At 56.3% G+C, this 230,686-nt stretch carries 200 protein-coding genes, 8 tRNA genes, 5 rRNA genes, 2 pseudogenes and 1 riboswitch (2 of these 216 cut by a window edge); of the genes and pseudogenes, 128 read left to right on the forward strand and 87 right to left on the reverse strand.

Annotated features, from left to right (window positions below):
- Positions 1–779, forward strand: partial view of an aldehyde dehydrogenase AldB gene (gene aldB / locus ACR42C_RS00725; RefSeq protein WP_166709708.1) — the 3' portion only. The gene continues 760 nt to the left of window position 1, outside the view; 779 of the gene's 1,539 nt are visible here — the last part of the coding sequence; the start codon falls outside the window, past its left edge; the stop codon is at positions 777–779.
- On the opposite strand, the gene ACR42C_RS00730 is transcribed toward aldB, so the two are convergent.
- A complete protein-coding gene (locus ACR42C_RS00730) occupies positions 776–1,741 on the reverse strand; it encodes a LysR family transcriptional regulator (protein WP_116343034.1) in 966 nt (321 codons plus the stop codon). The genes aldB and ACR42C_RS00730 overlap by 4 nt on opposite strands.
- A gap of 117 nt (positions 1,742–1,858) precedes the next feature.
- On the opposite strand from ACR42C_RS00730, the gene ACR42C_RS00735 reads away from it, so the two are divergent.
- The 3 genes from ACR42C_RS00735 (at position 1,859) to ACR42C_RS00745 (ending at position 3,413) form a co-directional block, all read left to right on the forward strand.
- Positions 1,859–2,599, forward strand: coding sequence for a MipA/OmpV family protein (locus ACR42C_RS00735; protein ID WP_479984637.1), 741 nt, complete (start codon positions 1,859–1,861; stop codon positions 2,597–2,599).
- Positions 2,600–2,808: 209 nt separating this feature from the next.
- Positions 2,809–2,994: a type II toxin-antitoxin system HicA family toxin gene (locus ACR42C_RS00740; protein WP_151412682.1), complete on the forward strand. Its 186-nt coding sequence runs from the start codon at positions 2,809–2,811 to the stop codon at positions 2,992–2,994.
- Positions 2,995–3,008: 14 nt separating this feature from the next.
- Positions 3,009–3,413 carry a type II toxin-antitoxin system HicB family antitoxin gene (locus ACR42C_RS00745; RefSeq protein ID WP_116343040.1) on the forward strand — a complete coding sequence of 135 codons (405 nt, stop codon included), beginning with the start codon at positions 3,009–3,011 and terminating at the stop codon, positions 3,411–3,413.
- A gap of 29 nt (positions 3,414–3,442) precedes the next feature.
- Here ACR42C_RS00745 and ACR42C_RS00750 read toward each other — a convergent pair whose 3' ends face one another.
- On the reverse strand, positions 3,443–5,392 hold the full coding sequence (locus ACR42C_RS00750) for a glycoside hydrolase family 127 protein (protein WP_479984638.1): 1,950 nt from the start codon (positions 5,390–5,392) through the stop codon (positions 3,443–3,445).
- 10 nt (positions 5,393–5,402) lie between these two features.
- Positions 5,403–6,803, reverse strand: a complete 1,401-nt coding sequence (locus tag ACR42C_RS00755; protein WP_479984639.1) for an MFS transporter — start codon at positions 6,801–6,803, stop codon at positions 5,403–5,405.
- Between the two features lie 221 nt (positions 6,804–7,024).
- On the opposite strand from ACR42C_RS00755, the gene ACR42C_RS00760 reads away from it, so the two are divergent.
- Positions 7,025–7,843 carry a helix-turn-helix domain-containing protein gene (locus tag ACR42C_RS00760; protein ID WP_320720685.1) on the forward strand — a complete coding sequence of 273 codons (819 nt, stop codon included), beginning with the start codon at positions 7,025–7,027 and terminating at the stop codon, positions 7,841–7,843.
- A 27-nt stretch (positions 7,844–7,870) separates the two neighbouring features.
- On the opposite strand, the gene avtA is transcribed toward ACR42C_RS00760, so the two are convergent.
- Together avtA and ACR42C_RS00770 are read right to left on the reverse strand one after the other, a co-directional pair.
- Positions 7,871–9,127: a valine--pyruvate transaminase gene (gene avtA, locus ACR42C_RS00765; RefSeq protein ID WP_479984640.1), complete on the reverse strand. Its 1,257-nt coding sequence runs from the start codon at positions 9,125–9,127 to the stop codon at positions 7,871–7,873.
- 245 nt (positions 9,128–9,372) lie between these two features.
- The gene (locus tag ACR42C_RS00770) at positions 9,373–11,403 is read right to left on the reverse strand and encodes an alpha-amylase (RefSeq protein WP_479984641.1); all 2,031 of its coding nucleotides are present in this window, start codon (positions 11,401–11,403) and stop codon (positions 9,373–9,375) included.
- A gap of 314 nt (positions 11,404–11,717) precedes the next feature.
- Between ACR42C_RS00770 and ACR42C_RS00775 the strand changes: the two genes are divergently transcribed.
- Positions 11,718–12,542 carry a protein bax gene (locus ACR42C_RS00775; protein ID WP_045630274.1) on the forward strand — a complete coding sequence of 275 codons (825 nt, stop codon included), beginning with the start codon at positions 11,718–11,720 and terminating at the stop codon, positions 12,540–12,542.
- 39 nt (positions 12,543–12,581) lie between these two features.
- Here the strand turns inward: ACR42C_RS00775 and xylR are convergent, their stop codons facing one another.
- From xylR to xylF, 4 genes are all read right to left on the reverse strand, one after another.
- Positions 12,582–13,760 (reverse strand): D-xylose utilization transcriptional activator XylR, encoded by a 1,179-nt coding sequence (gene xylR, locus ACR42C_RS00780; protein WP_021242460.1) that lies wholly within the window; start codon positions 13,758–13,760, stop codon positions 12,582–12,584.
- Positions 13,761–13,793: 33 nt separating this feature from the next.
- Positions 13,794–14,975, reverse strand: coding sequence for a xylose ABC transporter permease XylH (xylH, locus tag ACR42C_RS00785; RefSeq protein ID WP_041911621.1), 1,182 nt, complete (start codon positions 14,973–14,975; stop codon positions 13,794–13,796).
- Positions 14,953–16,494, reverse strand: a complete 1,542-nt coding sequence (locus ACR42C_RS00790; protein WP_320720957.1) for a xylose ABC transporter ATP-binding protein — start codon at positions 16,492–16,494, stop codon at positions 14,953–14,955. The genes xylH and ACR42C_RS00790 overlap by 23 nt, the downstream gene beginning before the upstream one ends.
- A 72-nt stretch (positions 16,495–16,566) precedes the next feature.
- Positions 16,567–17,559: a D-xylose ABC transporter substrate-binding protein gene (xylF, locus tag ACR42C_RS00795; RefSeq protein ID WP_008502746.1), complete on the reverse strand. Its 993-nt coding sequence runs from the start codon at positions 17,557–17,559 to the stop codon at positions 16,567–16,569.
- A gap of 371 nt (positions 17,560–17,930) precedes the next feature.
- Between xylF and xylA the strand changes: the two genes are divergently transcribed.
- From xylA to ACR42C_RS00815, 4 genes are all read left to right on the forward strand, one after another.
- A complete protein-coding gene (gene xylA / locus ACR42C_RS00800) occupies positions 17,931–19,253 on the forward strand; it encodes a xylose isomerase (RefSeq protein WP_116343112.1) in 1,323 nt (440 codons plus the stop codon).
- 61 nt (positions 19,254–19,314) lie between these two features.
- Positions 19,315–20,769: a xylulokinase gene (gene xylB / locus ACR42C_RS00805; RefSeq protein WP_316380435.1), complete on the forward strand. Its 1,455-nt coding sequence runs from the start codon at positions 19,315–19,317 to the stop codon at positions 20,767–20,769.
- 103 nt (positions 20,770–20,872) lie between these two features.
- Positions 20,873–21,412, forward strand: coding sequence for an isochorismatase family protein (locus ACR42C_RS00810; protein ID WP_116343054.1), 540 nt, complete (start codon positions 20,873–20,875; stop codon positions 21,410–21,412).
- A complete protein-coding gene (locus ACR42C_RS00815) occupies positions 21,412–22,332 on the forward strand; it encodes a GlxA family transcriptional regulator (RefSeq protein WP_479984642.1) in 921 nt (306 codons plus the stop codon). Before ACR42C_RS00810 ends, ACR42C_RS00815 begins: the two co-directional genes overlap by 1 nt.
- Here ACR42C_RS00815 and ACR42C_RS00820 read toward each other — a convergent pair.
- A complete protein-coding gene (locus ACR42C_RS00820) occupies positions 22,325–23,320 on the reverse strand; it encodes an acyltransferase (RefSeq protein WP_316380438.1) in 996 nt (331 codons plus the stop codon). The genes ACR42C_RS00815 and ACR42C_RS00820 overlap by 8 nt on opposite strands.
- Before the next feature lie 182 nt (positions 23,321–23,502).
- Between ACR42C_RS00820 and ACR42C_RS00825 the strand changes: the two genes are divergently transcribed.
- The 3 genes from ACR42C_RS00825 (at position 23,503) to glyS (ending at position 26,959) form a co-directional block, all read left to right on the forward strand.
- Positions 23,503–23,808, forward strand: a complete 306-nt coding sequence (locus tag ACR42C_RS00825; RefSeq protein WP_116343060.1) for a YsaB family lipoprotein — start codon at positions 23,503–23,505, stop codon at positions 23,806–23,808.
- Positions 23,809–23,968: 160 nt separating this feature from the next.
- Positions 23,969–24,880 (forward strand): glycine--tRNA ligase subunit alpha, encoded by a 912-nt coding sequence (glyQ, locus tag ACR42C_RS00830; RefSeq protein ID WP_003860141.1) that lies wholly within the window; start codon positions 23,969–23,971, stop codon positions 24,878–24,880.
- A 9-nt stretch (positions 24,881–24,889) separates the two neighbouring features.
- The gene (gene glyS / locus ACR42C_RS00835; RefSeq protein ID WP_479984643.1) at positions 24,890–26,959 is read left to right on the forward strand and encodes a glycine--tRNA ligase subunit beta; all 2,070 of its coding nucleotides are present in this window, start codon (positions 24,890–24,892) and stop codon (positions 26,957–26,959) included.
- A 93-nt stretch (positions 26,960–27,052) separates the two neighbouring features.
- On the opposite strand, the pseudogene ACR42C_RS00840 reads toward glyS, so the two are convergent.
- Both ACR42C_RS00840 and ACR42C_RS00845 read right to left on the reverse strand, forming a co-directional pair.
- Positions 27,053–27,502: pseudogene (locus tag ACR42C_RS00840) on the reverse strand (hypothetical protein).
- A pseudogene (locus ACR42C_RS00845) lies at positions 27,469–27,573 on the reverse strand (hypothetical protein); the annotation flags it as partial. The pseudogenes ACR42C_RS00845 and ACR42C_RS00840, both read right to left, overlap by 34 nt.
- Positions 27,574–28,413: 840 nt before the next feature.
- On the opposite strand from ACR42C_RS00845, the gene ACR42C_RS00850 reads away from it, so the two are divergent.
- Complete coding sequence (locus ACR42C_RS00850) at positions 28,414–30,033, forward strand: ABC-F family ATP-binding cassette domain-containing protein (RefSeq protein WP_316380441.1); 1,620 nt, start codon at positions 28,414–28,416, stop codon at positions 30,031–30,033.
- A 38-nt stretch (positions 30,034–30,071) separates the two neighbouring features.
- Here the strand turns inward: ACR42C_RS00850 and ACR42C_RS00855 are convergent, their stop codons facing one another.
- Positions 30,072–30,359, reverse strand: coding sequence for an HTH-type transcriptional regulator (locus ACR42C_RS00855; RefSeq protein ID WP_116343066.1), 288 nt, complete (start codon positions 30,357–30,359; stop codon positions 30,072–30,074).
- A 331-nt stretch (positions 30,360–30,690) separates the two neighbouring features.
- Between ACR42C_RS00855 and ACR42C_RS00860 the strand changes: the two genes are divergently transcribed.
- Both ACR42C_RS00860 and cspE read left to right on the forward strand, forming a co-directional pair.
- Complete coding sequence (locus tag ACR42C_RS00860) at positions 30,691–31,401, forward strand: DUF3053 domain-containing protein (protein WP_045260020.1); 711 nt, start codon at positions 30,691–30,693, stop codon at positions 31,399–31,401.
- A gap of 246 nt (positions 31,402–31,647) precedes the next feature.
- A complete protein-coding gene (cspE, locus tag ACR42C_RS00865; RefSeq protein ID WP_003860775.1) occupies positions 31,648–31,860 on the forward strand; it encodes a transcription antiterminator/RNA stability regulator CspE in 213 nt (70 codons plus the stop codon).
- Positions 31,861–31,918: 58 nt separating this feature from the next.
- Here the strand turns inward: cspE and ghrB are convergent, their stop codons facing one another.
- The 6 genes from ghrB to ACR42C_RS00895 form a co-directional block, all read right to left on the reverse strand.
- On the reverse strand, positions 31,919–32,893 hold the full coding sequence (ghrB, locus tag ACR42C_RS00870) for a glyoxylate/hydroxypyruvate reductase GhrB (protein ID WP_479984644.1): 975 nt from the start codon (positions 32,891–32,893) through the stop codon (positions 31,919–31,921).
- Positions 32,894–32,919: 26 nt separating this feature from the next.
- Positions 32,920–34,200, reverse strand: a complete 1,281-nt coding sequence (locus ACR42C_RS00875; protein ID WP_316380443.1) for an MFS transporter — start codon at positions 34,198–34,200, stop codon at positions 32,920–32,922.
- A gap of 166 nt (positions 34,201–34,366) precedes the next feature.
- On the reverse strand, positions 34,367–35,305 hold the full coding sequence (locus ACR42C_RS00880; RefSeq protein WP_479984645.1) for a sugar kinase: 939 nt from the start codon (positions 35,303–35,305) through the stop codon (positions 34,367–34,369).
- Positions 35,306–35,308: 3 nt separating this feature from the next.
- The gene (locus ACR42C_RS00885) at positions 35,309–36,058 is read right to left on the reverse strand and encodes a sugar phosphate isomerase/epimerase family protein (protein ID WP_320720951.1); all 750 of its coding nucleotides are present in this window, start codon (positions 36,056–36,058) and stop codon (positions 35,309–35,311) included.
- A 103-nt stretch (positions 36,059–36,161) separates the two neighbouring features.
- The gene (locus ACR42C_RS00890) at positions 36,162–37,178 is read right to left on the reverse strand and encodes a LacI family DNA-binding transcriptional regulator (RefSeq protein WP_116343076.1); all 1,017 of its coding nucleotides are present in this window, start codon (positions 37,176–37,178) and stop codon (positions 36,162–36,164) included.
- 129 nt (positions 37,179–37,307) lie between these two features.
- Positions 37,308–37,970, reverse strand: coding sequence for an OmpA family lipoprotein (locus ACR42C_RS00895; protein ID WP_479984646.1), 663 nt, complete (start codon positions 37,968–37,970; stop codon positions 37,308–37,310).
- Between the two features lie 212 nt (positions 37,971–38,182).
- Between ACR42C_RS00895 and ACR42C_RS00900 the strand changes: the two genes are divergently transcribed.
- Positions 38,183–40,462 carry a molybdopterin guanine dinucleotide-containing S/N-oxide reductase gene (locus ACR42C_RS00900; RefSeq protein WP_439209900.1) on the forward strand — a complete coding sequence of 760 codons (2,280 nt, stop codon included), beginning with the start codon at positions 38,183–38,185 and terminating at the stop codon, positions 40,460–40,462.
- On the opposite strand, the gene ACR42C_RS00905 is transcribed toward ACR42C_RS00900, so the two are convergent.
- Both ACR42C_RS00905 and tag read right to left on the reverse strand, forming a co-directional pair.
- Positions 40,425–40,871, reverse strand: a complete 447-nt coding sequence (locus ACR42C_RS00905; RefSeq protein ID WP_116343081.1) for an N-acetyltransferase — start codon at positions 40,869–40,871, stop codon at positions 40,425–40,427. The two genes, ACR42C_RS00900 and ACR42C_RS00905, sit on opposite strands and share 38 nt — an antisense overlap.
- Positions 40,849–41,430, reverse strand: coding sequence for a DNA-3-methyladenine glycosylase I (gene tag, locus ACR42C_RS00910; RefSeq protein WP_116343083.1), 582 nt, complete (start codon positions 41,428–41,430; stop codon positions 40,849–40,851). Before tag ends, ACR42C_RS00905 begins: the two co-directional genes overlap by 23 nt.
- 162 nt (positions 41,431–41,592) lie before the next feature.
- Here tag and ACR42C_RS00915 point away from each other — a divergent pair, with 162 nt between their 5' ends.
- The 9 genes from ACR42C_RS00915 (at position 41,593) to dppF (ending at position 52,157) form a co-directional block, all read left to right on the forward strand.
- Positions 41,593–42,291, forward strand: a complete 699-nt coding sequence (locus ACR42C_RS00915; protein ID WP_116343085.1) for an autotransporter domain-containing protein — start codon at positions 41,593–41,595, stop codon at positions 42,289–42,291.
- A 238-nt stretch (positions 42,292–42,529) separates the two neighbouring features.
- On the forward strand, positions 42,530–43,732 hold the full coding sequence (locus tag ACR42C_RS00920; RefSeq protein ID WP_320720949.1) for an L-lactate MFS transporter: 1,203 nt from the start codon (positions 42,530–42,532) through the stop codon (positions 43,730–43,732).
- Between the two features lie 237 nt (positions 43,733–43,969).
- Positions 43,970–45,664, forward strand: coding sequence for a kdo(2)-lipid A phosphoethanolamine 7''-transferase (eptB, locus tag ACR42C_RS00925; protein WP_116343100.1), 1,695 nt, complete (start codon positions 43,970–43,972; stop codon positions 45,662–45,664).
- Positions 45,665–45,755: 91 nt separating this feature from the next.
- Positions 45,756–45,832: transfer RNA gene (locus tag ACR42C_RS00930), tRNA-Pro, on the forward strand.
- 620 nt (positions 45,833–46,452) lie between these two features.
- Positions 46,453–48,060 (forward strand): dipeptide ABC transporter periplasmic-binding protein DppA, encoded by a 1,608-nt coding sequence (dppA, locus tag ACR42C_RS00935; protein ID WP_080329898.1) that lies wholly within the window; start codon positions 46,453–46,455, stop codon positions 48,058–48,060.
- Positions 48,061–48,221: 161 nt separating this feature from the next.
- On the forward strand, positions 48,222–49,241 hold the full coding sequence (gene dppB / locus ACR42C_RS00940; protein ID WP_028015092.1) for a dipeptide ABC transporter permease DppB: 1,020 nt from the start codon (positions 48,222–48,224) through the stop codon (positions 49,239–49,241).
- A 9-nt stretch (positions 49,242–49,250) separates the two neighbouring features.
- Positions 49,251–50,153, forward strand: coding sequence for a dipeptide ABC transporter permease DppC (gene dppC / locus ACR42C_RS00945; RefSeq protein WP_233003603.1), 903 nt, complete (start codon positions 49,251–49,253; stop codon positions 50,151–50,153).
- A 10-nt stretch (positions 50,154–50,163) separates the two neighbouring features.
- A complete protein-coding gene (gene dppD, locus ACR42C_RS00950; RefSeq protein WP_008502772.1) occupies positions 50,164–51,147 on the forward strand; it encodes a dipeptide ABC transporter ATP-binding protein in 984 nt (327 codons plus the stop codon).
- Positions 51,144–52,157 (forward strand): dipeptide ABC transporter ATP-binding subunit DppF, encoded by a 1,014-nt coding sequence (gene dppF / locus ACR42C_RS00955; RefSeq protein ID WP_116343104.1) that lies wholly within the window; start codon positions 51,144–51,146, stop codon positions 52,155–52,157. Before dppD ends, dppF begins: the two co-directional genes overlap by 4 nt.
- A gap of 44 nt (positions 52,158–52,201) precedes the next feature.
- Here the strand turns inward: dppF and coaA are convergent, their stop codons facing one another.
- On the reverse strand, positions 52,202–53,152 hold the full coding sequence (gene coaA / locus ACR42C_RS00960) for a type I pantothenate kinase (protein WP_316380449.1): 951 nt from the start codon (positions 53,150–53,152) through the stop codon (positions 52,202–52,204).
- A 317-nt stretch (positions 53,153–53,469) separates the two neighbouring features.
- On the opposite strand from coaA, the gene ACR42C_RS00965 reads away from it, so the two are divergent.
- The 13 genes from ACR42C_RS00965 to rpoC all read left to right on the forward strand — a co-directional run bounded on the left by ACR42C_RS00965 (position 53,470) and on the right by rpoC (position 67,535).
- Positions 53,470–53,545, forward strand: a tRNA-Thr gene (locus ACR42C_RS00965).
- Between the two features lie 8 nt (positions 53,546–53,553).
- Positions 53,554–53,638 (forward strand) — tRNA-Tyr (locus tag ACR42C_RS00970).
- A gap of 117 nt (positions 53,639–53,755) precedes the next feature.
- Positions 53,756–53,830 (forward strand) — tRNA-Gly (locus tag ACR42C_RS00975).
- Between the two features lie 6 nt (positions 53,831–53,836).
- Positions 53,837–53,912 (forward strand) — tRNA-Thr (locus tag ACR42C_RS00980).
- 118 nt (positions 53,913–54,030) lie between these two features.
- The gene (gene tuf, locus ACR42C_RS00985) at positions 54,031–55,215 is read left to right on the forward strand and encodes an elongation factor Tu (protein WP_023309456.1); all 1,185 of its coding nucleotides are present in this window, start codon (positions 54,031–54,033) and stop codon (positions 55,213–55,215) included.
- A gap of 229 nt (positions 55,216–55,444) precedes the next feature.
- Positions 55,445–55,828 carry a preprotein translocase subunit SecE gene (secE, locus tag ACR42C_RS00990; protein WP_013094999.1) on the forward strand — a complete coding sequence of 128 codons (384 nt, stop codon included), beginning with the start codon at positions 55,445–55,447 and terminating at the stop codon, positions 55,826–55,828.
- Position 55,829: 1 nt separating this feature from the next.
- Positions 55,830–56,375, forward strand: a complete 546-nt coding sequence (nusG, locus tag ACR42C_RS00995; RefSeq protein WP_003862341.1) for a transcription termination/antitermination protein NusG — start codon at positions 55,830–55,832, stop codon at positions 56,373–56,375.
- Positions 56,376–56,531: 156 nt separating this feature from the next.
- Positions 56,532–56,960 (forward strand): 50S ribosomal protein L11, encoded by a 429-nt coding sequence (gene rplK / locus ACR42C_RS01000; protein WP_008503452.1) that lies wholly within the window; start codon positions 56,532–56,534, stop codon positions 56,958–56,960.
- Between the two features lie 3 nt (positions 56,961–56,963).
- A complete protein-coding gene (rplA, locus tag ACR42C_RS01005; RefSeq protein WP_006810530.1) occupies positions 56,964–57,668 on the forward strand; it encodes a 50S ribosomal protein L1 in 705 nt (234 codons plus the stop codon).
- Between the two features lie 289 nt (positions 57,669–57,957).
- Complete coding sequence (rplJ, locus tag ACR42C_RS01010) at positions 57,958–58,455, forward strand: 50S ribosomal protein L10 (protein WP_003862338.1); 498 nt, start codon at positions 57,958–57,960, stop codon at positions 58,453–58,455.
- A 66-nt stretch (positions 58,456–58,521) separates the two neighbouring features.
- The gene (rplL, locus tag ACR42C_RS01015) at positions 58,522–58,887 is read left to right on the forward strand and encodes a 50S ribosomal protein L7/L12 (RefSeq protein ID WP_002445276.1); all 366 of its coding nucleotides are present in this window, start codon (positions 58,522–58,524) and stop codon (positions 58,885–58,887) included.
- A gap of 319 nt (positions 58,888–59,206) precedes the next feature.
- Positions 59,207–63,235 (forward strand): DNA-directed RNA polymerase subunit beta, encoded by a 4,029-nt coding sequence (gene rpoB, locus ACR42C_RS01020; RefSeq protein ID WP_061096566.1) that lies wholly within the window; start codon positions 59,207–59,209, stop codon positions 63,233–63,235.
- Between the two features lie 76 nt (positions 63,236–63,311).
- Positions 63,312–67,535, forward strand: coding sequence for a DNA-directed RNA polymerase subunit beta' (gene rpoC, locus ACR42C_RS01025; protein ID WP_116344079.1), 4,224 nt, complete (start codon positions 63,312–63,314; stop codon positions 67,533–67,535).
- A gap of 59 nt (positions 67,536–67,594) precedes the next feature.
- On the opposite strand, the gene ACR42C_RS01030 is transcribed toward rpoC, so the two are convergent.
- The 10 genes from ACR42C_RS01030 to ACR42C_RS01075 form a co-directional block, all read right to left on the reverse strand.
- Positions 67,595–67,912 (reverse strand): PTS lactose/cellobiose transporter subunit IIA, encoded by a 318-nt coding sequence (locus ACR42C_RS01030; RefSeq protein WP_479984647.1) that lies wholly within the window; start codon positions 67,910–67,912, stop codon positions 67,595–67,597.
- Positions 67,912–68,220 (reverse strand): PTS sugar transporter subunit IIB, encoded by a 309-nt coding sequence (locus ACR42C_RS01035; RefSeq protein WP_479984648.1) that lies wholly within the window; start codon positions 68,218–68,220, stop codon positions 67,912–67,914. The genes ACR42C_RS01030 and ACR42C_RS01035 overlap by 1 nt, the downstream gene beginning before the upstream one ends.
- 180 nt (positions 68,221–68,400) lie before the next feature.
- Positions 68,401–69,942, reverse strand: a complete 1,542-nt coding sequence (locus ACR42C_RS01040) for a sensor domain-containing diguanylate cyclase (protein WP_479984649.1) — start codon at positions 69,940–69,942, stop codon at positions 68,401–68,403.
- A gap of 337 nt (positions 69,943–70,279) precedes the next feature.
- A complete protein-coding gene (thiH, locus tag ACR42C_RS01045; protein WP_233003723.1) occupies positions 70,280–71,407 on the reverse strand; it encodes a 2-iminoacetate synthase ThiH in 1,128 nt (375 codons plus the stop codon).
- Complete coding sequence (thiG, locus tag ACR42C_RS01050) at positions 71,404–72,174, reverse strand: thiazole synthase (RefSeq protein ID WP_316380453.1); 771 nt, start codon at positions 72,172–72,174, stop codon at positions 71,404–71,406. Before thiG ends, thiH begins: the two co-directional genes overlap by 4 nt.
- A gap of 1 nt (position 72,175) precedes the next feature.
- Positions 72,176–72,376: a sulfur carrier protein ThiS gene (gene thiS / locus ACR42C_RS01055; protein ID WP_163331138.1), complete on the reverse strand. Its 201-nt coding sequence runs from the start codon at positions 72,374–72,376 to the stop codon at positions 72,176–72,178.
- Positions 72,360–73,115 (reverse strand): HesA/MoeB/ThiF family protein, encoded by a 756-nt coding sequence (locus ACR42C_RS01060; RefSeq protein WP_116344073.1) that lies wholly within the window; start codon positions 73,113–73,115, stop codon positions 72,360–72,362. The genes thiS and ACR42C_RS01060 overlap by 17 nt, the downstream gene beginning before the upstream one ends.
- Positions 73,108–73,743 (reverse strand): thiamine phosphate synthase, encoded by a 636-nt coding sequence (gene thiE / locus ACR42C_RS01065; RefSeq protein WP_163331137.1) that lies wholly within the window; start codon positions 73,741–73,743, stop codon positions 73,108–73,110. The genes ACR42C_RS01060 and thiE overlap by 8 nt, the downstream gene beginning before the upstream one ends.
- The gene (gene thiC, locus ACR42C_RS01070) at positions 73,743–75,638 is read right to left on the reverse strand and encodes a phosphomethylpyrimidine synthase ThiC (protein ID WP_316380454.1); all 1,896 of its coding nucleotides are present in this window, start codon (positions 75,636–75,638) and stop codon (positions 73,743–73,745) included. The genes thiE and thiC overlap by 1 nt, the downstream gene beginning before the upstream one ends.
- A 78-nt stretch (positions 75,639–75,716) precedes the next feature.
- Positions 75,717–75,828: riboswitch (TPP riboswitch) on the reverse strand.
- Between the two features lie 54 nt (positions 75,829–75,882).
- A complete protein-coding gene (locus tag ACR42C_RS01075) occupies positions 75,883–76,380 on the reverse strand; it encodes an Rsd/AlgQ family anti-sigma factor (RefSeq protein WP_061096558.1) in 498 nt (165 codons plus the stop codon).
- A gap of 95 nt (positions 76,381–76,475) precedes the next feature.
- Between ACR42C_RS01075 and nudC the strand changes: the two genes are divergently transcribed.
- The 6 genes from nudC to ACR42C_RS01105 all read left to right on the forward strand — a co-directional run bounded on the left by nudC (position 76,476) and on the right by ACR42C_RS01105 (position 80,828).
- On the forward strand, positions 76,476–77,249 hold the full coding sequence (nudC, locus tag ACR42C_RS01080; protein ID WP_479984650.1) for an NAD(+) diphosphatase: 774 nt from the start codon (positions 76,476–76,478) through the stop codon (positions 77,247–77,249).
- 38 nt (positions 77,250–77,287) lie between these two features.
- On the forward strand, positions 77,288–78,352 hold the full coding sequence (gene hemE, locus ACR42C_RS01085; protein WP_116344069.1) for a uroporphyrinogen decarboxylase: 1,065 nt from the start codon (positions 77,288–77,290) through the stop codon (positions 78,350–78,352).
- A gap of 9 nt (positions 78,353–78,361) precedes the next feature.
- Entirely contained in the window at positions 78,362–79,033 is a 672-nt protein-coding gene (gene nfi, locus ACR42C_RS01090) for a deoxyribonuclease V (protein WP_023331768.1), read from the forward strand.
- A gap of 41 nt (positions 79,034–79,074) precedes the next feature.
- A complete protein-coding gene (locus ACR42C_RS01095; RefSeq protein ID WP_116344068.1) occupies positions 79,075–79,665 on the forward strand; it encodes a YjaG family protein in 591 nt (196 codons plus the stop codon).
- A gap of 186 nt (positions 79,666–79,851) precedes the next feature.
- The gene (gene hupA, locus ACR42C_RS01100) at positions 79,852–80,124 is read left to right on the forward strand and encodes a nucleoid-associated protein HU-alpha (protein WP_002445246.1); all 273 of its coding nucleotides are present in this window, start codon (positions 79,852–79,854) and stop codon (positions 80,122–80,124) included.
- Between the two features lie 11 nt (positions 80,125–80,135).
- A complete protein-coding gene (locus tag ACR42C_RS01105) occupies positions 80,136–80,828 on the forward strand; it encodes a DUF1481 domain-containing protein (RefSeq protein ID WP_302221391.1) in 693 nt (230 codons plus the stop codon).
- Between the two features lie 49 nt (positions 80,829–80,877).
- On the opposite strand, the gene purD is transcribed toward ACR42C_RS01105, so the two are convergent.
- Positions 80,878–82,170 carry a phosphoribosylamine--glycine ligase gene (gene purD / locus ACR42C_RS01110; protein WP_316380455.1) on the reverse strand — a complete coding sequence of 431 codons (1,293 nt, stop codon included), beginning with the start codon at positions 82,168–82,170 and terminating at the stop codon, positions 80,878–80,880.
- A 15-nt stretch (positions 82,171–82,185) separates the two neighbouring features.
- Entirely contained in the window at positions 82,186–83,775 is a 1,590-nt protein-coding gene (purH, locus tag ACR42C_RS01115; RefSeq protein ID WP_479984651.1) for a bifunctional phosphoribosylaminoimidazolecarboxamide formyltransferase/IMP cyclohydrolase, read from the reverse strand.
- Between the two features lie 562 nt (positions 83,776–84,337).
- On the opposite strand from purH, the gene ACR42C_RS01120 reads away from it, so the two are divergent.
- From ACR42C_RS01120 to aceK, 8 genes are all read left to right on the forward strand, one after another.
- Positions 84,338–85,877: ribosomal RNA gene (locus ACR42C_RS01120) — 16S ribosomal RNA — on the forward strand.
- A gap of 85 nt (positions 85,878–85,962) precedes the next feature.
- Positions 85,963–86,038, forward strand: a tRNA-Glu gene (locus ACR42C_RS01125).
- A 182-nt stretch (positions 86,039–86,220) separates the two neighbouring features.
- Positions 86,221–89,125, forward strand: a 23S ribosomal RNA gene (locus ACR42C_RS01130).
- Positions 89,126–89,199: 74 nt separating this feature from the next.
- A 5S ribosomal RNA gene (gene rrf, locus ACR42C_RS01135) occupies positions 89,200–89,315 on the forward strand.
- The 16S, 23S and 5S rRNA genes sit together here with 1 tRNA gene alongside, the layout of an rRNA operon.
- 177 nt (positions 89,316–89,492) lie before the next feature.
- On the forward strand, positions 89,493–90,422 hold the full coding sequence (gene metA, locus ACR42C_RS01140) for a homoserine O-acetyltransferase MetA (protein ID WP_151413575.1): 930 nt from the start codon (positions 89,493–89,495) through the stop codon (positions 90,420–90,422).
- 270 nt (positions 90,423–90,692) lie between these two features.
- Positions 90,693–92,294 (forward strand): malate synthase A, encoded by a 1,602-nt coding sequence (gene aceB / locus ACR42C_RS01145; protein WP_163330881.1) that lies wholly within the window; start codon positions 90,693–90,695, stop codon positions 92,292–92,294.
- A gap of 31 nt (positions 92,295–92,325) precedes the next feature.
- The gene (gene aceA, locus ACR42C_RS01150; protein ID WP_479984652.1) at positions 92,326–93,630 is read left to right on the forward strand and encodes an isocitrate lyase; all 1,305 of its coding nucleotides are present in this window, start codon (positions 92,326–92,328) and stop codon (positions 93,628–93,630) included.
- Positions 93,631–93,678: 48 nt separating this feature from the next.
- Complete coding sequence (gene aceK / locus ACR42C_RS01155) at positions 93,679–95,430, forward strand: bifunctional isocitrate dehydrogenase kinase/phosphatase (protein WP_479984653.1); 1,752 nt, start codon at positions 93,679–93,681, stop codon at positions 95,428–95,430.
- A 22-nt stretch (positions 95,431–95,452) separates the two neighbouring features.
- Here aceK and iclR read toward each other — a convergent pair whose 3' ends face one another.
- The gene (gene iclR, locus ACR42C_RS01160) at positions 95,453–96,280 is read right to left on the reverse strand and encodes a glyoxylate bypass operon transcriptional repressor IclR (RefSeq protein WP_125915538.1); all 828 of its coding nucleotides are present in this window, start codon (positions 96,278–96,280) and stop codon (positions 95,453–95,455) included.
- Positions 96,281–96,473: 193 nt separating this feature from the next.
- Here iclR and metH point away from each other — a divergent pair, with 193 nt between their 5' ends.
- Together metH and ACR42C_RS01170 are read left to right on the forward strand one after the other, a co-directional pair.
- Entirely contained in the window at positions 96,474–100,157 is a 3,684-nt protein-coding gene (metH, locus tag ACR42C_RS01165; RefSeq protein WP_192984278.1) for a methionine synthase, read from the forward strand.
- A gap of 113 nt (positions 100,158–100,270) precedes the next feature.
- Complete coding sequence (locus tag ACR42C_RS01170; protein WP_479984654.1) at positions 100,271–101,902, forward strand: Na/Pi cotransporter family protein; 1,632 nt, start codon at positions 100,271–100,273, stop codon at positions 101,900–101,902.
- On the opposite strand, the gene ACR42C_RS01175 is transcribed toward ACR42C_RS01170, so the two are convergent.
- Positions 101,899–102,186 (reverse strand): addiction module antidote protein, encoded by a 288-nt coding sequence (locus ACR42C_RS01175; RefSeq protein ID WP_163330884.1) that lies wholly within the window; start codon positions 102,184–102,186, stop codon positions 101,899–101,901. The genes ACR42C_RS01170 and ACR42C_RS01175 overlap by 4 nt on opposite strands.
- 6 nt (positions 102,187–102,192) lie before the next feature.
- Complete coding sequence (locus ACR42C_RS01180) at positions 102,193–102,495, reverse strand: type II toxin-antitoxin system RelE/ParE family toxin (protein WP_316380637.1); 303 nt, start codon at positions 102,493–102,495, stop codon at positions 102,193–102,195.
- Positions 102,496–102,693: 198 nt separating this feature from the next.
- Between ACR42C_RS01180 and rluF the strand changes: the two genes are divergently transcribed.
- On the forward strand, positions 102,694–103,566 hold the full coding sequence (gene rluF, locus ACR42C_RS01185; RefSeq protein ID WP_047366837.1) for a 23S rRNA pseudouridine(2604) synthase RluF: 873 nt from the start codon (positions 102,694–102,696) through the stop codon (positions 103,564–103,566).
- Here the strand turns inward: rluF and ACR42C_RS01190 are convergent, their stop codons facing one another.
- From ACR42C_RS01190 to lysC, 3 genes are all read right to left on the reverse strand, one after another.
- Positions 103,567–103,839: a YjbD family protein gene (locus ACR42C_RS01190; RefSeq protein ID WP_003860346.1), complete on the reverse strand. Its 273-nt coding sequence runs from the start codon at positions 103,837–103,839 to the stop codon at positions 103,567–103,569.
- Positions 103,840–103,889: 50 nt separating this feature from the next.
- On the reverse strand, positions 103,890–104,834 hold the full coding sequence (gene panS / locus ACR42C_RS01195) for a ketopantoate/pantoate/pantothenate transporter PanS (RefSeq protein ID WP_320720740.1): 945 nt from the start codon (positions 104,832–104,834) through the stop codon (positions 103,890–103,892).
- Between the two features lie 93 nt (positions 104,835–104,927).
- On the reverse strand, positions 104,928–106,277 hold the full coding sequence (gene lysC / locus ACR42C_RS01200) for a lysine-sensitive aspartokinase 3 (protein ID WP_041911575.1): 1,350 nt from the start codon (positions 106,275–106,277) through the stop codon (positions 104,928–104,930).
- Between the two features lie 374 nt (positions 106,278–106,651).
- Here lysC and pgi point away from each other — a divergent pair, with 374 nt between their 5' ends.
- From pgi to psiE, 6 genes are all read left to right on the forward strand, one after another.
- A complete protein-coding gene (gene pgi / locus ACR42C_RS01205) occupies positions 106,652–108,301 on the forward strand; it encodes a glucose-6-phosphate isomerase (protein ID WP_163330886.1) in 1,650 nt (549 codons plus the stop codon).
- Between the two features lie 367 nt (positions 108,302–108,668).
- On the forward strand, positions 108,669–108,911 hold the full coding sequence (gene yjbE / locus ACR42C_RS01210; RefSeq protein ID WP_013095034.1) for an exopolysaccharide production protein YjbE: 243 nt from the start codon (positions 108,669–108,671) through the stop codon (positions 108,909–108,911).
- A 63-nt stretch (positions 108,912–108,974) separates the two neighbouring features.
- Positions 108,975–109,613, forward strand: a complete 639-nt coding sequence (locus ACR42C_RS01215; protein ID WP_116343976.1) for a YjbF family lipoprotein — start codon at positions 108,975–108,977, stop codon at positions 109,611–109,613.
- Entirely contained in the window at positions 109,610–110,350 is a 741-nt protein-coding gene (locus ACR42C_RS01220; protein ID WP_479984655.1) for a capsule biosynthesis GfcC family protein, read from the forward strand. The genes ACR42C_RS01215 and ACR42C_RS01220 overlap by 4 nt, the downstream gene beginning before the upstream one ends.
- Positions 110,347–112,443, forward strand: a complete 2,097-nt coding sequence (locus ACR42C_RS01225; protein ID WP_028015126.1) for a YjbH domain-containing protein — start codon at positions 110,347–110,349, stop codon at positions 112,441–112,443. Before ACR42C_RS01220 ends, ACR42C_RS01225 begins: the two co-directional genes overlap by 4 nt.
- Before the next feature lie 185 nt (positions 112,444–112,628).
- A complete protein-coding gene (gene psiE, locus ACR42C_RS01230) occupies positions 112,629–113,039 on the forward strand; it encodes a phosphate-starvation-inducible protein PsiE (protein ID WP_000202963.1) in 411 nt (136 codons plus the stop codon).
- 96 nt (positions 113,040–113,135) lie between these two features.
- Here the strand turns inward: psiE and malG are convergent, their stop codons facing one another.
- The 3 genes from malG to malE all read right to left on the reverse strand — a co-directional run bounded on the left by malG (position 113,136) and on the right by malE (position 116,901).
- Positions 113,136–114,026 (reverse strand): maltose ABC transporter permease MalG, encoded by an 891-nt coding sequence (malG, locus tag ACR42C_RS01235; RefSeq protein ID WP_006810496.1) that lies wholly within the window; start codon positions 114,024–114,026, stop codon positions 113,136–113,138.
- A 14-nt stretch (positions 114,027–114,040) separates the two neighbouring features.
- Positions 114,041–115,585 (reverse strand): maltose ABC transporter permease MalF, encoded by a 1,545-nt coding sequence (malF, locus tag ACR42C_RS01240; protein ID WP_163330887.1) that lies wholly within the window; start codon positions 115,583–115,585, stop codon positions 114,041–114,043.
- A 125-nt stretch (positions 115,586–115,710) separates the two neighbouring features.
- Positions 115,711–116,901 carry a maltose/maltodextrin ABC transporter substrate-binding protein MalE gene (gene malE / locus ACR42C_RS01245; RefSeq protein WP_061099581.1) on the reverse strand — a complete coding sequence of 397 codons (1,191 nt, stop codon included), beginning with the start codon at positions 116,899–116,901 and terminating at the stop codon, positions 115,711–115,713.
- A gap of 370 nt (positions 116,902–117,271) precedes the next feature.
- Between malE and malK the strand changes: the two genes are divergently transcribed.
- The 8 genes from malK (at position 117,272) to ACR42C_RS01285 (ending at position 125,415) form a co-directional block, all read left to right on the forward strand.
- Complete coding sequence (malK, locus tag ACR42C_RS01250) at positions 117,272–118,381, forward strand: maltose/maltodextrin ABC transporter ATP-binding protein MalK (RefSeq protein ID WP_028015130.1); 1,110 nt, start codon at positions 117,272–117,274, stop codon at positions 118,379–118,381.
- A gap of 71 nt (positions 118,382–118,452) precedes the next feature.
- Positions 118,453–119,796, forward strand: a complete 1,344-nt coding sequence (locus ACR42C_RS01255) for a maltoporin (RefSeq protein WP_316380632.1) — start codon at positions 118,453–118,455, stop codon at positions 119,794–119,796.
- Positions 119,797–119,909: 113 nt separating this feature from the next.
- Entirely contained in the window at positions 119,910–120,863 is a 954-nt protein-coding gene (gene malM, locus ACR42C_RS01260; RefSeq protein WP_166709764.1) for a maltose operon protein MalM, read from the forward strand.
- A gap of 180 nt (positions 120,864–121,043) precedes the next feature.
- Positions 121,044–121,541, forward strand: a complete 498-nt coding sequence (gene ubiC, locus ACR42C_RS01265; RefSeq protein ID WP_014882105.1) for a chorismate lyase — start codon at positions 121,044–121,046, stop codon at positions 121,539–121,541.
- A gap of 13 nt (positions 121,542–121,554) precedes the next feature.
- On the forward strand, positions 121,555–122,424 hold the full coding sequence (gene ubiA, locus ACR42C_RS01270) for a 4-hydroxybenzoate octaprenyltransferase (protein WP_080329933.1): 870 nt from the start codon (positions 121,555–121,557) through the stop codon (positions 122,422–122,424).
- A 200-nt stretch (positions 122,425–122,624) separates the two neighbouring features.
- Positions 122,625–123,596, forward strand: a complete 972-nt coding sequence (locus ACR42C_RS01275; protein WP_192984284.1) for a TRAP transporter substrate-binding protein — start codon at positions 122,625–122,627, stop codon at positions 123,594–123,596.
- Positions 123,597–123,608: 12 nt separating this feature from the next.
- On the forward strand, positions 123,609–124,118 hold the full coding sequence (locus ACR42C_RS01280) for a TRAP transporter small permease (RefSeq protein ID WP_061099578.1): 510 nt from the start codon (positions 123,609–123,611) through the stop codon (positions 124,116–124,118).
- A 10-nt stretch (positions 124,119–124,128) separates the two neighbouring features.
- Complete coding sequence (locus ACR42C_RS01285) at positions 124,129–125,415, forward strand: TRAP transporter large permease (protein ID WP_163330889.1); 1,287 nt, start codon at positions 124,129–124,131, stop codon at positions 125,413–125,415.
- A 58-nt stretch (positions 125,416–125,473) separates the two neighbouring features.
- On the opposite strand, the gene zntA is transcribed toward ACR42C_RS01285, so the two are convergent.
- Both zntA and ACR42C_RS01295 read right to left on the reverse strand, forming a co-directional pair.
- Complete coding sequence (gene zntA / locus ACR42C_RS01290) at positions 125,474–127,645, reverse strand: Zn(II)/Cd(II)/Pb(II) translocating P-type ATPase ZntA (RefSeq protein WP_479984656.1); 2,172 nt, start codon at positions 127,643–127,645, stop codon at positions 125,474–125,476.
- Between the two features lie 76 nt (positions 127,646–127,721).
- Positions 127,722–128,348 carry a lysoplasmalogenase gene (locus ACR42C_RS01295; RefSeq protein ID WP_116343986.1) on the reverse strand — a complete coding sequence of 209 codons (627 nt, stop codon included), beginning with the start codon at positions 128,346–128,348 and terminating at the stop codon, positions 127,722–127,724.
- A 129-nt stretch (positions 128,349–128,477) separates the two neighbouring features.
- Between ACR42C_RS01295 and ACR42C_RS01300 the strand changes: the two genes are divergently transcribed.
- Positions 128,478–128,837, forward strand: a complete 360-nt coding sequence (locus ACR42C_RS01300; protein ID WP_116343987.1) for a DUF2500 domain-containing protein — start codon at positions 128,478–128,480, stop codon at positions 128,835–128,837.
- A 95-nt stretch (positions 128,838–128,932) separates the two neighbouring features.
- Here ACR42C_RS01300 and ACR42C_RS01305 read toward each other — a convergent pair whose 3' ends face one another.
- Complete coding sequence (locus ACR42C_RS01305; RefSeq protein WP_014882110.1) at positions 128,933–129,214, reverse strand: DUF1145 family protein; 282 nt, start codon at positions 129,212–129,214, stop codon at positions 128,933–128,935.
- The gene (rsmD, locus tag ACR42C_RS01310; RefSeq protein ID WP_028015140.1) at positions 129,198–129,800 is read right to left on the reverse strand and encodes a 16S rRNA (guanine(966)-N(2))-methyltransferase; all 603 of its coding nucleotides are present in this window, start codon (positions 129,798–129,800) and stop codon (positions 129,198–129,200) included. Before rsmD ends, ACR42C_RS01305 begins: the two co-directional genes overlap by 17 nt.
- Positions 129,801–129,927: 127 nt before the next feature.
- Between rsmD and ftsY the strand changes: the two genes are divergently transcribed.
- From ftsY to livJ, 6 genes are all read left to right on the forward strand, one after another.
- Positions 129,928–131,388 carry a signal recognition particle-docking protein FtsY gene (gene ftsY, locus ACR42C_RS01315; protein WP_479984657.1) on the forward strand — a complete coding sequence of 487 codons (1,461 nt, stop codon included), beginning with the start codon at positions 129,928–129,930 and terminating at the stop codon, positions 131,386–131,388.
- A 2-nt stretch (positions 131,389–131,390) separates the two neighbouring features.
- Positions 131,391–132,062 (forward strand): cell division ATP-binding protein FtsE, encoded by a 672-nt coding sequence (ftsE, locus tag ACR42C_RS01320; RefSeq protein WP_003861525.1) that lies wholly within the window; start codon positions 131,391–131,393, stop codon positions 132,060–132,062.
- Complete coding sequence (gene ftsX, locus ACR42C_RS01325; protein ID WP_028015142.1) at positions 132,049–133,104, forward strand: permease-like cell division protein FtsX; 1,056 nt, start codon at positions 132,049–132,051, stop codon at positions 133,102–133,104. Before ftsE ends, ftsX begins: the two co-directional genes overlap by 14 nt.
- A 251-nt stretch (positions 133,105–133,355) precedes the next feature.
- Positions 133,356–134,213, forward strand: a complete 858-nt coding sequence (rpoH, locus tag ACR42C_RS01330) for an RNA polymerase sigma factor RpoH (RefSeq protein ID WP_028015143.1) — start codon at positions 133,356–133,358, stop codon at positions 134,211–134,213.
- A gap of 135 nt (positions 134,214–134,348) precedes the next feature.
- Positions 134,349–135,614 carry a 4-aminobutyrate--2-oxoglutarate transaminase gene (locus ACR42C_RS01335; RefSeq protein ID WP_320720748.1) on the forward strand — a complete coding sequence of 422 codons (1,266 nt, stop codon included), beginning with the start codon at positions 134,349–134,351 and terminating at the stop codon, positions 135,612–135,614.
- 197 nt (positions 135,615–135,811) lie between these two features.
- Positions 135,812–136,912 (forward strand): branched chain amino acid ABC transporter substrate-binding protein LivJ, encoded by a 1,101-nt coding sequence (gene livJ, locus ACR42C_RS01340; RefSeq protein ID WP_320720749.1) that lies wholly within the window; start codon positions 135,812–135,814, stop codon positions 136,910–136,912.
- A gap of 104 nt (positions 136,913–137,016) precedes the next feature.
- On the opposite strand, the gene panM is transcribed toward livJ, so the two are convergent.
- Positions 137,017–137,406, reverse strand: coding sequence for an aspartate 1-decarboxylase autocleavage activator PanM (panM, locus tag ACR42C_RS01345; protein ID WP_059355744.1), 390 nt, complete (start codon positions 137,404–137,406; stop codon positions 137,017–137,019).
- A 424-nt stretch (positions 137,407–137,830) separates the two neighbouring features.
- Between panM and livK the strand changes: the two genes are divergently transcribed.
- The 10 genes from livK to ugpQ all read left to right on the forward strand — a co-directional run bounded on the left by livK (position 137,831) and on the right by ugpQ (position 147,995).
- The gene (livK, locus tag ACR42C_RS01350) at positions 137,831–138,940 is read left to right on the forward strand and encodes a high-affinity branched-chain amino acid ABC transporter substrate-binding protein LivK (RefSeq protein ID WP_116343990.1); all 1,110 of its coding nucleotides are present in this window, start codon (positions 137,831–137,833) and stop codon (positions 138,938–138,940) included.
- Between the two features lie 46 nt (positions 138,941–138,986).
- Positions 138,987–139,913: a high-affinity branched-chain amino acid ABC transporter permease LivH gene (gene livH / locus ACR42C_RS01355; protein WP_013099131.1), complete on the forward strand. Its 927-nt coding sequence runs from the start codon at positions 138,987–138,989 to the stop codon at positions 139,911–139,913.
- Positions 139,910–141,187 (forward strand): branched chain amino acid ABC transporter permease LivM, encoded by a 1,278-nt coding sequence (livM, locus tag ACR42C_RS01360; RefSeq protein ID WP_395313541.1) that lies wholly within the window; start codon positions 139,910–139,912, stop codon positions 141,185–141,187. Before livH ends, livM begins: the two co-directional genes overlap by 4 nt.
- A complete protein-coding gene (livG, locus tag ACR42C_RS01365) occupies positions 141,184–141,951 on the forward strand; it encodes a high-affinity branched-chain amino acid ABC transporter ATP-binding protein LivG (RefSeq protein WP_023310024.1) in 768 nt (255 codons plus the stop codon). The genes livM and livG overlap by 4 nt, the downstream gene beginning before the upstream one ends.
- Before the next feature lies 1 nt (position 141,952).
- Positions 141,953–142,666, forward strand: a complete 714-nt coding sequence (gene livF, locus ACR42C_RS01370; protein WP_479984658.1) for a high-affinity branched-chain amino acid ABC transporter ATP-binding protein LivF — start codon at positions 141,953–141,955, stop codon at positions 142,664–142,666.
- A gap of 351 nt (positions 142,667–143,017) precedes the next feature.
- Complete coding sequence (ugpB, locus tag ACR42C_RS01375; RefSeq protein WP_023326491.1) at positions 143,018–144,334, forward strand: sn-glycerol-3-phosphate ABC transporter substrate-binding protein UgpB; 1,317 nt, start codon at positions 143,018–143,020, stop codon at positions 144,332–144,334.
- Between the two features lie 116 nt (positions 144,335–144,450).
- Positions 144,451–145,338, forward strand: a complete 888-nt coding sequence (gene ugpA, locus ACR42C_RS01380) for a sn-glycerol-3-phosphate ABC transporter permease UgpA (protein ID WP_014833586.1) — start codon at positions 144,451–144,453, stop codon at positions 145,336–145,338.
- Positions 145,335–146,180 (forward strand): sn-glycerol-3-phosphate ABC transporter permease UgpE, encoded by an 846-nt coding sequence (gene ugpE, locus ACR42C_RS01385; RefSeq protein ID WP_013099125.1) that lies wholly within the window; start codon positions 145,335–145,337, stop codon positions 146,178–146,180. Before ugpA ends, ugpE begins: the two co-directional genes overlap by 4 nt.
- A 1-nt stretch (position 146,181) precedes the next feature.
- Positions 146,182–147,252 carry a sn-glycerol-3-phosphate import ATP-binding protein UgpC gene (locus ACR42C_RS01390; protein ID WP_479984659.1) on the forward strand — a complete coding sequence of 357 codons (1,071 nt, stop codon included), beginning with the start codon at positions 146,182–146,184 and terminating at the stop codon, positions 147,250–147,252.
- Complete coding sequence (ugpQ, locus tag ACR42C_RS01395) at positions 147,249–147,995, forward strand: glycerophosphodiester phosphodiesterase (RefSeq protein ID WP_316380625.1); 747 nt, start codon at positions 147,249–147,251, stop codon at positions 147,993–147,995. Before ACR42C_RS01390 ends, ugpQ begins: the two co-directional genes overlap by 4 nt.
- On the opposite strand, the gene ACR42C_RS01400 is transcribed toward ugpQ, so the two are convergent.
- Positions 147,979–148,356 (reverse strand): DUF2756 family protein, encoded by a 378-nt coding sequence (locus ACR42C_RS01400; protein WP_479984660.1) that lies wholly within the window; start codon positions 148,354–148,356, stop codon positions 147,979–147,981. The two genes, ugpQ and ACR42C_RS01400, sit on opposite strands and share 17 nt — an antisense overlap.
- Positions 148,357–148,479: 123 nt before the next feature.
- Between ACR42C_RS01400 and ggt the strand changes: the two genes are divergently transcribed.
- Complete coding sequence (gene ggt, locus ACR42C_RS01405) at positions 148,480–150,225, forward strand: gamma-glutamyltransferase (RefSeq protein WP_479984661.1); 1,746 nt, start codon at positions 148,480–148,482, stop codon at positions 150,223–150,225.
- Between the two features lie 88 nt (positions 150,226–150,313).
- Here ggt and yhhY read toward each other — a convergent pair whose 3' ends face one another.
- On the reverse strand, positions 150,314–150,802 hold the full coding sequence (gene yhhY, locus ACR42C_RS01410) for an N-acetyltransferase (protein WP_045143059.1): 489 nt from the start codon (positions 150,800–150,802) through the stop codon (positions 150,314–150,316).
- A gap of 310 nt (positions 150,803–151,112) precedes the next feature.
- On the opposite strand from yhhY, the gene ACR42C_RS01415 reads away from it, so the two are divergent.
- The 5 genes from ACR42C_RS01415 (at position 151,113) to gntU (ending at position 156,054) form a co-directional block, all read left to right on the forward strand.
- Positions 151,113–152,150, forward strand: coding sequence for an oxidoreductase (locus ACR42C_RS01415; protein WP_479984662.1), 1,038 nt, complete (start codon positions 151,113–151,115; stop codon positions 152,148–152,150).
- A gap of 123 nt (positions 152,151–152,273) precedes the next feature.
- Positions 152,274–152,969 carry a pirin family protein gene (locus ACR42C_RS01420; RefSeq protein ID WP_003861565.1) on the forward strand — a complete coding sequence of 232 codons (696 nt, stop codon included), beginning with the start codon at positions 152,274–152,276 and terminating at the stop codon, positions 152,967–152,969.
- A 91-nt stretch (positions 152,970–153,060) separates the two neighbouring features.
- The gene (gntR, locus tag ACR42C_RS01425) at positions 153,061–154,056 is read left to right on the forward strand and encodes a gluconate operon transcriptional repressor GntR (protein WP_213751942.1); all 996 of its coding nucleotides are present in this window, start codon (positions 153,061–153,063) and stop codon (positions 154,054–154,056) included.
- A 126-nt stretch (positions 154,057–154,182) separates the two neighbouring features.
- A complete protein-coding gene (gene gntK, locus ACR42C_RS01430; RefSeq protein ID WP_008503362.1) occupies positions 154,183–154,710 on the forward strand; it encodes a gluconokinase in 528 nt (175 codons plus the stop codon).
- Positions 154,711–154,713: 3 nt separating this feature from the next.
- The gene (gene gntU / locus ACR42C_RS01435; RefSeq protein WP_014833577.1) at positions 154,714–156,054 is read left to right on the forward strand and encodes a gluconate transporter; all 1,341 of its coding nucleotides are present in this window, start codon (positions 154,714–154,716) and stop codon (positions 156,052–156,054) included.
- A 118-nt stretch (positions 156,055–156,172) separates the two neighbouring features.
- On the opposite strand, the gene plsB is transcribed toward gntU, so the two are convergent.
- Entirely contained in the window at positions 156,173–158,593 is a 2,421-nt protein-coding gene (plsB, locus tag ACR42C_RS01440; protein WP_479984663.1) for a glycerol-3-phosphate 1-O-acyltransferase PlsB, read from the reverse strand.
- A 154-nt stretch (positions 158,594–158,747) separates the two neighbouring features.
- Between plsB and ACR42C_RS01445 the strand changes: the two genes are divergently transcribed.
- The 4 genes from ACR42C_RS01445 (at position 158,748) to ACR42C_RS01460 (ending at position 161,564) form a co-directional block, all read left to right on the forward strand.
- Complete coding sequence (locus tag ACR42C_RS01445; RefSeq protein ID WP_014830281.1) at positions 158,748–159,116, forward strand: diacylglycerol kinase; 369 nt, start codon at positions 158,748–158,750, stop codon at positions 159,114–159,116.
- A 108-nt stretch (positions 159,117–159,224) separates the two neighbouring features.
- Positions 159,225–159,833 carry a transcriptional repressor LexA gene (gene lexA / locus ACR42C_RS01450; RefSeq protein WP_028015162.1) on the forward strand — a complete coding sequence of 203 codons (609 nt, stop codon included), beginning with the start codon at positions 159,225–159,227 and terminating at the stop codon, positions 159,831–159,833.
- A gap of 63 nt (positions 159,834–159,896) precedes the next feature.
- Positions 159,897–161,234: an MATE family efflux transporter DinF gene (gene dinF, locus ACR42C_RS01455; protein ID WP_479984664.1), complete on the forward strand. Its 1,338-nt coding sequence runs from the start codon at positions 159,897–159,899 to the stop codon at positions 161,232–161,234.
- 120 nt (positions 161,235–161,354) lie between these two features.
- Positions 161,355–161,564 (forward strand): CsbD family protein, encoded by a 210-nt coding sequence (locus ACR42C_RS01460; RefSeq protein WP_014882139.1) that lies wholly within the window; start codon positions 161,355–161,357, stop codon positions 161,562–161,564.
- A gap of 48 nt (positions 161,565–161,612) precedes the next feature.
- Here the strand turns inward: ACR42C_RS01460 and zur are convergent, their stop codons facing one another.
- A complete protein-coding gene (gene zur, locus ACR42C_RS01465; protein WP_116343836.1) occupies positions 161,613–162,125 on the reverse strand; it encodes a zinc uptake transcriptional repressor Zur in 513 nt (170 codons plus the stop codon).
- A gap of 115 nt (positions 162,126–162,240) precedes the next feature.
- On the opposite strand from zur, the gene ACR42C_RS01470 reads away from it, so the two are divergent.
- From ACR42C_RS01470 to pspG, 4 genes are all read left to right on the forward strand, one after another.
- Positions 162,241–162,729, forward strand: coding sequence for a cupin domain-containing protein (locus tag ACR42C_RS01470; RefSeq protein WP_116343837.1), 489 nt, complete (start codon positions 162,241–162,243; stop codon positions 162,727–162,729).
- Between the two features lie 225 nt (positions 162,730–162,954).
- Positions 162,955–164,214, forward strand: a complete 1,260-nt coding sequence (locus ACR42C_RS01475; protein WP_208327162.1) for a conjugal transfer protein TraF — start codon at positions 162,955–162,957, stop codon at positions 164,212–164,214.
- Positions 164,215–164,296: 82 nt separating this feature from the next.
- Positions 164,297–165,292: a tRNA dihydrouridine(20/20a) synthase DusA gene (dusA, locus tag ACR42C_RS01480; protein ID WP_479984665.1), complete on the forward strand. Its 996-nt coding sequence runs from the start codon at positions 164,297–164,299 to the stop codon at positions 165,290–165,292.
- Positions 165,293–165,428: 136 nt separating this feature from the next.
- The gene (gene pspG, locus ACR42C_RS01485; RefSeq protein ID WP_166709790.1) at positions 165,429–165,671 is read left to right on the forward strand and encodes an envelope stress response protein PspG; all 243 of its coding nucleotides are present in this window, start codon (positions 165,429–165,431) and stop codon (positions 165,669–165,671) included.
- Between the two features lie 184 nt (positions 165,672–165,855).
- On the opposite strand, the gene ACR42C_RS01490 is transcribed toward pspG, so the two are convergent.
- Positions 165,856–166,839: a quinone oxidoreductase gene (locus ACR42C_RS01490; protein WP_116343840.1), complete on the reverse strand. Its 984-nt coding sequence runs from the start codon at positions 166,837–166,839 to the stop codon at positions 165,856–165,858.
- Between the two features lie 66 nt (positions 166,840–166,905).
- Here ACR42C_RS01490 and dnaB point away from each other — a divergent pair, with 66 nt between their 5' ends.
- From dnaB to ACR42C_RS01520, 6 genes are all read left to right on the forward strand, one after another.
- Positions 166,906–168,318, forward strand: coding sequence for a replicative DNA helicase (dnaB, locus tag ACR42C_RS01495; protein WP_166709792.1), 1,413 nt, complete (start codon positions 166,906–166,908; stop codon positions 168,316–168,318).
- A gap of 16 nt (positions 168,319–168,334) precedes the next feature.
- Positions 168,335–169,414 (forward strand): alanine racemase, encoded by a 1,080-nt coding sequence (alr, locus tag ACR42C_RS01500; protein WP_192984305.1) that lies wholly within the window; start codon positions 168,335–168,337, stop codon positions 169,412–169,414.
- A gap of 119 nt (positions 169,415–169,533) precedes the next feature.
- Positions 169,534–170,727, forward strand: a complete 1,194-nt coding sequence (gene tyrB, locus ACR42C_RS01505; protein ID WP_166709796.1) for an aromatic amino acid transaminase — start codon at positions 169,534–169,536, stop codon at positions 170,725–170,727.
- A 212-nt stretch (positions 170,728–170,939) separates the two neighbouring features.
- On the forward strand, positions 170,940–171,653 hold the full coding sequence (gene aphA, locus ACR42C_RS01510) for an acid phosphatase AphA (RefSeq protein WP_116343843.1): 714 nt from the start codon (positions 170,940–170,942) through the stop codon (positions 171,651–171,653).
- A gap of 112 nt (positions 171,654–171,765) precedes the next feature.
- Entirely contained in the window at positions 171,766–172,182 is a 417-nt protein-coding gene (locus ACR42C_RS01515; protein ID WP_116343844.1) for a secondary thiamine-phosphate synthase enzyme YjbQ, read from the forward strand.
- Positions 172,183–172,184: 2 nt separating this feature from the next.
- Positions 172,185–172,538, forward strand: a complete 354-nt coding sequence (locus ACR42C_RS01520; protein ID WP_116343845.1) for an MmcQ/YjbR family DNA-binding protein — start codon at positions 172,185–172,187, stop codon at positions 172,536–172,538.
- Between the two features lie 2 nt (positions 172,539–172,540).
- On the opposite strand, the gene uvrA is transcribed toward ACR42C_RS01520, so the two are convergent.
- Positions 172,541–175,363: an excinuclease ABC subunit UvrA gene (uvrA, locus tag ACR42C_RS01525; RefSeq protein ID WP_479984666.1), complete on the reverse strand. Its 2,823-nt coding sequence runs from the start codon at positions 175,361–175,363 to the stop codon at positions 172,541–172,543.
- 250 nt (positions 175,364–175,613) lie between these two features.
- On the opposite strand from uvrA, the gene ssb1 reads away from it, so the two are divergent.
- Complete coding sequence (gene ssb1 / locus ACR42C_RS01530) at positions 175,614–176,138, forward strand: single-stranded DNA-binding protein SSB1 (protein ID WP_048957472.1); 525 nt, start codon at positions 175,614–175,616, stop codon at positions 176,136–176,138.
- Between the two features lie 59 nt (positions 176,139–176,197).
- On the opposite strand, the gene ACR42C_RS01535 is transcribed toward ssb1, so the two are convergent.
- Entirely contained in the window at positions 176,198–176,479 is a 282-nt protein-coding gene (locus ACR42C_RS01535; RefSeq protein WP_048957473.1) for a YjcB family protein, read from the reverse strand.
- A gap of 63 nt (positions 176,480–176,542) precedes the next feature.
- Here ACR42C_RS01535 and ACR42C_RS01540 point away from each other — a divergent pair, with 63 nt between their 5' ends.
- Together ACR42C_RS01540 and ACR42C_RS01545 are read left to right on the forward strand one after the other, a co-directional pair.
- A complete protein-coding gene (locus tag ACR42C_RS01540) occupies positions 176,543–176,794 on the forward strand; it encodes a hypothetical protein (RefSeq protein WP_131728597.1) in 252 nt (83 codons plus the stop codon).
- A gap of 339 nt (positions 176,795–177,133) precedes the next feature.
- On the forward strand, positions 177,134–178,699 hold the full coding sequence (locus ACR42C_RS01545) for an EAL domain-containing protein (protein WP_163330905.1): 1,566 nt from the start codon (positions 177,134–177,136) through the stop codon (positions 178,697–178,699).
- Positions 178,700–178,704: 5 nt separating this feature from the next.
- Here ACR42C_RS01545 and soxS read toward each other — a convergent pair whose 3' ends face one another.
- A complete protein-coding gene (soxS, locus tag ACR42C_RS01550) occupies positions 178,705–179,031 on the reverse strand; it encodes a superoxide response transcriptional regulator SoxS (RefSeq protein WP_008503387.1) in 327 nt (108 codons plus the stop codon).
- 98 nt (positions 179,032–179,129) lie between these two features.
- On the opposite strand from soxS, the gene soxR reads away from it, so the two are divergent.
- From soxR to ACR42C_RS01570, 4 genes are all read left to right on the forward strand, one after another.
- Positions 179,130–179,588, forward strand: a complete 459-nt coding sequence (gene soxR, locus ACR42C_RS01555; RefSeq protein ID WP_023331806.1) for a redox-sensitive transcriptional activator SoxR — start codon at positions 179,130–179,132, stop codon at positions 179,586–179,588.
- Positions 179,589–179,955: 367 nt separating this feature from the next.
- The gene (locus ACR42C_RS01560; protein ID WP_116343848.1) at positions 179,956–180,627 is read left to right on the forward strand and encodes a glutathione S-transferase family protein; all 672 of its coding nucleotides are present in this window, start codon (positions 179,956–179,958) and stop codon (positions 180,625–180,627) included.
- A gap of 296 nt (positions 180,628–180,923) precedes the next feature.
- The gene (gene ghxP / locus ACR42C_RS01565; protein ID WP_028015179.1) at positions 180,924–182,273 is read left to right on the forward strand and encodes a guanine/hypoxanthine transporter GhxP; all 1,350 of its coding nucleotides are present in this window, start codon (positions 180,924–180,926) and stop codon (positions 182,271–182,273) included.
- Positions 182,274–182,423: 150 nt separating this feature from the next.
- A complete protein-coding gene (locus ACR42C_RS01570) occupies positions 182,424–184,070 on the forward strand; it encodes a Na+/H+ antiporter (RefSeq protein WP_116343849.1) in 1,647 nt (548 codons plus the stop codon).
- A 66-nt stretch (positions 184,071–184,136) separates the two neighbouring features.
- Here the strand turns inward: ACR42C_RS01570 and ACR42C_RS01575 are convergent, their stop codons facing one another.
- Positions 184,137–185,039, reverse strand: a complete 903-nt coding sequence (locus ACR42C_RS01575) for a LysR family transcriptional regulator (RefSeq protein WP_166709802.1) — start codon at positions 185,037–185,039, stop codon at positions 184,137–184,139.
- Between the two features lie 102 nt (positions 185,040–185,141).
- Between ACR42C_RS01575 and ACR42C_RS01580 the strand changes: the two genes are divergently transcribed.
- Positions 185,142–185,552 carry a CidA/LrgA family protein gene (locus tag ACR42C_RS01580; RefSeq protein ID WP_116343851.1) on the forward strand — a complete coding sequence of 137 codons (411 nt, stop codon included), beginning with the start codon at positions 185,142–185,144 and terminating at the stop codon, positions 185,550–185,552.
- Complete coding sequence (locus ACR42C_RS01585) at positions 185,545–186,234, forward strand: LrgB family protein (protein WP_116343852.1); 690 nt, start codon at positions 185,545–185,547, stop codon at positions 186,232–186,234. The genes ACR42C_RS01580 and ACR42C_RS01585 overlap by 8 nt, the downstream gene beginning before the upstream one ends.
- A gap of 32 nt (positions 186,235–186,266) precedes the next feature.
- On the opposite strand, the gene actP is transcribed toward ACR42C_RS01585, so the two are convergent.
- From actP to acs, 3 genes are all read right to left on the reverse strand, one after another.
- Entirely contained in the window at positions 186,267–187,916 is a 1,650-nt protein-coding gene (actP, locus tag ACR42C_RS01590) for a cation/acetate symporter ActP (RefSeq protein WP_116343853.1), read from the reverse strand.
- Positions 187,913–188,227, reverse strand: a complete 315-nt coding sequence (locus ACR42C_RS01595) for a DUF485 domain-containing protein (protein WP_116343854.1) — start codon at positions 188,225–188,227, stop codon at positions 187,913–187,915. The genes actP and ACR42C_RS01595 overlap by 4 nt, the downstream gene beginning before the upstream one ends.
- A 136-nt stretch (positions 188,228–188,363) precedes the next feature.
- Complete coding sequence (gene acs / locus ACR42C_RS01600; RefSeq protein WP_163331058.1) at positions 188,364–190,322, reverse strand: acetate--CoA ligase; 1,959 nt, start codon at positions 190,320–190,322, stop codon at positions 188,364–188,366.
- A gap of 423 nt (positions 190,323–190,745) precedes the next feature.
- Here acs and gltP point away from each other — a divergent pair, with 423 nt between their 5' ends.
- Positions 190,746–192,059 carry a glutamate/aspartate:proton symporter GltP gene (gltP, locus tag ACR42C_RS01605; protein ID WP_116343856.1) on the forward strand — a complete coding sequence of 438 codons (1,314 nt, stop codon included), beginning with the start codon at positions 190,746–190,748 and terminating at the stop codon, positions 192,057–192,059.
- A gap of 47 nt (positions 192,060–192,106) precedes the next feature.
- Here gltP and ACR42C_RS01610 read toward each other — a convergent pair whose 3' ends face one another.
- The 3 genes from ACR42C_RS01610 to fdhF form a co-directional block, all read right to left on the reverse strand.
- Complete coding sequence (locus tag ACR42C_RS01610) at positions 192,107–192,781, reverse strand: tetratricopeptide repeat protein (RefSeq protein WP_479984667.1); 675 nt, start codon at positions 192,779–192,781, stop codon at positions 192,107–192,109.
- Between the two features lie 121 nt (positions 192,782–192,902).
- Positions 192,903–193,055: a Hok/Gef family protein gene (locus ACR42C_RS01615; protein WP_116343858.1), complete on the reverse strand. Its 153-nt coding sequence runs from the start codon at positions 193,053–193,055 to the stop codon at positions 192,903–192,905.
- A 322-nt stretch (positions 193,056–193,377) separates the two neighbouring features.
- Positions 193,378–195,525, reverse strand: coding sequence for a formate dehydrogenase subunit alpha (gene fdhF / locus ACR42C_RS01620; protein ID WP_479984668.1), 2,148 nt, complete (start codon positions 195,523–195,525; stop codon positions 193,378–193,380).
- Positions 195,526–195,783: 258 nt separating this feature from the next.
- Here fdhF and ACR42C_RS01625 point away from each other — a divergent pair, with 258 nt between their 5' ends.
- Positions 195,784–196,515: a response regulator gene (locus tag ACR42C_RS01625; protein WP_479985175.1), complete on the forward strand. Its 732-nt coding sequence runs from the start codon at positions 195,784–195,786 to the stop codon at positions 196,513–196,515.
- Here ACR42C_RS01625 and ACR42C_RS01630 read toward each other — a convergent pair.
- The 6 genes from ACR42C_RS01630 to ACR42C_RS01655 all read right to left on the reverse strand — a co-directional run bounded on the left by ACR42C_RS01630 (position 196,512) and on the right by ACR42C_RS01655 (position 202,671).
- Positions 196,512–197,519 carry a carbohydrate kinase family protein gene (locus ACR42C_RS01630; RefSeq protein WP_316380642.1) on the reverse strand — a complete coding sequence of 336 codons (1,008 nt, stop codon included), beginning with the start codon at positions 197,517–197,519 and terminating at the stop codon, positions 196,512–196,514. The genes ACR42C_RS01625 and ACR42C_RS01630 overlap by 4 nt on opposite strands.
- Positions 197,516–198,376, reverse strand: coding sequence for a ketose 1,6-bisphosphate aldolase (locus tag ACR42C_RS01635; RefSeq protein ID WP_166712662.1), 861 nt, complete (start codon positions 198,374–198,376; stop codon positions 197,516–197,518). The genes ACR42C_RS01630 and ACR42C_RS01635 overlap by 4 nt, the downstream gene beginning before the upstream one ends.
- Before the next feature lie 10 nt (positions 198,377–198,386).
- Positions 198,387–199,073 carry a D-lyxose/D-mannose isomerase gene (locus ACR42C_RS01640; RefSeq protein ID WP_116343862.1) on the reverse strand — a complete coding sequence of 229 codons (687 nt, stop codon included), beginning with the start codon at positions 199,071–199,073 and terminating at the stop codon, positions 198,387–198,389.
- A 113-nt stretch (positions 199,074–199,186) separates the two neighbouring features.
- A complete protein-coding gene (locus ACR42C_RS01645) occupies positions 199,187–200,128 on the reverse strand; it encodes an ABC transporter substrate-binding protein (protein WP_045261060.1) in 942 nt (313 codons plus the stop codon).
- Positions 200,129–200,158: 30 nt separating this feature from the next.
- Positions 200,159–201,154, reverse strand: a complete 996-nt coding sequence (locus ACR42C_RS01650; RefSeq protein ID WP_316380616.1) for an ABC transporter permease subunit — start codon at positions 201,152–201,154, stop codon at positions 200,159–200,161.
- Positions 201,155–201,156: 2 nt separating this feature from the next.
- On the reverse strand, positions 201,157–202,671 hold the full coding sequence (locus ACR42C_RS01655) for a sugar ABC transporter ATP-binding protein (RefSeq protein ID WP_233003589.1): 1,515 nt from the start codon (positions 202,669–202,671) through the stop codon (positions 201,157–201,159).
- A gap of 125 nt (positions 202,672–202,796) precedes the next feature.
- On the opposite strand from ACR42C_RS01655, the gene ACR42C_RS01660 reads away from it, so the two are divergent.
- The 3 genes from ACR42C_RS01660 to yjdP all read left to right on the forward strand — a co-directional run bounded on the left by ACR42C_RS01660 (position 202,797) and on the right by yjdP (position 206,220).
- Positions 202,797–205,073 (forward strand): ATP-binding protein, encoded by a 2,277-nt coding sequence (locus tag ACR42C_RS01660; RefSeq protein WP_479984669.1) that lies wholly within the window; start codon positions 202,797–202,799, stop codon positions 205,071–205,073.
- Between the two features lie 121 nt (positions 205,074–205,194).
- Positions 205,195–205,821, forward strand: coding sequence for a GNAT family N-acetyltransferase (locus ACR42C_RS01665; protein ID WP_163331065.1), 627 nt, complete (start codon positions 205,195–205,197; stop codon positions 205,819–205,821).
- A 75-nt stretch (positions 205,822–205,896) separates the two neighbouring features.
- The gene (yjdP, locus tag ACR42C_RS01670) at positions 205,897–206,220 is read left to right on the forward strand and encodes a DDRRRQL repeat protein YjdP (protein ID WP_116343867.1); all 324 of its coding nucleotides are present in this window, start codon (positions 205,897–205,899) and stop codon (positions 206,218–206,220) included.
- Between the two features lie 52 nt (positions 206,221–206,272).
- Here yjdP and phnP read toward each other — a convergent pair whose 3' ends face one another.
- From phnP to ACR42C_RS01750, 16 genes are all read right to left on the reverse strand, one after another.
- The gene (gene phnP / locus ACR42C_RS01675) at positions 206,273–207,031 is read right to left on the reverse strand and encodes a phosphonate metabolism protein PhnP (protein ID WP_316380613.1); all 759 of its coding nucleotides are present in this window, start codon (positions 207,029–207,031) and stop codon (positions 206,273–206,275) included.
- A gap of 9 nt (positions 207,032–207,040) precedes the next feature.
- A complete protein-coding gene (gene phnO / locus ACR42C_RS01680; RefSeq protein ID WP_163331067.1) occupies positions 207,041–207,475 on the reverse strand; it encodes an aminoalkylphosphonate N-acetyltransferase in 435 nt (144 codons plus the stop codon).
- The gene (phnN, locus tag ACR42C_RS01685; RefSeq protein ID WP_192984339.1) at positions 207,468–208,019 is read right to left on the reverse strand and encodes a ribose 1,5-bisphosphokinase; all 552 of its coding nucleotides are present in this window, start codon (positions 208,017–208,019) and stop codon (positions 207,468–207,470) included. Before phnN ends, phnO begins: the two co-directional genes overlap by 8 nt.
- Positions 208,016–209,152: an alpha-D-ribose 1-methylphosphonate 5-triphosphate diphosphatase gene (gene phnM / locus ACR42C_RS01690; protein ID WP_320721114.1), complete on the reverse strand. Its 1,137-nt coding sequence runs from the start codon at positions 209,150–209,152 to the stop codon at positions 208,016–208,018. Before phnM ends, phnN begins: the two co-directional genes overlap by 4 nt.
- A complete protein-coding gene (phnL, locus tag ACR42C_RS01695; RefSeq protein WP_320721115.1) occupies positions 209,149–209,829 on the reverse strand; it encodes a phosphonate C-P lyase system protein PhnL in 681 nt (226 codons plus the stop codon). The genes phnM and phnL overlap by 4 nt, the downstream gene beginning before the upstream one ends.
- A gap of 9 nt (positions 209,830–209,838) precedes the next feature.
- Positions 209,839–210,594 (reverse strand): phosphonate C-P lyase system protein PhnK, encoded by a 756-nt coding sequence (phnK, locus tag ACR42C_RS01700; RefSeq protein WP_320721116.1) that lies wholly within the window; start codon positions 210,592–210,594, stop codon positions 209,839–209,841.
- Positions 210,591–211,436 (reverse strand): alpha-D-ribose 1-methylphosphonate 5-phosphate C-P-lyase PhnJ, encoded by an 846-nt coding sequence (gene phnJ, locus ACR42C_RS01705; RefSeq protein WP_474483677.1) that lies wholly within the window; start codon positions 211,434–211,436, stop codon positions 210,591–210,593. The genes phnK and phnJ overlap by 4 nt, the downstream gene beginning before the upstream one ends.
- Complete coding sequence (locus tag ACR42C_RS01710; RefSeq protein WP_166709819.1) at positions 211,429–212,493, reverse strand: carbon-phosphorus lyase complex subunit; 1,065 nt, start codon at positions 212,491–212,493, stop codon at positions 211,429–211,431. The genes phnJ and ACR42C_RS01710 overlap by 8 nt, the downstream gene beginning before the upstream one ends.
- Positions 212,493–213,077, reverse strand: coding sequence for a phosphonate C-P lyase system protein PhnH (gene phnH / locus ACR42C_RS01715; RefSeq protein ID WP_116343875.1), 585 nt, complete (start codon positions 213,075–213,077; stop codon positions 212,493–212,495). Before phnH ends, ACR42C_RS01710 begins: the two co-directional genes overlap by 1 nt.
- Entirely contained in the window at positions 213,074–213,526 is a 453-nt protein-coding gene (gene phnG, locus ACR42C_RS01720; protein WP_479984670.1) for a phosphonate C-P lyase system protein PhnG, read from the reverse strand. The genes phnH and phnG overlap by 4 nt, the downstream gene beginning before the upstream one ends.
- Complete coding sequence (gene phnF, locus ACR42C_RS01725; RefSeq protein WP_163331072.1) at positions 213,527–214,252, reverse strand: phosphonate metabolism transcriptional regulator PhnF; 726 nt, start codon at positions 214,250–214,252, stop codon at positions 213,527–213,529.
- Between the two features lie 20 nt (positions 214,253–214,272).
- Positions 214,273–215,052: a phosphonate ABC transporter, permease protein PhnE gene (gene phnE / locus ACR42C_RS01730; RefSeq protein ID WP_116343878.1), complete on the reverse strand. Its 780-nt coding sequence runs from the start codon at positions 215,050–215,052 to the stop codon at positions 214,273–214,275.
- Positions 215,053–215,102: 50 nt separating this feature from the next.
- A complete protein-coding gene (phnD, locus tag ACR42C_RS01735; RefSeq protein ID WP_163331073.1) occupies positions 215,103–216,119 on the reverse strand; it encodes a phosphonate ABC transporter substrate-binding protein in 1,017 nt (338 codons plus the stop codon).
- 23 nt (positions 216,120–216,142) lie between these two features.
- On the reverse strand, positions 216,143–216,931 hold the full coding sequence (phnC, locus tag ACR42C_RS01740) for a phosphonate ABC transporter ATP-binding protein (protein ID WP_302220662.1): 789 nt from the start codon (positions 216,929–216,931) through the stop codon (positions 216,143–216,145).
- A gap of 136 nt (positions 216,932–217,067) precedes the next feature.
- A complete protein-coding gene (yjdN, locus tag ACR42C_RS01745) occupies positions 217,068–217,505 on the reverse strand; it encodes a VOC family metalloprotein YjdN (RefSeq protein ID WP_116343881.1) in 438 nt (145 codons plus the stop codon).
- A gap of 80 nt (positions 217,506–217,585) precedes the next feature.
- Positions 217,586–217,921, reverse strand: coding sequence for a zinc ribbon domain-containing protein YjdM (locus tag ACR42C_RS01750; RefSeq protein WP_028015217.1), 336 nt, complete (start codon positions 217,919–217,921; stop codon positions 217,586–217,588).
- A 593-nt stretch (positions 217,922–218,514) separates the two neighbouring features.
- Here ACR42C_RS01750 and crfC point away from each other — a divergent pair.
- Both crfC and ACR42C_RS01760 read left to right on the forward strand, forming a co-directional pair.
- Positions 218,515–220,869, forward strand: a complete 2,355-nt coding sequence (crfC, locus tag ACR42C_RS01755; protein ID WP_479984671.1) for a clamp-binding protein CrfC — start codon at positions 218,515–218,517, stop codon at positions 220,867–220,869.
- Positions 220,866–221,741 (forward strand): diguanylate cyclase regulator RdcB family protein, encoded by an 876-nt coding sequence (locus ACR42C_RS01760; protein ID WP_479984672.1) that lies wholly within the window; start codon positions 220,866–220,868, stop codon positions 221,739–221,741. The genes crfC and ACR42C_RS01760 overlap by 4 nt, the downstream gene beginning before the upstream one ends.
- A gap of 58 nt (positions 221,742–221,799) precedes the next feature.
- On the opposite strand, the gene kdgT is transcribed toward ACR42C_RS01760, so the two are convergent.
- Positions 221,800–222,792: a 2-keto-3-deoxygluconate transporter gene (kdgT, locus tag ACR42C_RS01765; RefSeq protein WP_080330013.1), complete on the reverse strand. Its 993-nt coding sequence runs from the start codon at positions 222,790–222,792 to the stop codon at positions 221,800–221,802.
- A 652-nt stretch (positions 222,793–223,444) separates the two neighbouring features.
- Here kdgT and proP point away from each other — a divergent pair.
- Entirely contained in the window at positions 223,445–224,947 is a 1,503-nt protein-coding gene (gene proP, locus ACR42C_RS01770; protein WP_041911505.1) for a glycine betaine/L-proline transporter ProP, read from the forward strand.
- Positions 224,948–224,980: 33 nt separating this feature from the next.
- Here the strand turns inward: proP and ACR42C_RS01775 are convergent, their stop codons facing one another.
- Positions 224,981–225,934 carry a nickel/cobalt transporter gene (locus ACR42C_RS01775; protein ID WP_479984673.1) on the reverse strand — a complete coding sequence of 318 codons (954 nt, stop codon included), beginning with the start codon at positions 225,932–225,934 and terminating at the stop codon, positions 224,981–224,983.
- Between the two features lie 496 nt (positions 225,935–226,430).
- Between ACR42C_RS01775 and ACR42C_RS01780 the strand changes: the two genes are divergently transcribed.
- From ACR42C_RS01780 to ACR42C_RS01795, 4 genes are all read left to right on the forward strand, one after another.
- Positions 226,431–227,970 (forward strand): 16S ribosomal RNA (locus tag ACR42C_RS01780).
- Positions 227,971–228,039: 69 nt separating this feature from the next.
- A tRNA-Ile gene (locus ACR42C_RS01785) sits at positions 228,040–228,116 on the forward strand.
- 108 nt (positions 228,117–228,224) lie between these two features.
- Positions 228,225–228,300 (forward strand) — tRNA-Ala (locus ACR42C_RS01790).
- Positions 228,301–228,470: 170 nt separating this feature from the next.
- Positions 228,471–230,686: ribosomal RNA gene (locus tag ACR42C_RS01795) — 23S ribosomal RNA — on the forward strand; it runs 689 nt beyond the window's last position.

Genomic DNA, 230,686 nt, shown 5'->3' on the forward strand with positions numbered 1-230,686 from the left:
TTATGCAGTACGCCACGCAGAACATCATTCCGGTGACCCTGGAATTGGGCGGGAAATCCCCGAACATCTTTTTCGCAGACGTGATGGAGGAAGAGGACGCTTTCTTCGATAAGGCGCTGGAAGGGTTTGCGCTGTTTGCGTTTAACCAGGGCGAAGTCTGCACCTGCCCAAGCCGCGCGCTGGTGCAGGAATCCATCTATGAGCGCTTTATGGAGCGGGCCATTCGCCGCGTCGAGTCAATCCGCAGCGGTAACCCGCTCGATAACGTCACCCAGATGGGGGCGCAGGTCTCGCATGGCCAGCTGGAAACCATCCTTAACTACATTGATATCGGTAAGAAAGAAGGGGCGGATATTCTGACCGGCGGTCGCCGTAAGGTGCTCGGCGGGGATCTGCAGGAAGGGTATTACCTTGAGCCGACGATCCTGTTCGGGCAGAACAACATGCGCGTCTTCCAGGAGGAAATTTTCGGACCGGTTCTGGCCGTGACAACCTTCAAAACGATGGAGGAGGCGCTGGAAATTGCCAACGACACGCCGTATGGCCTGGGGGCGGGCGTCTGGAGCCGCAACGGTAATCTGGCCTATAAAATGGGCAGGGGCATTCAGGCCGGGCGCGTCTGGACCAACTGCTACCACGCCTATCCGGCGCACGCGGCATTTGGCGGTTACAAGCAGTCGGGCATCGGGCGTGAAACCCACAAGATGATGCTGGAGCATTATCAGCAAACGAAATGTCTGCTGGTCAGCTACTCCGATAAACCGCTGGGGCTGTTTTAATCGCCCAGCTCAGGCCGTCCGTGGGCGGCCTGAGCAATTTGCTGGCGCAGGCAGTTCAGAACGCCATCCAGAACGTATTGCACACGCCATGGCTGGTATTCGCGTTTGCGGAAGATGGCCGTCAGATCGAGCCACCACTCTTCCTGGTGCGGGAAGCAGGGAACCAGCGTGCCCTGCGTTAATTCTCTTTTCAGGCTCTCTTTCGGTGCGAACACAATGCCAAGATTATTTCTTGCCAGCTCCAGGGCCGTCTGCGTATTGTCGCAAATATAATTTCCGGTCACCCGATAATCATGCACATCATCGCTGCCATGCATGCGAAAACGCCAGATATTGGCATCATCGACGAGCATGGAGTCAATCAGGATACACGAGTGATTAATTAAATCTTCAGGTCCGGATAAAGGGTGGTTATTTAAATATGCCTGGGTTGCGAATGCCGTGACGGAATATTTTGTTAACACGCTGGCGACCAGGTTTTCATCTTTCGGCTGAGCATAGGTAATTAAAATATCGCAGTCATCCGGAAAGGAAACGCCTTCTGAAAATTCATTGCGGTTCAGATTATAGGTTTTCAGGGAGATGCGAATGTCCCCGATGTCCTTTATCTGGTGGATCACCTGGCGCGCGAGATAGGTCACGATGCCCGTTGGGGCATAAATCGTAACTTTTCCACGCTTTTCATGCTTATAATCGGCAATGAAATTAACAAGTTGAGTGTGTTTGTCCAGTGTGGCGTCGACATACGGGAGTAACGCTTCACCAAACTGTGTCAGAGCGAGCTGACGGGTCGTGCGCTCAAAAACCTTAAGCCCAACCCGCGTTTCAAAATCAGAGAGATATTTACTGACGTTGGCCTGCGCCATGCCCAGCAGGGCGGCGGCATCACCAATGCTGTGGGTGGCTGCGATGACGGAGATTATTTTTAATTCGCGTGGCTTTAGCTGTAATTTACTCATCATGCGCACCCATCTATATGATTTTATATATAATATTATATAAACCGCAGCGTTGCATTGGCAAATTTGTAACCATTATTATGCGCCCCGCTTGTTTGGCATTTTAATGGATTACACGTAATGACTATTAAATACAATTTACTCATCGCTGCCACGTTATTTGCAACATCCTCAGCAATGGCCGGAGATTTTTCACTTGGAGCGGGGGCTGTATTTAATGAGTCTCCTTACAAAGGCTATAACGAAAATACTACCGCAGTACCGTTAATTAGCTACGAAGGCGATCGTTTTTACGTTCGTCAGACCACCGGAGGATGGATCCTGTGGAAAGACGCAAAAAATGAATTCAGCCTGACCGCGTCGTGGATGCCGCTGCATTTCGATCCTGATGACAACGACGACCATCAGATGAAGCAGCTTGATGAGCGTAAAGCGTCAGCTTTCCTCGGCGGCGCGTACTACCGCCATGAAAGCTGGGGGTCGCTGAAAGTGGCGGTCTCGGGTGATGCCACGGATGAAAGCGGAGGTGTGGTGGGTGAGGTCTCTTACTTCCGTCCAATCAGGATGGAGCGCCTTACCCTTACGCCCTCTGTCGGTATTTTCTATAGCGACGAGAGCTATAACGACTACTACTACGGCGTATCCGGCAGCGAGTCTCGCCGCTCAGGTCTGGATCAATACACCGCCGGTGACAGCTGGACGCCCTACGTTGGCCTGGCGGCTAAATATCAGTTAACCCAGAAGCTGTACCTCAACGCCAGCGCGGTCTACACCGTGTTGCCTGACGACGTGAAGAACAGCCCGATGATCGACCGCGACGACAGCTTCGTGCTGATGACCGGCCTGACCTGGCGTTTCTGATGCGGTAAAGCCGGGTGGCGGCGTTGCCTTGCCCGGCCTACGATCGTGCCTGTATTTTTGTCTGCAATACAATGTATTCCTTTTTCATTTCTCGATGCTTCTTCCCGTTCCGTCAAAACACCGCTGCACTGATGTTCCTTGTGCGCTAATGTGATTTAACCCGATAGCGATGGTGTGTATCATGTGTATAATCATGGAAGGATTGGGATGTGAAAAGTGCGGATGTCATTACTGTTCTGATCGGCCACGGCTGGAAATGTGTCAGAACGAAAGGAAGCCATCATCAGTTTCGCCATCCCGTGCAGAAAGGACTGGTTACCGTCCCACATCCTAAAAAGGATATTAAACCGGGCACGCTCGCGCAGATATGGCGGCAGGCGGGAATTAAACACTGATATCAGGAGTAGTTATGTTTTATCCGGCTTACATTCATTCTGACACCGACGGTAGCGCCAGCGGCTTTTTCCCTGACGTTCCAGGCTGTTTTTTTGCAGGTGACTCCCTGGATGACGCATTTCAGGATGCACGTGAGGCGCTCACAGCGCACTTCGAAGCGCTGTTTGAAATGGATGAAGCATTGCCGCTGCCGGGTAACGTGGAAGCGCACCTGGAAAGCCACCCTGACAACTTCACTGGCGGGCAATGGCTGCTGGTGGATATTAATATGAAACAGTTCGACGGCAGGGCCGAGCGTATCAACATCACAATGCCTCGTCGTTTACTGATGAAGATTGATTCCTTTGTCAGCGAGCATCCGCAGTTCAGCAATCGAAGTGCGTTTCTGGCTGAGGCAGCACGTCGCGTGCTGCCATAGCGTTCAACCTCTCCCGTGGGTGAGGCTATTCAGCCTTCATCCACCCATATCCGCATTTCCCCTTCTCCCCGGTTAGCCCAGCTAAACCAGGGAATAAAGGTTAGCATCTGCGGCTGACGCTGTACCGGCGAGCGATCGTACTGCCACAGCGCCTCTGTCTCCTTCGCGTGGCCCCCGATCCCCTCCGCCTGTATCAGCATCTTGTGCGCGAAAATGCCTTTGCCTTCAAACACCCGGAACTCGCTCTCTCGTGGCAAGGAGAGGTTATGCAGGTTGGCGCCGTTATCCGCTTCTTCCAGGCAGTAAACCAGCGGGCCGCGCTGGAGCGCGACTTTACCCGCCTGCTGGCGCACCTGGGGGTTACCGTACACGCGGCGGACCGGCATCGGTAGCGTGAGGGTCAGGGTATCGCCTTCCTGCCAGCGGCGGCTGAGATAGAGGTATCCACGGGATATCTCGCCAGTCATGGCTTCGCCATTCAGCGAAACAGCAGGTTCCGCACACCAGTCCGGTAGCCTGAGTGCCAGCGTATGGGTGACCGGAACCGGCGAGGTGATTTCGATCTTCACCTGCTCCTGCCACGGATAGTTACCGCTAATGCGCAGCTGTAGGGTGCTATCACCCACCGGAATGGCGACGTCGTTCCCCACGTACAGGTTGATCAACAGCGCATCCGGGCGAACGGTATAAATATAGTGCCCCAGCGAGGTCAGCACGCGGGCAATGTTCGGCGGGCAACAGGCGCAGCCGAACCAGCGCTGGCGCACCGGCTTCACGTGGTCATAGATATGGTTAAAGGCCAGCGTTTTCGGATGCACCTCCAGCGGGTTCACGTAAAAGAAATGCTTACCGTCCAGCGCCATCCCGCCCAGCACCGTATTGTACAGCGCGCGCTCCATCACGTCGGCGTAGTGGCCGTCTGCCTCCATCTCCAGCATCCGGCGGGCAAACATCATCAGGCCAATGGAGGCGCAGCTTTCGGCATAGACCGTATCGTTGGGCAGATCGTAATCGCTGCTGAACGCCTCGCCGCTGCTTTGCGAGCCAATCCCGCCGGTAATGTACAGCTGGCGCTGCGCCATGTTGTTCCACAGCCGCAGACAGTCCTGCCGTTTACCCTCGTCATGACTCAGGCGCGCCAGGTGCGCCATGCCCGCCATCAGGTAGACGAAACGCACCGCGTGGCCGATGGCCGTTTGCTGCTCGGCAAGCGGCTGATGCGCCTGGCTGTAGGCTTTGTCCTTGACCATCCATGCCGGACCATAGGTGTTCCAGTAAGACGTTTTGCCGCGCTTCTCGTATTCGGTATCGTAGAAGTGAGGCTGCGCGCCGCGTTCTTCGATAAAGTATTTCACCAGATTGAGATAGCGCGACTCCTGCGTGACATCGTACAGCCGCATCAGCGCCAGCTCGATTTCCGGGTGGCCAGGGTAACCGTGCAGCTGTGTTTCGCCCGGGCCAAACACGCTGTCGATATGGTCCGCCAGCCTGCACACCACGTCCAGCAGGCGACGTTTTCCGGTTCCCTGGAAATACGCCACGCCCGCTTCAATCATATGCCCGGCGCAGTACAGCTCGTGACATTCGGCCAGATTCGTCCAGCGTTCCTCGGGGGCTTTTACCGTAAAGTAGGTATTGAGGTAGCCATCTTCACACTGCGCCGCCGCGACCAGCGAAATCACCTCGTCGGCAGTTTTTTCCAGTTCTGCATCCGGTTTCTGGCACAGCGACCACGCCACGGCTTCGAGCCATTTCGCCACGTCGCTGTCCTGAAACACCATCCCGTAAAACTCCCCCTGTTCCAGACCGGCCGCGATGCGGAAGTTAGTGATGGCGTGGCTGGGTTCGGCCTCCGCCACGCGGTCGTTCAGCGCATCCCACTGGTAGGGGATGACCACGTCCCGGACCAGCCGTTGATACTGCCCGAGAAACGGGTCGTTGATTTTCAGCTGGTGCAGATCGGGTTCCATTATGGACATAGCGTTCTCCTCAGGACGGTACGTGACGCTGGCGCAGATCGGTGGCAATGCGCGACATCACAGGGTTGTTAAGCCTGCACCAGCGGATAGCGACCGCCAGCAGCAGGTGGAAAAGGGCAGGCAGCAGCGTCTCCATGGCGGTGATCCCCTGCAATGAGGCTGGCGTCTGGTTGCCCGCGCCTGGCTGATAGGCCACGGCGATAAACACCAGGCTGATGATCCCGGCGCTGGACGCCCATGCGAGCTTGATGAAAAACAGGTTGAAGGCGAAGTTCATGCCCGAGGAGCGCACGCCGGTTTTCCATTCACCGTAGTCGTCGGCAAAGGCCATGAGCGAGAAGTGCAGCGGCAGAGTGAAGCCCAGGATCACGCCATTGCTTAAAATGACGATCAGCCATAGCGTCTGGTGCGCCGGGTCACCCGGCAGGAACCACATACCCACCGCAAGCGCCGCGAGCACCAGGTTGGTGTGGTAGTAGAGTTTGACGGTATCAATGCGGCGCGACAGCGGGCTGACGATCACCGCGCCCAGAATGGCGGCGAAGGTCACCATCGTGAAAAACAGCGAGGTGTACGCCGTGCTGCCTTGCAGCACGTAGGTGATGAAGTACATATAACCGCCGCCGCGAATATTGAAGACGTTGATCAGCAGGAACGACATCACCAGCATCAGCAGCAGCTGATCGTTTTTACGCAGGCCCGCCAGGTGCTCGCGCAGGGTGAATTTGCCCATCAGCGCCAGCGGGACGCGTTCGCGCACCCAGAAGAAGCAGCACAGGAACATCACCACGGCGATGGCGCACAGCACGCCAACGCCCAGCTGATAACCCCGGGCAGCATTGCCCTGGCCCAGCTCCGCGACCAGCCACGGCAGACCAACGGAGACCAAAAAGCCCGCCACGCCGCACAGCACAAAGCGCCATGACTGGCAGGCGATCACCTCGTTGTGGCGGGTGGTCATGGTGTTAATCAGCGCGCAGTAGGGCACGTTGATGGCGGTATAGCCCACGGACAGCAGCAAATAGGTGCCGAACGCCCAGGCGATTTTCACGCTCATACTGGCGTCCGGGACGGTGAAGGTCAGTACGCCAACGATCCCGATGGGGAGCGCGACCCACAGCTGCCAGGGGCGAAAGCGTCCCCAGCGGCTCTGCGTGCGGTCGGCAATGACGCCCATCACCGGATCGGAAATGGCGTCAAACACGCGAAGGGCAATAAACAGCGTGCCCACCAGCGCAGGGGTGAGGCCAAATACATCAGTATAGAAAAAGGTCAGAAAGTTCATGATCAGGCAGGTAATCACCGTGCCGCCCGCATCGCCCAGGCCGTAGCCAATTTTCTCGCGGACGGAGAGCCGGTCATCGACTTTCTGGTTTACAACGTCTGCGTCTGTAATCGGTGTGGAAGTCATGGGTAACTCCTCGATAAACGATTTTTTATCGTATTTGTAGGTACCCTGTTTATTCTGCATTCAACGGCCAGACCAACAAGGGAAGGGAAAAGTATAAAAAGGTGACGATTCCGACCTGATGATGAAAATGTGATTCCGATCGGAAAGTTGTTCGAATATTGATTAATAATCAACGTCTAAGTCGAAAATTAACGGTAATAAAAGCGGAATGGTGAATATCCATGCTCGAATTATCCATAGCGCTTCCGGTTAAGGTCCAGAACGGCGGGTTGTTTATTTCCCGCGGAGTGGGCCGCCATCCTGCGCGAAAATTAACGTCATGGGAGATTATTTTTGTCGAAAAAGGGATATTAACGATCCAGGAAGAAAATCATATTTTTGATGTTAATGCAGGAGAGAGTTTGCTGCTCTGGCCGGGCCGTCGGCACGTAGGGGTGGAAGATTTTCCGGCGGACCTGCGCTTTTACTGGCTCCATTTTGAGGTGGAGCTGCCAGATTCAACGTTACCCAACGCCGCTCCTCTTGCAATAGAACAACATTGCCGCGTAAGGGATGCGGAATATGTGATTGCGCTATTTCGGCAATTCCTCAGCGAGCAGGAGAAATTACAGCGAAGTATGGCGCTGGAGATGATTTTATTATTGATTTTACAGCAGGTGTCCCGTTCGTCAGGATATGAAGATAACGCGGATCAGGCCGGCGCGGCGATGGCCTGGAAGGCAAAACAGCTTATTCGCACGCAGTTTCATTTACCCATATCCACATCGCAGCTGGCAAAAGCGTTGCACTGTAATGCAGATTATCTCGGGCGTGTATTTCGCCGGACTTTCCATTTAACCCTGACGGAGGCGATACATCGCCAGCGCGTCAGGGCGGCGGAAAAACTGCTGCTCAACGATTCTGCATCGTTAACCGAGGTCGCAACGCGCTGCGGCTTTAATGACGTGGGGTATTTCCGGCAGATATTTTCTAAGCATACCGGGTTAACCCCCGCCGTCTGGAAACGGCGGTACTGTAAGGAGCATATTAACTCCGGCTGACCCGGCGGCATAATCTGGCGTAACGCGTTACTGACCGGCTTCGTGCCAGGCTTTTTCGATTTCTTCGGCGAGAATTTTGACGCCCGCTTCGATTTTTGCCGGATCGGGCACGTAGTTCATGCGCATGCACTGATGCGTGTGCGGCCACGGCTTATCCAGACCCGGGAAGAAGTAATCGCCCGGCACCATCAGCACGCCGCGTTTTTTCAGGCGCTGGTAGAGCAGCTCGGTGGTAATCGGCAAATCCTTAAACCACAGCCAAAGGAAAATCGCCCCTTCAGGTTTATGGATCAGGCAGCGTTCTTCCGGTAAATAGCGGCGAAGCGTCGCGATCGTCTCCTGAACGCGCTGGAAATAGAACGGCTTGATCACCTCATTAGACAGACGCAGCAGGTCGTTGCGCTTAATCATTTCACACATCATCGCCGGGCCAATGCCGCCCGGTGAGAGGCTGATAATGCCGTTCATATTGGTAATAGCGGTGATGATTTTCTCGTTAGCGATGATGATGCCGCAGCGGCTGCCCGGCAGGCCCAGCTTGGAGAGGCTCATGCACAGGACAATGTTCGGGTTCCACAGCGGACGCGCTTCGCTGAAGATAATGCCCGGGAACGGCACGCCGTAGGCATTGTCGATCACCAGCGGAATGCCGTGCTGATTCGCCAGCGCATCCAGCTTCATCAGTTCGTCGTCGGTGATGACGTTGCCCGTTGGGTTAGTCGGGCGCGATACGCAGATCATGCCCGTCTCTTCACCGATATGCAGGTGTTCAAAATCGACGTGATATTTGAACTGGCCTTCCGGCAGCAGCTCGATGTTCGGACGCGCGGAGACGAACAGATCCTCTTCCAGGCCGGAATCAGCGTAGCCGATGTACTCCGGTGCCAGCGGGAACAGTACTTTTTTGGTGGTGCCGTCGGCGCGACGTCCTGCGAACAGGTTAAACAAGTAGAAAAACGCGCTCTGGCTGCCGTTTGTCAGTGCAATATTCTGTGGTTCGATATCCCAGCCCAGCTCTTCACGCAGCATTTTGGCAAGGAGAGTCAGCAGCTCGGTTTTACCCTGCGGACCGTCGTAATTGCATAGCGCATCGGTCGCTTTACCGTTTTCCAGCATCTGTGCGAGCAGCGTCTGGAAATAGGTCGTCATCTCCGGAATTTGCGCCGGGTTTCCGCCGCCGAGCATGATGGCGCCCGGAGTGCGCAGCCCGTCGTTGAGGTCCTCCATCAGGCGAGTAATGCCTGAATGGCGGGTGAATTTGTCGCCGAAAAGTGAAAACGTCATAGCAGGTGTTCTATCGAGCTTATTTTGAAAGTGGGTAACCATAACGCTAGCACCGTGCTGGTGCAAATCGGGGGATGTGGTCGGATTTGTCTTTTTATATGGTAGGTTTGAATTTTTGTAGTGAATAGTTCTGGTGGAATTCCCCTCACCCTAACCCTCTCCCCGGAGGGGAGAGGGGGCTGCACGGAGCCGTCTTTTCCCCCTCGCCCCTTTGGGGAGAGGGACGGGGTGAGGGGTGGGGGAGATTACTGATTACCCGCCCATACCACCAACACCTTATCGCCCTTGTGCTCGCGCACGAAGCCATACCCCTCTTTCAGCGACAGCGTGGTTTGCTTGCCTTCGCCAATTGCAGGATGGCGGGCGCGGAACTGGCCCAGCGTTTGCCAGTGGGCAACGGTTAAGGCCTGCTTGCCCGTGACGTCCTGCCAGTTCATATCTGACCGGGTACCCTGTAGTGGGTCGGAGCCTGTCGGCCCGAACGGACGCTCGGATTCATCCCCGTAATAGATTTGCACGCTGCCCGGTGCCAGCAGGAGCAGCTCCGCAGCGCGCTGGCCCCCTTCGCGGAACAGACGCGTATCATGTGATGAGAGGTAGCTCAGCACGTTGAAGCTTTGCAGCTTCTCCGCCATCTGCTGCCAGGTAAGGTCCATATCGGCCAGGCAATCCACCGCTTTTGCCGCCTGCTCCTGATAATCAAAATTAATCATCGCATCAAAACCGTGGCGGTAATAATCGCTTTGCATCACCCCGTGGCCCCAGGATTCTCCGGTCATCCAGAACGGTGCGTTATCGAGCTTTTTGTCCGGGTTAGCCCCTTTCCAGGCGGCCAGCGCCTGGTTTGCCTGGTCTTTTAACTGTTGCCAGGCCTCAAGCTCGACGTGCTTCGCGGTATCCACCCGGAAACCGTCAATGCCGTAGTCGCGCACCCACTGGCTGAGCCAGTGGGTGAGATAGTCGCGTGGGGTATACCCCGGGATGGCTTTCGCGTGGGTATCGGGCTTGTGTTGATAGAAGTTGGGTAGGCCTGAAGGGGTAGTGGATTCCGTTTTCAGGTCCGGGAGAAATGCCAGCGACATGGTTAAATCGTCGAAGCCGGGGTTGTCGTAATCGCCAATGTCGGTGCGGATCCATTTCTTGCCCCACCATTTTTCCCATGCGGCTTTGTCGCTGAAGTTGATGTAATCGTTGAAGCTATGCCAGCTTTGGCCCGCGCCAGGCTTCCAGTCAGTCCAGCGGTCTCCCAGCGTCTTTTTCAACTCATCGCCCTGCAGATACAACGCGCCAAACTGGTACGCCTGCATGTCCGCAAGCGTCGCGTAGCCCGCGTGGTTCATGACGATATCGAACAGGATGCGAATGCCGCGCCTGTGTGCTTCATCGACAAGATGGCGCAGGTCATCCTCGGTGCCCATGTTGGCATCAAGCTTCGTCCAGTCCTGGGTGTAGTAGCCGTGATAGGCGTAGTGTGGGAAATCCCCTTTGGTGCCACCGCCTACCCAGCCGTGGATCTGCTCAAGCGGGGAGCTTATCCAGAGCGCATTCACCCCCAACTGCTGTAAATAGTCGAGCCTGCTGGCGAGCCCTTTGAGATCGCCACCGTGGAAGGTACCAATCTCCTGCATGCCGTCTTTGTGGCGGCCATAGCTGTTGTCGTTGCTCGGGTCGCCATTCACAAAGCGGTCGGTGAGCACAAAATAGACGGTGGCGTTCTGCCAGCTAAACGGCGCTGGCTTGTCGGTTTCGGCGCCCTCAAGCAGCAGCAGGCCACCACTGCTGGCGGCGGGCTTTAGGGTAATGTTTCCGTTCTGCACCGTCGCGGTCTGTTTGCTGTAAAAATCACGCACCACGGAGCCTTCCGGGAAGGTATGGCTGACGTCCAGCGTCAGCGGTTTACCGTCCCACTTCGGGCACTGGCGGATAACGCTTGCAACCGACTGTTCTGCGGCACTCTGAATTGTCAGCAGCAGGGTGGGCGTGCCGGAGCGGGTATCAATCCGCATCTGGTAGTCACCGTCGCGGAAAAGGCGCCACTGCGGCGGCGTGCCGTCACAGGGCTTAAGCGACAGCATCTCATTGAGTTTTATCGCCTCCGCAGGCTGCCAGCACGTCTTGTCAAAACTCAGCGTCAGAGGACGCGTACCCTTCGCAAGCTTTGTCTGGCTGGTGAAAATGCCGGTGCCTTCGGCGCGAAATGCGTTAAACCCCGGCGATGACCAGTCGGCATGTGCCAGAGCGGGTAACAGCAGAAGAGCTAATGCGGTGCGTTTCATTCCATTTTCCTGTCGCGGCATTTTTGACCAGTGTGCCATCAGGATGCGGTGAAAAACTCATCCCCCATCGCTTTCTCCCGGGAGGACGTGTGAGGATGAGTGATCCCGCGCAAAATGAGGCAGTTATCTGCGATATCGCACACATTTTTTCAGGAATGATGTTTTTGTGAGCAATTTTCAGGTGACATAGTTTCGGAATTGGACTATTTCTATACGTGCTCTTGAAGTCTATTTTTGATATGATTTGAGATTCCGCTCTCAAATTTGTGAAAAAAATAAGGTGTTGGGATGATTACATCCGACCAGGAGACCTAATGATATCGACTCCCATTCGACGATATGGGGCCGCGATACTCATGTTACTCACCACGACATTTTCGGGTGGGGTGCTTGCGAAGACGCACACGGATACAACGAGTAAGAAAGCCCACGTAATAAAGACGACAAGTAGTAAGGTTAGCAGTAAACAAGAGTATTCTCGCAATAGTGCAAAGAGTAGTTCACTTCCTGATTTGCGAAAATACCCTTCCGGAACACCAAGAAAGAAAGCGTTTCTCCGGACGGTAATGCCTTACATAACAAGTCAAAATGCCGCGATTACGGCGGATCGTAACTGGCTGATTTCAAAACAGTACGATAGCCGCTGGTCGCCGTCTGAACGCGCGCGTCTGAAAGACATCACGAAGCGCTACAAGCTGAGCTGGAACGGTAACACGCGTCGCGTACCGTGGAATGCTCTCCTTGAGCGTGTGGACATTATCCCAGGCAGCATGGTTGCGACCATGGCGGCAGCCGAAAGCGGCTGGGGGACGTCTAAGCTGGCGCGTAATAACAATAACCTGTTCGGCATGAAGTGTGCGAAAGGTCGTTGTAATAATGCGCCCGGTAAGGTGAAGGGCTATTCTCAGTTCGAATCAGTAAAAGATTCCGTGAATGCTTACGCGGTGAATCTTAATACGCACCCGGCCTACTCATCGTTCCGTAAATCACGCGCTCAGTTGCGTAAAGCGGATCAGGAAGTGACGGCCAGTGCGATGATTCACAAGCTGAAAGGTTATTCGACGAAGGGAAATAGCTATAACAACTATCTGTTCGCTATGTACCAGGATAACCAGCGCTTAATCGCCGCCCATATGTAATGTCAAAAAACGCCTTCCACCTGGAAGGCGTTTTCTTTTCTATATCAGCACCTCGCTGTGGCGATCCCGATACTCTTTTGGGGTGGTGTCATACTCTTTGCGAAACACCGAATAGAAATACTGCAGCGACGGGTATCCGCACATCTGCGAGATTTCGTTGATCGACAGTGACGTGGAGATGAGCAGGCTGCGGGCCTTCTCCAGCTTCTCCGCATGGATGACGGCATGAATAGTCTCGCCCACCTCTTCTTTGAAGCGCTTCTCCAGATTCGAGCGGGAAATGCCCACCGAATCCAGCACCTGATCGACCTTAATCCCTTTGCAGGCGTGGTTGCGAATATAGTGCATGGCCTGAATGACAGCCGGGTCGCTTAGGGAGCGATAATCGGTTGAGCGACGTTCCACAACGCGGACAGGCGGCACCAGCAGGCGCTGAAGCGGCAGAGATTCTTTATCGAGCAGGCGATGCAGCAACTTCGCCGCCTGATAGCCCATCTGACGCGTGCCCTGCGCAACGGAGGAGAGCGCCACGCGGGACAGATAGCGGGTCAGTTCTTCGTTATCAATGCCAATCACGCACAGTTTTTCGGGCACTGGAATGTGTAAGTGTTCGCAGACCTGCAGCACGTGGCGCGCACGCGCGTCCGTCACGGCTATGATACCGGTTTGTGGTGGCAGCGTTTGCAGCCAGTCCGCCAGGCGGTTTTGCGCGTGCTGCCAGTTCTCTGGTGCGGTTTCCAGCCCCTGATAGACCACGCCGCGGTACTTCTCCTGCGCGACAAGCTGGCAAAACGCATGTTCGCGCTCAACGGCCCAGCGCTTGCCGCTGGTGGCGGGTAAACCATAAAACGCGAAGCGATGGACGCCCTTCTCTTTTAAATGGAGAAAGGCGGCCTCGACCAGGGCATGGTTATCGGTGGCGATATAGTGGACCGGGGGATAGTGTTCGGGTGAATGGTAGGAGCCGCCGACGCCCACTATCGGGACGTCGACGTCGGTCAGCAACTGCTCGATGACGGGGTCGTCATAGTCGGCGATGACGCCGTCCCCCAGCCAGTCTTTAATGTTCTCCAGACGGGTGCGGAAGTCTTCCTCAATAAAGATATCCCACTCGGATTGCGACGCCTGCAAATATTCACCGACACCTTCCACCACCTGACGGTCGTAGGCTTTGTTGGCATTGAATAACAACGTAATGCGGTGACGCTTTTCAAACATGGCTCACTTCCCAATTAAGTCACTATACGGTTATCAGGCCCGTCGCTTGGTGGCAGAATCCATCCAGACTGCCAGTAAAAGAATGGCCCCCTTGACGATATACTGCCAAAACGTCGGGACGTCCATCATACTCATCCCGTTATCCAACGACGCCATGATAAATGCCCCCATGACCGCGCCCGCCACGCTCCCGATACCGCCTGCGAGGCTGGTGCCACCGATGACGCAGGCGGCGATAGCATCCAGCTCGGCGATGTTGCCGGCGGAGGGAGAGCCGGCCCCCAGACGCGAGCTGAGGATCAACCCGGCAATAGCGACCATGAGGCCGTTAATGGCGAAAACCGCCAGCTTGGTACGTTCGACGTTAATACCCGAGAGGCGGGCAGCTTCAAGGTTGCCGCCGATGGCATAAATACGGCGGCCAAACGCGGTGCGCGTCGCCATAAACATGCCGCCCAACAGCAAAAGCGCCAGCAGCAGCACCGGCGTCGGAACGCCGCGATAGTCGTTAAGAAGCCAGATGGCACCCAGCACAATGACCGCCGTCAACGCCTGACGTCCCACCACCGACGTTGACGCTGGCGATGCAAGCCCCAGCGCCTGACGGCGCATGCGTCCACGCCACTGCCACGCGACAAACGCCAGCAGCCCCACCACGCCGATCGTAAAGCCGATGCTATCGGAGAGGTAACTCTGACCAATCTGCGACATGGCTGCGCTGGTCGGGGAGACGGTGGTACCGTTGGTAATACCGATCAAGATCCCGCGAAAGGCCAGCATCCCCGCCAGGGTGACAATGAACGACGGCACCTTACGGTAAGCAACCCACCAGCCGTTCCAGGCGCCTAAAACCAGCCCCAGCACCAGCGTCACCGCCACTGTCAACGGCAGCGGCCAGCCAAGCCAGACGTCAAAAATCGCCGCCACGCCGCCGAGAAGACCCATCATCGACCCGACAGACAGGTCGATTTCCGCAGAGATGATCACAAACACCATGCCCACGGCCAGGATGCCTGTGATGGCGGTCTGGCGGAGCAGGTTGGAGACGTTTCGCGCGCTCAAGTACGAGCCATCCGTCATCCAGGTAAAGAACAGCATGATGACGATAATCGCCGCGATCATCACGAAAACCTGCAGGTTCAGCGCTTTTAGCCCAGCGAACGCGCCGGGCGTCGGAACAGCGACTTTGATATCAGACGGATTGCTTTTCGACATGACGTTCGCTCCTTAAAGCGGCTTCCATCACCTGCTCCTGCGTCAGGTTCTGGTTAATCAGGTTGGCTTTCAGTTTTCCCTCGTGCATGACCAACACGCGGTCGCTCAGGCCGAGCACTTCGGGTAACTCAGACGAAATGACGATGACGGCAATCCCTTGCTGTACAAGCTGATTAATCAGTTTGTAGATTTCGTATTTGGCACCGATATCGATCCCGCGCGTCGGTTCATCAAGGATTAATATGCGTGGATTGAGGAGCAGGCAGCGCGCCAGAATCGCCTTCTGCTGGTTACCCCCGCTCAGGCGGCCGATTGCCAGTTCCGGCGAAGAGGTTTTGACCTTCAGCCGGGCAAGCGACTGGAGGATGCACTGCTGCTCGGCAGCATCGTCCAGGCTGCTCAGCGCGCCGGAGAACCGATCGAGTGCCGCAAGCGTAATGTTTTTACCCACCGCCATGACCGGTACTATGCCGTCTTTTTTGCGGTCTTCCGGCACCATGGCAATGCCGCGGGCAATCGCCTGCTGGCAGCTGTCGATTTTCACCGGCTGGCCGTCGATATAAATTGTGCCCTCCCAGCGTCCTGGCCACACGCCAAACAGGCACTGCACGGCTTCGGTGCGCCCGGCACCGACGAGGCCCGCAATCCCAAGAATTTCGCCGCTGTGAAGGGAAAACGAAACATTATTTACCCGCTTGATGTGGCGGTTGACGGGGTGCCAAGCGGTGAGGTTCTCCACGCGCAGCACTTCATCGCCCTTTGTGTGGGGTTCATTCGGGTAGAGTGCCGTCAGCTCGCGGCCCACCATCATGGTGATGATGTCATCTTCGCTCATGCCTGCGGCTTCACGCGTGCCGATGTGTTGCCCGTCGCGGATCACGCAGATGGTGTCCGAAATGGCTTTGACCTCGTTCAGCTTGTGCGAAATGTAGATACAGGCGATGCCGTGGTTTTGCAGATCGCGGATGATATTGAGCAGAACCGCGGTTTCCTGCTCGGTGAGCGAGGCCGTTGGCTCATCGAGGATCAGCAGCCTGACCTGTTTATTCAGCGCCTTCGCAATTTCGACCAGCTGCTGTTGCCCCAGACCCAGATCGCCCACGCGGGTATCCGGCGAAATGTGGAGGCTCACCTGCGCCAGCAGCTTTTCACAGCGGAGCGTCATGGTGTCGTAATCCAGCACGCCGTGGCGGGAAATCTCGGCTCCGAGGAAGATGTTCTCCAGCACGGTGAGATGCTTCACCAGCGCCAGCTCCTGGTGAATGATGGCGATGCCTTTACGTTCGGTGTCGCGAATGTGTGTCGCCTGGATGACTTCACCGGCAAAGACGATTTCGCCTTCGTAACTGCCGTGCGGGTAGATCCCGCACAGCACTTTCATCAACGTTGATTTGCCCGAACCGTTCTCGCCACACAGCGAAACCACTTCGCCGGGGTTCAACCGGAGACTGACGTTGTCGACGGCTTTCACCGCGCCGAAGCGCTTGGTGATGCTTTTCATTTCAAGTAAATAAGGCATAACTGCTCCACATAACCCGAGGGAAGAACAGTACAACGTGATGCGCCCCTGCAGGGCAGGGGCAGCGCAGGATTACAGTTCGCTCTTCTTGTGGAAACCGTCTTTAATCACGGTGGCGTCAATGTTCTCTTTATTGACTTCAATTGGCGTGAGCAGGCGAGCCGGAACGTCTTTCAGGCCGTTATTCAGCGTCGCGTCTGCTTTAGGTTGCTTACCGTTGCCCAGCTCAACGGCGATTTCTGCCGCCGTATTGGCAAGCTCGGTAATCGGTTTATAGACCGTCATGGTCTGGGTACCTGCGATAATGCGTTTTACGCCAGCCAGATCGGCATCCTGGCCAGAAATCGCAACTTTACCGGCCAGCCCCTGGGCGCTCAGGGCCTGAATAGCCCCACCTGCGGTGGCATCGTTGGAGGCCACAACAGCGTCAATTTTGTTGTTATTGGCCGTCAGCGCGTTTTCCATAATCTTCAGGGCATTTTCTGGCAACCATCCGTCAGCCCACTGATCGCCAACCACCTTAATTTTGCCGTTGTCGATGTACGGCTTAAGGACTTTCATTTGCCCTTCGCGGAACAGTTTGGCGTTGTTATCCACCGGCGAACCGCCCATCAGGAAATAATTGCCCTGAGGCACTTTGTCGATCAGGCTTTGCGCCTGTAATTCGCCAACTTTTTCATTGTCGAAGGAAATATAATAATCAATATCCGCATTATTAATCATGCGGTCATAAGCGAGAACTTTTATCCCTTCCTGCTTCGCTTCTTTCACCACGTTACTTAATACCTGGCCGTTATAAGGGATAATGACCAGAACATCGACTCCCCGGTTGATCATATTCTCGATCTGCGACATTTGCGTTTCTTCATTGCCGTTAGCCGACTGTACAAACACATTCGCACCGAGTGATTCCGCTTTTTTCACAAAAATATCGCGATCTTTTTGCCAGCGCTCCAGACGCAGGTCGTCAATCGCCATGCCAATTTTGACCTCCTTGGCATGCCCTGCAAAGCTTGCAAGGAGGAGCGTAGTGCAGAGCGTTAGGGTCAGGTTCTTTATCTTCATAATTATTAGGCCTTTTTGTAGGGGTATGTGTTGCTGAGATAAAAGAAACATTCACTGCTGGGTCGCAGCAAATTTTTAACGCGGAAAGGCGGGCTGGCAATTACAGATTTTTATCTTCTCATTACGATATTTGGTTTATTTCTGAATTTATGACCGCGATCGGATTTTAAAATTCGTAACGCCTTAATTACATTTGATTCTGGAATGCGCGCCGAAAAATAGTTTGTCTGCGCATTATTTTGCGAGCCAGCGCACAGTTGTGCATTCTCTCAATAGCAGTGTGAAATAACGTAATTGAGCAACCCCAAATGTCTATTCACTATTACTCCTGTATCAACGACTCGCCGCATACCCTGATTATGGAGCTCAATATGCAAGCTTATTTCGACCAACTCGATCGCGTTCGTTACGAAGGCCCAAAAACGACCAATCCTTTAGCATTTCGTCACTACAACCCGGATGAGCTGGTGCTGGGTAAGCGCATGGAAGATCATCTGCGCTTTGCCGCCTGTTACTGGCATACCTTCTGCTGGAACGGCGCCGATATGTTCGGCGTCGGTTCCTTTGACCGTCCGTGGCAGCAGCCGGGTGAGGCCATCGAGCTGGCGAAACGCAAAGCCGATGTGGCGTTTGAGTTCTTCCACAAGCTGAATGTGCCGTACTACTGCTTCCATGATGTTGACGTGTCGCCGGAAGGGGCGTCGCTGAAAGAGTACCTGAACAATTTTGCGCAGATGGTGGATGTGCTGGCGGCAAAACAGCAGCAAAGCGGCGTGAAGCTGCTCTGGGGCACGGCAAACTGCTTCACTAACCCACGCTACGGCGCGGGTGCGGCAACCAACCCGGATCCGGAAGTGTTTAGCTGGGCGGCCACGCAGGTGGTGACGGCAATGAACGCCACGCATCAGTTGGGCGGCGAAAACTATGTCCTGTGGGGCGGTCGTGAAGGCTATGAAACCCTGCTCAACACCGACCTGCGCCAGGAGCGCGAGCAGATTGGCCGCTTTATGCAGATGGTTGTCGACCATAAGCACAAAATCGGCTTCCGCGGCACGCTGCTGATCGAGCCGAAGCCGCAGGAACCGACGAAGCACCAGTATGACTACGACGTGGCGACGGTGTATGGCTTCCTGAAACAGTTCGGTCTGGAAAAAGAGATTAAAGTGAACATTGAGGCCAACCACGCCACGCTGGCGGGCCACTCTTTCCATCACGAAATCGCGTCTGCGATTGCGCTGGGCATCTTCGGCTCTGTCGATGCGAACCGTGGCGATCCACAGCTGGGCTGGGACACCGACCAGTTCCCGAACAGCGTGGAGGAGAATGCGCTGGTGATGTACGAAATCATCAAAGCGGGCGGCTTCACCACCGGCGGCCTGAACTTTGACGCCAAGGTGCGTCGCCAGAGCACCGACAAATACGATCTGTTCTACGGCCATATTGGCGCGATGGACACCATGGCGCTGGCGCTGAAAGTGGCGGCACGTATGATTGAAGACGGTGAGCTGGATAAACGCGTGGCGAAGCGCTACAGCGGCTGGAACAGTGAGCTGGGCCAGCAAATTTTGAAAGGTCAGTTATCGCTTGCGGAAATCGCGAAGTACGCTGAACAACATCAGCTGGCGCCGCAGCACCAGAGCGGGCACCAGGAGCTGCTGGAAAATCTGGTTAATCACTACCTGTTCGATAAATAACAGCATCCAGGCCCGGTAAGCGGAAGCGCCACCGGGCATTTCTGTCAAAGGAGTCACCGCAATGTATATCGGGATCGATCTGGGCACATCGGGTGTGAAAGCCATCCTGTTAAGCGAGCAGGGCGAGGTGTTAGCAACGCAGACTGAAAAGCTGCAGGTTTCACGCCCGCACCCACTGTGGTCGGAGCAGGACCCGGAACAGTGGTGGCAGGCCACGGATCGCGCAATTACCGCGTTAGGCGAGCAGCATTCTCTGCGTGACGTGAAAGCGCTGGGAATGGCCGGGCAAATGCACGGTGCAACCTTATTGGATAGCGAGCATCGCGTGCTGCGTCCTGCGATCCTCTGGAACGACGGCCGCTGCGCAGAAGAGTGCGCGCTTCTTGAGGAGCGCGTACCTGCCTCCCGCGAGATTACCGGCAACCTGATGATGCCGGGCTTCACCGCACCAAAACTCTTGTGGGTTCAGCGCCACGAGCCGGAGGTTTTCCGTCAGGTGGCGAAAGTTCTGCTGCCAAAAGACTATCTGCGTTTTCGCATGACGGGCGATTTCGCCAGCGACATGTCCGATGCCGCCGGCACGATGTGGCTCGACGTGGCGAAACGCGACTGGAGCGAGGCGATGCTGGATGCCTGTAATCTGACCCGCGAACACATGCCCGCGCTGTTCGAAGGTAGCGAGGTGACGGGCACGCTGCTGCCGGACGTTGCCGAACGCTGGAACATGCCTGCCGTACCGGTGGTGGCCGGAGGCGGCGATAACGCGGCGGGGGCTGTCGGTGTCGGGATGGTTGAGGCGGGGCAGGCGATGCTTTCGCTGGGAACCTCCGGCGTCTATTTTGCCGTTAGCGACGGGTATCGCAGCAACCCTGAAAGCGCAGTGCACAGCTTCTGCCACGCCCTGCCTGGAAAATGGCATTTGATGTCGGTGATGCTCAGTGCGGCGTCCTGCCTGGACTGGGCCGCAAAACTCACCGGCATGGCCGACGTTCCGGCGCTCATCTCCGCGGCGCAGCAGGCGGATGACGCGGCGGGTACGGTCTGGTTTTTACCGTATCTTTCCGGCGAGCGTACGCCGCACAACAACCCGGAAGCGAAAGGGGTGTTCTTTGGCTTAACCCATCAACATGGCCCGGCAGAGCTGGCGCGTGCGGTTCTGGAAGGTGTGGGGTATGCACTGGCGGACGGGATGGACGTGGTGCACGACTGCGGCCTGAAGCCGACGAGCGTCACCCTGATTGGCGGCGGAGCGCGAAGCCCTTACTGGCGACAGATGCTGGCGGATATCAGCGGGTTGCAGCTGGATTTCCGCACCGGAGGGGATGTCGGCCCCGCGCTGGGTGCTGCACGACTGGCGCAGATCGCCATGAACCCGGAAAAACCGCTTTCACAGCTGTTGCCGCAGCTTACGCTTGAGCAGGCGCATTTCCCGGACGCTGTACGCTATGCGCGGTACACGGAAAGGCGCGACGTATTCCGCAAAATCTATCAGCAGCTGCTGCCGCTTATGTCTTAAATACGCTTGTCCGGAAGAGGCACGAGGATGTCCTTTTTTGGTCTGTGCGTGCCTTCCATTCCTTGCCAGTATGGTGTTACACCCACTGGCAAGGAGATTTATCATGTCACGCATCGCATTAATCAACATTGATACTCAGCAGTCCTTCCATCAGCGCAATTACTGGCAGGAGGACGAAATTCCTGCCTTTCAGCAGGCGATGCTGGGGCTGATTGAAGGCTGCCAGGCGCGCAATATTCCGGTCGTTGATATTTTTCACGTTGATGAAGACGGTCCCTTTACCCTGGAAAGCGGCTATGTCAAACCGATGGCCTTTTTGCGTCATCAGCCGGATGTTGTTTTCCAGAAACACGTCCATAATGCCTTCACGGATACCGGGCTTGACCGCTGGCTGCGCGAGCGTGATATCAACAGTGTGATTATCTGCGGCATTCGCACTGAACAATGCTGTGAAACCACCGCCCGGGTGGCATCCGATCTGGGGTATGCTGTGACCTTTGTGAGCGAGGCAACGCTGACGTTTCCCATGACCTACAAGGGCATTACCCTTAGCGCAGCGGAAATTCGCCACCGTACCGAAACGGTACTGTCCGGGCGTTTTGCCGAAATTAAAACGGTAGCGGAGACGCTGGAGTCATTGTAATGCCCATCGACGTCTGGTTCGTGATGTTGCCCGGAGTGCTGTCATTAGACATGACCGGCCCGGCAGAAACCTTTGTGCTGGCAGGCGACGCGTTTCGTCTGCATTACATTGGCCCGCAGCCGGAGGTTCCGACGTCGATAGGTCTGACGATGAGCGGCATCCAGCCATTGCCGGAAAGCCTGTCTCCGGGCAGCTTGCTGGTCCTGCCGGGGGTGAGCGACTCCCGCTTTCAGTTCTCAACCCCGCAGGCGCAGCAGATTCAGCACTGGCTGATGCGCCGGCAGCCGCAGATCCAGCGCCAGGAAATCATCGTGATGTGCGTCTGTTCAGGAGCGTTGCTGGCGGCGAAATCGGGCCTGCTGAATAACCGGCAGTGCACAACCCACCATGACGTTATTAGCCGTTTACGCACCGCGGCCCCTACGGCGACGATTAAAGAAAACCGGATATTTGTGCAGGATGAAAATATCTGGACCAGCGCGGGGATCACCTCGGGCATCGATCTGGCGCTGCACACGATCAACCACCTGTGCGGCCCCGAAAAGGCGCTGGCCGTGGCGCGTGAGATGGTGGTCTGGTTCCGCCGTTCCGGTGACGACCCTCAGCTATCCCCGTGGCTACGCTACCGCAATCATCTTCACCCGGCGATCCATCGGGCGCAGGATGCGCTCACCGCCGAGCCGCAAAAAACGTGGAGCTTGCCTGATATCGCCGCGCTGGCGCACGTCAGCCCACGCCATCTCACCCGGCTTTTCCAGTCACATTTAGGGATTAGCGTTCGCGATTATCTGGAGCAGCTGCGTCTGGCGGTGGCGGAGCAGTGGCTGATGCAGGGACGCGGCGTGGAGCAGGCTTCACTGGCGGCAGGATTTTCCTCCCCGCGCCAGTACCATCGCGCCCGGCAGAGGAGCATTAACTGACGAAGCGGCGAGCATCTATTTTTTGCAGCAGCATCGACAGCAGCAGGCTGATCGCCAGCGTGGCGGCAAAAATCCAGACGATATCCAGCACCGGCCAGCTTTTTAGCTCAACGCCTCTCGTGCGCAGCGCGTGGATCACCAGCGCGTGAAAACCGTAAATCCCGAGAGAGTGGCGAGAGATAAGACTCAGCACGGGCAGGGGACGCGCGTTCAGGGTGTTTTTGACGAGCGTAAGCAGCGATACGGCACAGATAAAGACCATCGGCCCGCAATACAGATACCAGGTATCGGCAAAATTGCCGCGCCACTGAAGCTCATGCAGCGTCCCGCGTGAAATCACCGCCACGCCGGCGATAAACAGCGCCCCGCATAGCCAGTTCAGACCGCGTTTTTGCGTGTCCATCATCCCGATGGCGCGCCCCAGCATGCCGTAAAGCACGTAGTAGAAGGTATCGCCGTTGATATAAAGGTTCACCGGCAACCATTCGAAACCGTCGATTTTCTGCGAGACCGTATTCGGGTTGGCGACGATACCGATTACCACCATCAGGGCCAGGAGCATTTTCCCGCTGACGTTTTTCACCTGAATGAGCGGAGAGACCAGATAAATAACGATGATGGCGAAGAAGAACCACAGGTGGTAGAACACCGGTTTTTGCAGCAAATATTTGAGGGATAACCCGGCGTTAATAGAGGTGAACAGGGTGATATAAAGCAGGGCAACGGCGCTGTAGAACCCCAGGCAGGCCGCAATGCGAATGAAGTGCCTCGGCTGCGCGCTGCGTTCGCCAAAAAAGAGAAAGCCGGAAATCATAAAAAACAGCGGCACGCTGACGCGCGACGCGGAGTTGAGGATATTGGCAATATCCCAGTTAACGGGGCTGATGCTGTGGGCATTCGTGACGTACCAGGTCGTCGTGTGGATCATGACCACCATCAGACACGCTATTCCTCGCAGGTTATCAATCCAGTTAATTTTTGACGGCATCAGTTCCTCGTATTCCCTGTAAATTGAGTGTGACTACCATTGTCCAAAAGTCTTCGTTTGGAAAATTCTGAGTTTTATGTGCAGGCTTGCCGGGAGACCGCGAGATTCGCAGAATCGCAGACCTTAATCTATAAAAGTGTTGATACTAAAAATAACAGCCGCTGACCAGGACGGTAATAAAAATGATGATGAAGCGTGTGGTATCACTCTTTCTGCTATTTATGCTGGCAGGATGCAGTGCGCCACAGGAAGTACCCGTGCAAAAAGCGCAGCAGGGTAAAATAAGCCCGGAGCGTTCACTGAATATGGAAGAGCTCTGTAAAGACCAGGCCGCCCGGCGCTATAACTCGGACGTTCAGAAAATTAACGTCATCGGATTCGAGCGCTTTCAGGGCAGCTATGAGCTTAGAGGGTATACTGCGCGTAAAGAGGGCTTTGTCTGCTCGTTTGATGCGGACGGTCAGTTTTTACATCTCTCCATGCGCTAGCCTGCTCGCATAATCAACAGCCAGACGCCGCCAGCGTTCTGGCCGGAAGGCTTATTTCCCAATTTTCCCTAAACAACCCCGTTTCGTACTGTATATCTTGCAGCCAGCGGGTATACTGGTCCCTTCCATTTAAAACCACACGTATCCAGCACGAAATACTATGCAAAAGTTTGATACCAAGACCTTCCAGGGCCTGATCCTGACCTTACAGGATTACTGGGCTCGTCAGGGCTGTACCATTGTTCAACCTTTGGACATGGAAGTCGGCGCCGGCACTTCACACCCGATGACCAGCCTGCGCGCATTGGGGCCAGAGCCAATGGCGACCGCGTATGTGCAGCCTTCCCGTCGTCCGACCGATGGTCGTTACGGTGAAAACCCGAACCGTCTGCAGCATTACTATCAGTTCCAGGTGGTGATTAAGCCATCACCCGACAACATTCAGGAACTGTACCTCGGGTCGCTGAAAGAGCTGGGTATGGATCCAACCATCCACGACATCCGTTTCGTGGAAGACAACTGGGAAAACCCAACGCTGGGTGCCTGGGGTCTCGGTTGGGAAGTGTGGCTGAATGGCATGGAAGTGACCCAGTTCACTTATTTCCAGCAGGTTGGCGGGCTGGAATGTAAGCCAATCACCGGTGAAATCACCTACGGTCTGGAACGTCTGGCCATGTACATTCAGGGCGTAGACAGCGTTTACGACCTGGTCTGGAGCGACGGCCCGCTGGGTAAAACCACCTACGGCGACGTGTTCCATCAGAACGAAGTGGAGCAATCCACCTATAACTTCGAATACGCGGACGTGGACTTCCTGTTCACCTGCTTCGAGCAGTACGAGAAAGAAGCGCAGCAGTTGCTGGCGCTGGAGACTCCGCTGCCGCTGCCTGCCTACGAGCGTATTCTGAAGGCCGCCCACAGCTTCAACCTGCTGGACGCCCGCAAAGCGATCTCCGTGACTGAACGTCAGCGCTACATTCTGCGTATTCGTACCCTGACCAAAGCCGTTGCAGAAGCTTACTATGCGTCCCGTGAAGCCCTTGGCTTCCCGATGTGCAACCGAAACAAATAAGAGGCGGCCATGTCTGAGAAAACTTTCCTGGTGGAAATCGGCACCGAAGAGCTGCCACCAAAAGCCCTGCGCAGCCTGGCTGAATCTTTTGCTGCGAACGTGACTGCCGAGCTGGATAACGCTGGCCTGGCGCACGGTAAAATTGAGTGGTTTGCTGCACCGCGCCGTCTGGCGCTGAAAGTGGCAAATCTGGCGGCCTCTCAGCCGGATCGTGAAGTCGAAAAACGTGGCCCGGCGATTGCCCAGGCGTTCGATGCGGAAGGCAAGCCGAGCAAAGCGGCTGAGGGCTGGGCGCGCGGCTGCGGCATCACCGTTGATCAGGCCGAGCGTCTGACCACGGATAAAGGCGAGTGGCTGCTGTATCGTGCGCACGTGAAGGGCGAAAACGCGGAAGCACTTCTGCCGAACATGATCGCAACCTCGCTGGCTAAGCTGCCGATTCCTAAGCTGATGCGCTGGGGCGCGTCTGACGTTCACTTCGTGCGTCCGGTTCACACCGTGACCCTGCTGCTGGGCGATACCGTTATTCCAGCCACCATTCTGGGCGTGGCGTCCGATCGCGTGATCCGCGGCCACCGCTTCATGGGCGAGCCTGAGTTCACCATCGACAATGCCGACCAGTACCCGCAAATCCTGCTGGAGCGCGGTAAGGTCATTGCCGACTACGAACAGCGTAAAGCCAAAATTAAGGCGGACGCGGAAGAAGCGGCGCGCAAGATTGGCGGTAATGCCGACCTGAGCGACAGCCTGCTGGAAGAAGTCACCTCTCTGGTTGAATGGCCGGTTGTGCTGACCGCGAAGTTCGAAGAGAAATTCCTGGCCGTTCCAGCTGAAGCGCTGGTGTACACCATGAAGGGTGACCAGAAGTACTTCCCGGTCTATGCCAACGACGGCAAGCTGCTGCCAAACTTCATTTTCGTGGCGAACATCGAATCGAAAGATCCGAGCCAGATTATCTCCGGTAACGAAAAAGTGGTGCGCCCGCGTCTGGCGGATGCCGAGTTCTTCTTCAATACCGACCGTAAAAAGCGTCTGGAAGATAACCTGCCGCGCCTGCAGACCGTGCTGTTCCAGCAGCAGCTGGGTACGCTGCGCGACAAGACCGACCGTATCGCGGAGCTGTCCGGCTGGATTGCCCGTGAAATCGGTGCCGACGTTAACCACGCGACGCGTGCGGGCCTGCTCTCCAAGTGCGACCTGATGACCAACATGGTGTTCGAATTTACCGACACCCAGGGCGTGATGGGTATGCACTATGCGCGTCACGATGGCGAAGCGGAAGACGTGGCCGTGGCCCTGAACGAGCAGTATCAGCCGCGCTTTGCGGGTGACGATCTGCCGTCCAACCCGGTGGCCTGCGCCGTAGCGATTGCCGATAAGATGGACACCCTGGCGGGTATCTTCGGTATCGGCCAGCATCCGAAAGGCGACAAAGACCCGTTTGCGCTGCGTCGTGCTGCGCTGGGCGTGCTGCGTATCATCGTTGAGAAGAACCTGAACCTCGATCTGCAGACCCTGACCGAAGAAGCGGTGCGTCTGTACGGCGACAAGTTGACCAACGCGAACGTTGTGGATGACGTGATCGACTTTATGCTCGGCCGTTTCCGCGCCTGGTATCAGGACGAAGGTTACTCCGTTGACACCATTCAGGCGGTGCTGGCGCGTCGTCCGACCCGTCCGGCTGATTTCGATGCGCGTATGAAGGCGGTTTCCCACTTCCGTACCCTGGAAGCGGCATCTGCCCTGGCCGCGGCCAACAAGCGTGTATCCAACATTCTGGCGAAATCCGACGAGACGCTGAACGAGCGCGTGAACGCCGCAACCCTGAAAGAGCCGGAAGAGATCGCTCTGGCGATGCAGGTTGTGGTGCTGCGCGACAAGCTCGAGCCGTACTTCGCGGAAGGCCGCTACCAGGAAGCGCTGGTGGAGCTGGCCGAGCTGCGTGACGTTATCGACGCCTTCTTCGAGAAAGTGATGGTGAACGTAGAAGATAAAGAGCTGCGTATTAACCGTCTCTCTATGCTCGAGAAACTGCGCGAGCTGTTCCTGCGCGTAGCGGATATTTCGCTGCTGCAGTAATGTGCCCGCTGTTACACATGCTAAAAACCCGCTTCGGCGGGTTTTTTTATGGAGCTTTTGTAGGCCGGATAAGCGCAGCGTCATCCGGCAGGTTTAGCCGATCGCGATTGTGCCTTCGTCTGTCTGCAGCCAGCGCGGTGCCTTCAGCGTATCGGCAAAGTAGCTGACCAGTTCGCACAGCAAATCTTCCATCACGATTTAAGATTGTTGCGGCAGTGATCCGTTCATCAGCATCTGCGTAATCTCCTGACAGTAGCGCCCCAGCTGATCGCACTCGGGTTCGAAAGCTGGAACGCGTGACGGGAGTTCCTTCACGGTCAGGCTGGCTTTTAAAGCGTCCGGAACAGGATCCAGAAGCGTGGGTTGCAGAAGATTCAGACAGGCATAAAGTCTGCCGTAAAGCGCCATTTTTGGGGCGGGTTCTTCGCAATCTACCAGTGCGTCGGTAAAACGTTCGCAGTTATCCGCCAGTTCGGTGAAGTCGGTGGCATGGTTGAAGGGCAGGGTGATTAAAGAATGAACTTGGGTTGGGGTAGTAGCCATATTGGCAGCCTCCGATAAGTGATAAAGCTTCCACCATCGGAAATGCTAATTTCGCTGGTGGTGGACTGAACAGAGTTAGCATTACCGGCCTTATCGGATACCGGCGCATCTCTCGATGCCCCTGCTCAGCCCACCATTGAGATGTAGCAAAGCATGCTGCACATAATGTGCCGCCGATAAGATAAGCCAGGATGCTAAACCCGGCACCTGATTTTGCAGGTGCGAAGAGAACTTACTGCTCATCAAAACAGGCGGCAACAGATTTGAGCTATGCCACTGAGGATATTACCATTTCTGGAAAGAGACTCGCAAAATTACCGCAACGAAAAGCATACTGCGGGCAGAGGTCTTACAGCGACGCTATGGTCCGGCTGTAAATTGCTGAGGCGTTTGCCTTCCGGCCGGGGCGAGGCGCAGGGATGCGCCGAGAGGGCGGGCTTTACAGGGATGTTACCTCCGCCCGTCCCCGATAAGCCGGAAGGAATAAGCCGAAGGTACCGCGTAGCGGCGATTTACCGCCGGGAGCCCGGGTAGCCAGGGTGGTGGCGACTGAGCCACCCTGGCACGCTTACGGGTATTGTCGCTACAGAGTAGCAAGGAACATAAAGTGAGCGGAATGACCACCAGAGCCGTATGCTCCCCCTCACCCTAACCCTCTCCCCAAAGGGGCGAGGGGATTGTTCACTGCTCGCATTAATTTGTGGGGATCCCTCATCCCAAAGGGAGAGGGAGTATAAGCCGTCCAAAATTTAACCTTGAAATGGTCAACCCATTACCGCTATCCTTATCTCCATTAAATTTCTCGCTCTGGAGCGCCCCCCAAAAATGAACAAACACGACTGATGAATTTCGATCCTTGCTAAACGCCACCGCGTCGGCAGGGGATGTTTTGATTTCATTCAGGAGTGCTTATGGCTCATTTTGCGCAGTCCCCTTCTTTTATTTTGCATCAGGTCACCTGTCAGTTTCCGACGGGCGATACCCTTTTTGGTCCGCTGAATCTTTCTCTGGAATCCTCCCTGTGCGCGCTGGTGGGCCGCAACGGCAGCGGGAAAACGCGTCTGCTGCGTCTGCTGGCGGGGCTTGATGAGCCTGCAAGCGGGCATATCGAACGTACCGGAACACATGTTTATGTGGCTCAGCAGCAGGACATTTTGCCGCACACGACGCTGGCTGAACTGCTCGGGTTCGAGGCCATCTTCGCGGCGCGAGCGCGCATCGACAGCGGTGATTACCAGCCTGACGATCTGGAAACGCTTGATGGATTGTGGGATTTAGCTGAACGTCTGGGCGAGGCGTTTACCCGGGCAAAACTTCCGCCGTTTGATCCTGATAAGCCAGCCGGTGAGCTCAGCGGCGGCGAGCGCATTCGCGCGCTGCTGTGCGGTGCATTTACTGCTGAAGCGGATTATCTGCTGCTGGACGAACCCACAAACCATCTCGATCGACAAGGCAGGGCGTGGTTCTACGACCAGCTTGCCCGTTATCAGGGCGGTGTGCTGGTTGCCTCCCATGACCGCGAACTGCTGGCGAAGGTGCCGCGTATCCTTGAGCTGAGCAGCGGCGGCCTGCGCAGCTACGGCGGGAATTATGCGGATTATCAAACCCAGCGCGATGCCGAACAGCAGGCGGCCCGAGCGGCGCTGGAGCATGCTGCCACGGAGCGCAAACGCACCCGCGCACGCATGCAAAAAGAGCATGACGACAGCCAGCGGCGTTCAGCAAAAACATTGCGCACCGTCGATACCCTGAATATCGCGTCGTTTGAACGGGTCAAATACAAAGGCGCTGCGAAGGAGCGGATCGGCTCATGGAAAAAGCAGCATAGCGAGCAAAATGAAGCCCTGAACGCCGCGGTAAACAAGGCGCGTGAGCGGGTTGACGAAGATAACCCTGTGATGTTCACCCTGCCGGGGAGCCAGATCCCGGAAGGCAAACAGGTGCTGGTGCTGGAGGATCTGGTGCTGCCGCATGTGTCTTTACCACCACTCAACTGGCGGATGGATGGACCGATGCGCGTGGCGCTAAAAGGGCCGAACGGCTGCGGGAAATCGACGCTGTTGAAAACAATCCTCGGCGACATTCGCCCGCGTTCAGGAACCTGTAAGGTGTCGGTCAGCTGCGCTTATCTCGATCAGCATCTTTCCCGGCTCGATCTCTCGCAGTCGGTCATGACGCACCTCAACCTGGGCAATACGCCCCTGGAAGAGGGCATGTTACGAACCCGTTTAGCCCAGCTTCAGCTGGGGGCCGATAAAGTTTCGCTTCCGCTGGCGGAACTGAGCGGCGGCGAGCGTCTGAAGGCTGCGCTGGCCTGCGTGCTATGGCGCGCGGAGGCCACGCAGCTCCTGCTGCTGGATGAACCGACCAACCATCTGGATCTGGCCTCGGTTCAGGCCATTGAAGCGGCACTGGCGGGTTTCCCCGGCGCGCTGCTGGTGGTGTCACACGATGATGCGTTTTTAAAAGGGTTAACGTTGACGCATGAGATGGTGTGGGAGGAGACGGGCTGGCGTTTCGAGAGCCTTTAAACACAAGCCCCCGCAGAGGCGGGGGCATTCAATCTTCACTACGCTATCTGTTTGCTGAGTGCAGGGTTGGCCTGAATCAGGCGCATCAGCCTTAACTCGGTTGGGGTGGGTTTCTCTCGTTTTGACTCCCACTCCAGCACCATAGCCACGCTGACACCCATCGCTCTGGCGAATTCTTCCGTTTTCAGTCCTGTCCCTTTGCGCAATTGCTCATATTCTGTAAAGGGATTGGATTTTTGTTGCAGGGTAATGGTCTGCGGTACATCTTTAAAAACGATCTGTTCCAGACTGCTCAGCAGCTCAAACTCAGGATCTTTATATTCCATTGAGAACTCCTCTTAAATCTCACATCGTGATCAAGAACATCAGAGAGCCAATTAAGAATAGTCCCTAATACAAACCCAGGATCGTCACGGCTGTGATTAATCGTGCGGTAACGATCGCTTTATCCGATTCAGCTATATGGATAGTTATGCTAATTACCTGATTAACCATATGTCGGCTTCGCCAGGTATTTTTTTGTAAATAGTAAGAAATAAATCGGCAATAGCCGTTTTACATGAAAAGAGTATCTTGCAAGGCTGACCTGGACTATCCTTGTCAGCGTCGGGCACGCGTGTGCCGGTGTGCGCTTTTTTGGGTGAAAGGAGTAATAAAATGGCGACAGGAAAGTCCTGCTCTCGCTGGTTTGCGCCTATTGCGGCGTTGTTAATGGTTGTTAGCCTGAGTGGGTGTTTTGATAAAGAAGGCGATCAGCGCAAAGCGTTTATCGATTTTCTGCAGAATACAGTGATGCGCAGCGGCGAGCGGTTGCCGACGCTGACTGCGGATCAGAAAAAACAGTTTGGCCCCTTTGTGTCCGATTACGCCATTCTTTATGGGTATTCACAGCAGGTGAGCCAGGCGATGGACTCCGGTATCCGCCCGGTAGTGGATAGCGTGAACGCCATCCGTGTTCCCCAGGATTATATGACTCAGCGCGAGCCGCTGCGCCAGTCCAACGGCGCGCTCGGCGTGCTGAGCCAGCAACTGCAGAATGCGAAAATGCAGGCTGACGCGTCACGTTCTGCGCTGAAGCAGGGCGAGGACCTCAAACCGGTCTTCGATAAAGTGTATGAGAAAGTGGTGACGAAACCGTCTGAAGCGATACAACCGCTGATCCCGGCCGCGCAAGTCTTCACTCAGCAGCTGGTTCAGGTCGGAGATTTTATCTCCCAGCAGGGTACGCAGGTGAGCTTCGTTGCCAACGGCATTCAGTTCCCGACCTCGCAGCAGGCAAGTCAGTACAATACGCTGATTGGGCCGCTGGCCGCCCAGCACCAGGCCTTTAGCCAGGCGTGGGGCGCAGCAGTTGCTGCCACAGAATAAACCGAAAAACCCCGCCTCAGGCGGGGTTTTTTTCGGCATTCAGAAAATAACGCTTGTCATTCCTCTACCACATCGGTATAACTGTCTGCGTCGGTTTGTTACACAGACCTAAAGCAGTTTAGTAAAGCAGTCCAGATTGTTATCCATAGATACCCTTCGTAGTGACCCTTCCTTCATCGCTTAAAAATCTGTAACGCAATCCATCAAGCCGGAAGGCACAATATATTTGTTAATAAGGTAATTTCTATGTCTGCTAAAATGACTGGTCTGGTTAAATGGTTCAACGCTGATAAAGGTTTCGGCTTCATCACTCCTGACGATGGTTCTAAAGACGTGTTCGTACACTTCTCTGCTATCCAGAACGATGGCTACAAATCTCTGGACGAAGGTCAGAAAGTTTCCTTCACCATCGAAAGCGGCGCTAAAGGCCCAGCAGCTGGTAACGTTGTAAGCCTGTAAGCTTCCAACCCAGTAGCACAAAATTCAAAAACCCGCCTTCTGGCGGGTTTTTTCGTTTCTACTGTTGGATCTGCGGGTTAACGCAGTTCTTATCCACTTTTCCAGCAAGCGCGGCAATCAGGTTGTCTACTGCCGTCGCCGCCATATTGTAGCGCGTCTCGTGGGTAGCAGAGCCGATGTGCGGCAGCGCAACCACGTTAGGCAGCGCAAGCAGCGGGGAGTCTACCGGCAGCGGCTCCTGCTCAAACACGTCCAGACCCGCGGCGTGGATCTCGCCGTTTTGCAGCGCCTCAATCAGCGCCTGCTCATCCACCACCGGGCCACGACCTGCGTTGATGAAGATGGCGGACTTCTTCATTTTTTCAAATGCAGATTTGCCGATCAGATGACGCGTTTCATCCGTCAGCGGCAGGATCAGGCAAACAAAATCGGCTTCCTGCAGCAGTGTATCCAGCTCACAGTAACGCGCGTTAAAGCGTTCTTCAGCTTCGCTGTGATGACGGCGCGCGTTATACAGAATCGGCATGTTGAAGCCGAAATGCGCGCGCTGCGCCAGCGCCAGCCCAATACGCCCCATGCCCACGATGCCCAGCGTTTTGCCGTGCACATCCACGCCGAACCAGTCCGGCCCAATGCTTTTCGTCCATTCGCCGGCTTTCACACGCTCGGCCACTTCCACCACGCGCCGGGCCGTGCTGAGTACCAGCGCCATCAGCGTGTCGGCCACGGTTTCCGTCAGGGCATGCGGCGTGTGCATCAGCAGGATTTTACGGGCGTTCAGGGCATCCACGTCGAAGTTATCATAACCTACTGAAACGGTAGAGGTAGCACGAAGCTTCGGCATTTTCTCCAGCAGGGCGATATCCACTTTTTCGCTTGAACCCAGCAGGCCTTCGGCGCTCGCGAACGCGTCGGCGTGCTGCGCCACGGTCTCCGGGCTCAGGTTTTTCACCTGCGTAACGGTGAAGTGTTCTTCCAGGCGTTTCTGCAGATCTTCCGGCAGTGCTTTATACAAAATGACGGACGGCTTCATGCTAATCTCCGTTGATTTTTAAGGATTCAGGCGTGGCGTGCACCGACGGGGTGCTGTTGATTATTAGCAGGCTTAACAATCAGAGTAAGCCACACGGAGGCGAAAAGCGCTACCCCCATAAAGATGTACGATGCAGACGGGCTGCCGGTGGCACCGTTCAGGTAGCCCACAAACCAGGAGCCGCAGAACGACCCCAGCGCACCCATACTGTTAATCAATGCCATTGCACCGCCCGCGACGTTACGCGGCAGCATTTCCGGGATGATGGCAAAGAACGGACCGTACGGGGCGTACATGGCGGCACCGGCAATAACCAGCAGGGCGTAAGAGGCCCAGAAGTGATTCGCGCCGACGGCCCATGAGCCAATGAACGCAAAGGCAGCGATCAGCAGCAGCGGCCAGACAAACAGCTTACGGTTCTGCAGCTTGTCCGATGCCCATGATGCGACGATCATGGCGATGGTCGCGGCGAGATACGGTACGGAAGAGAGCCAGCCCACCTCAACCATGCCGAGGTTTTCACCGCCGCTGCGGATAATCGACGGCAGCCACAGCACAAAGCCGTACACGCCGATACTCCAGGTAAAATACTGCGCGCAGAGCAGGATAACGTTGCGGGAGCGGAAGGCTTCGCCGTAGTTGCGTACCGCCTTCAACCCCTGCTGTTCTTTATCCAACTGCGCCTGCAGTGCGGCTTTTTCATCTTCGGAAAGCCACTTTGCCTGTGCAGGCTTATCTTTTACCAGCACCCACCAGCAGAATGCCCAGATAATCGCGGGTACCCCTTCGATGATAAACATCTCGCGCCAGCCGAAGGCCTGGATCAGGTAGCCAGACACCACCGACATCCACAGTACCGTGACCGGGTTACCGAGGATCAGGAAGGTATTCGCGCGCGAGCGTTCGGATTTGGTAAACCAGTTGCTGATGTAGATCAGCATCGCCGGCATGACCGCCGCCTCAACGACACCGAGGATAAAGCGAATGGCGGCCAGGGCAGGAATATTGTTCACCACGCCGGTCAGTGACGCGCAGGCACCCCACAGGATCAGGCAGACGAAGATCAGCTTGCGCACGCTGCGGCGTTCCGCATAAATCGCACCGGGGATCTGGAAGAAGAAGTAGCCCAGGAAGAAAAGGGCACCCAGCAGGGAGGAGATACCTTTGGTGATGCCAAGGTCCTCTGTGATCCCCGCCGCGGACGCGAAGCTGAAGTTGGCACGGTCAAGGTACGCCAGGCTGTACGTGATAAACACGATTGGCATGATGTACCACCAGCGTTTTACTGCATTGGTCGAACTGTTCATAGGCTTGCCTCTGTTGTTGAGGTTGTTACCGCCGTTGTCTGTAGGGTACACGGTGGCTTGTTTTGTTGAGTGTAATTTATGCCCTTCACCCTAACCCTCTCCCCAAAGGGGCGAGGGGATGATTTGCTCCCTCTCCCCTTTGGGGAGAGGGCTGGGGTGAGGGGATCTATTCGTTGAGCTGCACACGCGTTGGTAATCCTTCGCTGTCGCCCTGCACCTGAATGGCCAGCGAGCCAATCTTGTTGCCCCGCGCGACGGCCTGCTGCAGCGTTTTGCCTTCCAGCAGGGCGCTAATCACGCCCACGGCAAAACCGTCGCCCGCGCCGACGGTGTCGACAACGTTCTCAACCTTCACCGCCGCGACCGCGCCCTGTTCGCCGTTGGCCGTCTTAAACCATGCGCCATCGGCACCAGTCTTCAGCACTACCGCTTTTACGCCTTTATTGAGGTAGAAATCGGCAATGCCTTCCGGCGTATTTTCACCCGTCAGGATCATCCCTTCTTTCAGGCCCGGCAGCACCCAGTCCGCCTGGAACGCCAGGCGGTTGAGCTTCTCGACCATTTCCGCTTCGCTTTTCCACAGAACCGGGCGCAGGTTCGGATCGAAAGAGATCGTTTTGCCCTGCGACTTCATGGCCGTTGCAGCATGATCCAGCAGTTCATACGAGCTGGCAGAGAGCGCTGCCGCCACACCGCTCAGGTGCAGGTGGCGCGCGGAGGCGAAATAGTCGGCGTGGTAATCCACCACAGAGAGGTGGCTTGCCGCCGATCCTTTACGGAAATATTCCACAATGGGATCGGTTCCATTTTCGACCTTAGATTTAAGCTGAAAGCCGGTACGGAAGCGTCCATCAAGGGTGACACCTGCGGCATCAATACCCTCTTTTTTCAGCGAGTCGAGGACGAAATGGCCAAAGCTGTCGTCCCCCACGCGGCTGACCCAGCCGACGTTCAGGCCGAGACGCGCCAGTCCGGTCGCGACGTTCAGCTCTGCGCCCGCCACGCGCTTGATAAAGTGCTCTACCGCGCTCAGTTCGCCCGTTTCAGTGGCGACAAACATCGCCATGGCTTCGCCGATCGTGATGACATCCAGCGTCTTGTGCATGGTTTACTCCTCGCGCAGCAGATTGACGTAATGGCGGGTAACGGCGGTTAAATCCGTCCCTTCCAGCGGGAACTCGATACCGCGCGGGGCATCGGCAGGCAGCTGGCCGAGCAGATCCAGCCAGCGCGCATCGGCGTGGTCCGGCGCCACGGCGCGGAAGTTATCTTTATGCGGCACGGCGGCTTTAACGTGGATATAGCTCACCGCAGGGGCCAGGCGACGCGCGGCCTCCTCAGGCGAATCGCCCACCCACAGCCAGTTGCCCATGTCGAAGGTCAGCGTGACGGGCAACGCCATTTCCCGACAGGCGGCCTGGAAGCGCTGCATCGGCGCGAGCTGACCGCAGTCGGTCTGATCGTTCTCCACGACAAGCGCCATACCGCTGGCGTTCAGCAGGCTACGCAGGGCGTCGAGAGGCTGCGCGTCGCGGAAATGGCCCAGGGAAACCTTCAGCCACAGGGCGTTAAGGGTGCTGGCCTCAGAGAGGTAGCGGGTCAGGTCCGGGTTGAGGGTGCCGTCGGGCATAAACAGGGCGGCGGGGGCGGAGTAGCACGCCAGCAGGCCGAGCAGCTCAATGGATTCGCCCAGCGCAGGCAGCGCCAGCAGCTCTTCGCTGCTGAACAGTTCCCGGCGGATCTCCACGCCGTCTGCCCCTGCACCTGCAATAACGGGAAGCATCGCCCGCTGACCGCCAGCCTGTCGCACCTGTTCCGCGCCGTACGCGGCGGTGACCACCATAATTTTCCTGCCCATCTTCGGACTCCATCGCAACATATCAATACTATTACGCTAGATGGAACCGGTTCCAAAAAAAAGGTCAGGATGTCGAATTTATGATCGCTATCACAAGGGGAAATTAACGGGCGGTGGAGCCGCGAACGATCAGCTCGCCGGAGAAGACCTGCTCGCGTACGGCATCGCTGGTGCCTTCAATACGACGAACCACTTGTTCTACAGCGGCATAGCCAATCTGCCAGGTGGGCTGTTTGAGGGTCGTGATACCAACGCCTGCCAGCTCCGCCCACTCCAGTTCATCAAAGCCCAGCAGACCGATGTCGCTGCCCCAGTGCAGGCCAATGCGCTTGAGGGAGCGGGCGACCTGCAGCGTCAGCGCCCCGTTGGCGGAGATAACGGCTTTGCGCATCCCGCGATGTCGGGTGTGGAACTGGCGCAGGGTATTGTCGAGCTGGTCGGCTTCGTGAAGCGGCGTTTCGGCATTTTCGGCGATGACGCCGGGATAACGTGCAAGCGTGGCGCGAAATGCCGCCAGGCGATCGCGTCGGGTATTTACCATGCCCAGCGGTTCGCTCAGGAACAGAATCGCCTCGAAGCCCTGTTCGATCAGGTGCTCGGTAGCGGTTGTGGCTGCCTGGGTGTTATCCAGCCCAACCACATCGCAGGCGAATTCCGGGATTTTACGATCGATAAGGACCATGGGCAGGGAGGATTGCTGCAGGCGGTTCAGGCCCTCTTCACGCATGCCTACCGCGTTAACCACAATTCCTTCGACCTGGTAGCTGCGCAGCAGATCGAGGTAGTGCAGCTCCTGATCGACTTCGTTGTTGGTATTACAGACCAGCGGCGTGAAACCCTTCTCGCGACAGGCGGCCTCGATACCGCTGAGGACGTTGACGGAGTAGGGGTTGGTGATATCGGCGATGATAAGCCCGATAAGGCGGGTGCGGCCGCGTTTGAGCCCGCGTGCCATAAGGCTGGGACGGTAATCGAGATCGGCAATGGCCTGTTCAATACGCGCCAGCAGCGCATCGGACAGCAGGTGTTTCTCGCCGTTAAGGTAGCGCGAAATGCTGGTTTTACCGGTTTTGGCGGCTTTCGCCACGTCGCTGATGGTGGCCCGGGCTGGTTTGCTCATCGCTGATTTCCCTGAATTTAGTGAGAATACCTTAGCGGGAAAATCAACGATGGCAAGTGGTTCATGCCGGGGTGTGCGGTCTGATGCCCTCACCCCGACCCTCTCCCACGGGGAGAGGGGGAAATGCGATTACTGAATTGGACTCAACGTAATCTCTACACGACGGTTCTGCGCTTTGCCTTCCGCCGTGCTGTTGCTGGCGATAGGGTTGGCAGGGCCCATGCCGCTGGTGCGGATGCGGTTCGCTTCAACGCCCTGGGTGATCAGCGAGCTGGCCACGGAATCGGCGCGTTGCTGGGACAGGCGCATGTTCAGATCCTGGCTGCCGGTGCTGTCGGTGTAGCCAATCACGTTCACGGCGGTCTTGTTGTACTCTTTCAGCACCATTGCCACGCCGGTGAGGGTGTTCGCACCCGCGGGTTTCAGCGTTGCGCTGCTGCTGTCAAAGGTGACGTTGTTCGGCATGTTCAGGATGATGTTATCGCCGCTGCGGGTGACGCTCACCCCGGTTCCCTTCATTTTGTCGCGCAGTTTTGCTTCCTGTACGTCCATGTAATAACCAACGCCGCCTCCCAGAGCCGCGCCCGCCGCTGCGCCAATCAGCGCACCTTTACCGCGGTCTTTCTTGGAGGAGGAGAGTGCCCCAACGCCTGCGCCTACCAGCGAGCCGATGCCCGCGCCGATGCCGGATTTACCCGCTTCGCGCTCACCGGTGTAAGGGTTGGTTGTGCAGCCAGAAACAGCCAGTGCACCGCTCACCAGAGCGGTAATAACGAGTACGCGTTTTTTCATCTTCTTTCCTTAATCCTTTTTATTCTTTGCCACGGCGAGCGTGGCAGTTGATTATGACGTCCAGATACGGAGAAAATTCCGGGTATAACTCTGAAATTTGTGACAAACCATAAACGGCCTCAACGAGAAGACCGTAAAACCTGCACGCAACCAGGAGCGCACGCTTGAGCACCTCAACAAAAACCATTCTGACCGCCGCCCACTGGGGGCCGATGCTGGTCGAAACCGATGGCGAAAATGTTCTGTCGTCCCGTGGGGCACTGCCAACACAACATCCCAACTCGTTACAGACCGTCGTTCGCGATCAAGTGCACAGCAAAACGCGCGTGCGCTGGCCGATGGTGCGTAAAGGTTTTCTGGCCTCGCCGGACAAGCCGCAGGGGATCCGTGGTCAGGATGAGTTTGTTCGCGTGAGCTGGGATGACGCGCTGGCACTGATCCACGCCCAGCATAAGCGCATCCGCGACAGCTACGGTCCGTCATCCATTTTCGCCGGTTCTTACGGCTGGCGTTCGAACGGCGTGCTGCACAAGGCCTCGACGCTGCTGCAGCGCTACATGAGCCTGGCAGGAGGCTATACCGGTCATCTGGGTGATTACTCCACCGGCGCGGCGCAGGCGATCATGCCGTACGTCGTGGGTGGGAATGAAGTGTACCAGCAGCAGACAAGCTGGCCGCTGGTGCTGGAGCACACCGACGTGGTGGTGCTGTGGAGCGCCAATCCGCTGAATACGCTGAAAATTGCCTGGAATGCCAGCGACGAGCAGGGAATTGGGTATTTTGACGCGCTGCGCAAAAGCGGCAAGCGCATCATCTGCATTGATCCGATGCGCTCTGAAACCATGGATTTCTTCGGCGACAGCGCCGAGTGGATTGCTCCGCATATGGGCACCGACGTGGCGATGATGCTGGGCATCGCCCATACGCTGTTGGAGAACGGCTGGCACGACCGCGATTTCCTCGCCCGCTGCACCTCTGGCTTCGACAAATTCGCCGACTACCTGACGGGCCAGTCCAATGGGGTAGTGAAAACGGCAGAGTGGGCCGCAGAAATTTGTGGCATTCCTGCGGCTAAAATCCGCGAACTGGCGGGGCTGTTCCATAAAAACACCACGATGTTAATGTCCGGCTGGGGGATGCAGCGCCAGCAGTTCGGCGAGCAGAAACACTGGATGCTGGTGACGCTTGCCGCAATGCTTGGACAGATTGGTACGCCGGGGGGCGGTTTTGGTCTTTCCTATCATTTTGCGAACGGCGGTAACCCAACGCGTAAAGCGGCGGTGCTGGCGTCCCTGCAAGGCTCGGTGCAGGGCGGCGTGGATGCCGTGGATAAAATTCCGGTGGCGCGGATCGTTGAAGCCCTGGAAAAGCCGGGCGGTTTTTATCAGCACAACGGTCTGGACCGCCACTTCCCGGACATTAAGTTTGTCTGGTGGGCGGGCGGGGCGAACTTTACGCACCACCAAGATACCAATCGCCTGATCCGCGCCTGGCAAAAGCCTGAGCTGGTGGTGATTTCCGAGTGCTTCTGGACCGCCTCGGCCAAACACGCCGATATCGTGCTGCCGGCGACCACGTCGTTTGAACGTAACGATCTCACCATGACCGGCGATTACAGCAACCAGCATATGGTACCGATGAAGCGCGTTGTGGCCCCGCGTGATGAAGCGCGTGATGATTTTGACGTATTTGCCGAACTGAGCGAGCTGTGGGAAGCGGGCGGTCGCGAACGCTTTACCGAAGGGAAAAATGACCTGCAGTGGCTGGAGAGTTTCTATCAGATCGCCGGGCAGCGCGGTGCGGCGCAGGGCGTGACGCTTCCGCCATTTGCTGAGTTCTGGGAGGCGAACCAGATTCTCGAAATGCCGGAAAGCGAACAGAACGCCCGGTTTGTCCGTTTCGCCGATTTCCGCCGGGACCCGGAAAACCATCCGCTGAAAACGGAGAGCGGCAAGATTGTGATCTACAGCGAGCGCATCGCCAGCTTTGGTTATGCCGATTGTCCGCCACACCCTTCGTGGCTGGAGCCGGACGAGTGGCACGGCAATGCGCTGCCGGAACAGCTCCAGATATTGTCTGCTCATCCCGCGCATCGTCTCCACAGCCAGCTTAACTACACCTCACTGCGTGAGCAGTATGCGGTTGCCGGGCGAGAGCCGATTACGCTGAATACTTTTGACGCGAAAGCCCGCGGGATTGCAGACGGCGACGTGGTGCGCGTCTGGAACTCGCGTGGACAGGTGCTGGCAGGAGCGGTGGTCAGTGACGGGATTAAGCCGGGCGTGATCTGTATTCACCAGGGGGCATGGCCCGACCTTGAGCCCGCCGAAGGCGGTATCTGTAAAAACGGGGCGGTTAACGTGCTGACCAAAGATCTCCCCAGCTCGAAGCTGGGGAACGGTTGCGCGGGGAACACGGCGCTGGCCTGGGTCGAGAAATATGAGGGGCCCGAGCTTACCTTAACGGCGTTTGATCCGCCTGCCAGCTCATGATCCACGTCGGGTGCTGAGTATCATCTTGCCAGGCGCTGTCTTCGATGCGAAAGCCCTGAGCATGATAGAAATTCACCGCCCGGACGTTTTTCTGATACACCTCCAGGCTTAAGTGCGGGAAGCGCTGTTGAACATGGTTCAGCAGCGCGCGTCCAATACCGTGCCCGATATACGCAGGCGTAACGAACAGCGCCCCCACAAACTGCGACTGTATGACGCTGATAAACCCGCGCGGCGCGCCTTCTTCTTCCCACACCCAGGTTTCTGCCGCGGGCAGGTAGACCTCCCGCACCATGGCTTCATTCTCTTGCCAGTAGCTCGCGCTAATAAACGGGTGCGCCTCGGTGGTGCTTTCAAGCCACAGGCTCATGAGCGGATCGGCATTTTCACTTTGCCATTTGCGGATCATGTTGCCTCCCCGGATGACAGAAGCAGCCGGTGACATGGTCGTTGACCAGTCCACAGGCCTGCATAAAGGCGTAGCAGATGGTGGAGCCGACAAACTTAAAGCCGCGTTTTTTCAGCGCTTTAGAGAGCGCGTCCGACGCAGGCGTGGACGCAGGGATCTCCGCCAGCGTGGCGGCCTGCGTGATTTGCGGATCGTTATTCACGAACGACCAGACAAACGCTGAGAACGGTTCGCCGTTTTGTTCCATCGCCAGCCAGGCGCGGGCGTTGCCGATGATGGCCTGGATTTTACCGCGATGGCGGATGATACCGGCATCCTGCACCAGCCGTTCTACGTCATCTTCGGTCATGGCGGCGACGGCAACGGGATCGAACTGGTGGAAGGCGTTGCGGTAGTTTTCGCGTTTCTTCAGTACCGTAATCCATGATAATCCTGCCTGCTGGCCCTCCAGGCAGATCATCTCAAAGAGTTTTTTGCCATCCGTCTCCGGTATGCCCCATTCCCGATCGTGATAGTCGATATAAAGCTGATCCTGGCTAACCCAACCGCAACGTTCCATTCGTCCTCTCCCTTATTGATACTGATTTCGCAAAAATTTCGTTCTGACTGGCTTGACGTGTTTACTATAAAGACAATAGTTAATACAGGGCCATATGCTCTCTCAAGTCTTTCTGAATAACGACAAATATCGCCGAATTCGGCTCTCTCTGGGGTCGCTTTGATGATGATAAAAAAAATCAGTGGTCGCCATGCCGCTTCTGGCCTGGTGGGGATTTCAGCCTGCCTGTTGTTGTGTAATACAGCGTCTGCCTGGCAACAGGAATATATCGTTTCAGACGCCCAAAATAATACGGCTGAACGCTATACATGGGACGCGGATCACCAACCGCGTTACGAGGATATTCTGGCTGAGCGAATTCAGTCTTCCCAAAATTCGCCGGGGCTGGCCCTGGCTCTGCCATCTGGTGCTAAAACGGAAGCGGCTATGAGCGTAGGCTGGAATTTTCCGGTTTCGGCGCGGGTAACCACCGGTCCGGTGATGGCCTGGCGGTATGACGGCTCTACGCCGATGATGATCAATGAGTTTGGTGATAGCGCGACGACGCAGACGCTCGCCGATCCGCTCTGGCATGCCAGCGTGAGTACGCTAGGCTGGCGCGTGAATACCCAGTACGGCGATCTTCGTCCCTGGGCACAGATTAGCTATAACCAGCAGTTTGGTGAAAACCAGTGGAAATCGCAGTTTGGCATGCCTCAAACGCCAGCCCCTGTTCAAAGTGGTAACTGGATGGACGTCACCGTGGGAACAGACATTCCGTTTAATACGCACATGGCGGCCTATGCGTCGCTGGCTCAGGGGGAACGCACCACCACTGGTGAGGAGTTTCTCTATACCCTGGGGGTGAGCGCGAATTTTTAGTATTGTTACTTTTTTAAACGTTACGATAACATCTTAAAAACAATGACCACAGGCTTTGCAGCGATAGCAGGCACTAACCTGCCATCGCTTTCTTCCCCGGCAAGGTCATTCATTCCCGATTCCAGGCATTTCATTCCGTTCTTCCTGCATTTCATGACGTTTTACCCCATCGGTATTAAGGTTTTGTTTATCGTTGTCCTCAGCGAATTCCCTTAATTTCTGTTGCAGGACAACGGCCATGAACACATCAACCTATAACCGTACGCGCTGGCTCACGCTCTTCGGCACCATCGTTACCCAGTTCGCGCTGGGATCGGTCTATACCTGGAGCCTGTTTAACAGCGCGCTTTCCGACAAACTCGACGCCCCGGTCAGCCAGGTAGCGTTCTCCTTCGGCCTGCTGAGTCTGGGTCTGGCGATTTCGTCTTCCGTCGCGGGCAAGCTGCAGGAGCGTTTTGGCGTGAAGCGTGTGACCATGGCGTCCGGCATACTGCTGGGGCTGGGCTTTTTCCTGACGGCGCATTCCAGCAACCTGATGATGCTGTGGCTGAGCGCCGGCGTGCTGGTGGGGCTGGCAGACGGTGCAGGTTACCTGCTGACGCTGTCGAACTGCGTGAAGTGGTTCCCGGAGCGTAAAGGCTTAATCTCCGCGTTCGCCATCGGCTCCTATGGCCTGGGCAGCCTCGGCTTTAAATTTATCGACTCCCAACTGCTGGCATCCGTTGGCCTCGAAAAAACGTTTATGATCTGGGGCGCAATCGTCCTGGTGATGATCCTGTTTGGCGCTACGCTGATGAAAGATGCCCCGCAGCAGGAAGTGAAATCCGTTAACGGCGTGGTAGAGAACGATTTCACCCTCGCGCAGTCCATGCGTAAGCCGCAGTACTGGATGCTGGCGGTGATGTTCCTGACGGCCTGCATGAGCGGTCTGTATGTTATCGGTGTGGCGAAAGATATCGCGCAAGGGATGGTAAAACTGGATGCCGCGACGGCGGCGAATGCGGTGACGGTCATCTCCATTGCCAACCTCTCGGGTCGCCTGGTGCTCGGTATTCTGTCTGACAAAATTGCCCGCATCCGCGTGATTACGATTGGGCAGGTGGTTTCGCTGGTAGGAATGGCGGCACTGCTGTTTGCACCACTGAATGAAGCGACCTTCTTTGCGGCGATTGCCTGCGTGGCCTTTAACTTCGGCGGCACCATTACCGTCTTCCCGTCGCTGGTGAGCGAGTTCTTTGGCCTGAACAACCTGGCGAAAAACTACGGTGTCATTTATCTCGGCTTCGGTATCGGCAGTATTTGCGGCTCGCTGATTGCCTCGCTGTTTGGCGGGTTCTATGTCACTTTCTGCGTTATCTTTGCCCTGCTGATTATTTCGCTGGCGCTGTCCACGACGATCCGTCAGCCGCAGCGTGAAGTGTATAAAGAAGCGCACGCATGATTCGATGAAAAGAGGCCGCATGGCCTCTTTTTTTATCTCCGCATCGCTGCCTGACCTGTTATTTTGTAAAAATCTTCATCGATCACACTCTCTGCTGCCACTTTTTTTCCCCGCTGTGGTCTACTTATCGCGCTTGTGGACGTTTCTGATAACGGTTTCTCTCGCATCTACTTACTCTGTCTGCTTTCTCGATGAGATTCGGCGGGTCTTTATACCCCTTCCCCCAGGGTTGTTTGCATGAAATATATTAGGTCTCTTACCCAGCAAAGATTATGTCTGATGCTGGCTGTCTATATCGGTTTGTTTCTGAATGGCGCGGTGCTGTTCAGAAGAGTGGAAGGTTATTTTGAACACCTCACCGTAAGAAATGGAATTTTTGCCGCGATTGAAGTGTTTGGCTCTGTTCTCGCTACCTTCTTCCTGTTGCGTCTGCTCTCGCTCTTTGGCCGACGTACCTGGCAAATTCTGGCCTCGCTGGTGGTGATTATTTCCGCCGCTGCAAGCTATTACATGACATTCATGAACGTGGTGATTGGCTACGGCATCGTTGCCTCGGTGATGACCACGGATATCGACCTCTCGAAAGAGGTGGTAGGAAAAGGCTTTATCGTCTGGACGGTATTAACCTGCCTGATACCACTCTTCTTTATCTGGAGTAATACCTGCCGCTATACCCTGTTACGCCAGCTGCGTACGCGGGAGCAACGTATCCGCAACGTCCTCGTCGTTCTACTGGCGGGTCTGCTGGTGTGGGCGCCGATTCGTTTGATGGAAAAACAGCAAAAACGTATCGAAAAAGCGACGGGCGTGGATATGCCAAGCTATGGCGGCGTAGTGGCGAACTCCTATTTGCCGTCTAACTGGCTGTCAGCGTTAGGCCTGTATGCCTGGGCGCAGGCGGACGAGTCCAGCGATGTGAAATCCTTGATGAACCCGACCAAAAAATTTACCTATCAGGCGCCGGCTGACGGACTGGATGATACTTACGTGGTCTTTGTTATCGGAGAAACGACGCGCTGGGATCATATGGGTATTCTCGGCTATGACCGCGATACCACGCCAAAACTGGCGCAGGAAAAGAACCTGGTGGCCTATCGGGGTTACTCCTGCGATACCGCAACGAAGCTCTCGCTGCGCTGTATGTTTGTGCGTGAAGGCGGGGCAAGCGATAACCCACAGCGCACGCTGAAAGAGCAAAACGTCTTTGCCGTGTTGAAGCAGCTTGGATTTAGCGCTGACCTGTTCGCCATGCAGAGTGAGATGTGGTTCTACACCAACACGCTGGCAGATAACATCGCGTACCGTGAGCAGATTGGCGCCGAGCCGCGTAACCGGGGCAAAAACGTTGATGACATGCTACTGCTGGAAGAGATGTCGCAATCTCTGAAGAACCATCCGAAAGGTAAGCATCTTGTCATTCTTCATACCAAAGGGTCGCACTACAGCTATTACCAGCGCTATACCCGTGATTTCGCGAAGTGGAAACCTGAGTGTGTTGGCATTAATAAAGACTGCAGCAAGCAGGAGCTGATCAACGCCTACGATAACTCCGTTCTGTATGTGGATACGTTCCTGAGCCGCGTAATCGACCAGCTGCGTGATAAAAAAGCGATTGTTATCTACGCCGCAGACCACGGTGAGTCCATCAACGAGAAAGAGCATCTGCACGGTACGCCGCGCAAGCTGGCGCCGCCGGAGCAGTTCCGCGTGCCGATGATCATGTGGATGTCCGATAAGTATCTGGAGAACCCTGATAAGGCGAAAATGTTTGCCCATCTGAAACAGCAGGCAGAAATCAAGGTACCTCGCCGTCACGTTGAGCTGTACGACACCATTATGGGTTGTCTCGGCTATACCTCACCAAACGGTGGGATTAACGAAAACAACAACTGGTGTAAACTCCCTGATAACACCGCAAAAGCCGCGCAGTAGTAGCTCTGGCGAGAATATCGCCAGTTGAATGGCTTTTTGAAAATAAGGGATTGACGGGGGCGTACCTCAGCAGTAAGATGCGCTCCGCATTCGGCGAGTAGCGCAGCTTGGTAGCGCAACTGGTTTGGGACCAGTGGGTCGGAGGTTCGAATCCTCTCTCGCCGACCACATTCTGAAAAGGGCTAACCGCAAGGTTAGCCCTTTTTGCATTATGACCTTATCCTGTCAGAGTATCCAAAACGCCCCTTAGACCTGCTTCTCCCTGCCTGTTAACGATTTTGTGACATAATCCATTGTATTTTTTTATATATAGATTGATCTTTTTTCGCGTTGCTTATGGATAACCTCAGCATTTTTCGCTGTGCGTTTTAACGTTCGCGGTATTTAGTGCTCAGATAATCACCATTCTGCAAGAAAATTTACCCATTCTGAATAAAAGTTAATCACTGATTGTTGCGAAATATGAAGATAGTTGTGCTGCAAGTTGGCGAGTAGCATAAATTTCCCTGCTGAAAACTGGCGTTCAGGGTTTTTTTAATCTTTGTTTGCGGTTTCTCACACTCAGCGCAAATCCCCGTCACCTGTATTGACGTTTTCACATTCTGTTGACAGATTGTAGGGCATGAGGGGCATTTCAGGGACGATCTGCGCTGCAACTCAAACGCTCTTCTGAAAGGATTCTCCATCCCTTTAACGCCTTCGGGCACCTCCGACCGGACCGGGTAAAAAATAAATAAAGGTCTGGCGGCGTAACACAACAAAGCAAAACATCACATTGGAGCAGAATAATGAGTATTTCCTTGAAGAAGTCAGGGATGCTGAAGCTTGGTCTGAGCCTGGTGGCTATGACCGTGGCAGCAAGCGTACAGGCAAAAACCCTGGTTTACTGTTCTGAAGGCTCGCCGGAAGGCTTTAACCCACAGCTCTTTACCTCTGGTACGACTTACGACGCAAGCTCTGTACCAATCTATAACCGTCTGGTTGAATTCAAAACCGGCACCACGGAAGTGATTCCGGGTCTGGCCGAGAAGTGGGACATCAGCGAAGACGGTAAAACCTATACCTTCCACCTGCGCCAGGGCGTGAAGTGGCAGGACAGCAAAGAATTCAAACCAACGCGCGACTTTAACGCCGACGACGTTGTGTTCTCCTTCGACCGTCAGAAAAACGCGCAGAACCCATACCACAAAGTGTCTGGCGGCAGCTACGAATACTTCGAAGGGATGGGTCTGCCGGACCTGATCGCCGAAGTGAAAAAAGTGGACGATAAAACCGTTCAGTTCGTACTGACGCGCCCGGAAGCGCCATTCCTGGCTGACCTGGCCATGGACTTCGCCTCTATTCTCTCTAAAGAGTATGCGGATAACATGCTGAAAGCCGGCACGCCGGAAAAAGTGGACCTGAACCCAATCGGTACCGGTCCGTTCCAGCTGCTGCAGTACCAGAAAGACTCTCGTATTCTGTATAAAGCCTTCCCGGGCTACTGGGGCACCAAGCCGCAGATCGACCGTCTGGTCTTCTCCATTACGCCTGATGCGTCCGTTCGTTATGCAAAACTGCAGAAAAACGAATGCCAGGTTATGCCGTACCCGAACCCGGCTGACATCGCGCGCATGAAGCAGGATAAAAACATCAACCTGCTGGAGCAGGCGGGCCTGAACGTGGGCTATCTCTCCTTCAATACCGAGAAGAAACCGTTTGATGACGTGAAAGTGCGTCAGGCGCTGACCTACGCGGTGAACAAAGAAGCGATCATCAAAGCCGTTTACCAGGGCGCGGGCGTTGCGGCCAAAAACCTGATCCCGCCAACCATGTGGGGCTATAACGACGACGTTAAAGACTACAGCTACGATCCTGAAAAAGCGAAAGCGCTGCTGAAAGAAGCGGGTCAGGATAAAGGCTTTACCGTTGAGCTGTGGGCGATGCCTGTTCAGCGTCCTTACAACCCGAACGCCCGCCGTATGGCGGAAATGGTTCAGGCTGACTGGGCGAAGATTGGCGTTCAGGCCAAGATTGTGACCTACGAGTGGGGCGAGTATCTGAAGCGCGCCAAAGCGGGTGAGCACCAGGCGGTGATGATGGGCTGGACCGGTGACAACGGGGATCCGGACAACTTCTTCGCTACCCTGTTCAGCTGCGCGGCGGCGAAAGACGGTTCTAACTACTCTCGCTGGTGCTACAAGCCGTTTGAAGACCTGATCCAGCCGGCGCGTGCCACCGACGATCACAACAAACGTATTGAACTCTACAAGCAGGCTCAGGTTGTTATGCACGATCAGGCTCCGGCGCTGATTGTTGCTCACTCCACCGTGTATGAGCCAGTGCGTAAAGAAGTGAAGGGCTACGTGGTTGATCCACTGGGCAAACACCACTTCGAAAACGTATCGGTTGAATAATAAGTAGGGTGTTCTCCCTCTCCCTGTGGGAGAGGGCAGGGGTGAGGGGCGTGCATGCATCCCCTCACCCTAACCCTCTCCCGAAGGGAGAGGGAATTTACATTTGTGAGCAATACAGACGTCGCGCCACTGGTCGTGCGTCATCAGAGAGAATCCGGGTTATGTTGCAGTTCATCCTCCGACGTCTGGGACTTGTTATCCCGACGTTTATCGGTATCACCCTTCTCACTTTTGCCTTCGTTCATATGATCCCCGGCGACCCGGTAATGATTATGGCGGGCGAGCGTGGTATCTCCCCTGAACGTCATGCGCAGCTGCTGGCTGAACTCGGCCTCGATAAGCCGATGTGGCAGCAGTACCTCCACTATATCTGGGGGGTGATGCACGGTGACTTGGGAATTTCGTTAAAAAGCCGTCTTCCGGTGTGGGACGAGTTCGTGCCGCGTTTTAAAGCGACGCTGGAGCTTGGCATCTGCGCCATGATTTTTGCCACTGCGGTGGGTATTCCTGTCGGGGTACTGGCTGCCGTTAAGCGTGGCTCTATTTTCGACCATACCGCCGTGGGTCTGGCGCTGACCGGTTACTCCATGCCTATCTTCTGGTGGGGCATGATGCTGATCATGCTGGTCTCGGTGCAATTGAACCTGACGCCGGTCTCCGGGCGCGTCAGCGATATGGTCTTCCTTGATGATACCAACCCGTTAACCGGCTTTATGCTGATCGACACGGCCATCTGGGGCGAGGAGGGCAACTTCATTGATGCCGTCGCGCACATGATCCTGCCTGCCATGGTGCTGGGCACCATTCCTCTGGCAGTGATCGTGCGTATGACCCGTTCCTCCATGCTGGAAGTGCTGGGCGAGGATTACATTCGTACCGCACGCGCTAAAGGGTTAACCCGGATGCGCGTCATCATTGTCCACGCGCTGCGTAACGCCATGCTGCCGGTGGTGACCGTTATCGGCCTCCAGGTGGGTACGCTGCTGGCGGGGGCGATCCTGACCGAAACCATCTTCTCCTGGCCGGGCCTCGGACGCTGGCTGATTGATGCGCTGCAACGCCGCGACTATCCGGTGGTGCAGGGCGGGGTGCTGCTGGTCGCGACGATGATTATCCTCGTCAACCTGCTGGTCGATTTGCTGTACGGCGTGGTGAACCCGCGTATTCGTCATAAGAAGTAAGGGGCCATCATGTCACAGGTTTCTGAAAACAAAGCTGTTGCTGCACCGGTTCCGATGACGCCGCTGCAGGAGTTCTGGCACTACTTCAAGCGCAATAAAGGCGCGGTAGTCGGGCTGGTGTATGTATCCATCATGATCCTGATTGCGGTGTTTGCAAACGTGCTTGCGCCGTATAACCCGGCGGATCAGTTCCGCGATGCGCTGCTGGCTCCCCCTGCCTGGCAGGACGGCGGTAGCCTGGCGCACCTGCTGGGTACCGATGATGTGGGCCGCGACGTGCTGTCGCGTCTGATGTACGGCGCGCGTCTGTCGCTGCTGGTTGGCTGCCTGGTGGTGGTGCTCTCCCTGATTATGGGGATCGTACTCGGTCTGGTTGCCGGTTACTTCGGCGGCATCGTTGATAACATCATCATGCGTATTGTCGACATCATGCTGGCGCTGCCAAGCCTGCTGCTGGCCCTGGTGCTGGTGGCGATCTTCGGTCCGTCGATCGGTAACGCCGCGCTTGCGCTGACCTTCGTGGCGCTCCCTCACTACGTACGTTTAACCCGTGCGGCGGTGCTGGTGGAAGTGAACCGCGATTATGTCACCGCGTCTCGCGTGGCGGGTGCGGGTGCGATGCGCCAGATGTTCGTGAATATCTTCCCTAACTGCCTTGCGCCGCTGATTGTTCAGGCGTCGCTCGGTTTCTCTAACGCCATTCTTGATATGGCCGCTCTTGGCTTCCTGGGCATGGGTGCGCAGCCGCCAACACCGGAGTGGGGCACCATGCTCTCCGACGTGTTGCAGTTCGCACAAAGCGCCTGGTGGGTTGTCACCTTCCCGGGTCTGGCAATCCTGCTGACGGTGCTGGCATTTAACCTGATGGGTGATGGTCTGCGTGATGCGCTTGATCCCAAACTGAAGCAGTAAGAGGCACGAGATGGCGTTATTAAATGTAGATAAATTATCGGTGCACTTCGGCGACGAAGGCACCCCGTTTCGCGCCGTGGACCGCATCAGCTACAGCGTAAATCAGGGCGAAGTGGTTGGCATTGTCGGGGAGTCCGGTTCCGGTAAGTCGGTGAGTTCACTGGCGATCATGGGGCTGATTGATTACCCAGGCCGCGTGATGGCGGAAAACCTGCAGTTCAACGGTCAGGACCTGAAGCGCATTTCTGAGAAACAGCGCCGCCAACTGGTGGGCGCCGAAGTGGCAATGATCTTCCAGGACCCGATGACCAGCCTGAACCCGTGCTACACGGTCGGTTTCCAGATTATGGAAGCGATTAAGGTGCACCAGGGCGGTAACAAGAAAACCCGTCGCCAGCGCGCGATCGACCTGCTGAATCAGGTCGGTATCCCTGATCCGGCATCGCGCCTGGACGTTTACCCGCACCAGCTCTCCGGAGGGATGAGCCAGCGCGTGATGATCGCCATGGCGATTGCCTGTCGGCCAAAGCTGCTGATTGCGGATGAACCGACAACGGCGCTGGATGTGACCATTCAGGCGCAAATCATCGAGCTGCTGCTGGAGCTGCAGCAGAAAGAGAACATGGCGCTGGTGCTGATTACGCACGATCTGGCGCTGGTGGCCGAAGCCGCGCACAAAATCATCGTGATGTATGCCGGCCAGGTGGTCGAGACCGGTAATTCGCACGACATCTTCCGCGCGCCGCGTCACCCGTATACGCAGGCGCTGCTGCGTGCGCTGCCGGAGTTTGCCCAGGACAAAGCGCGTCTGGCGTCGCTGCCGGGCGTCGTTCCGGGTAAATATGACCGACCGCAGGGCTGCCTGCTCAATCCGCGCTGTCCGTATGCGACGGATAAGTGCCGGGCGGAAGAGCCAGAGCTAAACCAGCTTGCTGACGGCCGCCAGTCGAAATGTCACTACCCACTCGATGATGCCGGGAGGCCAACACTATGAGTACGCAACAGGCCACCACGCAACAGCCGCTGTTGCAGGCCATCGACCTGAAAAAACACTATCCGGTTAAAAAGGGGATTTTTGCCCCTGAACGCCTGGTGAAGGCGCTGGACGGCGTATCCTTTACCCTCGAACGCGGTAAAACGCTGGCGGTGGTGGGGGAGTCAGGCTGCGGTAAGTCCACGCTCGGTCGTTTGCTGACGATGATTGAAGTGCCGACCGGCGGTGAGCTCTATTACCAGGGGCAGGATCTGCTCAAGCACGATCCGCAGGCGCAGAAGCTGCGTCGCCAGAAAATCCAGATTGTGTTCCAGAACCCGTATGGTTCTCTGAACCCGCGTAAAAAAGTGGGACAGATTCTGGAAGAGCCGCTGCTGATTAACAGCAATCTGAGCAAAGAGCAACGCCGTGAAAAAGCCCTGGCGATGATGGCGAAGGTCGGCCTCAAAACCGAGCATTACGATCGCTACCCGCATATGTTCTCCGGCGGTCAGCGTCAGCGTATCGCTATTGCCCGCGGTCTGATGCTTGACCCGGACGTGGTGATTGCCGATGAGCCGGTTTCGGCGCTCGACGTCTCCGTACGCGCGCAGGTGCTGAACCTGATGATGGATCTCCAGCAGGAGCTGGGGCTCTCTTACGTGTTCATCTCCCACGACCTGTCGGTGGTGGAGCACATCGCTGACGAAGTGATGGTGATGTATCTGGGGCGCTGCGTGGAGAAGGGGACCAAAGATCAGATCTTTAATAACCCTCGTCACCCGTACACCCAGGCGCTGCTGTCTGCCACGCCGCGTCTGAACCCGGACGATCGTCGTGAGCGCATTAAGCTGACGGGTGAACTGCCTAGTCCGCTGAATCCACCTCCGGGATGTGCATTTAACGCCCGGTGCAGCCGTCGCTTTGGCCCGTGCACCCAGCTCCAGCCGCAGCTGAAGGAGTATGGCGGGCAGCTGGTTGCCTGCTTCGCGGTCGATCAGGATGAAAACGGCGAGAAGCCCCATGCATAAAGTAAAAAAACCGGCGTTAAGCCGGTTTTTTTATGTCTGCCTGACTATTTCCGCAGGCGAATCTGGTCGACGGCGTGCTTCTCGCTCTTGGTGAGGATCAGGCTCGCACGCTCGCGCGTCGGCAGGATGTTCTCTTTGAGGTTCACGTAGTTGATCTCATTCCACAGCCCCGTCGCCACATTAATCGCTTCTTCTTCAGAAAGCTGGGCGTAGTGGTGGAAATAGGAGTCCGGGTCGGTGAATGCCCCTTCGCGGAACTTCAGGAAGCGGTTGATATACCAGCTCTGCAGCAGATCTTCCGGCGCATCAACATAGATAGAGAAATCGACGAAATCCGAAACGAACACATGATGCGGGTCATGTGGATAATCCATTCCGCTTTGCAGCACGTTCAAACCTTCAAGAATCAGGATGTCCGGCTGGACTACCGTTTTATCCCCATCCGGGATGCGGTCGTAGATCAGGTGTGAATAGACCGGCGCCGTGACGTGAGGCACGCCAGATTTCAGGTCAGAGACAAATTTCACCAGACGGTGCATATCATAAGAGAGCGGGAAGCCCTTCTTCTTCATCAGCCCGCGTTCTTTTAATACTTCGTTCGGGTGCAGGAAGCCGTCGGTCGTGATCAACTCAACGCTGCGGTGTTCCGGCCAGCGGCTCAATAACGCCTGCAATACGCGTGCGGTGGTGCTTTTACCCACGGCCACGCTGCCTGCAATGCTAATGATATAAGGAATGCGCTGACCGTTCGTGCCGAGGAACTGCTCCAGCACCGCCTGACGGCGCAGGTTGGAGCTGATATAGAAGTTAAGCAAGCGAGAGAGGGGGAGATAAATTTCTGCCACCTCTTCCAGGGACAGATCTTCGTTTATCCCTTTTAACCGTGCGATTTCACCTTCCGTCAGCGTCATAGGGACGGAATCACGCAGGGCAGCCCACTGGCTGCGGTTAAAGTGAAGATAAGGCGTCATTAACGTTTGCTCTTTTTTGCTCATAAGCATGCTTCAGTGAGCCAGCGCTATGCTGCCGGGACGTGGCTCATCACACAGTTAATTTTGGACAATGGGCAGGAGGTTAACACCAGATGGCGGGAATAATAAGAAAAAAGATGGAAAGCGCTGCGTTACGCGGAAGCCGTCACGCTACGGTGTATACCGTGCAAAACACCCTTCCATGTTGATTATTTGACCGTGGATGACTACTTTTACAGCGCTTAGTGCGCTGTTCGCATAAAATGTGAGCGAAAGAACGTTTTATGCAAATTTTTAGTTGCATGACCGCGCAGGTATCCATAGAATGCGCGCTACTTGATGCCGACTTAGCTCAGTAGGTAGAGCAACTGACTTGTAATCAGTAGGTCACCAGTTCGATTCCGGTAGTCGGCACCATCAAGTCCGGTGGGGTTCCCGAGCGGCCAAAGGGAGCAGACTGTAAATCTGCCGTCACAGACTTCGAAGGTTCGAATCCTTCCCCCACCACCACTTTCTGGCAGCGTAAATGCCGCCGGAGCTGGTTGGAAAAATTAGCCAGCTCAAACTGAAAAAGAGAGAAATCTCTTTTTTTGTTACAGAAAGAACTGGGTAGCCGAGTTTCAGGATGCGGGCATCGTATAATGGCTATTACCTCAGCCTTCCAAGCTGATGATGCGGGTTCGATTCCCGCTGCCCGCTCCAATACGTGCTGATATGGCTCAGTTGGTAGAGCGCACCCTTGGTAAGGGTGAGGTCCCCAGTTCGACTCTGGGTATCAGCACCACTTCACTTCTCCTTCCCGTTTCTCTCTGTTTCAATTTTACTGTATTCAACAATTCGGGCATTTCGCCTGGTTGATGTGGTGATATCACCGATTTATCCGTGTCTTAGAGGGACAATCGATGTCTAAAGAAAAGTTTGAACGTACAAAACCGCACGTTAACGTCGGTACTATCGGCCACGTTGACCATGGTAAAACAACGCTGACCGCTGCAATCACTACCGTTCTGGCAAAAACCTACGGTGGTTCTGCTCGTGCATTCGACCAGATCGATAACGCACCAGAAGAAAAAGCTCGTGGTATCACCATCAACACCTCTCACGTTGAATACGACACCCCGACTCGCCACTACGCACACGTAGACTGCCCAGGCCACGCCGACTATGTTAAAAACATGATCACCGGTGCTGCGCAGATGGACGGCGCGATCCTGGTTGTTGCTGCGACTGACGGCCCAATGCCTCAGACCCGTGAGCACATCCTGCTGGGTCGTCAGGTAGGCGTTCCTTTCATCATCGTGTTCCTGAACAAGTGCGACATGGTTGATGACGAAGAGCTGCTGGAACTGGTAGAGATGGAAGTTCGTGAACTGCTGTCTCAGTACGATTTCCCAGGCGACGACACCCCAATCGTTCGTGGTTCCGCGCTGAAAGCGCTGGAAGGCGACGCAGAGTGGGAAGCGAAAATCATCGAACTGGCTGGCTTCCTGGATTCTTACATCCCAGAACCAGAGCGTGCGATTGACAAGCCATTCCTGCTGCCAATCGAAGACGTATTCTCCATCTCCGGTCGTGGTACCGTTGTTACCGGTCGTGTAGAGCGCGGTATCATCAAAGTTGGTGAAGAAGTTGAAATCGTTGGTATCAAAGAGACTGCGAAGTCTACCTGTACTGGCGTTGAAATGTTCCGCAAACTGCTGGACGAAGGCCGTGCTGGTGAGAACGTTGGTGTTCTGCTGCGTGGTATCAAGCGTGAAGAAATCGAACGTGGTCAGGTTCTGGCGAAGCCAGGCTCAATCAAGCCACACACCAAGTTCGAATCTGAAGTGTACATCCTGTCCAAAGACGAAGGCGGCCGTCATACTCCGTTCTTCAAAGGCTACCGTCCACAGTTCTACTTCCGTACAACTGACGTGACCGGTACCATCGAACTGCCAGAAGGCGTAGAGATGGTAATGCCAGGCGACAACATCAAGATGGTTGTGACTCTGATCCACCCAATCGCGATGGACGACGGTCTGCGTTTCGCAATCCGTGAAGGTGGCCGTACCGTTGGCGCGGGCGTGGTTGCTAAAGTTCTCGGCTAATTGCTGATAACATTTGACGCAATGCGCAATAAAAGGGCATCATTTGATGCCCTTTTTGCACGCTTTCACGCCAGAACCTGGCTCATCAGTGATTATTTTTGTCATAATCATTGCTGAGACAGGCTCTGCAGAGAGCGTATAATCCGAAAAGCGAATTAGCATTTCGATTTGGTTTGCCTCGCGATCGCGGGGTGAAAATGTTTGTAGAATACTTCTGACAGGTTGGTTTATGAGTGCGAATACCGAAGCTCAAGGGAGCGGGCGCGGCCTGGAAGCGATGAAATGGGTAGTAGTAGCCGTTCTGCTGATCGTAGCGATTGTCGGCAACTACCTTTATCGTGACATTATGCTGCCGCTACGCGCGCTTGCAGTGGTAATTCTGATTGCTGCAGCGGGTGGTGTCGCGCTGTTGACGACGAAAGGCAAAGCGACTGTCGCTTTTGCCCGCGAAGCGCGTACCGAAGTCCGCAAGGTAATTTGGCCGACTCGCCAGGAAACATTGCACACCACGCTGATCGTAGCGGCGGTTACCGCTGTAATGTCACTGATCCTGTGGGGACTGGATGGTATTCTGGTTCGCCTGGTATCCTTTATCACTGGCCTGAGGTTCTGAGATGTCTGAAGCCCCTAAAAAGCGCTGGTACGTCGTTCAGGCGTTTTCCGGTTTTGAAGGCCGCGTAGCCACGTCGCTGCGTGAGCATATCAAATTACACAACATGGAAGAGTTGTTTGGCGAAGTTATGGTTCCAACCGAAGAAGTGGTTGAGATCCGTGGCGGCCAGCGTCGCAAAAGCGAGCGCAAATTCTTCCCGGGTTACGTGCTGGTTCAGATGGTTATGAACGACGCGAGCTGGCACCTGGTGCGCAGCGTACCGCGCGTGATGGGCTTTATCGGCGGCACGTCTGACCGTCCGGCGCCAATCAGCGACAAAGAAGTTGATGCGATTATGAACCGCCTGCAGCAGGTAGGTGATAAGCCGCGTCCGAAAACGCTGTTTGAACCGGGTGAAATGGTTCGTGTTAATGACGGTCCGTTTGCTGACTTTAATGGCGTGGTTGAAGAAGTGGACTACGAGAAGTCCCGCCTGAAAGTTTCTGTTTCTATCTTCGGTCGTGCGACCCCGGTAGAACTGGACTTTGCCCAGGTAGAAAAAGCCTAAGCAGCGATCAAAAAAGCGACGATTTAATCGTTGCACAAGGCGCGGGATTGGAATACAATTTCGCGCCTTTTGTTTTTATGGGTCTCGGCCCGTAAAACGAATTTTATTCACGGGGAGCCTCCCTGAGGCGCTATTACCCAATCAGAGGATTTTAGAATGGCTAAGAAAGTACAAGCCTACGTCAAGCTGCAGGTTGCAGCTGGTATGGCGAACCCAAGTCCACCAGTTGGTCCAGCTCTGGGTCAGCAGGGTGTGAACATCATGGAATTCTGTAAAGCGTTCAACGCAAAAACTGAATCCCTGGAAAAAGGTCTGCCAATCCCAGTCGTAATCACTGTTTACGCTGACCGTTCTTTCACTTTCGTTACCAAAACCCCTCCAGCAGCAGTTCTGCTGAAGAAAGCGGCTGGTATCAAGTCTGGTTCCGGTAAACCGAACAAAGACAAAGTGGGTAAAATTTCCCGCGCTCAGCTGCAGGAAATCGCGCAGACCAAAGCTGCCGACATGACTGGTGCCGACATTGAAGCGATGACTCGCTCCATCGAAGGTACTGCACGTTCCATGGGCCTGGTAGTGGAGGACTAAGAAATGGCTAAACTGACCAAGCGCATGTCCGTGATCCGTGACAAAGTTGATGCGACCAAACAGTACGACATCAACGAAGCTATCGCTCTACTGAAAGAACTGGCAACTGCTAAGTTCGTTGAAAGCGTTGACGTTGCCGTTAACCTGGGCATCGACGCTCGTAAATCCGATCAGAACGTTCGTGGCGCAACTGTACTGCCACACGGTACTGGCCGTTCCGTTCGCGTAGCTGTATTTGCTCAGGGTGCAAACGCTGAAGCTGCTAAAGCTGCCGGTGCTGAACTGGTAGGTATGGAAGATCTGGCTGATCAGATCAAGAAAGGCGAAATGAACTTTGACGTTGTTATCGCATCTCCAGATGCAATGCGCGTTGTTGGCCAGCTGGGCCAGGTTCTGGGTCCACGCGGCCTGATGCCAAACCCGAAAGTTGGTACTGTAACTCCTAACGTTGCTGAAGCGGTTAAGAACGCTAAAGCGGGTCAGGTTCGTTATCGTAACGACAAAAACGGCATCATCCACACCACCATCGGTAAAGTGGATTTTGACGCTGACAAACTGAAAGAAAACCTGGAAGCTCTGCTGGTTGCGCTGAAAAAAGCAAAACCAACTCAGGCGAAAGGCGTGTACATCAAGAAAGTTAGCATCTCCACCACTATGGGTGCAGGTGTTGCAGTTGACCAGGCTGGCCTGAGCGCTGCTGCAAACTAATGCCTTTACGTGGGCGGTGATTTTGTCTACAATCTTACCCCCACGTTTGCTAACGAAAGTTAGTGGCTAAAAGAATTGTTCGTTGGAGCCTGGCCTATCCAGGCCTCCGTCGAAGACCGCAGGTGTCTCGAAAGAGACTTAATCCCCTGCGTAGACGGTGACAGAACGCTAAGATTATTTTTAATACTCTGGCTTGTTTCTGCTCACCGTATTAAGACGCTCTTCCCGTTGGGAAGAGTGAAGTGAGTTCCGGAACATGAGTTCCGGCAAACATCCAGGAGCAAAGCTAATGGCTTTAAATCTTCAAGACAAACAAGCGATTGTTGCTGAAGTCAGCGAAGTAGCCAAAGGCGCGCTGTCTGCAGTAGTTGCGGATTCCCGTGGCGTTACTGTAGACAAAATGACTGAACTGCGTAAAGCAGGTCGTGAAGCTGGCGTATACATGCGTGTTGTTCGTAACACCCTGCTGCGCCGCGTAGTTGAAGGTACTCAGTTCGAGTGCCTGAAAGACACGTTTGTTGGTCCGACCCTGATTGCATACTCTATGGAACACCCGGGCGCTGCTGCTCGTCTGTTCAAAGAGTTCGCGAAAGCGAATGCAAAATTTGAGGTCAAAGCTGCAGCCTTTGAAGGTGAGTTGATCCCGGCATCGCAAATCGATCGCCTGGCAACCCTGCCGACCTACGAAGAAGCAATTGCACGCCTGATGGCAACCATGAAAGAAGCTGCGGCTGGCAAACTGGTTCGCACTCTGGCTGCTGTACGCGATGCGAAAGAAGCTGCTTAATTGCAGTTATCTTTATAAAGCATTTGCTTACGTATAAACTTATTCTGATTTTCAGGAACAATTTAAATGTCTATCACTAAAGATCAAATCATTGAAGCAGTAGCAGCTATGTCCGTAATGGACGTTGTAGAGCTGGTTTCTGCAATGGAAGAAAAATTCGGTGTTTCTGCTGCTGCTGCTGTAGCTGTAGCTGCTGGCCCGGCTGAAGCTGCTGAAGAAAAAACTGAATTCGACGTAATTCTGAAAGCTGCTGGCGCGAACAAAGTTGCTGTTATCAAAGCAGTACGTGGCGCAACTGGCCTGGGTCTGAAAGAAGCTAAAGACCTGGTAGAATCTGCTCCAGCTGCGCTGAAAGAAGGCGTGAGCAAAGACGACGCAGAAGCACTGAAAAAATCTCTGGAAGAAGCTGGCGCTGAAGTTGAAGTTAAATAAGCCAACTTTTCTGGTTGCAGCCTAAGCAATTAGGCTGATGGCTGGTGACTTTTTAGTCACCAGCCTTTTTGCGCTGTAAGGCATCAGTAGCATTTCACACTGTTTGACTGCTGATTGTCCTGACAATGCTTGTTTCTATCGACGACTTAATATACTGCGACAGGGTGCTCGCTCTGTGTAAATCGCAATGAAATGGTTTAAGCGTGATAGCAACAGGTATTGCGGAAAGTATTCAATTTTCCGGTCCACAAAATGGTGTTGCACAAACTGTCCCTTCGTCGGACAGATGGGTCGACTTGTCAGCGAGCTGAGGAACCCTATGGTTTACTCCTATACCGAGAAAAAACGTATTCGTAAGGATTTTGGTAAACGTCCACAAGTTCTGGACATTCCATATCTCCTTTCTATCCAGCTTGACTCGTTCCAGAAGTTTATCGAGCAAGATCCTGAAGGGCAGTACGGTCTGGAAGCAGCCTTCCGTTCCGTGTTCCCGATTCAGAGCTACAGCGGTAACTCCGAGCTGCAGTACGTCAGCTACCGCCTTGGCGAACCGGTGTTTGACGTTCAGGAATGTCAGATCCGTGGCGTGACCTATTCCGCACCGCTGCGCGTAAAACTGCGTCTGGTGATCTACGAGCGCGAAGCGCCGGAAGGCACCGTAAAAGACATTAAAGAACAAGAAGTCTACATGGGTGAGATTCCACTCATGACAGACAACGGTACTTTCGTCATCAACGGTACTGAGCGTGTTATCGTTTCCCAGCTGCATCGTAGCCCGGGCGTCTTCTTCGACAGCGATAAAGGTAAAACACACTCTTCCGGTAAAGTACTGTATAACGCACGCATCATTCCTTACCGTGGTTCATGGCTGGACTTCGAGTTCGATCCAAAAGACAACCTGTTTGTCCGTATCGACCGTCGTCGTAAACTGCCTGCAACCATCATTCTGCGTGCACTGAACTATACCACTGAGCAGATCCTGGACCTGTTCTTTGAGAAAGTGATCTTTGAAATCCGCGACAACAAGCTGCAGATGGAGCTGGTGCCGGAACGTCTGCGTGGTGAGACCGCGTCGTTCGACATCGAAGCCGACGGCAAAGTGTATGTGGAAAAAGGTCGCCGTATCACCGCGCGCCACATCCGCCAGCTGGAAAAAGATGATATCAAACACATCGAAGTTCCGGTTGAATACATTGCAGGAAAAGTAGCCGCGAAAGATTACGTTGATGAATCAACTGGCGAGCTGATCTGCCCGGCTAACATGGAGCTGAGCCTGGATCTGCTGGCTAAGCTGAGCCAGTCTGGCCACAAACGTATCGAAACGCTGTTCACCAACGATCTGGACCACGGTCCGTACATCTCTGAGACTGTACGCGTCGACCCAACGACCGATCGTCTGAGCGCGCTGGTCGAAATCTACCGCATGATGCGTCCTGGTGAGCCACCAACTCGCGAAGCGGCTGAAAGCCTGTTCGAGAACCTGTTCTTCTCCGAAGACCGCTACGATCTGTCCGCGGTAGGTCGTATGAAGTTCAACCGTTCTCTGCTGCGCGATGAAATCGAAGGTTCCGGTATCCTGAGCAAAGACGACATCATCGAAGTGATGAAGAAGCTCATCGATATCCGTAACGGTAAAGGCGAAGTGGACGATATCGACCACCTCGGCAACCGTCGTATCCGCTCCGTAGGCGAAATGGCGGAAAACCAGTTCCGCGTTGGCCTGGTACGTGTAGAGCGTGCGGTGAAAGAGCGTCTGTCTCTGGGTGATCTGGATACCCTGATGCCTCAGGATATGATCAACGCCAAGCCGATTTCTGCAGCAGTGAAAGAGTTCTTCGGTTCCAGCCAGCTGTCTCAGTTCATGGACCAGAACAACCCGCTGTCTGAGATTACGCACAAACGTCGTATCTCCGCACTCGGCCCGGGCGGTCTGACCCGTGAACGTGCAGGCTTCGAAGTTCGAGACGTACACCCGACGCACTACGGTCGCGTATGTCCAATCGAAACGCCTGAAGGTCCAAACATCGGTCTGATCAACTCCCTGTCCGTTTACGCACAGACGAACGAATACGGTTTCCTCGAGACCCCGTACCGTAAAGTGACTGACGGTGTTGTTACCGACGAAATTCACTACCTGTCTGCTATCGAAGAAGGCAACTACGTTATCGCTCAGGCGAACTCCAACCTGGATGACGAAGGCCACTTTGTAGAAGATTTGGTTACCTGCCGTAGCAAAGGCGAATCCAGCTTGTTCAGCCGCGACCAGGTTGACTACATGGACGTTTCCACCCAGCAGGTGGTATCCGTCGGTGCGTCCCTGATCCCGTTCCTGGAACACGATGACGCCAACCGTGCATTGATGGGTGCGAACATGCAACGTCAGGCCGTTCCAACTCTGCGTGCTGATAAGCCGCTGGTTGGTACCGGTATGGAACGTGCTGTTGCCGTTGACTCCGGTGTTACTGCAGTTGCTAAGCGTGGCGGTACCGTTCAGTACGTCGACGCATCCCGTATCGTTATCAAAGTTAACGAAGACGAGATGTATCCGGGCGAAGCGGGTATCGACATCTACAACCTGACCAAATACACCCGTTCTAACCAGAACACCTGTATCAACCAGATGCCTTGCGTATCTCTGGGTGAGCCAGTTGAGCGCGGCGACGTGCTGGCAGACGGTCCGTCCACCGACCTCGGTGAACTGGCGCTCGGTCAGAACATGCGCGTAGCGTTCATGCCGTGGAACGGTTACAACTTCGAAGACTCCATCCTCGTCTCCGAGCGTGTGGTTCAGGAAGATCGTTTCACCACCATCCACATTCAGGAACTGGCCTGTGTGTCCCGTGACACCAAGCTGGGGCCAGAAGAGATCACTGCCGACATCCCTAACGTGGGTGAAGCTGCGCTCTCCAAACTGGATGAATCCGGTATTGTTTACATCGGTGCGGAAGTGACCGGCGGCGACATTCTGGTTGGTAAGGTTACGCCGAAAGGTGAAACCCAGCTGACGCCAGAAGAGAAACTGCTGCGTGCAATCTTCGGTGAGAAAGCGTCTGACGTTAAAGACTCTTCTCTGCGCGTACCAAACGGTGTTTCCGGTACGGTTATCGACGTTCAGGTCTTCACTCGTGATGGCGTTGAGAAAGATAAGCGTGCGCTGGAAATCGAAGAGATGCAGCTCAAGCAGGCTAAGAAAGACCTGTCTGAAGAACTGCAGATCCTCGAAGCGGGTCTGTTCAGCCGTATTTATGCGGTGCTGGTTGCCGGTGGTGTTGAAGCTGAGAAGCTCGACAAACTGCCACGCGATCGCTGGCTGGAACTGGGCCTGACCGACGAAGAGAAACAAAATCAGCTGGAACAGCTGGCTGAGCAGTATGACGAACTGAAACACGAGTTCGAGAAAAAACTCGAAGCGAAACGCCGCAAAATCACTCAGGGCGACGATCTGGCACCAGGCGTGCTGAAGATTGTTAAGGTGTATCTGGCCGTTAAACGTCAGATCCAGCCTGGTGATAAGATGGCAGGTCGTCACGGTAACAAGGGTGTTATCTCTAAGATCAACCCGATCGAAGATATGCCGCACGATGCTAACGGTACGCCGGTAGATATCGTACTGAACCCACTGGGCGTACCGTCTCGTATGAACATCGGTCAGATTCTGGAAACCCACCTGGGTATGGCTGCGAAAGGTATTGGCGACAAGATCAACGCCATGCTGAAACAGCAGCAGGAAGTCGCGAAACTGCGCGAATTCATCCAGCGTGCCTACGATCTGGGTACCGATGTGCGTCAGAAAGTCGACCTGAACACCTTCAGCGATGAAGAAGTGCTGCGTCTGGCAGAGAACCTGCGCAAAGGTATGCCAATTGCAACGCCGGTATTCGACGGTGCAAAAGAAGCTGAAATTAAAGAGCTGCTGCAACTGGGTGGTCTGCCAACGTCTGGTCAGATTACGCTGTTTGACGGCCGTACCGGTGAACAGTTTGAGCGTCCAGTAACCGTTGGTTACATGTACATGCTGAAACTGAACCACCTGGTCGACGACAAGATGCACGCTCGTTCTACCGGTTCTTACAGCCTGGTTACTCAGCAGCCGCTGGGTGGTAAGGCACAGTTCGGTGGTCAGCGCTTCGGGGAGATGGAAGTGTGGGCGCTGGAAGCATACGGCGCGGCATACACCCTGCAGGAAATGCTCACCGTTAAGTCTGATGACGTGAACGGTCGTACCAAGATGTATAAAAACATCGTGGACGGCAACCATCAGATGGAGCCGGGCATGCCAGAATCCTTCAACGTACTGTTGAAAGAGATTCGTTCGCTGGGTATCAACATCGAACTGGAAGACGAGTAATTCTCGCTCAAACAGGTCACTGCTGTCGGGTTAACGCCCGACAGCAGAGTGTGCTAACTCCGACGGGAGCAAATCCGTGAAAGACTTATTAAAGTTTCTGAAAGCGCAAACTAAAACCGAAGAGTTTGATGCGATCAAAATTGCTCTGGCTTCGCCAGACATGATCCGTTCATGGTCTTTCGGTGAAGTTAAAAAGCCGGAAACCATCAACTACCGTACGTTCAAACCTGAGCGTGACGGCCTTTTCTGTGCACGTATTTTCGGGCCAGTAAAAGATTACGAGTGCCTGTGCGGTAAGTACAAGCGCCTGAAACACCGTGGTGTGATCTGTGAGAAGTGCGGCGTTGAAGTGACCCAGACCAAAGTACGCCGTGAGCGTATGGGCCACATCGAGCTGGCGTCTCCGACTGCTCACATCTGGTTCCTGAAATCTCTGCCGTCCCGTATCGGCCTGCTGCTGGATATGCCGCTGCGCGATATCGAACGTGTACTGTACTTCGAATCTTATGTGGTTATCGAAGGCGGGATGACGAACCTGGAACGTCACCAGATCCTGACTGAAGAGCAGTATCTGGACGCGCTGGAAGAGTTCGGTGACGAATTCGACGCGAAGATGGGTGCGGAAGCTATTCAGGCCCTGCTGAAGAGCATGGATCTGGAGCAAGAGTGCGAGCAGCTGCGTGAAGAGCTGAACGAAACCAACTCCGAAACCAAGCGTAAAAAGCTGACCAAGCGTATCAAACTGCTGGAAGCGTTCGTTCAGTCTGGTAACAAACCAGAGTGGATGATCCTGACCGTTCTGCCGGTTCTGCCGCCAGATCTGCGTCCGCTGGTTCCGCTGGATGGTGGTCGTTTCGCAACGTCCGATCTGAACGATCTGTATCGTCGCGTGATCAACCGTAACAACCGTCTGAAACGTCTGCTGGATCTGGCTGCGCCGGATATCATCGTACGCAACGAAAAACGTATGCTGCAGGAAGCGGTAGATGCCCTGCTGGATAACGGTCGTCGTGGTCGTGCGATCACCGGTTCTAACAAACGTCCTCTGAAATCTTTGGCCGACATGATCAAAGGTAAACAGGGTCGTTTCCGTCAGAACCTGCTCGGTAAGCGTGTTGACTACTCCGGTCGTTCTGTAATCACCGTAGGTCCATACCTGCGTCTGCATCAGTGCGGTCTGCCGAAGAAAATGGCACTGGAGCTGTTCAAACCGTTCATCTACGGCAAGCTGGAGCTGCGAGGACTCGCCACCACCATCAAAGCCGCTAAGAAAATGGTTGAGCGTGAAGAAGCTGTCGTTTGGGATATCCTGGACGAAGTGATCCGCGAACACCCGGTACTGCTGAACCGTGCACCAACACTGCACCGTCTGGGTATCCAGGCATTTGAGCCAGTTCTGATCGAAGGTAAAGCTATCCAGCTGCACCCGCTGGTCTGTGCGGCTTATAACGCCGACTTCGATGGTGACCAGATGGCTGTTCACGTACCGCTGACGCTGGAAGCCCAGCTCGAAGCGCGTGCGCTGATGATGTCTACCAACAACATCCTGTCTCCAGCGAACGGTGAGCCAATCATCGTTCCTTCTCAGGACGTTGTATTGGGTCTGTACTACATGACCCGCGACTGTGTTAACGCCAAAGGCGAAGGCATGGTGCTGACTGGCCCGAAAGAAGCTGAGCGTATTTATCGCGCTGGCCTGGCCTCTCTGCATGCGCGCGTTAAAGTGCGTATCACCGAATACGAAAAAGATGCAAACGGCGAATTCGTTGCGAAAACCAGCCTGAAAGACACGACCGTTGGCCGTGCCATTCTGTGGATGATCGTACCGAAAGGTCTGCCTTTCTCCATCGTCAACCAGGCGCTGGGTAAGAAAGCGATCTCCAAAATGCTGAACACCTGTTACCGCATTCTGGGTCTGAAGCCGACCGTTATCTTCGCTGACCAGACAATGTATACCGGCTTTGCTTATGCAGCGCGTTCAGGTGCATCTGTTGGTATCGATGACATGGTCATCCCAGAGAAGAAACACGAGATCATCTCTGAAGCGGAAGCTGAAGTTGCGGAAATCCAGGAGCAGTTCCAGTCTGGTCTGGTCACCGCGGGCGAACGTTACAACAAAGTTATCGATATCTGGGCTGCGGCGAACGATCGTGTATCCAAAGCGATGATGGATAACCTGCAAACCGAAACCGTGATTAACCGTGACGGCGTAGAAGAGCAGCAGGTTTCCTTCAACAGCATCTACATGATGGCCGACTCCGGTGCGCGTGGTTCCGCAGCACAGATTCGTCAGCTGGCAGGTATGCGTGGTCTGATGGCGAAGCCGGATGGCTCCATCATCGAAACGCCAATCACCGCGAACTTCCGTGAAGGTCTGAACGTACTCCAGTACTTCATCTCCACGCACGGTGCGCGTAAAGGTCTGGCGGATACCGCACTGAAAACAGCGAACTCCGGTTATCTGACGCGTCGTCTGGTTGACGTTGCGCAGGATCTGGTTGTGACCGAAGACGATTGTGGCACCCTCGAAGGTATCACCATGACCCCGGTTATCGAGGGTGGTGATGTTAAAGAGCCGCTGCGCGATCGCGTACTGGGTCGTGTAACCGCGGAAGACATCCTGAAGCCGGGCACCGCAGACATTCTGGTTCCACGCAACACGCTGCTGCACGAACAGTGGTGTGACCTGCTGGAAGCGAACTCTGTTGACTCCGTGAAAGTGCGTTCCGTTGTATCCTGTGACACCGACTTTGGTGTATGTGCGCACTGCTACGGTCGTGACCTGGCGCGTGGCCACATCATCAACAAAGGTGAAGCCATCGGCGTTATCGCGGCACAGTCCATCGGTGAGCCGGGTACACAGCTGACGATGCGTACGTTCCACATCGGTGGTGCGGCATCTCGTGCGGCTGCTGAATCCAGCATCCAGGTGAAAAACAAAGGTAGCATCAAGCTCAGCAACGCGAAATCGGTTGTGAACTCCAGCGGTAAACTGGTTATCACTTCTCGTAACACCGAGCTGAAGCTGATCGACGAATTCGGTCGTACCAAAGAGAGCTATAAAGTGCCTTACGGTGCTGTTATGGCGAAAGGTGATGGCGAGCAGGTTGCCGGCGGTGAAACCGTTGCGAACTGGGATCCACACACCATGCCGGTTATCACCGAAGTAAGTGGTTTCATCCGCTTTACTGATATGATCGACGGCCAGACCATTACTCGTCAGACCGACGAGCTGACCGGTCTGTCTTCTCTGGTGGTTCTGGATTCTGCAGAACGTACTACCGGTGGTAAAGATCTGCGTCCTGCGCTGAAAATCGTTGATGCTCAGGGTAACGACGTTCTGATCCCGGGTACCGATATGCCTGCGCAGTACTTCCTGCCGGGTAAAGCGATTGTACAGCTGGAAGATGGCGTACAGATCAGCTCTGGTGACACCCTGGCGCGTATTCCTCAGGAATCCGGCGGTACCAAGGACATCACCGGTGGTCTGCCACGCGTTGCGGACCTGTTCGAAGCACGTCGTCCGAAAGAGCCTGCAATCCTGGCTGAAATCAGCGGCATCATCTCCTTCGGTAAAGAGACCAAAGGCAAGCGCCGTCTGGTTATCACGCCAGTAGATGGCAGCGAGCCGTACGAAGAGATGATTCCTAAGTGGCGTCAGCTCAACGTGTTCGAAGGCGAACGTGTAGAACGTGGTGACGTGGTTTCCGACGGTCCAGAAGCGCCGCACGACATCCTGCGTCTTCGTGGTGTGCATGCTGTTACTCGTTACATTGTTAACGAAGTACAGGACGTATACCGCCTGCAGGGCGTTAAGATTAACGATAAGCACATCGAAGTTATCGTTCGTCAGATGCTGCGTAAAGCAACCATCGAAAACGCGGGCAGCTCCGACTTCCTGGAAGGCGAGCAGGTTGAATACTCACGCGTTAAGATCGCTAACCGCGATCTCGAAGCGAATGGCAAAATCGGTGCGACCTTCGCACGCGATCTGCTGGGTATCACCAAAGCGTCTCTGGCAACCGAGTCCTTCATCTCTGCAGCATCGTTCCAGGAGACGACTCGTGTCCTGACCGAAGCCGCTGTTGCAGGTAAACGTGATGAACTGCGCGGTCTGAAAGAGAACGTCATCGTGGGTCGTCTGATCCCGGCCGGTACCGGTTATGCGTACCACCAGGATCGTATGCGTCGTCGCGCAGCGGGCGAACTTCCAGCTGCACCGCAGGTTACTGCTGAAGATGCCTCCGCGAGCCTTGCAGAACTGCTGAACGCAGGTCTGGGCGGTTCCGACAACGAGTAATCGTTGCTGCCGTAAATAAAAAACCCGCCTCGGCGGGTTTTTTTTATATCTGCATGTCTTCAATTCACTAGCGGGATGCGTCGATAAAGCTCAATCATATCGCCCGCCAGATCCTGAATAACCATCGCGTTCATCAGGTGGTCCTGAGAATGAACGGTGATCAGGTTAACCGGCAGTTTCCCGGTCCCTTCGTCAAGGCCGATAAGCTGCGTTTGGATCGTATGCGCGTGCTTCACATATTCGCGCGACTCTTCCATCGCTTTCTCAGCTTCGTCAAACTCACCTTTACGCGCCATCTGCAGGGCCATCAGGGCCGCGCTGCGTGCCGCACCTGCATTGACCAGCAGTTCCATGATCGTGGTTTCTAAGTCGTCCATTATGACTCCAGCAGCTTGAGTGCTTTTTCCAGTACGGCATCGCCTTTCATCATGCCGTAATCCATCATGTCGATCACCGCGACCTTTTTGCCCAGCGGGTCGGCCTGCGCCTGCAGTTTAGCCTGCTCGTATTTAACCTGTGGCCCCAGCAATACGATGTCGGCCGTCGCGATGTTGTCTTTAAACTCCGCAATCGGAACGGCTTTAATGGTGACTTCAACCCCTTTTTTCTGCGCGGCGTCTTTCATACGTTGAACCAGCATGCTGGTTGACATTCCCGCTGCACAGCATAAAACGATGTTCTTCATAATCAGCCTCGATCTACATGTGTTTATTGATAATTATCTTGCACAGAGGGCTTCAACAACCGCTTTACCACGATTGTGTGTCAGGCATCACAAAGAAACCGGCGAATTTCTGAAACCGGTTACAATTTGTATGACCGTCAACCTCACCCGTGGGGAACGGGCGGGCTGTGAGGTGGGGGATTAGCTGATGGCTGTTCGGATAATGCGGTTTTTACCCTGCCGTTTCGCGCTGTAGAGGGCGCTATCAACGCTTTCGACAAATTGTTCCAGCGGTTCGAAGTGCCATTCACCGAGACCCGCACTGAACGTGACGTGCAGGTTTTCTTCACGCCAGGCGCGCCTTTCAACGGCGGTGCGCCATGCATCAAGCAATGAGAATGCGGCAGCGATCTGCTCGGCCTGGAAGATCACCGCGAACTCTTCGCCACCGTAGCGGTAGACCGAGACGTTATGGGGCTGCATTATCTGGATCCCCTCACGCGCCACGTTACGCAGGACGATATCACCGCTCAGATGTCCCCACGTGTCGTTAATTGACTTGAAGTTATCAATATCAACCAGCGCCATCGCGAAAGGCTGGTGGGCGCTTAATAATTCCTCTACATCGCTATCGAACGCACGGCGGTTTTTGCAGCCCGTCAGCGCATCGTGAGTGGCCTGGCGGACATATGCCATCTCACGCTCTTTATTGGACTGGATGGTGTGGCTCAGCATCGCTTCCAGACGCGGTGCCTGGCTGACATCGCCCGTTTTGATCGCGTTGATAATGGTCATCAGCACGGTACGTGAGGCATGGCGCAGATAGAGGCCGAAGAGAATGATAATGATGGCCGCCAGCGCGAAACCCCAGCCTACGATCGTCGTTTCGTGGCGGGTAATATCGGTAAGCGTTGCGCCAGAGACCCGGTAGATAACAAACCAGTCCGGATTTGTGAAAGAGTAGTAGTAATACCAGGCGTTGGTTTTCTTGTCGTAGAGATGGCCTTCACCACTGGTCATTTTGTCCATCAGCGCTTCGCTCACGTACTGTTTGAAGAGCGCGCCAGTATCAGGGTGCAGCACGACGGCGCCATCACGTTCGACGACGAAGAATTCCCCCTGAACAGGGGCGACCATCTGACGCAGAGTGTAGCCCATTGACGTCAAATCAAGATGAAACGCGAGCGTGCCCTTAAGGCGGCCTTCTGGTGAAATTAACGGCTTATAGACTGTTACCGTTGGGTGGCCGGTGAAGTAATCCATATAGGGGCGGGTATAGTGGCTAAAGATACTGGCTTCAGCCTGGGCGACAAACCACGGCCGCGTCCGGGGATCGAAAGTTTTGCTCTTTTCCGTGGGGAGCACTTCCGGCGCGCGCAGATAATGTCCCTGCGTGTCTGCCAGCGAGATGGATGACACGGTCGGCATCAGATTCTGCAAATACATCATCATCTGCAGACCTTGCGTCGGGTTAAGGTTGAGGGTCTCGTTTAGCTTGTCGTCGCGCGCAAAGTAGATGGAGGAGCGTCCCAGAATATAGTCATTTTCACGCAGGATAGACTCGGTGTAGTTCACCGCAAGGTTATGGGTGAAATTCCCATTAATCTTATGATAGTCCTCAAGAAAATCCTTTTGTTGCGAAAGCGTGACCACAACTGCGATCAGCGCAAAACTGCACAGGATCCCCGCGAAGCTAAGCATGATTGGCCGGGTAAAAGAGAGCTTTTTGCTGTGAAGTGCCATGAGTTGTACATCGATCCTGATGGTGAATACTTTTCGTCTGCCGATATCCTCTCAGCATAGTCACTGTCCTGCGGTTAGCGGTGAATTATACGGAACCCAATTTCAGACGAGATGATTTATCTTAAGAATCACTAAGAAATACCTTATTCATGCCATGTCGCCCATCTTATACACGGAGTCTGAGGCAGGGCGAAACGAGGAAGAAGCTTTTCGCCCTGGTCAGCGTCCGTTGCTGACCTGATGACAATAAAAAACCGGACGATCGCTGACAATCATCCGGTTTTGCCTTTCCGTAGCGCCTCGACAATTTTTTACCGTGTTGCAGTGCGTTTCATCGTCATTGCGAGGCTCTTCCCAGCCAGCTGTCCCAGTCTTTCCAGACAGGCTGCAGACCCTGTGCCGTCAGGGCGGCGGCAACGGCTTCTGGACGCCGTCCGTCATGCGGTGCAAACTGCTCCAGCTCCGGATGGTCGTCTGCATAACCGCCCGGCTGCGTTTTGGAAAACGCGCTGACGTTGTTAATCGCAAGGGGAATGACGCGATCGCGAAACGCCGGGGACTCACGTGTTGAGAGCGATAATTCTACTTCCGGGGCGAGCAGGCGAAACGCGCAGATGGTCTGCACCAGCTGGCGCTCATCCATCAGCGAAGCCGGTTCAATGCCTCCTGCGCAGGGGCGCAGGCGCGGGAAGGAGATGGAGTATCGGGTTTGCCAGTAGTGTTGCTGCAGCCACAGCAGATGTTCTGCTACCATGTAGCAATCAACCCGCCAGCTGTCTGAAAGCCCAATTAGCGCACCCAGCCCGATTTTGTCGATCCCGGCACGGCCCAGCCTGTCCGGCGTTTCCAGCCGGAAGAAGAAATCCTGCTTCTTCCCCTTCAGGTGATGCCGGGCGTACGTCGTCTCGTGGTAAGTTTCCTGATAGACCATGACCCCATCCAGCCCGAGCGTTTTTAACTCTGCATACTCGTCCTGCGACAGGGGCTGAACCTCCATCTGCAACGACGCAAACTCCCGACGTATCGCCGGAAGATGCTGACGGAAGTAGTCCATTCCCACTTTCCCCTGATGCTCGCCCGTAACCAGCAGAAGATGCTCAAACCCCATTTCACGAATGGCGGCACACTCGCGTGCGATCTCCTCTTCATCGAGCGTTTTCCGCTTGATGCGGTTGCTCATGGAGAAACCACAGTAGGTACAGTCGTTGGCGCACAGGTTCGAGAGATAGAGCGGGACGTAGAAGCTTACCGTGTTGCCAAACCGTTGCCGGGTGAGGCGCTGAGCGCGCTGTGCCATCGGTTCAAGGTAGGCGCTGGCTGCCGGAGAGAGCAGGGCCATCAGATCCTCACGGGTCAAATGACGGGCATTCAGCGCGCGTTCCACGTCAGCCGCCGTTTTGCTGTTGATGCGCAGGGCAATGTCGTCCCAGTTAAGCTCGCGCCAGCGCTCGGTAAACGTGCTCATGAGATCGCCTCCAGAAAACCGGTCAGCGGGCTGGTAGCCTGTGCCTGGAAACTGCGTGAGCCGGGACCTGATTCTCTGGCCAGCACGCCAGCCTCCACGGCAAGACGGAACGCGCGCGCCATCATCACCGGATCGTCAGCTACCGCAATCGCGGTATTCACCAGCACCGCGTCGGCACCCATCTCCAGCGCCTGCGCGGCGTGGCTGGGAACGCCGATGCCCGCATCCACCACCACCGGCACGGTCGCCTGCTCGATGATGATCTCCAGCATTGCGCGGGTTTCCAGCCCCTGATTGGAGCCAATGGGGGCGCCCAGGGGCATGACGGCGGCGCAGCCGACCTCTTCCAGACGCTTACACAACACGGGATCCGCGCCGCAGTAAGGCAGAACGGTAAACCCCTGCTGCACCAGCTTTTCTGCCGCTTTCAGCGTCTCGATCGGGTCGGGCAGCAGCCAGCGGGCATCCGGGTGAATTTCCAGCTTCAGCCAGCGGGTGCCGAGCGCTTCCCGCGCCAGCTGTGCGGCGAAAATCGCCTCTTCGGCCGTTTTGGCGCCGGAGGTGTTAGGCAGCAGCGTGACGCCGGCTTCAAGCAACGGTGCAAGAATGGCATCGCTGTGATGACGCAGATCCACGCGCTTAAGCGCCAGCGTCACCAGCTGGCTGCCGCTTTCGCGAATGGCATCCACCATCAGCTGTGGCGAGGCGAATTTTCCGGTTCCGGTAAACAGATGCGAATCAAAGACTTTATCGGCAATACGTAACATGTCAGCCCCCTGCGATAACCTGAAACAGCAGGATCTGGTCGCCTTCATTGACCTGCTGATGTTCCCACTGCTCGCGCGGCAGGATCTGTTGATTGAGCGCCAGCGCCGTTCCCGGCTTAAGCTGGCGTAATTTATCGAGCAGTACGGCAACGGTAAGCCCGTCGTCGCAGCTCATCGGCTCATCGTTAAACAGAATGCGCATCGCGGCCTCCGCATACCGGGCAGCGGCTGGCGCGGTGTAGCGCCAGATGGCGCCAGCCGCTGGAGCGGGCGTCGAACAGGCGCAGCGTGTTGCGCTCCGTCTCCATGCCGCTGAGCAGCTTGATGGCCTCCAGCGCCTGCAGCGTGCCCATCACGCCCACCACCGGACCAAGCACACCCGCCGTGCGGCAGTTGCGCGCTGGCTCGGCATCGTCCGGCCACAGGCAACGGTAGCAGCCCTGCGCCCACGGCGGCGTCAGGACCATCATCTGCCCGCCGAACCCCACCGCGCTGGCGGTGATCAGCGGCGTATTCTCTGCCACGCAGGCGGCGTTGATGGCCTGACGCGTCGCCATATTATCGGTGCAGTCCAGCACCGCGTCGGCAAGGGCGACTTCACGCTGCAAATGTTCACCGCTCAGCCGCGTCTGAAGTGCAATCAGTTCGATATCGGGGTTGAGCTGATTCAGCCTCTGGCGCGTAACTTGCGCTTTAGGCTGGTTGACATCGTCTGTCGTGAAGAGGATTTGCCGCTGCAGGTTGCTGAGGTGCACTTCGTCGTCATCGGCCAGCACCAGCGTGCCCACGCCCGCACCGGCCAGATAGAGCGCGGCGGGCGCGCCTAATCCTCCCAGGCCAACAATCAGCACCCGGCTGGCGAGCAGCTTTTGCTGCCCGTCGATGGCGATATCTTCCAGCAGGATCTGACGGCTGTAGCGCATAAAATCGCGGTCATTCATTGCCAGCTCCTGCCAGCTGTAAAAGCTGTTCGGTGGCGGACCGCCAGTCTGCGGCCTGGGTGATGGCGCTGACGACGGCGATACTGCCGACGCCGGTCTCCAGCACTGCCGGGGCGCGTTCAAGGCTGATTCCGCCAATGGCGACGGTCGGGTAATCGGCAAGGCGCTTAACGTGACTCGCCAGCTGCGTCAGCCCCTGCGGCGCCGAGGGCATCTGCTTGGTTTGCGTCGGGAAGACGTGACCCAGCGCGATGTAAGAGGGGCGGGCCGTCAGCGCCACGTCGATCTCCATGTCATCGTGTGTTGAAACGCCAAGGCGCAGGCCAGCCTGGCGGATGGCGTTCAAATCGGTGGTTTCCAGGTCCTCCTGACCCAAATGGACACCATACGCCTGGTGCTTAATCGCCAGTCGCCAGTAATCGTTGATAAACAGACGCGCGTCGTAACGGCGTCCCAGCGTGATGGCGGCGACCACATCGGCCTCTACCTCTTCATCGCGCTTATCCTTGATGCGCAGCTGGAGGGTGCGAACGCCGGCCTCAAGCAGGCGTTCGATCCACTCCACGCTGTCCACCACCGGATAGAGCCCTAAACGGAAGGGCACGGAGGGGAAATCAGGCTGGTACATTACGCCTCCTCTTTTTTGAGGTAGATTTCGCCGCCTTTCGTGCGGAAGTTTTCTGACATGTCCGCCATGCCGACTTCAATGGTCTGCGCGGCGGCGTAGTCGCGCACCTCCTGGCTAATTTTCATCGAGCAGAACTTCGGCCCGCACATGGAGCAGAAGTGCGCCACCTTACCCGATTCCTGCGGCAGGGTTTCATCGTGGTAGGCGCGGGCGGTGAAGGGATCGAGCGCCAGGTTAAACTGGTCTTCCCAGCGGAATTCAAAGCGCGCTTTGGACATGGCGTTGTCGCGGATTTGCGCACCCGGGTGGCCTTTCGCCAGATCCGCCGCGTGGGCGGCAATCTTGTAGGTAATCAGCCCCTGCTTCACGTCCTCTTTGTTAGGCAGGCCGAGGTGCTCTTTCGGCGTCACGTAGCAGAGCATGGCGCAGCCGAACCAGCCGATCATTGCCGCCCCAATGCCTGACGTGAAGTGGTCATAGCCCGGCGCAATATCGGTCGTCAATGGCCCCAGGGTGTAGAACGGCGCTTCGTGGCAGTGTTCCAGCTCCTCGGTCATGTTGCGGCGGATCATCTGCATCGGCACGTGGCCCGGGCCTTCAATCATTACCTGCACGTCATACTCCCAGGCGATTTTGGTCAGTTCGCCCAGCGTGTGCAGCTCGGCAAACTGCGCTTCGTCGTTGGCGTCGCGAATTGAGCCCGGACGCAGGCCGTCGCCCAGCGACAGCGAGACGTCATAGGCGGCGCAGATTTCGCAGATCTCGCGGAAGTGCTCGTAGAGGAAGTTTTCCTGATGATGGGACAGGCACCACTTCGCCATAATGGAACCGCCGCGCGAGACGATGCCGGTCAGACGCTTCGCCGTCATCGGCACATAGCGCAGCAGCACGCCTGCGTGAATGGTGAAGTAGTCCACACCCTGTTCCGCCTGCTCCAGCAGCGTGTCGCGGAACGCTTCCCAGGTGAGGTTTTCGGCGATGCCGTTGACCTTCTCCAGCGCCTGATAAATCGGGACGGTACCGATCGGCACCGGGCTGTTACGCAGGATCCATTCGCGGGTTTCGTGGATGTAGCGGCCAGTAGAAAGATCCATTACCGTATCCGCGCCCCAGCGCGTTGACCAGACCAGCTTTTCCACCTCTTCTTCGATGGATGACGTCACCGCCGAGTTGCCGATGTTGGCATTGACCTTCACCAGGAAATTGCGGCCAATAATCATCGGCTCGGATTCCGGATGGTTAATGTTGGCGGGGATAATGGCGCGGCCGGCGGCCACTTCGTCACGCACAAACTCCGGGGTGATGTTTTCCGGCAGGCGAGCGCCAAAGCCTTCGCCCGGATGCTGGTGGCGTAGCACTTCGCTGCGGATGCGCTCGCGACCCATGTTTTCACGGATGGCGATGAACTCCATCTCCGGCGTGACGATCCCTTGGCGCGCGTAGTGCAACTGGGTCACGCATTTGCCCGCTCTGGCGCGTTTTGGCGTCAGCAGGCCGGTAAAGCGCAGCTCGTCCAGACCGTCGTCGGCCAGACGTTCTTTGGTATACGCAGAGCTGCGCACGCTCAGCTCTTCGCAGTCGTTACGCGCGTCAATCCACGGCTGGCGTAGCTTTGCCAGGCCCTGTTGGACGTTGATGGCAACATCAGGATCGCCGTACGGGCCTGAGGTGTCATACACCGGCACGGCTTCGTTGTCTTCGTACTGCGGGTTCTCTTTGCTGCCGCCAATAAGCGTCGGGCTAAGCTGGATTTCACGCATCGGCACGCGGATATCGGCCTGCGAGCCGGTGATGTAGATACGTTTCGAGTTTGGGAAGGCGGTCCCTTCCAGGGTATCGATGAAGCGTTGGGCGTGTTCGCGCTGTTCGCGACGGGTCAATTTAGCGATAGACATAGCTCATTCCAAAAGTGAAGGACATGGCTTGTCAGACGACGGATGAAGCAAGAGAAGATCGCCCAGGGGCGATTCAACAGCAGTGTAACTCTTGTTCCCTTCGCAGGTATTAGCCTGATCAGGTTCCGCGGATCCCGAATTAACGGTCTCAGCCCGCGCGTTCAGGCGCTGGGCACTCCGACAAGAAAAATCCCCCTCCGTAGAGGGGCGAATGGTTGTAAATTACTCGTTAACGATTAAGAACTCAAGCCGGGCGCACGACGTTATCTTCGTGGCTGACGTCCAGGCCGTTATCCAGGGCGAGGGCGATCAGCTTATCTTCCAGCGTGAATCGCTCTTCCAGCGCTTCGCCAAGGTCGGAAAGCGCCTGCTGGAACTCAAGATAATTATCGTGATCGATGGCATTCTCGAGCGTGGAATCGTAGTAATCCATAATCTGCTGGGTATTGGCTTCCAGTAGTGGACAAAGTTTGCTGGCCGCTAAACAGGGATTTGTGCCTTCCATTTCGCGGATAATACGTTCATAAATGTTGAAATGGCCGTCGGAAAGGTAGTCGACCAGGCTCTGACAAAAATCATCCAGCGCTTTTTCGTTCAGCCGCATAAAGGATTCTTTGCCAGGCTTAAGACCGACCAGATTGTAATACGCCACGAGGAGATGCTTGCGTACATGTAGCCAGCGATCCACCAGTGTGTTACTTCCTCCAACGCGCTCCGTCAGGCTTTCTAGCTGGTTTAACATGGTCGACTCCGCAAAGTTTAGAATGGGATCTACTTATCCAAAATGTAACCACAATGCTAACAACATGTCAGTGAAGCGAAGGTAGTGCAATAGATATGGATCGTATTATTGAAAAATCAGATCTGGGTTGGTGGATCGTCAGTCACGAACAGAGGTTGTGGCTGCCCGGTGGAGAAATACCCTACGGTGCGGCAGAAACGTTCGATCTCGTGGGCCTGCCTGCGCTCAGGATCGGCGAGTGGCAGGGTGAGCCCGTATGGTTGATCCAACAAGCGCGTCGTCAGGATATGGGATCCGTTCGCCAGGTGCTTGATCTGGATGCGGGACTGTTCCAGCTCGCGGGGCGGGGCGTGCAGCTGGCGGAGTTCTATCGCTCGCACAAATACTGCGGCTATTGCGGGCATACCATGCACCCAAGCAAAACCGAGTGGGCGCTGCTCTGCGGCCACTGCCGTGAACGTTATTATCCGCAGATCGCACCGTGCATCATCGTCGCCATCCGGCGCGACGATTCCATCCTGCTGGCGCAGCATACCCGCCATCGCAACGGCATTCATACCGTCCTCGCCGGGTTCGTCGAGGTGGGCGAAACGCTGGAGCAGGCGGTAGCGCGCGAGGTGATGGAAGAGAGCGGAATCAAGGTGAAAAACCTGCGCTACGTCACCTCGCAGCCGTGGCCGTTCCCGATGTCGCTGATGACGGCGTTTATGGCTGAATATGACAGCGGCGAGATCGTTATCGACCAGAAAGAGCTGCTGGAGGCAAACTGGTATCGTTATGACGATCTGCCTCTTTTACCCCCACCGGGTACGGTGGCGCGTCGGCTGATAGAAGATACCGTGGCGATGTGTCGGGCCGAGTATGAGTAGTGTTACACTGAGGCCATGACGCTTAAGGAACTGCAAAAATGACCGAACTGAAGAACGATCGTTATCTGCGTGCGCTGCTGCGCCAGCCCGTTGATGTCACCCCGGTGTGGATGATGCGCCAGGCGGGACGCTATCTGCCAGAGTACAAAGCCACGCGCGCGCAGGCGGGTGATTTTATGTCGCTGTGCAAAAATGCCGAGCTGGCCTGTGAAGTAACGCTCCAGCCGCTGCGCCGCTTCCCGCTGGATGCCGCCATTCTCTTTTCGGACATTCTCACCATTCCGGACGCCATGGGCCTTGGGCTCTATTTTGAAACCGGCGAAGGCCCGCGCTTCACCTCCCCAATCAAAAGCAAAGCCGACGTGGATAAGCTGCCGATCCCCGATCCGGAAGACGAGCTGGGCTACGTGATGAACGCCGTACGTACCATTCGCCGTGAGCTGAAAGGTGAAGTGCCGCTGATTGGCTTCTCCGGCAGCCCGTGGACGCTGGCGACCTATATGGTTGAAGGGGGCAGCAGCAAAGCCTTCACCATGATTAAAAAGATGATGTACGCCGAGCCGCTGGCCCTGCATGCGCTGCTCGACAAGCTGGCGAAGAGCGTCACCCTCTATCTGAACGCGCAGATTAAAGCGGGCGCGCAGTCGGTGATGATTTTCGATACCTGGGGCGGCGTGCTGACCGGGCGCGATTATCAGCAGTTCTCCCTGTACTACATGCACAAAATCGTCGACGGCCTGCTGCGTGAAAACGAAGGCCGCCGCGTGCCGGTGACGCTGTTCACCAAAGGTGGCGGCCAGTGGCTGGAAGCGATGGCTGCAACCGGCTGCGACGCGCTGGGCCTCGACTGGACCACCGATATCGCCGAAGCGCGCCGTCGCGTGGGCGACAAAGTGGCGCTGCAGGGCAATATGGATCCGTCCATGCTCTATGCGCCGCCAGCCCGCATTGAAGAAGAAGTGTCGACTATACTGTCTGGTTTCGGCCAGGGTGAAGGCCACGTGTTTAACCTCGGCCACGGCATCCATCAGGATGTGCCGCCAGAACACGCAGGCGTATTTGTGGAGGCGGTGCATAGGCTTTCAGCCCAGTATCACAAGTAAGGAGAGGTTATGGATCTCGCGTCGCTACGCGCTCAGCAAATCGAACTGGCTTCATCGGTGATCCGTGAGGATCGTCTGGATAAGGATCCTCCGCAGTACATTGGTGGAGCGGACGTCGGGTTCGAGCAGGGTGGGGAAGTGACGCGAGCGGCGATGGTCGTACTGAAATACCCTTCGCTTGAGCTGGTGGAGTACAAGGTGGCACGTATCGCGACCACCATGCCGTACATTCCGGGTTTCCTCTCCTTTCGCGAATATCCCGCGCTGCTGGCAGCGTGGGAACAGCTCTCGCAAAAACCTGACCTGCTGTTTGTCGATGGACACGGTATTTCCCACCCGCGCCGCTTAGGCGTTGCCAGCCACTTTGGGCTGCTGGTGGATGTGCCGACCATCGGCGTTGCCAAGAAGCGCCTGTGTGGGGCGTTTGAGCCGCTCTCCCCAGAGCCTGGCGCGCTGGCGCCGCTCATCCATAAAGGCGAGCAGCTGGCGTGGGTCTGGCGCAGCAAGGCGCGCTGTAACCCGCTGTTCATCGCCACCGGGCACCGGGTCAGTATGGACAGCGCCCTGGCGTGGGTTCAGCGCTGCATGAAGGGCTACCGTTTACCTGAGCCGACGCGCTGGGCGGACGCCGTTGCCTCCTCGCGTCCGGCTTTTGTTCGTTGGCAGGAAATTCAGCCGTGATTCAGGTAAACTGCGGCTAATTTTCGATTCGAGACATCATCATGCTACAAAACCCGATTCATCTGCGCCTTGAGAAGCTGGAAAGCTGGCAGCACGTGACGTTTATGGCTTGCCTGTGCGAGCGCATGTATCCCAACTACGCCGCGTTCTGTAAGCAAACGGAGTTTGGCGAAGGCCAGATTTATCGCCGCATCCTGGATTTAATCTGGGAGACGCTGACGGTGAAAGACGCGAAGGTGAACTTCGACTCTCAGCTGGAAAAGCTGGAAGAGGCGATCCCGGTTGCGGATGATTTTGACCTGTACGGAGTTTATCCGGCGATTGATGCCTGCGTCGCGTTAAGCGAGCTGCTCCACTCTCGTCTGAGCGGTGAAACGCTGGAGCACGCTATCGAAGTCAGTAAGGCCTCGATTACCACCGTCGCCATGCTGGAGATGACCCAGGCAGGTCGTGAAATGACCGACGAAGAGCTGCGTGCCAATCCGGCCGTAGAGCAAGAATGGGACATCCAGTGGGAAATTTTCCGCCTGCTGGCAGAGTGTGAAGAACGCGATATTGAGCTGATCAAAGGTCTGCGAGCGGACTTACGTGAGGCCGGTGAGAGCAATATTGGTATAATTTTTAACCAATGAGACAACAAAACGTGATTTAACGCCTGTTTTGTCGCTCCTCGACTCTTCCCTTCTGCCCCCCGTCTGGTCTACATTTGGGGGGCGAAAAAAAGTGGCTATCGGTGCGTGTATGCAGGAGAGTGCTTTTTTGGCATTTTCGTCGCACTCGATGCTTAGCAAGCGATAAACACATTGAAAGGATAACTTATGAACAAGACTCAACTGATTGATGTAATTGCGGACAAGGCTGATCTGTCTAAAGTGCAGGCTAAAGCTGCTCTGGAATCTACCCTGGCTGCTATTACTGAGTCTCTGAAAGAAGGCGATGCTGTACAACTGGTTGGTTTCGGTACCTTCAAAGTGAACCACCGCGCTGAGCGTACTGGCCGCAACCCGCAGACCGGTAAAGAAATCAAAATCGCCGCAGCTAACGTGCCGGCATTTGTTTCTGGTAAAGCACTGAAAGACGCTGTTAAGTAAGACGCGTGGCAGTGAACAGTTTTAGCGAAGGGGCGGCAACGCCCCTTTTGTCTTTCTGGCGTGGAACGCTCGCGCTGGCAGGCGTGCTGTTGCTGTCAGCCTGTAGCCACGATTCCTCCCTCCCTCCGTTTACCGCCAGCGGTTACGCGGACAACCAGGGGGCGGTCAGGATCTGGCGCAAAGATTCCGGTGGCGAAGTGCATCTGCTTTCTGCCTTCAGCCCGTGGCATAGCGGCAATACGTCGACTGCGGAATATCGCTGGCAGGGAGATGACCTGTCGCTGATTGAACTGAACGTCTACAGCAAAACCCCCGAACACGTGAAAGTGCGTTTTGATGACCATGGCGAGCTGAGCTTTATGCAGCGTGAAGTCGGCGGTCAAAAACAGCAGCTTTCCAGCGATCAAATCGCCCTCTACCGTTACCGTGCCGAACAAATCCGCCAGACAAGCGACGCGCTGCGTCTGGGACGCGTTGTGCTGCGCCAGGGGCGCTGGCATACCGATGGGACGGTGACCACCTGCGAAGGGCAGACGGTGAAGCCTGAGCTCGAATCCTGGGCGACCGAACATATTCAACGCCGTCAGCGTCATTCATCAATGGAGGTGAGTGTGGCGTGGCTGGAAGCGCCGGAAGGCTCTCAGCTGCTGCTGGTGGCGAACGAAGACTTCTGCACCTGGCAGCCGACAGAGAAAAGTTTTTGATTTAAGTTCCCTCTCCCTTGAGGGAGAGGGTTAGGGTGAGGGTGTGAAATTACTCGCCCTGCTCACGCGCAATCGCGCGATAACCGATATCCTGGCGGCTGAAGCTGCCGTCCCAGTGAATATCCGCCATCAGCGCATAAGCGCGCTTCTGCGCTTCTGCCACGGTATGGCCCAGCGCGGTGGCGCACAGCACGCGGCCACCGTTGGTGAGGACGCGATCGTCGTCAGCCAGCTTCGTCCCGGCGTGGAACACCTTCGCACCGTCAATTTCTTCCAGCGGCAGGCCGTGGATTTCATCGCCGGTGCTGTAGCTACCCGGATACCCACCCGCAGCAATCACCACGCCCAGAGACGCGCGCTCGTCCCACTCTGAGGTTTTCTCGTCGAGCTTGCCTTCGCAGGCTGCCAGACACAGTTCCACCAGATCGGATTTCATGCGCAGCATGATAGGCTGTGTTTCCGGATCGCCGAAGCGGCAGTTGAATTCAATCACCTTCGGGTTGCCCTGCTTGTCGATCATCAGACCTGCGTAAAGGAAACCAGTGTAGGTATTGCCTTCCGCCGCCATCCCTTTCACGGTAGGCCAGATGATGCGGTCCATGGTGCGCTGGTGCACTTCGTCAGTCACTACCGGAGCAGGGGAGTAGGCGCCCATCCCGCCGGTATTCGGGCCGGTATCGCCGTTGCCCACGCGCTTGTGATCCTGGCTGGTGGCCATCGGCAGAACGTGCTCGCCGTCGACCATCACGATAAAACTCGCCTCTTCACCGTCGAGGAACTCTTCGATCACGATGCGGTGGCCCGCGTCGCCAAAGGCGTTGCCGGCCAGCATATCGTGAACAGCGGCTTCGGCTTCCTCGAGGGTCATCGCGACGATAACACCTTTCCCGGCGGCCAGACCGTCGGCCTTGATGACAATCGGCGCGCCTTTTTCACGTAAGTAGGCCAGGGCTGGCTCTACTTCGGTGAAGTTCTGATATTCCGCCGTCGGGATGTTATGACGCGCGAGGAAATCTTTGGTGAAGGCTTTGGAGCCTTCCAGCTGGGCTGCACCCTCCGTTGGGCCGAAGATTTTCAGACCGGCTGCGCGGAAGGCATCGACGACGCCAATCACCAGCGGCGCTTCCGGGCCTACAATCGTCAGGTCGATTTTCTCGCTCTGGGCAAAGCTCAGCAGCGCCGGGATATCGGTCACGCCGATAGCCACGTTCTGCAGCGCGGGTTCCAGCGCGGTACCGGCGTTACCCGGTGCCACAAAGACGGTATCAACCAGCGGAGACTGCGCCGCTTTCCACGCCAGAGCGTGTTCGCGCCCGCCGTTACCAATCACTAATACTTTCATTTTCAGCTCCGGGAATTAATGGCGGAAGTGGCGCATGTCGGTGAAGATCATCGCGATGCCGTGTTCGTCGGCGGCGGCAATCACTTCGTCGTCGCGGATAGAGCCGCCAGGCTGGATCACGCAGGTGATGCCCACAGCAGCAGCCGCGTCGATACCGTCACGGAACGGGAAGAAGGCGTCAGAAGCCATGGCGGAGCCTTTCACTTCCAGACCTTCATCGCCTGCTTTAATGCCCGCAATTTTCGCGGAGTAAACGCGGCTCATCTGGCCGGCGCCTATCCCGATGGTCATGTTCTCTTTGGCGTAGACAATGGCGTTTGATTTGACGAACTTGGCGACCTTCCAGCAGAACAGCGCGTCACGCAGTTCCTGTTCGCTCGGCTGACGTTTAGTCACCACGCGCAGGTCGGCTTCTGTCACCATCCCCAGATCGCGGTCCTGAACCAGCAGACCGCCGTTCACGCGCTTGAAGTCCAGCCCCGGCACGCGTTCTGCCCACTGGCCGCAAACCAGTACGCGCACGTTCTGTTTCGCCGCGGTGATTTTCAGCGCTTCTTCGGATGCGGACGGCGCGATGATCACTTCAACGAACTGGCGGGAGATGATGGCCTGTGCGGTTTCAGCATCCAGCTCGCGGTTGAAGGCGATAATGCCGCCGAACGCGGAGGTTGGGTCGGTTTTGTACGCGCGATCGTAGGCATCCAGAATAGAGTTGCTCACGGCAACGCCGCATGGGTTCGCATGCTTGACGATAACGCAGGCCGGCTCGCTGAACTCTTTCACGCACTCCAGCGCGGCGTCTGTGTCGGCAATGTTGTTATAGGAGAGCGCTTTGCCCTGCACCTGCTTGGCAGTCGCAACAGAGGCTTCTTTTACCTCTTCTTCTATATAGAAGGCTGCCTGCTGGTGGCTGTTCTCACCGTAACGCATATCCTGCTTCTTAATGAAGTTCAGGTTCAGGGTGCGCGGGAAGCGGCCAGAAGGATCTTTGCTTTCACCGTGGTAAGCCGGCACCAGGCTACCGAAGTAGTTGGCGATCATGCTGTCGTACGCCGCGGTGTGTTCGAAGGCTTTGATGGCGAGGTCGAAACGCGTTTCAAGCGTCAGTGACCCTTCGTTGGCATCCATCTCATTAATAATGGTTTCGTAATCGCTGCTCTTTACAACGATGGCCACATCTTTATGGTTCTTGGCCGCGGAACGCACCATGGTTGGGCCGCCGATATCAATATTCTCTACGGCATCTTCAAGAGAACAGCCTTCGCGGGCAACGGTTTGGGCAAACGGGTAGAGGTTAACAACCACCATGTCGATTGGCGCGATGTCATGCTGCTCCATAATGGCGTCGTCCTGACCGCGACGGCCAAGAATACCGCCGTGTACTTTCGGGTGCAGGGTTTTGACGCGTCCATCCATCATTTCCGGGAAACCGGTGTAATCGGACACTTCGGTTACCGGCAGACCTTTATCTGCTAACAGGCGAGCGGTACCGCCTGTGGAAAGCAGCTCCACACCGCGTGCGGAAAGTGCCTGAGCGAATTCGACGATACCGGCTTTATCAGAAACACTGAGCAGAGCGCGGCGGACTGGACGACGTTGTTGCATGGTAAATCCCCTGGATTTCACGATTACAGAGAGCGTTAGATGAATTTTCCAGTGAAAAACTCATCTAACACACCTGACGGGGCATCCTTATTAAGCGCGAGCATTTTAACGAAAACGTTTGCGCAACGCTCGCATATTTTCACTTTTTCGTATCATTGTGGATAAGTCTGTGTGTAAAAAGGTATAAGGCGGGGTTTTGCTGTGGAATGCAGCAGTCAGTCATTTTTCTGTTATTTAACGGTTGCGGCCTGCGGAGAACTCCCTATAATGCGCCTCCATCGACACGGCGGATGTGAATCACTTCACACAACAAGCGGTTCGGTTGAAGAGAAAAAATCCTGAAATAACGGGTTGACTCTGAAAGAGGAAAGCGTAATATACGCCACCTCGCAACGGTGAGCTGAAAGCCGCGTTGCACTGCTCTTTAACAATTTATCAGACAATCTGTGTGGGCACTCAAAGTGACATGGATTCTTAACGTCGCAAGACGAAAAATGAATACCAAGTCTCTGAGTGAACATACGTAATTCATTACGAAGTTTAATTCACGAGCATCAAACTTAAATTGAAGAGTTTGATCATGGCTCAGATTGAACGCTGGCGGCAGGCCTAACACATGCAAGTCGAACGGTAGCACAGAGAGCTTGCTCTCGGGTGACGAGTGGCGGACGGGTGAGTAATGTCTGGGAAACTGCCTGATGGAGGGGGATAACTACTGGAAACGGTAGCTAATACCGCATAACGTCGCAAGACCAAAGAGGGGGACCTTCGGGCCTCTTGCCATCAGATGTGCCCAGATGGGATTAGCTAGTAGGTGGGGTAACGGCTCACCTAGGCGACGATCCCTAGCTGGTCTGAGAGGATGACCAGCCACACTGGAACTGAGACACGGTCCAGACTCCTACGGGAGGCAGCAGTGGGGAATATTGCACAATGGGCGCAAGCCTGATGCAGCCATGCCGCGTGTATGAAGAAGGCCTTCGGGTTGTAAAGTACTTTCAGCGGGGAGGAAGGCGATAAGGTTAATAACCTTGTCGATTGACGTTACCCGCAGAAGAAGCACCGGCTAACTCCGTGCCAGCAGCCGCGGTAATACGGAGGGTGCAAGCGTTAATCGGAATTACTGGGCGTAAAGCGCACGCAGGCGGTCTGTCAAGTCGGATGTGAAATCCCCGGGCTCAACCTGGGAACTGCATTCGAAACTGGCAGGCTAGAGTCTTGTAGAGGGGGGTAGAATTCCAGGTGTAGCGGTGAAATGCGTAGAGATCTGGAGGAATACCGGTGGCGAAGGCGGCCCCCTGGACAAAGACTGACGCTCAGGTGCGAAAGCGTGGGGAGCAAACAGGATTAGATACCCTGGTAGTCCACGCCGTAAACGATGTCGACTTGGAGGTTGTGCCCTTGAGGCGTGGCTTCCGGAGCTAACGCGTTAAGTCGACCGCCTGGGGAGTACGGCCGCAAGGTTAAAACTCAAATGAATTGACGGGGGCCCGCACAAGCGGTGGAGCATGTGGTTTAATTCGATGCAACGCGAAGAACCTTACCTACTCTTGACATCCAGAGAACTTTCCAGAGATGGATTGGTGCCTTCGGGAACTCTGAGACAGGTGCTGCATGGCTGTCGTCAGCTCGTGTTGTGAAATGTTGGGTTAAGTCCCGCAACGAGCGCAACCCTTATCCTTTGTTGCCAGCGGTTAGGCCGGGAACTCAAAGGAGACTGCCAGTGATAAACTGGAGGAAGGTGGGGATGACGTCAAGTCATCATGGCCCTTACGAGTAGGGCTACACACGTGCTACAATGGCGCATACAAAGAGAAGCGACCTCGCGAGAGCAAGCGGACCTCATAAAGTGCGTCGTAGTCCGGATTGGAGTCTGCAACTCGACTCCATGAAGTCGGAATCGCTAGTAATCGTGGATCAGAATGCCACGGTGAATACGTTCCCGGGCCTTGTACACACCGCCCGTCACACCATGGGAGTGGGTTGCAAAAGAAGTAGGTAGCTTAACCTTCGGGAGGGCGCTTACCACTTTGTGATTCATGACTGGGGTGAAGTCGTAACAAGGTAACCGTAGGGGAACCTGCGGTTGGATCACCTCCTTACCTTAAAGAACCTGCCTTTGCAGTGCTCACACAGATTGTCTGATGAAAAGTAAGCAGCAAGGCGTCTTGCGATTGAGACTTCAGTGTCCCCTTCGTCTAGAGGCCCAGGACACCGCCCTTTCACGGCGGTAACAGGGGTTCGAATCCCCTAGGGGACGCCACTTGCTGGTGCGTGAGTGAAAGTCACCTGCCGTCATATCTCAAAACTGACTTACGAGTCATGTTTGAGATATTTGCTCTTTAAAAATCTGGATCAAGCTGAAAATTGAAACGACACACATGTTATGTGTGTTCGAGTCTCTCAAATTTTCGCAATCAGAAGTGAAACATCTTCGGGTTGTGAGGTTAAGCGACTAAGCGTACACGGTGGATGCCCTGGCAGTCAGAGGCGATGAAGGACGTGCTAATCTGCGAAAAGCGCCGGCGAGGTGATATGAACCTTTGACCCGGCGATGTCCGAATGGGGAAACCCAGTGTGATTCGTCACACTATCGTTAACTGAATACATAGGTTAACGAGGCGAACCGGGGGAACTGAAACATCTAAGTACCCCGAGGAAAAGAAATCAACCGAGATTCCCCCAGTAGCGGCGAGCGAACGGGGAGCAGCCCGGAGTCTGAATCAGCTTGTGTGTTAGTGGAAGCGTCTGGAAAGTCGCACGGTACAGGGTGACAGTCCCGTACACGAAAGCACACAGGTTGTGAACTCGAAGAGTAGGGCGGGACACGTGGTATCCTGTCTGAATATGGGGGGACCATCCTCCAAGGCTAAATACTCCTGACTGACCGATAGTGAACCAGTACCGTGAGGGAAAGGCGAAAAGAACCCCGGCGAGGGGAGTGAAAAAGAACCTGAAACCGTGTACGTACAAGCAGTGGGAGCACCTTCGTGGTGTGACTGCGTACCTTTTGTATAATGGGTCAGCGACTTATATTCTGTAGCAAGGTTAACCGTATAGGGGAGCCGAAGGGAAACCGAGTCTTAACTGGGCGTTAAGTTGCAGGGTATAGACCCGAAACCCGGTGATCTAGCCATGGGCAGGTTGAAGGTTGGGTAACACTAACTGGAGGACCGAACCGACTAATGTTGAAAAATTAGCGGATGACCTGTGGCTGGGGGTGAAAGGCCAATCAAACCGGGAGATAGCTGGTTCTCCCCGAAAGCTATTTAGGTAGCGCCTCGTGAACTCATCTTCGGGGGTAGAGCACTGTTTCGGCTAGGGGGCCATCCCGGCTTACCAACCCGATGCAAACTACGAATACCGAAGAATGTTATCACGGGAGACACACGGCGGGTGCTAACGTCCGTCGTGAAGAGGGAAACAACCCAGACCGCCAGCTAAGGTCCCAAAGTCATGGTTAAGTGGGAAACGATGTGGGAAGGCACAGACAGCCAGGATGTTGGCTTAGAAGCAGCCATCATTTAAAGAAAGCGTAATAGCTCACTGGTCGAGTCGGCCTGCGCGGAAGATGTAACGGGGCTAAACCATGCACCGAAGCTGCGGCAGCGACGCTTATGCGTTGTTGGGTAGGGGAGCGTTCTGTAAGCCGTCGAAGGTGGCCTGTGAGGGCTGCTGGAGGTATCAGAAGTGCGAATGCTGACATAAGTAACGATAAAGCGGGTGAAAAGCCCGCTCGCCGGAAGACCAAGGGTTCCTGTCCAACGTTAATCGGGGCAGGGTGAGTCGACCCCTAAGGCGAGGCCGAAAGGCGTAGTCGATGGGAAACAGGTTAATATTCCTGTACTTGGTGTTACTGCGAAGGGGGGACGGAGAAGGCTATGTCAGCCGGGCGACGGTTGTCCCGGTTTAAGCGTGTAGGTGTGTGTTCCAGGCAAATCCGGTTCACTTTAACACTGAGGCGTGATGACGAGGCACTACGGTGCTGAAGTGATAAATGCCCTGCTTCCAGGAAAAGCCTCTAAGCATCAGGTAACACGAAATCGTACCCCAAACCGACACAGGTGGTCAGGTAGAGAATACCAAGGCGCTTGAGAGAACTCGGGTGAAGGAACTAGGCAAAATGGTGCCGTAACTTCGGGAGAAGGCACGCTGATATGTAGGTGAAGCCCCTGCGGGTGGAGCTGAAATCAGTCGAAGATACCAGCTGGCTGCAACTGTTTATTAAAAACACAGCACTGTGCAAACACGAAAGTGGACGTATACGGTGTGACGCCTGCCCGGTGCCGGAAGGTTAATTGATGGGGTTAGCGGCAACGCGAAGCTCTTGATCGAAGCCCCGGTAAACGGCGGCCGTAACTATAACGGTCCTAAGGTAGCGAAATTCCTTGTCGGGTAAGTTCCGACCTGCACGAATGGCGTAATGATGGCCAGGCTGTCTCCACCCGAGACTCAGTGAAATTGAACTCGCTGTGAAGATGCAGTGTACCCGCGGCAAGACGGAAAGACCCCGTGAACCTTTACTATAGCTTGACACTGAACACTGGTCCTTGATGTGTAGGATAGGTGGGAGGCTTTGAAGCGTGGACGCCAGTCTGCGTGGAGCCGTCCTTGAAATACCACCCTTTAATGGCTGGTGTTCTAACGTGGACCCGTAATCCGGGTTGCGGACAGTGTCTGGTGGGTAGTTTGACTGGGGCGGTCTCCTCCCAAAGAGTAACGGAGGAGCACGAAGGTTAGCTAATCCTGGTCGGACATCAGGAGGTTAGTGCAATGGCATAAGCTAGCTTGACTGCGAGAGTGACGGCTCGAGCAGGTGCGAAAGCAGGTCATAGTGATCCGGTGGTTCTGAATGGAAGGGCCATCGCTCAACGGATAAAAGGTACTCCGGGGATAACAGGCTGATACCGCCCAAGAGTTCATATCGACGGCGGTGTTTGGCACCTCGATGTCGGCTCATCACATCCTGGGGCTGAAGTAGGTCCCAAGGGTATGGCTGTTCGCCATTTAAAGTGGTACGCGAGCTGGGTTTAGAACGTCGTGAGACAGTTCGGTCCCTATCTGCCGTGGGCGCTGGAGAATTGAGGGGGGCTGCTCCTAGTACGAGAGGACCGGAGTGGACGCATCACTGGTGTTCGGGTTGTCATGCCAATGGCACTGCCCGGTAGCTAAATGCGGAAGAGATAAGTGCTGAAAGCATCTAAGCACGAAACTTGCCCCGAGATGAGTTCTCCCTGAGACTTTAAGTCTCCTGAAGGAACGTTGAAGACGACGACGTTGATAGGTCGGGTGTGTAAGCGCAGCGATGCGTTGAGCTAACCGATACTAATGAACCGTGAGGCTTAACCTTACAACGCCGAAGGTGTTTTGGCGGAAGAGACAGAACAATCAATATTCAGCCTGATACAGATTAAACAGAATTTGCCTGGCGGCTTTAGCGCGGTGGTCCCACCTGACCCCATGCCGAACTCAGAAGTGAAACGCCGTAGCGCCGATGGTAGTGTGGGGTCTCCCCATGTGAGAGTAGGGAACTGCCAGGCATCAATCAAGAAGAACCCCGTACCGTAAGGTGCGGGGTTTTTTGCTTTTGTTTTTCACCCCTCTTCCTGAAACTTTCTCACCTTACGCTTGCAGGCTCGACATTCCGATAGTTTCTGGGTATCGTTAGCTATCTGGATGTCTAAACGTTTATACGTATGCTGTGAGGATATTAAGTTATGCCGATTCGGGTGCAGGACGAGCTACCAGCCGTCAATTTCTTGCGTGAAGAAAACGTCTTCGTGATGACGGCTTCGCGTGCGACAGGTCAGGAAATTCGCCCGCTGAAGGTGCTTATTCTCAATCTGATGCCAAAAAAGATCGAAACAGAAAACCAGTTCCTGCGTCTTCTGTCGAACTCCCCGCTGCAGGTCGATATTCAGCTGCTGCGTATTGATGCCCGTGAGTCACGTAACACGCCCTCTGAGCATCTGAATAACTTCTACTGTAACTTCGAAGATATTCAGGGGGAAAACTTCGACGGACTGATTGTAACCGGCGCGCCGCTTGGCCTGGTGGAATTTAACGATGTCGCCTACTGGCCGCAGATCAAACAGGTGCTGGAGTGGGCAAAAGATCACGTCACGTCTACGCTGTTTGTCTGTTGGGCGGTACAGGCTGCACTCAACATTCTCTACGGTATTCCCAAACAGACCCGCACTGAAAAGCTCTCCGGCGTATACGAACACCACATTCTTCATCCACACGCGCTGCTGACGCGTGGGTTTGACGACTCCTTCCTGGCTCCGCATTCCCGATACGCCGACTTCCCGGCCCAGCTGATTCGTGACTACACCGATCTGGAGATCCTGGCCGAAACGGAAGATGGAGATGCTTATCTGTTTGCCAGCAAGGATAAACGGATTGCATTCGTGACCGGGCATCCTGAGTACGATCCGCATACCCTTGCATCAGAGTATTTCCGTGATGTCGAAGCGGGTCTTAATCCGGATGTACCGTACAACTATTTCCCGAAAGACGACCCGCAAAACAAACCGAGAGCGACCTGGCGCAGTCACGGGAATTTGCTTTTTACCAACTGGCTCAACTATTACGTCTATCAGATAACGCCATACGATCTGCGTCACATGAATCCGACGCTGGAGTAATCTTCTGCACTAAACCATCCTAAAGCGTTTCAGCTATTCAAATCAGGCATCTTCGGGTGCCTTTTTTATTTCCGAAATATCACTCATCGTTCGATCCAACTTTAATCCCAATTAAATCAATAAATTAATTGCGATAAACAATTAAAATGGAAATTGTTTTTGATTTTAGAAAAAATATAGATAGTCTTAATTCTGCTGAGCGAAAACTACCCAACGATCTTTCGTTCGCATCGGGGGCGTGATTTTGGATCTTTGATGAGGAGCAGATTAATGACTCAACAGGCAACGACGGTCGATGAACTGGCCTTTACCCAGCCGTATGGCGAGCAAGAACAGCAAGTGTTGACGGCGGAAGCGGTAGAATTTCTGACTGAACTGGTGACCCGCTTTACGCCACAGCGTAATAAGCTGCTGGCGGCACGCATTCATCAGCAGCAGGAAATTGACGATGGCAAGTTGCCTGGCTTCATTTCGGAAACCGCTTCCATTCGCCGCGGTGAGTGGAAAATCCGCGGCATCCCTGAAGATTTACAGGATCGTCGCGTTGAGATCACCGGTCCGGTAGAGCGCAAAATGGTGATCAACGCCATGAACGCCAACGTTAAAGTCTTTATGGCCGATTTTGAAGACTCGCTGGCACCAGACTGGAACAAAGTTATCGACGGGCAGATCAACCTGCGCGACGCCGTGAACGGCACCATCAGCTATACCAACGAAGCCGGGAAAATCTACCAGCTCAAACCGAATCCGGCGGTGCTGATCTGTCGCGTACGCGGTCTGCACCTGCCTGAAAAACATGTCACATGGCGTGGGGAAGCCATTCCGGGTAGCCTGTTTGATTTCGCACTCTATTTCTTCCACAACTACAAAAACCTGCTGGCAAAAGGTAGCGGTCCCTATTTCTACCTGCCAAAAACGCAGGCCTGGCAGGAAGCGGCCTGGTGGAGTGAAGTATTCAGCTACGCGGAAGATCGTTTCAACCTGCCGCGCGGCACCATCAAGGCCACGCTGCTGATTGAAACGCTGCCTGCCGTGTTCCAGATGAATGAAATTCTGCACGCCCTGCGCGATCACATTGTCGGCCTGAACTGTGGACGCTGGGACTATATCTTCAGCTACATCAAAACTCTCAAAAATTATCCCGATCGCGTGCTGCCGGATCGTCAGGTTGTGACCATGGATAAACCGTTCCTGAGCGCCTACTCGCGTCTGCTGATCAAAACCTGCCATAAGCGCGGCGCCTTTGCGATGGGCGGCATGGCGGCTTTTATCCCGAGCAAAGACGCGGAGCGCAATAATCAGGTGCTCAACAAGGTGAAAGCCGATAAAGAGCTTGAAGCCCGTAACGGTCACGACGGCACGTGGATTGCACATCCGGGTCTGGCCGATACGGCGATGGAGGTCTTCAACCGCGTACTCGGCGATAACAAAAACCAGCTGTTTGTCACGCGCGAAGAAGATGCCCCAACGGCTGAAGAACAGCTGCTGGCGCCATGCGCAGGTGAGCGTACGGAAGAGGGCATGCGTGCCAATATCCGCGTCGCGGTCCAGTACATCGAGGCGTGGATCTCCGGCAACGGCTGCGTGCCTATCTACGGCCTGATGGAAGATGCCGCCACGGCGGAAATCTCTCGTACCTCCATCTGGCAGTGGATCCACCATCAAAAAACGCTCAGCAACGGCAAGCCGGTGACAAAAGCGCTGTTCCGCCAGATGCTGGCCGAAGAGATGCGGGTGATCCAGGACGAGCTGGGTGAGCACCGCTTCAGCAGCGGACGTTTTGATGACGCCGCGCGCCTGATGGAGCAAATCACCACATCAGATGACTTAATCGACTTCCTGACCCTGCCGGGCTACCGCTTCCTGGCGTAACTCACCACATAACAATATGGAGCATCTGCACATGAAAACCCGTACCCAACAAATCGAAGAGTTAAAGAAAGAGTGGACACAACCTCGCTGGGAAGGCATCCGCCGTCCTTACAGCGCGGAGGAAGTGGTGAAATTACGCGGCTCGGTCAACCCGGAATGCACGCTGGCACAGAACGGTGCGGCGAAAATGTGGAAGCTGCTGCACGCCGGCTCTAAAAAAGGCTACATCAATAGCCTCGGCGCGCTGACCGGCGGTCAGGCGCTGCAGCAGGCGAAGGCCGGTATTGAAGCTATCTACCTCTCCGGCTGGCAGGTCGCGGCGGACGCCAACCTGGCGTCCAGCATGTACCCGGATCAGTCGCTCTATCCGGCTAACTCCGTGCCGTCGGTGGTGGATCGGATCAACAATACCTTCCGTCGTGCGGATCAGATCCAGTGGGCCGCCGGTATCGAACCTGGCGATCCGCGCTTTACTGACTACTTCCTGCCGATCGTCGCGGATGCGGAAGCGGGCTTCGGCGGTGTGCTGAACGCCTTCGAGCTGATGAAATCGATGATTGAGGCCGGTGCAGCGGCCGTTCACTTCGAAGACCAACTGGCATCGGTGAAGAAGTGCGGACACATGGGCGGTAAGGTGCTGGTTCCAACGCAGGAAGCCGTGCAGAAGCTGGTTGCCGCGCGTCTGGCTGCTGACGTGCTCGGCGTGCCGACGCTGGTGATTGCCCGTACCGATGCGGACGCGGCGGACCTGATCACCTCTGACTGCGACCCGTACGACAGCGAATTCATTACCGGCGAGCGCACCAGCGAAGGCTTCTACCGCACCCATGCCGGCATTGAACAGGCGATCAGCCGCGGCCTGGCGTACGCCCCCTATGCGGACCTGGTCTGGTGTGAAACCTCTACGCCGGATCTGGCGCTGGCAAAACGCTTTGCCGACGCCATTCACGCGAAGTTCCCGGGAAAACTGCTGGCCTATAACTGCTCGCCGTCCTTTAACTGGCAGAAAAAGCTGGATGACAAAACGATCGCCAGCTTCCAGCAGCAGCTTTCCGACATGGGCTACAAATACCAGTTCATCACCCTGGCAGGCATCCACAGCATGTGGTTCAACATGTTCGACCTGGCGCATGCCTATGCGCAGGGCGAGGGCATGAAGCACTACGTTGAGAAGGTGCAGCAGCCGGAATTTGCCGCGGGCAAAGACGGTTACACCTTCGTGTCTCACCAGCAGGAGGTGGGCACCGGCTACTTTGATAATGTGACCACGATTATTCAGGGCGGCACCTCCTCCGTAACCGCCTTAACGGGGTCAACGGAAGAAGCACAGTTCTAATCTTTTCCCCCTCTCCCCTCTGGGGAGAGGGTTGGGTAAGGGGAATATATGTCGCGTGGCCTGGAATTGCTGATTGCCCAAACCATACTGCAGGGCTTTGATGCCCAGTATGGTCGTTTTCTTGAAGTGACATCCGGCGCGCAGCAGCGCTTCGAACATGCAGACTGGCATGCGGTTCAGCAGGCCATGAAGCAGCGTATCCATCTTTATGACCACCACGTGGGTCTGGTGGTGGAGCAGCTGCGCTGTATTACCGACGATAAAAGCCCGGACGCGGAATTTTTACTGCGCGTGAAAGAGCATTACACCCATCTGTTACCCGACTACCCTCGCTTCGAGATTGCGGAGAGCTTTTTCAACTCCGTCTATTGCCGGTTATTTGACCACCGCTCGTTATCTCCTGAGCGGTTATTTATTTTTAGCTCCCAGCCGGAGCGACGCTTTCGTTCCATTCCGCGTCCGCTGGCGAAAGACTTCTTTCCCGATCGCGGATGGGAAAAGCTCCTGCACCGCGTATTAACCGATTTGCCGCTGCGCCTGCCCTGGGAGAATAAAGCCCGGGATATCGGCTATATCCACGCGCATCTCAATGAAACTTTCGGCGAGGCGGTGCTCACCCGCAGCCATTTGCAGGTTGCCAACGAGCTTTTCTACCGTAATAAAGCCGCCTGGCTGGTGGGCAAATTGGTTACGCCGACGGCCATCGTGCCGTTTCTGTTACCGATCCACCGTACCGACGACGGGGAACTGTTTGTCGATACCTGCCTGACTACCAGCGCCGAGGCCAGCATCGTGTTTGGCTTCGCCCGCTCCTATTTCATGGTATACGCCCCGCTGCCTGCCGCCCTGGTGGAGTGGCTGCGCGAGATCCTGCCCGGTAAAACCACCGCCGAGCTGTATATGGCGATTGGCTGCCAGAAGCACGCCAAAACGGAAAGCTACCGGGAATACTTGCGCTACGTCACCACGGCCGACGAGCAGTTTATCGAAGCGCCAGGCATTCGCGGTATGGTGATGCTGGTGTTTACGCTGCCGGGTTTTGACCGGGTCTTTAAGGTGATTAAAGACAGATTCGCGCCGCAGAAAGAGATGACCGCCGCGCACGTCCGCGCTTGCTATCAGCTGGTTAAAGAGCACGATCGCGTCGGGCGCATGGCGGATACCCAGGAGTTCGAAAACTTTGTGCTGGATAAACAGCAGATCGACCCGGCGCTGATGACGCTTTTGATGCAGGAAGCGCCCGCGAAAATTACCGATCTGGGTGACAAAATTGTGATAAGCCATCTCTACATTGAGCGCCGCATGGTGCCGCTAAATATCTGGCTTGAGCAGTCCGAAGGTCAGGCGCTGCGGGATGCCATCGAAGAATACGGCAACGCGATTCGCCAGCTGGCCGCCGCCAATATTTTCCCGGGAGACATGCTGTTTAAAAACTTCGGCGTCACCCGGCACGGGCGGGTAGTGTTCTACGATTACGACGAAATTTGCTACATGACCGAAGTGAACTTCCGCGATATCCCGCCGCCCCGTTACCCGGAGGACGAACTGTCCAGCGAGCCCTGGTACAGCGTTTCACCGGGAGATGTGTTTCCGGAGGAGTTTCGCCACTGGCTGTGTGCCGACCCGCGCATCGGGCCGCTATTCGAAGAGATGCATGCCGATCTGTTCCGCGCCAGCTACTGGCGCGGGCTGCAAACGCGGATCAAAAATGGGCACGTGGAAGATGTGTATGCCTACCGCCGCAAGCAGCGGTTTTGCATCCGGTTTTCTCCCTCTCCCTGTGGGAGAGGGCCGGGGTGAGGGCATCAGGCCGCACTCAATCTCAACGAATCCCACCGTACGCCAGCGTCACCTCTTTTGCCGCCTTAATCACCAGCGCGCCCAACTCGGTCACGCGGTCGTCGGTCATACGTGAGATGGGGCCAGAGATTGAGATCGCGGCGAACGGCTCGCGATGCTCGTCAAAAATGCAGGACGCCAGGCAGCGCAGGCCCAGGGCATGTTCTTCATCATCAAACGAATAGCCGCGCTTGCGGGTTAACGCCAGATCTTCTTTCAGATGCACCGGCGACACCAGCGTGGCGTGGGTGTAGGCGTGCAGACCTTTACGATGCAGCAGCCCCGTCACCTGCTCCTCGCTCAGCTGCGACAGAAACGCTTTCCCTGCACCGGAGGCGTGCATCGGCAGTTTGCCGCCAATCGGTGCGGACATACGCATCAGTTGCGTACACTGCACCTGGTCGATGATAATCGCCTGATGGTCGCTCTGGTCCAGCACCGCCAGGTTCACCGTCTCGCCGGACTCCTCCATCAGCTTGCGCAGAATCGGATGCACAATCGCCAGCAGGTTACGGCTCTGCAGGAAGCTGCTGCCCACGATAAACGCGTGTGCGCCCACCGCCCAGTGCCCCAGCTCGCCTACCTGGCGGACAAAGCCCAACTGCTGCATGGTGGTCAGCAGGCGGTGCGTGGTGGAGTTCGGCAGGCCAGCCTGCTGGGCCAGCTCCGTCAGGGCTACGCTGCCGTGCGACTCGGCAATCCATTCCAGCAGCTTCAAACCGCGCGTGAGCGACTGAACCTGTCCGCCAGGTTGTGCGGCAGTGGTGGCGGCAGGTTTTCTGCCGCGTTTAGCGGGAACGGTCGCGACCATGACGATCTCCTTTTTCTGTATCGTGGAAATCATTTTCGTTTTATTTGGTGGATTTGCAACCGCTTTCCTGACTGATCGGAGGAGTGATGGTGAACATGTCTCATGTTACCGCAGTGTGACTTTTCCACCCTGCGAGATTGTGCCAGTATGGAACGCAGCCTTTTGGCCTTGTTGAGCGTTGTCGGGAGCAAGTGTGAGCAGCAAAGTAGAGCAACTGCGTGCGCAGTTAAATGAACGAATTCTGGTGCTGGACGGCGGCATGGGCACCATGATCCAGGGCTATCGTCTGAGCGAAGACGATTTCCGCGGCGAGCGCTTTGCCGACTGGCCCTGCGACCTCAAAGGGAACAACGACCTGCTGGTGCTCAGTAAGCCGTCCGTGATTAAGGATATCCACAACGCCTACTTCGAAGCGGGTGCGGATATCGTTGAAACCAACACCTTCAACTCGACAACCATCGCCATGGCGGATTACCAGATGGAATCCCTGTCGGCGGAGATCAACTTTGAAGCGGCGAAGCTGGCGCGCGCCTGCGCCGACGAGTGGACGGCCCGCACGCCGGATAAGCCGCGCTACGTTGCCGGGGTGCTTGGCCCGACGAACCGCACCGCGTCGATTTCACCGGACGTGAACGACCCGGCGTTTCGCAACATCACCTTTGACCAGCTGGTTGTCGCCTACCGTGAATCGACCAAAGCGCTGGTGGAAGGTGGTTCCGACCTGATCCTGATTGAAACCGTATTCGACACCCTCAACGCCAAGGCCGCGATTTACGCGGTGAAAGAGGAGTTCGAGGCGCTGGGCGTTGACCTGCCGATCATGATTTCCGGCACCATCACCGACGCCTCCGGCCGCACCCTGTCCGGCCAGACAACCGAAGCGTTTTATAACTCCCTGCGTCACGCTGAAGCGCTCTCCTTCGGCCTGAACTGCGCGCTGGGGCCGGACGAATTGCGCCAGTACGTGCAGGAGCTTTCGCGCATCGCGGAATGCTACGTCACCGCGCACCCGAACGCTGGTCTGCCGAACGCGTTCGGTGAATACGATCTGGATGCCGACACTATGGCGGCGCAAATCCGCGAGTGGGCCGAGTCTGGCTTCCTGAATATCGTCGGCGGCTGCTGCGGCACCACGCCGGAGCACATCGCCGCCATGAGCCATGCGGTAGCGGGTCTTCCGCCACGCAAGCTGCCCGAGCTTCCCGTTGCCTGTCGTCTGTCCGGCCTGGAGCCGTTGACCATCGGCGACGACAGCCTGTTTGTGAACGTGGGTGAACGTACTAACGTCACCGGGTCTGCAAAGTTCAAGCGTCTGATCAAAGAAGAGAAGTACAGCGAGGCGCTGGACGTTGCCCGCCAGCAGGTGGAAAGCGGCGCACAGATTATCGATATCAACATGGACGAGGGGATGCTCGACGCCGAAGCGGCGATGGTGCGTTTCCTCAACCTGATCGCCGGTGAGCCGGACATCGCCCGCGTGCCGATCATGATCGACTCCTCCAAGTGGGAAGTCATCGAAAAAGGGCTGAAGTGCATTCAGGGTAAAGGCATCGTCAACTCTATCTCGATGAAAGAAGGCGTTGATATCTTTATCCACCACGCGAAGATGGTCCGCCGCTACGGTGCCGCCGTGGTAGTGATGGCCTTCGACGAAGTGGGCCAGGCGGATACCCGCGAGCGCAAAATCGAGATTTGCCGCCGCGCTTACAAGATTTTGACCGAAGAGGTGGGCTTCCCGCCGGAAGACATCATCTTTGACCCGAACATCTTCGCCGTCGCGACCGGGATTGAAGAGCACAATAACTACGCCCAGGACTTTATCGGGGCGTGTGAAGATATTAAACGCGAGCTGCCGCATGCGCTGATCTCCGGCGGTGTGTCGAACGTGTCGTTCTCGTTCCGCGGCAACGATCCGGTGCGAGAAGCGATCCACGCCGTGTTCCTCTATTACGCCATCCGCAACGGGATGGACATGGGGATCGTCAACGCCGGACAGCTGGCGATTTATGACGACCTCCCTGCCGAGCTGCGCGACGCCGTCGAGGACGTGATCCTTAACCGCCGCGACGACGCGACCGAGCGGTTGCTGGATTTGGCCGAAAAATACCGTGGCAGCAAGTCGGATGACGCAGCCAACGTTCAGCAGGCCGAATGGCGCTCCTGGGACGTGAAAAAGCGTCTGGAATACTCGCTGGTGAAAGGGATTACCGAGTTCATTGAGCAGGATACCGAGGAAGCGCGTCAGCAGGCAGCCCGTCCGATTGAAGTGATTGAAGGCCCGCTGATGGACGGCATGAACGTGGTCGGCGATCTCTTCGGCGAGGGCAAAATGTTCCTGCCGCAGGTGGTGAAATCCGCCCGCGTCATGAAGCAGGCCGTCGCCTATCTGGAACCGTTTATCGAAGCCAGCAAAGAGAAAGGCTCCAGCAACGGTAAAATGGTTATCGCCACCGTGAAGGGTGACGTGCACGACATTGGCAAAAATATCGTCGGCGTGGTGCTGCAGTGTAATAACTACGAAATTATCGACCTCGGCGTGATGGTCCCGGCGGATAAAATTCTCAAGACCGCGCGCGAAGTGAACGCCGACCTGATTGGTCTCTCCGGGCTGATCACCCCGTCGCTGGACGAGATGGTCAACGTGGCTAAGGAGATGGAGCGTCAGGGCTTCACCATTCCGTTATTGATTGGCGGGGCGACCACCTCGAAAGCGCACACGGCGGTGAAAATCGAGCAGAACTACAGCGGCCCGACGGTCTACGTGCAGAACGCCTCGCGCACGGTGGGCGTGGTCTCCGCGCTGCTCTCCGACGCCCAGCGCGACGACTTTGTGGCGCGCACCCGCAAAGAGTACGAAACCGTCCGCATCCAGCACGGACGTAAGAAACCGCGCACCCCGCCTGTTTCACTTCAGGCGGCGCGCGATAACGATCTGGCCTTTGACTGGTCCAGCTATACGCCACCGGTCGCGCACCGTCTGGGTGTGCAGGACGTGACGGCCAGCATCGAAACGCTGCGTAACTACATCGACTGGACGCCGTTCTTTATGACCTGGTCGTTGGCGGGCAAATATCCGCGCATCCTGGAAGATGAGGTGGTAGGCGAGGAGGCGAAGCGCCTGTTTAAAGATGCCAACGACATGCTCGACACGCTGAGCGCAGAGAAAACCCTCAACCCGCGCGGCGTGGTGGGCCTGTTCCCGGCGAACCGCGTGGGCGATGACGTGGAAATCTACCGCGATGAAACCCGCACCCACGTGCTGGCGGTCAGCCGCCATCTGCGCCAGCAAACCGAAAAAGTGGGCTTTGCCAACTACTGCCTGGCGGATTTCGTCGCGCCGAAGCTGAGCGGGAAAGCCGACTATATCGGTGCGTTTGCGGTAACCGGCGGGCTGGAAGAAGACGCCCTGGCGAACGCGTTTGAAGCGCAGCACGATGATTACAATAAAATCATGGTGAAAGCGATTGCCGATCGCCTGGCGGAAGCGTTCGCCGAGTACCTCCACGAGCGCGTGCGCAAGGTGCACTGGGGCTATGCGGCGAATGAGAACCTCAGCAACGAGGAGCTGATCCGTGAAAACTACCAGGGCATTCGCCCTGCGCCGGGCTATCCGGCCTGCCCGGAGCACACCGAAAAAGGCACCATCTGGAAACTGCTGGACGTAGAAGCCCATACCGGCATGAAGCTTACCGAATCGTTCGCCATGTGGCCGGGCGCGTCCGTGTCCGGCTGGTACTTTAGCCATCCGGACAGCAAGTACTTCGCCGTGGCGCAACTGCAGCGGGATCAGATCGAAGATTACGCCCTGCGCAAAGGCATGAGCGTGTCAGACGTCGAGCGCTGGCTGGCGCCGAATCTGGGCTACGACGCGGACTAACGTCACTTTTCCTTACAACAAACAGGGCACCTCAACGGTGCCCTGTCTCTTTCTTACGTTTAAACCCTTATACTTAATCATAAAATCTATAACGATAAGGAGAACCCACTTCCGTGCTGACGTTGTTACATTTGCTTTCGGCAGTCGCACTGCTCGTATGGGGCACCCATATTGTCCGCACCGGCGTGATGCGCGTGTTTGGCGCGCGCTTACGTACCGTTCTCAGCGGCAGCGTTGAGAAGAAGCCGCTCGCCTTCTGCGCGGGTATCGGCGTGACGGCGCTGGTGCAAAGCAGCAATGCCACCACTATGCTCGTCACCTCGTTCGTGGCGCAGGATCTGGTCGCGCTCGCCCCGGCGCTGGTGATCGTGCTGGGCGCTGACGTCGGCACCGCGCTGATGGCGCGTATCCTGACCTTTGACCTCTCGTGGCTCTCGCCGCTGCTGATTTTTATTGGCGTCATTTTCTTCCTTGGCCGCAAGCAGACGCGTGCCGGGCAGCTCGGACGCGTCGGCATTGGCCTCGGCCTCATCCTGCTGGCGCTGGAGCTGATCGTGCAGGCGGTGACGCCTATCACCCAGGCGAACGGCGTGCAGGTGATCTTCGCCTCGCTGACAGGTGACATCATGCTGGATGCGCTGATCGGGGCAGTGTTTGCCATCATCAGCTACTCCAGCCTGGCAGCCGTGCTGCTGACGGCCACGCTCACCGCAGCAGGCGCGATCTCCTTCCCGGTTGCGCTGTGTCTGGTGATAGGCGCTAACCTCGGCTCTGGCCTGCTGGCAATGCTCAACAACAGCGCCGCCAATGCCGCTGCACGTCGCGTGGCGCTCGGGAGCCTGCTGTTTAAGCTGGTGGGCAGCCTGATTATTCTGCCGTTTGTACATCCGCTGGCGAACCTGATGGACAACCTCCCCCTGCCGAAAGCGGAGCTGGTGATCTACTTCCACGTGTTCTATAACCTGGTGCGCTGTCTGGCGATGGTGCCGTTTGCCACGCCGATGGCCCGCTTCTGCGAGCGGCTTATCAGCGACGAACCGGAGCTGGACGCGCGCCTTAAGCCGAAGCATCTGGATACTTCCGTGCTGGATACCCCCGCGCTGGCTATCGCTAACGCCGCCCGCGAAACGCTGCGCATGGGCGATGCAATGGAAACCATGCTTGAAGGGCTGCAGAAGGTGATGCACGGCGAGCCGCGCGAGGAAAAAGAGCTGCGCAGGCTGGCGGACGACATCAACGTGCTGTATACCGCCATCAAGCTCTATCTGGCGCGTATCCCGCAGGACGAGCTGGCGGAGGAGGAATCCCGCCGGTGGGCGGAAATCATCGAGATGTCGCTCAACCTCGAGCAGGCCTCGGATATCGTCGAGCGTATGGGCAGCGAAATCGCCGATAAATCGCTGGCCGCGCGTCGGGCGTTCTCCGTTGAAGGGCTGAAGGAGCTGGAAGCGCTCCACGAACAACTGGTGAGCAACCTCAAGCTGGCGATGTCGGTCTTCTTCTCCAGCGACGTACCGAGCGCTCGCCGCCTGCGCCGCAACAAGCATCGTTTCCGCATCCTCAACCGCCGCTATTCGCACGCCCACGTTGAGCGTCTGCACCAGCAGAACGTGCAGAGCATCGAAACCAGTTCGCTGCATCTGGGGCTGCTCGGGGATATGAAGCGTCTCAACTCGTTGTTCTGCGCGGTGGCGTACAGCGTGATGGAGCAGCCGGATGAAGACGACGAGCGGGGTGAGTATTAATCTCCGGCATGTTTGATTGTTAGCCCAAGACCCAATGCTTTCATGACCGCCAGAGTGGTTTTAAGCGTTGGGTTTCCTTTCTCACTGAACGATCGATACAGTTGTTCTCGTGATAGACCCGTTTGCTGTGAAATGGTCGACATTCCTTTCGCGCGCGCGATGACGCCCAGCGCTTTAGCAATATACGCTGAGTCGCCAGTTTCTAATGCATCAGCCATAAATACGGCGATTTCCTCGTCATCCACCAGCGCGTTTGCTGGATCGTAGGATGTTAATTTATGCATGCTCATTCACTCCTGCCATTGGGATACATTGCTCAGCATTTTTGCCACAAGTATGTCTCTGGCCTGGCTGCTTTTGTCACCACCACATAACAGCACGATGATGCAATTGCCCTGGTCTTTAAAATAAATTCTGTAGCCTGGACCATAGTGGATCCTCAGCTCACTTATACCTTCCCCAACGGGTTTAATGTCGCCCGCTAAACCATTTGCCAACCGAAAGAGGCGGGAAGCGATAATGGTCTTCGCTCGCCGATCTTTTAAGTTTTGCTCCCAGCGTTGGAAGGATTCTGTCTGAACAATCTCCTTCATATTACTCCCTGTAATTTATAAACTACAAATTAATTGTTTCTGGAGAGTAAAACTAAAAGGAGTTAGCACAAGGATAAATGGCCTGACGCTAAATCCTGAAAGCGTCTCGCAAACTAAAAAACCCGCTTCAGTTACCTTCAGCTAATCTTTTTTTTCGGCCCAAACCTAAGGTATATTTCGCCCTTCACAGGAGAAACTATGCTGCCAACTCAATCAACCCGATTAAACAAATACATTAGCGAGAGCGGGATCTGCTCACGTCGCGAGGCTGACCGTTACATTGAACAAGGTAACGTGTTTCTTAACGGCAAACGCGCCACCATCGGCGATCAGGTGGTCCCTGGCGATGTGGTTAAAGTGAATGGTCAGCTCATCGAACCGCGTGATGCAGAAGACCTGGTGTTTATCGCGTTGAACAAACCGGTTGGGATTGTCAGCACCACGGAAGACGGCGAGCGGGACAACATCGTTGATTTCGTGAACCACAGCAGCCGCATCTTCCCGATTGGCCGTCTGGATAAAGACTCTCAGGGGCTGATTTTCCTCACCAATCACGGCGATCTGGTCAACAAAATCCTGCGTGCCGGTAACGACCACGAGAAAGAGTACATTGTGACGGTAAATAAGCCGGTCACGGACGAATTTATTCGCGGCATGGGCGCCGGTGTGCCGATCCTCGGCACCGTCACGAAGAAGTGTAAGGTCAAGAAAGAAGCCCCGTTCGCGTTCCGCATTACGCTGGTGCAGGGCCTGAACCGACAGATCCGCCGCATGTGCGAGTACTTCGGCTATGAAGTGACGAAGCTGGAACGCACGCGCATCATGAACGTCAGCCTGTCCGGTATTCCGCTGGGCGAGTGGCGTGACTTAACAGATGACGAGCTGATTGAGCTGTTCAAGCTTATCGAGAACTCCTCGTCCGAGGCGAAGCCGAAAGCTAAAGCAAAACCGAAAACGCAGGCGATTAAGCGTCCGGTGGTGAAGGCGCCGCAGGCGGAAGAGAAAGGGCGAGGCAAGCCGGGTAACGGAAAACGCTTTACCCAGCCGGGGCGTAAAAAGAAAGGGCGCTAACTAGCGCCTTCCACGGGTAGAGGTATTGGCCGACCAGGAAAAGGTCGCCTCTGCATCCGGCTTATAAGCCTGCTCTTTTTTCAGCTTGCGGGCTTTTTTGGCCGCAGCCTCACGCTGCGCCATCAGCTTATCGATGTACTCTTTTTTCACCTGATTGGTTTCGGCGTTCGTCAGCGTGCGGCCATGCGCGATGCGGGCGCGGTCGAGAAGCGTTTTAAGTTCACGCTGCTCCGCTTCCGTCATGTCTTTCTGGGTCAAACGTGGTGTAGCCATTGCTGAAGCCTCCTGATAGAGAGGCTTCAGTGTAAAGCAAGCAGCGTAAATTAACCCTGCTTCACCGCATCTTTTTTCGTTTGCTCATCAATCGGTTTGCCGGACCAGTAGCCCGCCAGCAGCGAGCCGGAGAGATTATGCCAGACGGAGAACAGCGCGCCCGGCAGGGCCGCCAGCGGCGAGAAGTAAATTTTACCCAGCGCCGCCGCCAGGCCGGAGTTCTGCATGCCTACCTCGATAGCCAGCGTGCGGCAGGTGGACTCGTCAAAGCCAAACAGCTTCCCGCCCCAGTAGCCGCCCAGCAGGCCAATCGTGTTATGCAGCACCACGGCGACGATCACCACAATGCCTACGGAAGCAATGTGCGATGCGGAACCCGCCACCACGGCGCTAATGATCGCCAGAATGCAGACCATCGAAAACGCGGGCAGGTACGGCTCAACGGCCTTCACCACGCGCGGGAAAAGATGGTGAATGACCAGCCCCAGCGCAATCGGGATTACTACTATCTGCAGAATGCTGAGCAGCATGCCCATCACGTCCACCTGAATATGCGCATCCACGTACAGGCGGGTTAACAGCGGCGTGGCAATCACGCCCACCAGCGTGGAAACGGAAGAGATGGTAACGGAGAGCGCCACATCACCTTTCGCAAGATAGATCATCACGTTAGATGCCGTACCGCTGGCGACGCTGCCCACCAGCACCATCCCGGCGGAGAGATCGGGCGGCATCTTAAAGGCCATCGCCAGCAGCCAGGCCGCGAGCGGCATCACCAGGTAGTGCAGGAAGATCCCTGCGGCCACCGGCGCCGGGCGCGACAGCACGCGTTTAAAATCGTCGATTTTCAGGTGCACGCCCATGCCGAACATAATCAGCATCAGCAGCGTGGTGACCCACGGGCCAATGCCGGTGAACGTGGTGGGCGTGTAATAAGCGAGTACCGAGAGCAGCAGCGCCCATAGCGGGAACAGCCGGGTGATAGCGGATAACATAGTGAATTCCTTGCAGTATTGTCGTGTTGTTTAGTTATAAAAAAGCCGGGTCTGTGCCCGGCTTATAGGTATTGTTTATCGTGCTAACGAATTTTATTCAAACAAATTCTGATGAAGTTTCTGCACCACCTGCTCAGCCTGATCGGCAGGCACGAGGAAGCAGAGGTTGTAGCTTGAAGCACCGTAGCAGATCATACGGATGTTGAACGGGTCGAGCACGCCGAACACCTCTTTGCCCACGCCGCAGGCGCGCGATAGCTTGTTACCGATGATGGCCACCAGCGCCAGGTCTTCTTCCACCTCCACGCGGCACAGTTCAGACAGCTCAATCAGCAGCGACTGCGTCAGCAGGGTGTCGCCGGTCGAGGTGGAGCCAGTGGTGTCCAGCGTCAGCGCAATGCTCACTTCGGAGGTGGTAATCAAATCTACAGAGATGTTATGGCGCGCCAGAATGCCAAACACTTCCGCCAGGAAACCGCGGGAGTGGAGCATATTATGGCTGTGCAGCGTCACCAGCGTCTGGCGACGGCGCAGGGCCAGCGCGCGGAACAGCGGCGGGTTCTCGGTTTTCTTGCAGACCAGCGTCCCGCCCGCTTTTGGATCTTTACTGGAGCCAACGAAGACCGGAATGTCGCTGCGCACGGCGGGCAGCAGCGTTGCCGGATGCAGCACTTTCGCGCCGAAGGTGGCCATTTCCGCCGCTTCTTCAAAGGCGATCACATCAATACGTTTCGCCGCGGAAACGACGCGCGGATCGGTGGTGTAAATACCCGGCACGTCAGTCCAGATATCCACGCGCGTTGCATGCAGGGCCTCGCCCAGCAGCGCGGCGGTGTAGTCGCTGCCGCCACGGCCAAGCGTTGTCGTGCGTCCTTTCGCTTCGCTGCCGATAAAGCCCTGGGTGATCACCATGCCTTCTGCCAGGCGCGGAGCCAGCTGCTGGTTTGTGAGCTCGGCCAACATCTCAACGTCCGGTTCGGCGCGGCCAAAACGATCGCTGGTACGCATCACTTTACGCACGTCAAACCACTGCGCCTGAACGTTACGCTCGCGCATGATTTCAACGAACAGCAGGGTAGACATCAATTCACCGTGGCTGACCAGTTCATCGGTCAGGGCGGTAGAGGTGGCCAGAGACGCCGCTTCTGCCAGGGTGGTGATATTTTCCAGCAGGCGTTCCACTTCTTCGCGGATCACGTTTGGATTCTGCAGACGTTCAAGGATGTCGAACTGAATTTTGCGCAGTGCATCCAGCTTTACGAAACGTTCTGTCGCTTCCAGTCCTTCAGACAGAGAAACCAGCAGGTTCGTCACGCCGGCAGATGCAGAGAGCACCACCAGGCGGGTATTCGGATCGGCCAGCACCACATCGGCGCTGCGGTTCATGGCATCGTAATCGGCCACACTGGTGCCGCCAAACTTGGCGACCACAAAACTCGTCATAACAACCTCGTGTCAGGGAATGAATAAGCGACCTTGGCACAAGAGTGAAACGAAAACAGGTGCAGGCGCAAAATACGGCCCTATAAATAAAATGTGGGGGAGGTCCTGTCAATGCTGGGATTATGCGGATTTTTTATGGGGGGGTACCCCTGAGAAACAGGACTTATAACAGGGCCATATTTTATGCTCCATTTTACCCTGTTTTGACCAACATTTCGCCGCCCCGGGAGGGCTCTTCAGCAGCTATACTTTTCGGGTCTTTTCACCTGTGTTTGATACAGGCCAGGGCAATGGCATAAAAACCATCACAATTTTTATTTGCAGGCGCTACAATCGACCGCAGTCACAATTCTCAAATCAGAAGAGTATTGCTAATGAAAAACATCAACCCAACGCAGACCGCTGCCTGGCAGGCACTACAGAAACATTTTGATGAAATGAAGGACGTCACCATCGCGGATCTGTTCGCGAAAGATGCCGATCGTTTCACTAAGTTCTCCGCGACCTTCGATGACCTGATGCTGGTGGATTTCTCCAAGAACCGCATTACCGAAGAGACGCTGGCAAAACTGCAGGATCTGGCAAAAGAGACTGAGCTTGCCGACGCCATCAAATCCATGTTCTCCGGCGAAAAGATCAACCGCACCGAAGACCGTGCCGTGCTGCACGTGGCCCTGCGTAACCGTAGCAATACGCCAATCATCGTTGACGGCAAAGATGTGATGCCGGAAGTAAACGCGGTGCTGGAAAAGATGAAAACCTTCTCCGAAGCGATCATCTCAGGTCAGTGGAAAGGCTACACCGGCAAAGCAATTACGGATGTTGTTAACATCGGTATCGGCGGCTCTGACCTCGGTCCGTTCATGGTGACCGAAGCGCTGCGTCCGTACAAAAACCATCTCAACATGCACTTTGTCTCTAACGTCGATGGTACCCACATCGCCGAAGTGCTGAAGAACGTAAATCCGGAAACCACCCTGTTCCTGGTGGCGTCCAAAACCTTCACCACTCAGGAAACCATGACCAACGCCCACAGCGCGCGCGATTGGTTCCTGAAAACCGCGGGCGACAACAAGCACGTGGCGAAACACTTCGCGGCGCTGTCCACCAACGGTAAAGCCGTCAGCGAGTTCGGTATCGACACCGCGAATATGTTCGAGTTCTGGGACTGGGTTGGTGGCCGCTACTCTCTGTGGTCTGCAATCGGCCTGTCCATCATCCTGTCCGTGGGCTTCGACAACTTCGTTGAGCTGCTCTCCGGCGCGCACGCAATGGACAAACACTTCTCCACCACTGCACCAGAGAAAAACCTGCCGGTACTGCTGGCGCTGATTGGGATCTGGTACAACAACTTCTTCGGCGCTGAAACCGAAGCAATTCTGCCGTACGACCAGTACATGCACCGCTTTGCGGCCTACTTCCAGCAGGGGAACATGGAATCCAACGGTAAGTACGTTGACCGTAACGGCAACGCGGTGGATTACCAGACTGGACCAATCATCTGGGGCGAGCCGGGCACCAACGGTCAGCACGCGTTCTACCAGCTGATTCACCAGGGCACCAAAATGGTACCGTGCGATTTCATCGCGCCGGCGATTACACACAACCCGCTGTCCGACCACCATCCGAAGCTGCTGTCTAACTTCTTCGCACAGACAGAAGCGTTGGCGTTCGGTAAATCCCGCGAGGTGGTAGAGCAGGAATACCGTGACCAGGGTAAAGATCCGGCCACGCTGGAGCACGTTGTGCCGTTCAAAGTGTTCGAAGGCAACCGTCCAACCAACTCCATCCTGCTGCGTGAAATCACGCCATTCAGCCTGGGCGCGCTGATTGCGCTGTACGAGCACAAGATCTTCACTCAGGGCGCTATTCTGAACATCTTCACCTTTGACCAGTGGGGCGTTGAGCTGGGCAAACAGCTGGCAAACCGTATTCTGCCAGAGCTGGGTGACGATAAAGCGATCGACAGCCACGACAGCTCCACCAATGGTTTGATTAACCGTTATAAAGCATGGCGTGCGTAATTAATATGTCATGAAAAATGCCGGCGATATGCCGGCATTTTTTTTATCGGATAATTCCTGATGTCTGTTAGTTAACTCAAATTCTGACTCTGAGTTTAATCTGAAAAAGGCGCTTAACCTGCTAATTGCTGCGGTTTATTTTAAGAAAATACGCAGAAGCAAGATAATAAAGTTATATTATAACTTATTGATTTTAATTGTTAATTTATTTTAATGTTTTGTTTTTCTTTTCTGTTTTATCCATTAGTCCGAAAACCACTCCCCTATTTCCCCCTACGGTAAACCCACTGCTGTAGTTGTGTATACTCGATTCCGCCTGAATTTCTTTTCGGGCAAATCTCCATTCATTCATTGAAGGGAAATTGTTATGAAGAAAGTACTGTATGGCATTTTTGCCATATCTGCACTTGCGGCGACCTCTGTCTATGCAGCTCCGGTCCAGGTCGGGGAAGCAGCAGGGTCGGCAGCGACGTCTGCGTCTGCGGGAAGTTCTACCGCAGCCAGCACCAGCACCGTAAGTTCAGCCGTGGGTGTCGCGCTGGCGGCAACCGGTGGCGGTGATGGCTCCAATACCGGAACCACGACCACTACGACAACCAGCACCCAGTAATACCGGGTGTTTTAATCATAACCACACTTCGGTGTGGTTATTTCGCCCCTTCGGAGAAGAGTCGTGAAGCGACCTGCAATCATTCTGATTTGCCTGCTGTTGCAGGCGTGCTCAGCCACCACCAAAGGGCTGGGGCATTCACTGTGGGACAGCCTGTTCGGCACACCGGGCGTGCATCTGACCGATGACGAACTTCAGAACATGCCGTACGCCAGCCAGTACATGCAGCTTAATGATGGCCCGCAACTGTTTGTGGTGCTCGCTTTCGATGAAAACGGGCAGCAGAAATGGGTGACGCAGGATCAGGCCACCATCGTGACGCAGCATGGTCGTATTGTGAAAACGCTGCTCGGCGGCGATAACCTGCTCGAGGTGAATAATCTCGCCGAAGACCCGCTCATCAAGCCAAATCAGATCGTCGACGGTGCAGGCTGGACGCGCACCATGGGCTGGACCGAGCACAAGCAGGTGCGCTACGCCACGGCCCGCTCCACTTTCCGCTGGGACGGTACGGATAGCGTGAAGGTGGGCAGCGACGAAACGCAGGTTCGCGTGCTGGATGAGAAGGTGACAACCGACCAGGCCACCTGGCATAACCGCTTCTGGATTGACGAGGAAGGGCAGATCCGTCAGTCCTTACAGTATCTCGGCGCCGGTTTCTTCCCGGTGAAAACCACCCTGATCAAGGCGGCGAAATCATGAAAACGCTCATCTACGCTGCGCTTCTCGCCAGTCTTGCCGCGCCGCTGGCATGGTCAGCAGGAACGGTAAAGGTCTACACGCCGGACAGTGAAAAACCCAAAACCTTAACCAACGCCGAGCATCTGCTCGATCTCGTCGGGCAGCCGAGGCTTGCCAACAGCTGGTGGCCGGGAGCGGTGATTGGCGAGCGTCAGGCGACGGTTAAGGCGGAGCAGGAACACCTTGCCTTGCTGGCCCGACTGACGGGTCTGGCAGAGCAGGAAGACGGCGACGATGCCGCAGCCATTAACAGCGTTCGCCAGCAGCTTCAGGCGCTGAAGGTGACAGGCCGCCAGAAAGTCAATCTTGATCCAGATGAAGTGCGCGTCACGGAAAAGGGCAACCCCACGCTTCAAGGGGAGTACACCCTCTGGCTGCCGGTGAAGCCGACGACGGTGACCGTGATGGGGCTTATCAGCAGCCCGGGTAAAAAGCCCTTTACGCCCGGCCGCGACGTGGCGAGCTATCTTGACGAACAAAGCATGCTGAGCGGCGCGGATAACAGCTACGCATGGATTATTTATCCCGACGGGCATACGCAAAAAGCGCCGGTGGCGTACTGGAATAAACGCCATATCGAACCCATGCCGGGCAGCATCATTTTTGTCGGTTTTGCCGACCATTTCTGGACGAAGGCATATGACGGGCTTAACGCCGATATCCTTCACTCCCTGACACAGCGGATACCGGAAGAATGAAAAGAACCTATCTCTACAGCATGCTGGCGCTCTGCGTAAGCGCCGCCTGCCATGCAGAAACGTATCCGGCACCTGTTGGCCCGTCTCAGTCAGACTTCGGCGGCGTCGGTTTACTGCAAACGCCTACCGCGCGCATGGCGCGTGAAGGGGAAATTAGCCTGAACTACCGCGATAACGACCAGTATCGCTACTATTCCGCCTCCGTACAGCTTTTCCCGTGGCTCGAAACCACGCTGCGCTACACCGACGTGCGTACGAAACAGTACAGCAGCGTCGACGCCTTCTCCGGCGATCAGACCTACAAAGATAAAGCCTTCGACGTCAAGCTGCGCCTGTGGGAAGAGAGCTACTGGATGCCGCAGGTCTCCGTGGGTGCAAAAGATATCGGCGGGACCGGCCTGTTTGATGCGGAATACATCGTGGCCAGCAAAGCCTGGGGGCCGTTTGACTTCTCTCTGGGACTTGGCTGGGGTTATCTCGGCACCAGCGGCAACGTCAAAAACCCGTTCTGTACCTACAGCGATAAATACTGCTATCGCGATAACAGCTACAAGAAAGCGGGCTCCATCAACGGCGATCAGATGTTCCATGGTCCGGCCTCGCTGTTCGGCGGCGTGGAATACCAGACACCGTGGCAGCCGCTGCGCCTGAAGCTGGAGTACGAAGGGAACGACTACTCGCAGGACTTCGCCGGGAAGATTGAGCAGAAGAGCAAGTTTAACGTCGGCGCCATTTATCGCGTCACCGACTGGGCCGACGTTAACCTCAGCTACGAGCGCGGCAACACGGTGATGTTTGGCTTCACGCTGCGCACTAACTTTAACGACATGCGGCCGCACTACAACGATAACGCGCGGCCTGCCTACCGGCCGGAGCCGCAGGATGCGATTCTGCAGCACTCCGTGGTGGCAAACCAGCTGACGCTGTTGAAATACAACGCCGGTCTGGCCGATCCGAAAATTCAGGTGAAAGGCGATACGCTGTACGTCACCGGCGAGCAGGTGAAATATCGCGACTCGCGGGAAGGGATCGAACGCGCCAACCGGATCGTGATGAACGATCTCCCGGACGGGATCCGCACGATCCGCGTGACGGAGAACCGCCTGAATCTGCCTCAGGTTACAACCGAAACCGATGTCGCCAGCCTCAAGCGCCACCTGGAAGGCGAACCGCTCGGGCATGAAACCGAGCTGGTGCAAAAACGCGTAGAGCCGATCGTGCCGGAAACCACCGAGCAGGGCTGGTATATCGACAAATCACGCTTTGATTTCCATATCGACCCTGTGCTGAACCAGTCCGTCGGCGGGCCGGAAAACTTCTACATGTATCAACTGGGTGCGATGGCGACGGCGGATCTGTGGGTCACCGATCACCTGTTGACCACCGGTAGCCTGTTCGGCAACATCGCGAACAACTACGACAAGTTTAACTACACCAACCCGCCGAACGACTCGAAGCTGCCGCGCGTGCGTACCCGCGTGCGTGAATACGTGCAGAACGATGTCTATGTGAATAACCTGCAGGCCAACTACTTCCAGTACTTCGGCAACGGCTTCTACGGCCAGGTTTACGGGGGCTACCTGGAGACTATGTTCGGCGGCGCGGGGGCGGAGGTGCTGTATCGTCCCGTCGACAGCAACTGGGCGTTCGGGATTGATGCCAACTACGTTAAGCAGCGTGACTGGCGCAGCGCGCAGGACATGATGAAGTTCACCGACTACAGCGTCAAAACCGGCCACCTGACCGCCTACTGGACGCCATCGTTCGCGCAGGACGTACTGGTGAAAGCCAGCGTCGGCCAGTATCTGGCGGGCGATAAGGGCGGCACGCTGGATATCTCCAAACACTTCGACAGCGGGGTCGTGGTGGGCGGCTACGCCACCATCACCAACGTCTCGCCGGACGAATACGGGGAAGGGGACTTCACCAAAGGGGTCTACGTGTCGATTCCGCTGGATCTCTTCTCGTCAGGTCCGACCCGCAGCCGCGCGGCGGTGGGCTGGACGCCGCTGACGCGTGACGGGGGTCAGCAGCTTGGGCGTAAGTTCCAGCTGTATGACATGACCAGCGATAAGAACATTAACTTCCGTTAATGTTTGTCCCCTCACCCCAGAGGGGAGAGGGTGAAAACCGCACCGAGCAGTTCCCTCTCCCCACTGGGGAGAGGGTTAGGGTGAGGGGCGATCCTCTCTGTTGCGCCAAACATAAACAAAAAATATAGATCCCCGTCACATTTTTGCGTTATACAGGAATCTCGCCCTGGAGAATGAGGTGCTGTATGACATCCCTGACTCGCCCGCGCGTTGAGTTTATCTCAACCATCCTCCAGACCGTGCTGAACCTCGGTCTGCTGAGCCTTGGCCTGATCCTGGTCGTCTTTCTCGGTAAAGAGACGGTGCATCTGGCGGATGTGCTGTTCGCCCCTGAACAAACCAGCAAATATGCGCTGGTGGAAGGCCTGGTGGTCTACTTTCTCTACTTTGAATTTATCGCCCTGATTGTGAAGTACTTTCAGTCCGGCTTTCACTTCCCGCTGCGCTATTTTGTCTACATTGGCATCACTGCGATTGTGCGGCTGATCATCGTCGATCATAAGTCTCCGCTCGACGTGCTGATCTACTCGGCGGCGATCCTGCTGCTGGTGATCACCCTCTGGCTGTGCAATTCGAAGCGGCTGAAACGGGAATAAAAAAATGGCGGCCCGAAGGCCGCCGAATAACAGTCACAAGTTGGGTCAATACAATACGTCTAAAGTTGAGGGTTGCAGTGGCATAACAGATGAAACTTAACCTTTCACGCCGCCCGCCGTCAGGCCGTTGACCAGCCAGCGCTGGGCCAGCAGGAACACCACGGTAATCGGGATGGCGGAGAGTACGGCCGCCGCGGCAAAGTCGCCCCACAGGTAGTTTTGCGGGTTGAGGTATTGCTGCATGCCTACGGCCAGGGTGTAGCTGTTCACATCGCGCAGTAACAGTGAGGCAACCGGTACTTCGGTGATCGCCGCGATAAACGACAGGATAAACACCACCGCCAGAATCGGCACGGACAGCGGCAGCAGCACCAGACGGAACGCCTGCCATGGGGTAGCACCGTCCAGCGACGCCGCCTCTTCCAGCGAGCCGTCGATGGTTTCGAAATAGCCTTTGATGGTCCACACGTGCAGGGCAATACCGCCGAGATAGGCGAAGATCACGCCGCCGTGGGTATTCAGGCCGATAAACGGTACGTACTGGCCGAGACGGTCAAACAGAGCATACAACGCTACCAGAGACAGCACGGCCGGGAACATCTGGAAAATCAGCATGCCTTTCAGCAGCGTCGCTTTGCCCGGAAAACGCATGCGGGCGAAGGCATAAGCACAGGTGGTGGAGAGCGTCACGATGCCAATCGCCGTGATGGTCGCCACTTTCACCGAGTTCCACAGCCACAGCAGCACCGGGAACGGCGGCGGCGTGACGCGGCCATCCGCGTGCTCCACGCTGAAGCCCAGCGCGAGCTTCCAGTGTTCCCAGGAGATTTCATCCGGGATCAGGCTCCCGGTGGCGAAGTTGCCCGAACGCAGGGAGATGGCGATGACCATCAGCAGCGGGAACATGATCGCCGCGATGAAAATCAGCAGGCCCAGGTGCGTCGCCAGGAGGCGCAGTTTCTGAGATTTGGGTTGTACCATTGCCATGTTCAGTGCCCTCCTTAGTCAAATTTCATACGTGTGGCTTTCAGGTTCACAATCGCCAGGGCGCCAACCAGCAGGAAGATCAGGGTGGCAATCGCCGCCGCCAGGCCGAAGTCCTGACCGCCGCCGCCCTCGAAGGCGATACGGTAGGTGTAGCTCACGAGCAGGTCGGTATAGCCTGCCGGCGTCGTGGTGCCAAGGCGGTCCGGACCACCGTTGGTCAACAGCTGAATCAGCACGAAGTTGTTAAAGTTAAAGGCGAAGCTGGCAATCATCAGCGGCGTCAGCGGCTTAATGAGCAGAGGCAGCGTAATTTTAAAGAAATTCTGGAACGGACCTGCGCCATCCATCGCCGAGGCTTCATACAGATCGTCCGGGATAGCCTTCAGCAGGCCCATGCACAGGATCATCATGTACGGATAACCCAGCCAGGTGTTCACGATGATAATCATCGAACGGGCGGTGGTCGGGTCGCTGAACCAGGCCGGTTTGATACCGAACAGCGCGCTCAGCATCATGTTGATTTCACCGAAGCTCTGGTTAAACAGTCCTTTGAAAATCAGAATCGAGATAAACGACGGTACGGCGTAGGGCAGAATCAGCAGCACGCGGTAAATCGCTTTGCCTTTCAGCGACTCCCACTGCACGAGACAGGCCAGCACCATGCCCACGGCCACGGTCAGGATCACCGTCAGCACCGAGAACACCACCGTCCAGACGAAGATGGCAAAGAACGGTTTCTGGATGCCTTCGTCGGTAAACACGCGGGTAAAGTTGTCCCAGCCGATGGTGACGGTATAGCCCGGGCTGAGCTTGTCATCACCCCATTTTCCGTCGGCGGTAATGGATTGATAGAAACCAATGTCGTTATTCGGACGGTACTTCACGCCGCTCTGGTTGTTGGTCAGCGTACCGTCATCCGCCAGGGTATAAAGCGGCTGCGTGCCGGAGAACTGGCGCAGCGAGCTCATGGTCACTTTGCTTTCGTCTGGCAGCACGGCGGTGAGCTGGGTCAGCGCCTGGCGGTTCTGGGTGATGATACGCAGGTTGGCACGTTCACCTTCCGGCAGGGCCGCAGCCTCTTTTAAGGCCAGCTTCTGCTCGCCGCCAAATTTGAACGCGTCGGAAATATAGTTTTTGCCGCTCTCACCGTCGGTAAGCGCTAACTTCCACTCGTCACCCGCAGGATACAGGCCGAAGTTGAAGGTTTTACCCGCCTGATAAGAGCGATCAAGAAGCACCTGCTGGGCGCGTTCCTGCGCAAGCTGGTTGGTGCTGCTGTAGTTGGTAAACGCAATGGCGATGGTGCAGATCAGTGGGAACAGGACAAACAGCCCCATCCCGGCCACGCCCGGGTAAACATAACGCCAGGCATAGGCTTTACGGTTGGCGAAAATATACAGGCCAGCAGAGCTCAGGATCAGCGTCATGATGGCAAAAAGATATTCCCCTTGTACGTACATTAAAACAACAAGGTAACCCACCAGCAGACACAGCAGACCGATCGCTGACCACTTCAGCGCGTCGCTTTGCCACCAGTGCTTCTTTTTAATGACATCCATGGGGTTCTTCCTCTACAACGTTTGATCTTTTCTCCCTCTCCTGGGGGAGAGGGCCGGGGTGAGGGCGTGCGGATAGCGACAACCCTCACCCTAACCCTCTCCCAGTGGGAGAGGGAACTACGGCATTACTTAGTAATACGACCCTGAGCATCCTTCAGTGCGGCATCGACAGTCTGACGACCGCTTGCAGCGTTGATGACCGCAGTACGGGTGGCGTACCAGAACGCAGCCATCTGCGGGATGTTCGGCATGATTTCGCCTTTCTGGGCGTTATCCATGGTAGCCGCGATGCGTGGATCTTTCGCCAACTGATCCTGGAAGGATTTCAGCGCAACGGCACCCAGCGGTTTGTCCTTGTTCACTTCACCCAGGCCCTGATCGGTCAGCAGGTAGTTTTCCAGGAACTCTTTCGCCAGCTCTTTGTTCGGGCTGGCGGCGTTGATGCCCGCGCTCAGCACGCCCACGAACGGTTTAGACGGCTTGCCGTTGAAGGTTGGCAGCAGCGTCACGCCGTAGTTGATTTTGCTCTTGTCGATGTTGGTCCAGGCCCACGGACCGTTGATGGTCATCGCGGTTTCGCCTTTGTTGAACGCCGCTTCCGCGATGGAGTAGTCGGTATCCGCGTTCATGTGTTTGTTCTTAATCAGGTCAACCAGGAAGGTCAGGCCTTTTTTCGCGCCCGCGTTATCCACGCCCACGTCTTTCACGTCATATTTGCCGTTTTCAAACTTGAACGCGTAACCGCCGTCGGCAGCAATCAGCGGCCAGGTGAAGTACGGCTCTTGCAGGTTGAACATCAGGGCGGATTTACCCTTCGCCTTCAGCTCTTTATCCAGTTTCGGGATCTCTTCCCAGGTTTTCGGCGGATTTGGCACCAGGTCTTTGTTGTAAATCAGAGACAGGGCTTCAACTGCGATTGGGTAAGCAATCAGCTTGCCGTTATAGCGAACGGCGTCCCAGGTGAACGGGAACAGTTTGTCCTGGAAAGCTTTGTCCGGGGTGACTTCAGCCAGCAGGCCAGACTGCGCGTAACCGCCGAAACGGTCGTGCGCCCAGAAGATGATGTCCGGGCCGTCACCGGTTGCTGCAACCTGCGGGAACTTCTCTTCCAGCTTGTCCGGGTGTTCTACGGTAACTTTGATACCGGTGTCTTTTTCGAATTTTTTGCCCACTTCGGCCAGGCCGTTATAGCCCTTGTCGCCGTTAATCCAGATAACCAGCTTGCCTTCTTCAATTTTGGCGAGCGCTGGGGCGGAAATCATCATTGCTGCAAGGGCGGACAATGCGAAAACGCGTGCGCCAGTCTTGATATTCATATCTGCCATCCTTTTTGGTGATGTGCTCGTGGATACATAAGGTGGTTCAACGTGACTCAGTCTCCTTATTTGACATCCTCTTTCCATCCTCCCAACCCCTACGCCCCACCCCCTGTTTGTGTGATCTCCGTTGCATAAATTTAAGTTATGAGTGCTGGCGCACATAAAAACCCACCGAATTTTGCAGGCGGCTTCACGAATTTCGCCTCAGCCCCCCGGCTGCGGTCGCAGAGCCTGCTCTCTCATCCTCCCGCCTCCTCCCCCATAAAAAAGCCGGGGGGTGGAGGATTCACGAAAGTAATGGATACCCCATAGTGAACTTATCTTGAATGTTTCTGTCGGTGACAGGTTGTAACGAAGGGAGAAGGGCATGGCGAGCGTACAGCTGCGTAATGTAACGAAAGCCTGGGGCGACGTAGTGGTGTCGAAAGACATCAATCTGGACATCACTGAAGGCGAATTCGTGGTGTTTGTGGGCCCATCAGGCTGTGGTAAATCTACTCTGCTGCGTATGATTGCCGGTCTTGAAACCATCACCAGCGGCGATTTGCTGATCGGTGATACCCGAATGAACGACATCCCGCCTGCCGAACGTGGCGTAGGCATGGTGTTCCAGTCTTATGCACTTTATCCCCATCTTTCCGTTGCCGAGAACATGTCTTTTGGCCTGAAGCTGGCCGGGGCAAAAAAAGAGGTCATTAACCAGCGCGTTACGCAGGTGGCGGAAGTGTTACAGCTGGCGCACCTGCTGGAGCGTAAACCGAAAGCGCTTTCCGGTGGTCAGCGTCAGCGCGTGGCGATTGGCCGTACGCTGGTGGCCGAGCCGCGCGTGTTCCTGCTCGATGAACCTCTCTCTAACCTGGATGCCGCGCTGCGCGTCCAGATGCGTATCGAAATCTCCCGTCTGCACAAGCGCCTTGGCCGCACGATGATTTACGTCACCCACGATCAGGTCGAAGCGATGACCCTGGCTGACAAAATCGTGGTGCTGGACGCCGGTCGCGTGGCGCAGGTGGGCAAACCGCTGGAGCTCTATCACTACCCGGCAGACCGCTTTGTTGCGGGCTTTATTGGCTCGCCAAAGATGAACTTCCTGCCTGTTAAAGTGACGGCGACGGCGATTGAACAGGTACAGGTGGAGCTGCCAAACCGCCAGCAAGTCTGGCTGCCGGTCGACAGCGCCAACGTACAGGTCGGGGCAAATATGTCCCTCGGTATCCGTCCTGAGCATCTGCTGCCAAGCCACATTGCGGATGTGACGCTGGAAGGTGAAGTTCAGGTCGTCGAACAGCTTGGTCACGAAACACAGATTCATATCCAGATCCCCGCCATCCGTCAGAACCTGGTCTACCGCCAGAATGACGTGGTGTTGGTAGAAGAGGGTGCCACATTCGCTATCGGCTTGCCGCCAGAGCGCTGCCATCTGTTCCGTGAGGATGGCACTGCATGTCGTCGGTTGCATAAAGAGCCAGGCGTTTAAGCAATCCCAAAAGAAGACACGAAACCGACAGGTGAAGTGTTCAAAGAAAAGCAATGATCTCAGGAGATAGAATGATGATTACTCTGCGCAAACTTCCTCTGGCAGTTGCCGTCGCAGCGGGCGTAATGTCTGCTCAGGCGCTGGCCGTGGATTTCCATGGTTATGCTCGTTCCGGTATCGGCTGGACGGGTAGTGGCGGCGAACAACAGTGCTTCCAGGCAACCGGTGCCCAAAGTAAATACCGTCTTGGTAACGAATGTGAAACCTATGCGGAACTGAAGCTGGGCCAGGAAGTGTGGAAAGAAGGCGACAAGAGCTTCTACTTCGACACCAACGTAGCGTACTCCGTGGCGCAGCAGAACGACTGGGAAGCCACTGACCCGGCGTTCCGTGAAGCTAACGTGCAGGGTAAAAACCTGATCGAATGGCTGCCAGGCTCTACCATCTGGGCCGGTAAGCGTTTCTATCAGCGTCATGACGTACATATGATCGACTTCTACTACTGGGATATCTCTGGTCCTGGTGCGGGTCTGGAAAACATCGATGTCGGTTTTGGTAAGCTCTCTCTGGCAGCAACCCGTTCTTCCGAAGCAGGCGGTTCATCCTCTTTCGCCAGCAACAGTATTTATGATTACACCACTCGTACAGCGAACGATGTCTTTGACGTGCGCCTGGCACAGATGGAAATCAACCCAGGCGGCACTCTAGAACTGGGTGTTGATTACGGTCGTGCTAACCCGCGTGATGATTATCGCCTGGTTGATGGTGCTTCAAAAGATGGTTGGATGTTCACCGCTGAGCACACCCAGAGCATGCTGAAGGGCTATAACAAGTTTGTGGTTCAGTATGCCACTGACTCAATGACGTCTCAGGGTAAAGGCTTGTCTCAAGGTACTGGTGTAGGCATCGATTCTAACTCGGGTTATGCCTACGACATTAACAACAACGGTAGCCTGCTGCGTATTCTCGACCACGGTGCAATCTCTCTGGGCGATCGCTGGGATCTGATGTATGTCGGTATGTACCAGGACATCGACTGGGATAACAACAACGGGACCAAGTGGTGGACCGTGGGTGTACGTCCGATGTTCAAATGGACGCCTATCATGAGCACCTTGCTGGAAGTGGGTTACGACAACGTGAAATCGCAAAGCGCTGACGAAACCAACAACCAGTACAAAATCACCCTGGCACAACAGTGGCAGGCAGGCGACAGCATTTGGTCTCGCCCGGCAATCCGTGTATTCGCAACCTACGCCAAGTGGGATGAGAAGTGGGGTTATGACTACAACGGTAACCCATCTAACAACGCTAACTACGGTAAAGCGTTCAAAGATGGTTTCAATGGAAGCTCCTTCGGTCGTGGCGACAACGACGAGTGGTCCTTCGGCGCCCAGATGGAAATCTGGTGGTAATCCCGTCTTAACCTGACGTAATGACCAAACTGAGGGGCGCAAGCCCCTCAATCCTTGGGACGGCGCGCTATTGCCTGGCTACCGCTGAACCTGTGCATTTTGAGGTGATAACAATGAAAATGAACAAAACTCTCCTTGCCCTTTGTTTATCCGCAGGGCTGCTGGCAAGCGCGCCTGCCGTAACGCTCGCTAACGTCAACTTCGTTCCGCAAAACACAACATCTGCGCCAGCTATTCCGACAGCGGCACTGCAACAGCTTGTCTGGACCCCTGTCGATCAGTCTAAAACCCAGACCACCCAGCTCTCAACGGGCGGCCAGTCGCTTAATGTTCCGGGTATTACCGGCCCGGTCGCTGCGTATAGCGTACCCGCCAATATCGGTGAGCTGGCCATTACCCTGACCAGTGAAGTCAACAAGCAGACGAGCGTATTTGCGCCAAACGTGCTGATTCTCGATCAGAACATGACGCCATCAGCCTTTTTCCCAAGCGAATACTTTACCTACCAGGAGCCTGGCGTGATGAGCGCCGATCGTCTGGAAGGCGTCATGCGCCTGACCCCTGCGCTGGGCCAGCAAAAACTCTACGTGCTGGTCTTTACCACCGAGCAGGATCTCCAGAAGACCACCACGCTGCTTGATCCGGCTAAAGCCTACGCAAAAGGCACCGGTAACGCGGTTCCTGATATTCCAGACCCGATCGCTCGTCACGTCACCGACGGAACGTTAAAGCTGAAGGTGAAAACGAACAGCGGTTCCAGCGTGCTGGTCGGCCCGCTGTTTGGCTCCTCCGGTAACGGCCCTGTGACCGTGGGTAATACCGCAGCACCTGCTTACACCGCACCTGCTGCCACAGCAGCCGCACCGGTCGCCGCCGCAGCGCCAGCCCCGGCGAAGAAAGCGGAGCCGGTACTGAACGACACCGAAGAGTACTTCAACAACGCCATTAAGCAGGCGGTGAAGCGCGGCGATGTCGATAAAGCGCTGAAGCTGCTTGATGAAGCCGAACGTTTAGGTTCAACCACTGCCCGTTCCACCTTTATCAGCAGTGTAAAAGGCAAGGGGTAACCGTTTCCCCACAGTGCTGATTTGTTAGTAGTTTAGTGCGCCTGAGTGGGCGCACTTTTTTTCGTATCCGCCATGCTGTTGCGCCCATGTTGCGATCGTGATCGTTAAATAACGTTTGGCCCCCCTCAATCTGTGTTTCTGCGATACAATGCCATTACGTTATGTATCGGAGAGTCTGGCATGTCACACCCTGCGCTAACGCAACTGCGTGCGCTGCGCTATTTCGACCAAATACCTGCGCTTGATCCGCAGCAACTGGACTGGTTGTTGCTGGAAGATTCCATGACGAAACGTTTTGAGCAACAGGGTAAAACGGTCACGGTGACCCTGATTCAGGAAGGGTTTGTCTCTGGCGATGAGATCGCCAGCGAGCTGCCGCTGCTGCCGCAGGAGGAACGCTACTGGCTGCGCGAAATTTTGCTCTGTGCCGATGGCGAACCCTGGCTTGCCGGGCGCACGGTGGTGCCCGAATCAACGCTTTCCGGGCCTGAGCTGGCGCTGCAGCGGCTGGGGAAAACGCCGCTGGGACGTTATCTCTTCACCTCATCTGAGCTGACCCGTGATTTTATTGAGATTGGTCGTGATGCCGAACTGTGGGGGCGCCGTTCCCGCCTTCGCCTGAGCGGTAAGCCGTTAATCCTGACGGAGCTTTTTTTACCGGCATCACCGTTGTACTAAGAGGAAGAAAAAAATGGAGTGGAGCCTGACGCAGAATAAGCTGTTGGCGTATCACCGTTTAATGCGTACCGATAAACCCATTGGCGCGTTGCTGCTGCTGTGGCCGACCTTATGGGCGCTGTGGGTGGCCACGCCGGGCGTGCCGCCGCTGTGGATCCTGGGCGTATTCGTTGCCGGCGTCTGGCTGATGCGCGCGGCGGGCTGCGTGGTGAATGACTATGCCGATCGTAAATTTGACGGCCACGTAAAGCGTACTGCCAACCGCCCGCTACCCAGCGGCCAGGTGACCGGAAAAGAAGCCCGCGTGCTGTTCATCGTTCTGGTGCTGCTCTCTTTCCTGCTGGTATTAACCCTAAATACCATGACGATTCTGCTGTCCGTCGCAGCGCTGGCTCTGGCCTGGGTCTATCCCTTTATGAAGCGTTATACCCACCTGCCTCAGGTGGTGCTGGGGGCGGCGTTTGGCTGGTCGATTCCGATGGCGTTTGCAGCGGTTAGTGAGTCCTTACCGCTTAGCTGCTGGCTGATGTTCCTGGCGAATATTCTCTGGGCCGTAGCGTATGACACGCAATATGCGATGGTTGACCGCGACGATGACCTGAAAATAGGCATTAAATCGACCGCCATCCTCTTTGGTCGTCAGGACAAACTCATCATTGGCATTCTGCAGGTTGCGGTACTGGCGCTGATGGTCGCGATTGCGCGCCTGAACGGGCTGAACTGGGAATTTTACTGGTCGATACTGGTGGCGGGATTGCTGTTTGCCTACCAGCAGAAGCTGATTGCAAAACGCGAACGCGAAGCCTGTTTTAAGGCGTTTATGAACAATAACTATGTCGGTCTGGTGCTGTTTTTAGGGCTGGTCATGAGCTATTTTTCCTGATCGACGCGCGGTCGTGCCCTGCCGGGTATGGCCGCATCATCATCCGGCATTACCGCCCTCACAAATTTAAACCGTCGTTTCATAAATTCGCGCTTTTGTGAGGCGCTTCACCTACGCTTCTCCCGGGCTAGTCTATTTTCTAAGCGTAAAAAAATAAAACACTGTTTTAACGCTGACATCACTACCCTGGAGCTGACTCAATGAAAACGACCCTCAAGCCGTTACTGGCCGCGCTGTGCCTGTCTGCTTTTGCCTGCACCGTTTCTGCCCAAACCATCAAAGCTGCCGATGTGCATCCTGAAGGCTACCCGAACGTGGTCGCGGTTCAGCACATGGGTGAAAAACTCAAACAGCAAACCGACGGCAAGCTGGAAATTAAGGTTTTCCCGGGCGGCGTGCTGGGGGATGAAAAGCAGATGATAGAGCAGGCGCAGATGGGGGCGATTGACATGATCCGCGTCTCCATGGCGCCGGTTGCCGCCATCCTGCCGGATATTGAAGTCTTCACGCTGCCATACGTCTTCCGCGATGAGGACCACATGCACAAGGTGATCGACGGGGATATCGGCAAGCAGATCGGCGACAAGCTGACCGCGAACCCGAAATCGAAGCTGGTCTTCCTCGGCTGGATGGATTCCGGCACCCGTAATCTCATCACCAAAGAGCCGATCGTGAAGCCGGAAGATCTGAAAGGGAAGAAAATCCGCGTGCAGGGTAGCCCGGTAGCGCTCGCCACGCTGAAGGATATGGGGGCGAACTCGGTGGCGATGGGCGTTAGCGAGGTTTACAGCGGTATGCAGACCGGCGTGATTGACGGCGCGGAGAACAACCCGCCCACCTTTATCGCTCACAACTACATGCCGGTTGCTAAAAACTACACTCTTAGCGGCCACTTTATCACCCCCGAAATGCTGCTCTATTCGAAAGTGAAATGGGACAAGCTGAGCGCTGACGAACAGCAAAAAATCCTGACGCTGGCCCGTGAAGCGCAGTTCGAACAGCGCAAGCTGTGGAATGCGTATAACGACCAGGCGCTGGCGAAAATGAAGGCGGGCGGCGTGCAGTTCCACGATATCGATAAGACGGTATTCATCAAGGCCACAGAGCCGGTGCGCGCGCAGTATGGCGACAAGCATCAGGATCTGATGAAAGCCATCGCTGACGTCCAGTAAGCCGGAGTACGTATGTCCGAACTCTACCTGAAGTGGATGGACCGTCTGTATCTGCTCGCCATGGCGGTGGCGGGGATTTCGCTGCTGGTGATGACGATTGTCATCCCCATCGGCATCTTTTCACGCTACGTGCTCAATCGCGGCGAATCCTGGCCGGAGCCGATCGCCATTATCTGCATGGTGACGTTCACCTTCATCGGCGCGGCGGTGAGTTACCGCGCCGGATCGCATATCGCGGTCAACATGCTGACCGACCGTTTGCCCGCGTCGCTGCAACGGCTGTGCGCGCGGGTGGTTGATCTGCTGATGCTGCTGATCTCCGGTCTGATGTGCTGGTACAGCTACTGGCTGTGCGTCGAACTGTGGGAGCAGCCGGTGGCGGAGTTCCCCATCCTGACCTCCGGCGAAAGCTATCTTCCGCTGCCGATTGGGTCGGCGATTTTGATCCTGTTTGTGCTTGAACGCCTGCTGTTTGGCTCACAGGAAAACCGTCCGGTCGTGCTGATCGGCAATCACAGTTAAGGGGTGAACGATGGATGCTTTTGTTTTGTTATTCACCCTCGCCATTTTGCTGGCGCTGGGAATGCCGGTGGCCTTTGCCGTGGGCTTAAGCGCCGTAGCGGGGGCATTGTGGATTGACCTGCCTCTGGAGGCGCTGATGATCCAGATAACCAGCGGGGTGAACAAATTTACCCTGCTGGCGATCCCGTTCTTTATCCTTGCCGGGGCGATCATGGCGGAAGGGGGCATTGCCCGACGGCTGGTCAACTTTGCCTACGTTTTTGTCGGCTTCATTCGCGGCGGGCTGTCGTTGGTGAACATCGTCGCCTCGACGTTCTTCGGCGCGATTTCCGGTTCGTCGGTGGCGGATACGGCGTCCATCGGCAGCGTGATGATCCCGGAAATGGAGAAGAAGGGCTATCCGCGCGAATACGCGGCGGCGGTCACGGCGAGTGGGTCGGTGCAGGCGATTCTCATCCCGCCCAGCCACAACTCGGTGATTTACTCGCTGGCGGCGGGTGGCACGGTCTCCATCGCCACGCTGTTCATTGCGGGCGTCCTGCCGGGCCTGCTGCTTGGCGTGAGTCTGATGGTGCTCTGCCTGTGCTTCGCCCGCAAGCGCGGCTATCCGAAAGGGGACAAAATCCCTCTCAAACAGGCGCTGAAAATCATGCTCGACGCGCTGTGGGGGCTGATGACGGTGGTGATTATCCTCGGCGGGATCCTGTCCGGGATATTTACCGCCACCGAATCCGCCGCCGTGGCCTGCCTGTGGGCGTTCTTCGTCACCATGTTCATCTACCGCGACTACCAGTGGAACGAACTGCCGAAGCTGATGTGCCGCACAGTCAAAACGGTCACCATCGTGATGATTTTGATTGGCTTTGCCGCAGCGTTTGGCGCGGTGATGACCTACATGCAGCTGCCGATGCGCATCACCGAGTTCTTCACGTCGCTGTCCGATAACAAGTACGTGATCCTGATGTACCTCAACATTATGCTGCTGCTGATCGGCACGCTGATGGACATGGCACCGATCATCCTGATCCTGACCCCGGTGCTGCTGCCGGTGACCAACTCGCTGGGGATTGACCCGGTGCATTTCGGGATGATCATGATGGTCAATCTGGGGATCGGGCTGATCACCCCGCCGGTCGGGTCGGTGCTGTTCGTGGCGAGCGCGGTGAGCAAGCAGAAGATCGAGCACGTTGTGCGGGCGATGCTGCCGTTCTACGGCATGCTGCTGATAGTGCTGGGGATGGTGACGTACATACCGGCGATTTCATTATGGTTGCCGGGGGTGTTAGGGATGCAGTGATGCCGTTTTATGCCGGGTGGCGGCTACGCCTTACCCGGCCTACGGTTCGATAACGATTTTATTTCCGACGCAACAGCCGCAGCGCGTTCGCCGTGACCAGCACCGTCGCCCCGGTATCCGCCAGCACCGCCAGCCACAGCCCGGTCATACCGAGCAGCGTGGTGACGAGAAATATCCCCTTCAGACCCAGCGCAATGCCGATGTTCTGGCGGATATTGGCGCGCGTCGCCCGCGCCAGGCTAATCATCTGCGCCAGCCCGGTCAGGCGGTTATGGGTCAGCGCCGCATCGGCCGTTTCCAGCGCCACATCGGTACCGCTGCCCATTGCAATACCGAGGGTTGCGGCCTTCATCGCCGGAGCATCGTTAATTCCGTCACCCACCATCGCCAGCGGCGCGCGGCTGTTTAGCTCGGTTACCGCGCTGACCTTATCCGCAGGCAGCAACCCGGCCTTAAACTCGAGCCCCAGCTCGCCGGCAATCGCTGCCGCCGCGCGCGGGTTATCACCGGTCAGGATCACGCCCTGTACGCCTAGTTGATGCAGCTCCGCCACGGCGTCTTTTGCATCATCGCGCAGGGTATCGCGCAGTGCCAGCATGCCCAGCGGCGCGCCGTCCTGCATCACGGCAACGACCGTCTGACCGGCCTGCTCTAATGCCTCAACCTGTGGATGAGATAATGTGCCCGCCGCAACAATCAGTACCTTTTTACCGTCGACGACGGCCTCAATTCCTGACCCGACCAGCGCCCGCTGGGCGGTTGCCGAAGGGATATTCAGCCCGCGTCCCTGCGCTTCACGCACAATCGCCTGCGCCAGCGGGTGAGCGGAGCCCTGCTCCACGGCGGCGGCCAGCGCCAGCAGTTCGTCTTCACCGATAGCCTGCGGGTAGACACCCGTCACCTGCGGCTTGCCGACGGTCAGCGTACCCGTTTTATCGAAGGCGATATGCCGGATCTGACTGAGCTGTTCCAGCGCCGCGCCGCCCTTAATCAGCGCCCCGCGACGGGCCGCTGCCGCCAGTCCTGAGGTAATCGCCGCCGGCGTGGAGATCACCAGCGCGCACGGGCAGCCGATCAGCAGCAGGGTCAGCCCTTTATAAATCCAGCCCTCCCACGGCGCGCCGAAAAACAGCGGTGGAATCACGGTAACCAGCAGGGCAACCAGCATGATAGCGGGGGTGTAAATCCGGCTGAAGCGGTCGATGAAACGCTCGACGGGCGCGCGGCGTTCTTCGGCTTCTTCAATCAGCTTCAGGATGCGGTCGATGGCGCTATCGCCCGGTTCGGACAGGACTTTGAGCTGTACCAGGCGGTCAACGCTGGTGGCACCGGCAGGGACTTTTTCGCCTGCGGCACGCTCTACCGGAATGGATTCTCCGGTCAGGGCGCTTTCGTCAAAGCTTGCGGTGGCGGTGAGCAGCGTACCGTCGGCTGGCAGGCGTCCGCCCGCGGCCACTTCAATCACATCGCCCGGTCGCAGCGTGCTGATGGCGACAGTTTCACGTTTGCCTTCATTAACCCGCGTGGCGGTTTCGGGCTTCAGCGCCATCAGCGCGCTTACCCCTTTGCGCGCCCGGCTCGCCGCCCAGCCCTCAAGCCGTTCGCCGATTAAGAACAGCAGCAGGACCATCGCCGCTTCCGCCGTCGCGCCGATAAACAGCGCGCCGATGGCCGCCACGCTCATCAGCGTTTCGATGGCGAACCAGCTGCCGCTTCTTATCAGGCGCAGAGCCTGACGGGCTATCGGGAAGAGCCCGACCAGGGTAGTGGCGATAAACGCCATGTTACCGAACGGGTGGTTAATCTGCTCCAGACCCCAGCTGACCGCCATCATGATGATGAGCGTGATAAGGGGCAGGTTTTCTTTTAACGGGGAGTTTTTTTCAGCGGGAGCCGTTTCGCTGCGCAGGGTATAGCCCGCCTTGCTGACGGCAGCTTCAACCTGCTTCATGACGTCGCTATCGGCGCTGACCAGCAGCTTTTCGGTGGCAAACAGCACCTGAACGTAGTTCACGCCCGGCACCTGCTTCACTGCATTTTCCACTTTGCGGGCGCAGGCCGCGCAGTCCATGCCGCTGACCATCCAGCTGTAGCGGTTGCCGCTTTCAGGAGGCGCCTGAGTTTGCGTTTCACACGCACCTTCGCAGCAGCAGTCGTCTTTCGGCGGAACCGGACTGAGCTTAAGTGCCGAAAGTTGTGGAACTTTTTTAGATGTTTCTGGAGTCGACATGGCAGTCTCCGGTAATGATAATTTTCTCATTAACCGCAGCATACACTCTGGAGTCGACTCCGGAGTCAAGGCTTATTTAAATATACAGCGAACGCACAATCAGGAAATGCCCGGCAAAGTAGCAGGCGGCGGCAATCGCGTTATCCGCCCGGAAGCGGCGGCGATAGTGGCTGCCCAGCCAGACGATATTGCCGAGTAACAGCAGTGCCGCACCGAAGAAGGCGGACATCGCCGGGGCGGTTGGACGGAAGAACCATAGCTCCCCGGCCAGCCACACCATCACCAGCGTCATAGCGATAAACGTACAGACCGGCAGACGCATCTCTTCCAGACGCGACCAGATGACTGCTATCAGCAGGGCGCCAATCACCAGCAGCACCAGCGGCAGCGGCCAGAAGAAGGAGAGCGTCATCTGGCTGGCAAAATAGATGGTATACAGCAGATGCGACAGGAAGAACGCCCCCACGGCGTACAGCAGGCGCTGGCGCGGCAGCAGGGTTAAGGCATCGCCAATCAGGGAGGCACACAGCCCGGCGAGCACCAGATAGCTGATGGCGTTAAACATCGGGGCTTGCCAGGCTAAAAGCAGAAGCAACAGCAGCGTAACGGGTTTAAACAACCAGCGCTGCCAGGCTGGACCGCGATAGGACGCATCGACGTAAAGCCATGCGGAAAAACAGACAGCGATAAATGACCAAAGCATATTAACTCCCTGTAACTGTTGAGGCTGAATAATCAGTTTCTGATCCAGTGTAGTGACGCGGGCGGGCGTTTGGCAATGCCGGGGCAGGCGAGGTATCCTGAATTCCGCATAATCTGATGGGATGTTTTAATGAGCAAGATGCCGCTGTTTTTCATTATCGTGGTGGCGATTATCGTCATTGCCGCCTCGTTCCGCTTCGTGCAACAGCGCCGGGAGAAGGCGGATAACGATGCCGCACCGCTGATGCAAAAGCGCGTGGTGGTGACCAACAAACGTGAGAAGCCGCTCAACGACCGCCGCTCGCGCCAGCAGCAGGTGACGCCTGCGGGCACAACAATGCGCTATGAAGCGAGCTTTAAGCCAGAAACGGGCGGCCTGGAGATGACCTTCCGCCTGGAGGCGCAGCAGTACCATCGGCTGACGGTAGGGGAGAAAGGGACGTTGAGCTACAAAGGGTCGCGGTTTGAAGGGTTTGAACCGGAGCGGTAATTTTCCCCTCACCCCGGCCCTCTCCCAGAGGGAGAGGGTGTAATCGTCCCCTCTCCCTCTGGGAGAGGGTTAGGGTGAGGGCATCAGGCCGCACCTTACTTCTTCACCTGCGCCTTAAATTTCTTCATCCACACCAGCAGTTCAAACACGCCAAAAATAAACACCCGCAGCTGCTGCCAGCCGGTCATCGGCGGGCCATCTTTTGGCAGACCATTTTTCAGCATCACCATCTGCAGGGCGTGCATAAACGACGTGAAAATCAGCGCCACGTTAACGAAGATATTCAACGGGCGCGGGAACGGGTGCACCAGATTCAAAATCAAAAATGCCCAGACGCCCAGCATCAGCAAGCGTCCCAGGTTAATCAGTACCGGCATCGGATCCTCCTTGTGCCTGACGGTGATACAGACGATAAGCCACCTGGCCTGCGACCTTTTCGCGGTGCAGATCCCAGTGAACGGGAACGGGTGGCAGGCCGTTTTCCACTTCGCTTTCTACATAAATTAGCGCGTCATCCGCCAGCCAGCCATTGTGCTCCAGCAGGGATAATGTCTCTTCCAGCAGCCCCTTGCGGAACGGCGGGTCAACAAACACGACGTTATGCGGCGTGCCCTGTTGCGCGAGGAAGCTTAGCGTATTGGTATTTACCACTTTCGCATTCGTCGCCTTCAGCGTCGCCAGATTTTGCTGCAGGGTCTGCGCGACGCCGCGCTCCATCTCCAGCAGCGTGGCGCTGGCAGCATAGCGCGACAGCGCCTCCAGCCCTAAGGCACCGCTTCCGGCGAAGCAGTCCAGGCAATGGGCGTCTACCATTGACGGGGCAAGCCAGTTAAACAGCGTCTCGCGAACGCGGTCGGTGGTGGGGCGTAAACCGGGGCTGTCCGGCACCGGTAATTTCCGGCCTCGCCACTGGCCGCCGATAATGCGAATTTGACCGGCCGGGGCGCGGGTGGGTTTCTTCATCTCTGGAAAGCTCTGTTAACCATTGCCCTGCGATTGCGGGCGGTGATGTCAATTAAGTAAAGTGTTAGACTATTTCATCATTTTTTTAGCTTCCCTGTATATAGCGCCGCGAGGAGTGTAGTCGCAGATGGCAAAACAAAAAAAACGTGGCTTCTTTTCCTGGTTGGGTTTCGGTGAAAAAGAGCAAGAAACAGAACAGAAAACCGAAGAACAACAGGTTGCAGAAGAGCAGTCACAGCCTGAAACGCCAGTAGAAACCGCTGCGGTTGTCGAAGCGGAAGAGCCTGCCCACAGCAAAGAAGAGATTGAATCCTTTGCTGAAGAGGTGGTTGAGGTTACTGAACAGGTTCAGGAGAGCGAGAAGCCAGAGCCGGTCGTCATCGAGACCGTTGCCGATGCGCCTCAGGCCGCAACAGAACATGAAGAGCTGCCGCTGCCGGAAGAGGTCAACGCCGAAGAGATGTCTGCCGAAGAGTGGCAGGCCGAAGCGGAAACCGTTGAAATCGTTGAGGCGGTGGAAGAAGAGGCGGCACTTGAGCCAGAGCTGACCGACGAAGAGCTGGAAGCCCAGGCGCTGGCGGCGGAAGCCGCGGAAGAGTCGGTCATCGTTGTGCCGGTGGAAGAGCAGGCCGAAGAAGAGATCGTGCAGGAGCAGGAAAAACCGACCAAAGAAGGTTTCTTCGCGCGCCTGAAGCGCAGCCTGCTCAAAACCAAAGAAAACTTAGGTTCCGGATTTATCAGTCTGTTCCGCGGCAAGAAGATCGACGACGATCTGTTTGAAGAGCTGGAAGAGCAACTGCTGATTGCGGACGTGGGCGTGGAGACCACCCGTAAGATCATCACCAACCTGACCGAAGGGGCGAGCCGCAAACAGTTGCGCGACGCCGAGGCGCTGTACGGCCTGCTGAAAGACGAGATGGGTGAAATTCTCGCAAAAGTTGACGAACCGCTTAATATTGAAGGCAAAACGCCATTTGTTATTCTGATGGTTGGCGTTAACGGCGTGGGTAAAACCACCACCATCGGCAAGCTGGCGCGTCAGTTTGAGCAGCAGGGCAAATCGGTGATGCTGGCGGCGGGCGATACCTTCCGTGCGGCAGCGGTTGAGCAGCTCCAGGTGTGGGGCCAGCGCAACAACATTCCGGTGATTGCCCAGCACACCGGCGCGGATTCCGCGTCCGTGATTTTCGACGCCATCCAGGCGGCGAAGTCGCGCAACGTGGACGTGCTGATCGCCGACACCGCAGGGCGTTTGCAGAACAAATCGCACCTGATGGAAGAGTTGAAGAAAATCGTCCGCGTCATGAAGAAGCTGGACGAAGATGCACCGCATGAAATTATGCTGACTATCGACGCCAGCACCGGGCAGAACGCCATTAGCCAGGCGAAGCTGTTCCATGAAGCGGTAGGACTGACGGGGATCGCGCTGACCAAGCTGGACGGCACCGCGAAAGGCGGGGTGATCTTCTCCGTGGCCGACCAGTTCGGCATTCCTATCCGCTACATCGGTGTGGGCGAGCGTATTGAGGATTTGCGTCCGTTTAAGGCGGACGACTTTATTGAGGCATTATTTGCCCGAGAGGACTAACAATGATTCGCTTTGAACACGTCAGCAAGGCCTATCTCGGTGGGAGACAAGCGCTGCAGGGGGTGACGTTCCACCTGCAGCCGGGCGAGATGGCATTCCTGACCGGCCATTCCGGCGCGGGGAAAAGTACCCTGCTCAAGCTTATCTGTGGGATAGAACGGCCAAGCGCCGGGAAAATCTGGTTCAGCGGCCACGAAATTAGCCGTCTGAAAAACCGCGAAGTGCCGTTTCTGCGTCGTCAGATCGGCATGATTTTCCAGGATCACCACCTGCTGATGGATCGCACCGTTTTCGATAACGTGGCGATCCCGCTGATTATTGCCGGCGCCAGCTATGACGATATCCGTCGTCGCGTCTCTGCGGCGCTGGATAAGGTCGGGCTGCTGGACAAAGCGAAGAACTTCCCGATCCAGCTCTCCGGCGGTGAACAGCAGCGCGTCGGCATCGCCCGCGCGGTGGTGAACAAGCCTGCGGTACTGCTGGCGGATGAACCGACCGGTAACCTGGACGATGCCCTGTCCGAAGGGATTTTGCGTCTGTTTGAGGAATTCAACCGCGTAGGGGTAACGGTACTGATGGCGACGCACGATATGGGACTCATTTCTCGTCGTTCGTACCGCATGCTGACCCTGAGCGACGGGCATTTGCACGGAGGCCACGGTGAACAAGCGTGATGCAATGAACCAGATTCGGCAGTTCGGGAACCGGTTTGACCGTTTCCGTAAGCCGCAGGGCGGCGGTGACGGCAATCGTAATGCGCCTAAGCGCCAGAAAGCGGCGCCGAAGCCGGCCTCCCGCAAGACCAACGTGTTTAACGAGCAGGTGCGTTACGCCTTCCACGGCGCGCTGCAGGACCTGAAAAGCAAACCGCTGGCGACGTTCCTGACGGTGATGGTGATTGCCATCTCCCTGACGCTGCCAAGCGTCTGCTACATGGTCTATAAGAACGTCAACCAGGCGGCGTCGCAGTATTATCCGTCACCGCAGATCACCGTTTATCTGGATAAAGCGCTCGACGATAACGCGGCGGCGCAGGTGGTCGGGCAAATCCAGGCCGAGCAGGGCGTGGAAAAGGTCAATTATCTTTCCCGTGAAGAAGCGCTGGGCGAGTTCCGTAACTGGTCAGGCTTTGGCGGCGCGCTGGATATGCTCGAAGAGAACCCGCTGCCTGCGGTGGCGGTGGTGATCCCGAAGCTTGATTTCCAGGGCACCGATTCGCTGAATACCCTGCGCGACCGCATCACCCGCATCAACGGGATTGATGAAGTACGCATGGACGACAGCTGGTTTGCCCGTCTTGCGGCACTGACCGGGCTGGTGGGACGCGTGTCGGCGATGATCGGCGTGCTGATGGTGGCGGCGGTGTTCCTCGTCATCGGTAACAGCGTGCGCCTGAGCATCTTTGCGCGCCGCGATACCATCAACGTGCAGAAACTGATTGGCGCAACGGACGGTTTCATCCTGCGTCCGTTCCTTTACGGCGGCGCACTGCTCGGTTTCTCCGGCGCATTTCTTTCACTGATATTGTCAGAAATTTTGGTGATGCGGCTTTCGTCTGCCGTCACTGAAGTGGCGCAGGTTTTCGGAACTAAGTTTGATATCAGTGGTTTAGGCTTCGATGAGTGCCTGCTGTTGCTGCTGGTGTGCTCCATGATCGGCTGGATTGCCGCATGGCTGGCAACGGTTCAACATTTACGCCACTTTACTCCCGACTAATAAAAGCGTGATATAATCTTTCCCTGCACCGAGATGTTCGCTCTGCAGGGAAAGCGTCCCTGTTGTCTCTTCCCCTGTTATCATCTCCATGTCACATTTTGTGCGTAATTTATTCACCGTTGCACCTGGAACTTGTGGATAAAATCACTGTCTGATAAAAGAGTGAATGCTAATCTCGTTGCTCAAACGCTTTGGCATGGTTGTTGCCTGACGGGGACAGCCTGGACCAGAAGAAACATTGAGAGGAATGAATGACCAAAGAAATGCAAACTTTAGCTTTAGCCCCTGTTGGTAACCTGGAATCTTATATCCGGGCTGCGAACACCTGGCCGATGTTAACGGCCGAGGAAGAAAAGGAGCTTGCTGAAAAGCTGCATTACCAGGGCGATCTGGAAGCAGCGAAGAAGCTGATCCTGTCTCACCTGCGCTTTGTTGTTCACATTGCTCGTAACTATGCGGGCTATGGCCTGCCGCAGGCGGACTTGATTCAGGAAGGTAACATCGGCCTGATGAAGGCTGTACGTCGCTTTAACCCGGAAGTGGGCGTGCGACTGGTCTCCTTCGCCGTACACTGGATCAAAGCAGAAATTCATGAATACGTGCTGCGCAACTGGCGTATCGTGAAGGTCGCCACGACAAAAGCGCAACGTAAGCTGTTCTTCAACCTGCGTAAAACCAAGCAGCGTCTGGGCTGGTTCAATCAGGATGAAGTGGAAATGGTGGCGCGTGAGCTGGGCGTATCCAGCAAAGACGTGCGTGAGATGGAATCCCGTATGGCCGCGCAGGACATGACTTTCGATATGTCCTCCGACGACGACGCATCTGACAGCCAGCCGATGGCACCGGTTCTGTATCTGCAGGATAAAACCTCTAACTTTGCCGACGGCATCGAAGAGGATAACTGGGAAGATCAGGCCGCGAACAAGCTGACCCATGCGATGGAAGGCCTCGACGAACGTAGCCAGGATATCATCCGCGCCCGCTGGCTGGACGAAGACAACAAGTCCACGCTGCAGGAGCTGGCCGACCGCTACGGCGTTTCTGCGGAACGTGTTCGTCAGCTTGAAAAGAACGCCATGAAAAAACTTCGCGCCGCTATCGAAGCGTAATTACCGCGAATAACACCGAGAACCCCTGGATGAGAGTCTGGGGGTTTTGTTTTTTTAGCGCCCGCTCTGGCGAATTCCCTCCCCCTGGCAAACACTTACTGATGCGCTAAGCAGGCGACTTCTCAGGGGGACAGGGTGAAAAATAACGAACTGAACGACCGGCGTTTACAGGCGACGCCGCGCGGCATCGGCGTCATGTGTAACTTCTATGCCGACAAAGCCGAAAACGCCACGGTGTGGGACGTGGAAGGCAATGAGTACATCGACTTCGCCGCCGGGATCGCGGTGCTGAATACCGGCCATCGCCATCCCAAAGTCATCTCCGCTATAGAAAAACAACTCCACGCGTTTACCCACACGGCCTACCAGATTGTGCCGTACGAAGGCTACGTGGCGCTTGCCGAGCGCATCAACCAGCGCGTGCCGATTGACGGTCCGGCCAAAACCGCGTTCTTCTCGACGGGGGCTGAGGCAGTCGAAAACGCGGTCAAAATTGCCCGCGCGTACACCAGGCGCCCTGGCCTTATCACCTTCGGCGGCGCGTTCCACGGCCGCACTTTTATGACCATGGCGCTGACCGGTAAAGTCGCGCCGTACAAGCTCGGCTTCGGCCCGTTCCCCGGCTCGGTGTATCACGCGCAGTATCCGAACGAGCTGCACGGCGTCAGCACGGCGGAAGCGTTGAAAAGCCTGGAACGCATCTTCAAAGCCGATATCGCTCCTGACCAGGTCGCGGCCATTATTCTCGAACCGGTTCAGGGGGAGGGCGGTTTCAACATCGCGCCCGCTGATTTTATGCAGGCTCTTCGCGCCCTGTGCGATACCCACGGCATTTTGCTGATTGCTGACGAGGTACAAAGCGGCTTCGCCCGCACCGGCAAGCTTTTCTCGATGGAACAGCACTGCGTGAAGCCGGACCTGATCACCATGGCAAAAAGCCTGGCGGGCGGGATGCCGCTTTCAGCGGTATCGGGCCGTGCCGACGTGATGGACGCGCCTGCGCCGGGCGGGCTGGGCGGCACCTACGCAGGTAATCCGCTGGCGATTGCCGCAGCGCACGCGGTGCTGGACGTGATTGATGAGGAAGATCTCTGCACGCGCTCGGCGCATCTCGGTCATCACCTGGTGGAAGTGCTCAATAAAGCCAAGGAACACTGCCCATATATCGCTGACATTCGCGCACAGGGCTCGATGGTGGCGGTAGAGTTTAACGATCCGCAATCCGGGCAGCCTTCGCCGGAATTCACCCGCCAGGTGCAGGAACGCGCGTTGAACGAAGGGCTGCTTCTGCTGAGCTGCGGCGTGTATGGCAACGTTATCCGCTTCCTCTATCCGCTTACCATCCCAGAAGCGCAGTTCCGTAAAGCGCTGGATATTATCTCCGCGTCGCTGACACGTTAAAGCCACAAGCCCGGCGGTAAATCCTGTCGGGCTTATCATATATTCATTTCAAATTAGCTATTCCAAAATCATAAAAATGGGGTATGTTTTAGCAGAGTATGCTGAGAAAGCGCGAACAGCACACCAATAACTGAAATAAAGCACTGCACAACAACATCACAACAATCGTAATAACCATAATAATGGGGAATCTCAGGATGAACATGAAGGGTAAAGCGTTACTGGCAGGATGTATCGCGTTGGCATTCAGCACCATGGCACAGGCAGATATTAAAGTGGCTGTTGTGGGCGCAATGTCCGGTCCGGTAGCACAGTACGGCGACCAGGAGTTTACGGGCGCTGAACAGGCGGTTGCAGACATTAATGCTAAGGGCGGCATCAAGGGCGAAAAACTGCAGATCCTAAAATACGACGATGCCTGTGACCCGAAGCAAGCGGTCGCGGTAGCGAACAAAGTGGTGAACGACGGGATCAAATACGTTATCGGTCACCTCTGCTCCTCCTCTACTCAGCCAGCGTCTGACATCTACGAAGACGAAGGCATTCTGATGATCACCCCGGCTGCAACTGCACCAGAGCTGACCGCGCGAGGCTACAAGCTGACCCTGCGCACCACGGGTCTGGACTCCGATCAGGGCCCAACGGCGGCTAAGTACATTCTGGAAAAAGTGAAGCCGCAGCGTATCGCGATTGTTCACGACAAACAGCAGTATGGTGAAGGTCTGGCCCGTGCGGTGCAGGACGGTCTGAAAAAAGGCAATGCCAACGTGGTCTTCTTTGACGGGATCACCGCCGGTGAGAAAGACTTCTCCACGTTGGTGGCGCGTCTGAAGAAAGAGAATATTGATTTCGTTTACTACGGTGGTTACCACCCGGAAATGGGCCAGATCCTGCGCCAGGCGCGCGCGGCCGGTCTGAAAACCCAGTTCATGGGCCCGGAAGGCGTGGCGAACGTGTCCCTGTCTAACATCGCGGGTGAATCAGCCGAAGGCCTGCTGGTAACCAAGCCGAAGAACTACGACCAGGTCCCTGCGAACAAACCTATCGTGGATGCCATCAAGGCGAAGAAACAGGATCCAAGCGGCGCGTTCGTCTGGACTACCTACGCTGCGCTGCAGTCCCTGCAGGCGGGTCTGAACCAGTCAGCCGATCCGGCTGAGATTGCTACCTGGCTGAAAGCGAACACGGTCGAAACCGTCATGGGGCCGCTGTCCTGGGATGCGAAGGGCGATCTGAAGGGCTTCGAGTTCGGCGTGTTTGACTGGCATGCGAACGGCACGGCGACAGACGCCAAATAAAAGCAAAAAGGCAACGTAAGTTGCCTTTTTTAATGTTTTCTCCCTCTCCCCGTGGGAGAGGGCCGGGGTGAGGGCATCAGGCCGCACAGATCAGGCCGCACAAATCAACTCTGGCGCTTCTCCCACCCGCTCTCCTGCGCCGTAAACCCTAACGCCTGCATAAACGCCGCCATCACGCCGCGGTCTTCCACGCCCACGTCGGCCATCCACCATGAGTTCACGTTCGGGTTTTCGCGGATCACTTCTTCAATTAAATACTGTCCCACACCGCGACGACGGGTCACGTCACGTACGCGCAGCGAGTCCAGCGCCCCCTCCGTGCCGCTCAGGGTCACGCGAACCGCAGCCAGCAAGCGCTCGTTAAAGCGCGCGGCATAAATGCGATGGTTCTCGTCGACATGCAGTGACGAAGGGGAATATTCCGGCCAGATCTTGCCCAGGTCGATATGATCCTGGTCGCTAAAGGTCACCAGACGCACGATAGTCAGTTTCATTAGCTACTTGTCCAAATCAAATTGAGTAGGGGCAGTGTACTCAATTTATTCACTCAGCGGCTTCCTCTTTTTATTCTCATTAACCAGGTGATTAGTTTTTTAGCAATGCAATGGGCAGTGTGAAAACACATGGATCGAAAAATAAGCAGAATTTTAACCTGAAAGGCAGTGTTTTATTCGGCGCTTTGTACCGTTATTTTATGCTGCAAACTGCACTTTTATTTGTTTATCTCTGCCTGATTTCAGAATATTATCTTTGCTTAATCGCCTGAAAAATAGAGATTTTAGTCTGGTTTTTGATAAAAACCTGCGCTAAACCATTAAAGGCACTGGTAAAAATAGCGTTGTTCATTAAAAGTACAGAATGCTTTTTAACCATAATAAAACAAAATATAAACACGACATCACGAATGGGGATTCAGAGATGAAAAGGAACGCGAAGACGTTAATCGCGGGGATGGTCGCACTGTCGATCTCGCATGCCGCTATGGCGGAGGACATTAAAGTTGCGGTAGTGGGTGCGATGTCCGGCCCTGTTGCCCAGTGGGGTGACATGGAGTTCAACGGCGCGCGCCAGGCCATTAAAGACATCAACGCTAAGGGCGGCATCAAGGGCGACAAGCTGGTGGGCGTGGAATATGACGACGCGTGCGATCCGAAACAGGCCGTCGCGGTCGCCAACAAAATCGTCAACGACGGTATCCAGTACGTGATCGGCCACCTGTGTTCATCTTCCACCCAGCCGGCGTCTGATATCTACGAAGACGAAGGCATCCTGATGATCACCCCTGGAGCAACTAACCCTGAGCTGACCCAGCGCGGATACCAGCACATTATGCGTACCGCCGGTCTGGACTCCTCGCAGGGGCCCACCGCGGCGAAATACATTCTCGACACCGTTAAGCCAAAGCGTATTGCTATCATTCATGACAAACAGCAGTACGGCGAAGGCCTGGCGCGCTCCGTTCAGGACGGCCTGAAAAAAGGCGGCGCGAACATCGTCTTCTTCGACGGCATTACCGCCGGTGAGAAAGACTTCTCCGCGCTGATCGCCCGTCTGCAAAAAGAGAATATCGACTTCGTTTACTACGGCGGCTACTACCCGGAGATGGGTCAAATGCTGCGCCAGGCGCGCGCCACCGGTCTGAAAACCCAATTTATGGGGCCAGAGGGCGTGGGCAACGCCTCCCTGTCAAACATCGCGGGGGATTCTGCCGAAGGCATGCTGGTGACGATGCCAAAACGCTATGACCAGGATCCGGCCAACAAGGCTATCGTGGATGCGCTCAAGGCGCAGAAGAAGGATCCGAGCGGTCCATACGTCTGGATCACCTACGCGGCCGTGCAGTCTCTGGCGACGGCCCTGGATCGTACCGGCAGCAAAGAACCGCTGGATCTGGTGAAAGATTTAAAAGCGCACGGGGCGAACACCGTGATTGGGCCGCTGAACTGGGATGAGAAAGGCGATCTGAAGGGATTTGAGTTTGGTGTCTTTAAGTGGCACGCCGACGGTTCGTCCTCGGCCGCCAAATAATTATCCCACCGCCCGGCTCACCGGGCGGGTATAAAAAGGTTTGCATATGTCCGAGCAGTTTCTCTATTTCCTGCAGCAGATGTTTAACGGCGTCACGCTGGGAAGCACCTACGCGCTGATCGCCATCGGTTACACGATGGTTTACGGCATTATCGGTATGATCAACTTCGCCCACGGCGAGGTGTACATGATCGGTAGCTACGTCTCCTTTATGATCATTGCCGCGCTGATGATGATGGGCATCGACAGCAGCTGGCTGCTGGTCGCCGCCGGGTTTGTCGGCGCGATTGTGATTGCCAGCGCCTACGGCTGGAGCATTGAGCGCGTGGCCTACCGGCCGGTGCGCAGCTCCAAGCGTCTGATTGCGCTGATCTCCGCGATCGGGATGTCCATCTTCCTGCAAAACTACGTCAGCCTGACCGAAGGCTCGCGCGACGTGGCGCTGCCAAGCCTGTTTAACGGCCAGTGGATTGTGGGGGCCAGCGAAAACTTCTCGGCCTCTATCACCACCATGCAGCTGGTTATCTGGGTCGTGACCTTTATCGCCATGCTCGCCCTGACCCTGTTCATTCGCTACTCCCGCATGGGACGCGCCTGCCGCGCCTGCGCGGAAGACCTGAAGATGGCGAGCCTGCTCGGCATCAACACCGACCGCGTGATTGCCCTGACCTTCGTGATTGGCGCGGCGATGGCGGCGGTTGCTGGCGTGCTGCTCGGCCAGTTCTACGGCGTAATTAACCCGTACATCGGTTTTATGGCCGGGATGAAAGCCTTCACCGCGGCGGTACTGGGCGGTATCGGCAGTATCCCTGGCGCGATGATCGGTGGCCTGATCCTGGGCGTGGCGGAAGCGCTCTCCTCGGCGTACCTGAGCACGGAATATAAAGACGTGGTGTCGTTTGCCCTGCTGATTCTGGTTCTGCTGGTGATGCCTACCGGTATTCTGGGCCGTCCGGAGGTAGAGAAAGTATGAAACCGATGCATTTTGCAATGGCGCTGCTCTCTGCCGCTATGTTCTTCGTGCTGGCCAGCGTCTTTATGGGCGTCCAGCTTGAGCTGAATGGCACCAAACTCGTTGTCGATACCGCGGCTGATATTCGCTGGCAGTGGGTATTTATCGGCACTGCCGTGGTATTCCTGTTCCAGCTGCTGCGCCCGCTGTTCCAGAAGACGCTGAAAAATGTCTCCGGGCCGAAATTCGTGCTGCCGGCAATCGACGGCTCTACCGTTAAGCAGAAGCTGTTCCTCGTGGCGCTGCTGGTGGCCGCCGTGGCGTGGCCGTTTGTGGTATCGCGTGGCACCGTGGATATTGCCACCCTGACCATGATCTACGTAATTCTCGGTCTCGGTCTGAACGTGGTGGTGGGGCTCTCTGGCCTGCTGGTGCTGGGCTATGGCGGCTTTTACGCCATCGGGGCCTACACCTTCGCGCTGCTGAACCACTACTACGGCCTCGGCTTCTGGACCTGCCTGCCGCTGGCGGGGCTGGTCTCTGCCGCCGCGGGCTTCCTGCTCGGCTTCCCGGTGCTGCGCCTGCGCGGTGATTACCTGGCGATTGTGACCCTGGGCTTCGGCGAAATCGTCCGTATCCTGCTGCTGAATAACACCGAAGTGACCGGCGGCCCGAACGGCATCAGCCAGATCCCGAAACCGACCTTCTTCGGACTGGAATTTAGCCGTACCGCCCGCGAAGGCGGCTGGGACACCTTCAGCAACTTCTTTGGCATCAAGTATGACCCGTCCGACCGCGTGATCTGGCTTTACCTGGTGGCGCTGCTGCTGGTGGTGATTACCCTGTTCGTGATCAACCGTCTGCTGCGCATGCCGCTGGGCCGCGCGTGGGAAGCGCTGCGTGAAGATGAGATCGCCTGCCGCTCTCTGGGCCTGAACCCGACCCGCATCAAGCTGACCGCGTTCACCATCAGCGCCGCGTTTGCCGGTTTCGCCGGAACGCTGTTTGCCGCGCGTCAGGGCTTCGTCAGCCCGGAATCGTTCACCTTTGCCGAATCTGCCTTTGTGCTGGCGATTGTGGTGCTTGGCGGGATGGGCTCGCAGTTTGCCGTTATCCTCGCGGCCATCCTGCTGGTGGTCTCGCGCGAGCTGATGCGCGACTTTAACGAATACAGCATGCTGATGCTGGGTGGTTTGATGGTGCTGATGATGATCTGGCGTCCGCAGGGCTTACTGCCGATGACCCGTCCACAGCTGAAGCTGAAGAACGGGCAAGCGAAAGGAGAGCAGGCATGAGTCAGCCATTATTATCCGTTAACGGTCTGATGATGCGTTTTGGCGGCCTGCTGGCAGTCAACAACGTGAATCTTGACCTGCACAAGAAAGAGATTGTCTCCCTGATTGGCCCGAACGGGGCGGGGAAAACCACGGTCTTCAACTGCCTGACCGGCTTCTACAAGCCGACGGGCGGCACCATCATGCTGCGCGATCAGCACCTTGAAGGGCTGCCGGGCCAGCAGATTGCCCGCATGGGCGTGGTGCGTACCTTCCAGCACGTGCGTCTGTTCCGCGAGATGACGGTGATTGAGAACCTGCTGGTGGCGCAGCATCAGCAGCTGAAAACCGGGCTGTTCTCCGGCCTGCTGAAAACCCCGGCCTTTCGCCGCGCGCAGGATGAAGCGCTCGATCGCGCCGCCACCTGGCTGGACCGAATTGGCCTGCTGCAGCACGCCAACCGTCAGGCGAGCAATCTGGCCTATGGCGATCAGCGTCGCCTGGAGATTGTGCGCTGCATGGTCACCCAGCCGGAAATCCTGATGCTCGACGAACCGGCGGCAGGGCTCAACCCGAAAGAGACCAAAGAGCTGGACGAGCTGATTGCCGAGCTGCGCGATAGTCACGACACCACCATCCTGCTGATTGAGCATGACATGAAGCTGGTGATGGGCATTTCGGACCGTATCTACGTGGTAAACCAGGGTACGCCGCTGGCGAACGGCACGCCGGAAGAGATCCGCAACAACCCGGACGTGATCCGCGCATACCTTGGTGAGGCATAAGATGGAAAAAGCGATGTTAACGTTCGACAAGGTCAACGCGCACTACGGCAAGATCCAGGCGCTGCACAACGTCAGCCTGCACATCAATCAGGGTGAAATCGTCACTCTGATAGGCGCCAACGGCGCGGGCAAAACCACGCTGCTCGGCACCCTGTGCGGCGACCCGCGCGCAACCAGCGGGCAGATAGTGTTCGATGGTAAAGACATTACCGACTGGCAGACCGCCAGAATCATGCGCGAGGCGGTGGCGATTGTTCCGGAAGGGCGTCGCGTGTTCTCACGCATGACGGTGGAAGAGAACCTGGCGATGGGCGGCTTCTTCGCTCACCGCGATGAATACCAGACCCGCATCAAGTGGGTATACGAGCTTTTCCCGCGCCTGTGGGAGCGCCGCATTCAGCGTGCGGGTACCATGTCCGGCGGTGAGCAGCAGATGCTGGCGATTGGCCGCGCGCTGATGAGCCAGCCGCGCCTGTTGCTGCTGGACGAACCGTCGCTCGGTCTGGCACCGATCATCATTCAGCAGATTTTCGACACCATTGAGCAGCTGCGTAAAGAGGGGATGACCATCTTCCTCGTCGAGCAGAACGCCAACCAGGCGCTGAAGCTCGCTGACCGTGGTTACGTGCTGGAGAACGGCCGCGTGGTGCTGGAGGATACCGGCGACGCGCTGCTGGCTAACGAAGCGGTGCGGAGCGCTTACCTGGGCGGATAGGTAAAAGCAAAAAGGCAACGTAAGTTGCCTTTTTTAGTGTTTGCTCCCTCTCCCCGTGGGAGAGGGCCGGGGTGATGGCACCAGACCGCACGAGGTAAAAGCAAAAAGGCAACGCAAGTTGCCTTTTTTAGTGTTTTCTCCCTCTCCCTGTGGGAGAGGGGCGGGGTGAGGGTACCAGACCGCACCCAATCCAACACCCCCAACCCCTTCACACAACCATCATCACCCTGACGCCTGGCTGTCACTTATCTGTAAACAAACAGTTATTTTTCTGTCATTCGAGCATGGCATGTTACCTCGCGAGCATAAAACGCGTGATATCGCGCATCCGGCACAATAAGAGAGATGACAATGACATCGTTACGACACACAGCTTTGGGTCTGGCACTGGGTCTGGCTTTTGCGACGAACGCAATGGCTGTCACCACCATTCCGTTCTGGCATTCCATGGAAGGGGAGTTGGGTAAAGAGGTTGACTCCCTGGCGCAGCGTTTCAACGACACCCATCCGGATTACAAAATTGTGCCGGTGTACAAAGGCAACTACGAGCAGAGCCTGAGCGCGGGCATCGCCGCCTTCCGTACCGGCAACGCACCGGCCCTGTTACAGGTTTATGAAGTGGGTACCGCCACCATGATGGCCTCCAAAGCCATCAAGCCGGTGTATGAAGTGTTCAAAGAAGCGGGCATCAACTTCGACGAATCCCAGTTCGTGCCGACCGTAGCGGGTTACTACACGGATTCCAAAACCGGGCACCTGCTGTCCCAGCCGTTTAACAGCTCCACGCCTGTGCTGTACTACAACAAAGACGCCTTCAAAAAAGCCGGTTTAGACCCGGAGCAGCCGCCAAAAACCTGGCAGGACCTGGCGGAGTACACCGCGAAGCTGAAGGCTGCGGGGATGAAGTGCGGCTACGCCAGCGGCTGGCAGGGCTGGATCCAGATTGAAAACTTCAGCGCCTGGCACGGCCTGCCGGTTGCGACCAAAAACAACGGCTTCGACGGCACCGACGCGGTACTGGAGTTCAACAAGCCGGAGCAGGTGAAGCACATTGCGCTGCTGGAAGCACTGAACAAGAAGGGCGACTTCAGCTACTTCGGGCGTAAAGACGAATCCACCGAGAAGTTCTACAACGGCGACTGCGCCATTACCACCGCCTCGTCCGGCTCGCTGGCGGATATTCGTCACTACGCCAAATTCAATTACGGCGTGGGCATGATGCCATACGACGCAGACGTGAAGGGCGCGCCGCAGAACGCCATCATCGGCGGGGCGAGCCTGTGGGTGATGCAGGGTAAAGATAAGGGCACCTACAAAGGCGTCGCCGAATTCCTGGACTTCCTGGCCAAGCCTGAAAACGCCGCCGAGTGGCACCAGAAGACCGGCTACCTGCCCATCACCAAAGCCGCGTATGACCTGACCCGCGAGCAGGGCTTCTACAGTAAGAACCCGGGCGCGGATATCGCGACGCGTCAGATGCTGAACAAGCCGCCGTTGCCGTTCACCAAAGGGCTGCGTCTGGGCAACATGCCGCAGATCCGCACCATCGTGGATGAAGAGCTGGAAAGCGTGTGGACCGGTAAGAAAACGCCACAGCAGGCGCTGGATTCGGCGGTAGAGCGCGGGAATCAGCTGCTGCGTCGCTTTGAGCAGTCGACTAAATCGTAATTAAAACTAATCCCCTCACCCCGGCCCTCTCCCCAAAGGGGCGAGGGTGTAATCGTCCCCTCTCCCCTTTGGGGAGAGGGTTAGGGTGAGGGGTAAAAACCAACCTGAGCAAACCTATGTCATCATCCCGTCCGGTGTTCCGTTCCCGCTGGCTGCCGTACCTGCTGGTCGCGCCGCAGCTGGTCATCACCGTTATTTTCTTTATCTGGCCTGCGGGCGAAGCGCTGTGGTACTCGGTACAAAGCGTCGATCCGTTCGGGCTCTCCAGCCAGTTTGTTGGCCTGGACAACTTCACCGCGCTGTTCCATGACAGCTACTACCTGGACTCCTTCTGGACGACGATGAAGTTCAGCGCGCTGGTCACAGTCAGCGGCCTGGTTGCCTCGCTGTTTTTCGCCGCGCTGGTGGATTACGTGGTGCGCGGCAGCCGTCTGTACCAGACCCTGATGCTGCTGCCTTATGCCGTAGCGCCCGCCGTCGCCGCCGTGCTGTGGATCTTCCTGTTTAACCCGGGGCGCGGATTGATTACCCATTTCCTGGCCGAACTGGGCTACGACTGGAACCACGCCCAGAACAGCGGCCAGGCGATGTTCCTGGTGGTGTTCGCCTCGGTGTGGAAGCAGATCAGCTACAACTTCCTGTTCTTCTTTGCCGCGCTGCAGTCCATCCCGCGCTCGCTGGTGGAAGCGGCGGCAATTGACGGCGCAGGGCCCATTCGCCGCTTCTTCAGGCTGTCGCTGCCGCTGATCGCCCCGGTGAGCTTCTTCCTGCTGGTGGTTAACCTCGTGTACGCCTTCTTCGACACCTTCCCGGTGATCGACGCGGCCACCGCAGGCGGTCCGGTACAGGCGACCACCACGCTGATTTACAAAATTTACCGCGAAGGCTTTGCCGGGCTGGATCTCTCCGCCTCTGCCGCACAGTCCGTCGTGCTGATGTTCCTCGTCATCATCCTCACGGTGGTGCAGTTCCGCTACGTTGAAAGTAAGGTGCGCTACCAATGATTGAGAACCGTCGCGGGCTGACGATTTTCAGCCATACCATGCTGATTTTAGGGATTATCGTCATCCTCTTCCCGCTGTACGTGGCCTTTGTCGCCGCCACGCTGGACACCAAAGCGGTGTTCGACACGCCGATGACGCTGATCCCGGGCACGCATCTTTTCGAGAACATGAAGACCATCTGGACCCAGGGCGTGGGCGCCAACAGCGCGCCGTTCTGGCTGATGATGCTCAACAGCTTCATCATGGCGTTTGGCATTACGGTCGGCAAAATCACGGTATCGATGCTCTCGGCCTTCGCCATTGTCTGGTTCCGCTTTCCGCTGCGGAACCTCTTTTTCTGGATGATTTTCATCACCCTGATGCTGCCGGTGGAGGTGCGTATCTTCCCGACGGTGGAAGTGATCGCCAACCTGAAGATGCTCGACAGCTACGCGGGCTTAACGCTGCCGCTGATGGCCTCGGCGACCGCCACCTTCCTGTTCCGCCAGTTCTTTATGACCCTGCCGGACGAGCTGATTGAAGCGGCGCGCATCGACGGCGCGTCGCCGATGCGTTTCTTCCGCGACATCGTGCTGCCGCTGTCGAAAACCAACCTTGCGGCGCTGTTTGTGATCACCTTTATCTACGGCTGGAACCAGTACCTGTGGCCGCTGCTGATTATTCAGGACGTCAACCTCGGCACCGCCGTGGCGGGCATCAAAGGCATGATCGCCACCGGCGAAGGCACCACTCTTTGGAACCAGGTGATGGCGGCGATGCTGCTCACCCTTATCCCACCCGTAGTCATTGTTTTAGCCATGCAGCGTGCGTTTGTCCGTGGCCTGGTCGATAGCGAGAAATAAGATGGCAGGTTTAAAACTTCAGGCAGTAACCAAAAGCTGGGACGGCAAAACCCAGGTTATTCAGCCGTTAACGCTCGACGTGGCGGACGGGGAATTCATCGTGATGGTCGGCCCGTCCGGCTGTGGCAAATCCACGCTGCTGCGCATGGTGGCGGGGCTGGAGCGCGTGACCTCCGGGGATATCTGGATTGACCGCCAGCGCGTCACCGAAATGGAGCCGAAAGACAGAGGCATTGCGATGGTGTTCCAGAACTACGCCCTCTATCCGCACATGAGCGTTGAAGAGAACATGGCCTGGGGGCTGAAAATCCGCGGCATGGGCAAAGGCCATATCGACGAGCGCGTGAAAGAGGCGGCGCGCATTCTGGAACTCGATGGCCTGCTCAAGCGCCGCCCGCGCGAGCTCTCCGGCGGCCAGCGCCAGCGCGTGGCGATGGGGCGCGCCATCGTGCGCGATCCGGCGGTATTCCTCTTTGACGAGCCGCTCTCCAACCTTGACGCCAAGCTGCGCGTGCAGATGCGTCTTGAGCTACAGCAGCTGCACCGTCGTCTGAAAACCACCTCCCTGTATGTGACCCACGATCAGGTCGAAGCCATGACGCTCGCCCAGCGCGTAATGGTGATGAACAAAGGCATCGCCGAGCAGATTGGCACCCCGGTGGAAGTGTACGAGAAACCGGCCACCCGCTTTGTGGCGAGCTTTATCGGCAGCCCGGCGATGAACCTGCTGGAAGGGCGTATCAGCAGCGCGGGCACGCATTTTGAGCTGGAAAGCGGGATGGCATTGCCGATCAACTGGTACTATCGTGGCTACGCCGGGCGTAAGATGACGCTCGGTATCCGCCCGGAGCATATTGCTTTAACCTCTCAGGCGGACGGCGGCGTGCCGCTGGTGATGGACACGCTGGAGATGTTGGGTGCAGATAACCTGGCGCACGGGCGCTGGGGGGATCAAAAAATGGTGGTGCGCCTGGCGCATCAGGAACGCCCGAAAGCGGGCAGCACGCTGTGGCTGCGCCTGCCGGAAAACCATCTGCACCTGTTTGACGGTGAAACAGGACAACGAGTATGAGCAACTGGCCTTATCCGCACGTCGTCGCCCACCGGGGCGGCGGTAAGCTGGCGCCGGAGAACACCCTGGCGGCGATTGATGTTGGCGCGCGTTACGGCCACACCATGATCGAGTTCGACGCCAAGCTGTCGAAAGACGGCGAAATTTTCCTGCTGCATGACGATAACCTCGAACGCACCAGCAACGGCTGGGGCGTGGCGGGCGAGCTGCCGTGGCGCGATCTGCTGAAGGTGGACGCCGGAAGCTGGTACAGCGGCGAATTCAAAGGCGAACCGCTGCCGCTGCTGGCGGAAGTGGCGGACCGCTGTCGCCAGCACGGTATGATGGCCAATATCGAAATCAAACCGACCACCGGCACCGGGCCGCTGACGGGCAAAGTGATTGCCCTTGCCGCGCGTGAGCTGTGGGAAGGAATGACCGCGCCGCTGCTCTCCTCGTTTGAAATTAACGCGCTGGAAGCGGCACAGGCAGCCGTGCCGGAGCTGCCGCGCGGGCTGCTGCTTGATGAGTGGCGCGAGGACTGGCGCGAGCTGACGATGCGCTTAGCGTGTGTCTCTATTCATCTTAATCATAAGCTGCTGGATGAGGCGCGGGTGAAGATGCTGAAAGACGCGGGTCTGCATATTCTGGTCTACACCGTTAACAAACCCCAGCGTGCAGCCGAGCTGCTGCGCTGGGGCGTGGACAGCATCTGTACCGATGCAATCGACCTGATCGGCCCGGACTTTAGTTCTGCGGATTAAGCATACTGCCGTTCGACTGCGGCGGCAGCATATGCTGCTGTCCGCTGCCTGACGACGTCATCCCCCCTAACATCCCGCCGTTTTTATTCGGCAGCGGCTGCTCGCGCACTTGTCCCTGCTGCACGCGCTGGGTGTTGGCGTTCATCTGGTTTTGCAGGTTCTGCTGCTGCATCTGGGTCTGCGTTCTCAACTGCTGATTCAGCATCCCTTTCTGCTGCTGTTGCTGGCTCATCATCTCGGTCTGCATACGCTGCTGGCTCGGGATAACATACCCCTGCTGGTTCGGGTTATTCATGGTGTTGAGCGGCTGTGCGAGCGCGGCAAACGGGATCAGCGCCGTAAGAATCATCAAGCGTTTCATTGTCATTTCCTCCTCTTGAGGCCTCTCTTAAGTTTACCCTGATTTCACCATGACGATGATTTTTTAGGAGTTGTGAACCAGGCTTAAGCGGGGAATATGGATCCCTTCACCTGGAGAACAATAATGATGAAACCAACCTTCTTGCGCTGGGTCGCCATCGCCGCGCTGATGGCAGGCGGTACATTTAGCGTGGCGGCCAACCCGCCGGCGGCGCCTCCGGTCTCTTACGGCGTGGAGGAAGATGTTTTCCATCCCGTGCGGGCAACCCATGGCATGGTGGCATCGGTGGATGCGCTGGCAACCCGCGTGGGTGTCGATATTCTCAAACAGGGCGGTAACGCGGTGGATGCTGCGGTCGCCGTCGGCTATGCGCTGGCGGTGACGCACCCGCAGGCGGGGAACCTGGGCGGCGGCGGCTTTATGATGCTGCGCACCAAAGACGGGAAAACCACCGCCATCGACTTCCGCGAAATGGCGCCTTCTCAGGCGTCCCGCGATATGTTCCTCGACGACCAGGGTAACCCTGACAGCAAAAAATCTCTGACCTCGCACCTTGCCTCCGGCACGCCGGGCACCGTCGCTGGCTTTTCGCTGGCGCTGGAAAAATACGGTACGATGCCGCTGAACAAGGTGGTGCAGCCTGCCATCAAGCTGGCGCGGGAGGGCTTTGTGGTGAATGACGCCCTGGCGGACGATCTCAAGACCTACGGCAGCGAAGTTATTCCCAATCATGAAAACAGCAAGGCCATCTTCTGGAAAGACGGCGAGCCGCTGAAGAAGGGCGATAAGCTGGTGCAGAAGAACCTCGCCAAAAGCCTGGAGCTGATTGCGGAGCACGGTCCGGACGCGTTCTATAAAGGGGCGATTGCCGATCAGATTGCACAAGAGATGCAGAAGAACGGCGGGCTCATCACCAAAGCGGATCTGGCGGAATACAGGGCGGTGGAGCGCGAGCCGATTAGCGGCACCTATCGCGGGTACGAGGTCTTCTCCATGCCGCCGCCGTCTTCCGGCGGGATCCACATCGTGCAGATCCTCAATATTCTTGAAAACTTCGATATGCACAAGTTCGGCTTCGGCAGCGCGGACGCCATGCAGGTGATGGCGGAAGCGGAAAAACGCGCCTACGCTGACCGCTCGGAATATCTCGGCGATCCGGACTTCGTGAAGGTGCCGTGGCAGGCGCTGACCAACAAGGCGTATGCCAAATCCATTGCGGAACAGATCGACATCAACAAGGCCAAACCGTCGAGCGAGATCCGCCCCGGCAAGCTGGCGCCGTATGAAAGCAACCAGACGACGCACTTCTCGGTGGTGGATAAAGACGGTAATGCGGTGGCGGTGACGTACACGCTCAACACCACCTTCGGCACCGGGATTGTGGCGGGCAACAGTGGCATTCTGCTGAACAACGAGATGGATGACTTCTCCGCCAAGCCGGGCGTGCCGAACGTCTACGGGCTGGTTGGCGGCGATGCGAATGCGGTTGGGCCGAAGAAACGTCCGCTGTCGTCCATGTCGCCCACAATCGTTGTGAAAGACGGTAAAACCTGGCTGGTGACCGGCAGTCCTGGCGGCAGCCGGATTATCACTACCGTGCTGCAGATGGTGGTGAACAGCATCGACTTTGGGATGAACATTGCCGAAGCCACCAACGCCCCGCGTTTCCATCATCAGTGGCTTCCGGACGAACTGCGCGTGGAGAAGGGCTTTAGCCCGGACACCATCAAGCTGCTGGAGCAGCGCGGACAGAAGGTGGCGGTGAAAGAGGCGATGGGCAGCACCCAGAGCATTATGGTCGGGCCGGATGGGGCGCTGTTCGGGGCGTCGGATCCGCGGTCGGTGGATGATTTGACGGCGGGGTATTGATATGTTGCCGGGTGGCGGCTTCGCCTTACCCGGCCTACGTGTTTCATTCCCTCTCCCTGTGGGAGAGGGTTAGGGTGAGGGCAACAAACTACTTCATCCGCGCCATATAATACGCATCCACATATTCACCGTTGCGCAGGGCATAGCGTTTGCCGGTGCCTTCAATTTCGAACCCGTGTTTTTTGTACACCGCAATCGCTGGTTCGTTATCGACAAACACCGTTAGCTCAATGCGGTCAACGCGCAGCCAGTTATCGCACATATCAATCATGGTGCGCATCAGCGCGCTGGCAACGCCCCGGTTTTGCCACTGTGCGCCCACACAAATCCCAAAATCAGCCACATGGCTGCGGCGCGGGCGTTGCGCGACGACGATGCACAGATGGCCGGCGACGTGACCGTCTATGCAGGCGACGAGCTGCTTAATGCCAGGCTGGTCGGATAGCCGCTCCTGCCACATTTGCTCAGAGGGATGAGGAACCTGTAGCGTGTTGTGGTACACCTCCGGCTGGGCGTGGATCTGACGAATGGCGTCATAATCTTTCGGTTCCGCGTGGCGTATCACTATCTCACTCATTCCTTGTTCCTCAGTCAGTTAAAAGTCCCCTCCAACATCAATGACTTTAAAATTTGAGTCAACCGCTATTTTTTGCAAAAAGTATTGGACAAGTGCGAATGAGAATGATTATTATTGCTTTGCATTCAGGAAGACCCCCTACGGGAACCTGAAAGCACGACATTGCTCACATTGCTTCCAGTATTACTTTAGCCAGCTTCTCGCTGGCTTTTTTTTGCCCTTTTTCTCCCTCTCCCCGTGGGAGAGGGCTGGGGTGAGGGCAAAACATGCGCTATGGTAAAACCCAGTAACCTTCCAAAAGGACTGAGCTATGACACTACATTGCGCATTTATTGGATTTGGTAAAAGTACGACCCGCTACCACCTTCCGTATGTCCTCCACCGTAAAGATACCTGGCATGTGGCCCATATCTACCGTCGCAGCGCGAAGCCGGAAGAGCAATCTCCGCAGTATTCCCATATTCATTTTACCAGCGATCTGAACGAGGTATTGAATGACCCGCAGGTAAAGCTGGTGGTCGTCTGCACCCACGCCGACAGTCATTTTGAGTATGCGAAACGCGCGCTGGAAGCGGGCAAAAACGTGCTGGTGGAAAAGCCGTTCACCCCGACCATTGCCGAAGCGAAGGAACTGTTCGCGCTGGCGAAAAGCAAAGGGCTGACCGTGATGCCGTATCAGAACCGCCGCTTTGACAGCTGCTTCCTGACGGCGAAAAAAGCGATCGAAAGCGGCAGGCTGGGCGACATTGTGGAAATTGAAAGCCACTTCGATTACTACCGTCCGGTGGCGGAAACCCAGCCCGGCCTGCCGCAGGACGGCTCGTTCTATGGTCTGGGCGTGCACACCATGGACCAGATCATCTCCCTGTTTGGCCGCCCGGATTACGTCGCTTACGACATCCGCAGCCTGCGCAATAAAGCCAACCCGGACGATACCTTTGAAGCGCAGCTGTTTTACGGCGACCTGAAAGCCATCGTCAAAACCAGCCATCTGGTGAAAATCGACTACCCGAAATTTATCGTTCACGGTACCAAAGGTTCGTTTATCAAATACGGTATCGACCAGCAGGAGACCAGCCTGAAGGCCAATATCATGCCCGGTGAGCCTGGCTTTGCGGCGGACGATTCTGTGGGCGTGCTGGAGTATGTGAACGACGAGGGCGTGACGGTCAAAGAAACGCTGAAACCGGAAACCGGCGACTATGGCCGCGTCTACGATGCGCTGTTTGAGACCCTCACAAACGGCACGGCGAATTACGTCAAGGAATCTGACGTTCTGACCAACCTGGAAATCCTTGAGCGGGCCTTCGAGCAGGCTTCTCCTGCCACGATAACCCTCGCGAAATAAGCAAAAACGGCTCCTCTGCGCTTGTTCATAATTTTTGAACAGAGGAGTCAATTTTCACCCTCTATGATCCCCGGCCGTTTGCGTCCACACTTACTCCATCGAAACGAACTGAGGGTGAAAACAATGATCTACTTACGCAAAGCAAACGAACGTGGTCACGCAAATCATGGCTGGCTGGACTCATGGCATTCATTCTCGTTTGCCGACTACTACGACCCGAACTTCATGGGCTTCTCCGCACTGCGCGTGATTAACGACGACGTGATTGATGCAGGCCAGGGCTTCGGTACCCACCCGCACAAAGACATGGAAATTCTGACCTATGTGCTGGAAGGGGCGGTTGAGCACCAGGACAGCATGGGCAACAAAGAGCAGGTACCGGCGGGCGAGTTCCAGATTATGAGCGCGGGTACCGGGGTGCGCCACTCCGAGTACAACCCGAGCAAAACGGAAAAACTGCACCTGTATCAAATCTGGATCATTCCAGAAGAGACCGGCATCACGCCGCGCTACGAGCAGCGCCGCTTTGACGCGAAACAGGGCAAACAGCTGGTGCTGTCCCCGGACGCGCGTGAAGGTTCCCTGAAGGTGCATCAGGATATGGAGCTTTACCGCTGGGCGCTGGCAAAAGACGAACAGTCTGTGCACCAGATTGCCGCCAACCGCCGCGTCTGGATCCAGGTGGTGAAAGGTGAAGTATCCATTAACGGCACCAAAGCCACCACCGCCGATGGTCTGGCCGTCTGGGATGAGCAGGCGCTCTCCGTACATGCCGACAGCGAAAGTGAAATCCTGCTGTTTGACCTGCCTCCGGTCTAAATAATTTCTCAACCTTCCCTTTAAACGGGGAAGGTTGAGCTTTGTCCGTGATAAACTGAGCAAATCTCTCACTTCAAGATTTCTCAGGACGATGAAAAAGAAACGCCCCGTACTTCAGGATGTCGCCGATCGCGTCGGTGTGACCAAAATGACGGTCAGCCGTTTTTTACGTAACCCGGAACAGGTTTCCGTGGCGTTGCGTGGCAAGATTGCCGCCGCCCTTGATGAACTGGGTTATATCCCCAACCGCGCACCCGATATTCTCTCCAATGCGACCAGCCGTGCGGTGGGCGTCCTGCTTCCTTCCTTAACCAACCAGGTTTTCGCTGAAGTTCTGCGCGGTATCGAAAGCGTCACCGATGCTTTTGGCTATCAGACCATGCTCGCCCACTACGGGTACAAGCCGGAACTGGAAGAGGAACGTCTTGAATCGATGCTTTCCTGGAACATCGACGGCCTGATTTTAACCGAACGTACCCACACTGCCCGCACGCTCAAAATGATTGAAGTGGCCGGTATCCCGGTGGTAGAGCTGATGGACAGCCAGTCTCCGTGCCTCGACATCGCCGTTGGGTTCGATAACTTCGAAGCGGCGCGCCAGATGACGGCGGCCATCATCGCCCGTGGGCATCGTCATATCGCCTATCTGGGTGCGCGTCTTGATGAACGTACTATCATCAAACAGAAGGGATACGAGCAGGCGATGCTCGACGCGAACTTAATCCCCTACAGCGTGATGGTGGAGCAGTCCTCATCTTACACCTCGGGTATTGAGCTGATGCGTCAGGCGCGACGCGAGTATCCGCAACTGGACGGTATTTTCTGTACCAACGATGACCTGGCGGTCGGCGCGGCGTTTGAGTGTCAGCGTCTGGGGCTGAAGATCCCTGATGATATGGCGATCGCCGGTTTCCACGGCCACGACATCGGCCAGGTGATGGAGCCGCGTCTGGCGAGCGTCCTGACCCCGCGTGAACGTATGGGCCGCATTGGCGCAGAACGCCTGCTGGCGCGCATTCGTGGCGAGACGGTTACCCCGAAAATGTTAGATTTAGGTTTCACCTTGTCACCGGGTGGATCTATTTGAACTGACAAATTTGAAGTAGCTCACACTTATTCACTTCGCGCACGTTTGGATATTGCTTCTCTTTTGCCCCGGCAGGACAATGTTACCGATAACTGTTACCCGTAACAATTGACTGAGGGACACCCTTTGAGCACGACTAATCACGATCACCACGTTTACGTCCTGATGGGCGTGTCCGGTAGCGGTAAATCTGCCGTGGCGAGCGAAGTGGCGCATCAACTTCAGGCTGCGTTTCTTGATGGTGACTTCCTCCATCCGCGCAGCAACATTATGAAAATGGCCTCCGGCGAGCCGCTGAACGATGACGACCGCAAACCGTGGTTGCAGGCCCTGAATGACGCCGCGTTCGCGATGCAGCGCACCAATAAAGTTTCCCTGATCGTCTGCTCCGCGCTGAAAAAAACCTACCGCGACCTGCTGCGCGACGGCAACCCGAACCTCTCTTTCATCTACCTGAAAGGGGATTTTGAGGTGATTGAAAGCCGTCTGAAGGCGCGTAAAGGCCACTTCTTTAAAACCCAGATGCTGGTGACGCAGTTCGAAGCGCTTCAGGAGCCGGGTGAAGATGAAAAAGACGTCTTAGTGGTTGATATCGATCAGTCACTGGAGGGTGTTGTAGCCAGCACCATCGAGGTCATTAACAAAAGGCAGTAAGTTTTGAGTACATTAACGCTAGTTTTGACAGCAGTGGGTTCGGTATTGCTGCTGCTGTTTTTAGTGATGAAGGCGCGTATGCACGCCTTCGTTGCTTTGATGGTGGTTTCTATTGGTGCAGGTCTCTTTTCCGGCATGCCGCTCGACAAGATCGCCGCGACGATGGAAAAAGGGATGGGCGGTACGCTGGGCTTCCTGGCGATTGTGGTCGCGCTGGGCGCGATGTTTGGCAAGATTCTGCACGAGACGGGCGCGGTCGACCAGATTGCCGTCAAGATGCTGAAATCGTTCGGTCACAGCCGCGCGCACTACGCGATTGGCCTGGCCGGTCTGATTTGCGCACTGCCCCTGTTCTTTGAAGTGGCCGTTGTGCTGCTCATCAGCGTCGCGTTTTCTATGGCGCGCCATACCGGCACTAACCTCGTCAAGCTGGTCATTCCGCTGTTTGCGGGCGTGGCGGCAGCCGCAGCGTTTCTGCTGCCTGGGCCTGCGCCGATGCTGTTGGCGTCCCAGATGCACGCTGACTTTGGCTGGATGATCCTGATTGGCCTGTGCGCGGCAATCCCGGGGATGATTATTGCCGGCCCGCTGTGGGGTAACTTCATCAGCCGCTACGTTGAGCTACACATTCCTGATGACATCACCGAGCCGCACCTGGGCGAGGGCAAAATGCCGTCCTTCGGCTTCAGCCTGTCGCTGATCCTGCTCCCGCTGGTGCTGGTGGGCCTGAAAACCATCGCCGCGCGCTTTGTGCCGGTCGGTTCTACCGCTTACGAATGGTTTGAGTTCATCGGTCACCCGTTCACGGCGATCCTGGTGGCCTGTCTGGTGGCGATTTACGGCCTGGCGATGCGCCAGGGGATGCCAAAAGACCGCGTGATGGAGATCTGCGGTGCCGCGCTGCAGCCTGCGGGTATCATCCTGCTGGTGATCGGTGCGGGCGGCGTGTTCAAGCAGGTGCTGGTCGATTCCGGTGTGGGGCCGGCTCTGGGAGAAGCGCTGACCGGGATGGGGCTGCCGATTGCGGTAACCTGCTTCGTGCTGGCTGCGGCGGTGCGTATCATTCAGGGTTCTGCAACCGTGGCGTGCTTAACCGCCGTAGGTCTGGTGATGCCGGTAATTGAACAGCTCAACTACTCGGGTGCGCAGATGGCCGCACTGTCTATCTGTATCGCGGGTGGTTCGATTGTGGTCTCGCACGTTAACGACGCGGGCTTCTGGCTGTTCGGTAAGTTTACCGGCGCGACCGAAGCGCAAACCCTGAAAACCTGGACGCTGATGGAAACCATCCTCGGCACGACGGGTGCGATTGTCGGGATGATTGCCTTTACGCTGCTGAGCTGAATGCGGTGATTTAAGAAGGCTCAAAAATAAGGCCCGGTAGCGTTAGCGCTTACCGGGCCTTTATATTATGCAGAACGCCAGGCCGGGTCAGGTGAAACCACTACCCGGCTTTTTAACATCACTCGCCCTGCGTGGCGCTCTCAATCGTCAGGCGCACGTCCGAGGTAATCAGCTCAGCCAGCATCTGGTAAACCTTCAGCGTCTCTTCCGGCTCGGCATCGCCCGTATCGCTGATGAAGCCTTCGTCACGCAGCGTCAGCACCAGGGAGCTAAAGACCGCTTTGTCGAAGAATTCAGGGGCGTTAATGCCGTGCAGAACGGACAGGCGCTGTGCCAGTGTCCGGCTCTCTTTCTCCAGCGTGCCGCGGTTGATCGACGGGTTCGCGCTCAGCAGCCAGAACGTAATGGCGTAGCGCTGGAGCGTTTCACGCGCACCGGCCGCCAGCAGTTGCAGGGTACGGGAGCGTGACGGATTGATATGCAGTTCGTCGTTTGCAACGGTAATCAGCCCCTGACGGCGCAGCTCTTCCGTCAGTTTATCCAGCTCAACGGCCAGCTGTTCCTTGCTCCAGCGCAGGAACAGCTCCGCTTTCAGCATCGGGTAGAGCGTCTCAACGTGGCGCAACAGCTCCTGGCGTGAGATGCGGCGATGCTGGGTGATAATGGCCGCCATGAGCGACGGCAGCATCAGCATATGAGCGATGTTGTTGCGGTAGTACGTCATCAGTACCGCCTGCTCGCGCGGCAGAATGATGATATCGCCGATCGTGTCTTTCTCGACTTCAAACTTGTTCATCTGCAGCGCGTGATCGATAAGCTCGCTGGCGGTAGCAGAAGGGGCCGTCGAATCAACCGAGTACGGCACGTTGCGCATCATGTCCAGGTAGCAGTCCAGCTGCTCCGTGAGCTGTTCACGAGTCAGGGAGCGCTGACGGGAAGCCAGCAGCGCCGTACAGCACAGGTTCATGGCATTGGCCGCACCGGCGTTGTTAATGCGCACCATCAGCTCGGACGCGATACCGTTCACCGTTGGCGTCAGCCAGGCCGGACGAACCGCTTCGATAGGATCGATAGACTCGCGCCACTCCGGAACATGATGGTTCAGATACGTCATCAGCGGCATCGGCTCGCCAAAGTTCACGTAGCCCTGACCCAGGTTGCGTAACTTGCTCAGGCCGCGCAGCATCTGCGGCAGGCTCTCTTTCTCTTTGGTCGCACCACGCAGCTCTTTGGCGTACGTGCCCACTTCCATCACGTGCTCATAGCCAATGTAAATTGGCACCAGCGTGATCGGACGGGTTCCTCCGCGCAGCATCGCCTGAATGGTCATCGAGAGCGTGCCGGTCTTCGGATCGAGCAGGCGACCGGTACGGGAACGACCGCCCTCCACGAAGTACTCCACTGAATAGCCGCGGCTGAACAGCTCGCCGAGATACTCGCGGAACACGGTGGAGTAGAGCTTGTTGCCCTTGAAGGTACGACGAATAAAGAACGCACCCAGACGGCGGAAAATCGGGCCTGCTGGCCAGAAGTTCAGGTTAATACCAGCGGCAATGTGCGGCGGTACCAGCCCCTGGTGATAGAGCACGTAGGAGAGAAGCAGATAGTCCATGTGGCTGCGGTGGCAGGGGACATAGACAATCTCATGGCCATCGTGCGCCAGCTGCCGCACACGTTCGGCGTTATGAACGTTGATGCCCTGATACAGGCGGTTCCAGGTAAAGCCGAGAATACGATCGGACAGGCGAATCATCTCGTAAGAGAAGTTCGCTGCGATCTCCTCCATCAGCGCAATGGCGTTCTGCTGGGCTTTCTCATGCGAAATTTTCTTGCTGCGCGCTTCGTCTTCAACGGCGCGGGCAATCGCTTTAGAGGCCAGCAGCTTGTTGAACAGGTCCTGACGCGCCGGGAGGCGTGGCCCTACAGCCGCCAGGCGCTGACGGGCGAAGTGCATACGCGCCACGCGCGCCAGTTTTTGCGCGATGATCTTGTCAGTGCCGTGCTCGTCCGCCATCCGGCGAAGGGAGACGGAAGGGGAGAATCGCACAAAGCTGTCGCGTCCCAGCCAGGAGACCGCGAAGAACTTCTGAATGCCGTTAAGCATGCGCAGCGGTGGGTTCTCTTCACCTTTTTCACGGCCCGGGCGGCGACCAAACATTACCGATACCGGCACCATCTGCACATCCAGGTCAGGATTGCTGCGGTGCAGGTCGAGATAGTCGTGGAACAGCTTGATGGACTCTTCTTTCGGCGTGTAATAGGTAAACACGCGCGGCCCGCCGTGGATGAACACGTAGCGCGGCAGCAAAGTGCCGTCAACTTCCAGCGGTTCAAGCGGGTCGGGTAAATCATGCGCCAGACACTGGGCGCGAAGCGTCAGCAGATCTGCCTTCGAGTTATAAGGCAAAACGTACATAATAGGGCGCGACGTATCGAGCCCCAGTTCCAGCGCGGGTTCTGCTGGGATAGACTTGCTTTTTACCAGGATGCTTAATGGTAAATTAAGTAATTTGTAGTAAATTCGTGGCCAGCCGGACATAAACGATGTAAAGCCTCTGGTTAATAATGCAATTGCGGCGCAAGGATAACAGAAAGCGCGCAAAATTTCTGTTGTTACCCGTCATACTTCAGGCGGCAGCGAAACGCGCTGCTGCTCCTGTTACTGACGCTCTTTTTTAAAAAAGGTTCTTTTAATGGCCAATAATACCACTGGGTTAACGCGTATCATCAAAGCCGCTGGCTATTCATGGAAAGGTTTCCGTGCCGCGTGGGTTAATGAAGCTGCTTTTCGCCAGGAAGGTGTCGCCGCTATCGTCGCGGTTATCATCGCCTGTTTCCTTGATGTAGATGCCATTACCCGCGTGCTTCTCATCGGTTCCGTACTTCTGGTGATGATAGTGGAAATTCTCAATAGCGCTATTGAGGCCGTTGTTGACCGGATCGGCTCAGATTTCCACGAGCTTTCTGGCCGCGCGAAAGATATGGGTTCTGCCGCTGTGCTGCTGGCAATTATCACTGCAGCTATTACCTGGGTCACGCTGCTTTGGTCACATTTCCGATGAGCCTCGAGGAATAATTAAGTCCCTGGTTTTTTGTGCAGTTTTTGGTTCCAAAATCGCCTTTGACTGTATATACTCACAGCATAACTGTATATACACCCAGGGGGCGGAATGAAAGCATTAACGACCAGGCAGCAAGAGGTGTTTGATCTCATTCGGGATCATATCGGCCAGACGGGTATGCCACCCACGCGTGCGGAAATCGCGCAGCGTCTGGGCTTCCGTTCTCCGAATGCTGCCGAGGAACACCTGAAAGCGCTGGCGCGTAAGGGTGTAATTGAGATTGTGTCAGGCGCGTCGCGTGGTATCCGCCTGCTGGTGGAAGAAGAGACGGGCATTCCTCTGATAGGCCGCGTTGCCGCAGGTGAACCGCTGCTGGCACAACAGCATATAGAAGGCCACTACCAGGTCGATCCTGGTATGTTCAAGCCGAGCGCTGATTTCCTGCTGCGCGTTAGCGGGATGTCGATGAAAGACATCGGCATTCTTGATGGCGACCTGCTGGCCGTTCACAAAACGCAGGATGTGCGGAACGGCCAGGTGGTGGTGGCGCGCATTGATGACGAAGTGACCGTTAAGCGCCTGAAAAAACAGGGTAACACCGTCCAGCTGTTGCCTGAAAACAACGAGTTCACCCCGATTGTGGTCGACCTCCGCGAACAGAGCTTCTCCATTGAAGGTCTGGCAGTAGGCGTGATTCGCAACGGCGAATGGCTGTAATCTCTTCCTGACAGGCTACGCTTTCGCTGTAGCCTGCTTCGTCTTCCATTCCCGGTATTTCTCATGTCACTGCTGACGGCTTCAGATAAGGCATTGTGGCGTCTTGCCCTGCCGATGATTTTCTCCAATATCACCGTGCCCTTGCTGGGTCTGGTCGACACGGCCGTTATTGGTCATCTCGATTCCCCTGTTTATCTTGGCGGCGTGGCGATTGGGGCGACGGCAACCAGCTTCCTGTTTATGCTGCTGCTCTTTTTACGTATGAGTACTACCGGGCTCACGGCACAGGCGTACGGTGCGAAAGACCCGTTACGTCTGGCGCGTGCGCTGGTGCAGCCGCTGATCCTGGCGCTGGGCGCGGGAATGTTGATTGTTTTACTGCGCACGCCCCTGATCGACCTTGCACTCCAGGTCGTTGGCGGCAGCGAGGCGGTACTGGAGCAGGCGCGTCGCTTCCTGGAAATTCGCTGGCTTAGCGCGCCCGCTTCGCTGGCAAACCTGGTTCTGCTGGGTTGGTTACTGGGCGTGCAATATGCCCGTGCGCCAGTGATTTTGCTGGTCGTGGGAAACCTTCTCAACATTGTGCTCGATCTCTGGCTGGTGATAGGCCTGCATATGGACGTACGCGGGGCGGCACTGGCGACGGCGATTGCAGAATACGGGACCTTTTTCATTGGCTTGTGGATGGTCTGGCGCGTGCTGGCGATGCGCGGGATCTCCCTTGCGCTGCTCAAAACAGCATGGCGCGGCAATATCCGCAGGCTGCTGGCGCTCAACCGTGACATCATGCTGCGTTCGCTGCTGCTTCAGATCTGTTTCGGCGCTCTGACGGTCTTTGGGGCTCGACTGGGGCCAGAAATCGTTGCGGTGAATGCAGTCCTGATGACATTGCTGACGTTCACCGCCTACGCGCTGGACGGCTTCGCCTATGCCGTTGAGGCGCATTCCGGGCAGGCGTACGGCGCGCGGGAAAGCGGGCAGCTTCGGGATGTCTGGCGTGCGGCCTGCCGCCAGTCGGGCCTGGTCGCGCTGGCATTCGCACTGATTTACGCCTGTTTTGGCCGTGACATTATTGCATTGCTCACTTCGTTACCGGCTTTACGCGAACTGGCGGACCGCTACATCGTCTGGCAGGTTATTTTGCCGGTAGTAGGCGTCTGGTGCTATCTGCTGGACGGCATGTTTATCGGCGCGACGCGCGGGGCGGAAATGCGCAACAGTATGGCGGTCGCGGCGGCGGGGTTTGGTCTGACGCTGCTGACGCTACCCTGGCTGGGTAATCACGGTTTGTGGCTGGCGCTTGCGGTCTTCCTCTCTCTGCGCGGCCTGTCGCTTGCCTTTATCTGGCACCGTCACTGGCAAAATAATACCTGGCTTCCCTCCCGCCACGATATATCGTGACGGTTAAAGATTCCGAATATGAAACCAACCGCCGAATCCTTAACTACAATAATTATCACGTCCAGCAGAAAAGAACGTAACGGACGTTACGACCCGACGCTTAACTAAGAGGACACGATGATGAATAAAGACGAAATCGGCGGCAACTGGAAGCAGTTCAAAGGTAAAGCGAAAGAACAGTGGGGTAAGCTGACCGATGACGATATGACCGTCATTGAAGGTAAACGCGATCAGCTTGTCGGTAAAATTCAGGAACGTTACGGCTACGCGAAAGATCAGGCGGAAAACGAAGTCAAAGACTGGGAAACCCGTAACGACTATCGTTGGTAACGCTGAATAACCCACACAGGCGGCTTCAGGCCGCCTTTTCTTTTGCCGTTAACGCGGCTTTTTCTTCACCAGAATTGAGTGGTCGTGCTGACACGCATCCTGATGCCGACAGGCTTCCACCTCTACGCATGCTGAACACAACCCGTGTGCTTCAATCACGTTATGACGCAGGGCAAAACCCATCCTTGCCGCCAGCGTGTGCATAATGTCCTCTACGCCCTCTGCGCCTTCTTCTTTTACCACGCCGCAGCGGTCGCAAATAAACATCGCCGATGTGTGGGTTGGCTGATCGAAAAGATGGCACAGCACATAGCTGTTTGTGGATTCGACCTTATGCACAAACCCTTGTTCCAGCAGGAAATCCAGCGCGCGATACACCGTGGGCGGTTTAGCCTGCGGCTCGCTTTCACGGAGCAGGTCGAGCAGATCGTAGGCGCTGATTGCCCCCTGTTGCAGGCTCATCAGGCGCAAGACTTCAAGGCGCTGCGGGGTCAGGCGCACATTGCGTTGCGCGCACAGCTTTTCGGCCTGCGCTAACAGCTCTTTTGTGGACTTATCCATTTAGCACCTCGGATGTTCTGGGATGTAAAACCCTCACTTTATCATGTTATGGCAAAAACACCGATATCCGCCAGGCTGTGCTATACCTGGCGCATCGCAAACCGGGAATGTAACCATGAAAAAACCAGACTGTATTACGCACTGGCGCGAGGTAGAAGGGCCAGATGACGCCACCTACCCCGACAGTAACGAGCTTTTTTCCATCGGTGCACCGCTGGCTCGCAGCCTGGGCCTCAGGCGCATAGGCATCCATCATGAGCGTTTACCGCCAGGACGTCGGACGTCCTATCCCCATGCGGAAAGTGACGAAGAAGAGTTTATCTACGTGCTTGAGGGCTATCCCGAAGCCTGGATTAATGGCTATTTGTGGAAGCTTGAACCCGGTGACAGCGTGGGCTTTCCCGCCGGAACGGGCGTGTGCCACACCTTTATCAACAATACGGACGAAGAGGTTCGGTTACTGGTGGTGGGTGAGGCCAACAAGAAGCAAAATCGCATCTACTATCCGCTCAACCCGGTCTATGCCGCCACGCGAGAGGACCGCTGGGTAGATCATCCCCCTCAATTTTTTGGCCCACATGATGGAAAACCTGTGAAAAAATAATTTCCTCTTCTATAAATATTGAGGGCCGTCACAAATTACAACAGGCCGTAAGGGAATTTTACTTAGGGAGTGAATTGGCGGGTCTTTTTATCTTTATTCACAGCAATAGTTCGCGCCTGTTTGGGGGATAACAGACAGGGGTTATTTCATAACAGACTATAAGACGGGCATACTGTGAAAAAACATTTTAAATTTTCGGTGGTTAGCATCGCTGTCTCCTTGTTTATGGCAAATCAGGCGGGAGCAGCCAATACCTGGACAGAATCACGTAGCGACGCGATGGGGGGGACCGGCGTTGCTTCGGGCAGTTATGGCAGCGGGGCATTAATTAACCCCGCGCTGCTTGCAAAGGCAAAACCGGACGATGATGTGACGGTCATTTTGCCGTCCGTTGGGGTGCAGGTGACGGATGAAGACAATCTTCAGGACGAAATTGATACCATCAACGACAAAATCAATCATTATAAAGATGTGGTTGATAACCTTACGCCAATTCAGGTCATCACCAATCCGCTAGGCTCGATTAATCAGTTCCAGGGCGCGGCCAAAGATCTGGCCGATGAGCTGGACTATCTCAAGGGTAAAACCGCACGCGCAACGGCAGGGGCAGGGCTTGCCGTGAGTATCCCTAACGATGTGCTTTCCGTGGCCTTTATGGCGAAAGGCTATGCCCATGGTCGGGTAAGTTCGTCTATCGATCAGCAGGATATTGATTATCTGCGCAGTATTCAAAGAAGCAATGTGGTGGCTGCCGGTGTTGCCCTGGACGCTGCGCTGAACGGCACGGATCAGATCACTAAAAACCTCAACTCAACGGCGTCCGGTCGGGCGGCGATTGTGTCTGACTATGGCGTTGCCGTTGCCCGCCAGTTTGACCTTGGCGGTGTTCCGGTTTCCGTGGGCGTGACGCCAAAACTGCAAAAAACCTGGATCTATAACTACACCACCTCAATCTACGATTACGACAGTAATAAGTGGAACGACAGCCGCTACCGTACAGACGATACTGGCTTTAACGTCGATGCCGGTATTGCCGCTGATTTTGGCGAACACTGGACGGTCGGTGTGAGCGGGCAAAACCTGATGTCGCGCGATATCGACACCAAAGATATCCGCATCCGCAACGGGCGTACGGGGGAAGTGGTGAGCTATAAAGACACCTACCAGATCCGTCCGCTGGTGACCGCGGGCGCCGCCTGGCACAACGATCTGGTGACCCTGACCGCCGATGGCGATCTGACCGAAACCAAAGGCTTCAAGAGCGAAGATACGTCGCAGTATGTTGGGGTCGGTGCTGAAGTGACTCCGCTGAGCTGGCTGGCGGTGCGCGCCGGTTATCGCGCGGACATGAAAGGTAACGACAGCAACGTCTTTACCGGCGGTGTTGGTTTCGCGCCGTTCAGTACCGTTCATGTTGACCTGATGGGCCTGTACGGTGAAGACGAAACCTGGGGCGCAGGGGCCCAGCTGAGTATGACGTTCTAAAGTCTACCGGAGGCGATGCGCCTCCGGCTTTTCTTTGTGCTATAGTAGCGCCCCTTTTCCACCAGATGCTTAAAACTTCGTCATGTTGTCAGAATACCAGACCGCTTTCCCTGCACACCGTTTCTCTATTGCGCCGATGCTCGACTGGACGGACAGACACTGCCGCTATTTCCTGCGTCAGCTCTCCCGCCATACGCTGCTGTACACGGAAATGGTGACCACGGGCGCAATCATTCACGGGAAGGGCGACTACCTGGCATACAGCGAAGAAGAGCATCCGGTTGCCCTGCAGCTGGGGGGCAGCGATCCGGCCGCGCTGGCGCAGTGCGCGAGGCTGGCGGAAGAACGCGGCTACGACGAGATCAACCTCAACGTTGGCTGTCCTTCCGACCGCGTGCAAAACGGCATGTTCGGTGCCTGTCTGATGGGCAATGCACAGCTGGTGGCGGACTGTATCAAGGCGATGCGTGATGTGGTCTCCATACCGGTAACGGTCAAAACCCGTATCGGAATTGATGACCAGGACAGCTACGAATTCCTGTGCGATTTCATCAACACGGTATCCGGGAAAGGCGAGTGCGAGATGTTTATCATTCACGCCCGTAAAGCCTGGCTCTCCGGCCTCAGCCCGAAAGAGAACCGTGAGATCCCGCCGCTGGATTATCCGCGCGTGTATCAACTGAAACGTGATTTCCCGCACCTGACGATGTCAATTAACGGCGGTATCAAGTCGCTGGAAGAGGCCAAAGCGCACCTTGAACATATGGATGGCGTGATGGTCGGGCGCGAGGCGTATCAGAATCCGGGCATTCTGGCGACGGTCGACCGCGAAATCTTTGGCATCGAAGGCGCGGACACCGATCCGGTTGCCGTCGTGCGTTCGATGTACCCTTACATCGAGCGCGAGTTGAGCAATGGCACTTATCTTGGCCATATCACTCGCCATATGCTTGGCCTGTTCCAGGGTATTCCGGGCGCGCGTCAGTGGCGTCGCTACCTGAGCGAGAATGCGCATAAAGCCGGTGCCGATATTGAGGTGCTGGAACATGCGCTGCGACTGGTGGCAGACAAGCGATAACTTTCGCTAAAAGTTCGTCAAATTCACCACGCCCTGCGAATTCTCGCGGGGCGTTTTGCTTTAAGAACAATGCGTTAGCTTTGGCATGATTCTTGTAATGATTGCAGCAACATTCGGGAACTCGTGGGAGAGCACCATGCTGGAACTACTTTTTATCATTGGCTTTTTTGTCATGCTGTTAGCCACAGGCGTGTCGCTGCTCGGCATTCTGGCCGCACTCGTTGTGGCGACGGTGGTAATGTTTATCGGCGGGTTATTTGCCCTGACGATCAAACTGCTGCCGTGGCTGCTGCTGGCTATCGCCGTGGTGTGGGTAATACGGGCGATTAAAGCGCCAAAATTGCCGACTTATCAGCGCAATAACCGCTTCCGTTACTAAGGTATTGAGGGGTTCGTCACATACTTGTAACTTTTCCGGCGGCATGGCTTAGAACAGAATAGGATTTACTTATCGAATCTGTCACTATGACTGCCGCTACAGAATTCATCGAGCTGTACCCTACATACAGCCGAACTAAAAAAAGAAAGGGCTTCCCACGGGAAGCCCAATTTCTTTTTAGGGGTCAGGGAATTAACAAACTTGAACCCTGCGTCGCCCGGCTTTCCAGCACCTCATGAGCACGCCGTGCATCGGTTAGCGGGTATTTCTGCGCATCTGCCACATCCACCTTAATCACGCCGCTGGCGATCAGCGAGAACAGCTCGTTGCTGGCTTCCTCCAGCTCTTCCCGGTTGGTGATGTAACCCTGCAAAGAAGGGCGCGTCACGTACAGAGACCCTTTCTGGTTCAGAATGCCCAGATTAACGCCGGTTACAGCGCCTGAGGCGTTACCGAAGCTCACCATCAGCCCACGACGCTGAAGGCAGTCCAGCGACGCCTCCCAGGTATCTTTCCCCACCGAGTCATACACCACGCGTACTTTTTTGCCGCCAGTGATCTCTTTTAGCCGCTCGACGACGCTCTCTTCCCGGTAGTTGATCACCTGCCACGCGCCCGCGTCCAGCGCACGCTGCGCTTTTTGCGCACTGCCTGTGGTGCCGATGAGCTTCGCGCCTAAGGCTTTCGCCCACTGGCAGGCAATCAGCCCCACACCACCGGCGGCAGCGTGGAACAGGAACTGCTCATCGGGCTTAATTTCGTAGGTTTTGCGCAGCAGGTAATAAACCGTCAGCCCTTTCAGGAATGAGGCGGCCGCCTGCTCAAAGGAGATGGCGTTCGGCAGCAGAGCGGCTTTGTCCGCCGGGACGTTGTGGACGGAGCTGTAAGCGCCCAGGGCAGACTGCGCATACACCACACGATCGCCTTCTTTGATATGTTTAACCGCACTGCCCACTTTGCTGACGATGCCGGCCGCTTCAGTGCCCAGGCCGCTCGGCATTGACGGAGGCGGGTAGAGGCCGCCGCGAATATAGGTATCGATGTAGTTAATGCCGATAGCTTTGTTTTCAACCTGGATTTCGTTCTCCCCAGGCGCAGCGGGGGTAAACTCCACCGCTTTCAGCACTTCAGGACCGCCGTGTTTCTGGAACTCAATGCGCGTTGCCATGCTCCCTCCGTAAGAAAAATATGGTAATCTTTCGACCCACTCTTTATCTCGGTAACTCCATTCACTATGGCAGGAAACAAACCCTTCAACAAACAGGCTGAACCTCGCGAGCGTGATTTCCAGGTCGCAGGGTTAAAAGTCCCGCCGCACTCGATTGAAGCGGAACAGTCGGTGTTGGGCGGTTTAATGCTGGATAACGAACGCTGGGACGACGTTGCCGAGCGCGTGGTGTCTGAAGATTTCTACACCCGTCCGCACCGCCACATCTTTACCGAAATGGCGCGCCTGCAGGAGTCCGGCAGCCCGATTGACCTGATCACGCTCGCGGAATCGCTTGAGCGTCAGGGGCAGCTGGACAGCGTCGGTGGGTTTGCCTACCTGGCAGAACTGTCAAAAAACACGCCAAGCGCGGCGAACATCAGCGCTTACGCAGATATCGTGCGCGAACGTGCCGTCGTTCGCGAGATGATCTCGGTGGCGAATGAGATTGCCGAGGCCGGTTTTGATCCACAGGGCCGCACCAGCGAAGACCTGCTCGACCTTGCCGAGTCCCGCGTCTTCAAAATCGCCGAAAGCCGTGCGAACAAAGACGAAGGCCCAAAAAACATCGCCGATGTGCTCGACGCTACCGTGGCGCGTATTGAGCAGCTGTTCCAGCAGCCGCACGACGGTGTAACCGGGGTGAATACCGGTTATGACGATTTGAACAAGAAAACTGCCGGTTTGCAGCCGTCGGATTTGATCATCGTCGCGGCGCGTCCGTCGATGGGTAAAACAACTTTTGCGATGAACCTCGTCGAAAATGCGGCGATGTTGCAGGATAAGCCCGTACTGATTTTCAGCCTTGAGATGCCCTCCGAACAGATCATGATGCGTTCTCTGGCGTCGCTGTCGCGCGTGGATCAGACCCGCATTCGTACCGGCCAGCTCGACGATGAGGACTGGGCGCGTATCTCCGGCACCATGGGCATTCTGCTGGAAAAACGGAACATCTATATTGATGACTCCTCCGGCCTGACGCCGACTGAGGTCCGTTCCCGCGCGCGCCGTATCGCCCGTGAACACGGCGGCATCGGCCTTATCATGATCGACTACCTTCAGCTGATGCGCGTCCCGTCGCTCTCCGACAACCGTACGCTGGAAATTGCGGAGATTTCCCGCTCGCTCAAGGCGTTAGCCAAAGAGCTGCACGTGCCGGTAGTGGCGCTGTCGCAGCTGAACCGCTCCCTGGAACAACGTGCCGACAAGCGCCCGGTCAACTCCGACCTGCGTGAGTCCGGCTCCATCGAGCAGGATGCCGACTTAATCATGTTTATCTACCGTGATGAGGTTTATCACGAGAACAGCGACCTGAAGGGGATCGCCGAAATTATCATTGGTAAGCAACGTAACGGCCCGATCGGGACGGTGCGTTTGACCTTTAACGGACAGTGGTCGCGTTTCGACAACTATGCCGGTCCTCAATATGATGATGAGTAATTTCTAAGGAATTCAAATGCAAGCGGCAACTGTTGTGATTAACCGCCGCGCTCTGCGACACAACCTGCAACGTCTGCGTGAACTGGCGCCCGCCAGCAGGCTCGTTGCAGTCGTGAAAGCGAACGCTTACGGACACGGTCTTCTTGAGACCGCGCGAACGCTCCCCGATGCCGACGCCTTTGGCGTCGCCCGTCTTGAAGAAGCTCTCCGTCTGCGCGCAGGCGGCATTACTCAACCTATTCTGCTCCTTGAAGGCTTTTTTGAAGCCTCGGATCTGCCAACCATTGCCGACCAGCGTCTGCACACGGCGGTACACAACGAAGAGCAGCTGGCCGCGCTGGAAACCGCCACACTGAGCGAGCCGGTGACCGTCTGGATGAAGCTCGACACGGGCATGCACAGGCTGGGCGTGCGTCCGGAAAACGCAGAAGCGTTTTATCAGCGTCTGAGCCAGTGCAAAAACGTGCGCCAGCCGGTGAACATCGTCAGCCATTTTGCCCGTGCCGATGAGCCAGAGTGCGGGGCAACCGAGCAGCAGCTCGATATCTTTAACACCTTCTGCGAAGGCAAGCCGGGGATGCGCTCGATTGCGGCTTCCGGCGGGATCCTGCTATGGCCGCAGTCGCACTTCGACTGGGCGCGTCCGGGCATCATCCTTTATGGCGTTTCACCGCTGGAGAACAAACCCTGGGGGCCGGACTTAGGCTTTAAGCCGGTGATGTCGCTGGTTTCAAAGCTGATTGCCGTGCGTGAGCACAAAGCGGGAGAGCCGGTGGGTTACGGCGGCACCTGGACCAGCGAGCGCGACACGCGTCTCGGCGTGGTGGCGATGGGCTACGGCGACGGCTATCCGCGCGCTGCGCCAACGGGTACGCCGGTGCTGGTCAACGGTCGTGAAGTGAAGATTGTCGGCCGCGTGGCGATGGATATGATTTGTGTAGATCTGGGACCTGAAGCCCAGGATAAAGCGGGCGACGATGTGGTGATGTGGGGCGAAGGTCTGCCCGTTGAACGCATTGCTGAAATCACGAAAGTGAGTGCTTACGAACTTATCACGCGCCTGACGTCAAGGGTAGCAATGAAATACATTGATTGAACCGCCAGTGGAGTGAGGGATTTAACCTCACTCCAACTTTATTAACATCCTCTCGACCTTCTCCCACTTCCGGTTTATTGTTGAAATTCCTGCCTCATCGAATTCCGGAGAACCATCGCGTGTTTCAGAAAGTTGACGCCTATGCCGGCGACCCTATCCTCTCCTTAATGGAGCGTTTCAAAGAAGATCCTCGCAGCGACAAAGTGAACCTCAGCATTGGCTTGTATTACAACGAGGATGGCATCATCCCGCAATTAAAAGCCGTTGCTGAAGCCGAAGCGCGCCTTAACGCTGTTACGCACGGTGCGTCTCTTTATCTGCCGATGGAAGGGCTTAACTCCTACCGCAACACCATCGCGCCTCTGCTGTTTGGGGCCGATCACGCGGTACTCGCGCAGAAACGCGTGGCGACCATCCAGACGCTGGGCGGCTCAGGGGCGCTGAAAGTGGGTGCAGATTTCCTTAAAAAGTACTTCCCGGATTCCGGCGTGTGGGTCAGCGACCCGACGTGGGAAAACCACGTTGCGATCTTCGAGGGGGCAGGCTTTAAGGTCGAGACCTATCCGTGGTTCGACAGCGAAACCAACGGCGTGCGCGTCGAAGCGTTGCTGGAAAAACTGAACACACTGCCGGAGCGCAGTATCGTATTGCTGCATCCATGCTGCCATAACCCGACCGGTGCGGACCTCACCAATGCTCAGTGGGATGCGGTGATAGAGGTGCTGAAGGCCCGCAATTTGATCCCGTTCCTCGATATCGCCTACCAGGGCTTTGGCGCGGGCATGGAAGAAGATGCTTACGCCATCCGCGCCGTTGCCAGCGCCGGGCTGCCAGCGCTGGTCAGCAACTCCTTCTCAAAAATCTTCTCACTTTACGGCGAGCGCGTTGGCGGTCTGTCCGTGGTGTGTGAAGACGCCGAAGCGGCGGGCCGCGTGCTGGGTCAACTGAAGGCGACGGTGCGCCGCATTTACTCCAGCCCGCCAAACTTTGGTGCGCAGGTGGTGGCGACGGTACTCGGTGACGAACAGCTGAAAGCGTCCTGGCTTGCCGAAGTGGAAGCGATGCGTAAGCGCATCCTGTCAATGCGTCAGGAGCTGGTTAACGTCCTGAAAGAGGCTGTACCGGGGCATAACTTTGATTATCTGCTCAAGCAGCGCGGGATGTTCAGCTACACCGGACTGAGCGCGGCTCAGGTCGATCGCCTGCGCGAAGAGTTCGGCGTCTACCTGATCGCCAGCGGCCGTATGTGCGTGGCGGGTTTGAATGCCAGCAACGTTCATCGCGTGGCGCAGGCGTTTGCTGCTGTGATGTAAGTACTTACCAACCCTCTCCCCGTGGGAGAGGGTTGGGTGAGGCCATCAGGCCGCACAAAAAGGTTGTCCGGCCTTTTGTGATCCTCTTCTTTTTATTCCGCTTCATAAGCAAAAACTCCTTTCCTTCACCTCCCGCTGGGGTTATGGTCGGATAGTTTTTTGACCATCCACTCAAAATAAAACGATAACAAACTGAATATTCAGGGGAAAACATGCGCAAGATCACACTGGCGCTCAGCGCCGCCTGCTTATTGTTCTCGCTTAATAGTGCTGTTGTGGCGCGAGCTTCTGCACCGACGCCGCTCTACACCGGCACCACCGCCGCCATGCTGGCCGAACAGGCACCCATTCACTGGGTTTCCGTGGCACAAATCGAAAACAGCCTGGTGGGCCGTCCGCCAATGGCCGTGGGCTTCGACATTGACGATACCGTTCTCTTCTCCAGCCCGGGGTTCTGGCGTGGCAAGAAAATGTATTCGCCCGACAGCGAAGCGTATCTGAAGAACCCGGAGTTCTGGGAAAAAATGAATAACGGTTGGGACGAGTACAGCATCCCGAAAGAGGTCGCCCGGGCGGTAATTGCTATGCACGTTAAGCGCGGCGACAGCATTTACTTCGTTACCGGTCGTAGCCAGACCAAAACCGAGACCGTCTCCAAAACCCTGCAGGACGATTTTCAGATCCCGGCAGCCAGCATGAACCCGGTCATTTTTGCGGGTGATAAAGAGGGACAAAACACCAAAACCCAGTGGCTGGAGCAGAAAAACATCAAAGTGTTCTACGGTGATTCGGATAACGACATTACCGCGGCGCAGGATGTGGGGGCCAGAGCGATCCGGGTGCTGCGTGCCTCTAACTCGACCTATCGACCGCTGCCAATGGCAGGCAAGTTTGGCGAAGAGGTGATTGTGAACTCCGAGTATTAGCACGCGCGCGGCGAGTTTGATTCTTTTTTGAACAAATCCGCCGCTGCGGGTTTTACCTTTCGCCTTCTTGCTGCACACTTAGAAAGATTCATCTTTCTTAACGGAGCAGCACATGTGGTATCAACAGACCCTGACCTTAAGCGCTAAACCCCGCGGGTTTCACCTTGTGACGGAGGAAGTCATCGGGCAAATCCGCGATCTGTCGCGCGTCAAAACGGGTTTACTGCATCTGCTGCTTCAGCACACATCGGCTTCTCTCACGCTTAATGAAAATTGCGATCCTACCGTCCGGTCAGATATGGAACACCATTTCCTGAAGACAGTTCCGGACAACGCCCCCTACGAGCACGATTATGAAGGCCAGGATGACATGCCTTCGCATATCAAATCTTCTCTGCTGGGCGTATCGCTGATGTTGCCGGTACACAACGGGCGGCTACTGCTGGGAACGTGGCAGGGGATCTGGCTGGGAGAACATCGCATTCACGGTGGTTCGCGTAAAATTATCGCAACGCTACAAGGGGAATAAAGATGACAATTTCGGAGCTACTTCAGTACTGCATGAGTAAACCTGGCGCAGAGCAGAGCGTTCATAGCGACTGGAAAGCCACGCAGATTAAAGTGGGAGACGTGCTATTTGCGATGGTGAAAGAGGTAGAGGGGCGCCCGGCGGCGTCGCTGAAAACCAGCCCGGAACTGGCGGATCTGTTACGTCAGCAGCATGATGATGTGAGGCCGAGCCAGCACCTCAATAAAGCGCACTGGAGCACCGTCTATCTGGACGGTTCGCTGCCTGGCTCGCAAATTTACTATCTGGTGGATGCGTCTTATAAGCAGGCGGTTGAGCTGCTGCCGGAAACGACCCGGCAGCAGCTCTCCGTCTGAGATTACAGCAACGGTTTAAGGAAGCGCGCGGTGTGCGAGGCTTCGCACTCTGCAACGGTCTCTGGCGTACCGGAGACGAGGATTTCACCGCCGCCGCTGCCGCCTTCCGGGCCAAGATCGACAATCCAGTCCGCGGTTTTAATCACGTCCAGGTTATGTTCGATAACCACAATCGTGTTGCCCTGATCGCGCAGCTGATGCAGAACCTCCAGCAGCTGCTGGATATCGGCAAAGTGCAGGCCAGTGGTCGGCTCGTCCAGAATGTACAGCGTCTGGCCTGTACCGCGTTTGGAGAGCTCGCGCGCCAGCTTCACGCGCTGGGCTTCACCGCCTGACAGCGTGGTGGCGGACTGCCCCAGACGAATATAGGTCAACCCTACGTCCATCAGCGTCTGCAGCTTACGCGCCAGCGCAGGGACGGCGTCAAAGAACTCGCGCGCCTCCTCGATGGTCATGTCCAGCACTTCGTGGATGGTCTTGCCTTTGTACTTAATCTCCAGCGTTTCGCGGTTATAGCGCTTGCCTTTGCACTGGTCGCACGGCACGTAGATATCCGGCAGGAAGTGCATCTCAACCTTGATCACGCCGTCGCCCTGACACGCTTCACAGCGGCCGCCGCGCACGTTAAAGCTGAAACGTCCAGGGGTATAACCGCGCGAACGCGCTTCCGGTACTCCGGCGAAGAGTTCACGTACAGGCGTGAAGACGCCGGTATAGGTCGCCGGGTTGGAACGCGGCGTACGGCCAATCGGGCTCTGGTCGATGTCGATAACCTTGTCGAAATGTTCCAGTCCCTGAATGTCGCGATACGGCGCAGGTTCGGCGAGCGTCGCGCCGTTCAGCGCCGTCTGCGCAATCGGGAACAGCGTATCGTTGATCAGCGTCGATTTACCGGAACCGGACACGCCGGTAATGCAGGTAAACAGGCCAACTGGCAGCGTCAGGGTGACGTCCTTCAGGTTGTTGCCGCGCGCCCCTGTGAGCTTAAGCACTTTTTCCGGGTTCGCCGCGACGCGCTGTTTCGGCACTTCAATCTTGCGCTTGCCGCTCATGTACTGGCCGGTCAGCGACTCGGGCACCGCCATGATATCTGTCAGCGTCCCTTCTGCGACCACCTGGCCGCCGTGTACGCCCGCGCCAGGACCGATATCGATCACGTGGTCAGCCGCGCGGATCGCATCTTCGTCGTGCTCGACCACGATTACCGTGTTGCCGAGATTGCGCAGGTGGACCAGCGTCCCGAGCAGGCGTTCGTTGTCGCGCTGGTGCAGGCCGATAGATGGTTCATCCAGCACGTACATCACGCCCACTAAGCCCGCGCCAATCTGGCTCGCCAGACGGATACGCTGGGCTTCACCGCCGGAGAGCGTTTCTGCCGAGCGGGAAAGCGTCAGGTAGTTCAGGCCAACGTTCACCAGGAACTTCAGGCGATCGCCGATCTCTTTCAACACTTTTTCGGCGATTTTTGCGCGCTGGCCGGAGAGCTTCAGGTTGTTGAAGAAATCCATCGCGTGGCCGATGCTCATGTCTGAGATGGTCGGCAGCGCCGTATTTTCAACAAATACGTGGCGCGCTTCGCGACGCAGACGCGTGCCCTCGCAGGTGGCGCAGGAGCGGTTGCTGATGAACTTCGCCAGCTCTTCGCGCACCGCGCTGGATTCGGTCTCTTTGTAGCGGCGCTCCATATTGTGAAGCACCCCTTCGAACGGGTGACGACGCACGGAGGTGTCGCCACGGTCGTTCATATATTTGAACTCGATGTTCTCTTTGCCGGAACCGAACAGGATCACTTTGTGCACGTTCGGGCTCAGGCTTGCCCACGGGGCTTCAACGTCGAACTTGTAGTGCTCCGCCAGCGACTTCAGCATCTGGAAGTAGTAAAAGTTACGCTTGTCCCAGCCGCGAATAGCGCCGCCCGCCAGGGATAGCTCCGGGTTCTGGATCACGCGATCCGGATCGAAATACTGCTGCACGCCCAGACCGTCACAGGTCGGGCACGCGCCCGCCGGGTTGTTGAACGAGAACAGGCGCGGTTCCAGCTCGCGCATGCTGTAGCCGCAAATCGGGCAGGCGAAGTTGGCGGAGAAGAGCAGCTCTTCCGCTTTCGGGTCGTCCATGTCGGAGACCACGGCCGTGCCGCCAGAGAGTTCCAGCGCCGTTTCGAAAGATTCCGCCAGACGCGTGGCGAGATCGTCACGCACCTTAAAGCGGTCAATCACCACCTCAATGGTGTGCTTCTTCTGCAGCTCCAGCTTTGGCGGATCCGACAGGTCACACACCTCGCCGTCGATGCGGGCGCGGATATAGCCCTGGCTTGCCAGGTTTTCCAGCGTTTTAGTGTGTTCGCCTTTTCGCTCTTTAATGATAGGCGCCAGCAGCATCAGGCGTTTGCCTTCCGGCTGCGACAGCACGTTGTCGACCATCTGGCTCACGGTCTGTGCCGCCAGCGGGACGTCGTGGTCCGGGCAGCGCGGCTCACCCACGCGGGCATACAGCAGACGCAGGTAGTCGTGAATTTCAGTGATGGTACCGACCGTTGAACGCGGGTTATGCGAGGTCGACTTCTGCTCAATGGAGATAGCAGGCGATAACCCTTCAATATGATCGACATCCGGTTTTTCCATCAGCGACAGGAACTGACGCGCGTACGCAGAGAGTGATTCAACGTAACGACGCTGTCCTTCGGCATACAAAGTGTCGAAGGCCAGTGAGGATTTGCCAGACCCCGAAAGCCCGGTCACGACGATGAGTTTGTCGCGAGGGATTATGAGGTTGATATTCTTGAGATTGTGGGTGCGGGCGCCCCGAACTTCGATCTTATCCATTCACCTTTCCCGGTTGGAACACGGATTGCCTGGTTTGTTTGAAGGACAAACGGCTGTCAGAAACGGCTAATTATGACACAATTTAACCTGTTTGAATATACAGTATTGGAATGCATTTTCTGATTCGCTGTGTAACAATGTCGAGTGGCGAGAGAACTCTGGAACGTGCTACGCAACTATCAAAGTGCAGCATGGAAATGGTACACTCGCGCGTTTACACTATTAAGAAACGTATTCAGGAGACACGAACATGGCCAGCAGAGGCGTAAACAAGGTGATTCTCGTCGGTAATCTGGGCCAGGACCCGGAAGTACGCTACATGCCGAGTGGTGGCGCAGTTGCCAACATTACGCTGGCTACTTCCGAATCCTGGCGTGATAAAGCGACCGGTGAAATGAAAGAGCAGACCGAATGGCACCGCGTTGTGCTGTTTGGCAAACTGGCAGAAGTAGCCGGTGAGTATCTGCGTAAAGGTTCTCAGGTCTATATCGAAGGCCAGTTGCGTACCCGCAAATGGACCGATCAGTCCGGCGCTGAGAAGTACACCACGGAAGTGGTGGTGAACGTTGGCGGCACCATGCAGATGCTGGGTGGCCGTCAGGGCGGCGGCGCACCAGCCGGTGGCAGCCAGCAGCAGGGCGGTTGGGGTCAGCCTCAGCAGCCACAGGGCGGCAACCAGTTCAGCGGCGGCGCGCAGTCTCGTCCGCAGCAGCAGTCTGCTCCTGCCCCGTCTAACGAACCGCCAATGGACTTCGACGACGACATCCCGTTCTGATCAACGGATGCTAAAACAAAAAACCCAGACATCGTCTGGGTTTTTTGTTGCTGAAGGGATCAGGTAATGACCATCGGCCAGTCTGGTGGCGTGTGGCTCATCGCCTCAACCATCACTACTTTAATATTTTCCCAGACGGCGGCCATATCCAGCAGGGTGATGCCCAGCAGGCCCGTTGCGAACCAGCAAGCCGCGCCAAGCCCTAGCAGGGTACTGATGACGGCAAGACCCGCGTAGTCGGATTTACGAAACTGAATGTTCAGCGTGCTGGCTAAAAACATCAAAAACGCACTCAACAAGGGCCAGCGCAGGAGAACCATGCTGGTAGTAATGGTTGCCATAAAACCCATCCTCTACAAAACAGACGAACTGAATGAAACAGTGTTTCTCGTTACACAATATGTGTGAACTATATCACATTTGTTGATTTATTCGCCAGTGTCTGCGTAGCCAAAAAGGGGATTTTATTAGCCGGAAAAAGAGTGTGCGGTACGGGACTGCCTTCGTACAAAGGGATGCGGACCCACAACGTGCGGGGTAATGCCCGCCGGGCAAGCGGGGAAGAGCATCTGGAGGCAAAGAGACGTCCAGCCGTGCCGTTTTTAGGAGAAGCATTATTTTCTGATAATATTGTGATGATGTCTGATTATTTATAAATCAACGAACAAAATACACCCGCATAAATAGGATAAAACGTCACGTTGGCGTTGTGCTTTTTTCATGCCGCCAGAAGTTTGGCTTAATCAGCGATCCTCTGTGGTGTTCTCTCAAAACCACCCAGGCGTGGTGGATAATTATTTTCCTTAATTGAAACGGAACGAATACTTACAGTTTAGCTTACGGGAAAATATTATCGTCATAACGAAATTTAAGATTTTTAATACTAAAAGTCAGTTGCTAACTTCGCATGATTCATGCAACGTAATCACCTGTTTAACAAAGCATCCGGCCTTCATTACTACAGGCGTACAACATGCAGGGATATAGGGCGGGAAATGAATCGTAGCGCGCGGCGCAAAATACTCAGGGTGGTAGGAATCATCATGGTAGTTATGCTGCCGGTGATGCTTGCTCTATGGTTTGCCCAGCTGAGAGCCGAGTCGGAAACGAGCGCTCAGCTACGTACATTTGCTGAACTGGCTTTAGACAAAACAGAACTGGTAATTCAACAAGTTGACCTGGCCAGGGACGAGGCAGAAAAATATCAGGGTGAACGTTGTACGCCGGAACATCGTCAATATATGTTGAACGTTGTTCGTGGCCGCCTGTTTGTCGCCGATTTAATTTATGCTGAAGGTCAGAATTTTCTTTGTTCGACCGTTTTTACACCGGATCAACCCTATGTCATTCCGGTTGCTAATTACACGCGTAAACCTGACGTTGCGATCTATTATTTTCGCGATACGCCATTTTATACTGGCTATAAAATGACATATATGCAGCGCGGAAATTATGTCGTGGTGGTCAATCCGCTTTCTTACAGTGAAGTGATGTCTACCGATCATTCCCTCGCATGGGGGGTATACGATACGGTAACCAATGCCTTCTTTTCCGTCAGTCAGAAAGCCAATGCGACTTTATTAAATTCGATGATTCAGGATAAGGAATCGGTATTTCAAAAAGATAACCGTTTCTATACCGTCGTGAAATCGCCAAAACGGCCTATTGCCGCTATCGTGTCGACGTCAGATAAACGTTTTTATGAAACGCTCTATCACCAGGCGACGTTGACGCTGCCGCTGGGAATGATCTGCAGCATTATTATTTTGCTGGTGTGGTCCCGCACCCATCGTGAGCTTAATTCGCCGGGGCGGCTACTGCACCGTGCGCTGAACAAACGTCAGCTTTGTCTGCACTATCAGCCGATTATTGATATCAAGAATAACCAGTGCGTGGGGGCAGAGGCGCTGTTGCGCTGGCCTGGTTTCAACGGGCAGGTGATGAGCCCGGCTGAATTTATTCCGCTGGCTGAAAAAGAGGGAATGAGCGAGCGGATTACGGATTATGTTGTTGAGGAGGTGTTCAGCGATCTGGGCAATTTCCTGGCGGCGCATCCGCATCTCTATATTTCGATTAACCTGTCGGCCACGGACTTCCACTCCTCGCGGCTGATCGCCATGATTTCTGACAAGGCCCGGCACTACGCCGTACGCGCCCAGCAAATTAAAATTGAAGTGACGGAACGCGGTTTTATCGATGTACCAAAAACCACGCCGGTGATTCAGGCCTTCCGTCAGGCGGGCTATGAAGTGGCGATCGATGATTTCGGAACCGGTTACTCCAACCTGCACAACCTCTACTCGCTGAACGTCGATATTTTGAAAATCGACAAATCGTTTATCGACACCTTAACCACCAACAGTACCAGCCACCTGATCGCCGAGCATATTATCGAGATGGCGCAAAGCCTGCGGCTTAAAACCATTGCCGAAGGGGTTGAGACGGCTGAGCAGGTGAGCTGGTTGTTGAAGCGCGGCGTTCAGTTCTGTCAGGGATGGCACTTCGCGAAAGCGATGCCGCCCCAGGAATTTATGACCTGGCAGCAGCAACCTTTGCAATGACGGGATTAATTCAACTGGTGGCGGTAATCGCTTGGCGTACGGTCAAACTCGCGGCGAAACACGCGGGAAAAGGTTTGTTGCGACACATAGCCAAGATCCATCGCGATATCAAAAATCGGCCGCTGCGTTGAGCGTAACGCCTGCGCCGCCAGCAGCAGCCTGCGCTGACGAATGTACTCACCCAGCGTCTGGTGCATGACCGTGCGGAACATCCTCTGTAAATACCATTTCGAATAGCCCGACTTTTTAGCGACCACATCAATGTTCAACGGTTGGTCGATATGATCGTCAATCCATTCAATAAGTGTCTGAATAATCTGCTGATGCGACATAAGGTTGCCCCTCTGTAGATACAACTTTCTCGGTTGATTCGTCGTTTTCTCTGCGGGGGAGTATAATTCCTCAAGTTAACTTGAGGTAAAGAGGTTTTATGGAAAAGAGATTGCCGCGTATTAAAGCGCTTTTAACCCCCGGCGAAGTGGCAAAGCGAAGCGGCGTTGCGGTATCGGCGCTCCACTTCTATGAAAGCAAAGGGTTAATTAAAAGCATCCGTAACGGCGGAAACCAGCGCCGCTATACCCGCGACGTGCTCCGTTACGTGGCGATTATCAAAATTGCGCAACGCATCGGCATACCCCTGGCGACGATCGGTGAGGCATTTGGCGTGTTGCCGGAAGGGCATACGCTTAGCCCGAAAGAGTGGAAAGAACTTTCGTCCCAGTGGCGTGAAGAGCTGGACAGACGTATCCACACGCTGGTCGCGCTGCGTGACGAGCTGGACGGCTGCATCGGCTGCGGCTGCCTGTCCCGTAGCGACTGCCCGCTGCGTAACCCCGGCGACAGGCTGGGCGAGCAGGGGACGGGGGCACGGTTGCTGGAGGAGGATTGAGTCCGTGCGGCCTGTTTGCCGGGTGGCGGCTGCGCCTTACCCGGCCTACAAAACCGAGAACGTAGGCCGGGTAAGCGAAGCGCCACCCGGCAAAAAGCATCATAAAGAACTAAAGCGCCACAAAGGGCGCTTTAGTTTTTCCCGGTCTTTGTCTTTCTCTCTATCCCGCTGGTTCACGGGAGGGTTTCCCCCGACATCAGCACCCCTCGTGTCGAGCTGGTTGGGGAGGTTCCGGATTGTGCTGACACTTTAATTCTATGCAAGACCCGTTTTTTCGCCAGCCGCGCGAGCCGTTTTTTAGACGAAATTTTTTCGCGGTGTTGTTCGATTTTCTATAGTTAAAAAGTATGAATAACAGGAGAAAATCATGCTCACGGTACATCACCTGAACCAGTCGCGCTCGCACCGCGTGATCTGGGCGCTGGAAGAACTCGCCCTGCCTTATGAGATCGTTCACTACCAGCGCGAAAAGAACATGCTGGCACCCGAGTCCCTCAAAAAGGTGCATCCGTTGGGCAAATCCCCGGTCATTGAAGATAACGGGCTGATCCTTGCGGAGTCAGGCGCCATTCTGGAGTATCTGCAGGAAACCTATGATGCCGAATCGCGGCTGAAACCTTTGGACCCCGCGCACAAGGTGCAATATCGCTTCTGGCTGCATTACGCGGAAGGGTCGCTGATGCCGCTGCTGTTAATGAAGCTAGTCTTCAGCAGCCTCGGCAAGCCGCCCGTGCCGTTTGGCATCCGAACTCTGGGCAAGGCGCTGGGGCAGGGGGTACAGAAAGCGTATCTCAACCCCCAGCTGGAAACCCATGCGCGCTTTATTGATTCACATCTTGCTAAAAACAGCTGGTTTGCCGGAGAAGCGTTCAGTATGGCCGACATACAGATGAGCTTTCCACTCTTTGCCCTGCTGGCGCGCGGCGGCATTGATAATCTGCCGCATATTCAGGCATGGAAGCAAAAGGTGGAAAGCAGCCCTGGCTGGCAAAGAACTCTGCAACAAGGTGGCCCGTTATCTATCCCGGGCGAGGATTGAGATGTAAATAAATTGCGCATAGACGATAACGTTTGCGCATCCTCTGTCTATTTCTTCATCGTCATAAGTGAATTTTAGCGAAAATCGACAAAGTTCAGTTGAAAAGGGCGTGGATTAGGCTGGATAATCGTTTGCCTTAATTTGACCACCCGTTTTATAAGCGCGGAGCTAAACGTTTGCTTTTTTTGTGACGCCCTTTCGTCGCAAACGCAACACACGGATTTGACGTTTTAGCTGGCAGCGGTGTCTCCACCACGCTTATGGACGTTCTATAAAAACTCTCAGGGGATGTTTCTATGTCTACGCCATCTGCGCGTACCGGCGGTTCACTTGACGCCATGTTTAAAATTTCGGCTCGCGGCAGCACCGTGCGCCAGGAAGTCGTTGCCGGTCTGACAACGTTTCTGGCGATGGTTTACTCCGTTATCGTGGTACCGGGCATGCTGGGCAAAGCGGGCTTCCCGCCAGCGGCTGTCTTCGTCGCCACCTGCCTGGTGGCTGGCGTGGGTTCCATCGTCATGGGGCTGTGGGCGAACCTGCCACTGGCGATTGGTTGCGCCATCTCTCTGACCGCCTTTACCGCATTCAGCCTGGTGCTGGGCCAGCAGATCAGCGTACCGGTTGCCCTCGGCGCCGTATTCCTGATGGGCGTACTGTTTACCGTCATTTCCGCCACCGGCATCCGTAGCTGGATTTTGCGCAACCTGCCGCAGGGCGTGGCGCACGGCACCGGTATCGGTATCGGCCTGTTCCTGCTGCTGATCGCCGCCAACGGTGTTGGCCTGGTGATCAAGAACCCACTGGACGGCCTGCCGGTGGCGCTGGGTCATTTTGCGAGCTTCCCGGTCATTATGTCGCTGATCGGTCTGGCGGTGATTATCGGCCTGGAGAAACTGAAGGTACCGGGCGGCATCCTGCTGACCATTATCGGCATTTCCATCGTCGGCCTGATTTTCGATCCGACCGTCCACTTCTCCGGTATTTTCGCCATGCCGTCGCTGAGCGATGACAAAGGCAACTCCCTGATCGGCAGCCTGGATATCGTGGGCGCGCTGAACCCGGTGATCCTGCCAAGCGTGCTGGCGCTGGTGATGACTGCGGTATTTGACGCGACCGGTACCATTCGCGCGGTGGCCGGTCAGGCCAACCTGCTGGATAAAGACGGCCAGATTATCGATGGCGGCAAAGCGCTAACCACCGACTCCCTGAGCAGCGTCTTCTCTGGTCTGGTCGGCGCGGCGCCTGCGGCGGTGTACATCGAATCTGCAGCGGGTACGGCTGCAGGCGGCAAAACCGGCCTGACGGCGATCACCGTCGGCGTGCTGTTCCTGCTGATCCTGTTCCTCTCTCCGCTCTCTTACCTGGTCCCGGCCTACGCGACCGCGCCAGCGCTGATGTACGTCGGCCTGCTGATGCTGAGCAACGTGGCGAAAATCGACTTTGCGGACTTCGTGGATGCGATGTCCGGCCTGATTACCGCAGTGTTTATCGTCCTGACCTGTAACATCGTGACCGGTATCATGATCGGTTTCGCCTCACTGGTGATTGGCCGTCTGGTTTCCGGTGAATGGCGCAAGCTGAACATCGGCACCGTGGTGATCGCCGTTGCGCTGGTGGCGTTCTACGCGGGCGGCTGGGCAATCTGAGTTATCCATTGATGCGAAAACGGGTGGCTCAGGCCGCCCGTTTTTATTTTCAGGACTCATCCCGTTGCCTTTTGCGTTACTCTGGGGAAGATAGAATAAAAGGCACGACGCCTTCCGTAGTACATAAGTAACACAGCAAACAGGGAACGCATGGAAATCTTCTTCACAATACTCATCATGACCCTTGTGGTCTCGTTATCCGGGGTGGTTACACGCGTACTGCCCTTCCAGGTCCCCCTGCCTTTAATGCAAATAGCTATCGGTGCGCTGCTGGCGTGGCCGACGTTCGGTCTGCACGTGGAGTTCGATCCTGAACTGTTCCTCGTGCTGTTTATCCCGCCGCTGCTGTTTGCCGATGGCTGGAAAACCCCCACGCGCGAATTTCTTGAGCATGGACGAGAGATCCTCGGCCTGGCGCTGGCGCTGGTGGTGGTCACCGTCGTCGGGATTGGTTTCCTGATCTACTGGACCGTACCGGGTATCCCGTTAATTCCCGCCTTTGCGCTGGCCGCCGTGCTGTCGCCAACCGATGCCGTAGCGCTTTCCGGCATTGTGGGCGAAGGCCGCATTCCGAAGAAAATCATGGGCATTTTACAGGGGGAGGCGCTGATGAACGACGCCTCCGGCCTGGTCGCCCTGAAGTTTGCCGTGGCGGTTGCCATGGGAACAATGGTCTTTACCGTGGGTGGTGCGACCCTGGAATTCTTCAAGGTGGCGATTGGCGGTATCCTCGCAGGCTTCGTGGTGAGCTGGCTGTATGGCCGCTCGCTACGCTTCCTCAGCCGCTGGGGCGGCGATGAACCGGCAACGCAGATCGTGCTGCTGTTCCTGCTGCCGTTTGCCTCTTATCTGATTGCCGAACATATCGGCGTATCGGGCATTCTGGCGGCGGTGGCGGCGGGGATGACCATCACCCGCTCCGGCGTAATGCGCCGCGCGCCGCTGGCGATGCGCCTGCGCGCCAACAGCACCTGGGCAATGCTGGAATTTGTGTTCAACGGCATGGTATTCCTGCTGTTGGGCCTGCAGCTGCCGGGCATTATGGAGTCCTCGCTCATCGCAGCAGAGGCCGATCCGAACGTTGAAGTCTGGATGCTGTTTACCGATATCGTGCTGATCTACATGGCGCTGATGCTGGTGCGTTTCGGCTGGCTCTGGACGATGAAAAGATTCAGCGTGCGCTTCCTGACGAAAAAGCCGATGGAGTTCGGCTCCTGGACCACACGCGAGCTGCTGATTGCCTCCTTCGCGGGCGTCCGCGGGGCGATTACCCTTGCCGGTGTACTCTCCATTCCGCTGCTGCTGCCAACGGGGGACGTCTTCCCGGCGCGCTACGAGCTGGTGTTCCTGGCGGCGGGCGTGATCCTCTTCTCGCTGTTTGTCGGCGTGATTATGCTGCCGATTTTACTCCAGCACATTGATGCCGGTGACTCGACCCAACAGCACAAAGAGGAGCGGATTGCCCGCGCGGCCACGGCGGAAGTGGCGATTGTAGCCATTGAGAAGATGGAGGAGCGTCTGGCCGCCGACGCCGAAGAGAACATTGATAACCAGCTGCTGAAGGAAGTCAGCTCGCGGGTGATAGGTAACCTGCGCCGCCGCGCCGACGGGCGTAACGACGTGGAAAGCTCGCTGCAGGAGGAGAACCTGGAGCGTCGGTTCCGCCTGGCGGCGCTGCGCTCCGAGCGCGCCGAGCTGTATCACCTGCGCGCCACGCGCCAGATCAGCAACGAGACGCTGCAAAAACTGCTGCACGATCTGGACCTGCTGGAAGCGCTGTTGATAGAGAATCAGTAGCGCGCTTTGCCCCTCACCCTAACCCTCTCCCCATAGGGGAGAGGGAACCGATCGAGCCCCTCGCCCCTATGGGGAGAGGGGTTGGGGTGAGGGGACCCAAAACCCCTCACAACATTGCAACCACGCCTGCGCGCTGTGCGACAAATACACCCCTTCACGCCAAATCATCCCTAACTGCCAGTGGAGATCGCTCTCCAGCGGGATCCAGCGCAGCGTGTTTTTATCCAGCCGCTCGCAGATCGGCTGCGGCAGAATGGCAATCCCCACGCCCGCCTGCACCATCGCCGCCAGGAAATCCCACTGGCCGCTGCGCACCGCAATGCGCGGCTTCACGTTATGGTGGTTAAACAGGGTCATCAGCTGGCGGCTTAAGGCGAAGTCTTCGTTGTAGATCAGCAGGGGATGCTCGCCAAGCAGCTCGGGCTTCACCGAGTCTATCGTTAGCCAGTCGCCGGAGCGGGGCACCAGCACGCACAGCGGGTGGCTAAAGAGCGGGAGCGTCGCCAGACCACTCTCCTCCTCCACGGGAAGGGCCGTCATCGCCACGTCCAGCTCGCCGTTGATCACCGCCTGCTGCACGGTCAGGCCGCCAAATTCAGAAATTTTAAGCTCAACGCCGGGGTAGCGCTGGCGGAACAGGCTAATCGGCCCGGCCATCATCATGCCGACCATTGGCGGAATGCCGAGACGTAACAGACCTTTAGTCAGGTGGTTGATGTCCGCAAGCTCGGCCTCAAGCTGGCGGAACTCGCCCAGGATCGCCAGCCCGCGCTCGAACACCACGCGTCCGGTATCGGTCAGCAGTAGCTTGCGCCCATCGCGGATCAGCAGGGTACAGTTCAGCTCATCTTCGAGGTTTTTCAGCATTTTGCTGATGGTCGGCTGGGTAACGAACAACTTCTCCGCTGCGCGGGTAAAACTTTGCTGGCGAACCACCTCGACAAAATAGCGCAGCGTTCTTATGTCCATGATTATTCCTCGAAACTATACCTTCGATGATTTTAATTCATTTCAGTCGATGACGTACGCTCACTATACTGGCGCCTCGTCTCATTTCTGAGGAAAACCCCCATGGCCGTGGCGTTAAGCCGTGTTACGCCTGCCGTTGTGCAACGACTCCAGGTACCGGTTCAGGTACTGCTCTACGCGGGACTGTTTGTTTTTGCGGAATATCTTGTTGACTGGCTGCACCTGCCTTTACCCGCCAACCTGGTGGGGATGGTGCTGATGCTGACGCTGATCCTTTCACGTGCGTTACCCCTTAGCTGGGTGCGGGCCGGCGCGCGCTGGCTGCTGGCGGAGATGCTGCTGTTCTTCGTTCCGGCCGTGGTAGCCGTGGTGAACTATGCGCAGCTGCTGATGGTCGACGGCTGGCGCATCTTCGCGGTTATCGCCCTGAGCACGCTGATGGTGTTGGGCGCTACCGCCTGGGTGGTGGATAACGTGTATCGGTTTGAAATCAGCAGGCAGAAGCATGACTAACTTTCAGATAAGCGTGCTGTGCCTGATTGCGACAGTCGTCATCTACTTTGCCAACAAGCGCCTGTACCGCCGCTTCCGCGCGCTGCCGCTGATGCCGCTGGTCTTCACGCCCATCCTGCTGGTGCTGATGCTGGTATTCGGCCATATCTCCTGGCAGAACTACATTGGTGAGTCCCACTGGCTGCTGTGGCTGCTCGGCCCGGCGACCATCGCCTTTGCCGTCCCTGTCTATGACAACCTGAAGATTATTAAACGCCACTGGATGTCGCTCAGCGCGGGCGTCATTACCGCGACGGTGGTGGCGGTGTGCAGCTCGGTCTGGCTGGCGCGGCTGTTTACCCTGCCTGATGAAATTCAGCGCAGCCTGGCCGTGCGATCGGTCACGACGCCGTTTGCGCTGGCAGCGGCTAAACCGCTCGGCGGGCAGCCGGATCTGGTGGCGCTGTTTGTGGTGGTCACGGGCGTCTTTGGTATGGCGGTGGGGGATGTGCTGTTCCTGCGGCTCTCTATCCGGGAAGGCATGGCGAAGGGGGCAGGATTTGGCGCGGCGTCGCACGGCGCGGGGACGGCGCGTTCGTATGAACTCGGTCAGCAGGAGGGGGTTGTCGCAAGCCTGGTGATGATGCTCTCGGGCGTGACGATGGTGCTGATTGCGCCGCTGGTGGCGTGGGTGATGTTTTGAACTCCCCGGCCAGAGCGGCCGGGGAGAAAGGCTTAGTGAGCGCGGCCCTGCTCAACGCCCAGGCCGGTCTGTGAACGGATAAACTGGGCGCGGAATTTCTCACGCTCCAGATTACCCTCCGGCGAGTTGTCGGTAGCCGAGAAGACCCAGATACCGATAAACGCCACGGCAATGGAGAACAGCGCCGGGTACTCGTACGGGAAGATAGCGCTTTCGTGACCGAGGATCTGCACCCAGATTGTCGGGCCCAGAATCATCAGGATCACCGCCGTCAGCAGGCCCAGCCAGCCGCCAATCATCGCCCCACGGGTGGTCAGTTTTGACCAGTACATGGAGAGCAGGATGATCGGGAAGTTACAGCTTGCGGCAATCGAGAAGGCCAGCCCCACCATAAACGCGATATTCTGCTTCTCGAACAAAATCCCCAGCAGAATGGCGACCACGCCCAGCACCAGCACGGTGATCTTAGAGACCTTCAGCTCATCGCGCTCGCTCGCGCCTTTGCGGAAGACGTTGGCGTAGAGATCGTGCGATACCGCAGACGCGCCCGCCAGCGTCAGCCCTGCCACCACCGCAAGAATGGTGGCGAAGGCCACGGCGGAGATAAAGCCGAGGAACAGGTTGCCGCCCACCGCGTCGGCCAGATGCACCGCCGCCATGTTGTTACCGCCGATCAGCGCGCCCGCCGCGTCTTTAAACGCCGGGTTCGCCCCCACCAGCATGATTGCGCCGAAGCCGATGATAAAGGTCAGGATGTAGAAGTAACCCATAAAGCCGGTGGCGTAGAAGACGCTCTTGCGCGCTTCACGCGCATCGCTCACGGTAAAGAAGCGCATCAGGATATGCGGCAGGCCAGCGGTACCGAACATCAGCCCGAGACCGAGAGAGAGTGCGGAGATCGGGTCTTTCACCAGCCCGCCAGGGCTCATGATCGCTTCCCCTTTCGGGTGGACCGCCATCGCTTCGGTAAACAGATTATTGAAACTAAAGCCGACGTGCTTCATCACCATAAAGGCCATAAAGCTGGCGCCGAACAGCAGCAGCACGGCTTTGATGATCTGCACCCAGGTGGTTGCCAGCATGCCGCCGAACAGGACGTACATCACCATCAGGACGCCCACCAGCACCACTGCGACGTGGTAGTTCAGGCCGAACAGCAGCTCGATCAGCTTGCCTGCCCCCACCATCTGGGCAATCAGGTAAAGGGCCACGACCACCAGCGAGCCGCAGGCTGAGAGCATGCGGATAGGGCCCTGTTTCAGGCGGTATGAGGCCACGTCGGCAAAGGTATAGCGACCGAGGTTACGCAGGCGCTCGGCAATCAGGAACAGAATGATCGGCCAGCCGACGAGGAAGCCGAGGGAGTAGATCAACCCGTCATAGCCGGAGGTGTAGACCAGCGCGGAGATCCCAAGGAACGAGGCGGCAGACATAAAATCACCCGCAATCGCCAGCCCGTTCTGGAAGCCGGTAATGTTGCCGCCCGCGGTGTAGTAATCATTACGGGAGCGCACGCGTTTCGACGCCCAGTACGTAATGTACAGCGTCAGCACCACGAAAATCAGGAACATCACAATCGCCTGCCAGTTGGTTGGCTGGCGCTGTACCTCACCGGTAATGGCATCTGCCGCATCGGCAGCAAAGGGAAGTGTGGCGGCGAGCGCCGTCAGAACTCGCTTCATGATGCTTTTACCTCTTGCAGTACCGCTTTATTGAGACGATCGAATTCACCGTTGGCGCGCCAGACGTACACGCCCGTGAGCAAGAATGAAATCACAATCACGCCAATGCCAATCGGAATGCCGCGTGTGACGCTGGTACCCTCATGCAGCGGGGTGCCCAGCCAGTGCGGCGCAAAGGCGATCAGCATAATAAAGCCGACGTAGATAACCAGCATGATGATGGAAAGAATGAAGGCAAACCGTTGCCGCTTATCGACGAGCTCCCTGTAGTGCGCACTATTCTCTATCTGCTGACAAATATCGTTATTCATCACAGAGTTCTCCAAAGGTAAGGTTGGTTTGTTTTTAGTCCCCTCTCCCCTTTGGGGAGAGGGTTAGGGTGAGGGGAGGAAAGTGCGGTCTGATGCCCTCACCCCGGCCCTCTCCCACGGGGAGAGGGAGAAAAGATTACGATGGCATTGCGATGGCCTGCTTCTCTTCGAGCAGTTTTTCCACCACGCCAGGATCCGCGAGCGTTGAGGTATCACCGAGGTTGCTGGTGTCCCCCGCCGCGATTTTGCGCAAGATACGACGCATGATTTTGCCGGAACGGGTTTTCGGCAGCGAGTCGGTCCAGTGCAGCACGTCCGGCGTGGCCAGCGGGCCAATCTCTTTACGTACCCAGTTGCGCACTTCGGCGTACAGCTCCGGCGACGGCTCTTCGCCGTGGTTCAGGGTGACATAGGCGTAAATCGCCTGGCCTTTGATGTTGTGAGGGATCCCGACAACCGCCGCTTCGGCAATCTTCGGATGCGATACCAGCGCCGATTCAATCTCCGCCGTGCCCAGACGGTGGCCGGAGACGTTCAGCACGTCGTCCACGCGTCCGGTGATCCAGTAATAGCCGTCTTCGTCGCGGCGCGCGCCGTCGCCGCTGAAGTACATGTTTTTAAAGGTCGAGAAGTAGGTCTGCTCGAAGCGCTCGTGGTCACCGAACAGGGTGCGCGCCTGGCCCGGCCAGGAATCGACGATCACCAGGTTGCCCTCGGTGGCCCCTTCCTGCGGATTACCTTCGTTATCCACCAGCGCAGGCTGCACGCCGAAGAACGGACGGGTTGCCGAGCCAGCCTTCAACTGCGTCGCGCCCGGCATCGGGGTGATCATAAAGCCGCCGGTTTCGGTCTGCCACCAGGTGTCCATCACCGGGCACTTCTCGTTGCCGATCTTTTTCCAGTACCACTCCCAGGCTTCCGGGTTGATGGGCTCGCCCACGGAACCGAGGATGCGCAATGAAGAACGGTCAGTGCCCTCAATGGCTTTATCACCTTCCGCCATTAACGCGCGGATGGCCGTTGGCGCGGTGTAGAGAATGTTGACCTGGTGCTTATCGACCACCTGACACATGCGCGCCGGGGTCGGCCAGTTCGGTACGCCTTCAAACATCAGCGTGGTTGCGCCGCATGCCAGCGGGCCGTATAGCAGATAGCTGTGCCCGGTGACCCAGCCCACGTCGGCAGTACACCAGTAGATGTCGCCCGGATGGTAGTCGAAGACGTATTTGAAGGTGGTAGCCGCATAAACCAGATAGCCGCCGGTGGTGTGCAGCACGCCTTTCGGCTTACCGGTGGAGCCGGAGGTATAAAGAATGAACAGCGGATCTTCCGCGTTCATCTCTTCCGGCTGATGCTGGTCGCTCGCGTTCTCAATCAGGTCGCTCCACCACAGGTCACGCCCCTCGTTCCAGTCGATCCTGCCGCCGGTACGCTTAAGGACGATGACGTTACTGACCGTTTTGACGTTCGGGTTTTTCAGCGCCTCATCGACGTTTTTCTTCAGCGGGATACCGCGGCCCGCACGCACACCTTCGTCGGCGGTGATCACCAGCTTCGAGTTTGAGTCGACAATACGCCCGGCAACCGCCTCAGGGGAGAAGCCGCCGAAGATAACGGAGTGGATCGCGCCGATGCGCGCGCAGGCCAGCATGGCCACCGCCGCTTCCGGCACCATCGGCATGTAGATGGCGACCACGTCTCCCTTTTTGATGCCTTTATCCAGCAGGACGTTGGCGAAGCGGCAGACGTCGCGGTGCAGTTCTTTATAGGTAATGTGTTTGCTCTGAGAGGCATCGTCGCCTTCCCAGATAATGGCGGTTTCATTCCCGCGTTCGGCAAGATGGCGGTCCAGGCAGTTCGCCGCCAGGTTCAGCGTGCCATCTTCATACCATTTAATGGAGACGTTGCCTGGCGCAAAGGAGGTGTTCTTCACCTTCTGGTAAGGTTTGATCCAGTCAAGGATGTGGCCCTGCTCGCCCCAGAAGGCGTCCGGGTTGGTAACAGATTGCTGATATTTCTCGTGGTACTGCTCCGGGCTGATCAGGCAACGGTCCGCAATGTTTGCGGGAATGTCGTGTTTGTGTATTTGGCTCATGGCTTTTTTTCTCCTTGTAAGATGTTAATAATATGTCGCAAAAACGTTAATAGTAGGGGCTTTACAAGCTTTGTTTATTATTTGGGCGGCAGATCACGCATTGTCTGAAGAGTATGAAAAACGAGCGAATGAAACTTTGAAGGGAAATAATTTACGATAACTATTATTCACATTTTCGTTTAAAAAAGCGTTTTTATAACAAAAGGTTATTTATAAGAATTAGAATAAACTCCCGTCATCGTCGCTTTTGTGAGTGAAACGCGTCGTTCTTTAAGGCTTGCGCAACAGGTCGCGCAAATGATACTCATACGCCGCGTTAAAAAATCCCATAAACCAACGCAACACAATTCATACCCTTTCAGTATGTCTCCATATTCATGCAGTTTGCGTGAATAAGGCGCTTCATTGAGGAAGTCAGTTTCTATGAAAAACGTTAAAGTCAGCCTGGCCTGGCAGATCTTAATCGCCCTTGTGCTGGGCATTCTGCTGGGCAGTTACCTCCACTATCACAGCGACAGCCGCGAATGGCTGATTGCGAACCTGCTCTCTCCGGCAGGCGATATTTTTATTCATCTGATTAAGATGATAGTGGTGCCGATTGTGATCTCGACGCTGGTGGTCGGTATCGCGGGCGTCGGTGATGCGAAGCAGTTAGGCCGTATCGGCGCGAAAACTATTCTCTATTTCGAAGTGATCACTACGGTTGCGATTATCCTCGGCATTACGCTGGCGAACGTGTTCCAGCCAGGCTCCGGGATCGATATGTCGCAGCTGGCGACGGTGGATATTTCGAAATACCAAAGCACCACTGCTGACGTGCAGAGCCATTCCCACGGTCTGATGGGGACAATCCTGTCGCTGGTGCCGACCAACATCATTGCTTCCATGGCGAAAGGCGAGATGCTGCCGATCATCTTCTTCTCGGTGCTGTTTGGCCTGGGGCTCTCCTCTCTGCCCGCAACGCACCGTGAACCGCTGGTCACCGTGTTCCGATCTGTCTCCGAAACCATGTTCAAAGTGACCCACATGGTGATGCGCTACGCGCCGGTCGGGGTGTTCGCACTTATCGCAGTGACCGTGGCGAACTTCGGTTTTGCCTCCCTGTGGCCGCTGGCGAAGCTGGTGATCCTGGTGCACTTCGCGATCCTGTTCTTCGCGCTGGTGGTGCTAGGGATTGTGGCGCGCCTGTGCGGGCTGAGCATCTGGATCCTGATCCGTATCCTGAAGGATGAGCTAATTCTGGCGTACTCGACGGCAAGCTCTGAGAGCGTGCTGCCGCGCATTATTGAGAAGATGGAGGCGTACGGTGCTCCAGCGTCTATCACCAGCTTCGTGGTGCCGACCGGCTACTCCTTTAACCTGGATGGCTCAACGCTGTACCAGAGTATCGCCGCTATCTTTATTGCGCAGCTGTACGGCATTGACCTGTCGCTGTGGCAGGAGATCGTGCTGGTGCTGACCCTGATGGTGACGTCTAAAGGCATCGCTGGCGTGCCGGGCGTCTCCTTCGTGGTGCTGCTGGCTACGCTTGGCAGCGTCGGTATTCCGCTGGAAGGTCTGGCGTTTATTGCCGGTGTGGACCGTATTCTCGACATGGCGCGTACGGCGCTGAACGTGGTGGGGAATGCCCTGGCGGTGCTGGTTATCGCCAAGTGGGAACACAAATTCGACCGTAAAAAAGCGCTGGCGTATGAACGCGAGGTGCTGGGACGTTTTGATAAGACGGCCGACCAGTGATGTAAGGTATTCTACCCTCTCCCTTTTGGGGAGAGGGTTAGGGGATTCTACTCCCCGCTCAACGCATCAAACTCTTCACACCCCGTATCAAACCCTTCCGTACAGCTCAGGTTTAACCAATAGAGTGCTTTCTGTTTATTGGACGTAATAAAGCCTTTCTCACCTTGCTGGAATAGCATTCCTGCCCAGTATTCGGCGTAGCCCGTGCGTGACAGAGACGAGCTGCGCTTAAACCATGACGCCGCCTGGACGTCGTCCTGCGCCACTTCTACGCCGTTGGCATAAATCAGCCCCAGCAGCAGCTGCGCATCGACCGCCGAGTCGTTGTCGATATCTTCGGTCGCTGTTTGCAGGAGCTTGATGGCCTGAGGATAGTCGGTTTTACCCGCCTGCGTGTTGACCAGCACGCGCGCCAGCATGATCGCGCCGCGTTTGCTGCCCGCGATGTTGGCCTGCTGTGCCAGGGCTTTGGCCTGGGCGTAATCGCCCTGCGTGAAGAGGATTTGTGACAACAGCGCCATGGCATCAACATCGCCGCCTTTTGCGGCTTTCTCTGCCCACAGCGCTGCCTGCTTTCTGTCACCGGAGCTGAAGTAGGTATCGGCGAGATAATACTGGGCGCGGGCATCGCCGGCTTCCGCCTGCTTCTGATACTGGCTGCCTATCTCATCCGCGCGGGCGAACGATGTTAAAAATAACAACAACAGAAAAATGGCTTTCATGGATTCTTATCATCTGGGTACACGCCGCGCAGTATAATCGCGATAGCAAAAGAAAAAAATGGGTGCATTAAGACCTCAGCATCCTACAAGCCGGGCGGAACCGTGGTTCCGCCCGAAGAGGTTAGCCTGCGTTGCAGGCTAATTTCGCCGCTACCTCCTGATGTTCACCCTTTATTGAAAACTCGCAGAGCTTACCGCGAGTAATAAAGGTAAAAATCACTATCGTCAGGCAAACAATAAAAACGATGCCTAACGCAGCTTTTAATGGCGTCATGCCTTTTACTCCTTGTCAAAAAAAGAATAAGAGGCTACTCTCAACCTGTTGGTAGTTGAGGGAGTAGCCTCGGGTAAATGAAAATTTCCCGGGGCTTCCTACTTTCTGTCCCTCAACAATGCTCAAGACAGAAAGTCTTAAGCACCCGCCGCACATCTTATCCCTCTGAATTAAAATGCAAAGATGTAATTCTGTTCAGCGCGAATTACATTATTTTTGCGAGCCGCTTTCCAGAATAATAATTGATATTTTTAATGTGCTAAGCGGAAATAAAAAGGGAGTGAATATATCACTCCCTTTATTCAACGATTAAATAACGGCTTCAGCCCATTGCGCTTTCACGCAGCCGTGCTTTCAGCTTGTTATATTCGTCGATCACATACTGTTCCGCCGCGCGTTGATCCGCAATCGGCTCCACGTTGACGGCGCAGTATTTATACTCCGGCGTTTTGGTTATCGGGCTTAGGTTCTCCGTCACCAGCTCGTTACAGGCACCAATCCACCACTGGTAGGTCATATAGACCGCCCCCTTGTTTGGACGGTCGCTGACCTGCGCGCGGGTGATGATGCGGCCTTTGCGCGAGTTCACCCACACCAGCGCTTCATCCTCAATGCCGAGGCGCTCCGCGTCGGCGGTGTTGATCTGCGCGTAGCCCGGCTCATCCGCCAGCGCCGCCAGCGCGGCGCAGTTGCCGGTCATCGAGCGACAGGAGTAGTGACCCACTTCACGCACGGTGGAGAGCACCATCGGAAACTCCTCGGTAAGCTTATCGATCGGCGCGACCCAGTCGCAGGTGAAGAACTGCGCCAGCCCGTTCGGGGTGTCGAACTTCTCTTTAAAGAGGTACGACGTCCCCTGGTCAGCTTCGGACTCATCGCGGCACGGCCACTGGATATACCCCAGCTCACCCATTTTTTCATAGGTGGCGCCGTAGAAGTCCGGACACAGACTGCGCAACTCGTCCCAGATTTCCTGAGTGTTGTTGTAGTGCATCGGGTAGCCCATGCGGGTGGCGATTTCGCTGATGATCTGCCAGTCGGTTTTCAGATCCCACTTCGGCTCGACCGCCTTAAAGAAGCGCTGGAAGCCGCGATCCGCCGCCGTGTAGACGCCTTCATGCTCGCCCCAGGAGGTCGACGGTAAAATGACATCCGCCGCCGCTGCAGTTTTGGTCATGAAGATATCCTGGACAATCACCAGCTCCAGATCCTCAAACCCTTTGCGCACCGCAGAGAGCTCGGCGTCGGTCTGGAGCGGATCTTCACCCATGATGTAGGCCGCACGCACTTCGCCGTGCGCCGCGCGGTGCGGCAGCTCGCTGATGCGATAGCCGGTGTGTTCCGGTAGGCTCTCGACACCCCAGGCTTTTGCGAATTTCTCGCGGTGTTCCGGGAACTTGACGTACTGGTAGCCCGGATAGGTGTCCGGCAGCGCCCCCATGTCGCACGCGCCCTGGACGTTATTCTGGCCGCGCACCGGGTTCACGCCCACATGCGCCTTGCCCAGGTTTCCCGTTAGCATCGCGAGGCTTGTCAGGGAACGCACGGCTTCCACGCCCTGGTAGAACTGGGTCACGCCCATGCCCCAGAGAATGGCGGCGGTTTTCGCCCCGGCGTACATCCGCGCCGCCTGGCGGATCTCCTGCGCGCTGACGCCGGTTATTGCCTCTACCGACTCCGGCGTGTAGCCTTCGACGATTTTCCTATATTCTTCAAAGCCTTCTGTACGGCTCGCGACAAACGCCTGGTCGTAAAGATTCTCCTCAATAATGACGTGCCCCATTGCGTTCAACAGCGCGATGTTCGAGCCGTTTTTCAACGCGATGTGCATATCCGCAATGCGCGCGGTTTCGATTTTGCGCGGATCGCAGACGATGATTTTCGCCCCGTTCTGTTTAGCGCGAATAACGTGATTCGCGACGATAGGGTGAGAATCCGCCGGGTTATAGCCAAAGATGAATACGAGATCGGTATTATCTATCTCGTTGATGGCATTACTCATTGCGCCGTTACCGACCGACTGGTGCAGACCTGCAACCGATGGGCCGTGTCAGACGCGAGCGCAGCAGTCGACGTTATTGGTTCCAATAACGGCGCGCGCGAATTTTTGCATCACATAGTTGGTTTCATTCCCGGTCCCGCGTGAAGAGCCGGTGGTCTGAATCGCATCCGGGCCATATTTGGCCTTGATGGCGCTAAGGCGCGTAGCGACGTAATCCAGCGCCTCGCTCCAGGAGACGGCTTCCAGCTTGCCGCCGCGCTCGCGGCGGATCATAGGGGTTTTCAGGCGCGGGGTGAGGATTTGGGTATCGTTAATAAAATCCCAGCCGTAATACCCTTTCAGGCACAGCGTGCCCTGGTTGGTTTTCCCCTGCGCGGCCTCCGCCCGGACGATTTTGCCGTTATCGACCACCAGGTGGATCTTGCAACCTGAGGCACAATAAGGGCAAACCGTGACGACTTTTTTCATCAGTCTGCTCCAGTTAATCAAATCTTTCGCACCCACTAATGCAGCATCTATGCCATGTTTTTGATGTGGTTACTCCTGGGCTTTATGGGCGCTTTTCTGGTGAAAACCCTGACGAAAGGCCGACAATCGTCAAAATTGACGTGTCGAATGGGCAGCGGATGTGACATGGGTTGAATTTCCGTCATGGAAAAAACCATTTCACTGGAGCCGGCGGCAGAATGGTTCAGACTTAACATAATCCCCTGACGGAAGCATATGATGAAACCGGCGATTCTGGTGGTTGATGACGATATGGCGGTCTGCGAACTGCTGCAGGACGTGCTGAGTGAGCACGTCTTTACGGTGCTTGTCTGTCATAACGGCCAGGACGCGCTGAGACGGGTGCAGCAGGAGCAGGATATCGCCCTTGTTCTGCTGGACATGATGCTGCCGGATATCAATGGCCTGCAGGTTTTGCAGCAGCTGCAAAAGCAGCACCCGGCGCTACCGGTAATCATGTTAACCGGGCTGGGCAGTGAATCAGACGTGGTGGTAGGGCTGGAGATGGGGGCCGACGATTATATTGGTAAGCCGTTTAATCCGCGGGTGGTGGTGGCCCGGGTTAAAGCCGTGCTGCGCCGTACCGGGGCGCTGGCGGCAGAAGCGCCGATGCCACGCGTGGCGGGGATAACCTTTAACGACTGGACGCTGGATACCACCCGCTGTGAGCTGATTGATCCGCAGCGTAACGTCGTGCCCTTGACCCAGGGGGAATATGGCCTGCTGCTGGCGCTCACGCAGAATGCCCGTCGGGTACTTAGCCGCGAGCAACTCCTTGAGCTCACCCACAGCGAAAGTACCGAGGTGTTCGACCGCACAATTGACGTGTTGATCATGCGCCTGCGCCGGAAAATTGAAGCTAACCCGCATCAGCCTGCGCTGATTAAAACCATACGCGGGCTGGGCTACGTTTTTGCCGCCGATGTGTCGCATAGCGAGAAAGCGGTCTAAGTATTCTCTTTAATAAACAGCTGCAGTTCGGCCAGCGTTTTCGCGCCGTCAATCGCATTGGCCGCCAGCAGGCTGGCCCGCGCGCAGGCGTGCGCCAGATGAATACTCTCCGTTAGCGTCAGCGATTCATGACAGCCGTATAAAAAGCCCGCGCAAAACGCGTCGCCCGCGCCGACGCTGCCGATAATCTCGTTTTGCTCCAGCTTCCACGACGGAACCCATCGGCCCGCTTCTCCCGGTGTTTCACCCCATGCCCCTTCCGGGCAGTGGATTACCACCCGCTGACGAACGCCTGCCGCCAGCAGCTGCGCCGCGGCATCGGCGATATGGGCGATGTTCAGCGCATCGTCGGCGTCGCGCATCTCCAGCCCGCTAAATTCGCCGGCTTCCAGCTCGTTAATCACCAGGTAATCGAGATGGCGCAGGGCAGGGAGTACCAGCGGCTGATAGCGCGGGTCGCCCTTGCGGGAGACCAGATCGAGCGAGGTTTCATACCCTTGCTCGCGCATTTGCGCCAGCAGCCGCGCGCTGCGGGTGCCAAATTCGTCATCCGGCATATCCAGGCTGTCGAGCAGCAGCAGGTAGCCGAGATGGAAGATCTTCATCGATCCGTCGAGACGATCGAAAGCGGGGAGATCCAGCAGGCGGTTGGCGCCCGGCGAGTGGAAAAAGGTGCGCTGCCCGCTGGGGTCGGTCATCACCTGCGACATGGAGGTTGGCGCGAAGGTGGTGCGCTGCACGCGCTGGCGGTTAACGTGATACTGGTCGAGCATCGCCAGAATGTAATCCCCGTCACCGTCTTCCCCAATCAGCCCCACAGCCTGCAGCGGCAGGCTAACGTGCATTTTCGCCAGCGTCAGCAGAACGTTCAGCGGCGCGCCTCCGGTGGAACGTTCGCTGTGGGTGATTTCCGCCAGCCAGCCGCGCTCCGGCCACTGCACGATCTGGTGGACATGATCCACCAGCATATTGCCAGCGGCGATGATGCCTTTGCGTTCCATTATGCCTGCCTCGCGCTGCCGAAGATGCGCATCTGTTCGGCGACCGTATCGGTAATGGCCTCTTCTATCCCCAGCAGCAGCTCGGCAAACTCATCGTACAGCGGCTGGCGGTTTGCCATGCGCTGATCAACGGCATCCAGCGCGGCCTGCGACATGCCGGTATAAAAATTAATTTTATGAATGCCCAGCTCGATGGCGCGGCGGAAGTCGGCATCGCTAATGCCGGAGCCGCCGTGTAAAACCAGCGGCAGACCCGTCTGCTGGCGAATGGCGTCCAGGCGGGGGAAATCGAGCTTCGGCTCGCCTTTGTATTTGCCGTGCGCGTTGCCGATGGCAACCGCCAGCGCGTCGATGCCGGTCTTATCGACAAATTCCCGCGCCAACTGAGGGTCGGTAAAGAACGCTTCATCCGCATGCCCGTAAAGCGCGCCGCCTTCATCACCGCCTACCGCGCCCAGCTCTGCCTCCACCGAGACGCCCACCGCGTGGCACATCTTCACCACCTCCCGCGTCTGGCGAATGTTTTCCTCGTAGCTCAGCGTCGAGCCGTCGAACATCACCGAGCTAAACCCTAAGCGCAGGGCGCGCACCACCGCCTCAAAATGCAGACCGTGGTCGAGGTTGAGCACCACGGGAATATCGTGACGTGCGGCTTCGAACTTCACCGCTTCGACAAGCGAATCCAGCGACACGTACTTAAAATGCACTTCGGCGATGTTGATGATAAACGGCGAGCGTTCCTGCTTCGCGGCGGCAAACAGCGCGCGCAGGAAGTGGGAGTCAAGCACGTTAAACGCGCCCAGCGCATAGCGATGCGCTCTGGCGTGCTCCAGACCTTCGGCAAGAGAAATCAATGGCATCATTCACCCCTTATATCCGAAACAGGTTGTACTCGTTGCACAGCACCAGCAGCGCCGGTTCGTCTTCTTCGATGTTGTTATAGCGGGCAACGGGCTGCAAAAAGTGGTTGTCGTGCTCGTCGTCGTTTACCGATGACACCTCCCCGACCAGCACGTCGCCGAAGCCGCGTTCGCCCCAGAAACTGTGATACAGCCCTGGCGTAAGACAGATGCTTTCCCCAGGCGTGAGGCGCAGCTGGCTGCCGGGCGCGTGGGTCTGGCGGCAGCCGTCGACGGTGACCGTCACGTCCGTGTTTTCGGTCTCTTCATGCGCTCCCGCATTCCACAATTCAACAATCAGATTCCCGCCGCCCCGGTTGATGATGTCTTCCCGCTTGCGCCAGTGGAAATGCATCGGCGTCACCTGGCCATCGCGTACGTGCATAATTTTTTCGGCATAGCTTTTTTCATAAGGCACGCCGTTGGGCGAGCCGTTGCGCAGGGTGAACAGCGTTAACCCCTGTGCGGCAAAATTGTTACCGCCGAACGCCGTCACGTCCCAGCCGAGCTTGAGGTCAAACACTTCCTGCCATGCGGCCTGCTCAAGCTGCTGCCATTTTGTGGGCGGAAAGCTGGCAAAAGGCGGGAGATGCACGTCGTGCATGGAAAAGAACTGTCGCGTGTGGCCGAGAATTTCATTGATGTCGGAGCGTTTCATGGGGACTCCCGGAGTTATGTGCAAAACCTTACCCCTCACCCTAGCCCTCTCCCCATAGGTGAGAGGGAACTTGAACACCCTCTCCCCTATGGGGAGAGGGCAGGGTGAGGGGGTTACTTAACCGTCCACCCCTTATAGGTCCCGACGTTCTTTTTATCGATCATCGTCACCGGGATCAGCACGGGCGCTTTCGGCGCAGGTTTGCCCTGTAGAATGTCATAGCCGATCTCCACCGCTTTTGCCGCCATCACCTGCGGATCTTGCGCCGGGGTCGCCACAAACAGGGAGTTTTCACGCTTCAGCGCCTCTTCACCGTCCGGCGAACCGTCCACACCGACGATAAAGAATTCGTTGCGCTGGGCCTGTTTCGCCGCCAGATCGGCACCGATCGCGGTCGGATCGTTAATCGCGAATACGCCGTCGATCTTCGGATTGGCCGCCAGCAGGGAGGTCATGACTTCCAGACCGCCTTCACGGCTGCCCTTGGCGTTTTGGTTATCTGAGAGTACCTTGATATCCGGATGTTTTTTGAATTCCGTCTGGCAGCCTTCCACGCGGTTTTGCACCGCAGAGACCGGTGGTCCGTTGATGATCACCACGTTGCCTTTGCCTTTCAGGCGGTCGGTAATGTACTTACAGGCCATTTCGCCCGCCTGGGTGTTATCGGAGGTGATGGTTGCATCGGCCCCTTCCGCCGCCACGTCCACCGCGACGACCACGATCCCCGCCTCTTTAGCGCGCTTCACCGCCGGGCCGATCCCTTTGGAATCCGCAGCGTTGAGGATGATCATGTCCACCTTCGCAGCGATAAAGTTATCGATCTGCGAAACCTGCTGGCCCAGGTCGTAACCGCTGGAGACCAGCGTCACCTTGACGTTATCCCCCGCCAGCTTGCGCGCTTCCAGCTCGGCACCTTTGGTGATCTGCACGAAGAACGGGTTAGCCAGGTCGCCCACCGTCACGCCGATGGACTTCAGATCTTTTGCCTGCGCAAACGGCGTTGCGGCAAGCAGCGCGCCAGCACAGAGCGCGGTCACTAAGGGTTTCAAACGCATCTTGTCTTCCTCGCTTGTAGGGTATTGTTGTTATGCACTTTGATGGTGTCGGGTACGGTATTTGTCGATCAGCACCGCTATGATGATCACCGCCCCTTTGATCACCAGCTGCCAGAAGTAGGAGACGCCCATCAGCGTCATGCCGTTGTTGAGGGTGGCGATGATCAGCGCGCCCACCAGCGTGCCGGTGATCGTGCCGATCCCGCCGACGAAGCTGGTACCGCCGAGGATCACCGCCGCAATCGCATCCAGCTCGTACCCCGTGCCGAGGTTGCCGTTGGCGCTGTAGAGGCGCGAGGCGCTCATGACGCCGCCAAGCCCGGAGAGCAGGCCGCTCATGCCGTAGACAAACAGCAGCACCAGCCAGACCTTAATGCCCGTTAAGCGCGCCGCCTGCATGTTGCCGCCCACCGCGTAGATGTGAACGCCGAGCGTGGTGCGGCGCAGGATGAACCAGCACACCGCAATCACCGCCAGGGCGATCACCACCAGCCACGGAATGGGGCCAAGGTAGTTATTGCCTATCCACTCAAAATTGATGTTCGAGTTAATCACCGTCGTGCCATCGGCCAGCAGATACGCCGCGCCGCGCAGCGCCGTGTAGGTGCCGAGCGTGACGATAAACGGCGGCAGCCCGGCAAAGGCCACCAGCGCGCCGTTGAATAATCCCAGCACCATGCCGAGCATCAGCGCCGCCGGAATAGAGAGCATCGCAAATTCAGGGATTAGCGAGACCACCATCGCCGCCACCGCCGTGGTGCCCAGAATCGAACCTACGGAGAGGTCGATCCCGCCGGTCAGGATGATGAAGGTCATCCCGGCCGCCAGCACGATGTTGATGGAAGCCTGGCGGGTGATGTTGAGCAGGTTACTCTCGGTGAAGAAGTTCGGGGCAATAAAGCCAAATACCGCCACAATCAGGATCAGAATCGGTAAAATCCCGATCGTTTGCATCAGATCGCTCATCAGCATTTTTTTAGCGGAGGCGGATTTCGCCACCTGCTGCGGATGGGTAGGAGTTGTCATAATTACACCGCCTGATGATGTGTGTCGTTCACGCCGGTTGCCAGCGTCATGATGTTTTCCTGAGAGATATCGTGCCCGTGAAGCTCACCCGCGATGCTGCCTTCCCGCATCACGTAGACCCGGTCGCTCATGCCTACCACTTCCGGCAGCTCGCTGGAGATCATCAGAATCGCCACCCCCTTGCGCGCCATCTGGTTCATGATGCGGTAGATTTCGCTTTTTGCGCCGACGTCCACGCCGCGCGTCGGCTCGTCCAGAATCAGAATGCGCGGGCCAATCGCCACCCAGCGGGAGATCAGCAGCTTTTGCTGGTTGCCGCCCGAAAGCCCGCCCGCGCGTACCTGAGAATGAGGCACGCGGATGTTGAGCAGGGCGATGGCGTCGTCGGAAATGGACTGGGCTTTTTTGCGGTTTAACATGCCGAAGGTGGCGTCGCGCTCCAGCGTCGCCATGGTGATGTTCTCCTGCGCCGCCAGCTCCAAAAACAGCCCCTGCTCCTTGCGGTTCTCGGTGAGAAAACCGATGCCGTTTTCGATGGCCGCGCGCGGGGAGTGGATCACCACCGGCTCGCCGTCGACCTCAATCATGCCGCCGGTGGCTTTGCGCACGCCAAAGATAAGCTGCGCCAGCTCGGAGCGTCCGGCCCCAACCAGCCCCGCCAGCCCGACGATTTCGCCGGAACGCACCTGCAGGCTGCACGGCTGTACTTTTTTACCGTCGGTGAGGTGGTGCACGTTAAGGCGCGGGCTGCCGAGGGGGATATCTCGCTCCTTGTTGAACAGGTCGCTTAGCGGGCGGCCCACCATCATCTTCACCAGTTCAGACGCGTTCAGCTTATCGCGCGTCAGGCTCCCGACGTACTGCCCGTCGCGCAGAACGCTCACGCGGTCAGAGAGTTCATACACTTCCGCCATGCGGTGGCTGATATAGATAATCGCCATGCCCTCGTCGCGCAGGCGCAAAATCAGTTCGAACAGGCGGTGGGTTTCGCGGGAGGAGAGGGCGGCGGTGGGTTCGTCCATCACCAGAATGCGGCTGTTGCGGTGCAGGGCGCGGGCGATTTCCACCTGCTGCTGCTCGGCGATGGTCAGCTTCATCACCAGGTCGGTGGCGCTGAACTGCGCGCCGAGACGGTCAATCACCGCCTGCGCCTGGGCGGCCATCTCCTTGCGCTGGACCAGCCCGCCGCGCGACAGCTCGCTGCCGAGGAAGATATTTTCGGCCACGGTAAGATTGGGCGCGAGCTGCATCTCCTGGTAAATCAGGGTGATGCCTGCGGCCAGCGCATCTTTCGGCCCTTTAATGTGAAACGGCTGGCCGTCGATCAGGATCTCGCCGCTGGTGGCGGTATAGGCTCCCGCGAGGATCTTCATCAGCGTGCTTTTTCCCGCGCCGTTTTCCCCCATCAGCGCGTGGATCTCACCGGGGAAGACCGTCAAATCCACACCCTTGAGCGCGTGGAAATTGCCAAAGGTTTTGGCAATGTGGCGCATCTCTAAAACCGGGGTTCTGCTCATGGCGGACCTCCTGTGAATGTCGATATCTGCACTTCATCACAGGCGCGTAAATGCAAAATGTCAGAAGCTGTTCATATTTGTCATAGTTATGAATAGCGAATGTGGATCACAGTTACGGAGTCAACATGTCTTCACGCCCCCCGTTCTTCGCCAGCGCCCGAGGCCGCCTGCTGATTTTCAATCTGCTGGTGGTCGCCGTTACGCTGATGGTGAGCGGCGTAGCGGTGCTCGGTTTCCGTCACGCCAGCCAGATCCAGGAACAGGTGCAGCAGCAAACGCTGGACGACATGACCGGCAGCATGAATCTCGCCCGCGACACGGCCAACGTCGCAACGGCGGCGGTGCGGCTTTCGCAGGTGGTGGGGGCGCTGGAGTACAAAGGCGAAGCCGAGCGACTGAAGCAGATGCAAACGGCGCTGCGCCGCTCGCTGGAGCAGCTTGCCGATGCCCCGCTGGCGCAGCAGGAGCCGGCGCTGGTGGCGCGCATTATTCGCAGGAGCAATGAACTACAGCAAAGCGTAACGGGGATGCTGGAGCGCGGGCAAAAGCGGCACCTTGAACGTAACGCGCTGTTGAGCTCGCTCTATCAAAGCCAGAGCTATTTGCGTCATCTTCAGGACATCAACCGCCGTTATGACAGTAACGTACCGGATGCGCAGCAGCTGATGGAGATGGATCGGCTGATCGCTGCTGCCATCGACACCCCTTCGCCGCGCGCGACCGTTCAGCAACTGGACGCTGTGACCGCCACGCTGCCCCGGAGCGCCATACAGCCGGTCGTGAAGGACGTTCTGCCCGATTTTAACGCCGAGTTACGTCAGCTTGCCCCGCTGTCGAAGCAGCTGGAAGAGAGCGATCTGTCCATCAGCTGGTATATGTTCCACATCAAGGCGCTGGTGGCGATCCTTAATAGCGATATTAATCAGTACGTTGAGCAGGTGGCTCAGGCCTCCCGGCTTCGCACGGCCCAGAGCCATCACGAGCTGCAATCCATCAGCGTGTTTATCAGCATCTTCGCCGTGCTGGCGCTGATCATTACCGGGTGCGCCTGCTGGTATATCTACCGCAATCTGGCCTCCAACCTGACGGCCATCTCCCGGGCGATGTCGCGACTTGCCCACGGCGAGCAGGATGTTTCCGTTCCCGCGCTGCAGCGGCGCGACGAGCTGGGCGAGCTGGCGCGCGCGTTTAACGTTTTTGCCCGCAATACCGCCTCGCTTGAGCACACTACGCGGCTGCTGAAAGAGAAAACCACGCAGATGGAGATCGACCGCATCGAGCGTCAGGGGCTGGAAGAGGCGCTGCTGCACAGCCAGAAAATGAAGGCGGTCGGACAGCTGACCGGCGGGCTGGCGCATGATTTTAATAACCTGCTGGCGGTGATCATCGGCAGCCTTGAGCTTACCGACCCTGAATCAAACGACGCGCCGCGCATCTCCCGGGCGCTCAAGGCGGCCGAACGCGGCGCGCTGCTGACCCAGCGCCTGCTGGCATTTTCCCGCAAACAATCCCTGACGCCGCATGCGGTAGAAATGCTGCCCCTGCTGGAAAACCTCCGGGAGCTGATGCGCCACTCTTTGCCCGCCACGCTTACCCTGGAGATTGAAGCGCAAACCCCGGCATGGCCCGCGTGGATTGACGTCAGCCAGCTGGAAAATGCCATCATCAACCTGGTGATGAATGCCCGGGATGCGATGGAAGGGCAGAGCGGGGTGATAAAAATTCGTACCTGGAACCAGCGCGTGACCCGCAGCGACGGTCGCAGGCAGGATATGGTGGCGCTGGAGGTGATTGACCGCGGCAGCGGGATGTCGCAGGAGGTGAAATCCCGGGTTTTTGAACCGTTCTTCACCACCAAGCAGACCGGAAGCGGGAGCGGGCTGGGCCTGTCGATGGTCTACGGTTTTGTGCGCCAGTCCGGGGGCCGGGTTGAGATCGAAAGCGCGCCGGGGCAGGGAACGACCGTGCGGCTGCACCTCCCGCGCTCGACGCTGCCCGCCGTTTCGGAGGATGAAGCGCTGGCTGCCACAACGTCCGTGGATAACGAGCGGCTTGTACTGGTGCTGGAAGATGAGGCGGACGTTCGTCAGACCCTGTGCGAACAGCTGCATCAGCTTGGTTACCTGACGCTCGAAGCGGACAACGGCGAGCAGGCCCTGAGCATGCTGGCGGCGTCGCCGGATATTGGCATGTTTATCAGCGATCTGATGTTGCCCGGAGGCCTGAGCGGGGCTGAGGTGATTAACCATGTGCGCAGTCATTATCCGCAGCTTCCGGTGCTGCTGATCAGCGGGCAGGATTTGCGCCCGGCGCACAACCCGCAGCTGCCGGACGTGCAGTTATTGCGTAAGCCATTTACGCGGGCGCAGCTGACGCAGGCGCTGCGGAAAGTCTGTTTATAAGCATTGATGTTTCGGAATTCATCAAGAGCGTGAGTAAACCGGGGGATGCTAACCTGCGCAAAATTTGGCAGATTGGGATATAAAGGGAACTATGCCGGTACTTACAAGAGGGGACTCACAAATGATTGTGATGCCTACAACTTACAGCCCAAAGACCGTAGCAAGGTCTTTCAAGCTCGTTGATGAATTCGAACTCTCCGGGCGAGTGTTACATGTCATTTTTGATAGCCAGACGCCAAGAGCTGCGATTATTGAAGCGGATGTCGAAACCTTCGATGGTGTACCTCGGCATCGGGTTGTAGCTGCCCTGGATTTACAACGTAAAACGCATTTGGGTGAAGGTATCATTGCTGTCGAGCGTTGTTGGGAAGATACCAATGTTATTCAGGTAGAAGGTATATGCGTTGATCCCGCCGAGCGTGACAAGGGACTGGCAACTCGTCTGTATGAAGCCTTGGTATTACAGTGTGGCGTGACGCTTATTAGCGACTTTGAACAATATGAGGGTGGGAAGATGCTCTGGCAGAAAATTGCCCGCGAGTCTGACCAAATCGCTGTATTTGTTCTCGATACCGAGCAGGGAGCATTTTGGCCGTATGATGGTAGCAAGGTTATCTATGACGGAGGGTGTATACCCGAAGATCGAATCTGGAGTCATTCGCCGGATCAAAAATGTTATGGCATTGTACTGGTTGCAGAAAATAAACAGCGTGCGAATCAGCTGATGGAAGGCCCTGGACACAACTGAATTTGAGATTCCTCCGCTACCCCGGAACAATGCCGTTGATTACCGTAAGGCCAGTTCCCCTGCGAGTCTGGCCTTATGAAACGTTACTCTACCGCTCTGTTATTTGGTCTGCTGTCACTCACCAGCCAACTGGCGCATGCCGATGTGATTGATGATGCCATTGGCAACATTCAGCAGGCGATCAACGATGCCTATAACCCCAGCAGCAGCCGTAATGACGATGACGACGATCGTTACGACCGCAACCGTCAAATCGACAGCCGACAGTACGACGACCGTCGTCGGCAGCTTGAAGACCGACGCCGCCGCTTAGACGAGCGTCAGCGCCAGCTGGATGACGACAGACGTCGGTTAGAAGAAGATGAGCGTCGGTTAGAAGACGATTACGATCGAGGCTAAGTGCGGCCTGTTGCCATCACCCCAGCCCTCTCCCACGGGAGAGGGAGAAAACCTAATCCAGCACCATAACCATTCCGTCATATCCCGCTTCAATGCCGTCCGGCAGCGGATTATCCATCATCCACACGTCAAACTGATGGCTGATGTGGGTCAGGATCACCTGCGGGCAGCCAATCACCTCGTTCAGCGCAACCACGGTGTTTAAGTCGCAATGATTGCGCGGCGTCTCGTCGCGCGGTTCATGACTGCAGTCGATGATTATCGCCTGTGGCTGATTGTTGAGCAGAAACGTCACCGTTTTATCCGGCAGCCCGGCGGTATCAGAAAGCCACGCCACGCGGCTGTGGGCGGATTCCAGCAGATACCCGAAGGTCAGTTTTGAATGGTTGAGCGGCAGCGGCGTGACCCGCAGCCCCTGCAGCTCAAACATCACGAACGGCTCAACCGTGTGGCTGAAATCCAGAATTCCGGGATGTTTAAACAGGTCGTCGCACCCTGCGTCGTCCGGCGGGCCGTAGACCGGGATGGTTGCGCCCACGCCCCAGCGCAGGGGGAACAGCCCCTGGACGTGATCCATATGATAGTGCGTGAGCAAAAACTGCTGAAAGCTGCCCGCCGGCCAGTCGTCCATCAGGTGCGGAATACCCGCATCCAGCAGGGTGACCGCATCGTTGAATTTGACCACCGCGCTGCAGGGGCGACGGCGATAGTTGTCCTGCAGGCGCGCCCGTCGACACGCCGCGCAGTCGCAGCCAAAGACCGGCACGAGCTGTGCACTTCCGGTTCCCGTTAACGTGATGGTCAGACTCATAACGCACCTCTACAGCGGTTTGGTGAATCGAAAATGGCTCTGCGTATATCCTTCACGAACGTAAAAACGGTGCGCGTCAGTGCGCTTCACGCTGGTGGAGAGCTCGGTCAGCTCCGCGCCGGCCTGCCGTGCCACCTCTTCCGCCCAGGCCAGCAGCTGGCTGCCCACCTTTAGCCCGCGCGCCTGCGGCATCACCACCAGCTCCTGGATCTCGCCGATCCAGCGCGCGTGATGGAGGTGAAACTGCATGTGCAGGCCGATCATGCCGACGACATGTCCGTCCAGCTCGGCAAGCTGGTAGCGCATGTTGTGATCCTGAAGGTTGGCAAGAAATCCGGCGTGGAACGCCTGATGGTCGAACTCTGCCTGCTTCAGTTCGCAGATCAGGGCATAGACAATCTGCGCATCGTCGGCGGTGGCGGGGCGAAGCTGGCAGTCAGGCATGCTGTTTCTCCTTCTGGCGGATAAGCGATAAAAAGGTCTCGACTGACTGTAGCAAACTTCCGTCGTTATTGAGGATGTGACAGCCCGACGGGGTATAGCGCGCCGCACGTTCCAGCCGCTGGTCGATCTCACGCGCATTTTCCCGTCCCCGGCTTTGCAGCCGGCTGCGCAGGATATCCGGGGAAACCTGCAGGCAGACCGGCAGCAGCGCCGCTTCGTACCGGGCTTTTGCCTGCGGCAGATGCGCGCGCGAGCCGTTAACCAGCACGTCGAATCCCGCGTGCAGCCAGAGGTCAATCTCAATACCCACGCCGTAATAAAAGCCGTTGGCGTGCCAGCTCAGCGCCAGCAGATTTTGCCCGGCGCGGGTAAAAAACTCCTGCTCGCTCAGGGCGATATGGTTCTCGCTTCCGGCGTTGGCGGCGCGGGTAATGTAGCGGTGCGCCACCAGCAGCTGTGAATGTTCCCGCTGCCGCAGCGCCGAGAGCAGGCTGTCTTTCCCGGAGCCGGACGGCCCCATTAACCAGATGAGTCTTCCCATCAGAACACCCTTTTTCCCTGACGCCAGACGTGGTCGATATGAACGTGCTCGCCCCTGCGGTGGGCGAGCACCAGATCTGCCCGTTTGCCTTCGGCAATCTCACCGCGATCCTGAAGATTGAGCGCGGTGGCCGGGTTTTTGGTCACCAGGCGAATTGCCTGCGGCAGCGTAAAGCGGTTGCCCTCGTCGTCCGCCACCCGGAATGCCGCATCCAGCAGGCTGGCGGGGTAGTAGTCGGACGAGAGAATGTCCAGCAGGCCGAGGGAGGCGAGTTTGCTTGCCGCCACGTTGCCGGAGTGCGATCCGCCGCGCACGATGTTCGGTGCGCCCATCAGCACGTTCATGCCGTGCTGGCGCGACGCCTCAGCTGCTTCGAACGTGGTGGGAAATTCGGCTATTACGCTGCCAAGCTGGTGGGATTCGCGCACGTGCTCGCGCGTGGCGTCGTCATGGCTCGCCAGCGCGATATTCCGGTCCCGGCACATCGCGGCAATCTTAAGACGGTTGGGCTGCGACCACTGGGCCGCAAGCTGAAGCTGCTCTTCTTCGTAGCGCGCCATCTCCGCGTCGTTGAGCGAGTATTTGCCCTGATAGTATTCACGATACTTTTCAATGTTGGCGAACTGGCGCTGCCCCGGCGAGTGGTCCATCAGGGAGACCAGCGAGACCGGCTCGCGGCCCACCAGCTTTTCAAACAGCGGCAGCGTGGTGTGGTGCGGCAGTTCGCAGCGCAGGTGCAGACGGTGCTCGGCGCGGTTGAGGCCGCGCTTTTGCGTCTCCTCCACGGCGTTGATCATCTTCTCCAGATTCTCCAGGCGATCGCCGCCGTCGCGCACGTCTCCGATCGCCACCGCGTCCAGCACCGTGGTGATGCCGCTGGCGACCATCAGCGCGTCGTGGCTGCTCATCGCCGAATGGGCGGGCCAGTCCACCTTCGGGCGCGGGGTGAAGAATTTATCCAGATTATCGGTATGCAGCTCAATCAGCCCCGGCAGCAGCCAGCCGCCGTCGCCGTCCATCGCTTCAGGGGAACGGCTTTGGGTTTCGGCAAACGTGCGGATGACGCCTTCGTGGATTTCAACCGAACCCTTCACGACCTCATTTTCCAGCACCAGCCTGACGTTATTGATAATCATGCGTTTGTCCCCATCGGGTGCAGTCTGTCCGCCACGCGGGTGCGTACGGCGTCGTCGTGGAAGATCCCGACGATCGCCGCGCCCCGCGCTTTGGCCTGTTCGATCAGCGCTATCACCGCTGCGCTGTTTTTAGCGTCGAGCGAGGCGGTGGGTTCATCCAGCAGTAAGATCGGATAGTCGACGATAAACCCGCGCGCGATATTCACGCGCTGCTGCTCGCCGCCGGAAAAGGTCGACGGGGCGAGGTGCCACAGGCGCTCCGGTACGTTGAGGCGCGTCAGCAGGCTGGCGGCCCTGGCAGCGCAGGTTTCACGCGGCACGCCGAGATCCAGCAGCGGCTGCATCACCACGTCCAGGGCGGAGATCCGCGGGATCACCCGCAGGAACTGGCTGACCCAGCCGATCGTCGAGCGGCGCACTTCCAGCACCTTGCGCGCCGGGGCCTGCACCAGATCGACCCATTCATCATTGTGGCGAATGCGGATGTGCCCTTCGTCCGGTAAATAGTTGGCGTACAGGGAGCGCAGCAGGGTGGATTTACCGCTGCCGGAGTGGCCGTGCAGCACCACGCATTCACCCTGACTCACCTCTAACGAGGCGTTTTGCAACACCGGCAGGCGCACGCCGTTTTGCTGGTGGAGCACAAAGGTCTTACTTACGTTTTGTACGTGGATCATGTTGACCTCTTAATTCTGTAATACCGAGGACACCAGCAGCTGGGTGTACGGATGGTGCGGATCGTCAAGCACCCGGTCGGTCAGCCCACTTTCCACCACCTGGCCCTGCTTCATCACCAGCAGACGGTCCGCCAGCAGGCGCGCAACGCCTAAATCGTGGGTGACAATCACCACCGCAAGGTTCAGATCCACCACCAGACCGCGCAGCAGGTCGAGCAGGCGCGCCTGTACGGAGACGTCCAGCCCGCCGGTGGGTTCATCCATAAACACCAGCTTCGGATGGGTGACCAGGTTGCGGGCAATCTGCAGACGCTGCTGCATCCCACCGGAGAAGGTCGTCGGCAGGTCGTCGATGCGCGAGGCGGGGATTTCCACCTCCTCCAGCCAGTGCTGCGCCGTGGCGCGGATGTTGCCGTAGTGGCGCGCGCCGGTGGCCATCAGGCGCTCGCCGATGTTGCCCCCGGCAGAGACCTGACGGCGCAGGCCGTCCATCGGATGCTGGTGCACCACGCCCCACTCGGTGCGCAGCAGGCGGCGGCGCTCGGCCTCGCTTATGCCGTAGAGGGAGCGTCCCTGATACAGGATCTCGCCGTGTTGCGGCGCCAGGCGCGCGGAGATGGACTTCAGCAGGGTCGTTTTGCCGGAGCCGGACTCGCCGACGATCCCCAGCACTTCGCCCGGCCACAGCTCAAACGACACGTCGCTGAAGCCTTTGCCCGGCGCATATAGATGGGTGAGGTTATTAACCGAAAGCAGCGGTTTCATTGGCCGTTCGCCTCGCTCTGTTGGCGGCAGTAATCGGTGTCGGAGCAGACAAACATTCGTTTGCCCGTGTCGTCCAGCACCACTTCGTCGAGATAGCTGTGTCTGGAGCCGCAGATGGCGCACGGCTCGTCCCACTCCTGCACCGTAAACGGGTGATCGTCGAAATCGAGACTTTCCACGCGGGTGTAAGGCGGGACGGCGTAGATGCGTTTTTCACGTCCGGCACCAAAGAGCTGCAGGGCGGGCATCATGTCCATCTTCGGGTTGTCGAATTTCGGGATCGGTGACGGGTCCATCACGTAGCGCCCGTTGACCTTCACCGGATAGGCGTAGGTGGTGGCGATATGGCCGAAGCGGGCGATATCCTCATACAGTTTGACCTGCATTACCCCGTACTCTTCCAGCGCGTGCATGGTGCGGGTCTCGGTTTCGCGCGGCTCGATAAAGCGCATCGGCTCCGGGATCGGCACCTGGAAAATCAAAATTTGATCTTCCGTCAGCGGGGTTTCGGGGATGCGGTGACGGGTCTGGATCAGCGTCGCGTCTTCGGTTTTTTCGGTGGTGTTGACGCCCGTTACGCGCTTAAAGAAGTTGCGGATCGACACCGCGTTGGTGGTGTCGTCCGCGCCCTGGTCGATGACCTTCAGCACGTCCGCTTCACCGATCACGCTGGCGGTCAGCTGGATGCCGCCCGTGCCCCAGCCGTAGGGCATCGGCATTTCGCGGCCGCCGAACGGCACCTGATAGCCCGGAATAGCCACCGCTTTTAAAATAGCGCGGCGGATCATGCGTTTGGTTTGCTCGTCCAGATAGGCAAAGTTGTAGCCGCTTAAGTTAGCCATTGGCGCGCTCCCGTTGCAGACGTTTCAGCAGTTCCAGTTCGGCCTGGAAATCGACGTAGTGCGGCAGCTTGAGGTGCGAGACAAAGCCAGCGGCCTCGACGTTATCCGCGTGGGCCAGCACGAACTCTTCGTCCTGCGCCGGGCCGGCGATGTGCTCGCCGTACTCCGGTGCCTGCAGGGCGCGGTCAACCAGCGCCATCGCCATCGCCTTGCGCTCGCCGAGGCCAAACACCAGCCCGTAGCCGCGGGTAAAGTGGGGATCTTCATTCTCTGGCGCGACGAAACCGTTCACCATTTCACACTCGGTCATCAGCAGTTCGCCGACGTTCACTGCAAAACCCAGCTCTTCCGGTACGATTTCAACGTCGATATAGCCGCTGCGGATCTCCGCCGCAAACGGGTGGTTGCGCCCGTAGCCGCGCTGGGTGGAGTAGGCCAGCGCCAGCAGATAGCCTTCGTCGCCTCGCATCAGCTGCTGCAGGCGGGACGAGCGCGAGCACGGGTAAACCGGTGGCGTGCGGGTAATGTCATCCGGCGCGGCTCCCGTGTCCTCTTCCGCCTTCGCCAGCCCCTGATTTGCCAGCAGGCTAAAGACGTGCGGAGACGGTTCCTGTTCGGCGTCTGAAGTGCTAAGCGTTGGGGCTTCGCCGTTCGCCAGCAGGGTGAAGTCCAGCAGGCGATGGGTGTAATCGTAGGTAGGGCCAAGCAGCTGGCCGCCGGGGATATCTTTATAAACGGCAGAAATGCGGCGCTCCAGGCGCATCTCCGCCGTGTCTACCGGCTCGCTCACCGCCAGTTTGGCAAGGGTAGTGCGGTAGGCGCGCAGCAGGAAGATGGCTTCCACGTTATCGCCGCTGGCCTGCTTAAGGGCCAGCGCCGCCAGCTCGCGGTCGGCGATGCCGCCCTCGGTCATCACCCGGTCAACCGCGAGGTTAAGCTGCTGTTCAATCTGGGCGACGCTCAGCTCGGGAAGCCGTTCATCGCCCCGTCGTCTGTGTTCCTGCAAGGCATGGGCGGCGGCGATGGCCTTTTCGCCCCCTTTGACGGCTACGTACATCAGCACACCTCCACGTGGGTGGTTCGCGGGATCGCCAGCAGGCGTTCGCCGCAGGTCAGGATCAGGTCAATGCCCAGCGGGAACGGGTGCGGGCGCTCGGTCAGCTCGTGAATGATGCACTCCGGCAGCTGCGGCGCGACCATGCGCTCGTCGGCGATGCCTGCGCCCGTCAGGCGCAGCATGCGGCCGCCGCTCAGGCTGGAGACCTGCAGGATCAGCGTGGCGCTGGTCTCCGGGGCGACGGCGCTGCCTTCGCTCAGGGCGTTGAGCTGTTCATGGCTGATTTGCTCATCGGCCACGGCAAAAACCGCCTGCTGGGGCTGATCGACCAGCGGGGCGCTGGTGTGAAAACGCAGGTTCTGGCTGGCGATATCGTTCGACAGGGCACCTGACAGCCATACCGGGGTATCGTTGTCCGCCAGCGTCAGCAGCACGCTGGTGGAGGCGAGGTTCAGCGGCAGCCAGCCCTGGGAGAGCTGGTGCAGGGAGACAATCACGCCCGGCTCGCTCATGGCCTTCAGCAGGCGACGAAAACTTTGTTGGGCATCCTGGACGGCCAGGGTAAAAGCAGGTTGAAGCGTCATGCGTTATCTCCGCGAACGAGCGTAAAGAAGTCGACCCGGCTGGTGTTCACTTCGGCCTGACGGGCGGCAACCCGTGCGGCGCGGTCGGCTTCCAGCGGGGCAATAAGGGTTTCCATTAACGTCTGGAAATGCGGGGGTTCCTGCAAAAGGGCGTCGATTACCGCGCAGCGCTCGGCGTGCGCCTTATCGCGACCCAGCACATAGCTGTAGCCCAGCGTGCCGCTGTTCAGGTGGACCGCCGCGCGGGTGAGGGTGGCGTCGCCTGCAAAAAAGCGTTGGCCGGTGCCGCCCATCCGCGCCTGGATTTGTACCAGGCCGATTTCCGGCGCGCGGATCGTGTCGTAGTCAGGCGCCAGGCCCAGCGCGTTCATGCGCTCGCGCAGGGCGGCAGGCTGGCAATGGGCCAGCACGCGCATCCAGCGCTGTCGGGTGGAGGTATCGACGTGCATTCAGTGCTCCATGGTGAATTCAATCATGTCGGCGCGGGTCAGGCTGACGGAGTATTCCGTCGCGTTGATCTCGCCGTCACGGTGGTTGAGGGTGCGTACGCAGAGCAGCGGGGCCATGTTGGGAATTTCGAGCACCTTGCTCTCTTTTGCCTGCGCGCGGCGGGCGCTTATGCGCGTCTGGGTGCGCTTGAGGGCGATGCCCGTGGCATCCTGAAGAAAGTCGTGCAGGGAACCGCTGGTAAAGTTTTGCAGTACGGGCCAGAGGGCCAGGTCCGCGAAGTAGTGGTCAATCTGGCACACCGCCACGCCGTTGACCCGACGCAGCGTGCGCAGGTGAATGACGTTATCACCCTCCTGAATCCCCAGCGCGTCCGCCACGTGGCTGGAGGCCGGGCGCAATACCGAGAGCAGCTTTTCGCTGGTCGGGTGGCTGCCCTGATCCAGCAGGTTCTGGCTAAAGCGCGCCTGGGCGTTAAGCGGGTAGTCGAACGGGCGCATCAGCACCAGCACGCCCACGCCCTGGCGGCGCTGCACCCAGCCGCGCTCGACCAGTTGGTCAATGGCGCGGCGCAGGGTATGGCGATTGACCTCGTAGCGGTCGGCAAGCTGCTGCTCGGCGGGCAGGTAGTCCCCGCAGCGGTAGTGCGTGCGCAGCTCCACTTCGAGCTTTGCCGCAATCTCCTGCCAGCGGGTGGGGTAACTGGTCGGATGTCTGGATAAGTGCATACAAATCAAAGCCTCGCTTCTCAGATGAAGTGCTTACGCAAACGTTGAGAGAGGAAATCCAGCAGGCTGACGGTGACGATGATGAGCACCATCAGGGCGCAGGTTTGCTGGAACTGGAAACCGCGAATCGCTTCCCACAGGGTGACGCCAACCCCGCCTGCGCCCACCATACCCACGACGGTGGCGGAGCGGACGTTGGACTCAAAGCGGTACAGAGAGTAAGAGATCAGCAGCGGCATCACCTGCGGCAGGACGCCGTAAAGGATCTCTTCGATTTTATTGGCGCCGGTTGCGCGGATGCCTTCCACCGGGCCGGGCTCGATGGCTTCGACCGCTTCGGACAGTAGTTTGGAGAGCACGCCGGTGGTGTGGATGAACAGCGCCATGACGCCCGCGAACGGACCCAGGCCAACGGCCACCACGAAGAGCATCGCAAAGACCATTTCATTGATGGCGCGGCAGGCGTCCATCAGGCGGCGCATCGGCTGGTAGACCCACCACGGCACGATGTTTTCAGCGCTCATCAGGCCAAACGGAATGGAGAGAATGACGGCAAGGGCAGTACCCCAGACGGCGATTTGCAGGGTGACCGCCATTTCGCTGAGGTAGTCCTGCCACTGGCTGAAGTCCGGCGGGAAGAAATCGGCGGCGAAGGTGGCCATGTTGCCGGAATCTTTGAAGAGCAGCAGCGGATCCATTTCTGCGCCCTTCCAGGAGATAACCAGCACCGCCAGCAGAATGGCCCAGCTGATGAGCGAGAACCAGCTGCGCTTTGGCGGCGGGAGGGTGATGGTTTGCATGTTGACTCCTTAATCTGTTCTCCCTCTCCCTGTGGGAGAGGGGACTTGCGTTACTGCACCGCTTTATTCACGCTGGTCATCGCGCCGAGCGCGGCGGTCAGGCGGTCGAGGTCTTCCAACTGAGCCTGGATTTCAGACACTTTGCTGGTCTTCTCCTCGTCCTTCAGCCCTTTGTTGTCCTTCACGGCCTGCATCTGCTTAAACAGAGCCAGTTGGCGAATCGGGACCAGCTGCAGATCGCTCGACGCGCGGAACGGCGCCCAGCCCAGACGTTCCAGAACCGCTTTCTCTTCCGGCGTTTTGCCGTAGTTCATAAAGAAGTCGTAGACCTTGTCCTTGGTGCTTTCGGAGAGATTTTTGCGCCAGACGATCGGGTCGCCAGGGATCAGCGGCGATTTCCAGATGACCTTCAGCTCTTTCAGCTTGTCCGGCGCGGAGGTCTTCAGCTTGTCGAGGTTTTCTGTGTTGTTGGTGGCAACGTCCACCTGCTTGTTCGCCACGGCCAGCGCGTTGGTTTCGTGCCCGGCGTTCACCGTGCGTTTGAAGTCGCTGGTGGAGATGTTGTTTTTCGCGAAGACGTAGTAGCCAGGAACGAGGAAGCCGGAGGTGGAGTTCGGATCGCCGTTACCAAAAGTCAGCTCTTTGCGTTTGGCGATCATGTCGTTGAGGGTGTTGATCGGGCTGTCTTTGTTAACGATCAGCACGCTCCAGTAGCCAGGGGAGCCATCTGCCGCAACGGTCTGGGCAAAGACCTGGCCGTTGGCGCGGTCCACCGCTTCCATCGCCGAGAGGTTACCGTACCAGGCAATGTCCACTTTGTTGAAGCGCATTCCCTGGATGATGCCCGCGTAGTCCGGGGCGAAGAAGGCGTTTACTTTGATCCCCAGCCTGGTTTCCATATCTTTCAGGAACGGTTCCCACTGAGGCTTCAGGTTCTGCTGTGATTCCGTTGAAATAATGCCGAAATTCAGCGCTTTTTCCTGCTCTTCCGCATACGCCGGGCTTAACAGGGTGCTGATGCTGAACATGCTGGTAAAGGCCAGCGCGGCAACGGCTTTATAGTTCATTTCCATTCCTCGTTATGGGGACGTTATGCAGCCTGCGCGCGCTCTTCGACGCGGTTTACGCTGCGGTAGAGATGATCAAAACGTTCGTTATCAAACTGATGGCTCGCGCCATCAAAGAAGACATGCCCCTGCCGCAGGGCGACAATGCGCTCGCAGTAGCGCAGGGCGTAATCCACCTGATGCAGCGTGACCACCACGGTAATGCCGTCGTTCTGGTTGATGTCGCGCAGGGTTTCCATCACGATGCGCGCCGATTCCGGGTCCAGCGAGGCGATAGGCTCGTCGGCCAGAATGATTTGCGCTTTCTGCATCAGCGCGCGGGCGATGGCGACGCGCTGCTGTTGTCCACCGGAGAGGGTGGAGACGCGCTGGTGGGCGAAGTGCGCCATGCCGACGCGGGTCAGCGCCTGTAAGGCTTCCTGCTTCTGGGATGGGGAGAACCAGCGCAGGCAGGTGCGCCAGAACGGGGTGCTGCCGAGGGCGCCAATCAGCACGTTCTCCAGCACCGTAAGACGGTTCACCAGGTTGAACTGCTGGAAGATGTAGCCCGTCCGGGCGCGGCTTTTTCGAATATCGCTCGCCAGACGCCCTGCGCGCTGCACGGTGTTGCCCAGCAGCTCGACGTGGCTTTCCGGCGTTTTATCGCAGGTAATGAGGCCGCTTAAGTGGCGTAAAAGGGTGGATTTTCCCGAACCAGACGGCCCGAGAAGCGCCACCATGTCGCCCTGCTGGACGGTCAGATCAACGGCATGCAGCGCCTTGTTGTGATTGAAGGTTTTGCTCAGTTTCTCGACGCGGATAACAGTTTGCATGTGCTGGGCCTCACGATAAATGTGGCCTCATGCTGGCGCATCAATATGACATTTGGGTTAAGTGCAGGTTGCGGGAGTTTGAAGAGTTGAGGGGAGTTTGATGACAGGCGGAGGCAGACCGCCCACCGCCCGAAAATTAGTGCTGTTGCTTAACGACGTTAATCATCCACGGCACGCCGTATTTATCGGTGACCTTACCGAAGCCGTGCGCCCAAAAGGTTTCCTGCCAGGCCATTTCGATATTGCCGCCATCGGCGAGGTTGTCGAACCAGCGCTTGCCTTCCGACACATCCTGCGTGTCGAGCACCAGCGTGAAGCCCGCGTACTGTGCGCTGCTGCCCGGCGGCAGCCCGTCGCTCATCATGATATCGCTGCCCGCAATGCGGACATTGGAGTGAGCGATAGCCGAATCCGGAAACTGCATGCCGGACGGACAGCCTTCTTCGCTGTTATCGCTTTTTGGCATTTCGCCGAAGGTTATTTTATAGAGGAGTTCTGCGCCGACGGCCTGCTGATAGAAGGCGGTAGCCTCTGCACAATTGCCGGCGAAAGAGATGTAGGGACTTAACGGCATAATCTTTACCTCACGTAAGAAAAGCCCGTTAAGTGTAGTTCCCGAAAGCCCGGTAAGCGAAGCGCTACCGGGCGGGTAAATCAGTTCTTTTTCACGAACTCAGATTTCAGTTTCATTGGACCGAAGCCGTCAATTTTGCAGTCGATATTATGATCGCCTTCAACCAGACGGATATTCTTCACTTTGGTACCAATCTTCAGCATGGAAGAGCTGCCTTTCACCTTCAGATCTTTCACCACGGTGACGCTGTCGCCATCCGCCAGCAGATTGCCGTTCGCATCTTTGACGACCAGCGCATCAGCATCCTGCGCTGGCTCGGCATCATTCCATTCGTGTGCGCATTCCGGGCAGATGAACATGCCATTATCTTCATAGGTGTATTCAGAATTGCATTTTGGACAGTGTGGGAGTTGCATATCGGTATCCTCAAAAGTGTTAACGCGCTGGAAAGTGCCAGCTTAATGACGGCAGAGTGCCGAAAAAGGCGGCAAGTATAGCGCAAATCCACACGTTTGTCGGTGATATTGTGAATTTAAAAAACGCAGAAAATGTATTGTGAGTGACACTTACTGTCAGTCAGCTAAGCGATGCTAACGTCATTAACACGGTGGAAAGAGAAGTCGCTAAATATATCGAATATTTTATTACGGCAAATTGCTACGCACCTTCATTTCAGATAAGGTGAAGCAACACATTGTTATTTATCTTCGAACTTTGCTGCCATACATTTCTTATGGCGGCGGCCTATCCCTCTCTTTTTAGGTGGGTAAATAATGATGATATATCCTGGAGCTTCTTAAAATGGGTCAGGCTTTTTATCTTTTGGCTTCCGGGCCTTGAGGAGAGCTTTACACGCCATGCAGGGATAGCCATTTATTTCTGATTATCTTCAATCAGTTATATTCCGGTGAACATGTTTTCCACACGTGATCATATAAGCCTGAACATTATAATTAAAACAAGTGGCTTAATAAAAGTAATAAATTTGCGTTAAGGAAAGGCTTTTATCATGCACACACAGACCATTTTTGAATTAAGCCAGGAAGCTGAACGTTTGTTACAGCTCGCCCTGCAAAATCTCGATACCCTGAGGTCAATGCCGACAGCGATGCTGGAGAACACGACGGCGGCTATTACGGGAGAAAAGAACAACGTTCTGCCTTTGCATTTTAGTGCGCGGGGCGTCGAAGCACAGCAGGCAACGCTGAATAATGAATTACGCAAAATAACACGTCTGGAAATGGTTCTGGCTATCGTTGGCACGATGAAAGCGGGGAAATCGACCACCATTAATGCCATTGTAGGTACCGAAGTGTTGCCGAACCGCAACCGCCCAATGACGGCGCTTCCTACGCTGATCCGTCATACGCCAGGCCAGAAGGAGCCGGTGCTCCACTTCTCACATGCCTCTCCTATTGATGATTTGATCCACCTGCTGCAGAAAAAGCTCTGCGATTACGATCGCGGCAAGCTGGCTCTGCACCTGGAAATTGATAAGGACATGAATACGCTGCTTGAACGCATTGAGAGAGGCGAGGCCTTTGAAAAGCATCATCTGGGCGCGCAGCCAATATTTCATTGCCTGAAAAGTCTCAATGACCTGGTGAGACTCTCCCAGGCGCTGGGCGTGGCGTTTCCGTTTTCCGAATACGCGGCCATCGAACATATTCCGGTGATTGAAGTGGAGTTCGTGCATCTTGCGGGTCTGGATGCCCACCTCGGGCAGTTGACGTTGCTCGATACCCCCGGCCCCAATGAGGCCGGACAACCGCATCTGCAAAAAATGCTTAGCGAACAGCTCGCCCGCGCGTCGGCGGTGCTGGCGGTGATGGATTATACCCAGCTTAAATCTATTTCTGATGAAGAGGTCCGTCAGGCTATTTCGGTGGCGGGGAAATCAGTGCCTCTTTATGCGCTGGTGAATAAATTCGACCAGAAGGATCGCAATAGCGACGATGAAGAGCAGGTCAGGGCGATGATCTCTGGTACCTTAATGAAAGGCAATATTTCGCCTGGCCAGATCTACCCTGTTTCATCTATGTGGGCGTATCTGGCGAACCGCGCCCGCTACGAAATGAATAGCCACGGACGCCTGCCGGATCATCAGGAGCAGCCCTGGGTGCAGGATTTTGCTGAAGCTGCCCTCGGACGCCGCTGGCGTACGGCGGACCTGGACGATATTGACCATATCCGTCACGCAGCCGATTTGCTGTGGGAAGATTCGCTGTTTGAACAACCGATACGCAAACTGATTTACGCCGCCTATGCCAATGCCTCGTTATTCGCGCTGCGTTCGGCGTCGCATAAGTTGCTCAACTACGCGCAGAATGCCCGGGAGTATCTCGACTTCCGCTATCAGGGGCTGACGGTGGCCTTTGAGGCGCTGGAAATGAACATCGCGCGTCTTGAAGAAGATATGGCGCTGCTGCAAACGCGTCAGCGCGCGGTGAGCGATGAGGTGAAACATGAAGTTGAGCAGGCGCTGAACGCTACCGCGGACTTTATGGGGGCCCAGAAAACGGCGCTTCATCAGTCGATTGATCAGGTTTTCAGCACTCACAATATTCTTGATTTGGCAGGCATTGACCAGCTGAATCACCGCGGTGACGAACCGCAAGAGCTGAAACAGCTGGTTCTGGATGATGAAGGGCAGGCGCAGATCGCGCTGAGTAAAATTCGCTCCTCCTGTGAACTGATCATGCTGGATGCGCAGACGAAAATCTGCAGGGAGCTGGCGTTACGCTTCGATCAGCTGGAATCTACGCTGGCGCGTTCGCTGAATGAAGCTATGCGCCCCATTGAAACGCGTATTAAAGAGCATCTGAGCCATGCCGGCTTCCGGGCGCGGATCAGCTTCCCGGCTTTTCAGGCTAACCAGCTTAATTTCAATACGCGGTCCCTGTTTAACGATGCTATTGCGGAGGATAACCGCCCGGCAGGTCAGCCTTCCGCCGGGAGCAGTATGCGTGAAACCGTTTCGCGGTGGCTGAATAATCCTGGCTGGGGCTGGGATGATTATGTGGTCACGCGCACGCGCTATGTTATCGACATTGCGCAGCTGCATGACAAATTTAAGCAACATATTGATCAGTTTTGTGAACAAATACGTAAAGCTTTGTCCGCTCAGGTCGATGTCTCTGTTACGGCCGGAATGGCGACGTTCTTTGCAGAATTTTCGTTATGCCTGACCGGCTTACAGGAAAGCTTGCGTGATAGCCTCGCAGTGCGTCAACAAAATGAGCATTCGACCCGAGCGCTCAGCCAGCTGTTGAAGCAAAGCATTACGACTGCGGCGTGGATTCAGGAAGATACCCGACTGTTACGCGATGATATTCAAACACTATTCGCGGCAGAGCAACCATGACAACACAGCTACTGGACGGTCCCGGGCGGACGCTGGAGTGTATTCATCCCAAGTTTATGGTCGATCTTGTGCAGGGCGTGGACGCGGCGCGATATCCCCATCTGGGGCCGCAGCAGTTGCAGTTTCGTGAGCGTTTGACTCAGGAAATCATGACGCACACCCGGCTACGGCCCTGGGCGATGGCGGGAATGCTTAATGAGAACGCGGCCCTGCGCCTGGGGCTGGCGGAAAAACTTGCCGGCATGCTGGATCCGGGCCATCTCGCGCTGACGCTGATGGCCGATAAACTGATTGCGCTGCGCCAGCAGGCCCACTTGCGCGCTCAGCCATCCCCCGGCCTGCTTGAGCAGTACGCGCAGCTCTCCTCTCATTTTACCCAACGTGCTGCCTATAAAGAAAAGGCGCTGACCCAGCGTGGACTGACGGTACAGGCGGGCGAGCACAGTGAACAAATTTTCACCCGCTGGCGAGCCGGCCACTATGATGGCTGGTCTTTGGCCGGGCGCTGCTTCATCGTCCTCGAAGAGCTGCGCTGGGGAGCATTTGGCGATGCATGCCGTCTGGCGAACGACGATGTGTCGGCAATGCTCAAGGATAATTTACGCAGCATGGCTGCCAACTACCTGGCTCAGGGTATCAGTGCGTCTCCCACGACGCGCCATTTTTATCATCAGTGGCTGACTACGCCCGCTTCGTCGGGTTTAATCGATCATAAAGACATGCTGGGCTGGCTCGGCGACTGGTGTCAGGCGGATGCACACCCGGTTAGCTGGTCAGTAACGCAAAGCTGGCAGACCGTCGCGCTGGGTATGCCGAGGCTGTGTTCGGCAAAACGGCTGGTGGATGCGATGGTGGAGGAGATTTTTGGTTGAACCCCCCTCACCCTGACCCTCTCCCCATAGGGGAGAGGGGATAGACGGGTGCGGTGTGTTAATGATTCATCTCAATCGGTTTCGGTTCAGGCTGGATCTCTTGCACATTTCCGTAGCGCTTCGCGTAAAGCGCCGTGATGATGGGCACCAGGATCGCGGTGACAATCACGCTGGCGGCAACCAGTGCCGTTGCGGAAGCGGCTACCGGTTCAAAGGCCGGGTTTATCTGGGCAATAATTACCGGGTTTGCGACGGCAGCGCCTGCGGCTGAAGAGGCGGCGACGCCCGCCGTGCCGTTTCCTCCCCCGATCACGCGGTCGGCAATAATCAGCGGAATACCGGTGATGATGATAACCGCGACACCCAGCACAATCCCCAGCAGTCCCGTATCAAGGATCACGTTCAGGTTGATGGTGTTGCCCAGCGCAAAGCCAAAGAACGGGATCAGCACTGGCGTAGCTTTGCTGAAGAAATCACGCAGATCGTGATCCAGATTACCCAGGGCAAAACCGATCAGAAACGGCAGGATCGCGCCGACAAAGTGGTGCGGCTCAAAAGAAGCCAGGCCAGCAGACCCCAGGATCAGCATCGTCATGAGCGGGCCGGATTCCAGAGACATCAAAACAAATGCGCCGGACTCCTCTTTCGTTCCGTACTGGTTCATCAGGCTGGCATACAGCCCGCCGTTGGTCATATCCATCGCCGAGACAATCGCCAGGACGGATAGCCCGGCGAAGAAACCGGTCTGAATTCCATTTTCCGGAATGAACATCGCGCATATCATTGCGACAACCCAGGCGACCGCTATTTTGGTTATCACCAGCGTTCCGGATTTGCGTAATACGGTACCCGTAGCGCGTAAATTAATGGATGCGCCGATACAAAAGAACCAGACGGCCAGGATGGGAACGGTACCCGTAATCATCCCTTTTGTGAAACCACCAAAATAAGCCCCGGTATCAGGTGCTAATGTATTCAGAATGGCGCCGAGTACCAGCGGCACCAGCATCATACCACCCGGTATACGTTCTATCGTGGCTTTAATCTTCATATACAACCCTCATAATTTTTACCACTCGTGGCGAGCGGCAGGTGTAAATAAAAAATCAATAAATTCAACTTGATGAAGGGTTTTTTGATGGTTTGTATTTGATAACCCCGCAACCAAAATGCAGTAAGTGCTCTTCTTTTCTCTTGCCAGAAAGCACCTGGTGCTATGTTTCGGGAATTATCATGCGATCACTGGAATAATGATTCAATGAAAATAAAACGATGTTTTAGTTATCTGTATCACATATTGAATGTAAACTTTACGACGCGTTCTGTCAGGTGAGGTTTTATGTAAATCTCTTGTAAAAATTTGCCTTTATATTCCGGGATAAAAAGAAAACGGATCATGCTGAAAATCATTATCAAGGGAAGGGTTGAGAAAGGTCTTATTTGCGGAAGTTGACAAATGCTGTCTTCACTTTACGCAGCATAAATATATGTGTGAAGTTGATCACAAATATAAACGCTGGTAGGGTAAAAAGGTCATTAACTGCCCAGACAGGCGTCAACAGGTTCGGTTGTATCGACGGAAAACGTCAATGTAAGTAAACCTGCTACGCTTGAATAAGGCGATTCGCATGGAGCGGATCCCATGGTTCGCAGCACGCTAACTGGACTGTGAAACAGACAGGGCCGAGTCAACGAGGATAGCTATGCTAAGAAGGAAAAAGGTTAAACCCATCACACTGCGCGACGTCACCATTATTGATGACGCAAAACTGCGTAAAGCCATTACTGCAGCCTCGCTTGGTAATGCGATGGAATGGTTCGATTTTGGTGTCTATGGCTTTGTCGCCTACGCGTTAGGTAAAGTGTTCTTCCCCGGGGCTGACCCCAGCCTGCAGATGATTGCCGCACTGGGTACGTTCTCCGTTCCCTTCCTCATTCGCCCGCTGGGCGGTCTGTTCTTCGGTATGCTCGGTGACAAATACGGTCGCCAGAAAATACTTGCTATCACCATTGTCATTATGTCGATCAGTACGTTCTGTATCGGCCTGATTCCGTCCTATGCCACGATCGGCATCTGGGCACCTATTCTGCTGTTGCTCTGTAAGATGGCGCAGGGCTTCTCCGTCGGGGGCGAGTATACCGGTGCGTCGATCTTCGTCGCGGAGTATTCCCCTGACCGTAAGCGCGGCTTCATGGGCAGCTGGCTGGACTTTGGTTCGATTGCCGGATTTGTGATGGGCGCGGGCGTCGTGGTTCTGATTTCAACCGTGGTCGGTGAGGAGAACTTCCTCGACTGGGGCTGGCGTATCCCGTTCTTTATCGCGCTTCCGCTGGGTATTATCGGTCTTTACCTGCGTCACGCGCTGGAAGAGACGCCTGCCTTCCAGCAGCACGTTGAGAAACTGGAGCAAGGTGACCGCGAAGGCCTGCAGGATGGTCCGAAAGTCTCCTTTAAAGAGATTGCGACGAAGCACTGGCGCAGCCTGCTGACCTGTATTGGTCTGGTGATTTCCACCAACGTCACTTATTACATGCTGCTGACCTACATGCCGAGCTATCTGTCGCATAACCTGCACTACTCGGAAGATCACGGCGTGCTGATCATTATCGCCATCATGGTGGGTATGCTGTTCGTGCAGCCAATTATGGGTCTGCTGAGCGACCGCTTTGGCCGTCGACCGTTTATCATCCTGGGGAGTGTGGCGTTGTTTGCGCTGGCGATCCCGGCCTTTATTCTGATCAACAGTAACGTGCTGGGTTTGATTTTCGCGGGTCTGTTGATGCTGGCGGTGATCCTGAACTGCTTTATCGGGGTGATGGCATCTACGTTACCTGCGATGTTCCCGACGCACATTCGTTATAGCGCGCTGGCGGCAGCGTTCAACATCTCTGTTCTGATTGCTGGCCTGACGCCTACGCTTGCTGCCTCTCTGGTGGAAAGCACGCAGAATCTGATGATGCCAGCCTATTACCTGATGGTTATCGCGGTAGTCGGTCTGGCGACCGGCCTGACCATGAAGGAGACGGCAAACCGTCCTCTGAAAGGGGCGACGCCTGCGGCATCCGATATTCAGGAAGCGAAAGAGATCCTGCGCGAGCATTACGACAACGTTGAGCAGAAGATTGAGGATATCGACGCAGAGATTGAAGAGCTGCAGAAGAAACGCTCCCGTCTTGTTGATCAACATCCTCGGATTAACGAGTAATAAAGAAACCCGCCAACGGCGGGTTTTCTTTTATTAGCATCCGGCGGCGATGTAGTCGCCGTTGGCGCTGATGGGGATGACCGTCAGGAAAAGAATGGTCGCGAACAGGATCAGGACGACCCCTCCGGCAATTTTAACTGCCGGCACCAGCCATCTTAACGAGCTATTTCCTCCGAACCATGCCACCGTGCGTTCACGGGCATAACGAACCGCCAGTGATAGCCCCATAATAGAGAGTGCCGTTCCTAAGGACATGGTCATAACGGCCGCCATCCCCCAGGTGACAATGCCCAGCGCGTTCGAAAACATCAGAATCATGATCGCACCGCTGCACGGGCGTGCGCCAATAGCCAGAATGACGCCCAGACGCGTTTTCCAGTCACCTTGTGTCAGATCTACGCCCACGCCATGATGGCCACAGCCACAGCGTTCATTATGCTGATGGAGCGGATTAATGGTGGAGACCGTCATTCTGCGCGGACGCAGGCTCTTCAGCGCCTGGTAAATGATGAAAGCACCAAACGCGCCAATCAGCACGGCGCTTATCTTCTCAACGTACCAGCGGCTGGTACTGATATCGCCTGACGCGAGGTTAAACCCCACCGCCAGAATAAAGACGAACAGAATCGCGCTAACGCCCTGCATCAGGCTGCCAATGAAGGGGACCACGCGGGCGGCCAGCTCGCTCTCCTTATTGGTGGTCAGATAGGTCGTCATTATGAATTTTCCATGCCCCGGCCCGATGGCGTGAAGGACGCCATAGAGGAAAGCGCCCGTTAAGAGCCATAATCCGCCGCTGTACTGGTGGTTGTTAAGCTGCAGCAGATACATCACCAGATAACGGTGCAGGGTAATTTGCGTGGCAAGACACCACTGGATAAAGGCGTTCCAGTGCGTATGCAGGGTAAATCCCGCGAAGAGGATTGCCAGCAATATTAACCCGGCTCCAGGAAGGTGCCAGTCGCGGCGCAGGCGTTGTGTATTCATGAAGGGGGCTCTGCGGAGAAGAATATTTGCCGCTAGTATAGATGATCTTCCCTTTCAGTTCGCAGGATCGCACCGGGATCCTGATGTAATTGTGGATAAGTCTGTGTGTAAAAAGGTATAAGGCGGGGTTTTGCTGTGGAATGCAGCAGTCAGTCATTTTTCTGTTATTTAACGGTTGCGGCCTGCGGAGAACTCCCTATAATGCGCCTCCATCGACACGGCGGATGTGAATCACTTCACAGACAACCCGGTCGGTTGAAGAGAAAAAATCCTGAAATAACGGGTTGACTCTGAAAGAGGAAAGCGTAATATACGCCACCTCGCAACGGTGAGCTGAAAGCCGCGTTGCAACTGCTCTTTAACAATTTATCAGACAATCTGTGTGGGCACTCAAAGTGACATGGATTCTTAACGTCGCAAGACGAAAAATGAATACCAAGTCTCTGAGTGAACATACGTAATTCATTACGAAGTTTAATTCACGAGCATCAAACTTAAATTGAAGAGTTTGATCATGGCTCAGATTGAACGCTGGCGGCAGGCCTAACACATGCAAGTCGAACGGTAGCACAGAGAGCTTGCTCTCGGGTGACGAGTGGCGGACGGGTGAGTAATGTCTGGGAAACTGCCTGATGGAGGGGGATAACTACTGGAAACGGTAGCTAATACCGCATAACGTCGCAAGACCAAAGAGGGGGACCTTCGGGCCTCTTGCCATCAGATGTGCCCAGATGGGATTAGCTAGTAGGTGGGGTAACGGCTCACCTAGGCGACGATCCCTAGCTGGTCTGAGAGGATGACCAGCCACACTGGAACTGAGACACGGTCCAGACTCCTACGGGAGGCAGCAGTGGGGAATATTGCACAATGGGCGCAAGCCTGATGCAGCCATGCCGCGTGTATGAAGAAGGCCTTCGGGTTGTAAAGTACTTTCAGCGGGGAGGAAGGCGATAAGGTTAATAACCTTGTCGATTGACGTTACCCGCAGAAGAAGCACCGGCTAACTCCGTGCCAGCAGCCGCGGTAATACGGAGGGTGCAAGCGTTAATCGGAATTACTGGGCGTAAAGCGCACGCAGGCGGTCTGTCAAGTCGGATGTGAAATCCCCGGGCTCAACCTGGGAACTGCATTCGAAACTGGCAGGCTAGAGTCTTGTAGAGGGGGGTAGAATTCCAGGTGTAGCGGTGAAATGCGTAGAGATCTGGAGGAATACCGGTGGCGAAGGCGGCCCCCTGGACAAAGACTGACGCTCAGGTGCGAAAGCGTGGGGAGCAAACAGGATTAGATACCCTGGTAGTCCACGCCGTAAACGATGTCGACTTGGAGGTTGTGCCCTTGAGGCGTGGCTTCCGGAGCTAACGCGTTAAGTCGACCGCCTGGGGAGTACGGCCGCAAGGTTAAAACTCAAATGAATTGACGGGGGCCCGCACAAGCGGTGGAGCATGTGGTTTAATTCGATGCAACGCGAAGAACCTTACCTACTCTTGACATCCAGAGAACTTTCCAGAGATGGATTGGTGCCTTCGGGAACTCTGAGACAGGTGCTGCATGGCTGTCGTCAGCTCGTGTTGTGAAATGTTGGGTTAAGTCCCGCAACGAGCGCAACCCTTATCCTTTGTTGCCAGCGGTTAGGCCGGGAACTCAAAGGAGACTGCCAGTGATAAACTGGAGGAAGGTGGGGATGACGTCAAGTCATCATGGCCCTTACGAGTAGGGCTACACACGTGCTACAATGGCGCATACAAAGAGAAGCGACCTCGCGAGAGCAAGCGGACCTCATAAAGTGCGTCGTAGTCCGGATTGGAGTCTGCAACTCGACTCCATGAAGTCGGAATCGCTAGTAATCGTGGATCAGAATGCCACGGTGAATACGTTCCCGGGCCTTGTACACACCGCCCGTCACACCATGGGAGTGGGTTGCAAAAGAAGTAGGTAGCTTAACCTTCGGGAGGGCGCTTACCACTTTGTGATTCATGACTGGGGTGAAGTCGTAACAAGGTAACCGTAGGGGAACCTGCGGTTGGATCACCTCCTTACCTTAAAGAACCTGCCTTTGCAGTGCTCACACAGATTGTCTGATGAAAAACAGCAGTAAAAATCTCTGCAGGCTTGTAGCTCAGGTGGTTAGAGCGCACCCCTGATAAGGGTGAGGTCGGTGGTTCAAGTCCACTCAGGCCTACCAAATTTTCCCTGATACTGCGTTGCGGCAACGCTCACATACTGATGTATGCTTCGCGTTTCCACGCCTTGTCTCAGGAAAAATTACCGGTACAGAGATTTGTAATACGATGGGGCTATAGCTCAGCTGGGAGAGCGCCTGCTTTGCACGCAGGAGGTCTGCGGTTCGATCCCGCATAGCTCCACCATCTTTTACTGCGAACACAAGAAAACTTCAGAGTGAACCTGAAAAGGTGCACTGCGAAGTTTTGCTCTTTAAAAATCTGGATCAAGCTGAAAATTGAAACGACACACAGTTAATGTGTGTTCGAGTCTCTCAAATTTTCGCAATCAGAAGTGAAACATCTTCGGGTTGTGAGGTTAAGCGACTAAGCGTACACGGTGGATGCCCTGGCAGTCAGAGGCGATGAAGGACGTGCTAATCTGCGAAAAGCGCCGGCGAGGTGATATGAACCTTTGACCCGGCGATGTCCGAATGGGGAAACCCAGTGTGATTCGTCACACTATCGTTAACTGAATACATAGGTTAACGAGGCGAACCGGGGGAACTGAAACATCTAAGTACCCCGAGGAAAAGAAATCAACCGAGATTCCCCCAGTAGCGGCGAGCGAACGGGGAGCAGCCCGGAGTCTGAATCAGCTTGTGTGTTAGTGGAAGCGTCTGGAAAGTCGCACGGTACAGGGTGACAGTCCCGTACACGAAAGCACACAGGTTGTGAACTCGAAGAGTAGGGCGGGACACGTGGTATCCTGTCTGAATATGGGGGGACCATCCTCCAAGGCTAAATACTCCTGACTGACCGATAGTGAACCAGTACCGTGAGGGAAAGGCGAAAAGAACCCCGGCGAGGGGAGTGAAAAAGAACCTGAAACCGTGTACGTACAAGCAGTGGGAGCACCTTCGTGGTGTGACTGCGTACCTTTTGTATAATGGGTCAGCGACTTATATTCTGTAGCAAGGTTAACCGTATAGGGGAGCCGAAGGGAAACCGAGTCTTAACTGGGCGTTAAGTTGCAGGGTATAGACCCGAAACCCGGTGATCTAGCCATGGGCAGGTTGAAGGTTGGGTAACACTAACTGGAGGACCGAACCGACTAATGTTGAAAAATTAGCGGATGACCTGTGGCTGGGGGTGAAAGGCCAATCAAACCGGGAGATAGCTGGTTCTCCCCGAAAGCTATTTAGGTAGCGCCTCGTGAACTCATCTTCGGGGGTAGAGCACTGTTTCGGCTAGGGGGCCATCCCGGCTTACCAACCCGATGCAAACTACGAATACCGAAGAATGTTATCACGGGAGACACACGGCGGGTGCTAACGTCCGTCGTGAAGAGGGAAACAACCCAGACCGCCAGCTAAGGTCCCAAAGTCATGGTTAAGTGGGAAACGATGTGGGAAGGCACAGACAGCCAGGATGTTGGCTTAGAAGCAGCCATCATTTAAAGAAAGCGTAATAGCTCACTGGTCGAGTCGGCCTGCGCGGAAGATGTAACGGGGCTAAACCATGCACCGAAGCTGCGGCAGCGACGCTTATGCGTTGTTGGGTAGGGGAGCGTTCTGTAAGCCGTCGAAGGTGGCCTGTGAGGGCTGCTGGAGGTATCAGAAGTGCGAATGCTGACATAAGTAACGATAAAGCGGGTGAAAAGCCCGCTCGCCGGAAGACCAAGGGTTCCTGTCCAACGTTAATCGGGGCAGGGTGAGTCGACCCCTAAGGCGAGGCCGAAAGGCGTAGTCGATGGGAAACAGGTTAATATTCCTGTACTTGGTGTTACTGCGAAGGGGGGACGGAGAAGGCTATGTCAGCCGGGCGACGGTTGTCCCGGTTTAAGCGTGTAGGTGTGTGTTCCAGGCAAATCCGGTTCACTTTAACACTGAGGCGTGATGACGAGGCACTACGGTGCTGAAGTGATAAATGCCCTGCTTCCAGGAAAAGCCTCTAAGCATCAGGTAACACGAAATCGTACCCCAAACCGACACAGGTGGTCAGGTAGAGAATACCAAGGCGCTTGAGAGAACTCGGGTGAAGGAACTAGGCAAAATGGTGCCGTAACTTCGGGAGAAGGCACGCTGATATGTAGGTGAAGCCCCTGCGGGTGGAGCTGAAATCAGTCGAAGATACCAGCTGGCTGCAACTGTTTATTAAAAACACAGCACTGTGCAAACACGAAAGTGGACGTATACGGTGTGACGCCTGCCCGGTGCCGGAAGGTTAATTGATGGGGTTAGCGGCAACGCGAAGCTCTTGATCGAAGCCCCGGTAAACGGCGGCCGTAACTATAACGGTCCTAAGGTAGCGAAATTCCTTGTCGGGTAAGTTCCGACCTGCACGAATGGCGTAATGATGGCCAGGCTGTCTCCACCCGAGACTCAGTGAAATTGAACTCGCTGTGAAGATGCAGTGTACCCGCGGCAAGACGGAAAGACCCCGTGAACCTTTACTATAGCTTGACACTGAACACTGGTCCTTGATGTGTAGGATAGGTGGGAGGCTTTGAAGCGTGGACGCCAGTCTGCGTGGAGCCGTCCTTGAAATACCACCCTTTAATGGCTGGTGTTCTAACGTGGACCCGTGATCC

The sequence above is a fragment of the Enterobacter sp. MG-EB028 genome, assembly GCF_056673305.1.

What these genes read in the sequence shown, in the direction of transcription:
- dppA (WP_080329898.1), top strand. Translation starts at nt 46,453, where the DNA reads ATGAGTATTTCCTTGAAGAAGTCAGGGATGCTGAAGCTTGGTCTGAGC.
- malF (WP_163330887.1), bottom strand. Translation starts at nt 115,585, where the DNA reads ATGGATGTCATTAAAAAGAAGCACTGGTGGCAAAGCGACGCGCTGAAG.
- dinF (WP_479984664.1), top strand. Translation starts at nt 159,897, where the DNA reads ATGTCACTGCTGACGGCTTCAGATAAGGCATTGTGGCGTCTTGCCCTG.
- ftsE (WP_003861525.1), top strand. Translation starts at nt 131,391, where the DNA reads ATGATTCGCTTTGAACACGTCAGCAAGGCCTATCTCGGTGGGAGACAA.
- ACR42C_RS00815 (WP_479984642.1), top strand. Translation starts at nt 21,412, where the DNA reads ATGCCCATCGACGTCTGGTTCGTGATGTTGCCCGGAGTGCTGTCATTA.
- ACR42C_RS01520 (WP_116343845.1), top strand. Translation starts at nt 172,185, where the DNA reads ATGACAATTTCGGAGCTACTTCAGTACTGCATGAGTAAACCTGGCGCA.
- aceK (WP_479984653.1), top strand. Translation starts at nt 93,679, where the DNA reads ATGTCGCGTGGCCTGGAATTGCTGATTGCCCAAACCATACTGCAGGGC.
- ACR42C_RS01095 (WP_116344068.1), top strand. Translation starts at nt 79,075, where the DNA reads ATGCTACAAAACCCGATTCATCTGCGCCTTGAGAAGCTGGAAAGCTGG.
- ACR42C_RS01625 (WP_479985175.1), top strand. Translation starts at nt 195,784, where the DNA reads ATGAAACCGGCGATTCTGGTGGTTGATGACGATATGGCGGTCTGCGAA.
- ACR42C_RS00730 (WP_116343034.1), bottom strand. Translation starts at nt 1,741, where the DNA reads ATGATGAGTAAATTACAGCTAAAGCCACGCGAATTAAAAATAATCTCC.
- ubiC (WP_014882105.1), top strand. Translation starts at nt 121,044, where the DNA reads ATGTCACACCCTGCGCTAACGCAACTGCGTGCGCTGCGCTATTTCGAC.
- ACR42C_RS01470 (WP_116343837.1), top strand. Translation starts at nt 162,241, where the DNA reads ATGAAAAAACCAGACTGTATTACGCACTGGCGCGAGGTAGAAGGGCCA.
- ACR42C_RS01615 (WP_116343858.1), bottom strand. Translation starts at nt 193,055, where the DNA reads ATGACGCCATTAAAAGCTGCGTTAGGCATCGTTTTTATTGTTTGCCTG.
- phnO (WP_163331067.1), bottom strand. Translation starts at nt 207,475, where the DNA reads ATGCCTGACTGCCAGCTTCGCCCCGCCACCGCCGACGATGCGCAGATT.
- psiE (WP_000202963.1), top strand. Translation starts at nt 112,629, where the DNA reads ATGACATCCCTGACTCGCCCGCGCGTTGAGTTTATCTCAACCATCCTC.
- ACR42C_RS01515 (WP_116343844.1), top strand. Translation starts at nt 171,766, where the DNA reads ATGTGGTATCAACAGACCCTGACCTTAAGCGCTAAACCCCGCGGGTTT.
- ACR42C_RS00810 (WP_116343054.1), top strand. Translation starts at nt 20,873, where the DNA reads ATGTCACGCATCGCATTAATCAACATTGATACTCAGCAGTCCTTCCAT.
- ACR42C_RS01300 (WP_116343987.1), top strand. Translation starts at nt 128,478, where the DNA reads ATGAGCAAGATGCCGCTGTTTTTCATTATCGTGGTGGCGATTATCGTC.
- yjdN (WP_116343881.1), bottom strand. Translation starts at nt 217,505, where the DNA reads ATGCCGTTAAGTCCCTACATCTCTTTCGCCGGCAATTGTGCAGAGGCT.
- phnP (WP_316380613.1), bottom strand. Translation starts at nt 207,031, where the DNA reads ATGAGTCTGACCATCACGTTAACGGGAACCGGAAGTGCACAGCTCGTG.
- ACR42C_RS00860 (WP_045260020.1), top strand. Translation starts at nt 30,691, where the DNA reads ATGGCGACAGGAAAGTCCTGCTCTCGCTGGTTTGCGCCTATTGCGGCG.
- ACR42C_RS01665 (WP_163331065.1), top strand. Translation starts at nt 205,195, where the DNA reads ATGATTGTGATGCCTACAACTTACAGCCCAAAGACCGTAGCAAGGTCT.
- ACR42C_RS01655 (WP_233003589.1), bottom strand. Translation starts at nt 202,671, where the DNA reads ATGAGCAGAACCCCGGTTTTAGAGATGCGCCACATTGCCAAAACCTTT.
- pgi (WP_163330886.1), top strand. Translation starts at nt 106,652, where the DNA reads ATGAAAAACATCAACCCAACGCAGACCGCTGCCTGGCAGGCACTACAG.
- livJ (WP_320720749.1), top strand. Translation starts at nt 135,812, where the DNA reads ATGAACATGAAGGGTAAAGCGTTACTGGCAGGATGTATCGCGTTGGCA.
- ggt (WP_479984661.1), top strand. Translation starts at nt 148,480, where the DNA reads ATGATGAAACCAACCTTCTTGCGCTGGGTCGCCATCGCCGCGCTGATG.
- ACR42C_RS01295 (WP_116343986.1), bottom strand. Translation starts at nt 128,348, where the DNA reads ATGCTTTGGTCATTTATCGCTGTCTGTTTTTCCGCATGGCTTTACGTC.
- ACR42C_RS01255 (WP_316380632.1), top strand. Translation starts at nt 118,453, where the DNA reads ATGATGATTACTCTGCGCAAACTTCCTCTGGCAGTTGCCGTCGCAGCG.
- ACR42C_RS01710 (WP_166709819.1), bottom strand. Translation starts at nt 212,493, where the DNA reads ATGTACGTAGCCGTCAAAGGGGGCGAAAAGGCCATCGCCGCCGCCCAT.
- phnG (WP_479984670.1), bottom strand. Translation starts at nt 213,526, where the DNA reads ATGCACGTCGATACCTCCACCCGACAGCGCTGGATGCGCGTGCTGGCC.
- ACR42C_RS00880 (WP_479984645.1), bottom strand. Translation starts at nt 35,305, where the DNA reads ATGCACAAGACGCTGGATGTCATCACGATCGGCGAAGCCATGGCGATG.
- thiS (WP_163331138.1), bottom strand. Translation starts at nt 72,376, where the DNA reads ATGCGCATTCTGTTTAACGATGAGCCGATGAGCTGCGACGACGGGCTT.
- phnH (WP_116343875.1), bottom strand. Translation starts at nt 213,077, where the DNA reads ATGACGCTTCAACCTGCTTTTACCCTGGCCGTCCAGGATGCCCAACAA.
- ACR42C_RS01545 (WP_163330905.1), top strand. Translation starts at nt 177,134, where the DNA reads ATGAATCGTAGCGCGCGGCGCAAAATACTCAGGGTGGTAGGAATCATC.
- ACR42C_RS00850 (WP_316380441.1), top strand. Translation starts at nt 28,414, where the DNA reads ATGGCTCATTTTGCGCAGTCCCCTTCTTTTATTTTGCATCAGGTCACC.
- cspE (WP_003860775.1), top strand. Translation starts at nt 31,648, where the DNA reads ATGTCTGCTAAAATGACTGGTCTGGTTAAATGGTTCAACGCTGATAAA.
- rplA (WP_006810530.1), top strand. Translation starts at nt 56,964, where the DNA reads ATGGCTAAACTGACCAAGCGCATGTCCGTGATCCGTGACAAAGTTGAT.
- rpoH (WP_028015143.1), top strand. Translation starts at nt 133,356, where the DNA reads ATGACCAAAGAAATGCAAACTTTAGCTTTAGCCCCTGTTGGTAACCTG.
- thiG (WP_316380453.1), bottom strand. Translation starts at nt 72,174, where the DNA reads ATGTTACGTATTGCCGATAAAGTCTTTGATTCGCATCTGTTTACCGGA.
- secE (WP_013094999.1), top strand. Translation starts at nt 55,445, where the DNA reads ATGAGTGCGAATACCGAAGCTCAAGGGAGCGGGCGCGGCCTGGAAGCG.
- glyS (WP_479984643.1), top strand. Translation starts at nt 24,890, where the DNA reads ATGTCTGAGAAAACTTTCCTGGTGGAAATCGGCACCGAAGAGCTGCCA.
- ACR42C_RS01635 (WP_166712662.1), bottom strand. Translation starts at nt 198,376, where the DNA reads ATGCCATTGATTTCTCTTGCCGAAGGTCTGGAGCACGCCAGAGCGCAT.
- avtA (WP_479984640.1), bottom strand. Translation starts at nt 9,127, where the DNA reads ATGACGTTTTCACTTTTCGGCGACAAATTCACCCGCCATTCAGGCATT.
- rpoB (WP_061096566.1), top strand. Translation starts at nt 59,207, where the DNA reads ATGGTTTACTCCTATACCGAGAAAAAACGTATTCGTAAGGATTTTGGT.
- panM (WP_059355744.1), bottom strand. Translation starts at nt 137,406, where the DNA reads ATGAAACTGACTATCGTGCGTCTGGTGACCTTTAGCGACCAGGATCAT.
- ACR42C_RS00885 (WP_320720951.1), bottom strand. Translation starts at nt 36,058, where the DNA reads ATGGGCAGGAAAATTATGGTGGTCACCGCCGCGTACGGCGCGGAACAG.
- ACR42C_RS01220 (WP_479984655.1), top strand. Translation starts at nt 109,610, where the DNA reads ATGAAAACGCTCATCTACGCTGCGCTTCTCGCCAGTCTTGCCGCGCCG.
- ACR42C_RS00875 (WP_316380443.1), bottom strand. Translation starts at nt 34,200, where the DNA reads ATGAACAGTTCGACCAATGCAGTAAAACGCTGGTGGTACATCATGCCA.
- ACR42C_RS01610 (WP_479984667.1), bottom strand. Translation starts at nt 192,781, where the DNA reads ATGAAAGCCATTTTTCTGTTGTTGTTATTTTTAACATCGTTCGCCCGC.
- nudC (WP_479984650.1), top strand. Translation starts at nt 76,476, where the DNA reads ATGGATCGTATTATTGAAAAATCAGATCTGGGTTGGTGGATCGTCAGT.
- crfC (WP_479984671.1), top strand. Translation starts at nt 218,515, where the DNA reads ATGCACACACAGACCATTTTTGAATTAAGCCAGGAAGCTGAACGTTTG.
- ACR42C_RS01060 (WP_116344073.1), bottom strand. Translation starts at nt 73,115, where the DNA reads ATGAATGACCGCGATTTTATGCGCTACAGCCGTCAGATCCTGCTGGAA.
- dusA (WP_479984665.1), top strand. Translation starts at nt 164,297, where the DNA reads ATGTTGTCAGAATACCAGACCGCTTTCCCTGCACACCGTTTCTCTATT.
- dppF (WP_116343104.1), top strand. Translation starts at nt 51,144, where the DNA reads ATGAGTACGCAACAGGCCACCACGCAACAGCCGCTGTTGCAGGCCATC.
- aceA (WP_479984652.1), top strand. Translation starts at nt 92,326, where the DNA reads ATGAAAACCCGTACCCAACAAATCGAAGAGTTAAAGAAAGAGTGGACA.
- phnC (WP_302220662.1), bottom strand. Translation starts at nt 216,931, where the DNA reads ATGCAAACTGTTATCCGCGTCGAGAAACTGAGCAAAACCTTCAATCAC.
- ACR42C_RS01285 (WP_163330889.1), top strand. Translation starts at nt 124,129, where the DNA reads ATGGATGCTTTTGTTTTGTTATTCACCCTCGCCATTTTGCTGGCGCTG.
- ACR42C_RS01280 (WP_061099578.1), top strand. Translation starts at nt 123,609, where the DNA reads ATGTCCGAACTCTACCTGAAGTGGATGGACCGTCTGTATCTGCTCGCC.
- malE (WP_061099581.1), bottom strand. Translation starts at nt 116,901, where the DNA reads ATGAATATCAAGACTGGCGCACGCGTTTTCGCATTGTCCGCCCTTGCA.
- ACR42C_RS00920 (WP_320720949.1), top strand. Translation starts at nt 42,530, where the DNA reads ATGAACACATCAACCTATAACCGTACGCGCTGGCTCACGCTCTTCGGC.
- ACR42C_RS00775 (WP_045630274.1), top strand. Translation starts at nt 11,718, where the DNA reads ATGATATCGACTCCCATTCGACGATATGGGGCCGCGATACTCATGTTA.
- rplK (WP_008503452.1), top strand. Translation starts at nt 56,532, where the DNA reads ATGGCTAAGAAAGTACAAGCCTACGTCAAGCTGCAGGTTGCAGCTGGT.
- ACR42C_RS01775 (WP_479984673.1), bottom strand. Translation starts at nt 225,934, where the DNA reads ATGAATACACAACGCCTGCGCCGCGACTGGCACCTTCCTGGAGCCGGG.
- ACR42C_RS01390 (WP_479984659.1), top strand. Translation starts at nt 146,182, where the DNA reads ATGGCAGGTTTAAAACTTCAGGCAGTAACCAAAAGCTGGGACGGCAAA.
- ACR42C_RS01585 (WP_116343852.1), top strand. Translation starts at nt 185,545, where the DNA reads ATGACTAACTTTCAGATAAGCGTGCTGTGCCTGATTGCGACAGTCGTC.
- phnK (WP_320721116.1), bottom strand. Translation starts at nt 210,594, where the DNA reads ATGAAACCGCTGCTTTCGGTTAATAACCTCACCCATCTATATGCGCCG.
- livH (WP_013099131.1), top strand. Translation starts at nt 138,987, where the DNA reads ATGTCCGAGCAGTTTCTCTATTTCCTGCAGCAGATGTTTAACGGCGTC.
- ACR42C_RS01420 (WP_003861565.1), top strand. Translation starts at nt 152,274, where the DNA reads ATGATCTACTTACGCAAAGCAAACGAACGTGGTCACGCAAATCATGGC.
- ACR42C_RS01275 (WP_192984284.1), top strand. Translation starts at nt 122,625, where the DNA reads ATGAAAACGACCCTCAAGCCGTTACTGGCCGCGCTGTGCCTGTCTGCT.
- aceB (WP_163330881.1), top strand. Translation starts at nt 90,693, where the DNA reads ATGACTCAACAGGCAACGACGGTCGATGAACTGGCCTTTACCCAGCCG.
- pspG (WP_166709790.1), top strand. Translation starts at nt 165,429, where the DNA reads ATGCTGGAACTACTTTTTATCATTGGCTTTTTTGTCATGCTGTTAGCC.
- ACR42C_RS00890 (WP_116343076.1), bottom strand. Translation starts at nt 37,178, where the DNA reads ATGAGCAAACCAGCCCGGGCCACCATCAGCGACGTGGCGAAAGCCGCC.
- tag (WP_116343083.1), bottom strand. Translation starts at nt 41,430, where the DNA reads ATGGAACGTTGCGGTTGGGTTAGCCAGGATCAGCTTTATATCGACTAT.
- rsmD (WP_028015140.1), bottom strand. Translation starts at nt 129,800, where the DNA reads ATGAAGAAACCCACCCGCGCCCCGGCCGGTCAAATTCGCATTATCGGC.
- ACR42C_RS01305 (WP_014882110.1), bottom strand. Translation starts at nt 129,214, where the DNA reads ATGCCGGTACTGATTAACCTGGGACGCTTGCTGATGCTGGGCGTCTGG.
- ACR42C_RS01030 (WP_479984647.1), bottom strand. Translation starts at nt 67,912, where the DNA reads ATGGACGACTTAGAAACCACGATCATGGAACTGCTGGTCAATGCAGGT.
- phnE (WP_116343878.1), bottom strand. Translation starts at nt 215,052, where the DNA reads ATGCAAACCATCACCCTCCCGCCGCCAAAGCGCAGCTGGTTCTCGCTC.
- livK (WP_116343990.1), top strand. Translation starts at nt 137,831, where the DNA reads ATGAAAAGGAACGCGAAGACGTTAATCGCGGGGATGGTCGCACTGTCG.
- thiE (WP_163331137.1), bottom strand. Translation starts at nt 73,743, where the DNA reads ATGTACCAGCCTGATTTCCCCTCCGTGCCCTTCCGTTTAGGGCTCTAT.
- ghxP (WP_028015179.1), top strand. Translation starts at nt 180,924, where the DNA reads ATGTCTACGCCATCTGCGCGTACCGGCGGTTCACTTGACGCCATGTTT.
- proP (WP_041911505.1), top strand. Translation starts at nt 223,445, where the DNA reads ATGCTAAGAAGGAAAAAGGTTAAACCCATCACACTGCGCGACGTCACC.
- tuf (WP_023309456.1), top strand. Translation starts at nt 54,031, where the DNA reads ATGTCTAAAGAAAAGTTTGAACGTACAAAACCGCACGTTAACGTCGGT.
- ACR42C_RS00900 (WP_439209900.1), top strand. Translation starts at nt 38,183, where the DNA reads ATGCTGGTCGAAACCGATGGCGAAAATGTTCTGTCGTCCCGTGGGGCA.
- ACR42C_RS01445 (WP_014830281.1), top strand. Translation starts at nt 158,748, where the DNA reads ATGGCCAATAATACCACTGGGTTAACGCGTATCATCAAAGCCGCTGGC.
- zntA (WP_479984656.1), bottom strand. Translation starts at nt 127,645, where the DNA reads ATGTCGACTCCAGAAACATCTAAAAAAGTTCCACAACTTTCGGCACTT.
- eptB (WP_116343100.1), top strand. Translation starts at nt 43,970, where the DNA reads ATGAAATATATTAGGTCTCTTACCCAGCAAAGATTATGTCTGATGCTG.
- zur (WP_116343836.1), bottom strand. Translation starts at nt 162,125, where the DNA reads ATGGATAAGTCCACAAAAGAGCTGTTAGCGCAGGCCGAAAAGCTGTGC.
- hupA (WP_002445246.1), top strand. Translation starts at nt 79,852, where the DNA reads ATGAACAAGACTCAACTGATTGATGTAATTGCGGACAAGGCTGATCTG.
- rplL (WP_002445276.1), top strand. Translation starts at nt 58,522, where the DNA reads ATGTCTATCACTAAAGATCAAATCATTGAAGCAGTAGCAGCTATGTCC.
- ACR42C_RS01535 (WP_048957473.1), bottom strand. Translation starts at nt 176,479, where the DNA reads ATGGCAACCATTACTACCAGCATGGTTCTCCTGCGCTGGCCCTTGTTG.
- ACR42C_RS01490 (WP_116343840.1), bottom strand. Translation starts at nt 166,839, where the DNA reads ATGGCAACGCGCATTGAGTTCCAGAAACACGGCGGTCCTGAAGTGCTG.
- purH (WP_479984651.1), bottom strand. Translation starts at nt 83,775, where the DNA reads ATGCAACAACGTCGTCCAGTCCGCCGCGCTCTGCTCAGTGTTTCTGAT.
- xylH (WP_041911621.1), bottom strand. Translation starts at nt 14,975, where the DNA reads ATGTCGAAAAGCAATCCGTCTGATATCAAAGTCGCTGTTCCGACGCCC.
- malK (WP_028015130.1), top strand. Translation starts at nt 117,272, where the DNA reads ATGGCGAGCGTACAGCTGCGTAATGTAACGAAAGCCTGGGGCGACGTA.
- ACR42C_RS01075 (WP_061096558.1), bottom strand. Translation starts at nt 76,380, where the DNA reads ATGTTAAACCAGCTAGAAAGCCTGACGGAGCGCGTTGGAGGAAGTAAC.
- phnJ (WP_474483677.1), bottom strand. Translation starts at nt 211,436, where the DNA reads ATGGCTAACTTAAGCGGCTACAACTTTGCCTATCTGGACGAGCAAACC.
- ACR42C_RS01660 (WP_479984669.1), top strand. Translation starts at nt 202,797, where the DNA reads ATGTCTTCACGCCCCCCGTTCTTCGCCAGCGCCCGAGGCCGCCTGCTG.
- ACR42C_RS00820 (WP_316380438.1), bottom strand. Translation starts at nt 23,320, where the DNA reads ATGCCGTCAAAAATTAACTGGATTGATAACCTGCGAGGAATAGCGTGT.
- lexA (WP_028015162.1), top strand. Translation starts at nt 159,225, where the DNA reads ATGAAAGCATTAACGACCAGGCAGCAAGAGGTGTTTGATCTCATTCGG.
- metA (WP_151413575.1), top strand. Translation starts at nt 89,493, where the DNA reads ATGCCGATTCGGGTGCAGGACGAGCTACCAGCCGTCAATTTCTTGCGT.
- ACR42C_RS00770 (WP_479984641.1), bottom strand. Translation starts at nt 11,403, where the DNA reads ATGAAACGCACCGCATTAGCTCTTCTGCTGTTACCCGCTCTGGCACAT.
- ACR42C_RS00855 (WP_116343066.1), bottom strand. Translation starts at nt 30,359, where the DNA reads ATGGAATATAAAGATCCTGAGTTTGAGCTGCTGAGCAGTCTGGAACAG.
- ACR42C_RS01190 (WP_003860346.1), bottom strand. Translation starts at nt 103,839, where the DNA reads ATGGCTACACCACGTTTGACCCAGAAAGACATGACGGAAGCGGAGCAG.
- ACR42C_RS01400 (WP_479984660.1), bottom strand. Translation starts at nt 148,356, where the DNA reads ATGAAACGCTTGATGATTCTTACGGCGCTGATCCCGTTTGCCGCGCTC.
- nfi (WP_023331768.1), top strand. Translation starts at nt 78,362, where the DNA reads ATGGATCTCGCGTCGCTACGCGCTCAGCAAATCGAACTGGCTTCATCG.
- ACR42C_RS00895 (WP_479984646.1), bottom strand. Translation starts at nt 37,970, where the DNA reads ATGAAAAAACGCGTACTCGTTATTACCGCTCTGGTGAGCGGTGCACTG.
- ACR42C_RS01415 (WP_479984662.1), top strand. Translation starts at nt 151,113, where the DNA reads ATGACACTACATTGCGCATTTATTGGATTTGGTAAAAGTACGACCCGC.
- ACR42C_RS00755 (WP_479984639.1), bottom strand. Translation starts at nt 6,803, where the DNA reads ATGACTTCCACACCGATTACAGACGCAGACGTTGTAAACCAGAAAGTC.
- ACR42C_RS01760 (WP_479984672.1), top strand. Translation starts at nt 220,866, where the DNA reads ATGACAACACAGCTACTGGACGGTCCCGGGCGGACGCTGGAGTGTATT.
- ACR42C_RS01580 (WP_116343851.1), top strand. Translation starts at nt 185,142, where the DNA reads ATGGCCGTGGCGTTAAGCCGTGTTACGCCTGCCGTTGTGCAACGACTC.
- ACR42C_RS01575 (WP_166709802.1), bottom strand. Translation starts at nt 185,039, where the DNA reads ATGGACATAAGAACGCTGCGCTATTTTGTCGAGGTGGTTCGCCAGCAA.
- phnM (WP_320721114.1), bottom strand. Translation starts at nt 209,152, where the DNA reads ATGATTATCAATAACGTCAGGCTGGTGCTGGAAAATGAGGTCGTGAAG.
- uvrA (WP_479984666.1), bottom strand. Translation starts at nt 175,363, where the DNA reads ATGGATAAGATCGAAGTTCGGGGCGCCCGCACCCACAATCTCAAGAAT.
- livG (WP_023310024.1), top strand. Translation starts at nt 141,184, where the DNA reads ATGAGTCAGCCATTATTATCCGTTAACGGTCTGATGATGCGTTTTGGC.
- ACR42C_RS01475 (WP_208327162.1), top strand. Translation starts at nt 162,955, where the DNA reads ATGGCAAATCAGGCGGGAGCAGCCAATACCTGGACAGAATCACGTAGC.
- ubiA (WP_080329933.1), top strand. Translation starts at nt 121,555, where the DNA reads ATGGAGTGGAGCCTGACGCAGAATAAGCTGTTGGCGTATCACCGTTTA.
- livF (WP_479984658.1), top strand. Translation starts at nt 141,953, where the DNA reads ATGGAAAAAGCGATGTTAACGTTCGACAAGGTCAACGCGCACTACGGC.
- ACR42C_RS00915 (WP_116343085.1), top strand. Translation starts at nt 41,593, where the DNA reads ATGATGATAAAAAAAATCAGTGGTCGCCATGCCGCTTCTGGCCTGGTG.
- ACR42C_RS01595 (WP_116343854.1), bottom strand. Translation starts at nt 188,227, where the DNA reads ATGAATAACGATATTTGTCAGCAGATAGAGAATAGTGCGCACTACAGG.
- rluF (WP_047366837.1), top strand. Translation starts at nt 102,694, where the DNA reads ATGCTGCCAACTCAATCAACCCGATTAAACAAATACATTAGCGAGAGC.
- kdgT (WP_080330013.1), bottom strand. Translation starts at nt 222,792, where the DNA reads ATGAAGATTAAAGCCACGATAGAACGTATACCGGGTGGTATGATGCTG.
- thiH (WP_233003723.1), bottom strand. Translation starts at nt 71,407, where the DNA reads ATGAGCACGTTTACCGAGCGCTGGCGCGAGCTTAACTGGGACGACATT.
- xylF (WP_008502746.1), bottom strand. Translation starts at nt 17,559, where the DNA reads ATGAAGATAAAGAACCTGACCCTAACGCTCTGCACTACGCTCCTCCTT.
- plsB (WP_479984663.1), bottom strand. Translation starts at nt 158,593, where the DNA reads ATGTCCGGCTGGCCACGAATTTACTACAAATTACTTAATTTACCATTA.
- ACR42C_RS01560 (WP_116343848.1), top strand. Translation starts at nt 179,956, where the DNA reads ATGCTCACGGTACATCACCTGAACCAGTCGCGCTCGCACCGCGTGATC.
- acs (WP_163331058.1), bottom strand. Translation starts at nt 190,322, where the DNA reads ATGAGCCAAATACACAAACACGACATTCCCGCAAACATTGCGGACCGT.
- ACR42C_RS00745 (WP_116343040.1), top strand. Translation starts at nt 3,009, where the DNA reads ATGTTTTATCCGGCTTACATTCATTCTGACACCGACGGTAGCGCCAGC.
- xylA (WP_116343112.1), top strand. Translation starts at nt 17,931, where the DNA reads ATGCAAGCTTATTTCGACCAACTCGATCGCGTTCGTTACGAAGGCCCA.
- ACR42C_RS01570 (WP_116343849.1), top strand. Translation starts at nt 182,424, where the DNA reads ATGGAAATCTTCTTCACAATACTCATCATGACCCTTGTGGTCTCGTTA.
- ACR42C_RS01040 (WP_479984649.1), bottom strand. Translation starts at nt 69,942, where the DNA reads ATGGCACTTCACAGCAAAAAGCTCTCTTTTACCCGGCCAATCATGCTT.
- yjbE (WP_013095034.1), top strand. Translation starts at nt 108,669, where the DNA reads ATGAAGAAAGTACTGTATGGCATTTTTGCCATATCTGCACTTGCGGCG.
- coaA (WP_316380449.1), bottom strand. Translation starts at nt 53,152, where the DNA reads ATGAGCAAAAAAGAGCAAACGTTAATGACGCCTTATCTTCACTTTAAC.
- soxR (WP_023331806.1), top strand. Translation starts at nt 179,130, where the DNA reads ATGGAAAAGAGATTGCCGCGTATTAAAGCGCTTTTAACCCCCGGCGAA.
- gntR (WP_213751942.1), top strand. Translation starts at nt 153,061, where the DNA reads ATGAAAAAGAAACGCCCCGTACTTCAGGATGTCGCCGATCGCGTCGGT.
- lysC (WP_041911575.1), bottom strand. Translation starts at nt 106,277, where the DNA reads ATGACGAGTTTTGTGGTCGCCAAGTTTGGCGGCACCAGTGTGGCCGAT.
- xylB (WP_316380435.1), top strand. Translation starts at nt 19,315, where the DNA reads ATGTATATCGGGATCGATCTGGGCACATCGGGTGTGAAAGCCATCCTG.
- iclR (WP_125915538.1), bottom strand. Translation starts at nt 96,280, where the DNA reads ATGGTCGCGACCGTTCCCGCTAAACGCGGCAGAAAACCTGCCGCCACC.
- ACR42C_RS01180 (WP_316380637.1), bottom strand. Translation starts at nt 102,495, where the DNA reads ATGAAGGAGATTGTTCAGACAGAATCCTTCCAACGCTGGGAGCAAAAC.
- dppB (WP_028015092.1), top strand. Translation starts at nt 48,222, where the DNA reads ATGTTGCAGTTCATCCTCCGACGTCTGGGACTTGTTATCCCGACGTTT.
- phnF (WP_163331072.1), bottom strand. Translation starts at nt 214,252, where the DNA reads ATGCACTTATCCAGACATCCGACCAGTTACCCCACCCGCTGGCAGGAG.
- ghrB (WP_479984644.1), bottom strand. Translation starts at nt 32,893, where the DNA reads ATGAAGCCGTCCGTCATTTTGTATAAAGCACTGCCGGAAGATCTGCAG.
- alr (WP_192984305.1), top strand. Translation starts at nt 168,335, where the DNA reads ATGCAAGCGGCAACTGTTGTGATTAACCGCCGCGCTCTGCGACACAAC.
- glyQ (WP_003860141.1), top strand. Translation starts at nt 23,969, where the DNA reads ATGCAAAAGTTTGATACCAAGACCTTCCAGGGCCTGATCCTGACCTTA.
- ACR42C_RS01650 (WP_316380616.1), bottom strand. Translation starts at nt 201,154, where the DNA reads ATGACAACTCCTACCCATCCGCAGCAGGTGGCGAAATCCGCCTCCGCT.
- ftsY (WP_479984657.1), top strand. Translation starts at nt 129,928, where the DNA reads ATGGCAAAACAAAAAAAACGTGGCTTCTTTTCCTGGTTGGGTTTCGGT.
- ACR42C_RS00735 (WP_479984637.1), top strand. Translation starts at nt 1,859, where the DNA reads ATGACTATTAAATACAATTTACTCATCGCTGCCACGTTATTTGCAACA.
- ACR42C_RS00750 (WP_479984638.1), bottom strand. Translation starts at nt 5,392, where the DNA reads ATGTCCATAATGGAACCCGATCTGCACCAGCTGAAAATCAACGACCCG.
- ugpE (WP_013099125.1), top strand. Translation starts at nt 145,335, where the DNA reads ATGATTGAGAACCGTCGCGGGCTGACGATTTTCAGCCATACCATGCTG.
- hemE (WP_116344069.1), top strand. Translation starts at nt 77,288, where the DNA reads ATGACCGAACTGAAGAACGATCGTTATCTGCGTGCGCTGCTGCGCCAG.
- malM (WP_166709764.1), top strand. Translation starts at nt 119,910, where the DNA reads ATGAAAATGAACAAAACTCTCCTTGCCCTTTGTTTATCCGCAGGGCTG.
- ACR42C_RS01460 (WP_014882139.1), top strand. Translation starts at nt 161,355, where the DNA reads ATGAATAAAGACGAAATCGGCGGCAACTGGAAGCAGTTCAAAGGTAAA.
- yhhY (WP_045143059.1), bottom strand. Translation starts at nt 150,802, where the DNA reads ATGAGTGAGATAGTGATACGCCACGCGGAACCGAAAGATTATGACGCC.
- ACR42C_RS00790 (WP_320720957.1), bottom strand. Translation starts at nt 16,494, where the DNA reads ATGCCTTATTTACTTGAAATGAAAAGCATCACCAAGCGCTTCGGCGCG.
- ugpA (WP_014833586.1), top strand. Translation starts at nt 144,451, where the DNA reads ATGTCATCATCCCGTCCGGTGTTCCGTTCCCGCTGGCTGCCGTACCTG.
- ACR42C_RS01645 (WP_045261060.1), bottom strand. Translation starts at nt 200,128, where the DNA reads ATGCGTTTGAAACCCTTAGTGACCGCGCTCTGTGCTGGCGCGCTGCTT.
- ACR42C_RS01225 (WP_028015126.1), top strand. Translation starts at nt 110,347, where the DNA reads ATGAAAAGAACCTATCTCTACAGCATGCTGGCGCTCTGCGTAAGCGCC.
- ACR42C_RS01640 (WP_116343862.1), bottom strand. Translation starts at nt 199,073, where the DNA reads ATGAAACGCTCCGACATCAATGAAATTCTCGGCCACACGCGACAGTTC.
- gltP (WP_116343856.1), top strand. Translation starts at nt 190,746, where the DNA reads ATGAAAAACGTTAAAGTCAGCCTGGCCTGGCAGATCTTAATCGCCCTT.
- ACR42C_RS01035 (WP_479984648.1), bottom strand. Translation starts at nt 68,220, where the DNA reads ATGAAGAACATCGTTTTATGCTGTGCAGCGGGAATGTCAACCAGCATG.
- soxS (WP_008503387.1), bottom strand. Translation starts at nt 179,031, where the DNA reads ATGTCGCATCAGCAGATTATTCAGACACTTATTGAATGGATTGACGAT.
- ACR42C_RS00825 (WP_116343060.1), top strand. Translation starts at nt 23,503, where the DNA reads ATGATGATGAAGCGTGTGGTATCACTCTTTCTGCTATTTATGCTGGCA.
- ugpB (WP_023326491.1), top strand. Translation starts at nt 143,018, where the DNA reads ATGACATCGTTACGACACACAGCTTTGGGTCTGGCACTGGGTCTGGCT.
- ACR42C_RS00760 (WP_320720685.1), top strand. Translation starts at nt 7,025, where the DNA reads ATGCTCGAATTATCCATAGCGCTTCCGGTTAAGGTCCAGAACGGCGGG.
- phnL (WP_320721115.1), bottom strand. Translation starts at nt 209,829, where the DNA reads ATGATCCACGTACAAAACGTAAGTAAGACCTTTGTGCTCCACCAGCAA.
- ACR42C_RS01750 (WP_028015217.1), bottom strand. Translation starts at nt 217,921, where the DNA reads ATGCAACTCCCACACTGTCCAAAATGCAATTCTGAATACACCTATGAA.
- yjdP (WP_116343867.1), top strand. Translation starts at nt 205,897, where the DNA reads ATGAAACGTTACTCTACCGCTCTGTTATTTGGTCTGCTGTCACTCACC.
- ACR42C_RS00905 (WP_116343081.1), bottom strand. Translation starts at nt 40,871, where the DNA reads ATGATCCGCAAATGGCAAAGTGAAAATGCCGATCCGCTCATGAGCCTG.
- xylR (WP_021242460.1), bottom strand. Translation starts at nt 13,760, where the DNA reads ATGTTTGAAAAGCGTCACCGCATTACGTTGTTATTCAATGCCAACAAA.
- ugpQ (WP_316380625.1), top strand. Translation starts at nt 147,249, where the DNA reads ATGAGCAACTGGCCTTATCCGCACGTCGTCGCCCACCGGGGCGGCGGT.
- rplJ (WP_003862338.1), top strand. Translation starts at nt 57,958, where the DNA reads ATGGCTTTAAATCTTCAAGACAAACAAGCGATTGTTGCTGAAGTCAGC.
- thiC (WP_316380454.1), bottom strand. Translation starts at nt 75,638, where the DNA reads ATGTCTATCGCTAAATTGACCCGTCGCGAACAGCGCGAACACGCCCAA.
- ACR42C_RS01175 (WP_163330884.1), bottom strand. Translation starts at nt 102,186, where the DNA reads ATGCATAAATTAACATCCTACGATCCAGCAAACGCGCTGGTGGATGAC.
- dppC (WP_233003603.1), top strand. Translation starts at nt 49,251, where the DNA reads ATGTCACAGGTTTCTGAAAACAAAGCTGTTGCTGCACCGGTTCCGATG.
- livM (WP_395313541.1), top strand. Translation starts at nt 139,910, where the DNA reads ATGAAACCGATGCATTTTGCAATGGCGCTGCTCTCTGCCGCTATGTTC.
- nusG (WP_003862341.1), top strand. Translation starts at nt 55,830, where the DNA reads ATGTCTGAAGCCCCTAAAAAGCGCTGGTACGTCGTTCAGGCGTTTTCC.
- purD (WP_316380455.1), bottom strand. Translation starts at nt 82,170, where the DNA reads ATGAAAGTATTAGTGATTGGTAACGGCGGGCGCGAACACGCTCTGGCG.
- aphA (WP_116343843.1), top strand. Translation starts at nt 170,940, where the DNA reads ATGCGCAAGATCACACTGGCGCTCAGCGCCGCCTGCTTATTGTTCTCG.
- panS (WP_320720740.1), bottom strand. Translation starts at nt 104,834, where the DNA reads ATGTTATCCGCTATCACCCGGCTGTTCCCGCTATGGGCGCTGCTGCTC.
- malG (WP_006810496.1), bottom strand. Translation starts at nt 114,026, where the DNA reads ATGGCAATGGTACAACCCAAATCTCAGAAACTGCGCCTCCTGGCGACG.
- ssb1 (WP_048957472.1), top strand. Translation starts at nt 175,614, where the DNA reads ATGGCCAGCAGAGGCGTAAACAAGGTGATTCTCGTCGGTAATCTGGGC.
- dppD (WP_008502772.1), top strand. Translation starts at nt 50,164, where the DNA reads ATGGCGTTATTAAATGTAGATAAATTATCGGTGCACTTCGGCGACGAA.
- dnaB (WP_166709792.1), top strand. Translation starts at nt 166,906, where the DNA reads ATGGCAGGAAACAAACCCTTCAACAAACAGGCTGAACCTCGCGAGCGT.
- actP (WP_116343853.1), bottom strand. Translation starts at nt 187,916, where the DNA reads ATGAAGCGAGTTCTGACGGCGCTCGCCGCCACACTTCCCTTTGCTGCC.
- phnD (WP_163331073.1), bottom strand. Translation starts at nt 216,119, where the DNA reads ATGAACTATAAAGCCGTTGCCGCGCTGGCCTTTACCAGCATGTTCAGC.